Below are 224391 nucleotides of genomic sequence, written 5' to 3'. Positions count from 1 at the left end.
CCCATAGATGGGCCGAAACAAGATGTTTGCGCCGCCGTCGCGGAAATGGCGCAAAGGATCGCCTGTCTTGGGCCAAGCATCCGAGCCGATTGCAGCCTCCGGGACATGATGAAAAGACGATATGGCGCCGCCCTTCCGATCGCCATCCTGCTGGCGGCGATTGCCGTTGTCTGGTGGCCGAGACGCCCGGAGCCGCCGCCACTGGTCATTGGCGGTGACCTGCCCGCGTCTTGCCGGAATGTCGCCTTCGAGGCGGTGACCTATGTCGTCTGCGAGATCGATCTTCGCGCCGACAGCATCGGTGTTTTCCACGCCAGCGCCGATGGCAAGCCTTTTGGTTCGCTCGAAGCCTTCGACAAGGCGGTTGCGGGCGAGGGGAGGCCGGTGCTGCTCGCCATGAATGGCGGCATGTATCACGAGGATTTGTCGCCGGTCGGCCTGCTGGTCGAGAACGGCAGCGAAAAGTCACGGCTCAATCTTGCCGACGGCGAAGGCAATTTCTTCCTGAAACCGAACGGCGTCTTTCTGGTGGGCAATGACGGCAAGGCGGCTGTCATGGAAAGCAACGCCTATGCGGTCACCAAACGCGATGTTGCCTTCGCCACGCAGTCCGGCCCGATGCTGGTGATCGATGGCGTGCTACATCCGCGCTTCGAGGCGAATGGCACCTCGCGCTACATCCGCAACGGCGTCGGCGTGCGCGATGAAAACACCGTTTTGCTGGCGATCTCGCGGTCTGAGGTCAGTTTCGGCAGCTTTGCGCGGCTGTTTCGCGACGCGCTACAATGCCGCAACGCGCTGTTCCTCGACGGCGCGGTTTCCGCGCTGTCGGATGGGAAAAGAATGATCGTCGGCGGAAAATACCCGGCGGGCCCGATCATCTCAGTGTCGGCGAAGCCGATCACGTCAGTGTCGGCGAAGCAGCCGCAGAAACAGTAGGCCAGTCTGGCTTCAGTCCGGCACGCTGGTCTGCAGGGCCAGCGCGTGCAGCACGCCGCCCATATTGCCCTTCAGCGCATCATAGACCATCTGGTGCTGCTGGACGCGGCTCTTTCCGCGGAAGCTTTCGGCCACCACTTCGGCTGCATAGTGATCGCCGTCACCGGCGAGGTCGCGGATCGTCACCTTGGCGTCCGGAATGCCGTCCTTGATCAGTTTTTCGATGTCGTGGGCATCCATTGCCATGGCAAAATCCTGTTCTGGGCGGCTAGGCACGAGTGACTCGGACGGCAGCCTAAAGCCTTTCTGGTCCGGGTTGAAGCCGTTCTGTCGGCGACGCAGTGTCTAAGGGCCATCCTGCCGCGGGTGAACCACACCATCTTCTGTAATGTCGTCGCGGGTCGAGAACCCCCGGCCAAGGCTGAACACCAGGACATAGAGCGGGATGTTGAGCGCCAGGGTGATAATCGGGAGATAGCTGGTCATCTGCCACAAGGGCGAAAAGAATGGTTGGCCATAGCCGTCGCAGATCAGCGATGACCCGTATTCCCACAGCGCGCCGGTAATGACCGCAATGGCAAATAGCTTGATGCAGGTGGCGACATGCCTTGCGCGCGCCGGGTTCGGCAAAAGGCGGCTCCACAGCACAAGGCAGACGATGGGAATCGCATAGATCAGGCTCTGCAAAGCCAGCATCGGCAGTGTGCCATTGGCCGCCTCAAGGAACTGGTCACGCCTTTCCAGCAGCGGACAGACCTCGCTCGAGGTCGTCGACAGCAGGAAAAAGACGAACGGCCCGAGGAACCAGAAGAAGAACAGCGACGGCCAGAAGACGACTGCGATCAGCGTCCGGGCTGCCAGGCTGGTCAACTGGACTTGTCCATGAAGTTCGGGAACCAGCCTTCGTGGGCGGCGGTCAATTCGCTGACCGGGATCGCCCTGGCATCGCCGAGCTTCAGTTCGTTTCCACCGGTCGAGCCGATCCATGGCGCAAAGATGCCGAGCTTGCTCTGTTCGTCGCGGATGGCGTCCCATTCCTTGCTCTGCGGATCGACGGACAGCGTCAGGAGGTAGCGGCCCTGGTCTTCGCCGAACCAGACCGGGATCGGGTCGGTGCCGGCGAGCCCCGGAATGGTGGCGCCGATGCCGGACGCCATCGCCATTTCGGCCAGGGCTATCGCCAAGCCGCCATCGGAAAGGTCATGCGCCGCGGTCACGACGCCCGACGCGATCAGCGCGCGCACGTGGTCGCCGACGCGCTTTTCATGGGCGAGGTCGACGGATGGCGGCGGCCCGTCGGTACGGCCATGGATGTCCCTGAAATAGGCGGACTGGCCGAGATGGCTGCCCCAGCTTGCGGGTGCGCCGACCAGCAGGATCATCTGGCCCTCGGCGGCAAAGCCGATACGGGTCATCTTCGACCAGTCGGCAATCAGCCCGACGCCGCCGATGGTCGGCGTCGGCAGGATGCCCTGGCCGTTGGTTTCATTGTAGAGCGAGACATTGCCCGACACGATCGGGAAGCCGAGCGCGCGGCAGGCATCGCCAATGCCTTTCACCGCGCCGACCAGTTGGCCCATGATCTCAGGCCGTTCCGGATTGCCGAAATTGAGGTTGTCCGTCGCCGCCAGCGGCAGCGCGCCGGTGGCGGTAAGGTTGCGCCAGCATTCGGCCACAGCCTGCTTGCCGCCTTCATACGGGTCGGCCTCGCAATAGCGCGGCGTCACGTCGGAGGAGAAGGCGAGCGCCTTGGTCGGATGGCCTTCGACGCGCACAACGCCGGCGTCGCCGCCCGGAAGCTGCAGCGAATTGCCCTGGATCAGCGTGTCGTACTGCTCCCACACCCACCGGCGCGACGACAGGTCCGGCCCGCCGAGCAGTTTCAACAGCGCATCGGCGACATCGGCCTTCGGCGCATCGCCGGCGGCAAGCGCCGCAGGCTTCTTCGGCTCGACCCAGGGGCGGTCATATTCCGGCGCCTTGTCGCCAAGGTCCTTGATCGGCAGGTTGGCGACCTCGTCACCCTGGTGAATGACGCGGAAGCGCAGATCGTCGGTGGTCTTGCCGACAATGGCGAAGTCGAGGCCCCATTTGTGGAAGATCGCCTCGGCTTCCTTTTCCTTCTCCGGGCGCAGCACCATCAGCATGCGCTCCTGGCTCTCCGACAGCATCATCTCATAGGCGCTCATGCGCTCTTCGCGCACCGGCACCTGGTCGAGGTGAAGCTCGATGCCGAGGTCGCCCTTGGCGCCCATCTCGACCGCCGAACAGGTGAGGCCGGCCGCACCCATGTCCTGGATGGCGATGACGGCGCCGGACGCCATCAGTTCAAGGCAGGCTTCGAGCAGGCATTTTTCGGTGAAGGGATCGCCGACCTGCACGGTCGGGCGCTTCTCGTCGATCTTGTCGTCGAACTCGGCCGAGGCCATCGTGGCGCCGCCGACGCCGTCGCGGCCGGTCTTGGCGCCGAGATAGACGACCGGCAGGCCTACGCCCTTGGCTTCCGACAGGAAGATCGCATCGGTCTTGGCGAGGCCCGCGGCAAAGGCGTTGACCAGGATGTTGCCGTTGTAGCGGGCGTCGAAATTGACCTCGCCGCCGACCGTCGGCACGCCGAACGCATTGCCGTAGCCGCCAACGCCGGAAACCACACCGCTGACCAGGTGCCTGGTCTTGGGATGGTCGGGTGCGCCGAAGCGCAGCGCATTCATCGCCGCAATCGGCCGCGCGCCCATGGTGAAGACATCGCGCAATATGCCGCCGACGCCGGTCGCCGCACCCTGGTAGGGCTCGATGTAGGAGGGATGGTTGTGGCTCTCCATCTTGAAGACGACGCAGTCGCCATCGCCGATATCGACCACCCCGGCATTCTCGCCCGGACCCTGGATGACCTGAGGCCCGGTGGTCGGTAGCGTGCGCAGCCATTTCTTCGAGGATTTGTAGGAGCAGTGCTCATTCCACATCGCCGAGAAGATGCCGAGTTCGGTAAAGCTCGGTTCGCGCCCGACTAGGTCGAGGATGCGCTGGTATTCGTCGGGCTTCAGCCCATGCGCGGCGATGAGTTCCGGGGTGATCGGCACGGAATTGGAAATGGTCATGGGCGGCGATTGATGTCCATGGGAGAGGGGAATTTGAGTCCCCTCATATCGCAAGCTTTGGCGTGATACACCCCATTGGATGACGAAAAACGCCGGAAAACCACAGGGCGACGATGGTAGCGGGGAGCCGCTGGGGAACGGTATGGCATCCCGGCCGTTAGGCCTCAAACCAATCAGGAGATTTCGACATGGCCACCAAGCAAGGCAAGAAAGACAATCGCCTCTCCGACAAGGAGGCCATGCATATTGCCGAGACCACCGACGTTTCGCCCAAGCAGGCCAAGGACCTGGCCGAGAAGCACGGCAAGGACAAGGGCGCGAAGGAAGCCAAAAACTTCAAGGCAGAGGGCTGAACCTGAGATCGGTACGCAGGGGCACGGTTTAGCGCCAACGATTCAGGACGAACTGTCGTAGCCGGCGCGGCCTTCCTCCAGCAGCCGCCGGATCACCGCGACGCCGCCGGTGATGTCCTCGCGCCGCCTTGGCTGCGAGACGCCGAAACGCACGCCGTGAAAAACCTGCTCGGAACGCCCCGCCTTGAACTCGTCCTCGTCGTCGAGGAGCACGCCATTTTCGAGGCATGCGCTCCTGAAAGTGCCGGACAGCCAGGGATCGGGCAGCGTCAGCCAGACGAAGGGCACGCTGCCGTGTGACTTGAAGGCGAAACCCGCCAGTGTCTCGCGCACGATGGCGATGCGGGCGGCAATTTCGGCAATGCTGCGTTTGCGGATATCGCCAGCCTGCCCAGACAGCACCAGCCGCGCATTCACCTCCGCCAGCAGGAACGGCATCCCGCCGGTCATCATCTTGTGGGCGACGCGGATGCGATGGCGATAGGCGGGCGGGCAGGAGAGCCAGCCGCCGCGAACACCTGCCGCGACCGATTTCGACAGACCGCCGGCGACAATGGTGCGCTCGGGCGCATATTCGGCGATGAGCGGCGTCGGATCTTCGGTCAGGCCGCCATAGAGATCGTCCTCGATGACGATGACATTGTACGCGCGCGCGACGCGGGCGATCGCCTCGCGGCGCGAAACCGACAGGATCGCCAGCGTCGGGTTCTGCACCGTCGGCATCAGGAAAATCATCTTCGGGTGCTTTTGCGCGCAGACGCGTTCGAAATCCTCGGGATCGAGGCCTTCCACGTCCGATGCGACAAGTGCAATGCGCCGCCCGATCAGCCCGGCGCTGCGGGCGATCTGCGAATAGGTGAGGTGCTCGAAGGCGACATAGTCGCCCGGCGTGGTCAGCGCCGCGATCGCCGCCATCACCGCGGCATGTGTGCCAAGCGTGGGAACGATGGTGTCGGCCGCCGGACGGAACGAATTGCGCGACAGCCAGCGGGCGCCAGCCTCGAACCAGCGCTCCGGAAAATCCCTAGTGTAGCTCGAAATCTCGTGCGGGTGATCCTGCACCGTGCGCGAGAGCATGTCAGCGACAATGGCGCCCTGGCCGATGTCGGGCGCGGCAGTGCTGTCGAAACGCAGCTTGCCGGGCGGTGCATCGACATAGCGCGTGCCTTGCACGGCCGGCTCGGCGAATTCGGGTGACGCCGCTTCCGATTGCTGCGCCAGCACATAGGTCCCGCGTCCGACTTCGCCGCTCACCAGCCCGCGTTCGCGCAGCAGCTGATAGGCCCGGCCGATCGTGCCGACCGTCGTGCCGATGTCATAGGCGAGATCGCGCTGCGGCGGCAATTTTGCCCCGGCATCGATAACGCCCTTGTCGATGTCCGACTCGATGCTGCCGGCAAGGCGCTGGTAAAGCGGGCCGGAACCGATGGTGAGGTCAGGGACCCAATTTGTCATGGTGACAATTCTGTATATTGCACCAGATCGGGTGTCAATGCATATCAGAACCGTACCAAGATGGGTACAATTTGCAAGGTTGGCAGAAAGACAATGGATACAATCGAGACAATCCACTGCGCGGGCATTGAATTGGTCGGGCCGCGCCCGTCCAGCCGGCGAGGCTTTGTCGGCCGGATCGTGCATGTGGTCAGATCGCTGGCGCGATGGATCGACGTGCTGATCGAGCGCCGTCGCGGCCGCCTGGCTTTGCTCGAAATGACCGACGAGCAGCTCAGGGACATCGGTGTGTCGCGTGACGACGCTCACCGCGAAGGCATCAGGCGATTCTGGGACTAACTTGTAGTCTGGTCAGCGGCGTGTGCCCGGAGCCCTGAGGCGTGAGACGCCCCTATCGGCAAGCACGGCGAGGATGCACAGCACCAGGAAAACACCGGTGACGGCCAGCGCCGCAAGGGCGACGTTGGCCGCGCCGTTTTTCGCAACGTCGAGGAACGGGTAGGGCACTTCGCCTGCGATCGGTGCGCGCGCCAGCGAATAGGCGAGATAGGCGATCGGATAGGCCATCCACCACGAAATGTCGCTCCAGCGTGTCCTGCCGTCAGCGCCTGCAACAAGCCACCACAGCACGAACAGCACCGGCGTCACATAGTGCAGCAGCACGTCACAGAGCAGGAACAGCCCCTGCGGCTGCCAGAGCTGCGCCAGAACTGTCGCGTAGACGATGAAGACCAGGGCGATGGAAGCCGCCACGCCCGCCCGCATCCGCGGCCCGGCAAAGGCCGGCAGCCAGGCGTAGCCCGAAGGCGACAGCAGCGAGACATGGACCAGCACTGCACCGATGTTGGTCAGGATGGTGAAGAAGCTGAACAGAAAGACGATGGAGCCGAGAAAACTGCGGCCGGCTTCCATCGATGCCGGGATGGTGATGCACGCTTGCAGGACAAGCCCGGCCAGACCGATGATCAATCCCGCAAACTGCAGGAAGCGGCCCATGGCGTCAGGCGGCCGCGTTGCAGGAGGGGTTGCCCGTTTGCCAGCGCGCAATGTCGGATCCGATGCGCGCGCCGAGCGGATCGTCCATCAGCGGACCGAACACGTCGACGCGGCTGGAATTGCCTTGCGCCTGGACGACCAGCAGCGGCTTGCCGCCATAATGCTTGGCCGGCACCAGCAGGAAGCGGGGCGTGCCGCTGAACGAATTCAGCTCATTGGCCATCTGATAGGATTTGAAGGCGGGATCCTTGCTGGCGATCCAGCATTTGTGGGCCGATATCGCTACCTGTTCCATGGCCAGCAGCGAAGCGCTCTTGCCCGTGGGGACCGGCGCGCTCTTCGGGCTGGACTGGCAGGACGCCAACGCCAAGCCGGCAGCAGCCAGGGGACCTAGGCGAACAATCGTCAGTCTCATGGTCAACCGCCCCCGCGTTTTGAAAGGAATTCGAAGAGATATCAGGCGGCGATGCCGAGTGCGCCTTCGAACAGCGCCCGGCCGTCACTGCCGCCATGCGCGGCCTCGATCAGGTTTTCCGGATGCGGCATCAGGCCGAGCACATTGCCCTTCTCGCTGATGATGCCGGCAATGTCGTTGATCGAGCCATTGGGATTGGTGCCTTCGGCATAGCGGAACACCACCTGTCCTTCGCCCTCGAGGCGCGCAAGCGTGTCGGCATCGGCGAAATAATTGCCGTCATGATGCGCAACCGGCGTGCGGATGATTTGGCCCGGCTGATAGCGGCGGGTGAACATGGTGTTGGCGTTGGCGATCTGCAGCTTCACCTCACGGCAAACGAATTTCAGCGAAGCATTGCGCATCAGCGCGCCGGGCAGCAGGCCGGCCTCGACCAGAATCTGGAACCCGTTGCAGACGCCAATGACCATGACGCCCTTGGCGGCCTTTTCAGCGACTGCCCGCATCACCGGCATCCGCGCGGCAATCGCGCCGCAGCGCAGATAATCGCCGAAGGAGAAGCCGCCGGGAATGGCGATCAGGTCGACATCGGGGATTTCGGTGTCGGTCTGCCAGACGGTCGCCGGCGCCTGCCCGGAAATCTTGGTCAGCGCCGCAATCATGTCGCGGTCGCGGTTGAGGCCGGGGAGAAGAACGACAGCTGATTTCATATCAAGCGATCTCCACCGCGTAATTCTCGATCACCGTGTTCGCCAGCAGCTTGTCGCACATGGCTTTCAGATCGGCTTCGGCCTTGGCCTTGTCGGTCTCTGAAAGTTCGAGGTCGAAGACCTTGCCTTGCCGCACCTGGCCGACGCCGCCGAACCCCAGTCCGGACAGAGCGTGCTCTATGGCTTTTCCCTGCGGGTCGAGCACGCCGTTCTTGAGGGTGACGGTGATGCGGGCCTTGATCATGCTGGACAGGTTCCTGTTCGAAGACTTAGCAATTCCAGGAAAAGTCTGAAGCGGTTTTTCGTCCGGAATTGCGTCAAGAAATGAAGACTTAGTGCGGCTTGCCTTTGAGGCCATCGGTCGAGGCGACGAGCACCGGGCCGGTCGGGCGCGGCGGCTCGTTCTCGTTCATGATGCCAAGGCGGCGGGCAACTTCCTGATAGGCTTCGACGAGGCCGCCCATATCGCGGCGGAAACGGTCCTTGTCGAGCTTGTCCTGCGTTGCCACGTCCCACAGCCGGCACGAATCCGGCGAGATCTCGTCGGCAACGACGATGCGCATCATGTCGCCCTCGAACAGGCGGCCGCATTCGATCTTGAAATCCACGAGTTGGATGCCGACACCCATGAACAGGCCGGAGAGGAAGTCGTTGACGCGGATGGCCAGCGCCATGACGTCGTCGATCTCCTGCGGGCTTGCCCAGCCGAAAGCGGTGATGTGCTCTTCCGACACCATCGGATCGTCGAGCGCATCGGCCTTATAATAGAATTCGATGATCGAGCGCGGCAGAACGGTGCCTTCCTCGATGCCGAGGCGCTTGGACAGCGAGCCGGCGGCGACATTGCGCACCACCACTTCGAGCGGAATGATCTCGACTTCCTTGATCAACTGCTCGCGCATGTTGAGCCGGCGGATGAAGTGGGTCGGAATGCCCATGCGGTTCAGATGGTTGAAGATGTACTCGGAAATGCGGTTGTTGAGCACACCCTTGCCGTCGATGACCTCATGTTTCTTCTTGTTGAATGCGGTCGCATCATCCTTGAAGAACTGGATAAGTGTGCCCGGTTCCGGTCCCTCATAGAGGATCTTGGCCTTGCCTTCATAAATGCGGCGGCGATTTTTCATCTGATTTTTCTCTGGATTTGCGGGCAGGCGGCAAGCGACCAGTTCCTGTCCGTCTGCCTAAATTGGTGCGGCGACGGGTGGGGTTCAATGCCGGGTCTATCCCAATCACAGCGTTTGCTCAATCGGCAAATCCTTTCCATCGACCGCTTTCAGGAATGAAATGCCGCAGCGCAGCAAGTGATGTAGCATATTGACCGGCCCGCGCCCTTTTGGTTTGTGCTGCGGCAACACACATATCCATCGCCAACGCGAATCGATTTCATCGGAGGGAAGCCATGAGCAGCATGAAAGACCGCGAAGAGGGTTTTGAGCGCAAATTCGCCTTCGACGAAGAACTTCGCTTCAAGGCTTCGGCACGCCGCAACAAGGCGCTTGGCCTGTGGGCAGCTGAAAAGCTGGGCAAGTCCGGCACTGACGCCGACGCCTATGCCAAGGAAGTTGTGGTTTCCGACATCGAGGAAGCCGGCGATCACGACGTATTCCGCAAGATCCGCAAGGATTTCGACGCCGCCGGCGTCGACCAGTCGGATCACCAGATCCGCCGCACCATGGACGAACTGATGGCGCAGGCGATCGAGCAGATCAAGAACACCTAGAGCGAGTAGCGCTGGACCAATCGACCGCCCGGTCCAGCCGGGCGGTTTTTCTTTGCCTTTTCAGCCTTTTCCGGCTGAACTGTGCGTAGACCTGTTACAAGCCTCTACCCAACGAGGAAAGCACCCATGTCCCTGAAGTCACGCCTGGCGGCGGATGAAACGCTGTTCACCGCCTGGTCCGGCGTTCCGGACGCTTTGACGGTCGAAATCATCGCCAAGCAGGGTTTTGACGCCGTCACCCTCGACATGCAGCATGGCGGACACCACGAAGACTCGGTCTTGCGCGGCCTCGTACCGGTGCTCGCCGCCAACAAGCCGGCGCTGGTGCGCATTCCGGTCGGCCGCTTCGACATGGCCAGCCGCGCCCTCGATTTCGGTGCCGAGGCGGTGATTGCACCGATGGTGAATTCGGTGGCCGATGCAAAACTCTTTGCCGCGGCGATGAAATATCCGCCGATGGGCGAGCGCTCCTGGGGCCCGACCTATGCTTTTCCGCGCCATGGCAAAGGCGACCACGCCGAATGGCTGCGCGACACCAATCAACGCACCATGGCCTTTGCCATGATCGAAACGCGCGCCGCACTCGATGCGCTGGACGGCATCCTCGACACGCGGGGCATTGACGGCATCTTCCTCGGCCCATCGGATTTCTCCATCGCCTGGTCGAATGGCACCACCGTCAATTCGACGCTGGAAAGCATGATGGAAACCGTCGCCTCCATCGCCGAGCGGACGCGCAAGGCGGGCAAGCATCCGGCGATCTACGTCGTTGAGCCGGCGATTGCCGGCCGCGTCGTGGCGATGGGCTACCGGCTGCTGGCGATGGGCTCGGACCATGCGCTGATTTCGCTCGGCGCAAAGATACTCATCAAAAGCATGAACGATTCGATAAAGGGCTGAGGCGTGGTGCCTTGCCCGGTCAGGCCTTGAGGTCGGTCAGGAACTTGGCGAAGGTCATCGACCCTTCCGGCCAAGGGCCGAAGCCGGCATCCTCATTGAGGTGACCGGTTTCGCCGGCATCGATGAACAGCGAACCCCAGGCGCCGGCAATGTCCTCGGCAACCTCGAAGGCGCAGAACGGATCGTTGCGGCTGGCGATGACGATGGACGGGAAGGGCAGCGGTTCGCGCGCATAGGGACCAAAGGTCATCAGGTGACGCGGCCTTATCTCCGGGTTGGCGACGTCGGGCGGCGCGACAAAAAACGCGCCGGCGACCGGCTTCCTGAACTGCGGAATGGCCTGCACCGCGGCCGCCACACCGAGGGAATGGGCAACGATCACCACCGGTCGCTCGGCCTCGTTGACAGCGTTCGCCACGCTCGTCGTCCAGTCCTCGCGCACCGGCTTCGACCACTCCGCCTGCTCGACCCGGCGCGCCGTCGACAGTTTCGATTGCCAGCGTGTCTGCCAGTGTTCGGGGCCGGAATTGGTGTAGCCCGGCACGATCAGAATATCTGCGTCTTTGACTTTCATGGCGCTGAGATAGCGAGCGGCCGTGTCTCGTGCAACCCGCGCTGACGCATGCGGTGCATCACAATCGTGAACAACCTGTTCGATTCTTTCCATCTTGTGTGAACGATCAGGATCGACGATTTGAGGCAGGAAGAGATGGACAACAGAATAGACTGGTGGCGCGGCCTGGGATAATGCGCTGAACGGAGAGTTTTATGAGCGAACTGCCTTTTGCCGCGACGACCCCCGTCAGCGTGTCACGCGTGGGCCTGAAGGCGCGCGACGCCGAAGGACTTGCCGATTACTACCGGGCTGTTGTCGGCCTGCAGGAATTGAGCCGCGCCGATGGCGCCATCACGCTGGGCGCTGCCGAGCGCCCGCTGCTGGTCATAGAGCCTGACGCAGCGGCCAAGCCCGACGATCCGCGCAGCGCCGGCCTTTTCCACACCGCTTTCCTTCTGCCCAGCCGCGCCGATCTCGGCCGTTGGATAAACCATGCCGCCGCCAACAAGATCCGCATCGAGGGCGCCTCCGACCATCTGGTCAGCGAGGCTTTGTACCTGACCGACCCCGAAGGCAACGGCATTGAAATCTATAGGGACCGTCTGCCGCAGGAGTGGAAGTGGAACGGCGACAAGATCGCCATGGCGACCGAGCGGCTGAATCTGGCCGCCGTGGTTGGCAGCGTGCCGGCCGGTGACGCCGGCTGGCAGGGCGCGCCGCAAAACAGCATTATCGGCCATGTCCATCTGCGCGTCGGCCGGCCGGAAGATGCCGAGGCCTGGTGGCACGACGAATTTGGCTTCGACACGGTCGCTAAGTATGGAGGGCAGGCGGTGTTCCTGTCGTCGGGAGGCTACCACCATCATATCGGTGGCAATTCGTGGCACAGCGCCGGCGCCGGCCGCCGCGATCCGTCCCGCTCGGGGCTGGCCTGGGTCGAGATGCGCTCGGACAAGGCAACCGAGGAAACGAGCCGTGAAGATCTGTGGGGCACGGTTATCCGCACCGTGCCGGGCACCGCAGGCTGAGCGGCGGTTCGGGTCCTACACCGAGCCGGCGGCGTAGCCCGTCAGCAGCCCGTGCGCCCAGTTGTCGAATCCGGTCGCCGTGGCGCGGCCGGATGCTTCGGTCCAGTCATAATTGACCACGTGATGGCTGAACGACCATTGTCCGTCCTTGCGCGTCGCGATGGCGTAGCGGGCATGCGGACTGCCGGTCACGGTCAGGCCGGGGAATGCCTGGACGCCGACGCTGCCGGGATTGAGGATTGTCCGGTTGTCCGACAAGCGCACAACGCGCGGCGTATGTGTATGGCCGCACAAGGTCAGCCCGGCGCCGGCGCTGCCCAGCTTATGCCTGATCTGCTTTTCATTGGAGGGGTAGAAGTGGCTGCCTCCGTCTTCCTCGAGCAGGAACACGTCGTCGTCACTGGGGCTGCCATGGCAAAGCAGGATGTCCGGGGCAGGCGACAGGGTGACCGGCAAGGCCGAGAGCCAGGTCAGGGATGTTTCAGAGAGGCGTTGGTGGGTGAAAGCATCGACGTCTTCCAACCCGGAAGCAGGCGGCTCGACCAGCACACGGTCGTGATTGCCGCGCACGGTCGGCCAATTCTGCGCCATCAGATATTGCGCGGTTTCTTCAGGCCGTAGCGGCCCGGAAAGACAATCGCCCAGATTGACGATTATGTCGGGAGAAGCGTCTTTGATCTGCGCATGAACCGCCTCAAGCGCGCGCAGATTCCCATGGATGTCGGAAAGGACGGCCAGCCGCATCGAAAAACCTATCCGAAAACCCGCTTGAAGATCGTGTCGACATGCTTGGTGTGATAGCCAAGGTCGAATTTCTCGCGGATCTGGGCTTCTGGCAGCGCTGCGGTAACTTCCTTGTCGGCCAACAATTCCTCAAGGAAATCAGCGCCATGTTCCCATACCTTCATGGCGTTGCGCTGCACCAGGCGGTAGGCATCCTCGCGGCTGACGCCGGCTTGCGTCAGCGCCAAAAGCACGCGCTGCGAATGCACCAGGCCACGGAACTTGTTCATGTTCTTCAGCATGTTGTCGGGATAGACCAGCAATTTGTCGACGACGCCGGTCAACCGCGACAGCGCGAAATCGAGTGTTACCGTGGCGTCCGGGCCGATCATACGCTCGACCGAGGAATGCGAAATGTCGCGCTCGTGCCAGAGCGCCACATTCTCCATTGCCGGCAAGGCCATGGACCGCACCATGCGGGCAAGGCCGGTGAGGTTTTCGGTCAGCACCGGGTTGCGCTTGTGCGGCATTGCCGACGAGCCCTTCTGGCCCGGCGAAAAATACTCTTCCGCTTCCAGCACCTCAGTGCGCTGCAGATGGCGGATCTCGGTCGCCAGCCGCTCGACCGACGAGGCGATGACCCCGAGCGTGGCAAAGAACATGGCGTGGCGGTCGCGCGGGATGACCTGCGTCGACACCGGCTCCGGCTTCAGCCCAAGCTTTTTCGCCACATGCTCTTCGACATAAGGGTCGATGTTGGCGAAGGTGCCGATCGCGCCCGAGATAGCGCAGGTGGCAATATCCTCTCGCGCGTGCACCAGCCGCTCGCGGCAGCGTGAGAACTCGGCATAGGCCTGCGCCAGCTTGACGCCGAACGTGGTCGGCTCGGCGTGGATGCCGTGGCTGCGGCCGATGGTGACGGTGTCCTTGTGCTCGAAGGCCCGGCGCTTCAGCGCGGCGAGCAGGCCGTCGAGGTCGGCCAGCAGGATATCGCTGGCGCGGCCGAGCTGCACCGCAAGGCAGGTGTCGAGAACATCTGACGAGGTCATGCCCTGGTGGATGAAACGCGCATGCGGCCCGACGAATTCGGCGAGATGGGTGAGGAAGGCGATGACGTCGTGCTTGGTGACGGCCTCGATCTCGTCGATCTTGCCGACGTCGAATTGGGCGGCGCCGCCTTTTTCCCAGATGGTCTTGGCGGCTTCTCTGGGGATGACGCCGAGCTCGGCCAGCGCATCGCAGGCATGGGCCTCGATCTCGAACCAGATGCGGAAGCGGGTTTCCGGCGACCAGATGGCGACCATTTCCGGCCGGGAATAGCGAGGGATCATCCGTCAGTCCTGATGTGTCGGTGGTTAAGTGCGCCTCCTATCAGAGGCGGACCGAATGCTCAACGCTGCCGGCGTGCAAACCACACGCTGGCGGCGGCAAGCGCGATGAATCCGAGCGGAAAATAGAGCCTGATACCCAGCACCACGAACTGGTAGAGCGCCGTCAGCGAGGTGAAGACCAGTTCGAACGCCCACCGGGCGGTGAAGGCCTCCGCGTGCCATTCGGCGTAATAGGAGCGGTATTGCAGCGCAAACAACCCGCCGGTGAAGGCGAGCGTCGTGGCAAGCAGACAGACGAAGGCGGCGGCGAACGCCACCTCCCAGTGCCGGTCCAGCGAGACCAGCCGCGCCGCGAACAACCCGACGGGAAAGGCCAATGCCGCGCCGGTCGCAAACAGCAGGGCGACGAAGCGGATCTTTTCCGGGGTCTCCCAATTGTCGAGCCAAAGGCCGGTCAGCGCGCTGGCGCCCATGGCCATCGCCCACAGCAAGGCGCCGACAAGCGCCGTGCCCGTCGCTGGTACGGCGCGGCTGACGCGATTTCCGGCGCGCTTGCGCCAACTGGATTGATCGAGCGATGTCACAGGCGTCCGGTCACGGCGATCCAGCGAAAATCCGGTCCTTCGAAGCCGTATTGGCGCACTGCGATCAGCACCGCATAGGCGCTGATGCTGTCCATCGAGAACGTCTGCACCGCGCCGATCCTGTAGCCGTTCGGGCAGCCACGGCTTTTCGGGATCGATTTATCCTCATGCAGCAGATGGGTCCGGCCGCCATCCCTGGCCTCGATCCGCAGCAGGCGAAAACCGTTGACCTCGCCCTGGCTCTGGCAGCTTTCGGTGTCATTCATGCCGATCTCGTCCAGCCGGAATTCCAGCGGCGGGTCGACCGGCGAAAAGATCGGCCGTGGGTTCACCACCATGCGGAACGGGTCGGCCGACAATTCGGTCACCGGGTTGAAGCCGACGGTGATGCCGCGGTTTGCGGTGAGTTCGGCCTGCACAACGACGGCTTCGCCCTTCTGCCTGGCCTGCTGACGGGCCGTATCGAGCGAGGCGGTCTCATCCTCCAGCCGGACCCGGATTGGCGTGCCCTTCAGGAACGTGTCGTCGGCGGTGTTGATGTAGTAGCGATTGGCATAGGGAAAGCCCGAACCGTCTGCCACACCGTATTCCTCGAAGGCGAAGACGCCGCCATCCTTGCTGAAGCCGAGGATTTCAAGCTCGGCGACATCGCCCGCTCGGGCGGCCATGGCGGATGCCAGATGGACCAGCAGGCAAACGCCAATCAGGACGAGATTTCGCATCGGGGTTCCGCTCCGCCTGCCGTGGTTCGATCGTTCCCTATCACGAGACAGTCAAAACATCGTGCTATTCGAAAGGCGATGCATCCAATTCCGCCTCTGTTTGTTATCGTCGATCGTTTTCAAAAGGAGAACACCCCATGACTGAGGCCAGCAAGATTCGCGAGCATATGGAAGTGGTCGGCGCCGACGGCGTTCACATCGGCACCGTCGACAGGGTCGATGGCGAGCGGATCAAGTTGACCAAGGCCGACAGCGGCGAGGGCGCCCATCAGGGGCATCACCACTACATTCCCTTGAGCCTGCTTGCCGAGGTCGAGGGCCAGAAAGTCTGGCTGTCGGCAAATTCGGATGTCGCGGTCAGCTTCGAGGAAGAGGAGTCCGACCCGACCTGACTGAAAATCAGCGCGACGACCACACCGCAAACAGGTCGCCTTCGGCCGGCGTCGCGGCATGGATGCCGCGGCTGATTGCGCGCGCCATGGTGACGCCGGCAGTGGCAAAGAAATCGACGGCATCGTCGGCGCTGAGTTCTATGCCGCTCTTCCCCGTCGCCAGCGCGAACACCAGATCGCCGTCGGCCGGCGTGTGCACCGGCCAGATGGCGCGCACGAAGCCGTCATGCGCTGAAATGGCCAGCCGCTTGGCTGCCGCCTTGGTCAGCACGGCATCGGTGGCGATGACGGCGATGGTGGTGTTGCCACCGGCCTCGGCTTGTCCACCGACACGCTTGTCGCGGTATTTCAACAGGATCCGCCTGGCGTCGTCCGGCATCGGCGAGGGATAGCCGAGGCCTCCGAACTCATCGCCGATCTCGAAGGGTGCCGCCCAGAAATAGCGTGTACGCGCAATCGTCACCGAGCCGGTCGGGTTGGCGGCGGCGAGCGCGCCGATGGTGATGCCGCTGTCGAGCGCGGTCGAGGCCGAGCCGAGGCCGCCCTTCAGCCCGGAGCTTAGCGCGCCGGTGCCGGCGCCGATTGTGCCGAGCGGAAAGTCGACTGTTGCCGCCTGGGCGGCTTCGTAGCCGAGGTCGCGGTAGGGAGGATAACGGCCCCAATCCTTGTCGCCGCCATTGCGCAGGTCAAACAGGATCGCCGCCGGCACGATCGGCACCCGAAAGCCGCCGACATCGACGCCAATGCCTTTTTCACGCAACGCCGCCTGCACGCCCGACGCGGCGTCGAGGCCGAAGGCCGAACCGCCCGAAAGCACGACGGCATGAACCGCCTCGATGGAATTGTGCGGTTCGAGCAAATCGGTCTCGCGCGTGCCCGGCGCGCCGCCGAGGATCTGCACGCCACCGACCGCCGGTTCGTCGCACAATACGGTGGTGACGCCCGATTTCAGCGTGGCATCCGACGCGTTGCCGACGCGCAAGCCGGCGACATCGGTGATCAGATTGCGCGGCCCGGTGCGAAACATCAGTTCGTCTCCGCCGGCACGAAACGCGTCCCGTCGAAGCGGAAGGCGCGATAGAGGTTTTGGCTCAGATCGCCTTTGTCGTCGAACCGCAGCGGCCCGATCGCGGTGTTGAAATCATGCCCGGTTAGCGCGTCGGCCAGCCCCTTGCCCGAGGTCTGGGGCGCGGCCGAGGCCGCCTTGGCAATCTCCACCGCCGCGTAGGCCGGCAAGGCATAGCCATCCGGCGCGATGTTCTTGGCCGTAAACGCCGCCAGCACCTTGGGATCGGCGACATCGGCCCATTCCGGCGGCGCGATCATCAGCGTGCCGACGGCGTAAGGCACATCGCCGGGTGGCGTGCGCAAATTCTCGCCGCCGGCAAAGACAATGCCGGCCTCGAGCTGGCCGGCGTCGCGGCCCATAATGGCGATGTCGTCGCCGTCGCCACCGGCAAAGACATGCGTCGCGCCCGCCTTCTTCAGCCGGCCGATCAGCCCGATCTGGTTGTCGAGCTGCGGCCGGAACGTATCTGTGAAGACCGGCTTCAGCGCCGCCTGTTCGGCCGCTGCGCGCAGCGTCTCGGTGATTTCGCGGCCATAGATGGTGCCGTCATCGACGATGGCGAACAATTCGCTCTGCCACAGCCGGGTCAGGATGCCGGCCACCGCATTGCGCTCGTCGTCGCCGCGTGGCCCCAGCCGGTAGACCGGCCAGCCGGTTTTGGCGCGGCGATCGGTCAGGCTTTCGGTGCGCACGCCAACGGTGATGACCGGTATGTCAGCGTCCTTGAGGATCGGCAGCGCCGCCTGGATCGCCTCGGTGCAGAGGAAGCCGACGACGACCTTGACCTTCGCCGCCGCGAACTCCCTCGCGGCGGCGGCGCCGCCATCGGCTGTGCAGGCATCGTCGACCGTCCTGATCTCGGCGCCGTTGGCTTCTGCTGCCAGGGCAGCACCCGCCTCAATCTGCTTGCCCAGGATCGCCGACGGACCGGACAGGGGTGCGGCGACGCCGACAAGCAAAGTCTGCGCGCCGGCGCTTGCCGGCAGCAGCCAGAGCAGTGCCGCTATTACAGCTGTTAGGGGTCGCATTCTGACGACGAATTCCTCCGTGCCGGTCGCATGCTTCCAGCGTCTCTTCCGCCAAGACCTAAAGGCTGCCCGCCCCAGGCGCAACACGGGAATTTGCGGATTGGCGTCAAGCACTTCGCTTGTGGCCTATTGTGTGCCGCCATATATAACGCTTGGATTCCCGCTTATGGAAAATCATCGGTGTTGAAGTTGAACGACATAGGGCCCCAGGCCTATCGCGACGCGATGGCGCATTTTGCCGGCCATGTCCATGTGGTGACCACCGAAGGGGCCGCCGGCAAACGCGGCACGACGGTGATTGCCGCCTGTTCGGTGTCGGACACGCCGCCGACGGTTCTCGTCTGTCTCAACCGCGAGAATGCCAAGAACGAGCTGTTCATGCAAAACGGCCGGTTTGCGCTGAACACGCTGGCTTCGCACCAGCAGCCCCTATCGGTGGCGTTTTCAGGCCTGACCGGGCTGTCGGCCGATGAGCGTTTCGCGCTTGGCGAGTGGGATGTCATAACGACGGGCGCGCCTACCCTGAAGGGCGCTCTTGCGGTTTTCGACTGCGAATTGATCGACACCAAGGATCTCGCCACCCATCGTGTGCTTTTTGGCAAGGTGACAGGCCTGCGCATGGGCGATAATTTGCGGCCGCTGATCTACCACGCCCGCGACTACCACGTGCTGCAGAGCGGAGCAGAGGCGGCAACGGAGAAAGAATGACCGAGCTGAAACCGCGCCCCGCGCCGCGGACGATCGACGAAACGCTCGATCTCCTGACCGGCGCGGACTATGTCGCGGACCGCTCGCTCGCAACGGTGCTGTTCCTGTCGCTGCGCATGCAGCGGCCGCTGTTCCTTGAAGGGGAGGCCGGCGTCGGCAAGACCGAGATCGCCAAGGTGCTGGCGCAGGCACTCGGCCGCCGGCTGATCCGCCTGCAATGCTATGAAGGGCTCGACGTCTCGTCCGCTGTCTATGAGTGGAATTACGCCGCGCAGATGATAGAGATCCGCATGGAGGAGGCGGCAGGCTCGGTCGACCGCTCCGACATGGAGCGCAATGTCTTTTCCGAAAAATACCTGATCCGCCGGCCGGTGCTCGATGCGCTGACCGGCAAGGCGGGTGCGGCCCCGGTGTTCCTGATCGACGAGCTCGACCGCACCGACGAAGCCTTCGAGGCGTTCCTGCTCGAAATCCTGTCCGATTTCCAGGTGACGGTGCCCGAGCTTGGCACGATCAAGGCGGAGGAGCCGCCGATCGTCATCATCACCACCAACCGCACCCGCGAAATCCACGACGCGCTGAAGCGGCGCTGCCTCTATCACTGGGTCGATTATCCCAATGCCGAGCGCGAGCTGGAGATCGTGCGGCGCAAGGTGCCGCAGGCCAACAGCCGGCTTTCGGCCGAAGTGGTGTCGTTCATCCAGAAGCTGCGCCGGGTCGAGCTATTCAAGGCGCCGGGCGTTGCCGAGACCATCGACTGGGCCGGCGCGCTGACCGAACTCGACAAGGTGGCGCTCGATCCCGAAACCGTCTCCGACACGATCGGCGTTTTGCTGAAATACCAGGACGACATTGCCCGCATCGGCGCGGGCGAGGGCCGGCGCATCCTCGATGAGGTCAAGGCCGAACTGGCGGCGGCGGAGTAGGGCAGTGAAGGCGCCGGGTGCTTACCCCAAAGAGACCGAACCCAGAGAGGCGACGGAAGACGGGCGCATCGCCGACAACATCGTCTATTTCGCCCGCACCTTGCGCAAATCCGGCATGCGGGTCGGGCCGGCTTCGGTCAAGGATGGGATCGAGGCGGTGCTGGCAGCCGGCATCGGTTCGCGCGACGATTTCTACTGGACGCTGCATGCCGTGCTGGTGTCGCGGCACGAGGATCACCCTGTTTTCGACGAAGCCTTCCGGCTGTTCTGGAAATCGCGCGAGCTGATCGAGAAACTTCTGGTGATGTTCTCGCCGGTGGCGCCCGACACCAGGGAGAAGCAAAAGCCGCGCGCGGCAGAAAACCGCGTCAGCCAGGCCATGTTCGAAGGCCACGAGAAGAATCGGCCGGTCAGGGAAATCCCGGAGATCGAAGTCGACGCCCGGCTAACCTTCTCCGGGAATGAAGTGCTGCGCGGCAAGGACTTTGCCCAGATGAATGCCGACGAGATGGCAGACGCCAAGAAGGCGATTGCCCGGCTGCGGCTGCCGTTCGACATGGTCCGTACCCGACGCTTCAAGGCAGACCTGCATGGCCGCCGTATCGATCCACGCGCCATGATGCGCTCGGCCGCGCGCACCGGCGGCGAACTGATCCTGCCGAAATTCCGCTCAGCCCGCGAAGTGCATCCGCCGCTGGTGGTTCTCGCCGATATCTCCGGTTCGATGAGCCAGTACACGCGCATCTTCCTGCACTTTCTGCATGCGCTGACCGAAAAACGGCGGCGCGTGCACACCTTCGTCTTCGGCACGCGACTGACCAATCTCACGCGGCAGATGCGCCATCGCGACCCCGATGCCGCCCTTGCCGACTGCTCGGCGGCGGTGAAGGACTGGTCGGGCGGCACCCGCATCGGCGATACGCTGGCGGAGTTCAACAAGCACTGGTCACGCCGCGTGCTCGGGCAGGGCGCGGTGGTGCTTTTGATCACCGACGGTTTGGAGCGCGACGATGTTTCCGGCCTGTCGGAGGAGATGGATCGCCTGCACAAATCCTGCCGGCGGCTGATCTGGCTCAACCCGCTTCTGCGCTTTGGCGGCTTCGAGGCGCGGGCCCGCGGCGTCAGAGCGATGCTGCCTCATGTCGACGAGTTCCGCTCGGTACACAATCTCGATGCGCTGGCCGACCTCTGCGCCTCGCTGGACAAGAAATCGGCCGCTTCGGTCGATCCGCGTCGCTGGCTGGACGCTGGTGTCAGGCGCGCCGCATAGCCATATTGGATTCCGAAAAACAGGCTCCCAGAGAAAAACAGACTTTGAGGCAAGCGATCATGGACAACAGCATCTATCTCGATGAGGCCCGCGACCCCTTGATCATCGCGGAGGGCTGGATGAAGGACGGCAAGGATGTCGCCATCGCCACTGTGGTCGAGACCTGGGGTTCGGCGCCGAGGCCGGTCGGCAGTCATCTGGTCATCGACGCCGAAGGCAATTTCCACGGCTCGGTCTCGGGCGGCTGCGTCGAGGGCGCCGTGGTAAGCGAGGCGATCGACGTCATCGACAGCGGCAAGGCCAAAATGCTGGAGTTCGGCGTTGCCGACGAGACCGCCTGGCAGGTCGGCCTATCCTGCGGCGGCCGCATCAAGGTCTATGTGGAGCGGCTCGGTTAGGCATGGATCCCTACGCTCTCAAAGCCCTCAATGACGAACGCCGTGCCCGCCGTGCGGCGATCCTGGTGACCGATCTCGGCGACGGCCGCGACCGCATCGTGCGAGAAGGCGACCAGGTTGCCGGCGATCTCGGGCAAGCGATCGCCAAGGCTTTCCGCACCGGCAATTCGGGTTCGGTCGAGGCTGAAGGGCGCACCTTCTTCCTCAACGCGCACCTGCCGCAACCGCGCCTGGTGGTGATCGGCGCCGTCCATATCAGCCAGGCGCTGGCGCCGATGGCCAGGATCGCCGGCTATCCCCTAGAGATCATCGATCCGCGCACCGCCTTCGCCACTCCGGACCGTTTTCCCGATGTAGCACTCCATGCCGAATGGCCGGAGGATGTGCTGAAGCGCCAGCCGCTCGACAGCTACACCGCGCTTGCCGCCGTCACCCATGATCCCAAGATCGACGATTTCGCGCTGAAGGCGGCGCTGGACGCCAATTGCTTCTATGTCGGGGCGCTCGGCAGCCGCAAGACCCACGCCAAGCGCGTCGAGCGTTTGCTGGCGCTGGGCGCCAGCGCCGACCAGATCGCCCGCATCCACGCGCCGATCGGTCTCGATATCGGTGCGGCGAGCCCGGCCGAGATCGCCGTCGCCGTCCTGGCTCAGACGATCCATGCCTTTCGCTCGCGAGGGCTGGAAGCGAAAGGCGCCGCAGCGTGAGATTCGGCCCGGTTCCGATCGACCAGGCCGAAGGCGCGGTGCTCGCGCATGCCACCACGGCGGGTGAGCGGCGTTTCCGCAAGGCGCACACGCTGAGCGCACAGGACGTGGCGGCTCTGAAAGCAGCCGGCATTACCGAGATCGTCGCGGCGGTGCTTGCCGCCGATGATCTCAGCGAAGATGCGGCGGCCGAAAAGATCGCCGGAAGCATGGCCCATCGCAACATCGAGGCAAAACCCGCCGCGACCGGCCGCGTCAACCTCCATGCCAAGGCCGCCGGTCTCTTCACCGTCGATGCCACGATGATCGACGCCATCAATGCCGTCGACCCGACCATCACCATCGCCACGCTAGCGCAGCACGCACCTGTCGAGACGGGGCAAATGGTGGCGACGGTCAAGATCATCCCGTTCGCTGTTGCCACGGCTCTGGTCGACAAGGTGACGAAGATCTGCGCCGGCGGCGAGATCTTCGCCGTCAACGCCTACCATCCGGTGCGCATCGGCGTCATTCAGACGATGCTGCCCGGCATCAAGCCCAGCGTGCTCGACAAAACGCTGCGCGTCACCGAGGCCCGGCTGGCACGCTCCGGCGGCCGGCTGACGACGGAGCGCCGCACGCCGCACGAGATCGCGCCTGTAGCCGAGGCAGCGGCCGCGCTGGCGCGCGACAACGACATGGTGGTGATCTTCGGCGCCTCGGCGATGAGCGATTTCAACGATGTCGTTCCGGCGGCGATCGAGGCAGCAGGTGGCACGGTGATCCGCGCGGGCATGCCCGTCGATCCCGGCAATCTGCTGGTGCTGGGCACGCTCGATGGCAAGCGCGTCATCGGCGCGCCCGGTTGCGCCCGCAGCCCCAAGGAGAACGGTTTCGATTGGGTGCTCGACAGGCTCATCGCCGGTCTCGACGTCACCGCCAAGGACATTGCCGGCATGGGCGTTGGCGGCCTCTTGATGGAAATCCCGACCAGGCCGCAGCCGCGCGAGCCGCTGCCGGCGAGAGCCGGGCTGAAGGTCGAGATCGTGCTTCTGGCCGCCGGTCGCTCCAGCCGCATGGGCGGGCCGAACAAGCTTCTGGCGCTGTTCGACGGCAAGCCGCTGGTGCGCCGGACAGTCGAGCGCGCACTGGCCTCGAAGGCAACCAGCACCGTTGTCGTCACCGGCCATCAGCGCGAGCGGGTGCACGCCGCGCTCTCGGGCCTCGACGTGATCTTTGCCGACAACCCGGATTTTGCCGACGGCCTGTCCTCGTCTCTAAAAGCCGGCATTGCCCGCGTTGGAGCCGAGGCGGCCGGCGCCATGATCGTCCTCGGCGACATGCCGGGTATCTCATCGGCCGATCTCGACAGGCTGATCGAGGCCTTCCGTAGGGACGGCGGCCGCTCAGTGGTGCGTGCCGCCCATGACGGCCGCCGCGGCAATCCGGTGCTGCTGCCACGCGCGCTGTTTGGAGGCATCGCCCACCTCGAGGGCGACACCGGCGCCCGCCATCTGGTCGAGGCCGAGGGACTGGATGTCATCGACGTCGAGATCGGCGACAGCGCGTCGATCGATGTCGACACCCGCGAGGCGCTGGAAGACGCCGGCGGCGTGCTGCAGGATTGACAAAGCGAAGCCGAAAAACGCATGCCTTTAGCATGGCTCTCTCTTTACTTGCCTCAGCGCTTCTACCCCCCTCTGGCCTGCCGGCCATCTCCCCCTCAAGGGGGGAGATCAGCAGCCTCGATGGCGGCGTCTATCCTGCAGCTTTGAAGATTGGCGGAAGGCGGCGTGATATCCAATCTCCCCCCTTGAGGGGGAGATGGCCGGCAGGCCAGAGGGGGGCGGCCGCGCTCCATACCCTTCTGGTTTCACTCCTTTTCCTGTTCTCAGCCGCCCCAGCCGACGCGCTCGAGCTAAAACCCTACAAGGACGATCTCTTCGCCTATCCGGCGACGCTCTCGTCCACGGACAAAGGCGCCTACACGATCATCGACTACCAGGAGCTGCGCGACATCAACGCCCGCGACCAGGTGCCGGAGCGCCGGGTGCAGGCTAAGTATGTCGATGTCGGCGTGCGCAAGGTGCAGCAGGACCTGCTGCTGAAAACCGATGCCGGCGATGTCAGGCATGTCGCTGTCGGCAAGACCGAGGGCGCCGGCATCATCGTGCTTTACCTGCACGGGCAGGGCGGCAGCCGCAAGCAGGGCGTCGACGACTTCACCTTCGGCGGCAACTTCAACCGAATCAAGAACCTGATGGCCGGCAATGGCGGCCTCTATCTCTCACCCGATTTCACCGATTTCGGCGACAAGGGCGCGGCCCAGGTCGCGGCGCTGATCGGCCATTATGCCGAGGCCTCGCCGGACGCGAAAATCTTCGTCGCCTGTGGCTCGATGGGCGGCGCGCTGTGCTGGAAGCTGGCCGGCCGCAGCGATACGGGACGGCGCATCAACGGGCTGCTGCTGCTCGGCTCGCTATGGGATGACAGTTTCCTGTCGAGCCCGGCTTACAGGCGTCACGTGCCGGTGTTCTTCGGCCAGGGCAGCAAGGACCCGGTCTTTCCCGTGGAGAAGCAGGAAGCCTTCTTCCGTTCCATCATTGCGAGTTCCAAAGCCTATCCCTATCCGACCCGGTTCGTCCGGTTCGAGACCGGCACCCACGGCACGCCGATCCGCATGGTGGACTGGCGCCAAACGCTGAACTGGATGCTGTCGAAGGCGCCTTGAGGCATATCGCCCAGAGGTGCCCGTTGGTTTTGGTGATCGTGGTTCGGCCGATATCCTCTTACTGGTGTAGGCTGATATGATCCAACAGATCGGAAGCACAGCGATGGACGCTCACCCCTTCAAGATCCAAATTCCGAACGAACAACTTGAAGATCTCCAGCGCCGGCTTAGCGCAACACGATGGCCAATTCCGCTAAGCGAAGCGGGCTGGAGCGATGGGGCCGAGCTGCCGTTCATCAAACGCCTTGCGGATTACTGGCGAGACCGCTTCGACTGGAGAGTGCAAGAGGAGCGGCTGAACCGGCTGCCGCAATATCTGACGAGGCTGAACAACCTAGATGTCCACTTTGTCCACCAGCCAGGCAACGGACCGGCGCCGCTGCCGCTGATCATAACGCATGGCTGGCCCGGCTCGTTCATCGAAATGGAACACGTCATTCCATTGCTGGCAGACCCAGCTGCCCATGGTGGTGACCCGGCCGACGCTTTCCACGTGGTAGTTCCCTCCTTGCCCGGATACGGCTTTTCCCAGGCGCCGACGGAACCAGGCTTCCATTCCGGCCGCATCGCGGAGTTATGGGTACAGTTGATGCGCGGGCTCGGCTACGACCGCTTCGCTTCCCAAGGAGGCGACATCGGCGCGGGCGTTTCCGCCTGGATGGCACGGCTCCATTCCGAAAGCGTGCTTGGCGTCCACGTCAATTACATTCCCGGGAGCTATCGGCCACCCTTGGGTGCAGGTCTGCCACCTGTCACCGTTGAGGAGCAGGCCTTTCTGGAAAAGGCCGCGGCCTGGACGGCAACGGAGGGCGCCTATGCCCATCTGCAGGGCACGAAGCCTCAGACGCTTGCTTATGCTCTGACAGACTCGCCGATCGGTCTCGCAGCCTGGATGATCGAGAAGTTCCGTAGCTGGAGCGATTGCGACGGTGACGTGGAGCGCACCTTCGGCATGGACACGCTCCTTACGGATGTTTCTCTCTATTGGTTCAGCAACGCGCTCACCTCGTCCTTGCGGCTCTACAAGGAGAATCGACTGTTCCCTCTTGCGTTCGAGACGCTGGAACGCGTTTCGCCGCCATTTGGGGTAGCGCTTTTCCCTCGCGAGTTGCCGATGCCGCCTCGATCCTGGGTGGCGCGGGTCTTTGACGTTCAGCGATGGACATCGATGCCGCGAGGGGGCCATTTCGCTGCGCTGGAGGAACCGAGTCTTCTGGTCGAGGACATTCGCGCCTTCTTCCGGCCGATGCGTTCCCGGCCTGAAACGAGAAGGCGAATGTGAAGGACTGCTTGAGCGCGGCGGTTCCTGATAAGATCCCTACGGCGCGGTGTTGTAGTCGACCACCGTCTGCGGGTTCTCCTCGCCATCGTAAGACGCGTCCACATCATATTGGACGAGGGAAAAATCGCCGTTACGGAACAGGTATATCCCCTTGTCCGAGGCGTCGCCGATGCCGCGCCATTTGTTGAACGTGGTCAGCGTCTTGGCGTCTTCGTCATATTCGGAATTGGCCGCCCAGCCGGATGTGCGGAAGCCGATGATATCCATGCCCAGCAGTTTGCCGTCGCTGTCATTGTTCTCGTAACGGATATCCATTTCGGGCTCGGTGAACTGCAACTGCCGCACGCCCGATACTTCGTCGGTCATGTAGTAGACCGAACTTGCGTTATAGGCTGCCGCTTGGCAGTAGAACTCGAAAAGCCGCGTTTCCTTGTCGGGATCGCTGGCAGCCGCGTCCTTTGCCTTGTATTTGATCGAAAAGATGTTCGGCTCCTCGCCGAGAAATTGCTTGTCACACTGATCGCCATAATCAGCGGCGAACAGTTTCTTCACGTGCTCGAGTGCGGTGTCCTTCTTCGGCGGCGGCGGCCCGTCACCACAGCTTGGCGGCAGCGCCCCCTCGAAATCGGCCTTGGATGGCTTCAGCGCGCCCTTGTCGATAAAGATCGGTCGGAACGGCGGGGCCTGGATCTGAGCGCTGACCTGGCGCAGCGTGTAGCAGCCGGCGAAGACTGCTTCCTTGCCGTCCTTGTCGGTGGCGCGGATGGCCACCGGGACGCTGTAATAGATGCTGCCGGCGGCACCTTCATCGGAAATGGCGCCGGTTTCAACGTCGACCTTGTCGGTGCCGTCATAGCCCTTGACGAAAGTGTCGAAATCCTTTGCCGGCTTGGTATCGCCGTAGTAAGCCCAGGCGCGGGCGAATTCGTGCCGGTTGATGGCACTGTAGAGCGAACGGACCACCGCTGCGGCATCCGACCTGTCGTCGACATAAGGTGCCTGGTCATCGGTCGCCGGGTCATCATCGGCCAACAAAGCTTGGCTGGATACAGCAAGGGAGAAAAAAGCGGTCGCTGCCAGAAAGACAAGTCTCATCGGGGATCTCCACCACGACAGGATTCTATCACATCGATTGCGGCGACGTGGTGACGCTTGAAAAATCCTCCGGGAAGGCGCTACGTCCCGCCGTCGGCGCTTCAGCCGCAATGGAGATTTGAACGTGACACTATCGATGTATGAAGCCTCGGTGCCGGTGTTTTCGGCCAGGCTGAAGGCGCTGTCCGGCGTGCTGTCGGCGGCCGAACAGAATGCAACCGAGCGCAAGATCGACCCGCAGGTGTTTTTGACCGCGAGGTTGGCGCCCGACATGTACGCGCTGGTCAGGCAGGTGCAGGTCGCCACCGACCACGCCAAGGGCGCGCCATCACGGCTGGCCCGTCGCGAGGTGCCGAAATACGAAGACAATGAAGCGACCTTCGCCGAGCTTCAGGCGCGCCTGACCAAGACGCTCGATCTGCTGGCGTCATTCTCGGCCGCCGAATTCGATGGTTCGGATGAAAGGGTGGTCGAACTGAAGTTTGGCCAGCGCGAAGCCTCGATGCCCGGCATGCAGTATCTGCTGCATGTCGCCATGCCCAACTTCTATTTCCACGTGACCACCGCCTACGACATCCTGCGCCACAATGGCGTGCCGCTGACCAAGGGCGCCTATCTCGGTAATCGTTGACGAATTGCGCGTTGCGAGGTTTCCCGGCCGCTGCCGGGAAACTTCGTATGACGCTGGTTCAGCGCCAAGGCTTACTCAACGCAGTGACATTTCGCGCGCGATGCGTGGGAAATCGGCCGGCTTGACGCCGATGTCGGCGCGGTCGGCATTGCTCATCGAGTGCAGCAGTGCCAGGGCGGAACGATAACGCTGATGCTCCTGCGGACGCGGACGGGCAAACATTTCAGTGAAGAACCCCATGATTCGGCCCCTTGTTGATCCTCCACGGCGCCGAATATAGGAAAATTGTGAAGATTGTGCAGTGCAGCATTTGCATGGCAGCCATGCCAAGCGAATTTTTTTCGGCACAATTGCCGCGTGCGCTGAAACTTGTGGCGCATCCCCACCGTATGCATAGACGCTGGCACATGGCCGGCTTTTCCTCGCCACTCCTGGCGAATTTCCGGACTGCATGCAAATGCAGTCCGGCTTTTTGTTGGGTCTTGCACATCGCCAACCGGGCCCGCGCAAGCCTCGCAAACGCCTAAACTGGTTAAGATCAGCGGCATTCATTTTTAACGAGCCGGTTCTATGCTGCGACCGGCTCTGTTCGCACGCTTAAACGAGGGGGAGGCTGACATCGGCGCCAAGCGGGATTTCGCTTCCTTGCTCGACGATCTGTTCGTTGCCTCCGACAAGGACGAGGCGGGCGAGGAGACCGGCGCGCGGCCGTCGATCCCGTTCGACTATCTCTCCGTGGCCGACGAGCTTCATTCCGGCCGCATCAAGGTCTCGGGCGAAACATTCGCCGCCGAATACCGCGAGGCGGGAGCCGATCTGGCCGCAGAATTTGCCGCCCTTCTCGATCATGCCAAGCTGGCGCTCGCCGGCGAGGAGGCAAAGCCCGAGGAAAAGCTGCCGCCGATCGACCCTGACGCGATCGCCGTCGAGCTCGGCCTCGATCATCCAGTCAAGAACGCCGATCTCGGCCGCATGCGCCGCAGCTTCGCCTTCGCCAACCACCCCGACCGCGTCGCGCCGCATCTGCGCCAGCGCGCCATGATCCGCATGCAGGTGGCCAACATGCTGATCGATGAGGCCAAGCGGCGCGCGCTGGCCGGCGTCCGGCGCTGACTTTTCCAGGGTTCACGCAAAAGTCGGGTTCCCTGAGGGTTGGAGAGCGGCGCCGCTTTCCCTATACATGCGGCTTCCTTCCCGCGTAGCCGCGCAAACCTCCCGCCGGAGAAACCCCATGCACAAACGCCGTCTCGGTCGGACCGATCTTCTTGTTACCCAGATCTGCCTGGGGTCGATGACCTGGGGCCAGCAGAACACCGAGGCCGATGGCCATGCGCAGATGGATCTGGCCTTTGCGCGCGGGGTCAATTTCATCGACACGGCCGAGCTCTACCCGATACCGCCCAAGGAGGAGACGCAGGGGCGGACGGAGAAGTTCATCGGCAGCTGGATGAAGGCCAAGGGCAATCGCGACAAGGTCATCCTGGCCTCGAAAGTGGTCGGCCGCACCGCCAACCGCTGGTTTCGTGGCGACCGGCCGTCGAAGCTGGTGCGCGCCGACATCTTTGACGCCATCGACAAATCGCTGGCCAAGCTCGGCACCGACTATCTTGATCTCTATCAGATCCATTGGCCGGAACGTGACATTCCCTGGGGCGCCAATCCGACCCGCGTGGGTGCTGTGCCGCGCCGTGCCGACGCCGTTGGCGCGCCGGCCGGCGAGACGCCGATCGCCGAGACACTCGCCGTCTTCGAGGAGCTGGTGAAGGCGGGAAAGATCCGCCATCTCGGCCTGTCGAACGAGAACTCCTGGGGCGTCATGCGCTTCATTGCCGAGGCCGACAAGGGCGTCGGCCCGCGCATCGTTTCGCTGCAGAACGCCTACAATCTGGTCAACCGCACCTTTGAGGTGAACCTCGCCGAAGTCTGCGACCGCGAAGAGGTTGGCTTTCTCGCCTATTCGCCGCTGGCGCAAGGCTATCTCACCGGCAAATACGACCATGGCGCGCGACCGCAAGGCTCGCGCTCGCAGCTGTTCAACCGCGGCCAGCGCTACGAGACGCCGAATTCCGCGGAAGCGCAGCTGGCATACAACGAACTGGCGCGCTCCTTCGGCCTTGAACCTGCGCTGTTTGCCAACGCCTATGTCGCCAGCCGGCCGTTCGTCACCTCCAGCATCATCGGCGCGACGACGATTGCCCAGCTTGAGATGGCGCTGTCGTCAGCCGACGTGACCTGGACCGACGAGATGCAGAAGGGCGTGGATGCGATCCACCAGCGCGTCGGCAATCCGTGCCCCATAAGCAGACCGTTTGGCCGGGATTGCCGAGCAAAGACAAGGGGAAGGGGACAGCCATGGATTTTCCGATCGAGACCGTCAGGGGAAAATTTCCGGCGCTGGACCTGACCGACAAGGGCCGCCGGCGCATCTATCTCGACAATCCGGCCGGCACCCAGGTGCCGCAAGCGGTTGCCGACGCGGTGGCGCGCTGCCTCCTCACCACCAACGCCAATCTCGGCGGCTATTTCGAAACCACGCGTGCCGCGCAAAAGGTGTTCGACGACGCCCATGCGGCGATGGCCGATTTCCTGGGTGCAGCGAGCGCGGAGGAAATAATCATCGGCGCCAACATGACGACGCTGACCTATCACATGTCGCGCACGCTCGGCCGCGGCTTCAAGCCGGGCGACGAGATCATCGTCACCCGCATGGATCATGAGGGCAACGTCTCGCCCTGGCTGCAGCTGGCCGAAGATCTTGGCCTCGTCGTGCGCTTGCTGCCCTTCCACGAAAAGAGCTGGCAGGTCGAGGAGGCGGCGCTCGGCGCTCTGGTCACCGGCAAGACGCGGCTCGTGGCGCTGAATTATGCGTCGAACCTGACCGGCTCGATCAACCGGGTCAAGGCGTTGACGCGAATAGCCAAACAGGCCGGCGCGCTGGTCTATGTCGATGCCGTCCAGTTCGCGCCGCACGGGCTGGTCGACGTGCAAGACCTCGGCTGCGACTTCCTGGTTTGCTCTGCCTACAAGTTCTTCGGCCCGCACATGGGCATTCTTTGGGGCCGCCGCGACATCATCGATGCGCTGAAACCCTACAAATGCCGTTGCTCGTCCAATGGCCTGCCGGAGCGCTTCGAACTCGGCACGCCGCAGATCGAACTGATGGCCGGACTTACCGCAGCGGTCGATTACTTCGCCGAACTCGGTGCTGCGGCCGGCGAGGGCGGTTCGCGAAGGCAAAAGATCGCAAAGGCATACGAAGTGTCGATCGCCTACGAAAACCCGCTGGTGCTGAGGCTGATCGATGGGCTGTCCGCCATCGAGGGCCTGACCATCCGCGGCATCACCGATCAGAAGCGTGTCATTGAGCGCGTGCCGACCGTGTCCTTCACCGTCGACGGCATCGTGCCAGAGACGATCGTGCGGCAGATGAATGCCGAGAACATTTTTCTATGGTCGGGTCACAACTACGCCTGGGAGATCGTCCACCATCTCGGCATTCCGGCCGAGCAGGGAGTCGTGCGCATCGGTATTGCGCACTACAACACGGCGGCAGAGATCGACGAGACGTTGGAAAGCGTGCACCGGGTGATCGCCATGCTGAGGCAGCAGCGCTAGTCCGCTATCGCTGTTTGCCGCCGAAACCGGTGAGGAACGCCGTGAGATTGTCGCCGAGCGCGTCGCAGAGATAGCCGCCTTCCTGGACGATAACCGTCGGCAGGCCAAGCTTGGCAATTGCCTCGCCGATCCGCGAGAAACCGGGCGTGGTCACCGAAAGCCCGCCGAACGGATCGCCCTCGAACGCATCGAGACCGAGCGCCACGACCAGCGCGTCCGGCGAAAAGGCGCGGATACGCTGGAACGCCACTTCGAGGGCCTCCAGAAACGCCGCGTCGGCTGATTTGCGCGGCAATGGCAGGTTGAAATTATAGCCGAGGCCCGGACCTTCGCCGCGCTCATCGGCATGGCCCCAGAAGAACGGATAGAAGCGCACCGGATCGGCGTGCAGCGACACCGTCAGGACGTCGGAACGCGTATAAAAGATGCCTTGCGTGCCATTGCCGTGATGCAGGTCGACATCGAGGATCACCACCCGCCCCGCCTGCTTGCGCAACACCTGGGCTGCGACCGCCGAATTGTTGATGAAGCAAAAGCCGCCAGCGACATCGGCAAAGGCGTGGTGGCCGGGCGGCCGGCTGAGCGCATAAGCGGCAGGCGCGCCCGATATCACCGCTTCGGCTGCCTCGACTGCACTCCAGGCGCTCCACAGCGCGCTGTGCCAGGTTTCGGCGGAGATCGGGCAAGCGGTGTCGGCCATGTGGTAGCCGGCCTGGCCGACCGCCGAGGCCGGATAGGACCCTGTGCGGGCCAGTGGATGGATGTTGGGGATGACTTCGGCGGATGCGCCCTCGATGCGCTGCCAGCGCGCAAAAATGTGTTCGAGGAAGGCGAGATACTCCGGCGTATGCACGGCCGCCACCGGGCCTGGGCCATGATCCCTGGGCCGCTCGATCGTCAATCCGGCGGACTTTGCGCCGGCTAACAATCGCTCTACCCGCTCCGGCTGTTCGGGATTGGGCTTCGGGGCGCCGCTCGACAGAAAGGCCTTCGGGTCGTGGCGTTTCTGCTCCTCGGCAAAGAAGGCTTTCATTCCGCGTCCCCATTCTGCGCTGCATCGGCAAAGGCGAAAAAGGCATCACCGACGATCTTCTGCGTCTGCTCGTAGCACGACCAGGCGATACCCAGCCGCTCATAAAAAGCCTTGGCGCCGTCATTGTCGGTATCGACGGACAGCCTGAGATAGGCGCCGCCGTCCTTGCGGCAGTCGAGCGCGACCCGGCGCAGCAGTCTTTCGCCGATCTTGCGGCCGCGAAACCGGTCCTCGACATAGAGGTCCTGGATATAGACGCCGGGCCGCCCCATCCATGTCGAGAAGATCGGGAAATGCAGGCAGAGCCCCGCAAAATCGCCGCCGATCTCGGCGATCAGGGTGGAGAAGGCCGGTTTGTCGCCAAAGCCGTAGCGGCGGAGATCGTCGGCAGTGGACGTGATCTCCTGATGCGCGCCGATATGGGTGCCGAGCTTGAGCAGCGCGGCATGGATGGTGTCGACGTCGTCGATGGTGCCGGGGCGGAGGGTGACTGTACTCACGATAGGCAAGGCGCCCAGGCACCCCCCTCTGTCCTGCCGGACATCTCACCCTCAAGGGGGGAGATTGGCAGCTTTGGCGCTGCCATCCATTTTGCAACGATTGAGATTGGCGAAGGCCGCAGTGACATCCGATCTCCCCCCTTGAGGGGGAGATGGCCGGCAGGCCAGAGGGGGGTGTGCCAGAACGCCATCATCGCAGATCAATCATCTCAAAACGCCACCCTATCGCCACCCTTCAGCGCCAGCATCTCGCGCGCCTCGGTCGGCGTTGCGACTTCCAGCGACAACCCGTCGAGAATGGCGCGTATCCTGCGCACCTGATCGGCATTGGATTTCGCCAATTGCCGTCCATCGTAGAGACTGTCCTCCAGCCCGACGCGGACATTGCCGCCCATCGCCGCCGCGATCGAGATCAGGGGCATCTGATGGCGGCCGGCGGCGAGCACCGAGAACTGGTAGCTGTCGCCGAACAGCTTGTCGGCGATGCGCTTCATATGGATAAGATTGTCGGGATCGGCGCCGATGCCGCCGAGAATGCCGAGCACGAACTGGATGAACAGCGGCCCCGACACCAGCCCGCGGTCGCGAAAATGCGCCAGCGAATAGAGATGGCCGACATCGTAGCATTCGAACTCAAAGCGCGTGCCGCAGCCCTTGCCGAGCTTTTCGAGCACGCCTTCCATATCGGCAAAGGTGTTCTTGAAGATGGTGTCGCGCGTGGCTTCGAGCAGCTTTGGTTCCCACTCGTGCTGCCACTCCCTTGGCTTGTCGAGCATCGGGAACAGCGCGAAATTCATCGAGCCCATGTTGAGCGAGCACATTTCCGGCTCGGCCCGCAGTGGTGCCGCCAGCCGCTGGTCGAGCGTCATCAGCGACGAACCGCCGGTGGTGATGTTGATCACCGCATCGGTCGCTTGCTTGATGCGCGGCAGGAACTGCATGAACACCTCAGGATCGGCGGTCGGCCGGCCGTCTTTGGGATCGCGGGCGTGGAGATGCAGGATTGAGGCGCCAGCCTCGGCCGCCGCGATGGCGTCGGTCGCGATCTGGTCCGGCGTCACCGGCAGATAGGGCGACATGGACGGGGTGTGCACCGAGCCAGTGACCGCGCAGGTGATGATGACTTTCCTCGGCGCCATTCTTTAGCCCTCAGCCTTCGACCGGCAGGTCGAGTTCGGCGGCCAGAACTTCCAGCGAATCGCCGATGATGGAAATGATCTCGCCGACCTCTTCAGCCGTGACGATCATCGGCGGCGCCACCATGAAATTGTCGCCGTCGACACCGCCCTTGACCCTGCGGCCGTAGATGATCAGCCCGCGCTCGTAGGCGAGGTCGAGCAGGCGCTGCGTGGCTTTCTTGCCCTGTTCGATCGGCCGTAGAGTTTCGGGATCGGCAACCATCTCGGCGCCGGTGAGCAGGCCTTTGCCTCGGACATCGGCGATGAACGGAAAACGCTTCGCCAGCCCTTTCAGCCCGTCCATCAGCACGTCGCCCATCGCGGCGGCATTGGCGATCAGGTCGAGGCGGTCCATCTCGCCGAGCACGGCGAGCCCGGCCGCGCAGGCGAGCGGATTGCCAGCATAGGTGTGGCCATGCTGGAAGCCGCCCGACGCCAGCAGCGGCTCGACCAGCCGCATCGGGGCGGCCAGCGCGCCGAGCGGCGCATAGCCGGAGCCAAGCCCCTTCGACAGCGCGACGATGTCGGGCTTGCAGTTCCAATGGTCGCCGCCAAGGAATTTTCCGGTGCGGCCGGCGCCGCTCATCACTTCATCATGGATGAGCAGGATGCCGTAGCGGTCGCAGATCTCGCCTATACGCGGATAATAGCTGTCCGGTGCGACGAGGGCCGAAGTCGCCGCACCGCCGATCGGCTCCATGATGAAGGCGAGCACGCTGTCCGGACCCTCGGCCTGGATCTTCTCCTCCAGCATGTCGGCATAGCGGACGCCGCGCTGCTCCATCGAAAGATTGTCGCGGTCGCGCCATGCCGTCGGCGCCGGCACGGTCGGCATCACCCGCATCATCGGTGTGAACGTTTCGGCCAGCGCATCGTCGCCGGTTATCGAAAGCGAACCCAGCGTGCCGCCATGATAGGAGGGAAAACGCGTGATAACCTTCCAGCGCTTCGGCTGGCCGGTCGCGACCGCCCATTGCCGCGCCAGCTTGATGCAGGATTCCGTCGCCTCCGAACCGCCGGAGACGAAGAAGATTCGGTCCATGCCCTCCGGCAGTTTGCCGGCGAGTTCCCGCGCCAGTTCTTCCGCCGGTTCGTTCTCGAAATGCAGCCGGTAGGCGAAGGTGGCGCGGTCCATCTGCCGCTTCATGGCGTCGAGCACGTTGCGGTTGGAATGGCCGATATTGGCGACCATCGGCCCGCTCGATCCGTCGATGAAGCGGCGGCCGTCCTGCGTCCACATATAAATGCCTTCGGCGCGGTCGATCAGCGGCCGGCGCAGGCTGGAGAGGTAGAACAGGTGCGAGGGCGCGCGCGTTTCTGAACCAGTTGATGAGGGCTTCTGCATGTCAGGACTTTCCGAGGTAGCGATCGATTACATTCCTGGTCACGCGCTCGACCATCGGGTCCTGCCTGAGCAGGCCGGCGACCCATTCGCAGCTTCCGGCGTGGAAAACCTCGCCCTTGCCGCGCGGGAAATTGACGATCATGCCGTTGCCGCGTTTGACCTTTTCCAGATTGGCGTCGGTCGCCTCGCCAAACAGCGTTTCGGCCGTAAAGCGGCCATCCTCGTCGGTGAGAAACTGGTCCTCGATCGGGATATCGGCGCTTTCCTCGACCTGGCTCGCCATGCCGACGGCCAGCACCTGCAGCCCGTCAGGCGCACCGCTGTCCGGTGTCGGATAGGGCAGGCCGCCGCGGATCTCGAAATCGAGCCCGTCGACCTCATAGCCATAGACATGACTGTCGGCACCAAGCAGGTCGCCATAATAGATTCCGGTGCCGGCAAAGGCCCAATGCTCGGGCCGATAGACCGGAAAGCCGCGCACGCCGCGCGGCGCGCAGCCGCCCCAGCCGGCATAGACGCCCCTCGTTGCGTTAAGGCCGAAGGTCAGAGCGCCGGGACGGCCGATCTCCGGCGCTTCCCAGGAGTTGGTGGCGCGGGTGACGTCGCCGCCATAGGCCGGGTCTTCGGCCCGCGCGCGGTATTTGTAACAGACCTGCCGGCGGCCTTCGTCCTCGAGCCTTGTCTGCCACATGAAATTGCCGGCAAAGCGCGCCGCATGGCCGCCGCGCTCGACGTAGCTGTCGACGGCGTCCCGCATCTCCCAGGTCCAGTACTCGTCATGGCCGACGAAGACCACACAGTCATAACCATCGAGGATTTCGGGCGAGAAGTGCAAATCGTGCTGGCTGGCGAGATCGACGCCATAGCCGGCGCGCTCGGCAAAGCGGAAGAAGTGGCTGTCATAGCTCGCCCAGCCGGAGGAGGTGTATTTCTTCGAATGTCCCGTGGCGTACGCCCATTCCATATGCGGATAGCGCGGCACTGTTTTCGGCGGCACGGCAACCTCCAGCGGCACGCGCGGCGCGTCCTTGGGCAACACCACGAAGCCACGGCACCAAGGCCGCTGCGTCGACACCATGCGCGCATACTGGTCGCGGCCCGGGCCGGTGATGCCCTGATAGGCGTTGGAGCCGCCCCATGTGTTGTAGGACAGCCAGGTGCCGGTCGCCGCCACCTGCAGCACGCGACCGGGTTTGCTGCCGGGCAGGAGCGCGACGATGATGAGGTGGTGGCAAAGGATAGCTTTGCCGTCGCGCCCGTCCGCCGTCAGCGTCAGCCGATAGGCGCCGGATGGCCAATCGTTGCCGATGCGAAATTCGAAAGACGCCTCCCAGCCGCAGCCTTCGACCGAGCACTGGTCGGGCGTATCCGGCCAGCGCGCCGAAAGCCCCGTTTGCTCGAAGACCTTTGTCTCGATGCCGCCGTCGCGGACAATGACAATGCTGAAGCGCGGCGCCGTCGAGCTGACATGCAGCGTCACGGTCTCGCCGGCGCGGTAGGAAAATCGGTTGGAATAACACCAGATCTCGCCCCGCTCGCCGTCCATTCCCGGCCATTCATAGTAATGGCCGCGCACTGCCTCGCGGCGCTGCTCGGGCGTCAGTCCGAAATCGGGAAATTCGGTTGGCAGATGGGTCATGAACACCGGAAAAGTGACAGGCCGCCATTTCGGCCATCTGCCGGCCAAGCGTCAAATGGAAACGATCGGGCCAGCAATTGCATACGACACAATTGCTTGGCCGCTCTTGGCCGCACCCGGCAAACCGACTATCTCAGGCGAGGCGGCATTTTCCGCCTCGGGAGCCGGCATGCTGAGAGTGCAGAAGGTCAAGGTCGACGACATCTACGTGCCGACGGCGCGCAAGAAGACGCTGCATCCCGAAACGGTCCGGCACCTGGCCGAAGACATACTGGAAAACGGCATGAAGACGCCGATCCAGGTTCGCAATGACGGCAAGCGCCACATCCTGGTCGAGGGCCTGCACCGGCTGGAAGCCGCCAAATGGCTCGGCGAGACCGAGATCGACGCCTATCTGGTGCAGGCCAAGCGCCACTGAGGCGCGCGACCCGATCGACAACAGCCAAACCGATCATTCTTCCGCGGATTTTTTCGCAGGGCATGTCGGCACGCGGCGTGCTCGCTCGTCCTTGGGGGGAACCCAAGGAGACCGACATGTCCAGACGAATCTATTTCGCCATTCTTGCCTCGGTCGCTGCCTTGTTTGCAGCGCCCGGCCCAGCCAATGCAGAGGAGACCAAGCCCGCCATGACCACCGAAGCAACAGCCATGCCGAAGCCGGAAAAGTCCGGCCTGCTGCCGATCGACGGCCTGAATTACTACTATGCCGTCTACGGCAAGGGCGAACCGCTGCTTCTGCTGCATGGCGGCCTTGGCACGTCCGACATGTTCGCGCCGTTGCTGCCTAGACTGGCGGAAAACCGCACCATCATTGCCGTCGACCTGCAGGGCCATGGCCGCACCGCGCTCGGCGAGCGACCCTTCAGCCTGGAGGGGATGGGCGACGACATGGCTGGTATCGTCAAGGCGCTCGGCTATGACAAGGTCGACGTGCTTGGCTATTCGCTGGGCGGCGGCGTCGCCTTCCGCATGGCCGTCCAGCATCCCGAGACGGTGAGACGTCTGGTCCTGGTCTCGACCGGCTTCGCCGCCAATGGCTTCTATGACGAGATGCGCGGCCAGCAGGCGCAGGTGAGCGCGGCCGCCGCCGATTTCATGAAGGACACGCCGATGTACAAATCTTACGTCGCCGTCGCCCCACGTCCCGACGATTTCCCTAAACTGCTCGATGCGCTGGGCAATTTCATGCGCAAGGATTACGACTATTCCGCCGATGTGGCGAAGCTGAAGATGCCAGTTATGCTGGCCTATGGCGACAGCGACATGTACAAGCCCGAGCACGAGATCAAGTTCTACCAGATGCTCGGCGGCGGGCTGAAGGATGCCGGCTGGATGCGTGAGAACCTGTCGCAGAACCGGCTGGCCATCATTCCCAACCGCACCCACTACGACGTCTTCTTCGCACCGGAGCTGACGGCCGCGGCACTGCCCTTCCTCAATGGCGAAACCAAGGTGAAGACCTGGGACGAAGTCCTCAGCGAAACGAAATAGCTTGCCTGAGATACATGCCGGCCGTCTCGAAGAGGCGGTCGGCTTTTTTGTGCCTGCGAAGCTACGGAGCCTTGGCGCAGCGATTGGTCCTATCGGCGCAATCGATGGCGCCATCACGGCTTTTCAATTGACCGAAAGGTACCTGTCGATATCTTCAAGAGACATTCAGTGCGATGGGTTCGAATGATGACGAAATACCAGGGCGGATGCCATTGCGGGGCAGTGCGCTACGGCACCGAGGCGGCGCCGCTCAACCAGCGCGTCTGCCATTGCCGGCGCTGCCAGAAGGTCATAGGCGCGGCCTTCAACGCCCGCCTTTTGTTTCGCATCGACGATGTCACCGTCGAGGGAGAGGTGGCGACGGTCAACACCTCTCCGGACCTCAAGCGCGGCTTTTGCGCCGCTTGCGGCACCACGCTGTTTTCCCGACGCGACTCCGCCGGCATCGTCGGCATCACCACCGGCTCGCTCGACGATCCCTCGCTGTTCAAGCCGGAAATGCATATGTGGACCGCCTCGAAGCAGCCCTGGCTGCAGCTCGATGACGGCCTGCCGCACCATGAAGGCGCGCCGCCTCCGAACTGACGCCGGCCTTACCGGAAATTAATCCCGAAACCACGACATAGCCGGCAAAGCGTCATTGGCGGGCCATGATTGGCTGCCTATCTATCGTCTGCGGGCCGGTATCGAGGAGACGACCGATGAGCGACAGAATCAGCACCCTGGACGAGCTTTTGAGCGATCCGATGGTCCTCCTCGTCATGGAGCGTGACCGCGTGCGCCCCGAACAGGTTCGCCTGCTGCTCGAACGTGCCCGCCGCCCGGCCGCCGACGCCGTGCCACCGGCGCATGTGGTGGCCAAGACTTGTTTGCAGCAATGGCTGGGAAGGTAAGGCTATGATCCTTCGTCGTCCTCGGGCTTGACCCGAGGATCCACGCCGTGACGTCGGCCGAAGTATGTCGCGGTCGAGAATGGCTTCCTTGCTCGACCCGTTTCGCCCAAACTCAATCTTGAACCGTCTTCATGCCATGGATGTAACGGCATGGATTTCCAGGGTCTGCGCGACGTCGCTTCGCGACTGCTTTGCCCTAGAATGACGAAGGTAGGTTATGGCCGCCGAACATACCCCGGCCAATTCCTAATAACTTGATTCAAACTTTGTTGGTAATTTCTCGTTAGTAATCGAGGCCGGTTTGTCCGGCGGCGTCTGTTTGCCTTCGGTCTGTTGTGTTTTGCGTACAGGTCCAGATGCGGATTTCAGGCGTCGTCAGTTTCATGTTGGCATCGCTGTGGCTTGCCGGCTGTTCGTCCACAGCGGGCGTCGATGGCTTGCAGCCGTCGAACGAGACGACCAGTTCGGTCGTGCGTCCGAGCGCGCCGGTCACAGCGGCTCCGGCGGAGACCGCCGACCTCGCGCCGATGCGGTCCGACATGGTGGCCGACAACGCTGTGGCCGACAATGCGCCGCCCTTTTCCATGGTCGAGGAAGAAGAGGCCATCGTCGCGGGCACGCCGCAGGGGAGCACCAGACCACAGCTCGAGCCCGCCGCTCTGATGTCTGCGCCGAAGCGGTTGACGCGCGCGGCGCCGGCCATGCTGGCCTCGCCGGTCACCCGCTACGGTTTCCGCGACGCCAAGCCGATCAATTTCGGCAAGGCTTCGCCACGCTACCTTGCCGTCCACGGCGTCGACGTCTCGCGCTGGCAGGGCAATGTCAACTGGGGCAAGCTGCGTGCCCAGGGCGCCAACTTCGCCTACATCAAGGCGACCGATGGCGGCGACCATCTCGACCCGATGTTCATGAAGAACTGGCGCAATGCCGACGCCGCCGGGCTGAAGCGCGGCGCGTATCATTTCTTCTACTGGTGCCGCACCGCGGGCGAGCAGGCCGACTGGTTCATCCGCAATGTGCCGAGGGTCGAAGGCGCGCTGCCACCGGTAATCGATGTCGAGTGGAACGGCGAATCTTCCTGCAAGCGGCGGCCGTCGCGGGCCACCGTGCTGGAAAAGATGAAGGTGTTCATGGACAAGCTGGAGCGCCATTACGGCCAGCGGCCCATCATCTACACCGCACCGGATTTCTATCGCGACAATCTCAAGGGTGCGTTTCTCGATTATCCGTTCTGGCTGCGCGCCGTGGCGCGGCATCCCTCAAAAGTCTATCCCGGCCGCAAATGGCTGTTCTGGCAGTACTCCGGCTCCGGCCTGTCGCACGGCGTGACCGGCCGCATCGACCTCAACGTCTTCCATGGCGACGAGCGCGCCTGGCGGGCATGGGCAGGCGGGCAGACGACCGTCGCCGACGCCGACTGAACGTCAGGCCGGTGCCGGTGCGCCTGCGCTGCCTGCCGCTGCGCCTTGGGTTGAATTTTCAGCGTCTCGCTAACGATCCGCTCACTGTGTCCTTTAGCGGTATCGCAACAGCCTTCCGGTAACGTGCCCGTGATCGGGTTTTCGGAGGGATCCATTGCGCAATCCAGTTGTGGCTGTCGCACTTGCCGCCGCCGTCGGCTACGGGTTTTTCAGTTCGCTCGGCCACATGCCGGGCGGAAGTGGCGCTTCGCTGGCGGAGTCGAAGCAGAACGTCGTGTCCTATTCCACCGAGGACAAGGCGATGCAGGCCGCCAAGGACAGCGGCCGCTCGACCCTCAAGCGCTTCCACGAATTGATGGACGCCGGCACACCCGGCACCTACACGGTAAAATTCCCGCTGACCCAGAACGGCGCCACCGAGCATATCTGGCTGCAGCTGGTCGGCTACAGCGACGGCTCCTATATCGGCCTGCTCGCCGACGTCCCGGTCAATGGCAACAAGTACAAGATGGGCGACAGGATGACGGTGACCGAGGCCGACGTCGAGGACTGGATGATCAAGAACGGCAAGGTGATCTATGGCGGCTACACCACGCGCCAGGCGCTTGCGGATATGCCGAAGGAGCAGGTCGCAAAATACGGGCTGACCTTCAAGGATTGAGCGCTTCTTCCTTCTCCCCTTGTGGGAGAAGGTGGCCGAGCGAAGCTCGGTCGGATGAGGGGTGTTCCAGCTTGGCAATGACGGTACTCCGTCACGCACCCCTCATCCGTCTCGGCGCTATCGCGCCGATCCACCTTCTCCCACAAGGGGAGAAGGGAAAGTCTAGCGCTTTTCGCGTTCGCGTATCTCTGCCGTCTGCGCCAGCACCCAGTCGCGAAACACCTTGATTTTGGGCGCGTTGCGGCGGCTCTCCAGATGCACCAGCCAATAGCCGTCGCCGTCCGATCCAAGCACGCCGAATGGCTGTATCAACTGGCCCTTTTCCAACAGGGCGCTGTAAAGGTTTCTGGTGAGGATCGCGGCGCCCTTGTCGGTCAGCGCCGCCATCGCATCATAGGCCTGCGTACCCAGCTTCGGGCCAGCGATGACGCGATCGGGCTCGAACGGCACGCCGGCAGCCTTGAACCAGATTTCCCACCAGGGATCGTCGGCACAGCATAGCGGCACTTGGTAGAGATCCTCGGGGCGGTGGATGCCGCCGACGCTTTCGGCGAGTCTCGGGCTGAGCATCGGCGTATAGTCCGCCTTGAACAGATAGTGAGCCGTCAGGCCCGGCCATTTTCCACTGCCGGTGCGAATGCCGACATCCATGTCGCCGCGCGTGAAATCGACCAGCCCGTGCGATGTATTCACCTTCACGGCAAGATCGGGATGCATCAGCTGGAATGTTCCAAGCCATACGGCCAGCCAGTTCGATGCGAAGGTTTCCATGGTCGTCACCGACAGCACGCCGGTCGCTCCACCCTTGGTGGCGACCCATGCGTCGGCCAGGGTCGAGAACGCGCCTGTTGCGTGCGGCGCCAGCTGCTGTCCGGCCTCGGTCAGCGCGATCTGCCTTGTTTTTCTTATGAAAAGCGGCGTTCCGGCACGTTCTTCCAGCACCTTTATCTGATAGCTGGCAGCTGATTGGGTCATGCCGAGTTCTTCGGCTGCCTTGGTGAAACTGCCCAGCCGGGCCGCGGCTTCAAAGACCCTGATGGCTCCTAATGGTGGTAGTTCCCAGCTCATGACGCATCAATCCCGCTGATGCATACTACGCGACGTTCGATTGGAAACCAAGCCCGGAAAACGGCATGCTGCATTCATCGGATCAAACCCTGAGGATACGGCAATGACCACCACCATCGCTCTCTACAACACGCTTCGCCGCCCGGTGCTCGACCTCTTCACCGCGCCGTTCAGGCCTCGCAAGCGCGGCTTGCTCGACCGCCGCTCGCTGTCGGATCATTTCCTCAGGGATATCGGTATGCTTGACGGACGCGTGCCTCCCGGCACCATTGGCTAAGCAAGCTCTTTGACCAGGGGAGGGAAAGATGACTGTGCCATCCGAGGATCTGGCGAAGAGCCGCCAAACGATCAACGCCTATGAGGACTATGCCGAACGCTACGACGCTCTGGTGCGGCACGTTCCGAACCAAAGAGAACAGAAATGGCTGAAGCGCCTGGTGAAGATCGCCGGCAAAGGTGGCCGGATTCTGGAAGTCGGTTCGGGACCCGGATACGACGCGGACTTCGTCGAAGGGCTCGGTGTCCAGGTTCGGCGCACAGACGCAACGAAGCGGTTTCTCGAGTTGCAGGCCGCACGCGGCAAGCATGGTGAGTTTCTCGATCTCATCACCGACGATCTCGGCGGCCCCTACGACGCGGTGCTGGCATTGTGCGTCCTGATCCACGTGCCGCGCGAGCAGGCCGACCAGGTGCTTGCCAAGATTGCCGGGTCGCTGCGGCCGGGCGGCGCCTTCCTCGTCTCGATGCGCATTGGCGATGGCGAGAAGAGCGGCGAATATCATACGGTCTACTGGCGCAGGGACGACTTCGCGGCCCGACTCGAAAACGCCGGGCTGGTTCTTGTCGGAGACGAATTCAACGTCGGCCGCGATCGCGAAGAGTGGACCACCTTTCTGGCTGTGAGGCCGTCATGACGCGCCGCGGACTGTTTTTGTTCGTGCTGCTCAGCCTCCTGTGGGGCATTCCCTATTTGTTGATCAAGCTGGCGGTTGCCGAGGTGTCGGTGCCCTTCCTGGTCTTTGCCCGAACAGCCGTCGGCGCCCTGGCGCTGCTGCCCTTCGTCCTTGTCCAGCGCAGTTTCGGATGGCTGAAGACACATTGGCCGGCGGTCGCCGCATTCTGTCTGGTCGAGATGATCCTGCCATGGGGGCTGATCACCCATGGCGAAGTCAGCATCGACAGTTCCACCGCCGGACTGCTGATTGCCATGACGCCGGCGGTAACCGTCGCGCTCTCAAAGCTGATGGGCTCGGATGAGCGGCTGGGGATACGCCGCTGGACCGGTCTTTTCCTCGGTTTTGCCGGTGTCTTCGTGCTGGCGCTGCCGACCTTGGGTGGCGGATTTCTCGCGGTCGTCGAGATTCTCATGGCCGCGGCCTGCTATGCCTCGGGTTCGATCATCGCGTCGCGCTGGCTGAACGATGTGCCGGCAACCTCGCTGACGGCAGTCTGTCTGGCAGGGGCCGCGCTGATCTACGCCGTGCCGGCGGCGTTGGCCTGGCCGGCGGCCATGCCGTCGACAACGGTGGTTGGCGCAATCCTCGGTCTTGGCGTGTTTTGCACGGCGATCGCCTTCGCCACCTATTTTCTGCTGGTGCGGGAGATCGGCCCCGAACGGGCGGTCGTCATAACCTATGTGGCGCCCGCCGTCTCCGTGGCAGCCGGCGTGCTCGTCCTTTCAGAGCCGCTCGATATCGGCATTGTAGCGGCTTTCGCGCTCATCCTGTGCGGATCATATCTCGGCACGTGGCGCGCTCCGCCAGAACCGTCCGTGTCCGCGACCTCGGCAAGTTGACCGGCGGCCGCCAGCCGCCGTCAGAAATAAGGGCGCAGGTTCTCGCGAATGCGGTCCAGCACCGTCTTTCCCGATCTATCAGCGGTGAAGGTCTTGCCGGTGATGGTCTCAAAGGCCTGCGTATAGACACGCGACGTCTGCTCGATGAGTTCGGCGGGGATTTTCGGAATACGGTCCTTGTAGGGATCGCAGCGCGCGGTTACCCAGGCGCGAATAAAGTCCTTGTCGAAGCTTTGCGGCCGCTCGCCTGCCTTGAAGCGCTCCTCATAGCTTGCCGCAAGCCAGTAGCGGCTGCTATCGGGCGTATGGATTTCATCGGCAAGGATGATGGTGCCATCCTTGTCCGTGCCGAACTCGTATTTGGTGTCGACCAGGATCAGGCCGCGCTTGGCGGCCAGCGCCTTGCCGCGCGCAAACAGCGCCAGCGCATAGCGCGAGACTGTGTCCCATTGCTCTTCCGACAACAGGCCGCGCGTCAAAATCTCGTCGCGCGTCAAGGGCTCGTCATGACCGCCATCGAGCGCCTTGCTGGTCGGTGTGATGATGGCCTGCGGCAGCTTCTCATTGTCGCGCAGTCCGTCCGGCAGGCGGATGCCGTACATATCGCGTTCGCCGTTCTTGTATTTCGTCAGCACCGAAGTGCTGGTGGTGCCGGCGAGATAGTCGCGAACAACGATTTCCACCGGCAGAATGTCGAGCCTGGTGCCGACAACGACATTGGGGTCGGGATAATCGAGCACATGGTTTTGGCAGATGTCCGCCGTTTCCTCGAACCAGTAGCGCGCCGTCTGCGTCAGCAGCTCTCCCTTGAGCGGTATTGCGGTCAGGATCACATCGAAGGCGCTCAGCCGGTCGGTGGCGATGATGATGCGGCGGCCATCCGGCAGATCGTAATTCTCGCGGACCTTGCCTTTGTAGTGGTTCGGGAGTTCCGGAATGAAGGCATCCGAGAGAACGCGCAGTGCTGTCATCCTGGTCTCATGGCTCCTAACAGTTTGGGCGACTCTTAACAAAGTTGAGGGGGCTTCGATACCCGAGGAAGGGCGGTTCGTCCTTTGCGAATAATCAAGACATTGCCTTCGCCGTGCTATCTATTTGCAGCTTCCGGCACTCCTGGGGGACGCGGTGGACGTAGAGCTCAAATTTCTGATTGTCGGATTTGCCTGCGCGATCGCGGGCGGTCTGTCGTTCATCACCTTCGTCAAATGGCGCGAGGTGCAGGCGATGAGCCACTGGCTGCCGGCGCCGGGCAAGATCATCTCGTCGCGCGTCGAGGCGCGCGAAGTCAGAAGGTCGGGCGTCGGCTCGGACAGCAGCGACACCACCGAGATGCGCAATTTTCCGGCGGTCACCTTCGAATACAAGGTCGGTAAAAAGAAATTTCAAAGCTCGCGCTACAGCGTGAAGGAGAATCTGGGGAATTTCGAAGTCACCGAAACCTTGGCGCAGTTTCCCACCGGCGCTGAAGTGACCGTCTTCTACAATCCGGCCGATCCGGGCAAGGCCGTGATCGAACGCACCCTGCCGGACGGCGCCTTCAAGTTCATGGTCAAGCTCTCGGCCGGGCTGGTGATCGGCACGGTGGTGCTGGTGTTTTCGCTCGGTGGCGTGCTGGAGGCGATCCGGCCGCACCTGCCCAAGCCGCAGAACCTCGGCGCCGGAGCGCTGCTGCTGTTCATGGGCCTGATGATCCTGCGCATGGCCTTCGTCCAGAAGTCGCTTGCCGAGCAGGCGGCAAAATGGCCGGTCGCCCCCGGCCGCATTGACTCCTCGGGCCTGCAGACGCTGCGAAACTACAGCAGCCATCGACGCTGGAGCACCGTCTTCAAATCCCGCATCGTGTACAGCTACGGCGTCGCAGGCCAGCACTACACCTCAGACCGCGTCACCTTCGGCGCCGCGGTCACCGCTTCAATGCCCCGCCTCGTCAGCGGCCAGGCGCGCAGCTATGCCGAGGGCGGCAAGGTCGACGTGCATTACGACCCAGCCAACCCCGCCTCGGCAGTGCTCGAATGCCGGGTGCGCGGGCTTTGGCTGCTGTGGGTCTGTTCGGCCGCGTTTCTGGGCGGCGCGGCTTGGCTGGTCGGTTTTATCTGAGGCGCCACTTTCATGACGAGACATCCAATGATCGTTCGCAGGCTGGCCGTCGTTTGCCTGGCTCTGCTCGGCGCCGTGCAGGCAGCGAGCGCAAGAGAGTGTCTGCTCAGCCACGCCACCTATCGCGAGCCGCGTTCGGGCGCGGTGTTGCAATTCCGGCCGCTGAACAATGAGCCGGCGGCACTGACGGCCGAAGTGTTTTCGGTGACCGTCCCCAACACCGACACGCGCTTGCCGGCCGACATCACCTGGACCAATGGCAAAAATTCGTTTCCGCTCGGCACCATCCGCTATGCCTGCACCGACGACGACCGCGAAGCGGGGCTGGAGGATGGCAGCGGTCGCTGCCGGATATGGATGGGCCAGGTCTATGCCTTGACCGGAGGCGGCGCCGAGCAGCTGAATTCGCGCGAAGCGACACCGGCGCCGAAAGGGCTGTTGCTGCCCGATTTCGGCGCGGCCTTCACCGAATTTGCCGATTTCGCCAATGCCAATCCGGACGGCTCGGCCTGGGACGCCTTCACTTTGACAGGATGCAGCGATGAATAACGCCATGAGACTGATTGTCTGGATCTGCACGCTGTTTGCCTCGGCTACGATATCAGCCGCAGCGCGGGCGGACGAGCTGGCGCCATCGCGCCCGCCGATCGACAAATGCGTCTGGGAGAAACTGGCCGACAAGACGGTCGGTTTGGCCGCCTGGGTGCAGCGCTGCGATTTCGGTTTTCGCCAGATCCACTTCGAATTCGTCGGCAACGCGCTCGCCATCAAATACAGCGATGGCGGCGCGCCCGATCCGCTGGTCGAGGTGTTCGACATCAAATCAGGCGAAACCGCCGAGGCCGCGGTGTTGCGCCTGTTGCTGGAAAAGACCGACAAATCAGTCAGCGCCCGCTGCGTGCTGACGCCCTACACCGAGGGCACCGTGCCCGCGGGCGTCAAACGCTACACATTCAGCCCCGATGCCGACTATGCAAAAGAACTGAAAGCGCTCGCCAATGATGAGGTCCCCGAACCGCCCTGCGGCGACTGGGGCGAAATGCCGGATGGTATTCAGTATTTCGAGGCGCCGGCGGGTGAGGGGCGGAGGGTGCTGTTCGTTCGGGCGGGGCAGGACGAGCCGCTGTTCGACGATCAGACGCTGCGGGTGCCGGGATAGGATGTTGTCCTGAAGGCTACCGCTTATGCCTCTATGTATTCCGCGAGACTGATTCCTTTGGGCACCTCCAGCCCATCGGCACGCAAGCCCTCGATGTGAAAGCGTATAGCGTCGCGAATTTCCGTTTCCACTTCAGGCACTGTCGCGCCCGTCGCGATGCAGCCGGGCAGGTCTGGCACATAAGCAGAGAAATTATCGGCCGCTTTTTCAATCACTACCGCATAACGCATACAATCACTCCTTCAGAGGATGCTACGGTGTTCCGGTGCCGCTCATCCTCTCCCCACAACAAGGGGAGAAGATAAGCACTACCGGGTGACCATTAACGCCGTTTCCGGCTGGCCTCTTCGTCAGCAATTAACCTCGCCCGAATTGACGGCCACCTGTCTGCGATCTCTTGACATGAGGCAGCCAGCAGCTTTCTGCGTTGGCTGAAGCTACCGGGTGCAGCGAAAATCTTCTGGGCGAACACGTCAACCACAAAACAAAATTCTGCGCGCGGCTCTCCAGCATCTTCGAAACATTCCTCCGCGTACCAGTGGAGAAGTGCCCCATGCAGCGCCGAAGTTTCTGTCGACAACGGTAGTGTTTTGCAGAGATAAGGTTTGATCAAGCCGAAGCCGACTTCCCCCTTTCCTGTTTGTGGCATCTTGACCGAGTTTGTCGGTCGAACACCAACAGATACACCGGCAAGAACGAATTTTGGCTGGCTATCTGAAATGCCGGTTATTCTGGCAGCAGTAGGCAGCTTGTCCAAGCTCATAGTCCGGCAAAGTTCGATAGCATCGTGAGCCGTAAGAAGCCTTTGTTCATCGTGCGAGGTGGCAGGTTGGCGCGATAATAAGGCTCTGTCGAGTTGAGATAATCGGCTGTCATCACGCCCGTGAGTTTCAATGAAATGCATCATTGCTCGCTCTATCTCGTTGTAGCGAGTGTCGAGGAGGAAGTTCTTAGGTTTGATGATGTCTTCAATGATCGCGGTTCGCCGCGTGGAGCGAGCGAAACAATATTCAACCAACTTATTAGCGCTAATTCTCGCTTCGATCTTCATAACGAAAAAAGCCCTTTCCGGAGCAGTTAAAGTCACACTAGCTGCCGATGCCTTCTCGACTCTCTGATCAGAATCTCAGGAGATGGGATTCTGATCTCGTCGCCCCGCATGGGCTTCGGCGCATCGCGGTACCAAAGGCCGGCCTGAAAGGGGCGGCCTTTGGTGTTTTGAGGGATGTTACATAAAGACATCCTTATGTGGCGTACTCTTTTTGTTCTCGATACCATTTCGGCCCGATCTTGCGACCGGGCCGATGATGTTGCGTTTTAGCGCTAGGACTTTCCTCAGCTGCACCCGCTCGTCGATCCACAAGTATCGCACTTCTCGCAGGTGCCGTTCCGCACCATGGTGAAGTTGTGGCATTCCGAGCATTCGTTGCCGGTGTAGCCTTGCATCAAGGATTGCTGACGGCGCGTGGAGGCAAGCGCCTTTGCCTCGGCCGCTTCTTTCGCTGCTTCGTCGGTGAACAACCCGGTGGGGTCGGCAGCCTCCTCGGAAACAATATCTTCGACCAATTCCTTGGCTCGCTCCTCATAGTCGCGCTTGTAGGCGATGGCTTCGTCGCTTGCTGGTTTAAGCGCCAGCACATTGGAGCCTGAGAACGCAGTTGGGGTGACCCGGGCAGGGGCCGCGGCAGGTGATCCGGCAAAACCCTTGGGTTCGCCACCTAGGCCAGACACCAACTTGACCGGCGAGGCGCCGCGGGTAAGGCCCTTCGAGAACGGCGTCGCCTTGCCTTCGTTGATGCCGCGTCCGAGCGCCGTCTTGTCGAAATCCGACTGGTCGACATGGGCGAGGTCGTGGCGGCCGAGGTAGGACACAGCGAGTTCGCGGAACACATAGTCAAGGATCGACGTCGCATTCTTGATGGCGTCGTTGCCCTGCACCATTCCGGCCGGCTCGAACTTGGTGAAGGTGAAGGCCTCGACGAATTCCTCGAGCGGCACGCCATATTGCAGGCCAAGCGAGATGGCGATGGCGAAGTTGTTCATCATCGCCCGGAAAGCAGCGCCTTCCTTGTGCATGTCTATGAAGATCTCGCCGATGCGGCCGTCATCGAATTCGCCGGTGCGCAGGTAGACCTTGTGGCCGCCGACGACCGCTTTCTGGGTGTATCCCTTGCGGCGGTTCGGCAGTTTTTCACGATCGCGATAGAGACGTTCGATGACGCGTTCGACGATCTTCTCGGTCACTTGCACGGCGCGCTGTGAAGCGGGCGCAGCGATCAGCTGCTCGACCGCGTCGTCCTCGTCATCCTCGCTGTCGGCGAGCAGCGACGAATTGAGCGGCTGCGACAGCTTTGAGCCGTCGCGATAGAGCGCGTTGGCCTTCAGCGCCAGCTTCCACGACAGCATGTAGGCGCCCTTGGCGTCTTCCACCGTCGCATCGTTGGGCATGTTGATGGTCTTGGAGATGGCGCCGGAGATGAAGGGCTGTGCCGCCGCCATCATCTGGATGTGGCTGTTGATGGACAGCGAGCGCTTGCCGATCTTGCCGCACGGGCTGGCGCAGTCGAACACCGCCAGATGCTCGGCCTTGAGGAAGGGCGCGCCTTCCAGCGTCATCGCACCGCAGACATGGATGTTGGCGGCCTCGATGTCCTTCCTGGAGAAGCCCAGCGCCGGCAGCATCTCGAACGAGAAGTCGTTGAGCTGCTCGTCGGTGAAGCCGAACGTCTCCTTCACCCAGTCGGCGCCCAGCGTCCACTGGTTGAAGACGAACTTGATGTCGAAGGCCGACTTCAGCGCCGCATTGAGCGCCGCGATCTTGTCGTCAGTAAAACCCTTCGCCTTGAGCGAGCCGGGGTTGACCGCCGGCGCCTGGTTCATGTTGCCGTGGCCGACAGCGTAAGCCTCGATCTCGGCGAGCTGGCTCTCGGAATAGCCCAGCGTGCGCAGCGCTTCCGGCACGGCGCGGTTGATGATCTTGAAGTAGCCGCCGCCAGCGAGCTTCTTGAACTTCACCAGCGCGAAGTCGGGCTCGATGCCGGTGGTATCGCAATCCATGACCAGGCCGATCGTGCCGGTCGGCGCAATCACGGTCGCCTGCGCGTTGCGGTAGCCATGCTCTTCGCCGAGTTCGATGGCGCGGTCCCAGGCAGCCTTGGCGTGCGTGGCCAATTCCTGCTGCTTCAGGTCGGACGCGACCAGCGGCACCGGATTGACGGCGAGTTTCTCGTAGCCCTGTTTCTCGCCATAGGCGGCACGGCGATGGTTGCGCATGACGCGCAGCATGTTCTGCGCGTTACGGTCGTAGTCGGCGAAGGCGCCGAGCTCGCCGGCCATCTCGGCCGAGGTGGCATAGGCAATGCCGGTCATGATGGCGGTGAGCGCTGCGCAGATGGCGCGGCCCTTGTCGGAATCATAGGGGATGCCCGACGTCATCAGCAGGCCGCCAATGTTGGCATAGCCGAGGCCGAGCGTGCGGTATTCGTAGGACTGCTTGGCGATCTCCTTCGACGGGAACTGCGCCATCATCACCGAGATTTCGAGGACGACGGTCCACAGCCGCACCGTGTGCTCGTAGGCGGCGATGTCGATCGTGCCGTCGGCGTTGCGGTAGGGGAGCAGGTTGATCGAGGCCAGGTTGCAGGCCGTGTCGTCGAGGAACATGTATTCCGAGCACGGATTGGAGGCCCGGATCGCACCGGCCGAAGCGCAGGTGTGCCAGTCGTTCATCGTCGTGTTGAAATGCAGGCCCGGATCGGCCGAAGCCCAGGCGGCGTAGCCGATCTTTTCCCAGAGGTCGCGTGCCTTCAGCGTCTTCAGCACCTTGCCGTCCTTGCGGGCGGTCAGATGCCAGTCGGCGTCGTCCTCGACGGCGCGCAGGAAGTTGTCCTTCAGCGACACCGAATTGTTGGAGTTCTGGCCGGAAACGGTGAGGTAGGCGTCGGAATCCCAGTCGGTGTCGTAGGTCTTGAACGACATCGCGGTGTAGCCCTGCTTGGCGAACTGGATGACGCGGTAGATGTAGTTCTCCGGCACGGCCGACTTCTTGGCCGCCTTGATCTCGCGCTTCAGCGCGGTGTTCATCGACGGGTCGAAGCAATCGTCATCATGGCCTTCGCAATTGATGCAGGCCTTCATGATCGCTTCGAGATGTTTTTTCACGATCTTGGAGCCGGTGACCAGCGACGCCACCTTCTGCTCTTCATTGACCTTCCAGTCGATGAATTCCTCGATATCGGGATGGTCGGCGTCGACAATGACCATCTTGGCCGCACGACGCGTGGTGCCGCCCGACTTGATGGCGCCCGCCGCGCGGTCGCCGATCTTGAGGAAGCTCATCAGGCCGGACGAACGGCCGCCGCCCGACAGCTTTTCGCCTTCGCCGCGCAGCATCGAGAAATTGGAGCCGGTGCCCGAGCCATATTTGAACAGACGCGCTTCACGCACCCACAGGTCCATGATGCCGCCTTCGTTGACGAGATCGTCCTGCACGCCCTGGATGAAGCAGGCATGCGGCTGCGGATGCTCGTAGGAGGACTTCGACTTGGTCAGCTTGCCGGTGAACGGGTCGACATAATAGTGGCCCTGGCTCGGGCCATCGATGCCGTAGGCCCAGTGCAGGCCGGTATTGAACCATTGCGGCGAGTTCGGCGCAACGCGCTGGGTGGCGAGCATATAGGCGAGTTCGTCGCGGAAGGCGCTGGCGTCTTCTTCCGACTTGAAGTAGCCGCCCTTGTAGCCCCAATAGGTCCAGGTGCCGGCCAGCCGGTCGAAGACCTGGCGGGCGTCGATTTCGGAACCGTAGCGCTCGGCTTCCGGCAGCTTGGCAAGCTCGGCCTCGTCGGCGACGGAGCGCCACAGGAAGGAGGGGACGTCGTTCTCCTCGACCTTCTTCAGGCGCGCGGGCACGCCGGCCTTGCGGAAATACTTCTGCGCCAGGATGTCGGCGGCAACCTGCGAGAACTGCGCCGGCACATCGATATTGTCCAAGCGGAACACCACCGAGCCGTCCGGATTCTTGATCTCCGAAAGCGCCTTGCGGAATTCGATCTCCGCGTAAGCTGATTGGCCTGGCTTGGTGAAACGACGCTCGATGCGCATTGGTCCGGTCCCTTTTGTCTATATATAGCGCTTTTCCCCGGGGATTTCTGCCCCCAATGCGAAACGCGCATGTCCGCCGTCTGCCGGCGTTCGAAAACACCGGCTCTCCTTGTGGCAGTCTTCGTCGCCTTGCTGGTCGAGCTTCTTACGAAGCCGCTGTTCCAACTCTGCGCCGAACCCTGCGGGTCCCTCAAAACTGAATTTTTCCTCGATTCCCTCGACCGAGGGAAATTCACACTATCTAGCGTCGAACCTGCCTGCAAACACTAAATATAGTGTTAACAGACAATTTATTCCAGTCCGACAAATCTCCCTTTTCGCTCCCGAAGCCCCCACGATCCAACGCTTCCGCCAGCCTCGTAAACAGGCGGAAATCATGGCCGAAACGCACAAAATCCGGGAAAAATGACCGGGCTCGAAACTCTCCGGTCGCGCCCTCAACAAGAGCACATGGCACATAAAAGGCGACTCGGTTTGCGTCGTCAAGGATTCGTTTGCGTAGCTTTTGTGACCCCAACATCTTGTGTGTCACATATGTGGATAACGGGGACAAAAAGCGGCTGAGGAAAGCCCGATTCTGCCGGCGTGGACCGCTGGTGAGCGGTTCACCCGAGACAGGCCCGGCCGGATTCTGGCTCACAGCCTTTTCATTTTAGCTGGCGTGCATTATGTCTTTGGCGTCGCGCGGGGGCGCGTCTTGTCAATTCCAAGAGCATCCGTTACGCCCCGCCCATGACAGTTACCGTCCGTTTTGCCCCCTCACCAACCGGCCGCATTCATATCGGCAATGCCCGCACCGCCTTGTTCAACTGGCTGTTTGCCATGAACAACAAGGGCCGTTTCATCCAGCGCTTCGACGACACAGACATTGCCCGCTCGAGGCAGGAATTTTCCGACGCCATCCTCTACGACCTGCACTGGCTGGGGATTTTCCCCGATGCCACCGAATACCAGTCGCGGCGCTTCGAAATTTACGACGCGGCAGTGGAGCGGCTGCAAAGGGCCGGCGTTGTTTATCCCTGCTACGAAACCCCCGAAGAACTCGACCTGCGCCGCAAGGTGCGCCGCACGCGCGGCCTGCCGCCGGTCTATGGCCGCGAGGCGCTGGCGCTTTCGCAGCAGCAGATCGCCGAATACCGCTCCGATGGCCGCCGGCCGCACTGGCGCTTTCTGCTGCCGAATTTCACCAGCGATCCGCTGCAGCCCGAACGCACCGAAATCCACTGGAACGATCTGGTGCGCGGCGAGGAAACCGTCGATCTGGCCTCACTGTCCGATCCGGTGCTGCGGCGCGAGGACGGCACTTATCTCTACACGCTGCCTTCGGTCGTCGACGACATCAAGATGGGGGTCACTCATGTCATTCGCGGCGACGACCACGTCACCAACACCGGCGTGCAGATCGCGCTGTTCAAGGCATTGGGCGCCGAGCCGCCTGTCTTCGGCCACCACAATCTCTTGACCACGGGCTCGGGCGAGGGCCTGTCGAAGCGCAGCGGTGCGCTGTCGATCGAAAGCCTGCGCGAGGAGGGCATCGAGCCGATGGCTGTGGCTTCGCTGGCCGTCCTTGTCGGCACCTCGGAAAATGTCGCGGCGGTGCATGACATGCCGGCACTGGCCGCGCGCTTCGATCCCGCCGCCACGTCGAAATCGGCGGCCAAATTCGACCCGGACGAGCTGTTCGTGCTCAATCGTGCGCTCATGCACCACATGCCGTTTTCCGAGGCGCGGGATCGGCTGATCGTGCTCGGCATCTCCGGCGACAAGGCCGAGCCGTTCTGGCTGGCGGTGCGCGGCAATCTCGACCGGCTGAGCGACGCGGTCGGCTGGTGGCGCATCCTTGCCGACGGCCCGCAGCCCGCGCCGGAATTTTCCGACGAGGATCGCGACTTCCTGCAGCAGGCCTTCGACCTGTTGCCGGAAGAGCCGTGGACCGGTACGGTCTGGAAAGACTGGACGGCCAGGATCAGGGAAGCCAGCGGCCGCAAGGGCAAGGCGTTGTTCATGCCGCTCAGGCTGGCGCTTACCGGACTTGCTTCCGGGCCGGAGCTTGCAGATCTATTGCCGCTGCTGGGTCGGGAAGGAACGCTGGCCCGACGACCCTGACCTTGCGCTGGTCCGGCGGGATCAGCGACACCGGCGACACCACCGGCTTGACGGCAAGGCGCTTGATGGCGGCGCGGTCGAGCCCGCCTTGTACGTTCGCCAGCGTCTCCGGATCCGCGCCTGGATCGGGTTTGGCCGCCGGCACCGGAATGAACGGCGTGGTCTCAATATCGGGCTGAAACTGCTCGGGCGGTGGCGGGTTACCGCCGATGATCTCGAAATTTCCGGCCTGCGCGTTGCAGCCACATGCCTGCGGCCGCGACTGGTTGGGTTGTTTGTAGAGATAAGCGGTAGGCAACTCGCTGTAGGGCCTCCCGGTCACCGACGACGTCATGTTGGCCGAATCGTCTTCCATGCCGCGCGAATAGAACACCTGCATTTCGGTGCCGGGGCAGCTCGATTCGCAATTCTTCTGGTCGCGCTCGAAATCGCCGAGCGAAGCCGAGTTCGACATCGGGAAGAAATAGCCGTCGCAGGTACGCACGCAGCTCGTATGGAACTCGCCGCCGACCGTCGGGAAATCCGGCACGCCGGGCTGATTGAGCACCCGGCGCACATTGCGCTCCTCGCCGGGATCATCGGGCTGATCGAGCGTGTCGATCTGCCGGTCGCCGCCGAAAAGCTGGTCGAACAGATCGCCGTCGTCGGGTTCGCGGCTGGCTTCCTGCAGCGGCTCCCGGCGCGGCGCGGGCTCGTCACGGCAGCCATTGGCGTCGAGCGCGGCCAGGATGCGGCCGCGGTCGCGCCGCGAGCCGCCGCCGGCAAGCTGCGCGCGCTTGGCTTGCAACGCATCGAGATTGGCGTTCATGCGATCGATGCTGCTGTTCAGCGCAGCACATTGGCTGACATTGCGCGAAAACAGCGAAAACCCGCAATTCGCATCGCTCGCACGACCGCGCACCTTTGATAGCTGTTCGAACTGGCGGGAGATGGCCTTGTCATACTTCCGCACCATGCTGGAATTGCCGCCGCCATTCGATGAAGAAGCAAGCTCGGCTTCCAGTTGACGGCAAACGCGGGAGGCGGCCTGCGGTTCAGTGGTGGCGACGGCCGAAAGCACAAGCGCGCCGAGCAGCGCAGCCAGATGCTTCAGCCTCCATCGTCCGCCCGTCATTGCCCGAAACCCCGCTTGCCTGCCTGTCTACCGGATTCGCAGTTAACCGTTCCCTCAATCTACAACCAAAGATGGTCTTAGCCCATAGACGCGTTGCAGGAGGCGTTTGGATAGGGCGGCAACTGTGCGGTCTCACCGCTGCATGAAAAAGGCGCAATCGCCCCGGAATATCCCACGATCCAGCAATGCCCCGGGGAGCTGGCATGATCGCGATTAGCCGCCGAACTGCGCTGCAGTTCGGTCTGTTGTGCCTGGCGGCGCCCGCCGCCCGGGCGCAGGGAAATCCAGCCGCTCCGGACTGGCGCAGCAAATTGGTCGAAGCCGCGCGTGAGCAGATCGGCGTCACCACCTTCTACGACCCGGCCTATGTCCGCCTCGACTATCCCGGCGGCGATGTCGCGCCGGATCGAGGCGTGTGCACGGACGTCGTCGTGCGCGCCTATCGCCGCGCCTTCGAGCTCGACCTGCAGAAGCTGGTGCATGAGGATATGGCGGCCAATTTCGCCGCCTATCCCAAGACCTGGGGTCTGAAAGCGACCGATCGAAACATCGACCACCGACGGGTCGGCAATCTTGCCGCTTTTTTCGGGCGCAAGGGAGTTTCCTTGCCCGCCAGCGAGTATCCTCCCGACTTTCAGCCGGGCGATGTCGTCACCCAGATGCTGCCCGGCAACCTGCCGCACATCGTCATCGTCTCATCCGAACGGTCGGCGGACGTTCCGGAACGAGCGCTGGTCATCCACAATATCAGGTCGGGCGCCCGCGAGGAGGACACGCTGTTTGCCTTCAAGCAGACCGGGCATTACCGTTTCGTGCCTGCCTGACGGCGTCAGTTGAAATGAACCACCGCCTGCGCCTTGTGCGCCGCCTCGACCACTGCCAGCGCCGTCATGTTGACGACGCCGCGCGACGTCACCGACGGCGTCAAAATATGCGCCGGCTTGTCGGTGCCAAGCAGGATCGGCCCGACATGCAGCGCGTCCATCATCGTGCGCAGCGCGGTCAGCGTGATGTTGGCGGAGTCGAGGTTGGGGAACACCAGGAGATTGGCTTCGCCCTTCAGCCGCGAATGCGGATAGACGCGCTGGCGCAGATGCTCCGACAGGGCTGAATCGGCATGCATCTCGCCGTCGCATTGCAGGTCGGGCGCAACGCGCGCCAGGATCGCCGCTGCCTGCCGCATCTTCAGCGCGCTGGGAGAATCGCGCGAGCCGAAATCCGAATGCGACAGCAGCGCCGCCTTCGGCTCGATGCCGAAGCGCTGGATTTCCTCCGCCGCCAATATGGTCATTTCGGCGATCTCCTCGGCCGTGGGGTCGACCGAGACATGGGTGTCGGTGAGGAAGATGATGCCGCGTTGCGAGATCAGCATCGACAGCGTCGACAGGTCGCGGTCCTTGACGCCCGCGCGTGGTCCGATGACCAGCGTCACATTGCGCAGATGCCGCTCGAAACGGCCCTCGAGGCCGCAGATCATGGCGTCGGCATCGCCGCGCTTCAGCGCCAGTGCCGCAATCACCGTATTGTCGGTGCGCACCATGGTGCGCGCGGCCTCCGTCGTCACGCCGCGCCGGCCGGCAAGCTCGATCAACAGGTCGACATAATGGCGGTAGCGCGGATCGTCTTCCGGGTTGATCAGGCCGAAATCGACGCCCGGCTTGATACGCAGGCCGTAGCGCTTCAGCCTGACCTCGATGACATGCGGGCGGCCGATCAGGATCGGCTCGGCAATGCCTTCCTCCAGCACCACCTGGGCTGCGCGCAGCACGCGCTCGTCCTCGCCGTCGGCATAGATGACGCGCTTGGCGGTCGACGCCTTGGCCGACGAAAACACCGGCTTCATCACCAGGCCGGAGCGGAAGACGAAGCGGTTGAGCTGGTCGATATAGGCGGCGAAGTCGGTGATCGGCCGTGTCGCGACGCCGGTGTCGCAGGCGGCCTTGGCCACCGCCGGCGCGATGCGCAGGATGAGGCGCGGATCGAAGGGCGAGGGGATCAGGAAATCGGGCCCGAAGATCGGCGTCTCGCCGGAATAGGCGCGCGCGGCGACATCCGAAGGCTCTTCGCGGGCAAGGGCGGCGATCGCCCTGACCGCCGCCATCTTCATCTCCTCGTTAATGGCGCTGGCGCCGCAGTCCAGCGCACCGCGGAAGATGTAAGGAAAACACAGTACGTTATTGACCTGATTGGGAAAATCGGAACGCCCGGTGCAGATCATGGCGTCCGGCCGCGCCGCCCGCGCCGCCTCCGGCATGATCTCCGGATTGGGGTTGGCCAGCGCCAGGATCAGCGGCTTCGGCGCCATATGCCGCAACAGTTCCGGCTTCAGCACGCCGGCGGCCGATAGGCCGAGGAAGACGTCGGCGCCCGGGATCACATCGGCCAGCGTGCGCGCCTCGGTATCCTTCACATAGGGGTCTTTCCAGCGGTCCATCTCGTCGGTGCGGCCCTTGTAGGCGACGCCGAAGCGGTCGGTGACCCAGATGTTCTCTACCTTGGCGCCAAGCGAGACCAACAGGTTGAGGCAGGCGAGCGCTGCCGCACCGGCGCCTGAGGTGACGATCTTGATGTCGGAAATGGCCTTGCCGGCGAATTCCAGCCCGTTGAGCACCGCGGCGGCGACGATGATGGCGGTGCCATGCTGGTCGTCATGGAAGACGGGAATGCCCATGCGGGCCTTCAACTGCGCCTCGACCTCGAAGCATTCGGGCGCCTTGATGTCCTCGAGATTGATGCCGCCGAAAGTCGGCTCCAGCGCCGAGATCGTCTCGACCATGCGCTCTATGCCCGGCGCGTCGATCTCGATGTCGAAGACGTCGATGCCGGCGAATTTCTTGAACAGCACCGCCTTGCCTTCCATCACCGGCTTGGAGGCGAGCGGGCCGATATTGCCGAGGCCGAGAACGGCCGAGCCGTTGGAGACGACGCCGACCAGATTGGCGCGCGCCGTGTAGTCGGCGGCGGTCGCCGGATTGTCACGGATTTCGAGGCAGGGGGCGGCAACACCAGGCGAATAGGCCAGCGCCAGATCGCGCTGGTTGCCGAGTGGCTTGGTCGCCTGGATCTCGAGCTTTCCCGGCCTTGGATGCTTATGGAAGTAGAGGGCGGCTTCGTCGAGGTCCGAACGTGCCGTTTTCTTGTTCTCGCCTTCCATGCGGCCGCTCCCTCAAACCTGCTTTGCAGCCTTTTAGCACGCAAAAATGGTTTTTCGCGACGCCAAATAACGCAAGGGCGGCTAAAACAACCGGGGCCGAAAAGACCGAATTATTTCAAACGGTTGCGCGGAAATCCTGCTGAGGATGCACTGAGCCCTTCAGAACGCGCTGACATAGAGGCCGCCATCGACCGGGATGTTCTGGCCGGTGAGATAACCGGCATGGACCGAGCACAGAAAGGCGCAGATCTGGCCGAACTCTTCCGGCGTGCCGAGCCGCTTGGCCGGAACGTCGGCGCTGATGCGGGTCTTGCGCGCTGCGGCCGCTGCCGGGTCTTCCATCGTGCCGGCCTCATGCGGGCCGCGCAGCCGGTCGGTGTCGAGCTTGCCCGGCAGCAGGCTGTTGATGGTGACGTTGCGGTCGATCACCGTGCGCGCCACGCCGGCCAGGAACGAGGTCAGCCCGGCTCGCGCGCCGGACGACAGATCGAGGCCGGGAATCGGGACGTAGACCGACAGCGAGGTGATGTTGACGATGCGGCCGAAGCCGCGCATGGCCATGCCGTCGATGACGGCCTGCACCAGTTCGATCGGCGTCACCATGTTCTGCGTCACGCCTTCGAGGATCTTTGCGCGGTCGAGTTCGCGGAAATCGCGCAAGGGCGGGCCGCCATTGTTGTTGACCAGGATATCCGGGTCGGGGCAGGCGGCAAGGATCGCCTTCTGCACGTCGGGCGTCGAGACGTCGCCGACGATCTCGGTCACCTTCACGCCGTAGCGTTCGCGCAGTTCGGCTGCGGTTTTTGCCAGCAGCTCGGCATTGCGGCCGTTGACAACGAGATCGCAGCCGGCCTCGGCCAGCGCCGTGGCGCAGCCGCGGCCAAGCCCTTTGCTCGATGCGCAGACGATGGCCTTCTTGCCCTTGATGCCAAGATCCATGACGATTTTCTCCTGTGAATGGCGCGGCACGCTAGCCCTTTGGCTGGCCCAATCGCAACCGTCATACGGTTGTTGCATGAATCGGGGCATAGCCTGCGCGAAAGCAACGGTGACGATCTGATGTCCGGTACAGAAACCCGCACTTTCCGCAGCATGTTCATATCCGACCTGCATCTCGGATCGAAGGCGGCCAAGGCCGAGTTCCTGATCGATTTCCTGCGGTATCACGACGCCGATATCATCTACCTCGTCGGTGACATCGTCGACGGCTGGCGTCTGCGGCGCAGCTGGCATTGGCCGCAGAGCCACAATGACGTCGTCCAGAAACTGCTTCGCAAGGCGCGCAAGGGCACCTCGATCACCTATATCGCCGGCAATCACGACGAATTCGCGCGCCAGTTCCAAGGCGTGCATTTCGGCGGCATCGTCGTTGCCGACCGCGCCATCCACGAAACCGCCGATGGCAGGCGCCTGCTGGTCATCCACGGCGACCAGTTCGACACCGTCGTCCACAATGCACGCTGGCTGGCCTATCTCGGCGACTACGCCTATGACGCGGCGATGCTGGTCAACCGCGCGGTGACGAGGCTGCGCCACCTGCTTGGGCTTCCCTACTGGTCGTTCTCGTCCTGGGCCAAGGTCAAGGTCAAGAAGGCGGTCAACTTCATCGGCTCGTTCCAGACCGTGCTGACTGAGGAGGCCCGCCGCTCGCATGTCGACGGCGTCATCTGCGGCCACATCCATCACGCCGCGATCGAGACTTATGAGGATGTGCAGTACATCAACACCGGCGACTGGGTGGAGAGCTGCACGGCGGTGGTCGAACATTTCGACGGCAAGATGGAGATCATCCACTGGGCGCTGGTGCTGCCCGAAGCACCGGACGAGCCGTTCATCCCGCTGCTCATCGAAGACAGGGTCGTCGAAGCGGCATAACCCTCCTGTTAATCGACTGGTCCAGGCAGTTTCGGACCGCTTTCGCGCATGTTAAGGGATCGATCTGCGTTGCAGCCCTTTGTGCAGCGTAATTGGATCGATTCATGTCGCTGCCGCCGCTCTCGCCCGAACAACTCGTCAAGCCGCGCCATTTCGAACTGCGCATGAGTCTGATCTTCGCGACATTGTTCGTGTCGCTGGGAACGCATGTGCCTTATTTCCCGCTGTGGCTGCATGCCCAGGGTTTCCACGCCGAGCAGATCGCCATCATCCTGGCGGCGCCGATGTTCCTGCGCGTGGTGACAACACCCCTGCTGACCGCGCTGGCCGACCGGGCGAAGGACAGGGCGGATGTCTATATTGCGCTGGTGGCCGCGACGATGGTGCTTTCCGCCGGCTATTTCCTCACTCCCACCTATGCGGCGGTGCTTGCCGTATCGCTGGCGCTGACGGTGGTGTGGACGCCGCATTCGCCGATCGCCGATTCGCTCGCGCTGTCGGGCGTGCGCCGCTTCGGCTCGAACTACACCGCGATGCGCAAATGGGGCTCGATCTCCTATCTCTGCGCCAACGTCGCAGGCGGCTTTATCCTGGCCTGGACGAGCCCGCAGGCCGTGCCGGTTATCATCTTTGCGGCATTGTCTGCCGCGCTCGTCGCCGGATTGCTGGCGCCGCGGCTTGGCCGCCCGCGCCGGGCTTCGCCGCTATCTGCCGCCGACATCCAGCATCAGGCGCCGAGCCTTCTCAATCCGTATTTCCTGTATTTCACCCTCGGCGTCGGCATCATCACCGCCAGCCATGCCTTCCTCTACGGCTTTGTCTCAATCTACTGGAAATCGGTCGGCATCAGCGATTCCGTCGTTGGCCTGCTGTGGGCCTGGGGCGTGGTGGCCGAGGTCTGCATGTTCGTGTTTTTCAACCGTATTTTTGCCTCCGTCTCAGTCGTCAAGGTGATGCTGATCGCCGGCGTCGGCTCCATCGTGCGCTGGATCGCCTTTCCGTTGATCTGGCCACTCGGGCTTGGCGTTGCCGGTTTCTTCGGCGTCCAGACCCTGCATTCGGTGTCGGTGGCGATGGTGTTGATCGGCCTGCAGAAGATGATCGGCGAAACGGTTTCGGAAGAACGCACGGGTGCGGCGCAAGGCATTGCCTATTTCTTCAACGGCTTCTTCATGGCGGCGGTGACGCTGGCGTCCGGCCCGCTTTATGAGCGCTACGGCGTCGACGGCTTCCTGGCGATGATCCCGATCGCCATCATCGGCCTGGCGCTGATCGGGCTCGCCGCGCGTTCAGCCCCACAGCATCCTGTCAGGCGGTAACACCAGCGACCCCTGGTACACGAGGCCGGGCTGGCGGTCGCGGGCAAGCAGCAGCGGACCGTCGAGGTCGACGAAGTCGGCGCCTTGCGCCAAAAGCACTGCCGGCGCCATCGCCAGCGACGTGCCGACCATGCAGCCGACCATCACGCCGAATCCCAGCTCCCGGGCGCGGTCGCGAAGGGTAAGGGCGGCGGTCAGGCCGCCGGATTTGTCGAGCTTGATGTTGACGGCGTCATAGAGGCCGACAAGCGCTTCGAGGTCCTTCGCCTCGTGGAGGCTTTCGTCTGCGCAGATCGGCACCGGATGAGCGATGTGGCGCAGGATGGCATCATGGCCAGCGGGAAGCGGCTGTTCGATCAGGGCTATGCCATGTTCGGCGGCGAAAGCGAGATTCTCGATGATGTTGGCATCGGTCCAGCCTTCATTGGCGTCGAGGATGATGCGGCTGTCGGGCGCCGCTTCGGTCACGGCGCGGATGCGGGCCAAGTCGTTGTCGCCGCCGATCTTGACCTTGAGCAGCGGCCGTCCGGCATTGGCGCGGGCTTGCGCCGCCATCGCCTCCGGCTCGCCCAGCGACAGCGTGTAGGCCGTCACCAGCGCCGACAAGGGCACAGCGTGGATGGCGTCTGCGACCGCAACGCCGCTGATCTTCGCCTCCAGGTCCCACAAGGCGCAATCGATGGCGTTGCGGGCAGCACCCGCCGGCATCGCATCGAGCAGGTCCTTGCGGCTGATGCCGCCTTCTATCTGCCGGCGCATGGCCTCGGTGGCGTCGCGCACCCCCTCCATGGTCTCGCCATAGCGCTTGTAGGGGACGCATTCGCCCCATCCGCGATTGTCCCCATCGCTGATCGTGCAGGTAATGACTTCGGCTTCGGTCTTCGACCCGCGCGAGATGGTGAAGGTGCCGGCAATGGGAAAACGCTCGGCCTCAACCGAAATGACACGCGCCATAATTTTCTGCTCCGGCTATGCGACAACGCGTCGTCGGCAAATCGACAGGTACGACCCGTCAGGCTAAACAGGACGCCATGTTGACCATCGGCAAACGCGACGCAAGCGGCAACGCCGCCAAGGAGGCCGACCACCAGCCCCGCGTTGCGGTCGGCGAGGAGGGCGCCGTCCTCGGCTGCGCTTTCTCCGGCATCTGGACGACGACGACAGTGGCGCTGATCGACGCCGAGATGCGCAAGATCGAGCAGCGCAAAGGCTATCAGACGCTCGCTTTGGATCTTTCCCACATCGAGAAGATGGACACCGCCGGCGCCTGGCTGATCGATCGCCTGGTCAGTGTCTTCGAAAAGAAGGGTATCGAGATCAAGATGCAGGGGCAAAGCGATGTCGCCTCGATCCTGCTCGGCGCCGTTGGCGAAGCTGTCCGGCGCGAGCCCGAATCGCGCGGCGTCCGGCGCCCCAACATCATCCTCCGCGGGCTGGAGGCGGTCGGCCGCCGCATCTATGAGATGCGCGACGATTTCCTCGCCTCGATGAACATCCTCGGCGCCACCATCGGCGGCGCCCAGATGAAGCTCGGGCGCGGCCATGCCATCAATCCGGCGGCGATCTTCAACCAGATCGATCGCATGGGGGTCGGCGCCATCCCCGTGGTGGTGCTGATGTCGGCGATCGTCGGCGCCATCGTCGCCCAGCAGGGCGCCTACCAGCTCAATTATTTCGGCGCCAACATTTTCGTTGTCGATCTGGTCGGCGTGCTGATCCTGCGCGAACTCGGCGTGCTGATGACCGCCATCATGATCGCCGGCCGCTCCGGCAGCGCCATCACCGCCGAGATCGGCTCGATGAAGATGCGCGAGGAGGTCGACGCGCTGAAGGTCATCGGCCTCAACCCGATCGGCGTGCTGGTGTTTCCGCGCCTGGTGGCGCTGGTGATCGCGCTGCCCTGTCTCACCATCGTCGCCAATTTTGCCGCTCTTGGCGGCGGCATCCTAGCCGCCTGGCTTTATTCCGGTATTGCGCCGACGGCCTTCATCGACCGGCTGCGCGGCGCGATCGATATCAGCACCATCTTCGCCGGGCTGATCAAGGCGCCGTTCATGGCCATGATCATCGGCACCATTGCTTCCGTTGAAGGCATGAAGGTCGGCGGCAGCGCCGAATCGCTGGGTCTGCACGTCACCGCCTCGGTGGTGAAGTCGATCTTCGTCGTCATCATCCTCGATGGCCTTTTCGCCATCTTCTACGCATCGATCGAGTTCTGACATGATGCGCAGAAACTCAAAGGCGACCAAGGCTATGCAGGGAACGGGCGAAAGCGATATCGTGCTGTCGGTGCGCGACATCACCGTTGCCCTGGACGACAAGCTGATCCTCGACAAACTGGCGCTCGACATCAAGCGCGGCGAAATCCTCGGTTTCGTCGGCGCCTCGGGCGCCGGCAAATCGGTGCTGCTGCGCACGATTCTCGGCCTGCTGCACAAGCAGTCCGGCACGATCAAGCTGTTTGGTCTCGACCTCGAAAAGGCCAGCGACATCGAGCGGTTGCGCATCGACATGCGCCTTGGCGTGCTTTTCCAGCACGGCGCCCTGTTTTCGGCGTTGACCGTGCAGGAAAACGTGCAGGTGCCGATGCGCGAATATCTCGATCTGCCGAAGAAACTGATGGACGAGCTGGCCTTGCTCAAGATCGAACTGGTCGGCCTGCCGCCGGACGCCGCGCAAAAATTTCCCTCGGAGCTTTCGGGCGGCATGATCAAGCGCGCCGCCCTGGCGCGGGCGCTGGCGCTCGACCCCGACATCGTCTTCCTCGACGAGCCGACGTCCGGCCTCGACCCGATCAGCGCGTCCGAATTCGACGAATTGGTGGTGAAGTTGCGCGATACGATGGATCTGACGGTCTATATGGTGACGCACGATCTCGACACGCTGTTTACCGCTTGCGACCGCGTGGCGGTGCTCGGCAACAAGAAAATCCTGGTCGAAGGCACGATCGACGACATGCTGAAAAGCGAAGAACCGTGGGTCAAATCCTATTTCCGCGGAAAACGCGCTCGGCAACTTGATCTTGCCGCGCGCGCATAGACATAAGTGGGGCAATGGAAACCAGAGCCAACTACGTAATTGTCGGCATTTTCACCCTGGCTGCGATCCTGGCGGCGTTCGGGTTCGTCTATTGGACCGCCCAGATCGGTGATCGCGGCGAGACGGCGGAGCTGCGCGTGCGCATTCAGGGTTCGGCCTCCGGCCTCGGCCCCGGCAGTCTGGTGCTGTTCAACGGCGTCAAGGTCGGGGTGGTCAAGCGCGTCTATTTCGACCGCAATGACCCCAATGCCGCCATTGCTACGACCGAGATCGACCAGACAACGCCGCTCACCAAATCGACGCAGGCCGATATCGGCATCGCCAGCCTTGCCGGCCAGGTCAACATCGAATTGAAGGGCGCCGATCCCAAGGAACCGAACCTGCTGGAAGAGGCGGCAAAGGAAGGCAGGACGGCCGAGATCATCGCCAATCCGTCAGCGGTCACCAACCTGCTGCAGACGGCGCAGAACATCTTCACCCGCGCCGACAAGGTGCTTTCCGACCTAGAAGGGTTCACCAGGGATGTGCGCGGGCCGCTGACCCAGACCGTCAAGAACGCCCAGACATTTTCCGATGCGCTGGCCAGGAATGCCGACGGCATCGACAAGTTCCTGACCGCCGTCAGCGCGCTGTCGGACGAGTTGAAGGGTGTTTCCGGCAAGCTCGACGGCACACTGAAGGCTGCCGAAGGCCTGCTCAATGCCGTCGACAAGGACAAGATCAAGAGCATCGTCGCCAATGTGGACGCCGTCACCGCCAATCTGAAGGAGACCAGCGGACAGCTCGACGGCGTGATCAAGAACGTCGATACCGCGGTCGGCTCGGTCAACGATTTCGCCAAGCGCACGCAAGGCACGCTGGCAAAGGTCGACAATGTGCTCGACGGCATCGATCCGGCGCAGGTGCGCGTGGCGCTCGCCAACATTCAGAAGGCCAGCGAAAACGCCAACAAGGCCGCCGCCGACATCGCCAAGGTGACCGACAAGTTCGCCGACCGGGCCGACGACATCGACGAGACGATCAAGGACGCCAAACAGCTTGCGTCGCGCCTCAACGATGCCTCGGTGCGCGTCGACGGCATCCTGAAAAGGGTCGATACGCTGCTCGGTTCGGGCCAGGCCGACGGCGTCATGGCCGATGCCAGGGACACGCTGAAGTCGTTCAAGCAGGTCGCCGACACGCTGAACGCCCGGCTTGGCACGATCACCGACAATATTGCGCGCTTCTCGGGCCAGGGCCTGTCGAATGTCGAGGCGCTGGTCCAGGACAGCCGGCGTTCGATCAGCCGCATCGAAGAGGCGGTGACCGATCTCAGCCGCAACCCGCAGCGCATCCTGTCGGGCGGCGACGGCGAGGTCCGGCAGTTCGATGGCAGGGCACGGCGTTGACTTCCGTGCCCGCCCGCAGCAATTACATGGACCGCGGATGCGGATTCATCATACGATCCGGGGACAGTGGGGATCACGCGTGACGTTCGGGTTGGGTGGGTATAGATCGGCAGTCGTTTTGCTTGGCTTGACGCTGGCTGGTTGCGCGGCATTGGGAGGCAAGCCGGCGCCGCTCGATACGTTCGAGCTGTCCGCCCCGTCGATCGACGCCCATGGCCACAGCCGCCGCCAGATCCTGATCGCCCAGCCCTCCGCGCTCAAGGCGCTGGACAGCCAGAACATCGTCATCAAGCCGTCAGATCGCTCGATCCAGTATCTCAAGGGCGCGCAATGGGCCGACCGGCTGCCGCTGATCGTGCAGGCGAGGCTCGCCGAAACCTTCCAGCGCTCCGGAAGCTTTGCCGGCGTCGGCAAGCCGGGCGAGGGGCTGGCGATCGACTACCAGGTGATCGTCGAGATCCGCTCCTTCGAAGTCCGCGTCAATGGTGGCGAGCATGCCGAGGTCAATCTCTTCGTGCGCATCCTGAACGACCGCAACGGCGAGGTGCGCGCCTCGAAGAGCTTCACCGCATCCGCTCCCGTCTCGGGCAGCGGCAATCCGGCCTATGTCAGCGCGCTCGACAGCGCCTTCGGCGAGGCGGCGAAGGATATTGTGGGCTGGACGGATTCGGTGATCTGAGCCGGTCGAGGCTTCGAACGATCGTTCGTCGCGTTAAACCAGCACTCGACCAAATATCGCAGGTTCGCGCTGCCCCTCATTGCGCTGCCGGGCATTTCTCCCCGTATAGTGAGAAAGAACGCCATCGCCAATGATTTCGCCAATTGTCACCGTCGCAGTATGGGCGGCGAGGCTGATGCCATCTCCCTTCACCCCGTCGCTATACGGGAGAAGGTGCCGGCAGGCGGATGAGGGACAGCGCAGACCGACGATTTTGCACAAAGAAAAAGGCGGGAACTTCCCGCCTTTTCTGTGTCTGTGGTGTCGCCTCAATCAGTGCAAACGGCCGCTCGCATGGGCCAGCATGGTGTAGACCTTGCCGGTGTCCGACGTCAGGTAGGTCTGCGCCATGATGTTGTCGCGGTCGTTGCGCGAGACGTCCTTGAGCAGCTTCTCGAAATCGTCGCAGTAGCGGTCGACGGCGGCGCGGAACTCCGCCTCGGCCTGATATTTGCGGCGGATTTCGTCAAAGGTCTGCTGGCCCTTGAGCGTGTAGAGGCGGCGCGTGAACACGTCACGCTCGCCGCGCCGGTAGCGGTTCCACAGCTCGATCGAGGCGTCGTGGTCGATCGCCCGGGCAATATCGACCGAGAGCGAGTTGAGCGACTCCATGACATGCAGCGGCGAGCGCTGGGCGGGAGTTGCGCGCGGTGCTTCCGCGGGCGCAGCCGGCCTGGCGACTTCCTCCTCGCGCGATGCTCCGGTCAGGAGATCGCGCACCCAGCCGCCTTGCGGCGTGCGGGCGTTGGCGTCGCGCTGGCGCGGTGCTTCGGCGGGGCGTTCGATATCGAGCGTGCCACGCAGGCCGCCGAGCGGCGCCTGCGGAGCAGGGCGTTCCGGCTGTGGCGCCGGCGGCGGGCGGCGTACCGGCTCGGCCGGGCGCTGCACTGGCGCCTGCGGCGCCGGGCGCAGGGCGCGCGGTTCGGCATTGTCGCCGCCGCGTCCCGATTTCGCAACGATGTCCGAAAGTTCCTTGAGCGCGTTGATCTGCTCGGCAACGGCACGGCGGATCGCCGAGGTCGATTCCTTGGCCTCTTCCGGCATTTCGATGACGCCCTTCTTGAGCTCGGCGCGGGTGAGGTCGAGCTCGCTCTTGATCGAGCTTGCGGTGCGCCGCATCTCCTCGGTCGCATCGGCGAACCGGCTGGTTGCCGAATCGACCACTTCCGTTATGGCGATGCGGATCTTGTCGGCTGATGCCAGCGTCTTGCCTTCGGCATTCTGCATCGTCTGGCCGACAAGGTTTTCGAACGAACGCATCACCTTCTCGAGGTCTTCCGACTTCTTGACCAGGCCGACGGCGAGATCTTCGAGCGACGATTGCCGCTCAAGAGTGTGCTCCAGATTGCTCTGCGCCGAGCTCAACAGATCCGAAGCCGAGGACAGCAAGCGGCTGTGCTCGTCGAACTTGGTGGCGATCGAGGCCACTTCGCGCAGGGTCGACGACGACAGTTCGGTAAGCCGCGTCGTGTTCGAATCGACCAGGCGTGCCGAGCTGGCGAAGGTCTGCGCCGCCTTTTCGGTGGTTGCCGCGAAGCTTTGCGTGCTGCCGCTCAGACGTTCGTCAACCTGGCCGAGGTTGATCGCCGCCTGTTCGATCAGCTCACCAAGCTGCGAGCTGGAGACGCTCATGCGGCCGATGAGGTCGGCGACGCTATCGGCGAGCGACGAGCGCGCGCCTTCGACGGCCGACAGCGTTTCGGCGGTGCGGCTGGCGAGCGCGTTGACGAGGGCGGCATTTTCGCTGCGCAGCTTCTCGGTCGCGCGTTCGGTGACCTCTTCCATGCTCTTTTGCAGTTCCGAGCCGCCCTGGGCGAAGCGCTCCACCAGCGGCCGCGCGGTTTCGTCGAGGATCTTCGCCATCTCGGCCGAACGCGCCGCCAGCATCGTATTGAGCTCGCGGGTATTGGTGCCGATGGTCTTGGCAGCGTCGTTGGTGCTTTGGCCGATGTGCTGGCCGACCGCGGTAAAAGTCTCCGCAATCGTGTTGGCGCGCGAGATCAGCTGAGCTTCTGCGCTGGAAACCTGCTCGTTGAGCTTCTGGCCCATCGTCTCCGTCGTATAAAGAAGGCGGTTCTCGACGCTGGCGACCTGTTCCTCGACGCGCGAAGCTGCGGACGCAACGCTCGCGGCCAGCCGCTCGTCGGCGCCGGCAAGAGCCTGCTCCATCTCGCGGGCGTGGACGGCAAGTTCCTGGCCGGTCTGGCGTGCGCGTTCGGCAACACGCTGCTCGGTGCTGGCGAAGGCACCGACGATGTTGTCGGCATGCTCGCCGATCGTCGACGTGGAGTCGGCGATGCGCGACACCAGGCGGTGATCGGCCTCGTCGAAGATGCGGCTGATCTCGGTGGCGCGTGCCGACAGCGCGTCCGAACCCTCGGCAATGCGCGAGATCAGTTGCTGGTCGGCGGCGTCGAAGATGCGGCCAAGGTCCGAGGCGCGGGCGGCCAGCGCTTCGGCGGATTCGCCGATGCGCATGCTCAGCCGCTGGTCGGCACCCTCGAAGTTACGCAGGATGTCGCCGGCGCGGTCGGCCAGCGACTGCGCCGTCTCGACCGCGCGGGCGACCAGCTTCTGGTCGGCGGCGTCGAACGTGCCGGCGATCTCGCCGGCGCGGGCAGCCAGCCGTCCGGCCGTTTCTTCGGCGCGGGCGAGCAGCGAGTTCGACGTCTCGTCATGCCGGGCAAGCAGCACGCTCGTCGTGTCTTCGGCGCGAGCAAGCAAGGCATTCGTCGTATCCTCGGCGCGAGCAAGCAGGGCGCTCGATGTGTCCTCGGCACGGGCGTGCAGACGGCGATCCGCGTCCTCGAAGGTCCGGGCGATGTCCTCGGCCCGGGCCAAAAGGGCGGCCGAGGTCTGCTCGGCACGCTCGGCGATCTTGCGGTCGGCATCACTGAAGGCAGCACCGGCCTTTTCGTGCAGCGCGCTGGTGACTTCCATCACCTTCTCACGGAGCGCGCCGGCAACGAAGACGGCGCTCTTTTCAAGCACGCTGCGGACATTGTCGACACCCACCGACAACGCGCGCTCCATGGTTCCGGCGCGCTCTTCGATGATGCCGGTCTGCTTGCTGAAGGCCTGCTCGATTTTCTCGACATCGGCAGCGATTGCCGCCGAGATATCGGTGCTTCTGCCGGCAATCTGGTCGATATGGCCCGACAGAGAGCGGTCGACGTCCTTGCGTATGTCGGCGAGCTTTGCCAGATCGTCTTCCAGCGCCTGGGTCAACATGTTGCGGCCTTCGGCCAGCTTGCCGACATGGCCGGCGATGATGTCGTCAACCTCACCGCGGCTTGCCGACAGCTTCTGCAGGTCGGCTTCCAGCGCACGTTTCAGGATGTCTCGGCCCTCGGCCAGCTTCTCGACCTGGCCTGCGACCAGTCCGTCGATGCTCGACCGGCTCTCGGCCAGCTTGGCGAGGTCGTCCTCGAGAGCCTTCGACAGCGTCGCGCGATCCCGGACGAGCTTGTCGCTGTGGCCCTCGATCAGGCTGTTGACATTTTCCAAATCCGCTTCCAGCACCCGTGCGAACTCGCCACGGTTTTCGCTCAGCTTCTGCGACTGGTCGGCAATGGCGCTCCTGATCGCATTGAGATCGGCTTCGAGCGCCCGTGTGAGGATGTCTCGGCCCTCGGCGAGCTTCTCGACCTGTCCGGCGACCAGCCCATCGATGCTGGAGCGGCTCTCCGCCAGCTTGGAGATGTCGTCTTCCAGTGCTTTTGAGAGGGCCGAACGGTCCTGGACGAGCCTGTTTTGATGATCGGCCATGATGCCGCTGACATTGTGCAGATCGTCCTGAAGCGCCTGGGATAGCGTCGAACGATCCTGGACAAGCCGGCTCGAGTGGTCGGTGATCAGGCTGTTCACATTCTGAAGGTCATCCTTAAGCGCCTGGGATAGCGTCGAACGATCCTGAACAAGCCGGTTCGAGTGGTCGGCGATCAGGCTGTTCACATTCTGCAGATCGGCCTCCAGTGCCTTGGAAAGCTGACCGCGCTCTTCCGCCACCTTGTCGGAATGACCCGCGATGGCGCCCTTGATGGTGTTGAGGTCGGCTTCGAGCGCGCGCTTGAGGATATCGCGGCCCTCGGCCAGCTTCTCGACCTGGCCGGCGACCAGCCCGTCGATGCTCGACCGGCTCTCGGCGAGCTTGGCGAGGTCGGCCTCGAGCGTCTGTGACAACAGGCCACGATCGTCGGCAAGCCGGCTCGAATGGTCGGAGAGCAGGCCTCTGATGCCGGACAGGTCGTTCTCCAGCGCCTTGCTGAGTTCGGTGCGATCCTCGGCCAGTTTCGCAGAGTGGTTCTCGATCACGCCCTTGATGCCGATAATGTCGTTTTCGAGCGCCTTGGTCAGGATGGCGCGGCCTTCGGCGATCTTTTCAACCTGGCCGGCGACCAGCCCGTCAATCGAGGCGCGGCTGTCGGCGAGCTTGCCGAGATCGGCTTCCAGGGCGCGCGACAGAATGTTGCGGCCTTCGGCCAGCTTACCGACATGCCCGGCGACCATTTCGTCAATGATCGTACGGGCTTGCACAAGTTTTCCGGAGTCTTCATGCAAAGCCTGGTTGAGCCGGTTGCGGCCTTCTTCAAGCCGCTCGAGATGGCTGCCCAGCGACGCGTCGATGGCGGCGCGCGACTCGTTGACCTTGCGCAGATCCTCTTCCAGGGCGCGCGAGATCAGGTTGCGGCCTTCGGCCAGCTTCTGCACCTGGTTCGTTACGGCCGCATCGATGCCGGCGCGGCCCTCGGCGAACTTCGCCAGGTCCGCCTGCATGGCAGCCGCCATGCGTTCGCGGCTTTCGGACAGCTTGCGACTGTGGTTTTCGACGGCGTCCTCGATGCCGACACGGGCATCGGCAAGACGCTGGATGTCGGTGTCGAATGAGCGCGACACGACATGGCGGGCGGCTTCCATCCGGCCGGCGAAATCGCTGGCGCGGGCTTCGAGCATCGACGAGGTCGACGAGACGATGTCGGCCATGTCGGCGCCGATCTGGGTCTTGCCCTGATCGATCATGGCCGACAAATGATCCTTGCTCTCGGCAAAGGTGTGGGCGATCTCGCGGGCGCGCTCGACCAGCGTTTCGTTGATCTGGCGGGCGCGCGCCTCGAGCGCGGCGTTGAGCTTCTGCGTGCCGGTATCGAGTGCTTCGGCGCGGGTCTGGAATTCGCTGATCAGCGCCTGGCCGCGCTCGGCCAGCGTCCGCTCGATGCCGTTCAGGCTGGACTCGAATTCCGAGCTCAGGGTGCGGGCGGCGCCGCCGAGCAGCGACACCATACCGGTGGTGCGGTCGTCGAGCAGGTCGGTCAGCGACCGGGTCAGGCCGTCTGTGGTGTCCGTCAGCTTGGCGATGCGGGTGTCGAGCAGCGAAGCAAAGGCTTCGCCCGATGTCGACAGCCTGTCGGTGATCGAATCCAGCCGGGTTTCGACGGAATCGAAGATCGACATCGAGCTTTCATTGATGCGGTCGATCAGCGTGTCGCCGGAATTCGTGATCGTCATCGACAGCTTGGTCGACGCGTTGAGGATAGAGTCGCGAATAATGTCGGAGGCGGCGCCGATCTCGTCCTTCAGCGTTTCATGCGCGCCGGTGATCGAGGCGCGCACGCGCTCGGCATGAGTGACGACGGCTTCGCGCTCGCTGCCCAGCCCGTCGACCAGCGACCGGATGCGCGATTCATTCTCCGAATAGGAGCGTTCGATCTGGTTGACCTCGCTGTGGACCAGCGTTTCGAGTTCGACGGCGCGCGCCAGCGTGCGCTCGATGCCTTCGCCCATCGCCGCCACTTCACGGCGAACGGCCTGGCCGATCATCATCACGCGATCCTGGGCGAGGTTTTCCGGCTCCGCCAGACGGAAAGCCACTTCCGTCATCGACTGCGCGGCAATGCGCATTTCCTGCGCGCGGCGGATCATCGCCGCGAAGGCCCAAAACAGGACGACCGGTATGATTGCCGCGATCGCCAGGCCGATCAGTTCAGGGCGGGCCAGGATTTGATCGAATGTACGAATTTTCCAGATGCTGGGGCCAAACAGCAAATTGGCAAGGCCGCCGGCGCCGGCGATCCAGGCCAGCGACACGAACGCCACGACCCAATAGATCGTGCTAGACGCGCGCCGGTTGAGGCTGTGCAGCAGCGTCTTGTAATCTTTTTGGCGGTCATCGTTTGCCGGCTTGAAGCCGGCTGGCTGAGCGCTGTTGCGCGATTCGACCGGGCGCAGCTCGGCGGGCTTGGCTGCCGGCTTCGCACTCTGGTTTTGTTGGACGGGCGCGTTTTGAGCGGGGGCGGGCTTCTGGGGGCGGCCTTCGCGCGCCAGTTCGTCCGCGGCCTGCGATATCTGCGCTTCCAGATCTTCCATCGACGCCGCGATATCGAGATCGCCGCTGCCGTCTCCGCTGAGATCGAGGTCTAGTGCCTTTTCGAGTTCCCTGGCTACGTCGCTGTCGAGAGTTCTGGTCGTCGTTGGTTTCTTCGCCATGCCTTCGCTACCCTGTACTAGCTGCCGAGGGACTTCTTATTTTTGCCTGATTCTGGCTCGTCTTATCCCACGCAGGAGGCTAAAAATGGACCTTCGTATCGTAATGACACACAGGGGTAAAGAAAACATGCATTCCGCGAGATACGTAAAACTTTAAATATAAGGTTAACGACAACGTGATCTAACCGCCTCAGCGGCAACAATTTTCCAGCCCATTCATTAACGCGTTGGCGACGGAAATCGCTTAGTTTTTTCGGCGATCGGCACAAGGAGTTTCAAATTGGTACGCGGTGAAAGCGGCATTGCCTTCTCAATGCCGGGCGGCGATGCGTCGGGACCGGCCCGTTCGCGCCCAGTGGATCTGGCCCACCTGGCCCGTCAGACAATGGGCGATCGCGCCCTCGAACAGGAGGTATTGGCACTGTTCGTACAGCAGGCGCTTTCCGTCCGGGACAGAATAGTCGATGCCGACGTCAGGGAGCGACTGCTTCTGGCGCATGGGCTGAAAGGTTCGGCGCGCGGGGTCGGCGCCTTTGCCATCGCCGACTGCGCCACCTCGATCGAACAGCAGCCGGAAGATGCGCGCATCCTCAAGCGCCTCGGCGCCCTGATCGAGGAAGTGCGCGATTTCATCGCCGCCATCAGCCGGTAATGGCTGCCGCTCGGCAGCGGCCACCGGGATGAATCGACGGGGCCAGGGCGTGCTTTGGCCAGCTTTCCGAAAAAACGTCACAAAGCGGCGCTTTCGCGCGGCAGTTGACTTGTCCGGCGGAGTGATTATCTCGGCTGGGACTCCCTTCAGGTGACAAATGACCAAGCTGACCTTCATTGCCCATGACGGCACTCCTTTCGATGTCGAGGCCGAAAACGGCTCGACCGTCATGGAGAATGCGATCCGCAACGCGGTGCCGGGCATCGAGGCAGAATGCGGCGGCGCCTGCGCCTGCGCGACCTGCCATGTCTATGTCGACGAAGCCTGGACGGCCGAGGTCGGCGAGCCGGAGGCGATGGAAGAGGACATGCTGGACTTTGCCTATGACGTCCAGCCGAACTCGCGCCTGTCCTGCCAGATCAAGGTGCGCGACGCGCTTGACGGCCTCGTCGTGCGCGTGCCGGCTCGCCAGGGTTGATCTCCCGTACCATCTGATTTTTCCCGCCGCCGCTTGGCAGCGGGCCAATGCTCATGCAGTCTCGCGCCAGTTTCGCCCCAGTCTGACAATGAGGCTCGCCTGGCATGACCGATGTAATCAAGACGGACGCACTCATCGTCGGGGCGGGGCCGGTCGGCCTGTTCGCGGTGTTCGAACTCGGCCTCTTCGACATGAAGTGCCATCTGATCGATATCCTCGACCGGCCCGGCGGCCAATGCGCCGAACTCTATCCGGAAAAGCCGATCTACGACATTCCAGGCTGGCCCTCGATCTCGGCGCAAGGGCTGGTCGACAGACTGCTGGAGCAGATTCACCCGTTCAAGCCGGATTTTACCTTCAACCGCATGGTCTCCAGCTTGGAAAAGCTGGACGACGGCTCATTTCGGGTCACCACCGACGAGAACGAGGTGTTCGAAGCCAAGGTGGTGGTGATCGCCGCCGGTGGCGGCTCGTTCCAGCCCAAACGGCCGCCCATTCCCGGCATCGAGGCCTATGAGGGCAGGAGCGTCTTCTATTCGGTGCGCCGTATGGAGGAATTCCGCGGCCACGACCTCGTCATCGTCGGCGGCGGCGATTCCGCACTCGACTGGACGCTGAACCTGCAGCCGGTGGCAAAAAGCGTGACACTGGTCCACCGGCGCGCGGAATTCAGGGCGGCGCCCGACAGCGTCAACAAGATGTATGCCATGCAGGAGATGAAGCAGCTGGAGTTCCGGGTCGGCCAGGTGAGCGGCCTGACCGGCGCCGACGGCGAGCTGGCCTCTGCTACCATCAAGGGCGGGCCTGACGGCGACATCGAGGTGCCGTGCACGCGCATGCTGCCGTTCTTCGGCCTGACCATGAAGCTCGGCCCGATCGCCGAATGGGGGCTCAACCTTCATGAGAACCTCATTCCGGTCGATACCGAGAAATTCCAGACTTCGGTGCCAGGCATCTTTGCCGTCGGCGACATCAACTGGTACCCAGGCAAGCTGAAGCTGATCCTGTCGGGTTTTCACGAGGTGGCGCTGATGGCGCAGGCCGCCAAGCGCATCATCAGCCCCGGTGAGCGCATCGTCTTCCAGTACACGACGTCGTCGACCAGCCTGCAGAAGAAGCTCGGCGTCGTGGAGTAGGTCCTACAGGGCTTTCCGGATCACTCCACCAGAACGACTGGCGCCTCGGCGTCGTCGCGGCCGCGCAGTGACTTCTCCGGCATCAGCGCCAGCGTCATCAGCGCCAGCACGAGCGTGACGGCCGCGGCAAGGAAGATCATCATGAAGGGCGTCGCCGAGACGATCTGTCCGGCAGCCGGCGCGCCTTCGCCGGCAAGCGGCAGGCCATAGCCGAGCGCGACGGCGCCGAGCATGGCGACGCCGAGCGCGCTGCCCAGCGAACGCAGGAAGGTCAGCACGCCGGTGGCAACGCCGAGATGCGCGCGGTCGACGGCGTTCTGCACCGATACGGTGGCGACCGGGAAAGTGGTGCCGCTTCCAAGGCCGATGCAGATGGTCAAGAGCTCGACCACCAGCAGCGAGGCGCGGCCGGCGACCAGGCTGAGCACGCCAAGGCAGACAATGGCGAAGAGAACGCCGACCATGGCTATACGCTTGTAGTGGAAGAAGCGCGGTATCGTGCGGCCGCTGAAGGTCGCGCCGGCGACCGTTCCGAGCAGCAGGCCGAGCATGGCAAGGCCCGACTGGCTGACCGACAGGCCGATGATCGACTGCAGATAGACCGGCAGATACACCGACAGGCCGATATTGGCGGCCTGCAGCAGGAACATCGACGCCGTGCCGGCAAGCACGATCGGATTGCTCAGCACTTCAAGCGAGATCAGCGGCTCGGCCGCACGCATCAGCCGCAAAGCGAACGCAGCCCAGAAGACCGCCGAACAGGCGAGCAGGCCGACGATCTCGCGCGAAGCCCATGGATAGGCGCTGCCGCCCCAGTTGAGGGCCAAAAGCAGCAATGCCGTCGCCACCACCAGAAGCAGCGCGCCCGGCGCGTCGATGCGATGCCGCTTTGCGGCGACCGGCAGTTTGCGCAGCGGCTTGTTGATGATGGCCATGGCCAAGATGCCAAGCGGGATGTTGATCCAGAAGATCAGCGACCAATGGAGATGTTCGGCAAATCCGCCGCCGAGCAAAGGCCCGGCGATGCTGGCGACAGCCCAGGTGCCCGAAATCCAGGCGGCATAGCGCGCGCGTTCGCGCGGCGGCACCAGGTCGCCGATGACGATCTGCGCCAGGGCGAACAGGCCGCCGCCGCCCGCACCCTGGATCGCCCGGCCGATGACCAGCACGAACATGTTGGGGGCCATGGCGCTGACCAGCGATCCCAGAAGGAAGATCAGGATCGCCGCATAGACGGTCGGCCGGCGGCCATAGACGTCGGAAATCTTGCCGTAGAGCGGCGCCATGGCCGTCGCCGTCAGGAGATAGCCGGTCACGATCCACGGCAGGTAGTCGGCATGGCCGAGCGAACGCCCGATGGTCGGCATGGCCGGCGCGACGATTGTCTGGTCGAGCGCCGCCAACAGCATCGACAAAAGGATGCCGGCGATGATGACGTTCTTCTCGCTTTCCGTCAGCGGTGCGGCGGGAGGCAGCCTAGCCGGCTTGTCGACAGCCTGGTCCATATCATTTCATCCATAAAGTTTGAGAGCGATTGCGCGGCGCCAAATGGCCGCTCCGCTACGCGCCGCCTCAATTGGTCTTGATCTGGTGTTTCGAAGCTCGCGCCTTGCCAGCCTGACATATCTTGCGAGCCTGACATATGTCGTCCCGTATAGGCCGATTTCGACCTATGCCCGAAAATTTTCTGGGGCTGGCCTCATGTTTCGGCAGAATTGGCTTGGTATCAGTCCGTGTTTCAGCCGGGCGGAAGCTGGCCCTTCTCGACGCGCTGCATGCGGTAGCGCAGCAGCCGCAGGATGCGGCTTTCGAAATTCACGCCTTCGACGCGGTCGAAGCGCAATTGGTCCTGGTCATGCCTGGCGAGTTCGGCCGCGGTGATCTGCGCCGCCTTCGCCTTGGCCCCGGCGCAGGTCTTTTGCGCAAAGCTCGCGTTCAGCGCGTCTTCGAGCAGACGGCCGTGGTTCTTGGCGATCTCGACATGACGCTCCTCATGGCGCTTGATGTCGGCCGACAGCGTGTCCCAGAACAGCCTGACATCGGGATCGGCCTTGCGCGGCCTGCGCCACTCCGGAAGGATGACCTTGACCTTGACGGTAACGGCGGCCTTGGCGATGCGGCAGGTGTCTGCGGTTTGCGCGTAGCTGATGCGGGTGGTGAACGCCATCTGGGTGGCGCCCGGATGCCGCATCCCGGTGCTTTTCACCTCGGGTCCATGCTTCGACAATTGCGTCTCGATGTCATCGAGCGTGCTGCCGCCGATGGCAAAATAGCTGTAAGTCTTCACCAGATTGGCAGCATTCGCCGGCAGGACGGTCAAAGCCAGCATCAGGGCGCAGAGCAGGGGTCGTTTCATCATGTTGCCTCTTCACTCACCTTGCTTTACGGCCGTTGCCGGCGCAACGGAATTGATCTTCCACCGATCACGCATCGTTGATGGATTGCAAGCGCTCGATGAGCCACATGCCAATGAGCCACATGCCAATGAGACACATGGTTGAAGGACAATGACGACAAGGCGATGGCAACTGGCGCATGGGCGCCATCTCGAACTTGGCGAGAAAGCTATTGTGGTCGGCATTCTCAACGTCACGCCGGACAGTTTTTCGGATGGCGGACTGTTCATCACGCCCGATCAGGCGGTGGCTCAGGCGCGCCGTATGGCGCAAGAGGGCGCTGCCGTCATCGACATCGGCGGGGAATCCACACGCCCCGGCGCCTCGCCCGTGACGCCTGAAGAAGAGCAGGCCCGCATCCTGCCGGTCATCGCCGCGCTCGCCAGTTCAGGCGAAGCCCTGATTTCGGTCGACACCTATCGCGAGGAAACCGCGCGCCTCGCCGTCGCCGCCGGCGCGCATATCGTCAACGATGTCTGGGGCTTGCAGCGTGAACCCGGCATCGCCCGCGTCGCCGCCGAGACCGGCGCCGGACTGGTCATCATGCATACCGGGCGCGGGCGGCAAAAACTGCCCGACGTCATCGCCGACCAGTTTTTGTTCCTCAAGGCTTCGCTGGAAGTCGCCAGGCGCAGCGGCGTTGCGGACGATCATATCGTACTCGATGCCGGCTTCGGCTTCGCCAAGGAGACGGCTGAGGAAAACCTCGACCTGATGGCGCGGTTTTCCGAGCTTAAGGAGCTCGGTTTTCCCTTGATGGCCGGCACCTCCAGAAAACGCTTCATCGGCACCGTCACCGGCCGCGAAGCCGGCGCGCGCGCCGCCGGGACGGTAGCCACCAGTGTCATTCTGAGGCTGAAGGGCGCCGATCTGTTTCGCGTCCACGATGTCGCAATCAACGTGGACGCACTGGCGGTCGCCGATGCTATGCTGGCGCGCGAAAAGCCAGGACGCTGAGCCCAGGACACTAAGAAATGTACGTCATCCGCATGAAGAACTGCGCCTTCTTTGCCCGGCACGGCGTGCTGGATGAGGAAGAGGCGCTTGGCCAGCGTTTTTATGTCGATGCCGAGTTGACGGTCGAGCCCAGCCGCCCGCTGGAGGATGATTCCATCGAGGACACCGTCAATTACGGCATCGCCTTCACGGTGATTGAAAAGATCGTCACTGGACATCGCCGCTTCCTGATCGAGGCGCTGGCGCTCGAAGTGGCGAAGGCGCTGACTTCACGGTTCCCGCAGATCAGGAAGGCCGAGATCACCGTGCGCAAGCCCAACGCACCGGTGCCCGGCGTGCTCGATTATGTCGAGGTGACCGTTGTCTGGCCAGAGTAACAATAACACGGTCTATCTCAGCCTTGGCGGCAATCTTGGCGATCCCTCGGCCTCGATGGCGGCGGCGCTGCGCCTGCTCGACGCCGACGAGAGCACGCGCGTCGTCGCCGTCTCCTCACTTTACCGCACGCCGCCCTGGGGCAAGCTCGACCAGCCGGATTTCCTCAACGCCGCTGCCGAAATCTCGACCTCGCTGGCGCCAAGGGCGCTGCTCGACCTCTGCCTCGAGGCCGAGCGCAAGCTGAAGCGGGTGCGCGAGGAGCGCTGGGGTCCGCGCCTGATCGACATCGACATATTGGTGTTCGGCGACCGCACAATCCACGAAATCGGGCTGGAGGTGCCGCATCCCCGAATGGTGGAGCGCGCCTTCGTGCTGGCGCCCTTGGCAGAGATCGCGCCGGATCTGGCGGTGGGCGGCAGGAGCGTGACCGAGCGGCTCAGCGCCGTCGATACGTCAGGCATAGAGCGGCTGGCTTCCGGCCGCGATTGGTGGCTGGGTTAACCGGAGAAGCCGCCGCCATCGAGAAATGCCTGTTCGTCCGCCGTCGTCTCGCGGCCAAGCATCTTGTTCCTGTGCGGAAAGCGGCCGAAGCGCTGGATGATGTCGCGGTGCTCGATGGCGTATTTCACATACTCCGGCGCCCTGGCGGTGGTGAGCTCGACCGATCTGTCCTGGTCGGCGGGCAGTTCCGAATGTTCGTAGGGCAGGTACAGGAAGACGCGCAGGTTTTCTTCCAGCGAAAGGTCATGGCCGGCCGCAATCGCCTTGGCGGCAAAGTGCCGTGCCAGCGGATCGGTGGCGTACATATGGCCTGAGCCGCGAAAGCAGTTGCGCGGAAACTGGTCGAGCAGGATCATCAGCGCCAGCGAACCCTCGGCATGCTCCGACCATGCGTCGCACTCGCGCCGCGCGGCGGCAAAGTGCAGGTCGAGAAACCTGCTGCGGAAATCCGCGTCGAAGACGTCGTTCTTCTCGAACCACGCGTCTTCGCCGGCCTCGCGCCAGAATTTGGTGACGGCGAGCGCGCGCTCATCCGATGCGGTCATCAGCTTTCCCCCTGATCGGCGGGCTCGGGCTTGTGCAGCACGCCGGCCGTCTCTTCGTTCAGCGCCTGGCCGGGCCGGCGCGGTTGCGTCAGCGGCGTCGGGATCGGCGTGCCGGTATTGCCCCTGAGGAAACGTTGCCCGGCGCGGACGCCTTCGGCCAGCTGCGTCTCCAGTCGGGCATTGTCGCGCCGTCGCACATCCTCGATGACATCGGCGACATCTTCCGGCTCGACGCCCAAAACCTCGAGCGCGGAACCGCCGAAGACGAGGGCCGATTCGAAGGTCTCGCGCAGCTGGAAGTCGACCCCGGCGCGGATGAGCGACAGCGCGGTGCCACGATCGAAGGCACGCGCCAGGACAGTCAGCAGCGGGAACTCCGCCTTGATCAGTTCCGCCATGCGCACGGCGGCGTCCGGCTTGTCGACGCAGATCAGCACGGCGCGGGCGCGGCCTGCACCTGCGGCGCGCAGAATGTCGAGCCGCGTGCCGTCGCCATAATAGACCTTGAAGCCGAAATCGGCGGCCGCCTGGATCATTTCGACATCATTGTCGATGATCGACACGTCGATGCCGCGCAACAAAAGCGGCTGGCTGGCGATCTGGCCGAAACGGCCGAAGCCGATGACCAGCACACTGCCGGTAAGGCCGTCGGCGATGTCGACGCCTTCAAGCGACTGCTCGTCGCGCGGCGTCACATATTTGAGCGCAATGATGGCCAGCGGCGTCAGCACCATGGAGATGATGATGATCGCGGTCAGCGTTGCGTTGGCCCGGCTGTCGATGATGCCAACCGCCGCCGCGGCCGAATAGAGGACGAAGGCGAATTCGCCGCCTTGCGCCATGATCACGGCGCGTTCCAGCGCTTCACGATGACCGCTCTTCAGCAAGCGGGCGACGAGGTAGATGCCGAGCGCATTCATCGCCATGTAGGCGACGACATAGACGGCGATCAGCCGCCAGTTGTCGGCCACCACATGTAGGTCGAGCGACATGCCGACGGCGAGGAAGAAAAGGCCAAGCAGGATGCCGCGGAATGGCTCGACGTCGGCCTCCAGCTGGTGGCGGAAGGTCGATTCCGACAACAGCACGCCGGCGAGGAAGGCGCCCATCGCCATCGAGAGGCCGGAAAGCTGCATGACCAGCGCCGACCCCAGCACGACCAGAAGGGCTGCCGCCGTCATGACTTCGCGCGCCTTGGCGTCGGCCAGGATGCGGAAGAACGGGTTGAGCAGATAGCGGCCGGCCACCACCAGCCCGACGATGGCGCCAAGACCGATGCCGATTTCGGTCAGCCTTTGCTGCAGGGTCATCTCGCTGCCGCCCGGCGCCAGGAAGGCGACCAGCGCCAGAAGCGGCACGATTGCCAGATCCTCGAGCAGCAGGATGGACACGATGCGCTGGCCCTTGGGGCTGGCCATCTCGCCACGCTCTTCCAGAAGCTGCATGACGATCGCCGTCGAGGTCAGGACGAAGCCGGCGCCGGCAACGAAGGATTGCGCGATCGGAAAGCCGCCGGCGAGACCAACACCGGTGAGCAGCAAGGCGCAGACGCCGACCTGCAGCGCGCCGAGGCCGAAAATCTCGCGGCGCAGGCCCCATAGCCGCGACGGCTGCATCTCCAGCCCGATGATGAACAGGAACATGACCACGCCGAGTTCGGCGACATGCAGGATGGCTTCCGATTCGGAAAAAATGCCAATACCGAACGGGCCGATGACCACGCCCGCGGCGAGATAGCCTAGGATCGAGCCCAGCCCCATGCGTTTGAAGATCGGAACGGCGACGACGCCTGCGGCAAGCAGCGCCACCACCTGAATGAGATCGCTGCCCGATGCTTCCGCTGCCATGCCTCTTGTCCCTGTGTCCGACAGCACTCCTTGCATGCACCGGGAGCGGGAGGCAAGGGCGGGAAGCCTGCCAGGATGGGTAGGGTGCCGTGGCAGCGATTCCCCGGTGGAACAACAGTCTGCGCTTGCCTGTCGGACGGCCGGTATCTATATCTGGCAAATGCCTGATTATTCGTCCCGGCCGTCGCCGCTGCCACATATCCCGATGGATGCGCTCAGCGAAGTTCTGCAAGACTTTCGCTTGAGTGGCGTCAACTATGGCCGCTGCGAACTCCGGCACCCATGGAGCATAGACTTTCCGCAACAACAACTGCTTCGTTTTCACTTTGTCGGCCAGGGTCCATGCTGGATTCACACCGAAGCGCAAGGCTGGCAGGAGTTGCGCGATGGCGATCTGGTGCTGCTGCCGCAAGGCATCGCCCATCGGCTGGCGAGTGCGCCGGACGTGGTGGGCGATTCGCTCGAGGGCTGCCAGGTGATCAAGTTGGGCGGCAACGTTTGCGAAGTGATACGGCAGGGAACGGGCGCGACAAGCACCCTTTTCTGCGGCTCCATGTCTCTCGGCTCCTATGCGCTCAATCCGTTGATCACGTTGATGCCGCCTCTCATCAAGGGTTGCGACGTGGCCGGCAATGACCCGATGGTCGGCCCTTTGCTGGCGGCCATGACGGTGGAGGCCGCGCAACCGCAGATGGGCAGCGCCACCATCCTGTCGCGTATGGCGGATTTGCTGACAGCCAGGCTCATCCGGTGCTGGGTCAATTGCAACGGCGCATCGACCACCGGTTGGCTCGCAGCCATCCGCGACCCCCATATAGGCCGCGCTCTGGCGGCCATGCACCGCGACCCCGGCCACAACTGGACGCTGGGAAGCCTCGCCGGCGTGGCAGGCCAATCGCGTTCGATTTTCGCCGAGCGCTTCAGCGCGGTATTGGGGGAGGGTGCCGCACATTATCTCGCCCGCCTGCGCATGCAGCTTGCCCGCGAATTGCTGGGCCAAAACGGCTTGTCGGTTGCCGAAGTCGCTACCCGTTTGGGCTATGATTCCGAGGCGTCCTTCGCCCGCGCGTTCAAGCGCATCACCAATGTCTCGCCAGGCGTTGTGCGTCGCACAATTCCCGGACGAATGGATATGAATTTCGGATTTTAAGGTACATAACATCCGGGCGGACTCGCCTATCTAAGATCTCCAACTGTGGAGATCTTTCCGTGACGGACACAACATTACAGCTTGAAGACGCCGCAATCGGCCTTGATGCCGATGCACCAGCCGCGTGGAGCGCGGCCACATGGTTTGCGGTCCTATCATTGGCGGCCACCAGCTTTGCCCTGGTGTCAGCCGAGTTCTTGCCGGCAGGTCTGTTGACGCCGATGGCGCGCGATCTCGGCATCAGCGAGGGAACTGCCGGACAGGTCGTCACCGCCACCGCTTCCGTTGGCGCCGTGACGGCCATGTTGAGCAATGTTCTCATCGGCCGATTGAACCGCAAGGCGGTGCTGGTTGGCCTCATGGCCCTGGCGGTCGGTTCCAATATTCTTGCGGCGCTGGCGCCCAATTTCTGGCTGCTGTTGCTGGGCCGGGCCGGGTTGGGGATCGCTCTTAGCGCTTTCTGGGCACTTTCCGTTGCCGTCGTGGCGCGGCTGGTCGGCGCCAATGCGACAGGTCGCGGCATGGCGATCGTGACCCTCGGCGTCTCGCTCGCGACCATTGCCGCGCCGTCGATGGGTGCGTTGATCAGCGACTGGCTGGGATGGCGCAGCGCGATGGCCATGACGGCGGGGCTGGCCGCGCTTGCCATGCTGCTGCAGCTTCTCAGCCTGCCGACCTTGCCTGCGGCGGCAAGCAACAGCCTTGCAGACGTCTTTCGGCTGACACGGCGGCGTGGCATCCAACTCGGCATGCTTGCCATTGTTCTGCTGATGACCGGGCATTTTGCCGGCTCGGTCTATGTGCGCCCGTTCCTCGAACAGGTGACGCTCCTCACAACCGGGCCGATTGCCCTGGCGCTGCTCGGGTTCGGCATCGCCGCTGTGATCGGCAATATTGCCGGTGGCCGCCTGGCCGACACCAACATCCACATGGCCCTCGCAGTTACCGCCGCGTTGATGGCGTTTGCGGCACTCGCTTTGGTGCTTTGGGGCGCGCAAACCGGCGTTGCCTTCGGCTTTGTTACGCTGTGGGGCTTCGCCTTCGGCATGGCGCCGGTTGTGCTGCCGACCAATATGTCCCGCGCGGCGCCTGATGCGCTGGAAGCAGCAGGCAGCCTGATGGTCACTTCCTTCCAGGTTGCCATCACCGTCGGTGCGGTTGTCGGCGGTTATGTCGTGGACACCTATGGCGCTACGGGGCCTTTGACCCTAACCGCCGTCCTTGCCGCGGCGACGGCCGCACTGGCGCTGCTGCAGCCTCGTGGCTGAAACCTTGCTTCGTCTGACACGGGCGGCCTCAATCAGGCCGTCCGCGCCGTTGCAGCAGCGCTGCACAAGTTTATGCGCCGCACACGTTGCGTTTTGCCGCAATCGGCGGCTATGGGACGCCAGGCTTCGGCCGTTGGAAGGCAGCGACGATCAAGTTCTGCCTTCGTGAGGAGAATGACTGACATGAAGAAGTTTTTGCTCGTCGGCGTGGGTGTCGCCATGCTTGCCGCATCGGCCTGTTCGAAGGCGCCTGAATGCACGCAGGAGATTGCCGCCAAGAAGGCGCAGGAGATGACCGCCGCGCTGCAGGAGGCGATCACCAAGGATCCGTCCAAGGCCGCCGACCTGACCGCCAAGGTGCAGGCTGTGACGACCAAATATCAGGGCGCCACCACGCCGGCCGACGCCTGCAAGGCCTATGACGAGCTGACGGCCGCCATCAAGGGCTGATTCTTCGTTCGGAAATTGAGAAAGGCGGTGGCTCGAGTAGCCGCCGCCTTTTTTGCTGGTGTTCTTAAAGCGCATCGCGCTGACACGAAGGACGGCCGGCACGCACAGGACCCTGACACGTTGGCCTTGCTGTGGCTTGGGCCGTCGGAGACGCTGACATCGTCGGTTGCGCGCCACATGTCCGATCGCGGCAGAAAGGTGCCGCACCGAGCGGCCCGTGCTTGAGGAGCGCCGACCCGGCCGCAAGGTGGCCTGTCATTTTCCGACATCGAGCTGAGCGGAACAGCTCAGCTATCGCGCAGTGCAACCCCGTTCCGCGCTTTTTGGGGGAACCGCTTGAGAGTCAGTTTTTGGCGATGGAGCCAACTTCGACGGCATCGACGCGCTTGAGGCTCATGCCGATGACCGGCACCAGCTGCTGGTCGACGCGCACGGCGATGGTCACCGTCATCGAATTGTCGTCGGGAATGCGGGCCTGCATGACGCCGCGCAGCTGGTTGCGGTTGATGGTGAAGACGACTTTGCGGGCATCGACCACGTTGCCGCCGATGATGTCCAGGCCCGACCCCGCGGCGCCGCCCATGAAATTGCCCTTGTAGTCGCGGCCCTTGCGCTCGACGGTCGCCGACATTTTCTGGGTGAAGACACCGACGCGGCAGTCGCCATCGAGCGTCATGCCGGTCTTGTTGTCCGGCGTCGAGCCGTCGAAGCTGCAGGTGAACTTCGTGCCCTTGTATTTGCCGGCGATGATTTCGCCCGGGCCGACCCATTTGCCTTCGACGGTGCGGAAGAACTGTTTGTCGGGCTCGGCTGCAAAGGCTTTCCCGGTCGGGCCCAGAGGTGCTGCAAGCGCGACCAGGGGCAGGACGCAGGACAAGATTACGCTTTTCATAGACGACACCCGGCAACAAGGAGGCTGTTGTTGGACGACCATGAACAAGATTGGTTAATGCTTGGTGACCGCGAGGGGGCGTTCACTTGGTCGAGGCGGGTGCTTCATTCTCTTTTCTGGCCGCAAACGAGGTCAGCGCCGACAGGAAATCGCCCATACCCGGCCGCCTGCCGGCAATGAAGGGCAGGGGCCGCGCCGTCTCCATGGCAGCAATGCCGATACGCGCCGTCATCATGCCGTTGACCACGCCTTCGCCGAGTTTCGCCGAAAGCCGTGCGGCAAGGCCATGGCCGATGATCTGCTGGACAAAGCTGTCGCCGACGGCGATCGAGCCGGTCACCGCCAGATGGGCAAGAACGCTGCGCGCCAGCCGGAAAAAGCCCAGCGTGCCCGGCCTGCCGCCGTAGAGTTCGGACAAGCGGCGGATCAGGCGCCCGGCCTCGAACACGACATAGGCAACGTCTACGAGTGCGCGGGGGCTGACGGCGGTGACCAGCGACACGCGTTTGGCTGCTTCGAGGATCATCACCTTGGCTCTCGCATCGAGCGGCCCGAGAATCTCGGTCTCGGCCAGTCGCACCAGATTGCCGCCATCGATGATCTCGCCGCGCAATTCGGCCAGGGAGCGCCTGCCGGCCGCGGTTTCGGGTTTCGCAGCGACAAAGGCCGAAAGCTCTTCGACGACGGCCCTTGCAGCCTTCGGATCGTCGCGGGCCACGGCATCGAGCGCCCGCTTTTGCAGTTTTTCGACCTCGGCCAGCCGGGCGATAGCCAGGAATTCGCGCACCAGCACGACTGCGAGGGCCAACACGGCAATTGCGGCCATTCCCGCTGCCAGCCACCCCAGCCACTCTGCGCGCTCGAACAGGTCGCGGATGAGCTGGTCGGTCCACAGGCCGACGGCGAGCGAAACCAGCACGCCGACCGCGCCGAAAAACAGGCTGGCAAACAGCGAGCGCCTGCGCGGCGCGGTCGCCGGCGGCGGTTCGGCGGCGACAATGTCCGGCTCATCGAAGACATCGATCTCGGCCGGCACGACGACGGTGCGCGGCTTGCGCGGCGGCTCGGCATGGGGGCTGCGCGTTTCCTGCTTCGGTTCGGCCTCCGGCTCGATGCGGAAAGCTGCCGGTCTGCGGGGCGCGGTCATGCCAGATGGTCTCCGATCAGGAACTGCAAGGCGCGGTCGAGCCTGATATGCGGCAGCGACAGCGTGACGCCTTCAGCGGTGCGTTCGAGCTTTGGCGGGCGAAAGCGCACGAAACGGATCGCCGGATCGTCGCTGCTCTGCCGGTGGTCGGCTTCCGAAACGTCGAAAACCGCATCAATTTTCTCCGGCAAGTCCCCGGGAAATATGGCGGTTTCGGCTTTACCATCAAAGGTTTCGCCGTTGATCTTCTCGCCCTTCAGCGGCGTGCCGATGATCACCGGCAGGGTGTCGCGGCCTTGCTTGACCGTGCCTTCGCGCGTCGCGCGCACCGCCGCCATGGCGACCACATCGACATCGGCGCCGGTGAAATTTGCCCGCGCCACGGCGCGGTCGGCAAGCCGCCGCACGATTGCCTGCAGCCGGTCATGGCTTTCGTGATGCAAATGGTCGGCCTTGGTCGCGGCAACCAGGATGCGGTCGATGCGGCGTGAAAACAGGTCGGTGAGGAAATTGCCTCGGCCAGGACGGAAACAGGAGAGGATTTCGGTCACCGCGCGTTCCAGGTCGGCCATCGCGCCGGGGCCGGCGTTCAACGCCTGCATGGCGTCGATCACCACGATCTGGCGGTCGAGGCGGGTGATGTGTTCGCGGAAGAACGGTTTCACCACATGCGTCTTGTAGGCCTCGTAGCGGCGCTCCATCATCGCTTGCAGCGAGCCGGAGCGCGGCCGTTTCTCACCCTTGAGCAGCAAGGGCGCGAAGGTCAGCGCCGGCGATCCCTCGAGGTCGCCAGGCATCAGGAAACGGCCGGGCGGCAAGGTCGAAAGCGCCCGCTCGTCGAGCTTGCAGGCCTTGAGGTAGGCGGCAAAACTCTCGGCGAGGCGCCGCGCCGTCATCTCGTCGGCTTCGGCATTGGGTTCGATCCTCGCCGACAGCGCCCGCCAGTCCTGCGACAGGTCGGCCCGCACCGGCAGCATCGCCATCTCGAACGCCTCGCGCGAAAAATCGGCGAAGGATTTGCCGAGCAGCGGCAGGTCGAGCAGCCATTCGCCGGGGTAGTCGACGATGTCGACCGACAATCGGCCGCTGGAAAACATCCGGTTCCAACCGGAGGCAGACTCATATTCGATGGTGAGCCTGAGTTCCGAAATGGCGCGCGTCGAGTCCGGCCAGACACGGTCGTTGACCAGGGCGGAGATATGGTCCTCGTACTGAAAACGCGGCACGGCATCGTCCGGCTGTTCCTCGAGGAAGGCGCGAGCGATCCGTCCCGACTTCTGCGCCTCGAACAGCGGCAGGCGCCCACCATGGATGAGATTGTGGACAAGGGCGGAGATGAACACTGTCTTGCCGGCGCGCGAAAGGCCGGTAACGCCCAGCCGAAGCGACGGCGAAAAAAGCCCGCTCGCACGCCCCGACAGCGTATCCAGGGCAATTCTCGCTTCGTCGGTGAAAGTGGTCAGCGATGATGCCAAAATCTGTTCTCTCGAGGCTTCCGTTCGCCCGATATAGGCTTTGCATCTCCAGTTTGAAATGGCGCCTGGACCTGGCCGGTTTCCGCTCAGAGATCGGCGGGCGTCAGGAAGGCTTCGAGATAGCCCGAACCTTGCGCGGCGTCGGTGAGGGTACCGTCGAAGCGCACGACCGCAAGGCCGGAGGTCGGGAAACCATGGTTCATGATGGCCCGCGCGGCCTCGTCGCCATCGCCCGAGACCGCCATGGCAAGGTCTTCCGTCATCGGATTGTGGCCGATGACCAGCAGCGAGCCGGGGCCGCCATTGCTGCGGATGATGGCGAGGTAGCCGGCGGCATCCTCGCTGTAGAGCGTGTCGAAGAACAGCACCCGGCCGGTATCGGTGTGGCCGGCGATGCCTTCCAGCGTCTGGCGCGCCCGCTTGGCGTTGGAGCAGAGCGTGATATCGGGGATGTAGTTGCGGGCACGCATCGCAGTCCCCATCATTTCGGCATCGGCAATGCCGGATGCGTCGAGCGGGCGATCGAAGTCGCGCACGCCGGGAAGGGCCCAGCCAGCCTTCGCATGCCTCAACAGATACAGTCTGCTCACCGGACCCCCAATGGTGTGCTGCCCACCAATGACACAACTGGATTAGCCACGAGAAAGGCCTGAGGCACAATGGGCGGCGACGCCCAAGCGCAGCGAATCATGTGCGAATTCGCCCGCGCCCTTGCTATGGAAGGCTTTGCTGAGGATCGCCCGCGCGGCATTAACAATTGCGTGAAACGCGCGCGGATTACGCTTGTGCAGCCTTCTCTGCGCGAATATATAGGCGCCAAATTTGGGGTTGTTGGGTGAGTCGAATGAACGATATCGTTACAGCCAATTACGTACCCTCCGAAGACGAGCCGTTCATGAACGAACGGCAGAAATCCTACTTTCGCCTGAAGCTCGTCACCTGGAAGACCGACATACTGCGCGAAGCGCGCGAAACCCTCGAAATCCTGCAGCAGGAAAACGCCAACCATCCCGATCTCGCCGATCGCGCTTCCTCGGAAACCGACCGCGCCATCGAGCTTCGGGCCCGCGACCGCCAGCGCAAGCTCATTTCAAAGATCGATTCGGCGCTGCAGCGCATCGATGAAGGCACATACGGCTATTGCGAGGAAACCGGCGAGCCGATCGCGCTGAAGCGGCTGGATGCGCGTCCGATCGCGACCTTGTCGATCGAAGCGCAGGAGCGCCACGAACGCCGCGAGAAGGTCTATCGCGACGATTGAGCCGCTGCCGTCAGGCAGGACTGTTTCATCAGAAATGGCCGGGTTTCCCGGCCATTTCTGTTTTTGGCCGAAGGGTTTAGTCCGCCCCCAAGTTAAAGCGCGTCGCGCTGAAACGGACGACACGCTTAAGCGGCGTTCGATCGGGAATCGGCAAGATGTGACGGTTCGCCGGGCTTTACCGTTTCTGGCTGGCGAGTTCGCCGAGCAGCTTGGTCATCTCGTCGTCGAGAGACTGCGGTGCCTTCGCAGCCGGCTTGCTTGCCGGTTTGGGGTGCGAATCGTCGAGCGAGACCTCGAGCTCCCGCATCAGGGTATCGTCGATGGACTCATGCTTCGGTGGCGGGGCCTGCCGGGCAGTATTGGCGGCGGAGCCATAGGCCGGCAGCGGTGTCACATTGCTCGCCTGGTAGATTTGAGCCGGTTTCGGCGCCGGCGCGGCCTGGCGCGGCGGAACGGCGGCCGGAGCAGCCCTTACCGGTTGCGGCGGCGGCGCCTGCCTTGCGGGCGCGGCCGGAGCGGGTTGTGCTGCGCGCGGACGCGGCGCCTGTTGCTGCTGGCCAACACCGCCATCGCCGGTCAATGCCGGACGGCGTGGTGCTGCAAGCCTGATATCGCGCTCGACGACAACGTCGGTTGGGCCGCCGATCAAAAGCAGGTGTTCGATGTCGTCGCGACGGATGAGCACCAGCCGGCGGTGGCTGTCGACCGCCGTGGCGTCCATGACCGCCAGCCGTGTCTTGCGGTTCCTGCCGCCGGCAACGAAGGTGCCGAAGGTCAGGTTGCGGATCAGCCTGATGATAATGAGCACGATGACCAGCAGGACAAGGGCAGCAAACGTCCACAGCAGCGCTGCGGCATATCCGGGACCCGCCACATTATCCAGCCACTGCATCGGTGCCCCCAATCGGCTTTTGAAGTGGAGGGACACTAGACCGTTGCGGCCAGCCACCGCAAGTTGCCTTCACGCTTCGTGAACAGCTTGAAAACACCGACGCGTCATTTTTATCCGACATTTGCCGCCAAGGCCTTTTCCGGATTAGGAGAATGTGATTCAACCGGCCGGGGGCGGTGTCGGACAACTCACGAGCAGGGGGCATATGGCCAGGGAAACGCGCGGCGATTTCTATCCGGTACCGATCGTCGATCAGAACACGCGGCCAGGCGCGGTTACCCGGCTCATCGTGTTCATCATCGTCCTGACCGGGGCCGCGATCGTTTTCGGCATTTTCCGCGAGCGTCTTGGCGATCCGTTCCTGCTCGGCATGCTGGGCGTGCTTGCCATGATCGGCGTCGGCTTCCTGTTCGCCACGGCCATCGGCTTCGTGCAGATCGCGCCGCGTTCGACCGGGGATGAACTGTCGAAGGCCTTCGTCGATTCGATGTCGCAGGGCCTGATCGTCACCGACACCAAGGGCCGCGTCGTCTACGCCAACCGGGCCTACGCCGAGATGACCGGTGCTGCGTCGGCCGCCGATCTGAAGACGGTCGAAGGCCTGCTTTCCGATGTCCCCGAAGCTTCGGTGACCATATACCGGCTGGCCTCGGGCTTGCGCGATGGCCAGGCCGGCGACGGTGAGTTCCGGCTAGCACAGTCGATCCGGCCGGGCGCCGAACCCGGCGCGCGCTGGTACCGGGCGCGGGCCCGGACCTTCAGCGTTCCCGGTCAGCGCCTGCCGATGCTTGCCTGGCAGCTTGCCGATATCTCGCAGGAACGGGCCGAGCAGGAGCGTTTCTTCCTCGACTTGCAGAAGGCCATCGACCATCTCGACCATGCGCCGGCCGGTTTCTTCTCGGCCGACCAGGAAGGCCGTGTCACCTACATCAACGCCACGCTCGCCGAATGGCTGGGCATCGATCTGGCGAGCTTCACCCCTGGCGCCGTGACACTCCCGGAAATCGTCGCCGGCGACGGCATGGCGCTGGTGCGCTCGGTCAAGGCCGATCCCGGCACCACCCGCAACGCCGTCATCGATCTCGATCTTACGACGACGACCGGCGAGGCGCTGCCGGTGCGCTTCATGCATCGGGTCTCGGCCAGCCGCGAGGGGACCAACGGTCCCACCCGCACCATCGTGCTCAACCGCACCCAGGGCGAGGACGCATCGGCCGATCTTCGGGCTTCGGAGGTACGCTTCACTCGCTTCTTCAATTCGACGCCGATGGCCATTGCCGCCGTCGACAATGGCGGCCGCATCCTGCGCACCAACGCGCCGTTCCTGTCGCTGTTTTCCTCCGTCGTCGACGGCGACGCGGTCGACCGCCGCGTGCGGCTGGACACCGTGATCCACGAGCGCGACCGGCCGGCCTTTGCCGCCGCGTTCGAAAAGGCGCGGCTGAGGCAGGCCGACATCGAGCCGATCGACACGCTGCTGCCAGGCAATGAGGAGCGTCACATCCGCTTCTACGTCAACGCCGTCGCCGACGGCACCGGCGAGGGCGCCGAGGAATCGGCCATCGTCTATGCCGTCGAGACCACCGAGCAGAAGGCGCTCGAGGGCCAGATGGCGCAGAGCCAGAAGATGCAGGCAGTCGGACAGCTCGCCGGCGGCATCGCCCACGACTTCAACAATGTGCTGACCGCCATCATCATGGCGTCGGATCTTTTGCTGACCAATCACCGGCCGTCGGACCCGTCCTTCCCCGACATCATGAACATCAAGCAGAATGCCAACCGGGCGGCCTCGCTGGTGCGGCAGTTGCTCGCCTTCTCGCGCAAGCAGACATTGCGGCCGGAAGTGCTGAACCTGACCGACGTGCTTGCCGATCTCCGGATGCTGCTTGCCCGCCTGGTTGGCAACGAGATCAAGCTGAAGGTCGACCACGGCCGCGATTTGTGGCCGGTCAAGGTCGATATCGGCCAGTTCGAGCAGGTGGTGGTCAACCTGGCCGTCAACGCGCGCGACGCCATGCCGGCTGGCGGCGACCTCACCGTGCGCACCCGCAACGTCACCGCCGAACAATGCAAGAGCTTCTCCTACCGCGAGCTCACGCCTGCCGACTATGTCGTGGTCGAGGTCGAGGATAGCGGCTCGGGCATTGCGCCGGACGTGCTGAAGAAGATCTTTGAGCCGTTCTTCACCACCAAGGAAGTCGGCAAAGGCACCGGCCTTGGCCTGTCGATGGTCTATGGCATCATCAAGCAGACCGGCGGTTTCATCTTCTGCGATTCCGAAGTCGGCAAGGGCTCGACCTTCCGCATCTTCTTGCCGCGCCATATCGTGGAGGCGAAGAAGCCCGGCGACGTCAGCGAGGCGCCGGTTGCGCCCGTCAAAGCCGCCGACAGCGCCAAGGACCTGTCGGGCTCGGCCACGGTGCTGCTGGTCGAGGACGAGGACGCCGTGCGCATGGGCGGCTCCCGGGCGCTTACATCGCGCGGCTACACTGTCCACGAGGCGTCCTCGGGCGTCGAGGCGCTGGAAGTCTTCGAAGCGCTCGGCGGCAAAGTCGATATCGTCGTGTCCGACGTGGTGATGCCGGAAATGGACGGACCGACGCTGCTCGGCGAACTGCGCAAGCGCCAGCCCGACATCAAGTTCGTCTTCGTGTCCGGCTATGCCGAAGACGCTTTCGCCAGAAACCTGCCGCCGGACGCGCAATTCGGCTTCCTGCCGAAGCCGTTCTCCCTCAAGCAACTGGCCACCGTGGTCAAGGATGTATTGGAGTCCTAGGGCGCCCTAATTCAAAGCTTGCGCAATGACGTGACACTGCCATGATTGCAGGCGAAACGGGCGGCGGGTTTTGGGGAGCATGTCGTGACGCCGCACAACGAGGCTGCCAGGGGCGACTATGCCGCAACGGTGCTGTTGCCGGGCGATCCGCAACGCGCCGAGTGGATGGCAAAGACATTTCTTGAGGCGCCGCGCTGCGTCAACCGCCGCCGGGGCGCACTCGGCTTCACCGGTCTCTATCGCGGCCGTCCCATCAGCATCCAGGCCACCGGCATCGGTGTCCCGTCCTTCCTGGTCTATGTGCATGAACTCCTGGATGTTCACGGCGTCAAAACGCTGATCCGCACAGGTACTTGCGGCGGCCTGACACCCCGCGTGCCGCTGCGCTCCTTGGTGATCTCGCAGTCGGTGCGCGCCGAAAGCGACCAAAGCGGCCAGGTCTTCGGCCTCTACGATGCTGCAGCCCGGCCCGATCCCGGCCTGTTCGCCCACGCTTTGGCCTGCGCCGCCCAGCTCGGCATTGGCCACCAGGCCGGGCTGACCATCTGCAGCGATGTCTTCTACCACCCTGAAGGGCGCGACCGCTTTGCCGAAGCGCAGGCGCTTGGGGCTCTCGCTGTCGATATGGAAACCAGCGCACTCTACCGAATCGCGGCGCATTTCGGCGCCCGCGCGCTGTCGCTGCTGACCGTCGTCGACAACATCGTGACCGGCGAACAGACTGCCTATTCCGAACGTCAGGCGCTGTTCACCGATATGGCGCGGCTCGGGCTCGACGTTGCGGCGGAAGGCTAGCTTCCTCAGGCCGCTTCGCGCTTCGGCGTCAGCTCATCCATGTCTGGCCGGTGACCGCGCAGATAGAGCGCGCAGGTGGTGCGCAGCATCGACGCGAAGTTGGGAATGGCGCCGTTGATCTCGATCGCCTCGTCATAGAGTTTTGAGATGAACTTCGGCGTCGTCAGGCCTTGGCTGTCGGCAATTTCGTCAAGCAGCGCCCAGAATGTTCCTTCAAGCTGGATACTCGTAGAGTGACCGTCGATGCGGATCGACCGGTTGATCTGTCGATAGCCTTCCGGATCCTGCCCGGCAAAAACCCTGCACATCCTTACCTCCCGATATTGTTGGTTTTGGGCGCAGCGTGTCGCGCCTTCAAGTTGTGGTTGTCCCTGCATGTTCGGCCTTGTGGGCCGAATCGGCAATCGGACTTTCGTCTTTAGGCGCAGGCATAGCAGCGATTGCAAATTTAGCCGTGGTAACCGGCTGCCACCACCTTTCGCGCGTGCCGCCCATAATCGCCTCCAACATGCAGCGGCGGAGACTGATTTGGCCAAGGCAATCCATTCCATGATCCGGGTTCTCCAAGAGGCCAGATCCGTCGATTTCTACAGAAACGCTTTCGGGCTCGATGTCGCCGACAGGCTGGATTTCGAGACATTCACGCTGATTTACCTTGCCAACGCCGAAACGGGGTTCGAGCTCGAACTCACCGTGAACAAGGGCCGCACCGAGCCTTATGGGCTAGGCGACGGTTACGGCCACCTGGCGGTCTCGGTGTCCGATCTCGACAGCGAACACGACCGGATCGGCGCGCTCGGCCTCAACCCTAAGAAGATCGTCGAATTCAACCGCGACGGATCGCTGATCGCCCGCTTTTTCTTCATCGAGGACCCCGACGGCTACAAGATCGAGGTTCTGCAGCGTGGAGGGCGCTTCCAGTAGGGGATTATCGGCCGCATTCAGCCGCGCGGCGCCAGCAACGGCGCTGTTCAAGGGCGCAAACAGCAAGCAGGGAGGAACAAAATGGTCACGATCTATGACGCGAGGCTCTCACGTCGTGAACTTCTCAAACGCGGCGGCATCGGCGCGTTGCTCGTCATTTCCGGCAGCGCCGTCATCAGCCCTGAAAATGCCTGGGGGCTCGAGACATCGGCGCTCAAGCCCGAAACCATGGCGACGCTGATCCAGATGGCGCGCGACATCTATCCGCACGATCAGGTGCCCGACAAATACTACGCCATCGCCGTAAAAGGCCATGACGAGCAGGCCGGCAAGGACGCTGCCTACAAGACGATGATCGAAGACGGCATCGCCGACCTCGACAAGAAGTCGGGCGAGGGCGGCTATCGCGGCCTCGGCTGGGAGGAGCAGCGCGTCGCCGTGCTGCAGCAGATCGAGGCGACGCCGTTCTTCCAGTCCATCCGCGGCGGCCTCGTTGTCAGCCTCTACAACCAGCAGGAGGTGTGGCCGATCTTCGGCTACGAGGGCGAATCCTACTCCAAGGGCGGCTACATCGCGCGCGGTTTCGACGACATAGAGTGGCTCTGAGCCCTCCGTCGTTTTGAAACCCCGCAAACAGGAATTCATGGGAGGAAACCATGGCAGCTTCATTTGATCTCAACAACGACGGCGTGGTCGTGATCATCGGCTCCGGCGCCGGCGGCGGCACGCTCGGCAACGAACTCGCCCAGAAAGGCGTCGATGTCGTCATCCTCGAGGCCGGCGCGCGCCACGAATACGAGGATTTCATCAACGACGAGTGGGGTTCCTTCAGCCAGCTCGCCTGGACGGACAAGCGCACAACCTCAGGCGACTGGCGGGTGTCGAAGGATTTCCCCAGTTTGCCGGCCTGGATCGTCAAATCGGTCGGCGGCTCGACCACGCACTGGGCCGGCGCCTCGCTGCGCTTCCAGGAGCATGAGTTCAGGACGCTCTCGACCTACGGCAAGCTGGAAGGCGCCAACCTGCTGGACTGGCCGGTCACATTGGCCGAGATGGAGCCGTACTACGCCAAGGCGGAAGCCAAGATGGGCGTCACCGGCACCAATGGCTGGCCGCGCCTGCCCGGCAACAACAATTTCAAGGTGCTCAAGGCCGGCGCCGACAAGCTCGGCTATAAGGAATGTCATACCGGCAACATGGCAATCAATTCGGTCGAGCGGGACGACCGCAACTCCTGCCAACAGACCGGCTTCTGCTTCCAGGGCTGCAAATGGGGCGCCAAATGGTCGACGCTCTATACCGAGATCCCCAAGGGCGAGGCCACCGGCCATCTCGAAGTCCGGCCGAATGCCATGGCGATCAAGATCAACCACGACGCCTCAGGCAAGGTGACCGGCGTCGTCTATGCCGACAAGGACGGCAAGCTGCAGGAACAGAAGGCCCGCATTGTCGCCGTCGCCGGCAACTCGATCGAAAGCCCGCGCCTGCTGCTAAACTCCGAGTCAGCGAAGTTTCCGCAAGGGCTTGCCAATTCGTCGGGGCAGGTCGGCAAGAACTACATGCGCCACACCACCGGTTCGGTCTACGCCATTTTCGACCAACCGGTGCGAATGTATCGCGGCACCACCATGGCCGGCATTATCCGCGACGAGGCGCGGCACGATCCCTCACGCGGCTTTGTCGGCGGCTATGAATTCGAGCGCTGTCGCTCGGCTTGCCCTTCGTGGCCGCCTTCCTCAATCCCGGCGGCTGGGGCCGTTCATTCACCACCGCGCTCGACCACTATGATCACATGGCTGGCCTGTGGATCGTCGGCGAGGACATGCCGCGCGCGGAAAACCGCGTCACGCTGCACAAGGACGAGAAGGACGCGCACGGTATGCCGATCGCGGACGTGCATTTCGATGATCATCCCAACGACACGGCGATGCGCAACCATGCCTACAAGCAGGCCACAGCGCTTTATGATGCGGTCGGCGCGACGCGCTCCTTCCCGACGCCGCCCTATCCCTCAACCCACAATCTCGGCACCAACCGGATGAGTGAAAAGGCGGAAGACGGCGTCGTCAACAAGCACGGCCAGGCGCACGACATCAAAAACCTGTTCGTGTCGGACGGCAGCCAGTTCACCACCGGTGCGGCTGAAAATCCGACGCTGACGATCGTGTCGCTGGCTATCCGCCAGGCCGAATACATCGCTTCGCAAATGTCGGCCAAGACGATCTGAGCCGTCCTCCCGGATCGCTACGCGGAACGCGCATGGCGCGTTCCGCCCTTTTCCCTAGGACACTATGCGCCGACCGGCTGTCCGTCCTTGCGGCGGATGGCGACGACGGAAGGTCGCGGCAACTGGCCGTCTTTGAAATCGGGCCATAGCGTCTGCGCCTTGTCGAGCGTCTCGGCATCTTCCGCAGGGTGCTGCACCGACAGGAACAAAGTCGTGCCGTCCGGCGTGAAGCACGGGCCGGTCGCTTCGGCGCCGTGCGGGCAGGTGAACAGCAGCTTCGGCAGGCCGCGCGCCGCACCTTCGGTGTCGACGCCATAGACGCCGTCCGGCAGGTCGAAATCATTGGCGCCGTCCGTCGCCACCCACAGCCGCCCCGCCGGGTCGAAGGTGATGTTGTCGGGGCAGACGAACCAGCCATTGTCCGACGTGTCCGGATGAAAAGTGGCGCCGACCTTGGCATCTTTCGGGTTGCCGCAGAGCACGAACAGGTCCCAGGCATACTTTTCCGCCGTGTGGTCGGCATCCGCGCCGCGGCCGCCGGGCGGGATCAGTTCGACAATATGGCCCCAGAGATTTTCCGGCCGCGTGTTGGCCGGATTGACCTTTGACTGGTCGCGCTTCTTGTTCTTGGTCATCACCGCATAGACGCGGCCGGTCACCGGATTGGTCTCGATGTCCTCGGGCCGGTCCATCGGCGTGGCGCCGAGCGCATCTGCCGCAAACCGCGTCTTCAACAGCACCTCGGCCTGGTCGGCAAAACCGTTCTCGACGGTAAGCTTGCCCTGGCCGTGCACCAACGGCAGCCACGTCATCGAGCCATCGGCATCGAAGCGGGCGACCGACAGCACGCCATCGTCGAGCAGATCGGCGCCGGAGGCCGGGTTGGCCTTGTCATAGGCCTTGGCCGAGACGAAGCGGTACATATATTCGAAATAGTCGTCGTCACCCATATAGACGACAACGCGGCCGTCCTTGTTGAGGACCACGGTCGAGGCCTCATGCGACATGCGGCCAAGTGCCGTGCGCTTCACCGGCCTGGACTGAGGATCGTAAGGGTCGATCTCGACCACCCAGTCGAAGCGGTTGGCCTCGTTCGGTTCCTTGTCGAGGTTGAAGCGGTCATGGAAGCGGCCGCGGCCATAGATGTCGGAGCCGTCGAAGCCGTAACGGTCGAGCAGGTCGGCAGTCGGCGCCTTTTTCGGGTCGCCGCCGAAAATGTCGGACACGCCTTCCTCGCAGGTCAGCACCGTGCCCCACGGGGTGAAACCGCCGCTGCAATTATAGCTGGTGCCGAGCACTTTCGTGCCAGTCGGGTCGGCCGAAGTTTTCATCAGCGCATGGCCGGCAACCGGTCCGGAAACGGTCATTTCGGTGTTGGCGGTGATGCGGCGGTTGAGCGGGCTGTCCGCCACGCTTGCCCACTTGCCGTCCTTCAATTGCACCTCGAGGATCGAATGGCCCATCGCGGCCATCCCGAGATCGACCTGTTCCTTGGTCATCGTCTTGCCGGCATCGCCCTCGGTCATCCCCGGAAACATCACATTGGGCGAGATGTATTCGTTGTTGACGCAGAGCAGGCCATGATCGGAATTCACCGTGCCCTTGGGCAGCGGCATGAAGGCGATGTAGTCGCAATTGTAGCCGAAGCGCTTTTCCTGTTCCTCCGCCGCGACCTTGTTGCCGTCGAATTCGGCGAGGCCGGCTGCAAGCGGGTCGCCCCAGCGCGCGACGATGGTCGTCTCATAGCCTTCGGCGGCGGCATGGGTCTTGCCGTAGACCCGTTTGAGCTCGGGAAAGCCGAGCGTCGACTGCGCTGCGGCGGCATGCGTTTCGCCGGCAAACAAGGAGCCGACAAAGCTGCCGCCGGCAATCAGCGCGCCGGAGGCGAGGCTGCCTTTCAAAAGAGACCGGCGCGAGACGCGCTCGGCAATGATTTCGCGGATGACGGGGGAGGATGAAGACGGTGTATTGGCCATGGTGTCTGCCTCTCAGGGTGGATGTTACGGCGCACCGTTGCCCTAGTCTGCTTAGGCAACATTCACATGACATAAGAGGAAGGTTTTGCCGCAACTGGGCGCGGCACTACGCATCGCTCAGCCCTTGGTGCAGGTCGAGGCGGTGAAGGCGCCGTCGGGCTGCTTCAGAATGATGTCGAATGACGGGGCGGTCTCGCCGTCCAGTGTTGCCTGTGTCATGGAGACGGAGTTGCCACCGGTGGTATAGCCGCCCAGCGGCCCGAGCCAGGTGATCTCGCCATTGGCATTCATCTGATAGTTGTAGCCTTGCGTCGCGGTGCCGAATGTCACCGGACCACTATAGACGTTGCCCTTGATGGTGATGTCGCCGAGGTTGAGGAAGGCGCCGAGCAGGTAGACCTCGCAATGATAGGTGCCGTCCGGAAGCTTGCCCTCGCTGAAATCGGCGCGCGCGGCGCCGCTCGTTGCCATCAGCAGCAGGATGCCGGAAATGCATGAGGTGCGAGATGTCATGACGTCACTCTTTTGAAGGGCGAGCTTGCCCTATTTTTGCGCGGTACCGCAACATTGTTAGCCCGGAACACACGGCCGGAGATCAAAAACTAGGCATTTGTCTCAATTGGGCAAAAATTAGGCAAAAGCCATGTGCGCTGCGCAAATTTGCCTCAATCAATTTTCGCCGGCTACCACTGTTTTCTCGAGGCTAATATACCAAACCGGCTGATAACGCTCGGCTATTCCATCTTCGTGAGCGGCGCCTTTGCGTTTGGCACGGCAGTTGCATTGCATTATCGCGGTGCAATCAAACAGCTTGGGAGTCTTCGGTATGAGGGGTAATTTCTCCACAATAACAAAAATGTTTTCGGCCGGCGTGGTCGCCGCCGGCCTGTCGATGTCGTCTCCGGCCCAGGCCGCCGAAGACACGATCAAGGTCGGCATTCTGCATTCGCTGTCGGGGACCATGGCGATTTCGGAGACGACGCTGAAAGACGCCATGCTGATGCTCATCGAAGAGCAGAATGCCAAGGGCGGTCTGCTCGGCAAGAAGCTCGAGGCGGTCGTTGTCGATCCGGCCTCCAACTGGCCGCTCTTTGCCGAAAAGGCGCGCGAGCTGATCTCGAAGGACAAGGTCGCCGCCGTGTTCGGCTGCTGGACCTCGGTGTCGCGCAAATCGGTGTTGCCGGTGTTCTCGGAACTCGACAACATCCTGTTCTACCCCGTCCAGTATGAGGGCGAGGAAAGCGAGCGCAACGTGTTCTACACCGGCGCCGCCCCGAACCAGCAGGCGATTCCTGCCGTCGATTATCTCATGAGCGAGGACGGTGGCTCGGTGAAGCGCTGGGTGCTGGAAGGCACCGACTACGTCTATCCCCGAACCACCAACAAAATCCTCGAGGCCTATCTGAAGGCCAAGGGCGTCGCCGCCGAAGACATCATGGTCAACTACACGCCGTTCGGCTTCTCCGACTGGCAGACCGAAGTCTCCGCAATCAAGAAATTCGGCTCGGCCGGCAAGAAGACCGCCGTCGTCTCGACCGTCAATGGCGACGCCAACGTTCCGTTCTACAAGGAACTCGGCAACCAGGGCATCAAGGCCGAGGACATCCCGGTCATGGCCTTTTCGGTCGGTGAGGAAGAACTGGCCGGTCTCGATACCGCGCCGCTGGTCGGCCATCTCGCTGCCTGGAACTATTTCGAGAGCGTCGACACGCCCGAAAACAAGAAGTTCATCGCCGACTGGCACAAGTTCATCAAGAATGACAAGCGCACCACCAACGACCCGATGGAAGCTCACTATATCGGCTTCAACATGTGGGTGAAGGCGGTCGAAAAGGCCGGCACCACCGATCCCGACAAGGTCATCGACGCCATGGTCGGCGTGTCCGTGCCGAACCTCACCGGCGGCTATTCGACCATGATGCCGAACCATCACATCACCAAGCCGGTGCTGATCGGCGAGATCCAGGCCGACGGCCAGTTCGAGACCGTGTCGCAGACGCCCGGCCTCGTGATGGGCGACGAATGGTCCGACTATCTGCCCGATTCCAAGGACCTGATTTCGGATTGGCGCGCGCCTCTGTCCTGCGGCAACTTCAACGTTGCCACCGGCAAATGCGGCGGCAAGGGCACGAACTGATCCCTCCCGGGACCGACCGATCGTGGACGCGTCCACGATCGGTACCGCCAAGCGTCCGGGCGCTTCAGCCCGCCCGGACGCGGAATTTCCCCACAGAAGAGTATCTGAACGGATGATCCTGTTGCGCACTCTCGGCCTCATGCTGGTGTTCCTGGTGGCAAGCCTATTGCCGTCGAACGCAGCCGAAGCCGATCTGCGCGCCATCGTCGCCAAATTCGCCACGGGCACGGGCTTTGCCGCCACTGAGGCCGTCGTGCGCGAACTTGCCGCCACCGGCGATCCGCTGGTCGAGCGCCCGCTTGCAGCGCTCGCCGAAGGCAACCTTTACATCCGTAAAGCCGATTCAGCCGTCTTCGTCGGCAGTGAGGCCGCCGACAGCGTCACGCTGCTCGACCCGCTGAGTGGCGAGAAAGCCGGCGACGCCCCCAAGGCCGACATCACGAAGATCAAGGTCAACAACACGCTGCGTCGTGTCATCCGAGATGCACTGGGAACGCTGACGTTGCGCGCGAAAGATCCTTCTGTCCGCATCGCCGCCGCCGACACCATGTTCAAGACCCCCGATGCCGCCAATATCGAGCCGCTCGATGCAGCCATCGCCGCCGAGACCGACGCCAAGGTCAAGGCATTGTTCGAACAGGCGCGCGCGGCATCGGTGCTGGTCTCCGACAAGCCGGAGGCCGACAAGCTTGCCGCCATTGCCCTGATCGGCGCGCGCGGCGACCGCGACGCGGTCTCGCTGCTCACCGCGGTCGAGGCCAATGCGCAAGGCGCGGTCAAGGATGCCGCGACGGCGGCAATCGCCAGCATCAATTCGAGCCTGGCGCTGTGGGATGCCGGCCAGAACATATGGTACGGCATCTCGCTTGGCTCGGTGCTGCTGCTGGCCGCCATCGGCCTCGCCATCACCTTCGGCGTCATGGGCGTCATCAACATGGCGCATGGCGAGATGGTGATGCTCGGCGCCTACACCACCTTCGTCGTCCAGCAGGTGATCCGAACCTCATTCCCCGGCCTGTTCGACTGGTCGCTGGTGATCGCGCTGCCGCTCGCCTTCCTGGTTGCCGCTTCCGTCGGCCTGATCATCGAGCGCGGCCTCATCCGTTTCCTCTACGGCCGGCCGCTGGAAACGCTGCTCGCAACCTGGGGCGTCTCGCTTGTCCTGCAGCAGGCGGTGCGCTCGATCTTCGGACCGACCAACCAGGAGGTCGGCAACCCCTCCTGGATGTCGGGATCGTTCGATGTCGGCCAACTCGCCGTCACCTGGAACCGCCTCTGGATCCTGGTCTTCGCGCTCACCGTCTTCGGCGTGCTGCTCTTTGTTATGAAGCGCACGCCCTGGGGCCTTCAGATGCGCGCCGTCACCGCCAACCGCCGCATGGCCGCCTCGATGGGCATCAGGACGCCTTGGGTCGATGCGCTGACCTTTGCGCTCGGCTCCGGCATTGCCGGCATTGCCGGCGTCGCGCTCAGCCAGATCGACAATGTCTCGCCCAATCTCGGCCGCGGCTACATCATCGACAGCTTCATGGTCGTGGTCTTCGGCGGCGTCGGCAATCTCTGGGGCACGCTGGTCGGCGCCTTCTCGCTCGGCATCGTCAACAAGGTTCTCGAACCCTATGCTGGCGCGGTGCTCGGCAAGATCGTCGTGCTGGTGCTGATCATCCTGTTCATCCAGAAGCGCCCGCGCGGCCTGTTCGCGCTCAAGGGCAGGGCGGTGGAAACATGATCACGGGACGCTTCTTCGCCGCGGGTGCCGACCGTCGCATCGCCATCACTATTTTCATCCTGCTGACGGCCGCCATTATCGTGCCGCTGCTCAACCTCGCAGTGTCGCCGCAAAGCGCGTTCTATATTCCGTCCTACATCGTCGCGTTGACGGGCAAGTACCTCTGCTATGCATTGCTTGCCTTGGCGCTCGATCTCGTCTGGGGCTATTGCGGCATCCTCTCGCTCGGCCATGGCGCCTTCTTCGCCCTCGGCGGCTATGCGATGGGCATGTACCTCATGCGCCAGATCGGCTCGCGCGGCGTTTACGGCAATCCGATCCTGCCCGATTTCATGGTGTTCCTGAACTACAAGGAATTGCCCTGGTTCTGGACCGGTTTCGACCACTTCTGGTTCGCCGCCATCATGGTGCTGGCGGTGCCCGGCCTGCTCGCCTTCGTCTTCGGCTGGTTCGCCTTCCGCAGCCGCGTCACCGGCGTCTATCTCTCCATCATCACCCAGGCGATGACCTACGCGCTGCTGCTCGCCTTCTTCCGCAACGACATGGGTTTCGGCGGCAACAACGGCTTGACCGATTTCAAGGATATTCTGGGCTTCAACGTGCAGGCCGACGCCACCCGCTCGGCCCTGTTTGCCGCCAGCGCCATCATACTCGCGCTCGCCGTCTTCATCACCTGGGCGATCGTCGGCTCCAAATACGGCAAGCTGCTGATGGCGGTGCGCGACGCCGAGAGCCGCACCCGCTTCCTCGGCTGGCGGGCGGAGAACGTGAAGCTGTTTGCCTTCAGCGTCTCGGCTGTCATGGCCGGCATCGCCGGCGCGCTCTATGTGCCGCAGGTCGGTATCATCAATCCCGGCGAATTCGAGCCGTCCAATTCCATCGAAGTCGTGATCTGGGCAGCCGTCGGTGGGCGCGGCACCATTGTCGGCCCGATCGTCGGCGCGCTGCTGGTCAACGCCGGCAAATCCTGGTTCACCGGCCTGCTGCCGGAGTTCTGGCTGTTTGCGCTCGGCGGCCTGTTCGTCGCCGTAACCCTGTTCCTGCCCAAGGGCATCGTCGGCATGTGGGATTCCTGGCGCGGTAACGCTCGGGCGATGCGGGCTGCAGCGATTGCAGAGGAAGCGGGCACAGACCCTGATGCCCCGCCGCCATCGAAGATCGTGCGCAGCGCAGCAACAACGCCCGGTGCCTGGTCCGCGTCCGGGCCCGAACCGCAGCCGGCGGAATAGAGCGATGTCGAAGTCCAACACCATCCTCTATCTCGACGGCGTCTCGGTCTCCTTCGACGGTTTCCGCGCCATCAACAATCTGTCGCTGGTGCTCGACAAGGGCGAGATGCGCGCCGTCATCGGTCCCAACGGCGCCGGCAAGACGACGATGATGGACATCGTCACCGGCAAGACCCGGCCCGACGAGGGCGAAGTGTTCTTCGACGGCCAGGTCGATCTGACCCGGCACGACGAGGCGGAGATCGCCATGATGGGCATCGGCCGCAAATTCCAGAAGCCGACCGTCTTCGAAAGCCACAGCGTCGAAGACAATCTGATGCTGGCGCTGAAGGGCCCGCGCTCGATCTTTCCGGCGCTGTTCCATCGCCGCTCGGCCGGCGAAGCCAGACAGATCGACGACATCCTCGGCATCATCCGGCTGGGCGACAAGCGCCACGATCTGGCAGCCAATCTCAGCCATGGCCAGAAACAGTGGCTGGAGATCGGCATGCTGCTGGCGCAGGACCCGAAGCTGCTTTTGGTTGACGAGCCGGTCGCAGGGATGACCGATGCCGAGACCGAGGAAACCGCGCGGCTGCTCAAGGACATAGCGCGCGAGCATTCGGTCATCGTCGTCGAGCACGACATGCATTTCGTGCGCGAACTCGGCGTCAAGGTCACCTGCCTGCATGAGGGCTCGGTGCTGTCGGAAGGCTCGCTCGATTTCGTCTCGGCCGACGAGCGGGTCGTCGAAGTTTATCTCGGGAGATGAGCATGGTCTGGCGGGTGCAATTCCATCGCTTCGACTTTTCGTTCCTCCGCTTCTGGAGAAGGCGCTGACATGCTCGAAGTTTCCAACGCCACGCTCCATTACGGCGCTGCTCAGGCGTTGCGCGGTGTGTCGCTGACGGCGGGTGCCGGCAAGATCACCTGCGTGCTCGGCCGCAACGGCGTCGGCAAGACCAGTTTGATGAGATCGATCGTCGGCCACCACCGGCTGACGAGCGGAAGCGTTGCCTTCGAGGGGAAGGCGCTCGACCGGAGCGCGGCGTATGATCGCGCCCGGTCGGGCATCGCATTCGTACCGCAGGGCAGGGAGATCTTTCCGCTGCTGACGGTGCGCGAAAACCTGGAGTCCGGCTTTGCGCCCTTGAAGCGCGCCGACCGCAACGTGCCGGCGCATGTCTTCGAACTGTTTCCGGTGCTGAAGCAGATGGTGGGGCGCCGCGGCGGCGATCTCTCAGGCGGCCAGCAGCAGCAGCTCGCCATCGGCCGGGCGCTCGTCATGCGGCCGAAACTGCTGGTGCTCGACGAGCCGACCGAAGGCATCCAGCCCTCGATCATCAAGGACATCGGCCGCGCCATCCGCTATCTGCGCGACCAGGCCGGTATCGCCGTTCTGCTGGTCGAGCAATATCTGGATTTCTGCCGCGAGCTCGCTGACGAGGTCAACATCATGGACCGCGGCCAGATCGTCCACACCGGCCCGGCCGAAGATCTCGACCGGGCGGACGTCAGGAAGTTTCTGACGGTTTAACGCAGGTCGACGGCTGCACGGATCGTACACGTCGAAGATTGGCTGAAATGCCCACAATCACTTCGTCATTCTAGGGCGGAGCCAAGGAGCGGAGCGACGCGCGCAGACCCCAGAATCCATGCCGCGACATCAGCCAAAGAGTGCCGCGATGCAGAACAAGATCGCTTCTGCGGCACATTGGCCATTCCACATTCTGCACCGTTAATGACGCTTCTTCGTCCCGGCATGGATCCCTGGGTCTTCGCTCCGCTTCGCGTCGCTACGCCCAAGGATGATGAAGTCGCGAAGGTCCGCGCCCGTTGCGTCGGACTTTCGTCCGAGGTCGCCACCTCTGGCACGCCGAATACTGCATGCTAGTCTTTCCTAGGCCTCGGTGAGTCGGCCGCTTCCGTATCAGTCTGGTTCTGTAGCAGATCGAGGGAATATGCTGGCTCAGCCTGCAAGTTCCACGCAAGCAAGCCACCCTAGCTTCCCTCGCAGTTCTGATTGTCGGTCAATGCGTTCAGATAATCTTGCCAGGAGAATAGGGCTATGGAACGGTTCGTCGAGGACCACCAGAAACGACGGCTGACAGAGCGTGTCGACATCATCACCGCCATCAACATTCTGCGCTCGCAAGGCTACCAGCAGGATGAGCTGATCGGCGAAATCACCAAGGTTTTCTACGTCGACCTCGACACTTACAACGAGATCGTCATAGCGGCCTAAAAGCGCGTCGCGCCTGAACGGCCTCATGCGACGCGCTTTGGAGTGTTGTTTTACGTGTGGTGAGGTTCAGGCCGGCTGAATATCAGCCCAGCCTACCCGGCGCGCCGGAAGGCGAGCACACGGTTGCGGCCGCCGCGCTTGGCGCCGTAAAGCGCCTTGTCGGCGGCGCTGAGCACCTTGTCGAATTTGGTGCCGCCCTCGCTGCCGAAGGCGTAGCCGGCGCTGACCGTGCAGGAGAGCAGGCGGGTCTCGGTATCGATCCGGCGCATGGCAAAACTGGCCCGGATGCGCTCGGCTATGAATTCCACCTTTTCAGGCAAGGTGCGATCGAGCACCAATGCAAATTCCTCTCCGCCCATGCGCGCGGCGACATCGCCTGGCTGGAGATTGGCGGTCAAATCCTTGGCGAACAGTTTCAGCACCTCGTCGCCGGTGGCATGGCCGAACTCGTCATTTATCGCCTTGAAGCCGTCGAGATCGAACACGATCACGGCGGTGAAGGACCGGACCGGTGTTTTGCCGTGCAGGTCGAACAAAGCGCGCCGGTTGAGCAGTCCGGTCAGCGGATCGGTCAGCGCTTCGCGGCGATGATGCTGCGCCAGGCGTCCCTGGTTGAGCGCCAGCGAGAGCGCGCCGATGCCGGTCATGCAGGCGATGACGACGATGAGGCTGAAATCCTCGGCCCAGTTGCTCGGCGCATGGCCAAGCACCAGCCTGCCATCCCAGACAAGTGCACCGGAGCACAGCACGAAGGAAATTGCGGTGGCGGTGTAGAGCCCTGCAATGCCGAGGATCGGGGCCGGGAATTCCGTACGACCCTTCCAGTATTCATAGGCCGTCGCAAACAAAAGCAGCGCGGCGAAGGCATTCTCCAGCATGAAGCCCAGCCCGTCATAGCCAAGCGCCATCGGCGGCAAGGCGACTGCCAGCGAGACGCCGGCGCCGACAGCGATGCGCGGCAATGGCGAGCGGCCGGTCGTGAACTGATGGGCCGCGCCCAGCATGGTCGCGAAGCCGAGCAGCAGGAACGTGAAGCTGGCGAGGCCGAGCAGGCGTCCGGGCGCGTCGATATAGGCCTGGTAGGCGAAGACGTCGGCGACGATCAGAAGCACGCTGACCGCCCAGGTCAGCAGGAATTTTTCCGAGCGCGCGGTAAGCCAAATGCCGAACAGCGTCAGGCCGAGGCAAGCGGCGGAAAACCCGACAGCCAACAGAAGGGAACTGTAGTCGAGCGACATGCCCTCGTCCTTGCGCGCGGCGGCCGGCCTATAGAAAGGACCCGCACCGGATTTATGCAGGAAGGAGGTATCGATAAGGTTACGATGCGCATAAGCTATCACGCTTCGGTTGATCGTAGCAATTCTGGGTTGAAACCCTTTTCAAGGGAAAGCGCTACCCGGATTTCCGGGAAAACCGGTCCGCACTCTTCCTGGAATTGCTCCTAATGCATGTCGCCCAGAAGTGTGCCGCGGTTCTGGGACAACGGCATGCATCAGGACAAAGACTTAAATCGCGACGTATGATCCGGTTCAGCGCGACGCGCTTTAACCGATCAGCTCACCCGCTTCATCAGCGCCATGGCGCCGAACGGCGCGCGCACCTTGCCCTCGGTGATGAAGTAGACGAACACGTCGCGCGGTTTCACCGGCGCGTCGAAAGTCGGATCGGCGCGCCGCAGATCTGCCGGCTGCTTGCCTTGCGCCCAGGTCTTCACCCGCGCTGCCCATTCGTCCAGGCCCTTCGGCGTATAGCAATCCGGATTGTCGTCGCTGCCGGTCTGCAGCCGCGCATAGATAAAATCGCCGGTGATGTCGGCGATACCAGGATATTTGGCATGGTCGGCATAGACGATCGCCGCCTTGTATTTGCGCGCCAGGCTCACAAATTCCGGCACGCTGAAACTGTCGTTGCGCACTTCCAGCGCATGGCGCAGCGCGACGCCATCCTGCTTTTCCGGCAGCAGCTTCAGGAAGGCCTCGAAATCGTCGGCGTCGAACTTTTTCGTCGGCGCGAACTGCCACAGGATCGGGCCCAGCTTGTCGCCCAGCGCGGCAATGCCGGAGCCGAGGAAGCGCGTCATGGACTCGCCGGCTTCGCCAAGCACGCGCCGGTTGGTGACGAAGCGATTGCCCTTCACCGAATAGACGAAACCGTCCGGCGCCTCGCCAGCCCATTTGACGAAGGTCGGCTCCTTGAAGCTGGAATAGTAGGTGCCGTTGACCTCGATGCTCGGCACCTGGCGGCTGGCATAGTGCAGCTGCTTGGCCTTCGACAGTTTGTCCGGATAGAAGGAGGTATCCCAGGGTTCGAAAGTCCAGCCACCCATCCCGGCGCGGATTGTTCCTTGGCTGATCATCGTCTTCCTCCCAGTTCTAAAAATGCGGTCAGGCTATTTTTCCAACCGGTTTGATCATGTCGACCACGGTCCATCCGGGACGGTGGGGATTGGCTCGGCGGCCCGTTTCGTGGAAGCCATAGGCCGTATAGATCTCGATGTTCCGCTCCATGCGCGAATTGGTGTAGAGCCGCACCTCCGGCACACCCCATAGCCGCGCCTGTTCCTGGGCGAAGTCGAGCAGCGCGGTGCCGAGTTTCCTGCCCTGGAAAGCGGGGGAGACCGCGACGCTGAAGATCATCGCATGATCGGGATGGCGCTCAATAACGATCAGCCCGGCGAGTTCCGCGCCGCTCTCCAAGAGCCAGACCTCGCCACGCTCGATGCGTGGCGCATAGTCCTCGGTGACTGGGAGCGGCGGCGCGCCTAACAGGGGCGTGTAGTGCTCATAGGCGGTCTGCGTCAGCGAGACGACTGCGTCGAGATCACCGGCAAGCGCCTGTCGGACTGTCATTCAAAGCTCTCCAGGCGCCCGACCGGTCTGTCAGTTACTCCGCCGCTTCGCGCTTGCCTCCGGGCCGCCGCTCCAAAAGCTCCTTCAGGAACTGGCCGGTGTAGCTGCGCTTTTCGCGCACGATCGCTTCCGGTGTGCCTTGGGCAACCAGCTCGCCGCCGCCATCGCCGCCTTCGGGGCCGAGGTCGAGCACCCAGTCGGCGGTCTTGATGACTTCGAGATTGTGCTCGATCACCACCACCGTGTTGCCCTGGTCGACCAGTTCGTGCAGCACTTCCAGCAACTTGGCGACGTCGTGGAAGTGCAGGCCGGTGGTCGGCTCGTCGAGGATGTAGAGCGTCTTGCCGGTCGCCTTGCGCGACAATTCCTTGGCGAGTTTTATCCGCTGCGCCTCACCACCCGACAGCGTCGTCGCCTGCTGGCCGATATGGATGTAGCCGAGGCCGACCTGCTTCAGCGTGTCGAGCTTGTCGCGCACCCCGGGCACGGCGGCAAAGAAATCGACGCCTTCCTCGACCGTCATGTCCAGGACGTCGGCGATCGACTTGCCCTTGAACACGACGTCGAGCGTCTCGCGGTTGTAGCGCTTGCCGTGGCAGACGTCGCACGTGACGTAGACGTCGGGCAGGAAGTGCATCTCGATCTTGATGACGCCGTCGCCCTGGCAGGCCTCGCAGCGGCCGCCCTTGACGTTGAAGGAGAAGCGGCCCGGCTGATAGCCGCGGGCCTTGGCCTCGGGCAACCCGGCGAACCAGTCGCGGATCGGTGTGAAGGCGCCGGTGTAGGTGGCCGGGTTCGAACGCGGTGTGCGGCCGATCGGCGACTGGTCGATGTCGATGACCTTGTCGAGGAATTCGAGGCCCTCGATGCGGTCGTGATCGGCCGGATGCTCGCGCGAGCCCATGATGCGGCGCGACGCCGCCTTGAACAAAGTCTCGATCAGGAAGGTCGATTTGCCGCCGCCAGACACGCCGGTGACGGCGGTGAAGGTGCCGAGCGGGATTTCGGCAGTGACGTTCTTGAGATTGTTGCCGCGCGCGCCGACGATCTTCAGCCGGCGGTTCTTCTTGGCCTCGCGCCTGACACCGGGCGTGGCGACTTCGAGCGCGCCCGACAGATATTTACCGGTGATCGAATTAGGATTGGCCATCACCTGCTGCGGCGTGCCCTGGGCGATGATCTCGCCGCCATGGATGCCGGCGGCCGGACCCATGTCGACGACGTAGTCGGCATGCAGGATGGCGTCTTCGTCATGCTCGACGACGATCACCGTGTTGCCGATGTCGCGCAGATGCTTCAGCGTGTCGAGCAGGCGGGCATTGTCGCGCTGGTGCAAGCCGATCGACGGCTCGTCCAGCACATAGAGCACGCCGGTGAGGCCGGAGCCGATCTGCGACGCCAGCCTTATGCGCTGGCTCTCGCCGCCCGACAGCGTGCCGGAATTGCGCGACAGCGTCAGATAGTCGAGGCCGACATCGTTGAGGAAGCGCAGCCGGTCGCGGATCTCCTTGAGAACGCGCACCGCGATCTCGTTCTGCTGGTCGTTGAGATGTGGCGGCAGTTCGGTGAACCATTTGTCGGCGTTGCGGATCGACTGCTCGGTGACCTCGCCAATGTGTTTTCCGGCGATTTTGACCGCCAGCGCTTCCGGCTTCAGCCGGTAACCCTTGCAGACCGGGCAGGGCGTCGCCGACATGAAGCGCTCGATCTCCTCGCGCATCCAGGCGGATTCGGTTTCCTTCCACCGCCGTTCGAGATTGGGAATGACGCCCTCGAACGTCTTGGTGGTCTTGTAGGAGCGCAGGCCGTCATCATATTGGAAGGTGACCTCGCGCTCGCCGGTGCCGCGCAGGACGGCTTCCTTGGCCTCTTCGGTCAGGTCTTTGAACTTGTCGCCGAGCTTGAAGCCGTATGCCTTGCCCAGCGCTTCCAGCGTCTGGGCGTAATAGGGTGAGGTCGACTTCGCCCACGGGCTGACGGCGCCGTCGCGCAGCGAGACGTTTTCGTCCGGCACGATCAGGCTGGCGTCGATGGCGCGCTGGTTGCCGAGGCCGTCGCAGGTCGGGCAGGCGCCGAACGGGTTGTTGAACGAGAACAGCCTGGGCTCGATCTCCGGAATGGTGAAGCCGGAAACCGGGCAGGCGAATTTTTCCGAGAACAGGATGCGCTCATGCGTCTCGTTCTTCGATTTGTTGACCGAGTCCTCGCCGGTCTGGCTGGCGTCGAGCGGCCGGTCGGCGAACTCGGCCACCGCCAGCCCTTCCGCCAGCTTGAGCGCCGTTTCGATGGAATCGGCAAGCCGTGTCGCCAGGTCGCCGCGCACGACGATGCGGTCGACGACGACATCGATGTCGTGCTTGTACTTCTTGTCCAACGCCGGCACATCGGCGATCTCATAGAAGACGCCGTCGACCTTGACGCGCTGAAAGCCCTTCTTCTGCAGCTCCAGCAGTTCCTTGCGATACTCACCCTTGCGGCCGCGCACGATCGGCGCCAGCAGGAAAAGGCGCGTGCCTTCCTCGACCGCCAGCACCCGGTCGACCATCTGTGAAACCGTCTGGCTCTCGATCGGCAGGCCGGTCGCCGGCGAATAGGGGATGCCGACGCGCGCGAACAGCAAGCGCATGTAGTCGTAGATCTCGGTGACGGTGCCGACCGTCGAACGCGGGTTCTTCGACGTGGTCTTCTGCTCGATCGAGATGGCCGGCGACAGGCCGTCGATCTGGTCGACATCCGGCTTCTGCATCATTTCGAGGAACTGGCGCGCATAAGCCGACAGGCTCTCGACGTAACGGCGCTGGCCCTCGGCATAGATGGTGTCGAAAGCAAGCGACGATTTGCCGGAGCCCGACAGGCCGGTCATGACGATCAGGCTGTCACGCGGCAGGTCGAGATCGACATTCTTTAGGTTGTGTTCGCGTGCCCCGCGAATGGAAAGGTATTTATGGTCGGCCATCGCCGGTCGCCGCCTCAGGTCTGGTGTCAGTGGGATCGGCGGGTTTTCCCGGCCATTCCCTATGTAGGTATTTTTGCCGCCACGTCGAGAGACGCCACACTTCTCGACCAAAGCCGTTTAACCGTCTTTCGCGCGAAGGGGCAAGCGGAAAGAACAAAGACCGAACACGCTCCTGACAAAGCTGTGCAGAAACTGACAAGGTGTTTCAGAAACTGACCCTGACGTAAGCTCCCGGCGATCACATTTTCCGTAACCGGCTATTCAAGGTTGACGTCGTCGAATCGGGGGCGCACTCTGCCGGAGTCAACGGAGCCGGCCGTCTTTGATGGCCTCGCCGCCCATAGCGGCCTGCGAGACGCCGCAGGTTTTTGCGATTTGTGCTTCGGATTGACACCTGTCGCAACGGACATAGGAGCGGAGCATGACGCCACCGGATAGTCCCTTGAGGCTCCACCTGCTAGTGGAGCCGCGGCGGGCATAAGTGCCAGGTAGTTTCGAGGCATTGAAGTGTATGTGTCCAAATGGACGCATCGCGACAATCCAACAAACCACCCGACAAACCGTGACCTGCCGAATCCCACAAAAATCAGAGACGGCTAGTCGGATCGTCGGCTGAACGCCGCGAAGCATCCGAAATCAAAGTCGGTATAACACTACCGGCAGTTTGGATTTGGAATCCAAAAAAAGCCCCGACCGTTAGCGGAAGCAACGGCGGGGCTGTTCTTTTGCGAGGAAGTCGTCGGCGCAGGCTTTCTCTCCCGTATAGTAGCTGGGAGAAGGGGCTACCGGCGCGGCGGCTTGATCCCACCCGTGCCGACATCGACAGTGATGCTGCCGGAAATCCTGACATCGGTGCCGCCGATCTTGAACGTGCCGTTCTCGCCGGCAGACAGCGCGTCGTCCGGCTCCGGCTGCGGCGCGGGCTTGGCGATGCGGTAGTCGCCGGTCACGCCGGGCAGGGCGCCTTTCCGCGACGTGCTGGTGCTGCCCCCGGCAAAGGCCATGCTCGATGTCGCCGCCGTGATGGCAATGGCTATGGTCAGTCTGTTCAGGTGGTAGCGCATGGCAAGACTATAGTGCCGCGCTCAAGGCGAGGCCAGACCAGCAGCGTTGCAATTGAGGGAACACCGGCCTGAATTCAATCCGCCGATCAGGCCGCTGCCTGCTTGCGGGTGTCGAAGACGTGGTCGACCAGGCCCCAGTCCTTGGCTTCCTTCGCGGTCATGAAGAAATCGCGGTCAAGCGTGCGTTCGACCTCTTCGTGGGTGCGGCCGCAATGGTGAGCGTAGAGGTCGGCCATGTGCCGCTTGGTGCGCAAAATGCCTTCGGCGTGACGCTGGATGTCGGAGGCCTGGCCCTGGAAGCCGCCCAAAGGCTGATGCAGCACGATGCTGGCATTGGGCAGCGCGATGCGCCGCCCCGGCGTTCCCGCCATCAGCAGGAACGAGGCCATCGACGCGGCAAAGCCCATGCACACGGTCGACACCGGGCAGCTGACATATTGCATCGTGTCGTAGATGGCGAAGCCGCTGGTAACCACGCCGCCCGGCGAGTTGATGTAAAGCGAGATCTCCTTGTCGGGATTGTCCGATTCCAGCGACAGAAGCTGGGCGCAGACCAGCGCCGACATGCCGTCATTGATCTCGCCATTGACGAAGATGATGCGCTCGCGCAGCAGCCGCGAGAAAATGTCGAAGGCACGTTCGCCGCGGCTCGATTGCTCGATCACCATCGGCACCAGATTGGCAAAGCCGCTCATCTCATTGTCTCCGTTTTGATTTTTCCGGGTCAGGCAGCGCGCAGCAACAGGCGCGGCGCGTTGGCTGCGACTGGCGGCTTGGGCTTATATGCGTGCAGCGAGAGCAGGCAGCCGGCGCCGGCCATCGCGACCGCAGGCGTCAGGACAAACCCGTCATGGACGATGCGCAGATGCGTGCCGCCGGAAACGGTGCGGGCGAGTGTGAAGGTGACGATGCTCTCCAGCTCCTCGCGGTCGGCGTCGCCGGAACGCTCGCGCCAGGAATAGCGCAGCAGGCGCCCCGGTTCGGCATCGAGCACTTCGCACTCGATCGGCTTCTCAGGCCCGGCAAAGGCAAAGCGGCTGCCGGTTTCCGGCTTGATGTCGTTCGGCATCATCCATTCCGCCAAGAGGTCCGGCACGGTCAGTGCCCGCCACACTTTTTCCGGTGCGTCCGGCAGATCGCATTCGAAGGCGAGGGCATCTTTGGCGGTCTGCGTCTGCTTTTCGTCGGTCATTGGTCCATGTCCTTCAAAACGGCCTTCAGTCTTTCGATGCGCTCCGGCCAGAATGCGCGGTAGCGTTCGATCCAGCCGAGCAGCGGCTCGAGCCCTTGCGGATCGGCGCGATAGTAGGCGTTGCGGCCGGCGCGTCTTTCGCTGACCAGGCCTGCGCCGCGCAGCACGGCAAGGTGCTGCGACACCGCCGGCTGCGACACGCTCATGCCAGTGCGCAACTCCGACACGCTCATCTCGCCGGCGGTCAGCCGCTCGTAGACGGCGCGTCGCGTCGGGTCGGCCAGGGCGCGAAAAATCTCTGCTTCGATCATGGCAAAAGCATAAGTCGATACTTATCGATTTGGCAAGGGGTGTTTTGAATGCCCGTATTGATTGGATCCTGCCGGGCCTCTAAGCCGTGGGGAACAAGATGGGCCGATCATCGCGAGGCAGGAGTAGTATTTATGAATTCCAACGTCGATCTTTCGTCCGCCGAGAACCTCAACGAGGCTCTGAGGCTCTATCGCCGCCTCGTACTCGGTATAGGAGCGATCGCCGTCATCGGTTTCGTGGCCGTGATCTTGTTGGCCAAGCTGGGTACGGCGCTATCGCCGCCACACGGGATTTACATCTTCGGCGAAGGATTGGGGACCTGGGGCCTGATCGCGGTGGTAGCGGCGCTCGTCGCTCAGGTGTGGTGGCACGGGCGCGCGATCGGGAAATTGCTGAATGACCCGGCTCTGAAATCTGAACCTGCAGTCGGGCTGATGTCGGCGCCAACCGTGATCGCACAGCGCGCCCATGGCATGGGCATGGAGTGGAGCGGCTTTTTCGGTCCGTTGCGGCCAGCTAAAAAACGGCGCTGACGACACCGCTTCTCGCCCCTGCGTGTCAGCTAAATCCACGCGCCCGCGTCGGCGATTGCTGCCATTCCTTGACAATCCGTGGTTAACAGTATAGGAACGAAAAGGGAACAAAAACCTTGTGGGAAAAGCCAGCCGCGGCAAGCCAGGATTGTGCGCGGCCTGTAAGGTGAACGACTTGAAATTTGTTTCGGATGAGCACGGAGAAGTGTCATGGCGGGTAGCGTCAACAAGGTCATTCTGGTCGGTAACCTCGGCGCGGACCCTGAAATCCGCCGCCTGAATTCCGGTGATCCGGTCGTCAACATCCGCATCGCCACGTCGGAAAGCTGGCGCGACAAGAACTCCGGCGAGCGCAAGGAAAAGACCGAATGGCACAACGTGGTCATTTTCAATGACCAGATCGCCAAGGTCGCCGAGCAGTACCTGAAGAAGGGCATGAAGGTTTACGTCGAAGGCCAGCTGCAGACACGCAAATGGCAAGACCAGACCGGCGCCGACAAGTACACGACCGAAGTCGTGCTGCAGAAATTCCGCGGCGAGCTGCAGATGCTCGATTCTCGCGGCGAGGGCGGCGGTCAGGTCGGCAACTATGCCGGCGGCGGCGGCGCGAGCCGTGGCTCGGATTTCGGCCAGTCTGGCCCCAATGAGAGCTTCAACCGCGGCGGCAATAGCGGTGGCGGCGGTTCCAAGGGCGGCGGTGGCGGCGGCTCGTCGCGCGAACTGGACGACGAAATCCCGTTCTGAGCTGACGGTAGTTAGCGATATCTGAGGAGAGGGCGCGATGTCGCTCGGACCGCTTCTATCGGCGCGCCCTCCCATTCCATGGCACGCCTTCGCGGCCCTTGCCGCGCTGGCCATTGGCGCTACGCAACTGGCGCTGCCGAAAGGCACGACGCGTCATCGTGTCGTCGGCTATACTTGGGCGGCGCTGATGCTGGTCGTCGCCATCTCCAGTTTCTGGATCCAGCAGATACGCCTCGTCGGTCCGTTCAGCCCGATCCATCTCTTGTCGATTTTAGTGTTGATCGCCGTGCCGCTGGCGGTCTGGCACGCGCATATGCATCGGGTCGCGAAACATCGCAGGGTCATGATATCGCTGTATGTTTTCGCCCTGATCGGCGCCGGCGTGTTCACGCTGCTGCCGGGGCGGATCATGCACACGGTCGTCTTCGGCCAGTGACGCTTTCTGAAAGGAAGATTGCCGTGAAAGCACGGATTAAATGGGTCGAGGAGCGCACCTTCGTCGGCGAGTCCGGCAGCGGCCACAAACTGGTGCTGGGGACCGCCCCCGGGCCGGAAGGCAAGACGCCAGGTCCGAGCCCGATGGAGCTGGTGCTGATCGGCACCGGCGGCTGCTCGGCCTATGATGTCGTCCACATCCTCGAAAAAGGCCGCGAGGCGATCGAGGACTGTGTTGTAGAACTCGACGCCGACCGGGCCGAAACCGACCCCAAAGTCTTCACCCGCATCCACATGCATTTCATCGTCACGGGCCACGCGCTGTCGCGCGACAAGGTCCAGCGCGCCATCAACCTGTCGATCGAGAAATACTGCTCGGCCTCGGCCATGCTGGCCAAGACGGCTGTCATCACCCACGATTTCGAGGTCGTCGATACGGCGGTGGAGTAGGGAGCAGGGAGCAGGGAGCAGGGAGCAGGGAGCAGGGGCTGCCGTTCACCCCGCCATCAGCGCCTTGATCCCATCCGCGACGAACTGAACCGCAAGCGCGGCCAGGATGACGCCGAGCAGGCGGGTCAGGATCGAGCGGCCGGTCTGGCCGAGGATGCGGTCGATGCGCTCCGACAGCACGAACACCAGATAGGTGATGGCAAGGCAGACGAAGATGATGCCGACCAGCGCCGCTTGTGCTGCAAAACCCTGAAACGAGCCCGACAGTAGCACGGTCGCCGAAATCGCACCGGGGCCGGCGATCAGCGGGATCGCCAGCGGGAAGGCCGCGATGTTGTGGATCATGTCCTTGGTGATGGCGACGTCGCCGATCTTCTCCTTGCGGTCCTGGCGGCGCTCGAACACCATTTCGAACGCGATGAAGAACAGCAAAAACCCGCCGGCGACGCGGAAAGCCGGCAGCGTGATGCCGAACACCGACAGGATGGACGCCCCGGCCACCGCAAACAGCGCCATCACCAGGAAGCCGATGATCGAGGCGCGCACTGAAACCTGCTGACGTTCCTCGCGGTTCATGCCGCGTGTCACCGCGAGGAAGAGCGGCGCGAGACCTGGCGGGTCGATGGTCACCAGAATGGTGACGAAGGCGTTGAACAGGCTGTCGAAACTCGGCATCGCTGACCCCTCCCGCCGGGCCGGACCCCTGCGCCACGATAGTGGTAGAGCAAAGCCTGCCCGGTGGGAACCGTCTGAGATGCCGATACCGGAGACGCCGGCTATGTTAGGCGGCAGCGTTGCAATAGGCCTCCAGGCGATAGCCGTCGGGATCGACGATGAAGGCAGCGTAATAGTCCTCGCCATAGTCGGCGCGCAGGCCCGGCGCGCCATTGTCGCTGCCGCCTGCACGCAAGGCGGCGGCATGGAAGGCGACGACACTCTGCCTCGTCGGCGCGCTAAAGCAGAAATGCAGACCGAACTTCTCGTCCGATGGCACTGGCCGCTCCGCGTCGTTCACCCACAGCGCGACGGCTTGCGCACCATAACCCAGTGAGCCTGGCGACTGGCCGAGGCAAGAATAACCGAGCGGCTTTAGCGCGGCATCGTAGAAGGGCTTCGAAACGTTGGTGTCGCGGACGCCGATCGAGACATGGTCAAGCATGTTTTTTCACCTTTTTTGCAATATGTTGCGTCATCAGTCCTGGGCGACGCGGCGCGCCAGGAACTCGACTTCGAGACGCCATGTCTTGCCATCGTCGTGCGAACGCTCGCCGAGCCAGCGGAAGCTGTCCTTGGTGATGCGCGAAAAGCTCCAGCGGACCGAGGAACCAGTGCCGTCGGCGCCGACCTGCACAATCGTGTCGCCTTCGGCGCGACCAAGCTGGCGGCTGTAGTATTGGTTGCGCGGGTCGCTCCAGAAGATGTGCCAGGCATCCGAGCCGGGATCATAGGCCCGCAGCGTTGTGCCATAGAAAGTCCATTTGCCGAGAGAAGGCGAGGGGCCGGCATCCCGCGCGGGCAGGATCCATACATCCTGGATCGCCCTGCCTTCCAGGACCCAGCCGAAATGCACCTCGCCGCCTCCGGTGAGAACCGTGCCGTCCTCGAGATGGCGCGTGGCATCGAATGTCCAGGCGCCGACGAAGCGGCCGTAGAGATCAAGCTTTTCAGCCAGGCCGGGGTTGGGACCGTCGCTGTGGAGCGCTTCGGCAAAGGAGGATGTACCGATCATACTTGCTGCCTTCGTTATGTCAGGAGGCTGCAAGCGATAGGCCCCGACCGGGTGTCGCGCTTGGGAAAAATTGCTATCTTTCAAGCCATGACGACGAGCGAACAAAACCTGGCATCGGGGCAGGGCTGGCATGTGTCCGACGTGCTGTGCACGGCCGGCGCCGGCGACCGCCCGTTCGAGGAGGCGCACGACACCTTCTGCGTTGCCGCTGTCACCAGCGGCACCTTCCGCTACCGCACCAGGCAAGGCGCCGCCATGCTGGCGCCGGGCGCGATCCTGCTCGGCAATGTCGGCGCCTGCTATGAATGCGGGCATGAGCATGGCGCCGGCGACCGTTGCCTGTCCTTCCACTTCGCTCCGGCCTATCTCGACCGCATCGCCAGCGACGTGCCCGGCGCGAGCAAGCTCGCCTTCGGCGTGCCGCATATGCCGCCTTTGCCGGCGCTCGCATCGCTGCTGGCCGAGGCGGAAGCGGCGCGCGAGATGGTCGACATCGACGCCTTTGAGGAGCTTGGCCTGCGAATTGCCGGCGCAGCACTGGCAGTTGCCGGCGCAGCACTGCCCGTCGCCAGCGATGCGGTGCCTGGCGTTCGACCGCCGAGCCGCCGCGACCAGAAACGGGTTGCCGAGGCGGTGCGGCAGATCGAGCTCAATGCCGACAGGCCGGTCTCGCTTTCCGAGCTTGCCTGCGCGACGGCGACCAGCCCGTATCATTTCCTGCGCACCTTCCGGCAGGTCGCAGGCATGACGCCCTATCAGTTTCTGCTGAGAACCCGGCTGCACCGCGCGGCGGTGCGGCTGCGCATGTCAGGCGATGCCATCTCGGCAATCGCCTTCGAGGTCGGTTTCAACGATTTGTCGACGTTCAACCGCCGTTTCCGGCGCGTCATGGGTGAGACGCCTGGCCACTATCGCTCCCGGCGGGTGGCTACCCGCTGACGCGTCTGTCTGCCTCCAGATACGCTCTTGACTTGGAAAACTGTCCTTCGCAGGCTTTTGCCCCTGGCGGCGGCGAATGCGTTATGGCCAAATCGTCGCAATCAGAGGTATCCATTTGAATTTACCACTGAAATTGTCGTTGGAAAAGCAACACGAATATTGGAGTTTCGGCCGTGCTTCCTATATAAGCGGTCAATGATTCCTGATTAGATTGTGATCCGATTTGACCGACCAAAAACCCCCGCGCGGCGCCGACGGCGGCCCCACCGGCATCGAGCCCATCTCCATCATCGAGGAGATGCAGAGCTCCTACCTCTCTTATGCCATGAGCGTGATCGTCAGCCGTGCGCTGCCCGATGTGCGCGACGGCCTGAAGCCGGTGCACCGCCGCATTCTCTATGCGGCGCATGAGAGCGGTTACCACTGGAACCGCAAATATGTGAAGTCGGCCCGCCCGGTCGCCGACGTGATGGGTAAATACCATCCGCATGGCGACGCCTCGATCTACGACGCCTTGGTGCGCATGGCGCAGGACTGGTCGCTGCGCGTTCCGCTGATCGACGGGCAGGGTAATTTCGGCTCCATCGACGGCGATCCGCCGGCGGCGATGCGCTACACCGAATCGCGGCTGACCAAGGTCGCACATGAACTCTTGGAGGACATCGACAAGGAAACCGTCGATTTCCAGGAGACTTATGACGCATCCGACACCGAACCGAAGGTGCTGCCGGCCCGCTTCCCCAATCTTCTGGTCAACGGTTCCGGCGGCATCGCCGTCGGCATGGCCACCAACATCCCGCCGCACAATCTGGCCGAGATCTGCAACGGCGCCATCGCCATCATCGACAATCCGGCGATCGATTTGCCGGCGCTGATGGAGATCATTCCGGGTCCCGATTTCCCGACCGGCGGCATCGTGCTCGGCCGTTCCGGCATCTACAGCGCCTATGCGACGGGCCGTGGCTCCATCGTCATGCGCGGCAAGGTCAATGTCGAACAGCGCGGCAACGACCGTGAATCGATCATCATCACGGAAGTCCCGTACCAGGTGAACAAGGCCTCGATGATCGAGAAAATGGCCGAGCTGGTGCGCGACAAGCGCATCGAAGGCATTTCCGACATTCGCGACGAAAGCGACCGCCAGGGCTACCGCGTCGTCATCGAGCTGAAGCGCGACGCTGTCGCCGACGTCATTCTCAACCAGCTTTACCGCTTCACGCCGCTGCAGACCTCCTTCGGCGCCAATATGGTGGCGCTGAACGGCGGCAAGCCGGAAGTGATGAACCTGACCGACATGCTGAAGGCGTTTGTCAGCTTCCGCGAAGAGGTGATTAGCCGGCGCACGAAATTCCTGCTGCGCAAGGCGCGCGACCGCGCCCACGTGCTGGTCGGCCTCGCCATAGCCGTCGCCAACATCGACGAAGTGATCAAGCTGATCCGCACCGCGCCCGATCCGCAGACGGCGCGCGAGCAGTTGATGGAGCGGCGCTGGCCCTCCGGGGACGTGGAGTCATTGATTCTGCTTATCGACGATCCGCGCCATCGCATCAATGAGGATGGCACCTACAACCTCTCCGAGGAACAGGCGCGCGCAATCCTCGAACTGCGCCTGCAGCGCCTGACCGCGCTCGGCCGTGACGAAATCGCCGACGAGCTGAACACCATCGGCGACGAGATCAAGGATTACCTCGACATTCTGTCGTCCCGCGCCCGCATCCAACAGATCGTCAAGGACGAGCTTGCCGCCGTGCGCGACGAGTTCGGCACGCCGCGCCGCACCGAGCTCACCGACGGCGGCGCCGACATGGAAGACGAGGACCTGATCCAGCGCGAGGACATGGTCGTCACCGTCAGCCATTCCGGCTACATCAAGCGCGTGCCGCTGTCGCTCTACCGGGCGCAACGCCGCGGCGGCAAGGGCCGCTCCGGCATGTCGACCAAGGAAGAGGATTTCGTCACCCGGCTGTTTGTGGCCAACACGCATACGCCGGTGCTGTTCTTCTCCTCGCGCGGCATCGTCTACAAGGAAAAGGTCTGGCGGCTGCCAATCGGCAATCCGCAGTCGCGCGGCAAGGCGCTGATCAACATGCTGCCGCTGGAGCAGGGCGAGCGCATCACCACCATCATGCCGCTGCCCGAGGACGAGACCAGCTGGGGCGAACTCGACGTCATGTTCGCCACCACGCGCGGCACCGTGCGCCGCAACAAGCTGTCCGAATTCGTCCAGGTCAACCGCAACGGCAAGATCGCCATGAAGCTGGAGGAGGAGGGCGACGAGATCCTCGGCGTCGAGACCTGCACAGACAATGACGATGTGCTTTTGACCGCCAGCTCCGGCCAGTGCATCCGCTTCCGCGTTGGCGATGTGCGCGTCTTCCAGAGCCGCAATTCGGTCGGCGTGCGCGGCATAAGCATGGCCGAGACCGACCGCATCATCTCCATGTCGGTGATCGAGCATGTCGATGCTTCACCGGCGGAACGCTCCGCCTACCTCAAGCGGGCAGCACTGGAGCGGCGGCTTGCCGCCGAGGTGACCGGCGAGGAAGAAGAGATTGCACTCACCAATGAGGAGATTGGCGAGGAGACCGAGCTTTCCGACAGCCGTTACGAAGAGCTCAAGGCGCATGAGCAGTATGTGCTGACGGTGACCGAATATGGCTACGGCAAGCGCTCGTCATCCTACGATTTCCGCCTGACCGGACGCGGCGGCAAAGGCATCCGCGCCACCGACGTGTCGAAGGTGGCCGAGATCGGCCAGCTGGTGGCGACTTTCCCGGTCGGCAATGACGACCAGATCATGCTGGTTTCGGATGGCGGCACGGTCATCCGGGTGCCGGTCAACGGTATCCGTTTCGCCAGCCGCGCCACCAAGGGCGTGACCATCTTCAACACCGCCGAAGGCGAGAAGGTGGTTTCGGTCGAACGGATTTCGGAGCCGCAGGCCGACGAGGATGTCGAAGAGGGTGTCATTGAGGCCGGCGCCGGAGATGCCGTACCGGACAGCACCGAATAGGTTTGAGCAACAACGCCGGCCCGATGGGCCGGCGCAAACAAGAAACTAGCAATAAATCAGGGGCGACGGTGGGGCCAGCGAGCGCCGAAACCTTCGAACCGCTTTGTGCGGACACGGACGCGCTCTGCCTCGCTATGCAATCCGAATGCGGTGGCGATCAGCATGGCGACGGTCATTGCGGTGGCGAGCATGTAGATCAGCATGTGCGTGTTCTCCTGCGCCTATCCAACGGTTAGATCGGGTTTTGGTTTCATCTTCCGAAGTGCAAACTAGCGAACGCGGCGTGAAGTCTTCGTGATCAAGGCATTCATCTGTCGTTCATGTCTGCGAAAAGGTTCACGCAGATGTTCCCAATCGCATTTGCCTTCCGCCCAATGCCCCGCTAGAAGCACCTCCCATGACCGATCGCATCGCCCTTTATGCCGGCTCCTTCGACCCGCTGACCAACGGCCATCTCGATGTGCTGAAGGCATCGCTGGCTGTCGCCGACACGGTTTATGCGGCGATCGGCACCCACCCCGGCAAGACGCCGCTGTTTTCCTTCGACGAACGGGTGAAGCTGATCGAGGCCGCGACCAAGGCCGAATTTGGCCGCGACGGCGACCGTATCAAGGTCGTCGCCTTTGACGGGCTGGTCATCGACGCGGCCCGCAAGCATGGCGCCTCGATCATGATCCGCGGCCTGCGCGACGGCACCGATCTCGATTACGAGATGCAGATGGCCGGCATGAACGAGACCATGGCGCCGGAACTGCAGACGGTTTTTCTGCCCGCCAGTCCATCGGTACGCACCATTACCGCCACACTTGTGCGCCAGATAGCCTCGATGGGCGGAGACATCCGTCCCTTCGTACCGGCCGCCGTTGCCGGCGCGCTCACCGCCAAATTCGCGAAATAGTGCATGTCGCCCAAAAGTGGATGCCGGTTTTGGGGCAACGACATGCACCCTAACAAAGACCTTCGGAGATCCCTTATGCAGCTGAAAAAGCTCGCCTCGTTCCTCGTCGTGCTTGCCGGTCTCGTGACCGCATCCGTTTCGGCCTTCGCCGCCGAACCGGAAAACACCATGGTCATCACCTTGAAGAACGGCGACGTCACCGTCGCGCTACGCCCCGACCTGGCACCCAAGCATGTCGCCCAGATCAAGAAGCTGGTGCGCGAAGGCGCTTATAACGATGTCGCATTCCACCGCGTCATCAACGGCTTTATGGCGCAGACCGGCGACGTCAAGTTCGGCAACATGAAGAAGGGGTTCAGCCCCGAGGCCGTCGGCACCGGCGGTTCAGACCTGCCCGACCTGCCGGCGGAATTCTCGCAGAGCGAACATTTTAAGCGCGGCACGCTCGGCATGGCCCGTTCGCAGGACCCGAACTCCGCCAATTCGCAGTTCTTCATCATGTTCGCGCCGGCGCCGAACCTCGATGGCCAGTACACCATCGTCGGCAATGTCGTCAGCGGCATCGAACTGGTGGACAAGATCAAGAAGGGTGACGAGGCCGACAACGGCACGGTCAGTGAGCCCGACCGCATGATCAAGGTACGCATCGCCGCCGACAAGTAACCTATCAAATCAATCTGTTTTTCTGAGATAAAAGGATATCCGACATGGCTGAGATCAAGGACCGCGAAAACGCGCTCATCCTGGAAACGACCAAGGGCAAGGTCGTCATCGAACTGTTTCCCGACCTGGCTCCCGGCCACGTCGCCCGCATCAAGGAACTGGCGCGTGAAGGCGCCTATGATGGCGTGGTCTTCCACCGCGTCATCGAAGGCTTCATGGCGCAGACCGGCGACGTGAAGTTCGGCAATTCGTCGAAGCCGACCTTCGCGCCGTCGCGTGCGGGCATGGGCGGCTCGGAAAAGCCGGACCTGAAGGCTGAATTCTCCAACGCCAACCATGGCCGCGGTACCTGCTCGATGGCACGTTCGCAGAACCCGAACTCGGCCAATTCGCAGTTCTTCATCTGCTTCGACGATGCCGCCTTCCTCAACCGCCAGTACACGGTCTGGGGCCAGGTCATCGAAGGCATGGACAATGTCGACAAGATCAAGCGCGGCGAGCCGGTGGTCGATCCCGACAAGATCGTGTCGCTGAAGGTCGCGGCCGACGTCAGGTAAGGACAAACGACGATGATGGGCATGGTCTGGTCGCTGCTCGGCATCCTGTCCGGCGCCTTCATCGCCTTTCAGGCACCGATCAACTCGCAGCTGGCGCGCGGCCTGGGGCTCCCGGTCGCGGCTGCTGCCTTCTCGTTCCTGTCGGGCGCGATCGTGCTTGGTATCATCTCCATTGCCGTTGTGCGGCTGCAGGACATCTCGCTCGACTGGAAGGCGCCGGCACCTTGGCTGTTCATCGCCGGCGGCATGCTCGGCGGTTTCTATGTCACCCTGTCGACCATTCTTACGCCGCGCATCGGTGCAGCCGCGTTGATGGCGTTCCTGGTTGCCGGCCAGCTCTTCGCCGGCATGCTGATCGACCGCGTCGGCTTCCTCGGCGTGGCGGTGCGCGAGATTTCGCTCGGCCGCATCGCGGGCGCGGTGCTGCTGTTGGCCGGAGCGCTGCTCGTCCGGCTCTACTGATGCGCGTCGACCTCTTCGACTTCGACCTGCCTGAGGAGCGCATCGCGCTTCGCCCGGCCGAGCCGCGCGACAGCGCCAGAATGCTGGTGGTCAGGCCGGGCGAGGGTCTTTCGGATCGCACGGTTGGCGACCTGCCGTCCTTGCTCAGGGCTGGCGATGTTCTGGTCTTCAACGACACCAAGGTCATTCCTGCCCAGTTAAGAGGCATCAGGCGGCGCGGCGAAGCGCAGGCGCAGGTCGACGCCACGCTGCATATGCGCATGGCGCCTGACCGCTGGCTGGCCTTCATGCGGCCGGGCAAGCGCGTCGCTGCCGGCGACCGCATCCATTTCGGCCATGACGGCAATTCCTGTTTTCTCGGCCAACTCGACGCCACGGTGATCGAGAAGGGCGACGCCGGCGAGGCGTTGCTCGGCTTCGACCTCTCCGGCCCATTTCTCGACGAAGCGCTGCGCGCCGTCGGCCACATCCCGCTGCCCCCCTATATCGCCTCCAAGCGCGACGACGACGCACGCGACCTGACGGATTACCAGACAATCTATGCCAAGGAGGAGGGCGCAGTCGCTGCCCCCACCGCAGGCCTGCATTTTACGCCGGAGCTGTTTGCCGCGCTGGATGCAAAAGGCATCGAACGCCGCTTCGTCACCTTGCATGTCGGCGCCGGCACCTTCCTGCCGGTCAAGGCGGACGACACCGCTGACCACAAGATGCATGCCGAGACCGGCTCGGTCAGCGAAGCAACAGCCGACGCTCTGAATGGCGCCAAGGCGCGGGGCGGGCGCATCATCGCTGTCGGCACGACCTCGCTGCGCCTGCTGGAGAGCGCGGCACGGCCTGATGGCTCGCTGACCGCCTGGTCCGGCCCGACCGACATCTTCATCACGCCGGGCTATCGGTTCAAGACCGCCGACCTGCTGATGACCAATTTCCATCTGCCGCGTTCGACGCTGTTCATGCTGGTTTCGGCCTTCAGCGGCCTAGATACGATGCGTGCGGCCTATGCTCATGCCATCGGGAACGATTACAGGTTCTATTCCTACGGAGATGCAAGCCTGCTTTATCGAGCGGAGATGAGCGATGGACGATGACCTGCAGGCCTTTGATCGCGAAAGCCTGATCGCCGAAGTGAAGAAATTGCGTGCCGGCATTCGCCAGCACCGAGATTCTACCGGCCATGATTTATGCTGGCATCATCCCAACCTGTGGGACCTGCTGCCGGAAAAGACCGATCCATCGATTGCCGTGCCGCCATGGCCGAAATTCATGCGCGGCTGCATCCAATACCGCCAGTCGCTCGACAGGCAGGCGCCAGGCGCGCCTGTCCATGACAAGGAATTCAATGGCTGAGACATTCACCTTCAAGATCCTCGCCACCGACGGCAAGGCGCGGCGCGGTTCCATCACCATGCCGCGCGGCGAAATCCGCACGCCGGCCTTCATGCCGGTCGGCACCGGCGGCACGGTCAAGGCCATGTATATGGACCAGGTGCGCGGCGTCGGCGCCGACATCATCCTGGGCAATACCTATCATCTGATGCTGCGCCCCGGCGCCGAGCGCGTGGCGCGGCTTGGTGGGTTGCATGAATTCGCCCGCTGGCCGCAGCCGATCCTGACCGACAGTGGCGGTTTTCAGGTCATGTCGCTGTCGAAGCTCAGAAAATTGACCGAGAAGGGCGTCACCTTTCGCTCGCACATTGACGGCGCTGCCTACGAGATGTCGCCGGAGCGCTCGATCGAGATCCAGGGCCTGCTCGATTCCGACATCCAGATGCAGCTCGACGAATGCACAGCGCTGCCGGCCGACCTCAAGCAGATCGAGCGCGCGATGGAGCTGTCGCTGCGCTGGGCCGAGCGCTGCAAGACAGCGTTCGGCGATCAGCCCGGCAAGGCGATGTTCGGCATCGTCCAGGGTGGCGACAACGCAGCTCTCAGGGTGCGTTCGGCGCAGGCGCTGAGCGCGATGGAGCTGAAGGGCTATGCGGTCGGCGGCCTGGCCGTCGGCGAACCGCAAGCGGTGATGCTGGATATGCTGGAGATCACCTGTCCGGAATTGCCTGACGACAAGCCTCGATATCTCATGGGCGTCGGCACGCCGGACGACATCGTGAAATCGGTGGCGCGCGGCATCGACATGTTCGACTGCGTCATGCCGACCCGCGCCGGCCGCCATGGCCTGGCTTATACCAGGCGCGGCAAGGTCAATCTCAGGAATGCCCGCCACGCGGACGATCCGCGGCCGCTGGATGAGGAGAGCGACTGCCCGGCCGCGCGCGACTACTCACGCGCCTATCTGCACCATCTCGTGCGCTCGCAAGAGGCGCTGGGGGCGATGCTTCTGACCTGGAACAACCTGTCCTACTATCAGAAGCTGATGCAGGACATTCGCGCCGCGATCGAGGCAAAGGCCTTCGAGGCGCGCACATCAGACATTTCAGAGGGATGGGCGAGGGGCGATATTCCGGTGCTATAAGCACATCTAGGTGCTGAGCGAATTCGCTGCGCGCAAGCTGCAGCCGGTGATTTGAAAGCTGCCGTCGGGCTGCTGTTCCAGCGTGTAGACCGCCTCATAGTCCTTGCCGTCGGGTCCGACGATCAGCACTTGCTGGATTAGCGAAGTTGGCCCCATCTGCTCGACCTTGCCGAAGGAATAGCTCTGCGGCTGGCGCACCGGCGGATAGCCGTTGGTCACCATGTTCATGAAGGTGTCGACGGTCGGAAAGATGCGCTTCACATTTGGAGCGGCGAAACTGTACGCCTTGGCGCCATCATTGGCGATGAGCGCCTTCAACTGACCATCGATGACGGCCTGGCCGGCCTTGACTTCGGCGTCGCCGGCAAGGGCTGCCGACACGAACAACGCGAACAGCAATGAAACAACTGCGAATGCGGTGCGGCGCATGGCCTGTCTCCATTGTCCCCCAACAAAACCTGTCCCGGGACGCATCATACCATACGGTTTGCGGAGCCTCACGGTTTCAGCAACCGCAATATTCGCCACGCAAGTGCCACATGATCATGCTTAAGCCTCCTTTAACGCGGGGCGCGCATCGTAGGGACGGGTGGGGACCCGTTCGCGCAACCAGGGGACAACCATGTTCAAGCAGCCGATCGACCGGCGCCTTTTGCTGAAGGGCGCGGCAAGCCTCGCAGTTTTGGCTCCCTTGCCCGCCTGGGCAAGCACTGGGCCGACCGTCACGGAAGTCGCCTTCGATCCCGCCATTCCAGCGCTCGGCAACCCCGATGGCGACGTCACCATCGCCGAATTCGTCGACTATCAGTGCCCGATCTGCAAGCTCGTCTTCGTCGAACTGAAGAAGTTGATGGAAGAGGACAGCGGCGTTCGGCTTGTGATGAAGGACTGGCCGATCTTCGGCGACGTGTCGCGCGACGCGGCGCGGGTGACGCTGCTGAGCGGCGAACACTATGGCGCGGCGGTCGATGCGCTGATGACCAACCAGCGCGGCCTTTCGGAACGCCGCACCAACGACATCCTTTCTTCCGTCGGTGTCGATGTGGCGATGGTGCGTGCCGACCTCGCCATCCGTGAACCCGACATCGACGCTGCCCTTGTCCGCACCGAAGTCCAGGCGACAGCGTTCAAGCTGCGCGGCACGCCAGCCCTGGTCATCGGCGGCAACTTGTATCGGCGCGGCATGCCGGTGTCCGAACTGAGACAAGCCGTCGCCAAGGCGCGCTCGGCCTGATGCTTGAAAGCCGGGCGGCAGTCTGCCACAAGGGCCGCTTGAGTGCTGAAGCTTGATCGGGACCGGCAATGAAGACGTTTTTCATGCAGATAAAGTGCGATCTGGGCAAGTCCTATGAGGTCGCCAGCGCGCTCGCCGATGCCGAAATCGCCTCGGAAATCTACTCGACCGCCGGCAATTACGACCTGCTTGCCAAATTCTACGTCGACGACGAGGAAGATGTCGGCCACTTCGTCAACGAGAAGGTGCAGATTATTCCCGGAATCAAGGACACCTTCACGGTCGTCACTTTCCGCGCTTTCTAAAGCAATTCCAGGAAAAAAATGTGAAGCGGTTTTCCGTCCGGAATTGCGTCAAAGCAAAAAGCCATGGCAGGTCGCCGTTTCCATGAAACGGTGAACTGCTAGAGCGCATCAGGCACTTGCCCGGCGACAAGGCAGAGCCTGATTAAGGTCCTGTTCCGACTGCCCGAATTTTGGGCAGTCGGAACATACTGATCGCCGATATCCTCCAAATCACCGATTGCGCTTGATTTTCTCCCGCGACGCCAGTGAAATGGCGTCACAGGGGAGTATGCGATTGGCAGCGTTCGATGAAATGCTTCCGGAAGTTTCCGGGCTTAGACAACCGTATACGGCTTACGACCGCTGGCTGAAGGAGCAGGACCCGGCCAGGCTTACCGAAAAGATGCAGGACGCCGAGCGCGTCTTCCGCAAGACCGGCATTACCTTCGCCGTCTATGGCGAGCAGGAAGCCTCCGAGCGGCTGATCCCCTTCGACATCGTGCCGCGCATCATCTCCGGCAATGAATGGCGAAGGCTGACGCAAGGCATCGAGCAGCGCGTGCAGGCGCTGAACGCTTTCCTCGACGACATTTACCACCGCCAGGAAATCCTGCGCGCCGGCCGCGTGCCGAGGGAGCTGATCGCCAGGAACGAGGCGTTCCTGCCGGAAATGATCGGAGTGCGGCCACCGGCCGGCGTCTACACCCACATTATCGGCGTCGATATCGTCCGCATCTCGGAGAACGAGTTCTACGTGCTGGAGGACAATGCGCGCACGCCGTCGGGGGTCTCCTACATGCTGGAGAACCGCGAGACGATGATGCAGCTCTTTCCCGAGCTGTTCCAGCAGATCAAGGTGCGGCCGGTGGAGAATTATCCGCAATTGCTGCGCCAGTCGCTGGCGGCAGTGCGGCCGCAAAGCACCAAGGGCGCACCGACCATTGCCGTGCTGACGCCGGGCAGCTTCAACTCCGCCTATTTCGAACATGCCTTCCTCGCCGACCAGATGGGCGTGCAACTGGTCGAAGGCCAGGATCTGCGCGTTGTAGACGGCCACGTCGCCATGCGCACGACCGAAGGCTACAAGCAGATCGACGTGCTTTACCGGCGCGTCGACGATTCCTTCCTCGATCCGCTGACCTTCCGGCCGGACTCGGCCCTTGGCGTGCCCGGCATCATGGACGTCTACCGCGCCGGCAACATCACCATCGCCAACGCGCCGGGAACCGGCATCGCCGACGACAAGGCGATTTATTCCTACATGCCCGACATCGTCGAGTTCTACACCGGCCGCAAGGCCATCCTCGGCAACATCCCGACCTGGCGCTGCTCGGAGCCCGACAGCCTGAAATACGTGCTCGAACACATCCATGAGTTGGTCATCAAGGAAGTGCACGGCTCCGGCGGCTACGGCATGCTGGTCGGCCCGGCTGCGACCAAGAAGGAATGCCAGGATTTCGCCAAGAAGCTGCAGGCGAAGCCCTCCAACTACATCGCCCAGCCGACGCTGGCGCTGTCGACCTGCCCGATCCTGACAGAAAAAGGCCTGTCGCCGCGCCATGTCGACTTGCGACCCTATGTGCTGGTGTCGGACCGTATTCAGATCGTGCCCGGCGGCTTGACGCGGGTGGCGCTGAAGGAGGGGTCGTTGGTCGTGAATTCCTCGCAAGGCGGCGGGACGAAGGATACGTGGGTGTTGGACGATTAGGTAGGCAGTAGACAGTAGGCAGTAGGCAGTAGGCAGTAGGCAGTAGGCAGTAGGCAGTAGGCAGTAGAGGGACAAGAAATGCCATATTCCACAGAGATTCAAATGCTTACTAATCCCTACTCACTATTCCCTACTCACTAGCCCGAAGGGCCACTTCACATGCTTCTCGGCCGCACCGCCAACGGGCTCTACTGGATGAACCGCTATATCGAGCGGGCGGAAAACATGGCGCGTCTGGTCGATGCCGGCCTTCGCATGGCGCTGACCCGCACCCAGAGCGCGTCGGAAGAGTGGAATTCGGTGCTGCTCAGCGCCGGCTCCGACGTCACCTTCACGCAGAAATACAAGGACTATACCGCCGCCAATGTCGCCGACTTCCTGCTGCGCGACACCTCGAACCCGTCGAGCACGATGTCGGCGATCGAGACCGCTCGCAACAATGCCCGCATGGTGCGCACCGCGCTGACGCGCGAGACCTGGGAGAGCATCAACGAAGCCTGGATGGCCCTGAAGCGCATGCTGGCAAAGCCGATCGACGAGCGCGACCTGCCGAGTGTGCTCGACGCCATCAAGCGCGAGACGGCGCTGATCCGGGGCTCGTTTTACGGCACCATGCTGCGCAACGAAATCTTCGACTTCTCGCAGCTCGGCACCTATGTCGAGCGGGCCGACAACACGGCACGCATCCTCGACGTGAAATACTACGTGCTGCTGCCGTCGATCTCCTGGGTCGGCTCGAGCCTAGACAACTACCAGTGGGAATCGATCCTGCGCTCGGTGTCGGCGCACCGTTCCTATCGCTGGGTCTATGAGGCCGACTACAAACCGACCAACATTGCCGACTATCTGATCCTCAATGTGCGCATGCCGCGCTCGCTGACCTTCTGTTATCGTTTTCTCGCCGAGCATCTGAAGTTCCTCGGCGACGATTATGGCGACCGTCATGCCTGCCACGCCACCGTCGACAGGACACAGGCGATGCTGCAGGCAGGGTCGATCAAGGACATATTCGACACCGGCCTGCACGAATTCCTGGCCAGGTTCATTCAAGACAACACCAAGCTTGGCGAAGAGATCGCACAAGATTACCGGTTCAATTGAGCATGATCGCGAACCGGAGGACCGCGCTAGCGACAAGTGAGACCCGGTTTTCGGATAAGATCATGCTTACAAACGGAAAATAGGCATGCGGCTCAAGATCACCCACCGTACCGAATACCGCTACGACGCGCCGGTGCACTATCTGTTGCAGCGGCTACGCCTGTTACCGGTCAGCGGACCGACGCAGACCGTCTTGTCCTGGGCGCTGAAGATCGAGGGCGCGCGCGAGGAAGTCCGCTTCAACGACCATTTCGGCAACGATAACAGGCTGTTGAGCGTCGAGGGCGAGCGCGACTTCATCACCGTCGAGGCCTCCGGCGAGGTTGTCACGCGCGACACAGCGGGCGTCTCGGGTCCGCATCAAGGCTTTGCGCCGCTGTGGCTGTTCAGCCAGGAGACAGCTTTGACCATCCCGGGCGAGGGCATAAGCGAGCTTGCCGCGGCGGTCGGCAAAGGTACCGACATCGAAAGGCTGCATCGGCTGATGGCGCTGATCGTCGAGCGCGTCGCCTACACGCCGGGCACCACCAGCGTGACGACCCCGGCGGAAGAGGCATTGGCGCTGAAGACCGGCGTTTGCCAGGATCACAGCCACATCTTTGTCACCGCAGCCCGCGTCATGGGTTTTCCGGCCCGCTATGTCAGTGGCTATCTGATGGTGGATGCGGCGATCGAGCAGGCGGCAAGCCATGCCTGGGCCGAAGCCCATGTTCAGGGTCTCGGCTGGGTCGCCTTCGACGCCGCCAACGGCATTTCCCCCGATGAACGCTATGTCAGGGTAGCCACCGGCCGTGATTATCGCGACGCCTCGCCGGTGTCGGGAATTCGACTGGGACAGGCGGAGGAACAGCTTGCAGTCACCGTCACGGTAGAGCAGTAGTCTCCGGCAAGATTGCTGCCTGAAGAGATTCCATGACTTATTGCGTCGGCCTCAAGATCGATCGTGGGCTCGTGTTCATGTCGGACACGCGCACCAATGCCGGGATGGATTCGATCTCTACTTTCAAGAAGATGCATGTCTGGGAAGAGCCAGGCGAGCGCGTCATCGTACTGATGTCGGCCGGCAATCTGGCCACGACGCAGGCCGTGGTCAGCCTGCTCGACGAGCGCACCAAGGCGGTGGCGGAACGCCACGCGACGCTGCTCGAGACCCCATCCATGTACCAGACGGTGCGGCTGGTCGGCGACACCGTCAAGGAAGTCATCGCCAGCTCGTCGCCTGCCGGCGAAAAGGCGGATTCCTATTTCAACGCCTCCTTCATCCTCGGCGGCCAGATCAAGGGCAGCCCACCACGGCTGTTCATGATCTATCCCGAGGGCAATTTCATCGAATCGACCGACGACACGCCGTTCTTCCAGATCGGCGAGACCAAATACGGCAAGCCGATCATCATCCGTGCCTATGAAAGGACGATGAGCCTGGCTGAAACGGTCAAGCTCTTGCTGGTATCGTTCGATTCGACGCTGAAATCGAACCTGTCCGTCGGCCTGCCTCTCGACCTGCTGTTCCTGGAGGAGGACACGTTCACGGTGGGTTTGAAAAAGCGCATCGGCCAGGACGATCGATATTATCGTGCTATTTCCGAAGGCTGGTCGAACGCGTTGAAGACGGCCTTTGCCAGCCTGCCGGATTTTCCGGGGTAGCGCGGGAACCTTCGTCGCGGTTGCCTGTCTCTATTTAACATGTTAATAAAAATTCAAACGGCTGGCTGATCGGCGCGTCGGGAGGATCCATGGACAACGAGCAATTCCGCGACTGGTCGACGCGCGCCGCCGACTGGGGCGCTGATTACCGCGCCGGCCTTCGCGATCGGCCCGTACGACCTGCCATAGCGCCGGGCGAGATCTTCAGGAGCATCGAAGCTTCTCCGCCGGAGGCCGCGGAATCGATGGAGACGATCTTCGCCGATTTCGAAGCCAAGATCGTGCCCGGCATGACGCATTGGCAGCATCCGCGTTTCTTTGCTTATTTCCCGGCCAATGCAGCACCCGTCTCGGTGGTGGCCGAATATCTGGTCTCTGCGATGGCCGCGCAGTGCATGCTGTGGCAGACCTCGCCGGCGGCGACAGAGCTTGAGACACGCATCGTCGACTGGATGCGCCAGGCGCTCGGCCTGCCCGAGGGCTTTTCCGGCGTCATCCAGGATTCGGCGTCGTCGGCGACGCTGGCCGCCGTGCTGACCATGCGCGAGCGCACGCTCGACTGGCAGGGCAACAAGAAGGGCCTTTCCGGGCAGGGCAGGCTGCGCGTCTATTCCTCCGACCAGGTGCACACCTCGATCGACCGCGCCATCTGGGTCGCCGGCATTGGCGAGGACAACCTCGTCCGCATTCCCGTCGCCGGCACCTACCGCGCCATGGATACCGCGGCTTTGGAAGCGGCGATTGTTGCCGACCGCGCGGCCGGCCTATTGCCGGCCGGCATCATCGCGTGCGTCGGCGGCACCAGCACCGGCGGCACCGACGACATCGCTGAAGTGGCCGCGGTGGCCAAACGCCAGGGGCTCTATCTGCATATCGACGCCGCCTGGGCCGGATCGGCGATGATCTGTCCGGAATACCGGCATTTCTGGACCGGTGTCGAGGGCGCGGACTCGATCGTCTTCAACCCGCACAAATGGCTGGGCGCGCAATTCGACTGCTCGATCCAGTTCGTCCGCCAGCCGGAGGATCTCGTGCGCACGCTGGCGATCAAGCCGGACTATCTGAAAACTCGCGGCCATGACGGCATCATCAACTACTCCGAATGGTCGGTGCCTCTCGGCCGTCGCTTCCGGGCGCTGAAGCTGTGGTTCCTGCTGCGCGCCCATGGCCTCGAGGCGCTGCGCACCATGATCCGCAATCACGTCGCCTGGAGCGAAGGCATAGCAGCGCGCCTGGCCGAGGAGGAGGATTTCGAGCTCGCCAGCCAGCCGATGCTGTCGCTGTTCTCGTTCCGGCATCGCGCCGCATCCGGCGCTGACTGCGACGAGCACAATCTGCGTCTGGTCGACGCCATCAACAATGACGGCCGTATCTACCTGACGCAGACGCGTGTCGATGGGCGGGTCGCCATCCGCTTCCAGGCAGGCCAGTTCGAGACAACCGCGGCCGATGTCGATACCGCCTTCACTGTCATCTGCGAGTGTGCAAGATCCCCGAAGGACTGACAGGGATTGCCCGGGTGGTTGCCGCCGCCGGGGCAAGCCAGCAAGGACCTGCGAGCAAGCATATGGCCGGAAGGGCTGAAGGGGTTAGCCAGAATCTGACGGGCGTCTGGAGCGGGCGCTATTTCTATCCGCGCGAACTGCCGCCGGTTTCCTTCGTTGCAACGCTGATCGAAACGGCAACCAGCTTGACGGGCATGACCCACGAACCGGCGGCGACCAGCACGGCAAGATACGCAAGCCTGCAGGGGCAGCGAGAGGGCAACGCCGTCTCCTTTACCAAGACATACGACAAGGCCCAATTGAAGGCGCACCCGATTCACTACAGCGGCATCATCAACGGTGATGCAACCGAGATCAAAGGCACTTGGCGAATCCCGGGATACTGGTCCGGCAATTTCCTGATGATCCGCTCGCCAGGTAAAGTCGCGGCTGTCACCCGCAAGGTGGCGGAGCGGGTCTGAGCCGTATCTGCCCGGTTCGCCTTTGCAATCATCGATATTTCATTAGCCGGCGTCTCCCTTTTCATTGCTTTCGTTTTCAGCTACAAACAAGAAAAACGAAAACGGGAGGTTCTCAGTGTATTTGTCGCCGCGCCATGCCGAGATCATCCAGATGGCGAAGGACCATGGCCGTGTGCTGGTCGATGACCTCGCCACGCATTTCAACGTGACGCCACAGACCATCCGCAAGGACCTCAACGATCTCTGCGACCAGCGGCTGCTGACGCGCATCCATGGCGGGGCCCTGTTCCCGTCCGGCATCGAGAACATGGAGTATGAGGCGCGCCGCAAGATTGCCGCCGACGAGAAGGAGGCCATCGGCCGCGCGGCGGCCAGGCTGATACCCGACAACGCCTCCCTGTTCATCAACATCGGCACCACGACCGAGTCGGTCAGCAAGGCGCTGCTCGACCATACCGGGCTGATGGTCATCACCAATAATATCAATGTTGCCAACAGGATGCGCATCTATCCTTCGATCGAGGTGGTAATCGCCGGCGGCGTCGTGCGTGGCTCCGACGGCGGCGTTGTCGGCGAGGCCGCGGTCGATTTCATCAGGCAGTTCAAGGTCGACTATGCGGTGATCGGCGCCTCGGCCATCGACCATGACGGCGCGTTGCTCGATTTCGACTTTCGCGAAGTGAAAGTGGCGCAAGCCATTATCGCCAATGCCAGGCATGTCATCCTGGTCTCCGACCAGACCAAGTTCGAACGCACCGCGCCGGTTCGCATCGGCCATCTCTCGCAAGTCAACACCTTCATCACCGACCGTTGCGACATCCCGTCGGTGCGCAAGATCTGCGAGGAAGCGGAGGTTCAATTGATCGAAACGTCGCTCGGCTAAGCTATCGATCACGGTCCCGTTACATTTCGTTTGACATTCGTTCTTATTTCGAAATAATCCCGCTACGGTTTCGTAAAAACCTAAAAATGCTGCAATGCGAAATCGCGGGAGGGCTTTGTGGACGCAGTCCGTGACATCTTCGTCATCGGTGGCGGCATCAATGGCTGCGGCATCGCCCGCGACGCCGTTGGGCGGGGCTTTTCGGTATTTCTGGCCGAGATGAACGATCTTGCCAGCGGAACCTCCTCCGGCTCGACCAAGCTGATCCACGGCGGTCTGCGCTACCTCGAATTCTACGAGTTCCGGCTGGTGCGCGAGGCGCTGATGGAGCGCGAGGTTCTGTGGAAGAACGCGCCGCACATCATCTGGCCGATGCGCTTCGTGCTGCCCTACGCCAAGGGCCTGCGCCCGGCCTGGCTGATCCGGCTCGGCCTGTTCCTCTACGATCATATTGGTGGCCGCAAATTGCTGCCGGCGACCCGGACACTGGACATGTCCAAGGATCCGGCGGGCAAGCCGCTGAAGCCGCTGTTTCACAAGGCTTTCGAGTACTCGGACGGCTGGGTCAACGATGCCCGGCTGGTGGCATTGAACGCGCGTGACGCCGCCGACCGCGGCGCCACCATCCGCACCCGCACGAAAGTCGTCGGGGCGCGGCGCGAAGGCGATCTGTGGGCGATCCGCGTGGAAGACGTGCAGACGGGAGAGGCAGAGGAGGTCAAGGCCCGGCTGCTGGTCAATGCCGCCGGTCCGTGGGTCGACCACGTCCTGTCGACCACCGTGGGCCAGAACGACGTGCACAATGTGCGCCTGGTGCAGGGCAGTCATATCGTCATCAAAAAGAAGTTCGATGATCCGCGCGCCTACTTCTTCCAGAACAAGGACGGGCGCATCATCTTCGCCATCCCTTACGAGGAAGAATTTACGCTGATCGGCACCACCGATCGCGACTATCCCGGCGATCCGCATGACGTGAAGATCAGCGACACCGAGATCGACTATCTCTGCGCGGCGGCGAGCGAATATTTTGCTGAAGCCGTGACGCGTCCCGATATCGTCTGGACCTATTCTGCCGTGCGCCCGCTCTATGACGACGGCGCTTCGAAGGCGCAGGAAGCGACCCGCGACTATGTGCTGAAAGCCGATGGCGGCGGGGGCAAGGCGCCGATCGTCAACGCTTTCGGCGGCAAGATCACCACCTACCGCCGGTTGTCGGAATCGATGCTGGAAAAGGTCGAAGGTTTTCTCGGCAAGCGCGGCAAGCCGTGGACGGCGAACGCGCCCTTGCCGGGCGGCGATTTCCCGGCCACCGGTTTCGACGTCCAGGTGGCGAAGCTGAAGAGCGCCTATCCTTTCCTCGACCAGCGCCTGGCGCGTCGGTTGACCAGGCTTTACGGCACGCGCGCGCAAGTGCTGCTCGGCCTTGCCAAGTCGAACGCCGATCTCGGCCGCAATTTCGGCGCCGATCTCTATGAGGCCGAGGTACGCTACCTCAGCGAAAACGAATGGGCGCTGACCGCCGAAGATGTATTGTGGCGTCGCACCAAGCGGGGTCTGCATCTCAGCCGCGAACAGGCCTCGGCGCTTGACGAATTCATGCGCGGCATCAGCCGGCGCCATGTCGCGGCAGCGGAATAGGGAAGGCGATTGATGCACAAAGCCTGGGAGGAGGCATCATGCTGGAACTGAGAAACGTGACGAAGATGGTCGGCGCGGTGGAGCATATCCGCGACGTGTCGCTGACGCTTCAGCACGGCTCGCTCAACGTTTTGCTCGGGCCGACACTGTCGGGCAAGACCAGTCTGATGCGGCTGATGGCCGGACTCGACGTGCCGACCACCGGTTCAGTCTGGTTCGACGGCCAGAATGTCACCGGCATGCCGGTGCAGCAGCGCAAGATCGCCATGGTCTATCAGCAGTTCATCAACTACCCCGCGATGACCGTCTACGAGAACATCGCCTCGCCGTTGCGCGTCGCCGGCAACGACCAGGCCAAGATCGACAAGGAAGTCCGCAACGCGGCAGGGCTTTTGAAGCTCACACCCTATCTCGACCGCACGCCGCTCAGCCTGTCCGGCGGCCAGCAGCAGCGTACGGCGCTGGCCCGCGCCATCGTCAAGAATGCCAGCCTGGTGCTGCTCGACGAGCCGCTCGCCAACCTCGACTACAAATTGCGCGAGGAGCTGCGCGCCGAACTGCCCAAGATATTTGCCGCCGCCGGCACTATTTTCGTCTACGCCACGACCGAGCCGCATGAAGCCTTGCTGCTCGGCGGCAATACGGCGACGCTGTCCGAGGGGCGGATCACCCAATTCGGGCCGACCATCGACGTCTTCCGCAAGCCGATCGACCTGGTGACGGCGAAAACCTTTGCCGATCCGCCGCTCAACACCATCGTGCTGGCCAAGAAAGGTCCCGATTTCCTTCTCGAGGGCGGCGTCAAGCTGCCGGTACCGGCCGAACTCGCCGGCATTTCCGACGCCAACTACACGATCGGCTTCCAGCCGCATCATCTGTCGCTCGAGCGGCCCAACGCTGCCGCGGTGCCTGTGCGCGCCAAGGTGACGATCACCGAGATCACCGGCTCGGAAAGCTTCATCCATCTCGATTTTGCCGATGCGCGCTGGGTCATGCTGACCCACGGCATCCGCGATTTCGAGCCCGACGCCGAGATCGAGGTGTTTATCGATCCGCGCCACATCATGGTCTTCGACAGCAACGGCAGCGCCGTCGCCGCGCCGAAGCTTGCGGCCTGAGGGGGAAGAGATGGCGCGCATCGACGTCAACCATGTCAGGCACTCCTACCTGCCCAATCCGCAGAAGGATGCCGATTTTGCGCTGCGGGAAGTGCACCACACATTCGAGGATGGCGGCGCCTATGCGCTGCTTGGGCCTTCGGGTTGCGGCAAGACCACGCTGCTCAACATCATTTCGGGACTTCTGCACCCCTCGCACGGTGAGTTGCTGTTCAACGGCAAGGACGTCACCAATCTGTCGACGCAGGAGCGCAACATCGCGCAGGTGTTCCAGTTCCCGGTCATCTACGACACCATGACCGTCTACGACAATCTGGCCTTCCCGCTGCGCAACCGCGGCGTGCCGGAGGCCGATGTCGACCGCAAGGTGCGGGAGACGCTGGAGATGATCGACCTGGAGTCGTGGGCGAAGAAGAAGGCGAGGGGCCTGACCGCCGACCAGAAGCAGAAGATCTCGCTCGGCCGCGGCCTGGTGCGCTCGGATGTCAATGCCATCCTGTTCGACGAACCGCTGACGGTTATCGATCCGCACATGAAGTGGGTGCTGCGCTCGCAGTTGAAGCAACTGCACCGCCGCTTCGGCTACACCATGGTCTATGTCACCCATGACCAGACCGAGGCGCTGACCTTCGCCGACCAGGTCGTCGTCATGTATGATGGCGGCATCGTCCAGATCGGCACGCCGGCCGAATTGTTCGAGCGCCCGCGCCACACATTCGTCGGTTACTTCATCGGCTCGCCCGGCATGAACGTCATGCCGGTGGCGATCGACGGCAAGACCGCGACCATTGGCAGCCAGCGGATCGAGCTGCCCGGCGCGCCAAAGACCGCCGCTGGGAGCTCCGGCGCCATCGAACTCGGCATCCGCCCCGAATATGTCAGGCTCGGCCGTGACGGCATGGCGGTTAAAATCAGCAAGGTCGAGGATCTCGGCCGCCACAAGGTGGTGCGCGCCAGCCTCGAAGGCCGCGAGATCGCTGCCGTCATCGGCGAGGACGAGAGCGTGCCGGCCGACCCAAAGGTTCGTTTCGATCCGGCCGGCATCAACATCTATGCCGATTCCTGGCTGGTTGAGATGGGGCGTGTCGAGATGGGGGCATAGATGGAAAAGACCTGGAACAACAAGGCCTGGTTCCTGGTGCTTCCGGTGCTGGTGCTGGTGGCGTTCTCGGCCGTCATTCCGCTGATGACGGTCGTCAACTATTCGGTGCAGGACACCTTCGGCAACAACGTCTTCTTCTGGGCAGGCACCCAGTGGTTCGAGGAACTGCTGTCGTCCAGCCGCTTCTGGGAAGCGATGGTGCGCAACCTGATCTTCTCCTTCATCATCCTGGCCATCGAAGTGCCGCTCGGCATCTTCATCGCGCTCAACATGCCGAAGAAGGGCTGGGGCGTGCCGGTCTGCCTAGTGCTTATGTCGTTGCCGCTGCTCATTCCGTGGAACGTCGTCGGCACCATCTGGCAGGTCTTCGGCCGCAACGACATCGGCCTGCTCGGCTACTACGTCAACGCGCTCGGCATCGACTACAATTACGTGCAGGATTCGTTCGACGCTTGGGTCACCATCATCATCATGGACGTCTGGCACTGGACCAGCCTTGTCGTGCTGCTCTGCTATGCCGGCCTGGTTTCGATCCCGGATGCCTTCTACCAGGCGGCCAAGATCGACGGCGCCTCGCGCTGGGCGGTGTTCCGTTATATCCAGCTGCCGAAGATGCAGCGTGTGCTTTTGATCGCCGTGCTGTTGCGCTTCATGGATAGCTTCATGATCTACACCGAGCCCTTCGTCGTCACCGGCGGCGGCCCCGGCAACTCGACCACGTTCCTGTCGATCGACCTCGTCAAGACCGCGCTCGGCCAGTTCGACCTCGGTCCGGCGGCCGCCATGTCGCTGGTCTACTTCCTGATCATCCTGTTGTTGTCGTGGGTGTTCTACACCGTGATGACCAACTACGACGCGGAGCGATGAGATGAGCGGCGCCAACGAAAGAGCCGACAGAGTGAGCGAAACCACCGCTTCGGGAAAATTGGCGAGCACGCTTTCGCAGGATCAGGTCGCCCGGCTGATGCGCAAGCGCGGCGAGGAATCGCGCTGGTGGTGGATCGTGCCGACGATCTACATCATCGTGCTTCTGCTGCCGATCTACTGGCTCATCAACATGAGCTTCAAGACCAATGCCGAGATCGTCTCCTCGCTGACGCTCTATCCGCATCAGCCTACGATCGCCAACTACGTCACTATCTTCACCGATGCGTCCTGGTATTCGGGCTACATCAACTCGATCACCTATGTTGTCATGAACATGGTGATTTCCGTGGCTGCGGCGCTGCCGGCGGCCTACGCCTTTTCGCGCTACCGCTTCCTCGGCGACAAGCATCTGTTCTTCTGGCTGCTGACCAACCGCATGGCGCCGCCGGCGGTGTTCGCGCTGCCGTTCTTCCAGCTCTATTCGGCCTTCGGCCTGATCGACACCCACATCGCGGTGGCGCTGGCGCACTGCCTGTTCAACGTGCCGCTGGCGGTGTGGATCCTCGAAGGCTTCATGTCGGGCGTGCCCAAAGAGATCGACGAAACAGCCTATATTGACGGCTACTCCTTCCCGCGCTTCTTCGTCAGGATATTCATGCCGCTGATCGCCAGTGGCATCGGTGTCGCCTGCTTCTTCTGCTTCATGTTCTCATGGGTCGAGCTTTTGATCGCTCGCACGCTGACGACCACCGATGCCAAGCCCATCGCCGCCACCATGACCCGCACCGTTTCGGCCGCCGGCATGGATTGGGGCCTGCTCGCTGCCGCCGGCGTGCTGACGCTGATCCCCGGCGCGCTCGTCATCTGGTTTGTCCGCAACTACATCGCCAAGGGCTTCGCCCTGGGGAGGGTGTGATGAAACAAAAGCACGGGTTCATCCTCACCACCACCGCCAAGGGCTTTGCCCTGGGGAGGGTGTCACCATGAATCTCGACCTCACCTGGATGGCGTGGACGTGGCCGACGGCGGCGTTCTTCGGCACCATTCTTCTGCTGCTGTGCGGCATGGCGTTTTGGGAATTTGCCTCGCCGGGCGGCAATCCGCGCGTCGGCATCCTGCGCTTCGAGACGACGCGCGGCGACCGTCTTTTTCTGTCGCTGCTTGGCAGCGCCTTTATCCATCTCGCTTGGCTGGGTCTTGTCGGATCCAACCTGTGGTGGGCTCTCGCTCTCTCCGTGGTCTACGCCGTCGGCGTGTTCCGCTACGTATAGAGGGGGAAACTGTTGGATCGACCGCGTGCCGGTGGCCGTTCCAGATCGCACTTGAAACCTAAATGTGGAGGAAACCTATGCGACGGCAATTTTTAACATCAACAACTGCCCTTGTCCTGTTGCTCGGGGTAGGCAACGCCTACGCCGGAATGGATGAGGCCAAGGCGTTTCTGGACAAGGAAATCGGCCCGCTGTCGACGCTCGACCGGGCCGGCCAGGAAGCAGAAATGCAGTGGTTCATCGATGCCGCGAAGCCTTTCGCCGGCATGGACATCAAGGTCGTGTCCGAAACCATCGCCACCCACCAGTATGAATCGCAGGTGCTGGCGCCGGCCTTTACCGCCATCACTGGCATCAAGATCACGCATGACGTCATCCAGGAAGGCGACGTCGTCGAGAAGATCCAGACCCAGATGCAGACCGGCCAGAACCTTTATGACGGCTGGGTCAACGATTCCGACCTGATCGGCACCCACTGGCGCTACCAGCAGGTCCGCAACCTGACCGACTGGATGGCGGGCGAGGGCAAGGACGTTACCAATCCGAACCTCGACCTGAAGGATTTTATCGGCACCTCCTTCACCACCGCGCCGGACAAGAAGCTCTATCAGCTGCCCGACCAGCAGTTCGCCAACCTCTACTGGTTCCGTTACGACTGGTTCAACGACGAGAAGAACAAGGCCGACTTCAAGGCGAAATACGGCTACGACCTCGGCGTTCCCGTCAACTGGTCGGCCTATGAGGACATCGCGGAGTTCTTCACCGGCCGCGAGATCGACGGCAAGAAGGTCTATGGCCACATGGACTACGGCAAGAAGGACCCGTCGCTCGGCTGGCGGTTCACTGATGCCTGGCTGTCGATGGCCGGCAACGGCGACAAGGGCCTGCCGAACGGCCTGCCGGTCGACGAATGGGGCATCAAGGTCAACGAGAAATCACAGCCGGTCGGCTCCTGCACGGCGCGCGGCGGCGACACCAACGGCCCGGCTGCCGTCTACTCGATCCAGAAATACCTCGACTGGCTGAAGGCCTACGCTCCGGCCGAAGCCCAGGGCATGACCTTCTCCGAATCCGGCCCGGTGCCGGCACAGGGTGCGGTCGCGCAGCAGATATTCTGGTACACCGCCTTCACCGCTTCGATGGTCGACGCCGGCGCCAAGGCGGTGCTGAACGACGACGGAACGCCGAAGTGGCGCATGGCCCCGTCGCCGCATGGCGTCTACTGGAAGGACGGCATGAAGCTCGGCTATCAGGACGTGGGTTCCTGGACGCTGATGAAGTCGACGCCGACCGACCGCGCCAAGGCCGCCTGGCTCTACGCGCAGTTCGTGACCTCGAAGACGGTCGACGTGAAGAAGAGCCATGTCGGCTTGACCTTCATCCGCGAAAGCACGATCCACGACAAGAGCTTCACCGAACGTGCGCCGAAGCTCGGTGGTCTGATCGAGTTCTACCGCTCGCCGGCCCGCGTTCAGTGGTCGCCGACCGGCACCAACGTGCCCGATTATCCGAAGCTGGCACAGCTCTGGTGGCAGGCGATCGGCGATGCCTCGTCCGGCGCCAAGACGGCGCAGGAAGCCATGGACTCGCTCTGCGCCGAGCAGGAAAAAGTCATGACCCGCATCGAGAAGTCGGGCGTCCAGGGCGATATCGGCCCGAAGATGGCCGAAGAGCATGACCTCGCCTACTGGAACGCCGACGCGGTCAAGAACGGCAATCTCGCGCCTCAGCTGAAGATCGAGAACGAGAAGGAAAAGCCGATCACCATCAACTACGACGAACTGGTGAAGAGCTGGCAGAAGTAATCTTGGCGTACGCGCCAGGATCATAGTGAACGGGGAGGCGGCATCTTGCCGTCTCCCCTGTTTGTATAGGCGAGCTACCGGGAGGACTAATGACCGGATACATCCTTGCAATCGACCAGGGTACGACATCGACCAGGGCGATCCTGTTCGACGGCGCGATGAAGGTCGCCGGCAGCAAGCAGCAGGAATTCACGCAGCATTATCCTGCCTCCGGCTGGGTCGAGCATGATCCGGAAGAGATCTGGGCAAGCGTCGTCGCGACGGTCAAAGGCGCGCTGAAGGCCGCCGGCCGCGAGGCCTCGGATGTGGCGGCGATCGGCATCACCAACCAGCGCGAAACCGTCGTCATCTGGGACAAGGCGACCGGCAAGCCGATCCACAATGCCATCGTCTGGCAGGACCGCCGCACCGCGCCGCTGTGCCAGAAGCTGAAAAAACACGGCCTGGAGAAAAAGTTCACCAAAAAGACCGGCCTGCTGCTCGATCCCTATTTCTCCGGCACCAAGATCGCCTGGATGCTGGACAAGGTAAACGGTGCGAGAAAGCGCGCCGAAAAGGGCGAACTGCTCGCCGGCACTATCGACAGTTTTTTGATCTGGCGGCTGACCGGCGGCAAGGTGCATGCGACGGATGCCACCAACGCCTCGCGCACGCTGGTCTATAACATCGAGAAAAATGTCTGGGACGACGAGCTGCTCTCCATCCTGCGCATCCCGGTGGCGATGCTGCCTGAGGTCAAGGATTGCGCCGACGACTACGGCGTGACGGAAAAAAGCCTGTTTGGCGCCGAAATCAAAATCCTTGGCGTGGCCGGCGATCAGCACGCAGCGACCATAGGCCAGGCCTGTTTCGAGCCAGGCATGATGAAATCGACCTATGGCACCGGCTGCTTTGCGCTGCTCAACACCGGCGCCGATCTAGTGCGCTCGAAGAACCGGCTGTTGACCACCATCGCCTATCGGCTGAACGGCAAGACTACCTATGCCTTGGAAGGCTCGATCTTCATCGCGGGTGCCGCCGTGCAATGGCTGCGCGACGGCATCAAGGTGATCGGCAAGGCCGAGCATAGCGGCGTTTTGGCGGCAACCGCCGACCCCACGCAGAACGTCTATCTGGTGCCGGCTTTCGTCGGTCTCGGCGCGCCGCATTGGGACGCCGAGGCGCGTGGCGCGATCTTCGGGCTGACCCGCAACTCTGGCCCGGCGGAGTTCGCCCGCGCGGCGCTGGAATCCGTCGCCTACCAGACGCGCGATCTCCTCGACGCCATGCGCAAGGACTGGAAGGGGGCGTCGGCCAAAACCGTGCTTCGCGTCGACGGCGGCATGGTGGCCTCCGACTGGACCATGCAGCGGCTGGCCGATATCCTCGATGCGCCGGTCGATCGCCCGACCATTCTGGAGACGACGGCGCTGGGTGCGGCGTGGCTTGCCGGCTCGAAAGCAGGCGTGTGGCCGAAGGCGAAGGATTTTGCCAAGAGCTGGGCGCTCGAGCGCCGCTTCAAGCCGGACATGGATGCCACGGTGCGCTCGGCAAAGCTCGCGGGCTGGCGCAATGCGGTGCGCCGGACGCTGAGCGCGCGGTAGTAAATCATGGCGGGGGAAGGGGATGAATCCACACTGGTATGGGGCCTGGCGCGACGAGGCTGTCGAACAATTGGATGCAAAGAATGCACGCTTGCAGCAGGAGTTCCGACTCGGCAGTTGGCCTCGCTATGACTATGATCTGACAGAAGGAAAGCTTCTGTTCTCGGACAACGGCATCACCAAGGTCGTCGCCGAAATCCAAATCGCCGGATCGACGAGTGCCAAGGCCAGCAACTGGCTCTGGGCTTGGGCAAATTCAAACCTGCCTGGCGACCTGCTTGCCGACGCAGAGCTGGTTCGGTCTTTCGGACAGGAGCATTCCATTGATGAGCTGGCTCAACCCTATGCGATAGATTTGAACAACGACCTGGAAGTGCTCGGCTGGAAAATGACCGCAGCTGCGGTTCGAATCTGCAACGGCCTCGGCGCATACCGTTCTCCGCGTGGTGAAGGCGGAGCCCTGTATCTGATCTTCAAGAGCGTCAATTGGGCCAGCTAATCCGCCCCGCCCGTACCCAAGCAACCTACGGAAAAGCCCGCGCCGTTGCCGGCGCAGGCTTTTCTACTCAACACTTGGTACCAACTCAGCTCAATAGGGCGAATTACACTGCCGCCGAGGGCCGTAGTTGGGCTGGAATGTGTTGTCCGAGGCGCGGTAGGAGCGATAGCGGTCGTAGCACCACTGCACATGCGCATCGCCGCCGTAGACGCGGTTGTTCTCGCTGTTGACGATCGCACCGGTGATCAAGGCGCCGGTGGCGAAGGCAGCCAGCGGGAACCAGTAGTCGCCGTGACGGCGATAGCCGCGGTGATATTCGCGATAGCCGCGATGGCCATTCCAATAGCTGCCGCCATCATTGTTGCGCGAGAACTGGCGGCCTACGCGGAAATCGCGATTGCCGGAATTGCGGTTGCCGTGGCGCATCCACCGCCAGTTGTCATGACGAGAATCGCCCACATTCACGATGTCGGACGAAGTTGCTGATGACTGGGGCACGAACATCTGGGCGGCATTGGCCGGCATAGCGGCGGCCGCGGCAAACGAAATTGACAGGGTGGTCGCCAGTAGACCCGTTGCGATCTTGTTCATGATCTTCTCCTTGAAGGGTGGTTGACGTCCCTTGTGAGACGAAAACGGCCCGCTCGTGCGATGGTTCCCACCAAAACAGTAAGTTGCTGATTTGTAATGTTTCTCGAATTCGGCGCGTGAGAAAAGGCGCGTCTCGCGCGCCAGCAGATCGAAGCGGCGACCACGTTGCGGGAGCGGCTCACCGGGCTGGTGACGACGCAATTTGCGGCGCGTCTGGCGATGGCTGAAACCCCGGTCGAAGGGCCATCTTTTTCCGGTTGACCGGTCGCGGCACTCTCCCTATGTTCCGCGCAATTTCGAGGGCGGCCTTTAGAGCCCGCGGGAGCGCGTAGCTCAGCCGGTAGAGCAACTGACTTTTAATCAGTAGGTCTCGGGTTCGAACCCCGACGCGCTCACCAGAAATATTTCGTGCGGAAGTTGCCCTGTCAGCAGCCCCCATCGCCCCCTACAATCGCCGCCCGGTCTTGACGTCGAACAGATGAGCGCAGGCGCGGTCGATCTCGATGCGCATCTGCTCGCCCTGTTTCAGTGCCAGCCGCTCGCGGAAAAGGCAGGAGATTTCTTCTCCGGCGCAGTCGACCCTGGCAAAGATTTCCGAACCCGTTGCTTCCAGAAGCACGATCGTGCCGGGGATTCCTTTGGCGGTCGTCGCTCGGATGTGTTCGGGGCGGATGCCGTAGATGAGGTCGCCGCCGGGTATGTTTGCCAGGTCGATGCCTTCCGGCAGCGGCAAGATCAGTCCACCGGCGCTGCGGAAAACACCTTCCTCGACATGGCCGCGAATGAAATTCATCGCCGGCGAGCCGATGAAGCCGGCAACGAAGAGGTTGGCCGGGCGATCGTAGAGATCGAGCGGCGCGCCGATCTGCTCGACAAGGCCGTCATGCAGCACGACGATCTTGTCGGCCATGGTCATGGCCTCGATCTGGTCGTGGGTGACGTAGATGGTGGTGGTTCCCAGCCGCTGGTGCAGCGCCTTGATCTCGCCGCGCATCTGCACGCGCAATTTGGCGTCGAGATTGGACAGCGGCTCGTCGAACAGGAACACCTGCGGGTCGCGCACGATGGCGCGGCCCATGGCGACGCGCTGGCGCTGGCCGCCGGAAAGCTGACGCGGATAGCGGTCGAGCAGCTTGTCCAGGCCGAGAATGCTGGCGGCCCTCCCGACGCGGCCGGCGGTGTCGGCCGGATCGGCTTTCTTGATCTTCAGGGCAAAGCCCATATTGTCGGCCACCGTCATATGCGGATAGAGCGCGTAGTTCTGGAACACCATGGCGATGTTTCGGTCGCGCGCCCTGAGATTGTTGACGACGCGATCGCCAATGGCGATCCTGCCGCCCGTGATCGTTTCCAGTCCGGCAATCATGCGCAGCAGCGTAGACTTTCCGCAGCCCGACGGCCCGACCAGGATGACGAATTCGCCATCGGCGATGTCGACGCTGACATCGTGGATGATCTTGGCGGCTCCGAAAGCCTTCTGAACGTTGTTGATTGTTACCGATGCCATTGGATTTCTCCCGGAAATGAGTCATGTCGGGGCCGTGCCTCAGCCGCCCTTGACGGCGCCTGCGGTCAGCCCGGCGACGATCTGCCTTTGCGCGAACAGGGTCAGCACCAGCACCGGCAGCGTGACCACAAGTGCTGCGGCGGCGAGCGGACCCCAGCTCACCTGCTCGTAGGAAAGCATGTTGTAGACGGCGACCGGCAGCGTGCGGGTCTCGCGGCTGGCGAGCACAATGCCGAAGACGAAATTGTTCCATGAGAAGATGATCGACAGGATGAAGGCGACGACAATGCCCGGCTTGGCGATGGGCAAGGCGACCAGCCGGAACACCTGCCAGGAACTGGCGCCATCGATGTTGGCCGCTTCTTCCAGCTCCATCGGCGTGGTCTCGAAATAGCCGATCATCACCCAGACCACGATCGGCACCGTCACCACCAGATGGATGATGATCTGCGGCCACAGCGTGCCGAGAATGCCGACCCACTGGAACAGCAGGAACAGCGGAATGAGATAGGAAAGCCCCGGCGTCATGCGGGCGATCATGATGACCACCGCCGAGCGTTCGGCCTTGAGACGCGCGATGCCATAGCCCGCCGGCACGCCGATCAGCAGCGCCAGCAACGTTGCCGTGCCCGTCACCAGAACCGAATTCCAGAAATAGAGCAGGAAATTGTTCTCCTCGAATACCTTCACATAGTTCGACCAGGCGAGATGTTCCGGGATCAGGATCGGCGGGTAGGCACCGTTGTCGATCTCGAACTTCAGCGACAGCGAGATCATCCAGAGGAAGAACAGGATCGCCGGCGAGACGAAGACCAGAGCCGCGAAAAACAGCCCGATCCGGTTGAGCAGCCGTGAACTCATCTATTTGCCCTCCACCCCGATCCATTGGGAGCGCTGGCGCAGCATCAGCAGGATGAAGGACAGCGCGACGATGACGATGAAGAACACCACGGCCATGGCCGAGCCATAGCCGATGTCGTAGTAGGAGAAGGCGGTGTTGTAGAGATAGATGTTGATGGTTTCCGAGGCCGTGCCCGGTCCGCCCTGGGTCATCGCGTAGATGATGTCAAAACTCTTCAGCGCATCGATGGTGCGGATGATCATGGCGATCATCAGGAACGGCGCGATCATCGGCAAGGTGAGATAGCGGAACTGCTGCCAGGCGTTGGCGCCGTCGATCTCGGCGCTCTCGAAGGGCTCGCGCGGCACGGAGGCCAAGCCGCCCAGCACGATCAGCATCACCAGCGGCGTCCACTGCCAGGTCTCGACCGCAACCAGGGACGGGATGACCGTCCTGGCGTTAAAGATCCATTCCTGCGCCGGAATGCCGACCAGCGACAACAGATAGTTGAGCACGCCAAGCTGGGGATGGAACATCATCGTCCAGACCAGCGCCACGGCGACTGGCGTTGCCATCATCGGCATGACGAAGACGCCGCGCAACAGGCCGCGCAGCGGAAATTTGGCGTCGAAGATCAGCGCCGCGACAGTGCCAAGGAACATCGGCGCCGCGACCGAAAGCGCCGTGTAGGTCAGCGTATGGAAAAGCGATTCCCAGAAGCGTTGGTCGACTGCCAGCCGCAGGTAATTTTCCATCCCGGCAAAGCTTCGCGCCTGTCCGAGGGTCCAGCGGTTGACGCTCATCCACAGCGTGAAGGCCCAGGGAAAGACGATCACGGCGCCGACGACGACGAGCGCCGGGACGACGAAAGGCCAGTAGTTGGGAGCCAGACGGATGGTCTGGCCCCCTTCGATGGCTTGCGTCGTCACCCCGGTGCGTTCTGGGGTGATGGCGGACATCAGCCTTGCTCGCTCCGGTCGAGCACCGGCTGGAACTGCTCGGTGGCCTTCTTCAGTTCCTCTGCCGGATCGGCGCCGGCGATCAAATTGGTCAGCGCCACGCCATAGATGTCGCGGAACTCGGTGACCGGAATGATGACCGGCAGCGACAGCCGGCTGACATTGCCCGAGCCGACCACGGCATCGAGCCAACTCGCCGGCATGGTGACGCCTTCGCGCACCTTGGGGTCTTCCAGCACCGACTTGCGGAACGGCACGCCGGCGCCAGCCTGCAGCAGGCGCGCGCCCATGGCGGGCGAAATCGCCCACTGGCAGAACAGATAGGCAGCTTCCTTCTTCTCGCTGGTGGCCGTCACGCCGAGGCCGTCACCAAAGGTGCCCGCGGCATGCGCCTTGGGGCCCTTGGGCATGACGCCGTAGCCGACCTTGCCGACCACACGCGACTTTTCCGGATTTTCCATCGGCGGGGCAAAGCCGACGCCATCGAACCACATGCCGATCTTGCCTTGCAGGAAGGCGGACTGGGCTTCGGCCCAGTTGAATCCGGTGACGCCTGGAGGCGCCGACTTGGTCATCAGCCGCTGGTAGAGGCTGGCGGCCTCGATCGCCTCGGGCGAGGTCGTGCGCAGCTTGCCCTTGTCATCGAGCGGCGTCATGTCGTAGCCGAGCATCAGCGACGTCCATACCGGCGTGTTGGCGTTTTTCAGGCCGCGGGCGACAAAGCCGTAGGTGTTGGTCGACGGGTCGGTCAGCGCTTCGGCGGCCGCCACCAGTTGCTCGAAGGTTTCAGGGTATTTGAGGCCCTTGGCCTCGAACAATTCCTTGTTCCAGTAGACGATCCAGTAATCCACCGAGAACGGCAGCGAGCGCAGCACGCCCTGGCCGTCCTTGGCAAACAGCATGCCGGCATCGGCGAAATCGGTTTCCACCAGCGCAGGATCGGTCAGGGTCGGGTCAGCGAGATAGCCTGATATGTCGGCCAGCCAGTCGCCCTTTTCGAACTGGCGCTTCTGCACGTGGTAGCTCAGATGCACGACGTCGAAGCTCGGTTTGCCGGAGCTCAGTTCGATCACCGTCTTCTGGCGCTGCTGCTGTTCCGGCGTCGCTTCGGCATTGACCTTGATCCCGGTCAGTTCCTCGAACTCGGCGATGTATTTTATCAGCGTGTCGCTGCGCGGGCTTTTCACCAGATTGACGTCAAGCGTCGTTCCCGCAAAGCGCTTCCAGTCGACGCCGGCGGCAAAGCTTGGGCGAACGCCCGCAAAGCCGGCGGCGGCAAGCGCCGCGGTTCCCTGAAGCAGTTGCCTCCTGGTTGGGTTGAACAGATTGCACGACATTTCTTCCTCCCGGTTGTTGTCGTTATCGATTGCATCGCGGACCGCGGTGCGGCTCAGGTTTCCTCAGATCTGCAGCGCCAGCCGGCGCGCCTTGTCGATATGCAGACTGATCGCCTCGACCGCCTTCCCTGGATCGCGGCTCTCCATGGCTTCGATCACCGCCAGGTGCTCGCGCATCACCGGCACGACGCGCCCGTCGATACGGAACCGCTCCTGGTGGATCAGGCGGATCTTCACCGAATTGACCAGATAGGCCTTGGCGATGATCTCGTTGCCCAGCGCATCGATGAACGTGTCGTGCATGGCCCAGTCGATGGTCTGCGCCTTGGCCTCCATCTCCGGCGTCGGGGTCTGCGCAAGCGCCTGGGCATGCATGTCCTCATGCTCGCGCCGCAAGCGGGCAAGCTCGGCATCGGAGGCGCTGACCGTAAACAGCGCCACCGCTTCACGCTCCATGAACAGGCGGAACTGAAAGGCCTCGCGGATCAGGCTGATATCTATATGGGCGATCTGCATGCCGCGCTGCGGAATGGTCGTCAGCAGTCCTTCCGCCTCGAGACGCGGCACGATCTCGCGAATGGCGCCGAGCGGCAGTCCGGTGAAGGCAACCAGCTCACGTTGCGACACGAACTGGCCCGGCTTGAAGTCGCGCGCCAGCAAATGCCGCGTGAAGCTGGCATAGGCCTTCTCCCTGAGGGTGGTCGGTTCGTTGCCGTCTTCCATTTCGGCGCGCTTCCCTTTGCCGGTCAGGCCGGTTCCCTGGCAAACAGGCTGTCATAGGCTGCGGCAAGCTGCTGCTGCCCTTGCAACGCAATCGGCTCCAGCGGCGGACGGACCGCCAGCCAGCGCTCGTCGCCGGTCTTGCGCGCCACCATGACCTTTACCGCGGGGGTGACCGGATATTTCAGCAATTCGAGCACAAAACTTTCGACGCGAGGATCGTCGCGCCCGTCCTCGGCCATGGCGCGGATTTCGCCCGGGACGAAATTGGCCATGCCCGAGATTGCACCTTGAGCACCCAGTCGCACCGCACGCGCCAGATGCCTTTCATCGCCGATCAGGATCACCAGATCGCCATAGGCGGCAAGCAGCGCCTCGCTGTAGCTCCAGTTTCCACCGGAATCCTTCACCCCGGCGACCACGTCGGGAAAAGCAGTGCGCAATCGGCCGATCAGGCCAAGCGAAAGCTGCACCATGGTAACCGAAGGGATGTTGTAGAGCAGCACGTCACGGGCGAGGGGGCCAAGCGCGGCAAAGACGGCGGAGAACCAGCCGAAAAGGCCCTCCTCGCCGACATTCTTGAAGTAGCTCGGCGGGGCCAGCAGAATGTTTCGGGCGCCTCGCTGCAAGGCATGCTGTGCCTGTTCGGCGGCGTCTTCGGCGGCGTCGACCAGCACGCCGGCAACGAGTTGATGCGGCAAGATTCCAGCAGCCAGCATGGCTTCGTTCACCGACCGCCGCTCCGTCGTGCCCACCGATGCGCCTTCCCCTGTGGTGCCGAAAAGCGTCACGCTGCCGCAACCCTGCGCCAGGCAACTTTTGGCCTGAGCGATCATGAGGGCGGTGGCGATCTGCCCTCGGGCATCGAAAGGTGTGGCGAGAGCGGCCGAAAGGCCAAAGCGTGATGTCACCGGAAGGTCTCCGAAGTAGGTGTGTATGCCGTGTTAGCACGCTAACATGTTAGTCGTAAATTGGGGTGGTGCGCTTTTTTAACAGCGGAGGGCCTTATCGAGCGGTTCACGGGTTCGAAGCTCATGGCGGATCGAGACCATTGGCGAAACAGCAGGATGGCCCAGTGTTCGGGCGCGGAGCGGCAGCTCCAACCTTGTCCCCATCCCAGTCGATGGCTAAACTCAGCCTTTCCTAGGGGAGGGTTCTGACATGACACTTCAGCTTTCGGCGGATGCTGTCGCTCCTAAGGCGGCGGCGCCTCAAAAGTACCTCTTCGGCCCGGTCGCCGATTTCCTCATGCTGGGCGGCAGCGCCTTTCTCATCCTGCCGGTGCTGTTTCTCGTTCCGCTCGAATATGAAGGTCCGGTGGCCGCAACGATGGTCTTCGTAGCCTATCTCGTGAACTATCCCCACTTCGCCCACTCCTACCAGCTCTTCTACCGCAATTTCGGGCGCAAGGTGACGGGCGACGGCTACGACAGGAGCCTGCAGCTCCGCTACATTTTCGCGGGCGTTGTCGTGCCCCTGGTCATGGCCGGGTTCTTTGCCTATGGCGCCGCGGCGGCGAACACGCGCCTGCTCGGCTATGCCACCAACGCCATGTTCTTTTTTGTCGGTTGGCACTACGTCAAGCAGGGCTACGGCATGCTGATGGTGGATGCGGTGCTGAAGCGCAAATTCTTCGACGACCGCGACAAGAAGGTGCTGCTGGTCAACTCCTATGCCGTGTGGATCCTGGCATGGCTGCAGACGAATACGGCGGTCACCCAGGGCAAATATTATGGCCTGGACTATTACACATTCGCGGCCCCTTCCTGGATTACCGACGTCGGCGTGCTGGCGGCCGTTGCGTCGACGGCGGCCACGCTCTTGATGCTGGTCAATCGCTGGCGGAAGAACGGTGGCGGCCTGCCCTATAACGGTTTGGTGGCCTATGTCGCGTCGCTCTATCTCTGGATCCTGATTGCGCGCGTAAACCCGCTTTGGCTGCTGATCGTTCCCGCGCTCCACTCGCTGCAGTATCTCGCCGTGGTCTGGCGCTACCAGACGAACGTCGAGCGAGACAGTTCCGATGCCGAAGGCGATCCGCAGCCGAAAATCCTGTCCTTTCTTGGCCCCCTCTACAGGTTTCGGCTCCTCGGCTTCATCGTCGGCGGCACGGCCCTTGGCTATCTCGGCTTCTGGCTGATCCCATCCGCGCTGACGGCTTTGATTCCCTATGACAGGCAAGTGCTGGGGTCATCGCTGTTCTTCTTCATCGTGCTCATCTTCATCAATGTGCACCATTATTTTCTCGACAATGTGATGTGGCGCCGTGGCAATCCGGAGGTATCGAAGTATCTGTTCCGCTGACTGATGCGCAGACTGTCGAGCCCGGTTTTCGTCAGCTGTCGAGTATGCCATTGCGAGCGTGATCGTCAGTGCAACGGAGAGCCCTGGAATGGCGGAGTGCTTTTCCGGGAGCCGCATGGAAAATACCCTGCGGTGGCATCTGTACCGGCGTTGGCGACTATACCGAGGTTGGCGCCGCCGGCGTGACCCTCGACGCGTGAGTTGCGGCCGACGTGCGGCGGGATCGGCTGGAACGTCACGAAACCAGTGAGACATTGCCGCCGGCATGGCGCTCGATGCGGCCGGCAAGGTCGAGTTCCAGCAGCACCATGGAGACTTGCGCGGCGTTGAGGCCGGTGTGGCGGATGATCTCGTCCACGCCCACCGGCGTTGGGCCCAGCGCCTCGAGCACGCCGCTGCGTTCGTCCTCACCGGGCGGGGGTGTTGCCGAAAAATCGGGTGCCTTTTCTGGCGGCGCAATGCTTCGCGTTCGCGTGCCCGCCAAGGGTGCGATCGCACCGGAAACGTCGGCCGCCTCGGTGACCAGGGTGGCGCCATCCTTGAGCAGCCCGTTGGAGCCGGCGCAGCGCGGATCGAGCGGCGAACCCGGTACGGCAAAGACCAGCCGGCCCATCTCGCCGGCCAGGCGCGCGCTGATCAGCGAGCCGGAGCGTTGCGCAGCTTCGATCACCACCAGTCCGAGGGCGGCGCCCGCGACAAGCCGGTTGCGGCGCGGAAAATCCTGCGCCCGCGGCTGCCAGCCGAACGGCATTTCCGAAATAACGGCGCCGCCACGCTCGGCAATGTCTTCGCACAAGCCGATATTTTCGGGCGGGTAGGGGACATCGAGCCCACCGGCCAGCACACCCACTGTACCAGTCGAGAGACTGCCCTGGTGTGCTGCCGTGTCGATGCCGCGCGCCAGGCCGGAAACGATGACGTAGCCGTCGCGGCCAAGATCCGCCGCCAGCATGCGCGCCATCTTGATGCCGGCGAGCGACGCGTTGCGGGCGCCGACGATGGCCACCGCCGGCAGGCGAAAGACGGCTGCCTCGCCCTTCACGGCAATCAGTGGCGGCGGATTGTCCATGTTTTTCAGCATCGGCGGGTAGTCGGCCTCGCCGATGCCGACGAAGCGGGCGCCGTTTTCACTGGCTGCGTCGAGTTCCGCTTCGGCTTCCTCCACGGAAGGAATGCGCATGATCCTTTTGGCTCCGCCCGAAATCATCAGCTCGGGCAGCATCTCCAACGCCGCCTCCGCCGAACCAAAGCGGTTGATCAATTCGCGAAACGAGGTCGGGCCGACATTTTGGGTGCGGATCAGCCGCAGCCAGCTCAGCCGCTGCCGGTCGCTGAGGCGCGGCCCGGCGGCGGGCTTGCTCAACCCTTGGCTCCGATCTTGCCTTCGGTGCCGGCAAGAAGGCGCGAAATGTTGGCGCGATGTTTGAAGATGACGATCAGGCTCATCACCAGGAACAGCCCGGCGGTCTCAGGTGTGCTCCAGAAATAAAGCGGGATCGGCACGATGACCGCCGCCGTCAGCGCTGCCAGTGAGGAATAGCGAAACAGAAAAGCCATCGCCAGCCAGACGACGATAAAGATCAGCGCCACATGCCAGCCGAGCGCGATCAGCACGCCGAGATAGGTCGCCACGCCCTTGCCGCCCTTGAAACCGAGCCAGACCGGATACAGATGGCCAAGGAAGGCGCCAAGGCCTGCCCAGAGCCCAAGGCCGGCCCACAGTCCGTAGTCGTGTCCAAAATGGCGCGCGATCATCACCGCCGCCGTACCCTTCAACGCGTCGAGCACCAGCGTCGCGGCGGCGAGGCCCTTGTTGCCGGTGCGAAGAACGTTGGTGGCGCCGATATTGCCGGAGCCGATTTTGCGCACATCGCCGAGGCCGGCCGCGCGGGTGATCAAGAGGCCGAAGGGAATCGAGCCGAGGAGATAGCCGAACAGCAATGCCAGGATAACGTTATAACTCATTGTTTGCCCCCGCATTTCCCCAGCAACATATCGGTCTGCGACGTGGCGCGATCGCTCTAGCTCGAAAACACTGTGCGGCCCGCCACCAGCGTTTGCAAGACCATGCCTTGCAGCCGCGCACCTTCGAAGCAGGTGTTTTTCGAGCGCGAGCGGATGCCGCTTTCACTCACGATCCAGGGTTCTTCGAGGTCGATCAGCGCAAGATCGGCCGGCGCTCCCGGCTTCAGCGTGCCGCCCGGCAGGCCGAACAGCCTTGCTGGTGCGGTGGACAGTGTTTCGACCAGCCGAAGTAGCGGCACGTCACCATTGTGGTAGAGCCGAAGCGCTGCTCCAAGCAGCGTCTCCAACCCGATCGCGCCGGCAGCTGCATCGGCGAAGGGAAGGCGCTTGGTGTCGACATCCTGCGGGTCGTGCGAGGAGACGATGATGTCGATCGTGCCGTCCTTGACCGCCTCGATCATGGCCAGCCGGTCTTCCTCCGCGCGCAAAGGCGGCGTCAGCCGGAAGAAGGTGCGGTATTCCCCCACATCGTTCTCGTTCAGCGACAGATTTTGGATCGCCACGCCCGCCGTGACATTGGCCTGGTCGGCTTTCGCCCGCGTCATCGCTTGCGCTGCCATCGCCGTCGAGATCTTGGCCGCGTGGTAGGCGCCGCGCGTCAGCCGTGCCAGCGCCAGGTCGCGCTCCAGCGGGATGGACTCGGCCTCGCGCGGAATGCCGGCAAGGCCGAGCCAGCTGGCATACAGGCCTTCATTCATCACGCCTGCCGAAGCGAGGTCGCCATCCTGTGTCTCATGTGCGATGACGCCACCGAAATCGCGGGCATAGGTGAGAGCCCGGCGCATCACCAGTGCGCTGGATATTGTGTGCCGCCCATCGGTGAAGGCGACCGCACCGGCCTCGCGCAACAGGCCGAATTCGGTCATCTCGCGACCGGCGAGGCCTTTGGTGATCGCCGCCGCCGGAAAGATGTTGACGCTTGCCGTGTCCCGGGCGGTGCGCAGCACGAATTCGACCAGCGCGACATTGTCGATCACCGGGTCCGTGTCGGGCATCATAACGACGGAGGTAACGCCGCCGGCCGCCGCCGCAACGCTGGCCGAAGCGATGGTCTCGCGATGTTCGCCGCCCGGTTCGCCGATGAAGACGCGCGCGTCGATCAGGCCGGGAATGATTGCCTTGCCGGCGCAGTCGACCACGGTGGCTCCCGCCGGCAGGCCCTGGTTCAGGGCAGCCTTGCCGGCGGCAACGATCTTTTTCCCCTCGACGATCACGGTGCCGACCTCGTCGAAGCCGCGTGACGGGTCGACGATGCGGGCGCGCTCAAAGACCGTCGTGCTCATGCGCTCCGGCCCTCGTTGCGGCGCGGGTCGAGCAGCGCTTCCATCACCGCCATGCGCACGGCGACACCCATCTCGACCTGTTCCTGGATGACGCTTTGCGGACCGTCGGCGATTTCGGACGCAATCTCGACGCCGCGGTTCATCGGACCGGGATGCATCACCAGCGCGCCGTCCTTGGCGGCCTTCAGCTTTTCGGCATCGAGGCCGAAATAGCGGAAATATTCGCGTACCGAAGGCACGAAGGCGCCTTCCATCCGCTCGCGCTGCAGGCGCAGCATCATCACCACGTCCGCGCCCTTGAGGCCCTCTGCCATCGAGCGCGAGACGATGACGCCCATTTTCTCGATGCCGGACGGCAGCAGGGTCGACGGCGCCACCACACGCACCTGCGCACCAAGCGCGTTCAACAGCATGATGTTGGAACGCGCCACGCGAGAATGCAGGATGTCGCCGCAGATCGCTACGATCAGTTTCGACAGCGGCCCCTTGGCGCGGCGGATGGTCAGCGCGTCGAGCAGCGCCTGCGTTGGGTGTTCATGCGCGCCGTCGCCGGCATTGACCACCGAGCAGCCGACCTTCTGCGCCAAAAGGGCGGCGGCGCCCGCAGACTGGTGGCGGATGATCAGGATGTCGGGGCGCATAGCGTTCAGCGTCATCGCCGTGTCGATCAGCGTCTCGCCCTTCTTCACCGAAGAGCTCGCCACCGACATGTTCATGACGTCGGCGCCGAGCCGTTTCCCGGCCAGTTCGAACGACGACTGCGTGCGCGTCGAGGCTTCGTAGAAGAGGTTGATCTGGGTGCGGCCGCGCAGCGTCGAGGTCTTCTTTTCGGACTGCCGCGAAATGGCGACGGCGCGATCGGCCCGGTCGAGCAGAAGCTCGATGTCACCGGGGGAAAGATCGCGGATGCCCAGAAGATGGCGGTGAGGATAAAGCGGCAGGGACGAAGCGTCGGTCATCTCAAGGCGCTGCTATAGGGGGGAGAATTCCTTGCCGCAAGCGTCAGCTTGGCATTGCGGCCTTTCTCCCCGGTATTTTCGTCGCGCGCGCCGCCTGCCTTGGGCTATATCTAGCCGATTGCTTCGGATTCGAAGCCTTGTGATGATAAGTGCCTTTCTAGCGTTAGAAGGCCCTTCTACTTTCAGAAGGATTGGGCGTGACCGACGACGTGACCAACCAGCCGCCGCCGCTGACGGGCGGCAACGCCTGGCGGGGCGATCCGTTGCTGATCCAGCTTGCCGAGCGTTTTTCCGATCCGGTGCGCAAGGACCTCGACGGGCTTGGCCGGTTCGTCCTGACGCAGGAGGCGCAGGAACTGGCTCGCCTCGCCAATGTCGAGACGCCGAAGCTCCGCACGCATGACCGTCAGGGCCGGCGCATCGACCTCGTCGAATTCCATCCGGCCTATCATGCGCTGATGCGCCGCTCGGTTGCCGGCGGCCTGCATTCCTCGATCTGGGAAAACGGCGATAGCGAGATCGGCCGTCGCCATCAGGTGCGCGCCGCGCGTTTCTACCTGACCGCCGAACTCGAGACCGGGCATCTCTGCCCCATCACCATGACCAGCGCTTCGCTGGCCGCCCTGATGGCCAGCCCAAAGCTGTTTCGCGAATGGGCGCCGCGCGTGACGACGCGCAAATACGACCAGAGTCAGAAGCCGCCGGTCGACAAGACCGGGCTGACGCTCGGCATGGGCATGACCGAAAAGCAGGGCGGCACCGACGTGCGCGCCAACACCACACGGGCCGAACGCGCCGGCAGCGGCTTTTATCGCCTCACCGGCCACAAATGGTTCATGTCGGCGCCGATGTCGGACGCTTTTCTCGTGCTTGGACAGGCGCCGGAAGGGCTTTCCTGTTTTCTCGTCCCGCGCATCCTCGGCGACGGTTCCGGCAACGGCTTCCGCTTTCAGCGGCTGAAGGACAAGCTCGGCAACCGCTCCAACGCCTCATCGGAGGTAGAGTTCGTCAACGCCATCGGCGAGATGGTCGGCGAGCCCGGCGCCGGCATAAAGACGATCATGGACATGGTCACGCTGACCCGGCTCGACTGCGCCGTCGCCTCGTCGGCAATCATGCGAGCGGGGCTGGCTGAGGCCGTGCATCACGCCCGTCACCGCCAGGTGGCCGGCTCGACGCTGATCGAACAGCCGCTGATGCAGCGCGTGCTGGCGGACATGGCGCTCGATGTCGCCGCCGCCACGGCACTCTCGTTCCGACTGGCGCGCTCCTTCGACGAGGCTGCCGGCGACCGCGGCGAGGCTGCTTTTGCCCGCGCCATGACCCCGGTGGTCAAATACTGGGTCTGCAAGATCGCGCCGCCACTGCTCTATGAGGCGATGGAGTGCCTCGGCGGCAATGGCTATGTCGAGGAAGCGCCGCTCGCCCGCTACTACCGCGAAGCCCCGGTCAATGCGATCTGGGAGGGCTCAGGCAATGTCATGGCGCTCGACGTGCTGCGCGTGCTCGGCCGCGCGCCCGGCCTGTTCGAGGAGGTGCTGGCCGGCATCGACCGCGATCTCGGCGCCGGCGGACGCGGAACCATTGGCGTGCTCAAGGCGGCCATGCAGGTCGCCGGCACCGATGAGGGGTCGGCCCGCCTGCTGACCGAACAGCTGGCGCTGTCGGCGGCAGCTGCGGAATTGCGCCGGCTGGGGGCAGGGCGGATTGCGGACGCCTTCGTCGAGACGCGGCTCGCCGGCCAGTGGCGCAACACCTATGGCATGCTCGATTCGCGCCACGATGCGCGCATGATCATCGACACGCTCTATCCGCCGGTGAATTGAGGGCCTTCCGCCAGGCCGTGAACGAATTTGCCTGCCTGTGGACAGCCGTTAACCTTAACGAATGGTTTCCGTTGCAGCCGCAGGCCGCAGACCCCACTGTCTTTGTCACCAAAGCAGGAATGCCATGCGGCACATTTTGACGTCCTTTCTGGCCTTGCACTGGGCGCTGGTTTTCGCCCTGCTGGCGTTCATCTGTGTCGATGGAAACCGCGGCGTTGCGGGCGCTCTGGGCGTGCTCGGCGTGGTCGTGGAAAACACTCGTCTGGCCGATCTCGACAATGCTGCCGTCGTGGCGCCGCTGGCCATCGCCTTGCTGGTCGTGGCGGTGCTGTTTTGCTGGGTCTTCGTCGAGAGCCTGGTTAACGCCGCAGCGAGCCCGGACGGAGCCGACAGTGTGGCGCGGACCGCCTTCATTTCGGCATCCGCGGTGTTGTCGCTGATCCTGATCGGCGGCGCAGCGCGAGGCATCAACGGCCTGTTTTTGGTTGTCGCCGTGCAATTGGCGGCACTTCTGGCCTCCTATGTCGCCATGCTGGCAGAGCGGAGGTCGGTCTTCGCCGTCATGGTTTCGCGGGAGGCAGAGAGCCGCGCCACCGCCCATGCCATGGCCAAGGGTGCCGCGCACGGCTCCTTGCTGTCGCGCATTTCCGGCCGTCCGGACATTGGTCCCAGCGGTCCCAGAGGCGGTTCCAGCCGCAGGGACGGTCACTGATGCGCACGCTGTTCGCATTGTGGGCAACGCCACTCGCTCTGTTCTGGGGCTGGTTCTTCCTGTCGCTCAACGACATCAATTTCGGCTACGTCATGCTCAGCCGGCAGCTGCATGATTTCGTGTTCCAGCTCTACGGGCAGATGCTGGGCATCGATCCGGCGATCATTCCGGGCATGGTGGCAAGGGCCTGCGTCTTTGACGGCTTCCTGCTGATGGCATTGTGGGCGTTTCGCCGCCGCCGCAACATCACGGCCTGGGTCAGGCGGCAGGCGGGGAATCCGGTTCCGTCCGATCGCGTGGGTCAAGCGACTGGAGCCGGTCCAGAACTCCCTGCAGAATAAAGGCCGCAGCCGCCGAATCGATCTTGCCGGCGCGCTTTCGGCGCGAGAAATCCATCTCGATCAGCGTCCGCTCCGCCGCCACCGTCGACAGCCGCTCGTCCCACAGCACGAAGGGCAGGTCGGTTATGCCTGCCATGTTGCGCACGAAGGCGCGCGACTTCTGGGCGCGGGGACCTTCCGAGCCGTCCATGTTGATAGGAAGGCCGAGTACAAACGCGCCGACATTATCCTTCTGCAGCTGGGCGAGCAGCGCTGCCGCATCCAGCGAAAACTTTTTACGCAGGATGACAGGGCGCGGATGGGCAAAGGACAGGCCGCGGTCGGAAACGGCGACACCGATCGTCTTGTCGCCGAGGTCGAGTCCGGCCAGCGTCCTGCCGCCCTCCAGCCGTGCCGGCAGATCCTCGATTGCTATGATGCCCAACGGCTTTCCCCAACCAGCTTTACCGTGACCCAGTCTAACCGTGACCCAGACTTACCGTGACCCAGACTTGCCGTCACAAAGAGCGCGACACGTTCTTTTGAACCGCGAGCACACTATGTCACTTTAATTTTGCTGCCGGCGTTCTATCTTCCGGCGCAACCAAAATCGAGGAACACGATCGATGAAATTGACCTGGTACGGACATTCCGCCTTCCGCGTCGAGACATCAGGCGCGACCATCCTGATCGACCCCTATCTCGTCGGCAACCCATCATGGACGAGCGGCTGGGAGGGGCCGGCGGAAGGCGTCACCCATGTGCTTCTGACCCACGGCCACAGTGATCATGTCAGCGGCGCGGTGGAGGTGCTGAAGAAGAGCGGCGCCCAGCTGGTCGCCAATTACGAGATCTGCATGTACCTGGTCGGCAAGGGCGTCGACGGCAAGAAGATCAATCCCGGCAATCATGGCGGCACCGTCGATTGCGGTGCCTTCACCACCACATTCGTGCAGGCACTGCATTCCTCGTCGTTTGGGCTCGATGGCGGCCAGAACGTCTACCTCGGCAATCCCAACGGGCTGGTCCTGCATTTCCCGGAGGACAAGACGCTCTACCATATGGGCGACACCGACATCTTCTCCGATATGGCGCTGATCGAGGAATTGCATGAGCCGAAGATCGGCCTCGTGCCGGTCGGCGACCGCTTCACCATGGGCGGCGCGGTGGCGGCCCTGGCCTGCCGGCGCTTCTTCCACTTCGACACCGTCGTGCCATGCCACTTCGGCACCTTCCCGATCATCGACGCGACGGCGGAGAAGTTCGTGGCCGGCCTCGAAGGATCAGGTGTCGACGTAGCCTTGCCAGCCATCGGCCAAACGATCACACTATAGAGCGATCGTTGAAACGATCCCTTGTCGCAAAGGGGAATTAAACCATGGGTTTGAGAGAGACTCTTTGCGTTTCGATGCTGGTCGCTGCGTCGCCCGCATCCGCCGCCGAGGACTTCATCAAGGGCGTTTACCTCCAGACCCAGGAGCTTTGCGCGCAAGCCAAAAAGGACACGCTGCAGACGCTGATTGACACCGGCAATGTCATCTTGTCGGCGGACGGCCTGCAAAGCGTCGAGTATAATTGCGAGTTCGTCCAGGTCACCAAGGCGACGCGCTCGCCGAGCTGGGCGGTCACTGCCATCTGCCAGGAGCCGGGCTTTCTCTTTCCCGATATACTGTCGATCACGCAGATGAACGCGACCCAAATCGACATCGTCTCGGTGCGCCCGACCGCCGACGAAGGCGAGCAGGCCGGCAATGGCGGCAGCTATTATCTGTGCGAGGGTGTATCGCTGCCCTAGGCTGAAATGCCGCCCTGGCATGAACGGGCTCTATCCCCAAGCACGATCGATGTTGCGCGGCACGCGCCACGCCGCTATAGCGCCATCTGGTTTTCCCAAAGGCTAAAGACATGTCCGTTGATCTGCAAACTGTGAAGCGCGTCGCGCGTCTCGCCCGCATTGCGGTGAGCGAGGAGGATGCCGAGCGCATGACCGGCGAGCTGAACGCCATTCTGGGCTTTGTCGAGCAGCTGAACGAGGTCGATGTCTCCGGCGTCGAACCGATGACATCGGTGACGCCGATGGAGATGAAGAAGCGCCAAGACATCGTCACCGACGGCAACAAGGCTGCCGATATCGTCGCCAACGCGCCGGCCACTGACGAGAATTTCTTCCTCGTGCCGAAGGTCGTGGAGTAGCTGGCCGATGGCAATCGAGATCGCCGTCGAAACGCCGCTGCAGGACGATGTCCGCGCTTTGGTCGAGGAGCTCAACGCGACGCTGCTCGAACTGACGCCGCCGGAGCATTGCTACCATCTGACGGTCGAGCAGATGGCTGGCGACGACACCACCGTGTTCATCGCCCGCGACGACGGGCAAGCCATCGGTTGCGGCGCGCTGAAGCGCCATGACGCCCGCGTCGGTGAGGTCAAGCGCATGTACACGCGGCCCTCGCATCGCGGCAGGAAGATCGGCGCCAAGATCGTCGAGCATGTCGAAACGCTGGCGCGCAGCGAAGGGCTGAAGCGCCTGGTGCTTGAAACCGGCGACCGCCATCCCGCCGCCTGGACCGTCTACGAACGCGCCGGCTTCTCGCGCTGCGGGCCGGTGCTGGATTATCCCGATTCCGAGTGGTCGGTGTTTTACGAAAAGAGCCTTTGATGAGCGGATTGACCCATCTGACAATTTCGCAGGCGCGCGCCAAGCTGCGCGCCAAGGAGATTTCGGCCGTCGAAATCACCGAGGCCTATCTCGGTGCCATCGAGCGCGCCAATCCGGTGCTCAATGCCTACATCGTCGTCACCGGCGACAAGGCGCGCGATATGGCCAAAGCTTCCGACGCCAGGCTCGCCAAGGGCCAGGGCGGTGCGCTGGAAGGCATCCCGCTCGGCATCAAGGACCTGTTCGGCACCGAAGGTATCCACACCCAGGCCTGCAGCCATGTGCTGGACGGCTTCAAGCCGCGCTACGAATCGACCGTCACCGCCAATCTGTGGGCAGACGGCGCCGTCATGCTGGGCAAGCTTAACATGGACGAGTTCGCCATGGGCTCGTCCAACGAGACCTCCTATTACGGCCCTGTCGTCAATCCGTGGCGGCGTTCGCGCCTCGACACGGTGGTGATGCCGACCACGCATCAGGGCGATGGCGGTTTCGTTTCGGCCGGCGGCACCAAGACCGCGCGCACGCTGGACAATGCCCAACTGGTGCCGGGGGGCTCGTCGGGGGGCTCGGCTTCCGCCGTCTCGGCTTTCCTGTGCGCCGGCGCCACCGCCACCGACACCGGCGGCTCGATCCGCCAGCCAGCCGCCTTCACCGGCACCGTCGGCATCAAGCCGACCTATGGCCGCTGCTCGCGCTGGGGCATCGTCGCCTTCGCTTCGTCGCTCGATCAGGCCGGCCCGATCGCCCGGGACGTGCGCGATGCCGCGATCATGCTGAAGTCCATGGCCTCGGTCGACCCCAAGGACACCACTTCCGTCGACCGGCCGGTGCCGGATTACGAGGCGGCGATCGGCAAACCGATCAGGGGCATGAAGGTCGGCATTCCCCGGGAATACCGCGTCGACGGCATGCCGGAAGAGATCGAGGCGCTGTGGCAGAAGGGCATTGCCTGGCTCAGGGATGCCGGCGCCGAGATCGTCGACATCTCGCTGCCGCACACCAAATACGCTTTGCCGGCTTATTATATCGTTGCGCCCGCCGAAGCGTCATCCAATCTGGCGCGCTATGACGGCGTCCGCTACGGCCTGCGCGTGCCGGGCCAGGACATTGTCGACATGTACGAAAAGACCCGAGCCGCCGGGTTCGGTCGGGAGGTCAAGCGTCGCATCATGATCGGCACCTATGTGCTGTCGGCAGGCTATTACGATGCCTACTATCTGCAGGCGCAGAAGGTGCGCAATTTGATCAAGCGCGACTTCGAGACGGTTTTTGCCGACGGCGTCGACGTCATCCTGACGCCGGCGACGCCGTCGGCCGCCTTCGGCATCGCCGACGAGGACATGGCCGCCGATCCGGTGAAAATGTACCTCAACGACATTTTCACGGTGACCGTGAACATGGCCGGACTGCCGGGCATTGCCGTGCCAGCCGGCCTCGATGCCAAGGGACTGCCGCTCGGCCTGCAACTGATTGGCCGTCCCTTCGACGAGGAAACCCTGTTCCAGACAGCCGCCGTCATCGAGCAGGCGGCGGGAACCTTCCAGCCGGAGAAGTGGTGGTAGCATGCCGCCTCCGTCTCGCATTTCCATCGTCGAGACGGGAAACGAACTGCTGATCACGAACCCGCCACGCACCTCGGATTTCAGGACAGTCTTTGTCCTGATCGGGGCCGCGATCGTCGCCTACACCGGCTACATGGGATTGACGGATATGTCGTCCGCAACGCTCACCAGCGGCACGCTCGGCCTGCTGTCCTTCGTGGCGGTCATTGCCCTCTTCACCTATTTCCTGGGCAAGGATTTCATCTGGCGGGTGTTCGGCAGGGAAACCCTGCGGCTGACCGACACCGCAGCCGTGCGCTCGGTGAGGGGTTCTTTGCGAAATCGGTGGTCACTGCCTTTGAAAGGGCATCTTAGGGTCGAAATCCTCGACCACACCTATCCCACGGACGAAGTGGAACTGTCGGAAGTCATCAGCTTAACCAACGCGAACGGCGTGCTTGTTTTCGGCAGGGAGTTAAGCCGCCTCGAAGCGGAAGCGGTAGCGAGTGCGGTCGAGCACTTCATCGGCCGTCACAATTTGAGCTGGAGATAGGCAGGCAATGTTCTTCTATCTCTCCAAGATATTCTGGTTCTTCGTCCAACCACTCAACCTGGCGATCTTCCTGCTGCTTGCCGGCTTGCTCGCGGCGCTGATCGGCCGCCGGCGATTGGCGGCGACGGGCAGTGTGTTCGCCTTCCTGATTCTGGCGCTGTCGGCCTGGACGTCGCTTGGCGCCATGATGCTCAATCCGCTCGAAGAGCGCTTCCCAAAGCCGCCGCTGCCGCGGAAGGTCGACGGCATTGTCGTGCTCGGCGGCGGCTTCGAGGGCGCCATCAACTTGGCGCGCGGCGGCTATGAGCTGAATTCGGGCGGCGACCGCATGGTCGAGGCGGCGATCATTGCCCGGCGCTTTCCCGAGGCGAAAGTGGTTATCTCCGGCGGCACCGGTGAACTGTTCATCAATGGCGAGGGCGATGCGGCCACCGCGCCGCGCCTGCTCGGTGCGCTTGGCGTCGACGCCGATCGCCTGATGCTCGAGAACAAATCCCGCAACACCTATGAGAATGCGGTCTTCACCAAGGAACTGGTAACGCCGAAACCGGGCGAGACCTGGCTGCTGGTGACCTCCGCCTTCCACATGCCGCGCGCCAAGGCGCTGTTCGACAAGGCCGGCTTTCAGACGGTCCCGTGGCCTGTCGACTATCGCACCTCGGGCAAGGAAGGCTTTGGCCTGTTTCGCGACAACGCACCCGATTCGCTGCAGACCACGACCATGGCGATCCGCGAATGGATCGGGCTCGCCGCCTATTGGCTATCGGGCCGGATCGACCAGCTTTTCCCCGGCCCGGGCGGCTGACCGATCACCGCTTGTCGCGCCGCTGAAAAGAACTGGCGCCGCACCAGCACCGCCAGAAGCAGCAGCGTCGACAGCACGAACACGATCGGGTCGACGAACCAGCCGAGATAGCCGATCGAGAAGAACACCGCGCGCAGCCCTGAATTGAAGTGCTTGCCGGCCAGCATGTTCATGCGCGCCGCGCGCCACACCGCCGTTTCGCTGACCGGGTTGCGTGACGCCTCGCCATAGGGGATCGGCACCGCGCCAATCAGGATCGTGCAGTAGTTGAAGAGACGGTAGGCCCAGCCGAACTTGAAGAAGGCGAAGGCCAGGATCAGCACCAGGCCAAAGACCTTGATCTGGAAGGCGGAGCGCGATGAGGTCGCGTTCAACGGCAGGTCGTTCAGCACGGCAAGGACCTGATCCGAGGCGCCAAGCAGCGCGAAACAGCCACCGAGCGCAATCAGCGAACTGGAGGCGAAAAAGGCGGTGCCTTGCTGCAGGCCGCTCATGATGGCGGTGTCGACGATGCGGATTTCGCGCTCGGCCATGGTGCGCATCCAGGCCTCGCGCTGCACGTTCATGGCCATCGTCAACGACACCCGGCTGACCAGTCTGCCGTCGGACGCCAGCGTATGCAGCAACCAGGCGAGCAGGAAGAAAGCCAGCGCCGCCAGATCGGCCGTCGACAGGTGGAAGGAATCGCCCATGCCCCCTTTTACCACAGGCAAAGCGGTCAGTTCGATGCTCCAAAGCATGTCGCCCAGAAGTGAGCTTCGGTTCTGGGACAACGACATGCATTAAAACAAGAACTTAAAGCGCGTCGCATGAATCCGTTTTCAGCGCGACGCGCTTTAAGCCGGTGATGTCGCTGCCGGAGCAAACAAGGTCGGCAGGTGCAGCGCCGCAATCCGCAAAACAGCACAAACATCATGGAAAGTCCTATATGTAGGCCTTGATCTCATTTCCGGAGACGGCGCAGCGTGTTTCTTTCGGTTTTCGACCTGTTCAAGATCGGCATCGGACCGTCGAGTTCGCACACGATGGGACCGATGACGGCGGCGCGGCGGTTTCTCGACGAGATCGCCGGAGATGACTGGCCGCGCCCGGCCGGCGTCAAGGTCGATCGCATTGGCGCCAGCCTGCACGGCTCGCTCGCCTATACCGGTATCGGCCATGGCTCGGATCGCGCCGTTGTCCTCGGCCTTGCTGGCCTGACACCGCAGACGGTCGATCCCGATCAGGTCGAGGGCATCGCCACGCGCATCGCAGCCGAGAAGCGGATATCGCCCCGCGGCCATCCCTCCTACCGCTTCGATCCGGCGACGGATCTGGTGCTCGACCGCAAGACGTCGCTCACCGGCCACGCCAACGGCATGGCCTTCTACGCTTACGATGCCGGCGACCGGCTGCTGCTCAAGCGCATCTATTATTCCATCGGCGGCGGCTTCGTGGTGTCCGAGGAAGAGCTGCAGCGGATAAAGGTGAAGGGCTCGGTGACCACAGAAGGCAAGAAGGTGCCCTATCCCTTCAAGAATGCCGTCGAGATGCTGAAGATGGCAGGCAAAAGCGGCCTGTCTATCGCCGACATGAAGCGCATCAATGAAGAGACGCATATGTCGCGCGAGGAGCTCGACAGCGGCCTCGATGCGATCTGGGGCGCTATGAAGGGCTGCATCGACCGCGGCCTGTCGCAGGACGGCATCATGCCGGGCGGGCTGAAAGTGCGCCGTCGTGCCCGCATGCTGCACGACAAGCTGCAGGAGCAATGGCAGCAGAACAAGCCCAACCCTTTGCTGGCCAATGACTGGCTGTCGATCTACGCCATGGCGGTGAACGAAGAGAACGCCGCCGGTGGACGCGTCGTCACCGCGCCGACCAATGGCGCGGCCGGCACATTGCCGGCTGTGCTGCGTTACTGGCTGCATTTCCACCCCGAGGCCGACCAGCCGAGCATCCGCGACTTCCTGCTCACGGCGGCCGCCGTCGGCGGCATCATCAAGACCAATGCCTCAATCTCCGGCGCCGAGGTCGGCTGCCAGGGCGAGGTCGGTTCGGCCTCGGCGATGGCTGCCGCGGGTCTCTGCGCCGTGATGGGCGGCACGCCCGAGCAGGTCGAGAACGCCGCCGAAATCGCGCTCGAACATCATCTCGGCATGACTTGCGATCCGGTCGGCGGTCTGGTCCAAGTGCCTTGCATCGAGCGCAACGCGCTCGGCGCCGTCAAGGCGGTCACCGCCGCCTCTCTGGCGATCAAAGGCGACGGCGTCCATTTCGTGCCGCTCGACGCCGCGATCGAAACAATGCGCCAGACGGGCCTCGACATGAACGAGAAGTACAAGGAAACCAGCCTTGGTGGGCTCGCCGTCAATGTCGTGGAATGCTGACCGTGCAACGCCACTGGCACTGTGGAGAAGTCGGGCAGGGCCGTTGACGCAATCGCGCGCCGGACTAAACCTTAAGCGATGGCACTCAATCTCCTAAAACTGTGCGTCGGTTGCGACAGCGTCGAGGACCTCGAAGAATGGATCGCCTTCCGCCTCGATGAGCGCCGCCGCGCCGGCGAACCCGCCGAGCACTGGCACACCACCCGCATGGTGCCTACGCGCGGCGCCGAGGTCACCGATGGCGGTTCGCTTTATTGGGTGATCAAGGGCAGCGTGCAATGCCGCCAGCTGATCACTGATATCAGGCCCTTCACGGACGATGAAGGCATCGGCCGTTGCCGCCTGATGCTCGACCTCGACGTGGTGCGCACCGACTGGCAGCCGCGCCGCGCCTTCCAGGGCTGGCGTTATCTCAGACCTTCGGATGCGCCCGCCGATATCGGCAAGGGCAAGGCCGGAATGGTCGAGATGCCGCCGAAACTGAAGCGCGAGCTCGCCGATCTGGGCTTGCTGTAGAGCCAAGGGCGCGGCCGCTTCTCCCAGAGCGTCGAGCGCTGGCCCTTCATCTTGTCCAAGGCTGGACTTGCAAGGGGCCCGACAACGCCACATCTTGCTTCTTATGAGCGACAAGAAGCAGCGCGTGCCCGCAAGGGCCAGTCCTGCGCCGGTCAAGCCTCAATCCAATGCCGGCGAGATCGACGCCTTCATCCGTCAGGCCCGGACGCTTGCCGCGTCCGCGACCGGCTCCGGGCGGCTGATCCTTGCGCTCGACGCCACGATGAGCCGCCAGCCGACCTGGGATCTCGCCACCAAGCTGCAGGGCGAAATGTTCGACGCCGTCGGCAAGGCCGGAACTCTCAGCGTCCAACTGGCCTATTTTCGCGGGTTGGGCGAGTGCCGCTCGTCGGCTTTTGTCGCCGATACTGATGCCCTGAAGCAGCTGATGACGCGGATCGACTGCCGTGCCGGCCACACCCAGATCGGCAAGGTGCTGGCGCATGCGCTAAAGGAAACGGCGGCGGCCAAGGTCAACGCTCTGGTCTATATCGGCGACGCCATGGAAGAGGATATCGACGAGCTGGCGCAGAAGGCCGGCAGCCTCGGTCTGCACGGCGTTCCCGTCTTCGTCTTCCAGGAAGGCCATGATCCCGGCGCAGAAAAGGCGTTCAAGGAGATTGCGCGGCTGTCCAAAGGGGCTTGGTTCCGATTTGATCGGCGGGCTGCCGCGACCTTGGCCGGGCTGCTTTCGGCGGTTGCCGTCTATGCGACCGGCGGATTGAAGGCGCTCGAGGCAAGGGACAGGCCGGGAGACCGGCTGCTGATCGAGCATCTCAGGGGCGGCGGGAATTGATGGGCGCTATCATTGCACTTGTTGCACTTTTTCTGGTGCTGCTCGGCGCGGCGACGATCTTTGTCCGCGCCGATGCGCAAAGACTGGCAAGCGGCATGCGCACGCTCGGGCCGGTGCTTCTGGCGCTGGTCGGGCTTGCCGTTCTGGTGGTCGGGCGCGAAGGCATTGCCGGCCTCATCCTGGCCGCGGCCCTTGCCTGGTACGGTTCGATGCGAATGAAGCGGCCGTCGGTCGGGCCGGCGCCCGGCAAGCGCTCGACGGTGCGGACCGCCGCACTGGAAATGGAGCTTGATCACGATACGGGCGGGCTTGAAGGCCTGGTTCTGGCCGGCCGCCATGAAGGCAAGATGCTGGGCGCGATGGGCCTGGCCGAGCTGCAGCAGCTTTACCGCGAACTCCCCGGCGACCCGGAGAGCCGCCAGCTCCTAGAGACGTATCTTGACGGCCGTTTTCCCGTCTGGCGCAAAGACGCTGAGGCGAACGGTGGCGAAGGGCTGGGTGTTGCGCCAGGTGCGGGCGCCATGACTAAGGAGGAGGCCTACAAGATCCTTGGTCTTGAAGCGGGGGCCGCCGCGGCGGATGTCCGCAAGGCGCACCGCCGCCTGATGCAGCGCCTGCACCCCGACATCGGCGGCACGTCTTTCCTGGCGGCGCGGATCAACGAAGCCAAGGACGTCTTGCTCTCCAATCACAACTAGTCTCCTTCGACGCAGTAAATTTCCGGGAGATGGTTCCGACGCCGCCCTACTGTTGGACGGCGTAGCAGGCGATTTTCTTTTTCTTCAGGGCATTGCAGGCATTCCAGGCCGCGTCCTTCGAGCGGAAGCCGCCGAACCGGGCGCGGTAATAGGTCTCGCCATCCTTTTCGAAGGCGACGGTGAAACCGGAAGCAGCCCCAAGAACTTTGGGCGCCTGCTTGGCGGTCTTGTCGAGGAAAGCCTGGGCTTCGGACTGCTTGGGCGACGACGCCACCTGCACCGCCCAACCAGCCGGCACCGAGGCCGTGTTGACCGGGTCGACCGCCTGTGGGGATACAGGCGTGGGTTCGGCATAGGCAGCCACAATCTGCGCAGTTTCGACCTTCGGCGCCGTCACGATGACGGTCTTGACCTTCCTGGTCTTGACGACGGGGGCGGGATCTTCGACCGCGGCCACCGTCTGTTCGTCGGCAGACTGGCCTTCAGCAGACTCCTCGTCAGCGGATGTCGGATCGTCATTGGACGCTACGGCATCGTCTTCAACGATCGGCTTGCCATCCGGCGTCGGCGCGTCATGCTTGGGCAGGAAGACCTTGGCCAGCGCCTTGACCGGATTGTCGCCGCCGGCCTTGGCGACCAGGGCGCCGCCGCCGCGGGTCGATGCGCGCGGCATGTAGGCGTTGATCAGGCCGGCCATCTGGTTGTCGCGGCTGCGCCCCGAAGTGCCGCCCATGACGACGGCGACGAGGCGGCGGTTGCCATCCGAAACCGACGAGACGAGGTTGAAGCCGGAGGCGCGGGTATAGCCGGTCTTGATGCCGTCGACGCCCTTGATGCGGCCGAGCAGACGGTTGTGGCCATTGATGCGCTGGCGGCCGTAAAGGAAGGAGCGCTGCGAGAAATAGCCGTAATACTGCGGATAATGTTCCCTGAGCGCTATGCCGAGCATCGCCATGTCGTGGGCGGTTGTGAACTGGCCGGGATCGGGCAGGCCGTTGGCATTGCGAAACACGGTGCCGTCCATGCCGAGCGCGCGCGCCTTGGCGGTCATCATGCGGGCGAAATTGCTTTCGCTGCCGCCGAGCAGTTCGCCGAGCGCGGTCGCCGAATCATTGGCCGACTTGGTCACCATCGACAGGATGGCGGTTTCGACCGAAACCGCTCCGCCCGCCTTGACGCCGAGCTTGGTCGGCGGTTCGGCCGCCGCTTTGGCCGAGAACGGCACGGGCGTGTTCCTGCTGATCCGGCCCTTCGCCATGGCCTCGAAGGTCAGATAGAGCGTCATCATCTTGGTCAGCGACGCCGGGTAGCGCCGGCCGTTGGCATCGGACGAATAAAGCACCTTGCCGGTCTTGGCGTCGACGACGATCGCCGAAGACCTGGCGGCCATCGAGGACGCGGCATCCGCAACGACAAATGACATCGCCAAAGCGAGGATCATGATCGTTTTGAGGGAAGATGCGGATTTTGAACCGAAGACCGACAACGCCTGACGCACTGATAGTTCCTTTGAAACTCATTGCCATGGAGGCGGCAAAGGGATCCGACCTCACTTGTCGTCAAACTATCGCGGCCAGCGTTACCAATCCGTTTATGGTAACCGGCGCGTTCACCATTTTCCTCGGGCTTGAGCCTTTCTTTATTCGAATTTTAGCTGTTGCCGGCGCAGCGCGGCCTGATGCCGCTGTAATCTTGACTTTTGTGCAGCGCACAATATATTCTCGTGCATTGCACAATTGCGCTCAGGCAAGGGCGCTTCAAAACGCCAAGGGAAACGTCAAATGACCCAGACCTACGAGGACTTCTCGAAATACGGCAAGGAGTTTGCCGATACCGGATTGAAGAGCTTCACCTCGCTCTCCAAGGGCGCGCAGGCGATCGCCACCGAAGCTGGCGAATACACCAAGAAGAGCTTCGAAGCCGGTAGCGCCGCGGTCGAAAAGCTGTTCTCCGCCAAGTCGCTGGAAAAGGCGGTCGAGATCCAGTCCGACTTCGCCAAGCAGAGCTATGAGAGCTTCGTTGCCGAGGCGACCAAGTTCGGCGATCTCTATGCCGATCTCGCCAAGGAGGCTTACAAGCCCTTCGAATCGATTGTCGCCAAGGCGAAGTAATTTCGCTCGAGAATACCAGGCACGGCCTTTCGGGCTTGCAAAACAGACCCGGTCGCGGATGCGCGGCCGGGTTTTTTCATGCCGGTTCAATTCCGGGGCTTTGGCGGTTCACGATTTTGAAAATCGCCTCGGTTTCCCCACCTAGCCATATTGTCAGCTAACAAGAAGGGCTTAAAATCGTCCATCGAACACCTACATATCGAACTCGCATGGGGATTCGAAAGAGGCAGGACTACGTGACTTCAGGTTTGACTGCCACGACAAGCGTGGTGCGGATGCAAAGTGACGGCGACGGCAATGAGGCCGGTCGCGGCACAGCCGTCATTACGCGCACGAAGACCAAGACCAAGAAGCCCAGCCTTTACAGGGTCCTCATCCTCAACGACGACTACACGCCCATGGAGTTCGTGGTTCACGTCCTGGAGCGTTTTTTTCAAAAGGACCGCGAAGCCGCCACACGCATCATGCTTCATGTTCACAATCATGGGGTGGGAGAGTGCGGGGTCTATACATTCGAGGTGGCCGAGACCAAAGTGTCTCAGGTCATGGATTTCGCCCGACAGAATCAGCATCCGCTGCAATGCGTGATGGAGAAGAAGTGAGGTAACATGCCGGCTTTCTCCCAAGGCCTGGAAAAGGCGCTTCACCAGGCGCTGACGCTCGCCAATGAGCGGCACCATGAATATGCAACCCTAGAACATCTGCTGCTCGCCCTCATCGACGACACTGAGGCGGCCGCCGTTATGCGCGCCTGCAACGTCGATCTCGACGAGCTGAAGCACACCGTTCTGACCTATATCGACACCGAACTCGACAATCTGGTCACCGGTTACGATGAGGATTCCAAGCCGACCGCCGGCTTCCAGCGCGTCATCCAGCGCGCCGTGATCCATGTGCAGTCATCCGGCCGCGAGGAAGTGTCCGGCGCCAACGTGCTCGTCGCCATCTTTGCCGAGCGCGAGAGCCATGCCGCTTATTTCCTGCAGGAACAGCAGATGACCCGCTACGACGCGGTCAACTACATCTCGCACGGCATCGCCAAGCGCCCCGGCGCATCGGAGACGCGCTCGCCGCGCGGCGCCGATGACGAGCAGGGCGGCCAGAACGGCGCCGAGCCGCAGGAGGAAGGCGGCAAGAAGAAGCAGCAGCAGGATGCGCTGACGGCTTATTGCGTCAACCTCAACAACAAGGCCAAGGCCGGCAAGATCGATCCGCTGATCGGCCGCGAGAGCGAAATCAACCGCACCATCCAGGTGCTGTGCCGCCGCTCCAAGAACAACCCGCTCTATGTCGGCGATCCCGGCGTCGGCAAGACGGCGATTGCCGAAGGCCTGGCCAAGCGCATCGTCGAGGGCGATGTGCCCGAAGTGCTGCAGGACGCCACCATCTTCGCGCTCGACATGGGCACGCTGTTGGCCGGCACGCGCTATCGCGGCGATTTCGAAGAGCGGCTGAAGCAGGTCGTCAAGGAGCTCGAGGATTATCCGGGCGCCGTGCTGTTCATCGACGAGATCCACACCGTGATCGGGGCCGGCGCCACGTCAGGCGGCGCGATGGATGCGTCGAACCTGTTGAAGCCGGCGCTGTCTTCGGGAGCCATCCGCTGCATCGGCTCGACCACTTACAAGGAGTTCCGCCAGTTCTTCGAGAAGGACCGCGCTCTGGTGCGGCGCTTCCAGAAGATCGACGTCAACGAGCCGACCATCGAGGACGCCATCGAGATCATGAAGGGCCTCAAGCCCTATTATGAGGAATTCCACAAGGTGAAGTTCACCAACGAGGCGATCAAGGCTTCGGTGGAACTGTCGGCCCGCTACATCAACGACCGCAAGCTGCCGGACAAGGCGATCGACGTGATCGACGAGACCGGCGCCTCGCAGATGCTGGTGCCGGAAGCCAAGCGCAAGAAGACGATCGGCATCAAGGAGATCGAAGCCACGATCGCCACGATGGCCCGCATCCCGCCGAAGACGGTTTCGGCAGACGACGAGAAGGTGCTGCAAGGCCTCGACATCGAGCTGAAGCGCGTCGTCTATGGCCAGGACACCGCCATCACCGCGCTGACCTCGGCGATCAAGCTGGCGCGTGCCGGCCTGCGCGAACCGGAAAAGCCGATCGGCTCCTACCTGTTCTCAGGCCCGACCGGCGTCGGCAAGACCGAAGTCGCCAAGCAGTTGGCTGCCTCGCTCGGCGTCGAGCTGATCCGCTTCGACATGTCGGAATATATGGAACGCCACACCGTCTCGCGGTTGATCGGCGCGCCTCCCGGCTATGTCGGCTTCGACCAGGGCGGTCTGCTTACCGACGGGGTCGACCAGCATCCGCACTGCGTGCTCTTGCTGGATGAAGTCGAGAAGGCGCATCCGGACCTGTTCAACATCCTGTTGCAGGTCATGGACCACGGCAAGCTGACCGACCACAACGGCAAGCAGATCGACTTCCGCAACGTCATCCTGATCATGACCACCAATGCGGGCGCATCGGATGCGCAGCGCGCGGCGATCGGTTTCGGATCGACCAAGCGCGAAGGCGACGATGTCGAGGCCATCAACCGGTTGTTCACGCCGGAGTTCCGCAACCGTCTCGATGCGATCATCCCGTTCGGCTCTCTGCCGGTCCCGGTCATCCACCAGGTGGTGCAGAAGTTCGTCATGCAGCTCGAGGCCCAGCTCTCCGAGCGGGGCGTCACCTTCGACCTGTCGTCCGACGCGATCGCCTGGCTGGCCGACAAGGGCTATGATGAGCGCATGGGTGCGCGGCCGCTCGGCCGGGTCATCCAGGAGCACATCAAGAAGCCGTTGGCCGACGAGGTGCTGTTCGGCAAGCTCAAGAAGGGCGGCACGGTGCGCGTCACCGTCGAGAAGAAGGAAACCGGCGAAACCGGCCTGAAGCTCGAATCACTGGCCGACGAAGCCCCGGTGCAGCCGAAGCAGGAGCCGGAAGAGACGCCGAAAGCCCGCAAGGCGGTGGCCAAGAAGCCCGTCGCCAAGAAGGCGGTGGCGCAGAAGCCTCAGCCCAAGGGCAAGGACGAGCCTGAGCCCAAGGGCAAGGATGGCGGCAAGCGCAGCCTGGTGCCGCAACTGCCGCGCAAGAGCTGAAAGGTTCGCCTATGAAGGGCCCGGTGACGGGCCCTTTTTTCATTGGCTGGCCGGTTTGCCGACACAGCGCCCCTGCTTTTCAGGGCAGATGTTGTTAGGTCAGGCGGCGACGCCCTCGGGTGCAAACTTGCCCAGGAAGTACCCGCACGCCTTCCAGATGGCGATCGAAATCAGAACGCTCGCATAGCCATCCACGGCATAATGCCAGCCAAGGACGACCGAGCCGACCATGATGATTGCGGCGAATGCCCACATCAAAAGGCCGGCCAACCGTGAGCGGCGTGTTGCATAAAGCGCGAAAAGCACCGCCATCGCTACATGCATGGACGGGAAGGCGGATATGCCGAGACTGCCTGGCGTCGCCCCGATATAGCCGCTCCACACAATGTCCTGCGTGCTGAGCGCCCAGATCGGATAGATGCGATCGGCGGCGGCGAGTGCTTGCATCAGGGAATGATAGTCGCTGCCCAGCCCCAGTCGCTCGTAAAAGCACGGCCCTGCCGAAGACAGGCCCATCGCCAGGAAAAAACCCGCCAGTATCCACACGAGCATGAAGCTCATCAGGAACTGGTGACGCAGCTTCGTGTCCGTGCGCGTGATGCAAGCGATGAAGACCGAGGCGATAAGGACGACGAACCAGGAATTGTAAGCCAGGTTGAACGATCTTACGGCGAGCGGCGACTGGACGATAAACCACAGCCATTCATGGGGCGCTCGGCCGAAATGCAGCACCCGGTCGGCCTGAGCCAATGCGTGATCCCATGCGAATGGCGAAAGGATCGCGACCGCGCCTTTCAACACACCGAAAGCGGATATGAGCGCAATGCACGCGGCCAGACCATTCAGGCTGTTGGCGTTGCGCTCGGCGTCGCCGAAGACGCCGCCGATCGATCGCAGAAAAGTGCCGAGCGGCTCAGGATCCCGCTTGATGAGTGCAAGGTGAAAAAAGCTGCCGAGTGCGAAGGCGCAGCCACCGATCCAGAAAGCGAAAAGAAGGTATTGGGAATAGTCTTCCAGCACGCCGAAATCCGGCATGTTTCCGGTGCGCAGGCCGACCGCGGCTGCCAAAAGCAGGGCAGCGATGGCCATCGCGTGCAGCAGGCGGTGTCGCCGGTACGCGTCCGCCAAGGTGCGCAGAAAGGCCCGCCCGGCAGCTGCTTTTACCAACGGCTCTGATGTCGCAACCGAATGTTCCACGATTTTGAAAACCCAAACGCATCCCGGTACGGAGCACGTTATCACGGCGTGGTTTGATATTTTCCTAACCGACGTGGTGGATTGTGGCTGAGCGCATCGCCCTGAGGCGCGCGCCACCTCAACCGTTCAGCGCTGCTCGGATCTTCGCCGCGTTCTCCGTCAGCACTTCGGGCTTCTCCATCTGCCCCGTATGCGGCTTGAGCGCGATGCCTTCGAACCGCGGGATGACATGGACATGTAGGTGGTAGACGGTCTGGCCGGACGCCGGTTCGTTGAACTGCAGGATGGTGACCCCGTCAGCGCCGAAAGCCTTTTTGACCGCCAGCGCGACCGTTTGGACCGTGGTGAACAGCCGGCCGAGCGTCGCGGGATCGGCATCGAGCAGATTGCGCGACGGTGCTTTGGGCACCACCAGCGTGTGACCGGGGCCTTGCGGCATCACATCCATGAAGGCGACCACGGCATCATCCTCGTAGATGCGGTGCGAGGGGATTTCGCCGCGCAGGATCTTTGCGAAGATATTGCTGGGGTCGTAGGCCTCGGTCATGGCGGCGCTCCGGGAGTATGCTCCCGGTGTAGCGAAGCTGTCCTGGACCGGCAAGATGGTCAGGTAAGATGGTCAGGCGAGGGCAGGCGCGGATCGCTATTCCTCAAGATCCTTGCGGAACGGCGTATGCTCTTCCAGAATTTCGCCCATCCGCTCGACCTCGCGCCGCTCACGCCGGAGATAATCGGCCACAGCATTGCGCAGGCCGGGATGTGCGATGTAGTGCGCCGAATGCATGGTCACGGGACGATAGCCGCGCGCCAGTTTGTGCTCACCCTGCGCGCCGGCCTCGATCACCTTCAGCTTGCGCTCGATGGCGAAGTCGATGGCCTGATGGTAGCAGACTTCGAAATGCAGGAACGGGTGGTCCTCGATGCAGCCCCAATTGCGGCCGTAGAGCGCATCGGAGCCGATGAAGTTGATGGCGCCGGCGACATAGCGGCCATTGCGCTTGGCCATGACCAACAGGATGTCCTGGGACATGCGCGCCCCGATCAGCGAGAAGAACTTGCGGTTGAGATAGGGCCGGCCCCATTTGCGGCTGCCGGTATCCATGTAGAAGGCGAAGAAATCGTCCCAGGCCTTTTCGGACAGGTCCTTGCCGGTGAGCCGGTCGATCGAGATATCGTTGGCGAGCGCCTCGCGCCGCTCCTTCTTCATCGCCTTGCGCTTGCGCGATGCCAGCGTGGCGAGGAAATCGTCATAGGTCGAAAAGCCTTCGTTGAAGAAGTGGAACTGCTGGTCGGTGCGGTGCAGGAAGCCGGCTGCTTCCAGCGTTGCAACGTCGCTTTCACTGGCGAAGGTGACATGCGCGGACGACACGCCGAGCTTTTCCGTCACCGCCTTCAGGCCCGCTGCGAGACCGGCCTTCACAATGGCGCTGTCCTCGCCTTTGCTGACCAGCAGGCGAGGGCCGGTGACCGGAGAGAACGGCACGGCGCATTGCAGTTTCGGATAGTAGTTGCCGCCGGCGCGTTCGAACGCATCGGACCAGCCGTGGTCGAAGACATATTCGCCCTGGCTGTGCGATTTGAGATAGCAGGGCACGGCGCCCAGCAATCTGCCTTGGGCATTTTCCAGTCTGAGATGATGACCTTGCCAGCCGGTACGCCGCACAGCGCAGCCGGAATCTTCAAGCGCGCTCAGAAAAGCATATGAAACGAGAGGGTTATAGCCATTTTCTGTGTCGCTGCGGGTTGTGCCGGTAAAGCCGTTCCACTCGTCGCAGGTGAAGGCATTGATGCCGGCGGCAACGCGGATGGAAAACTCCGCATTCGCCGTTTGCCCGTCACCTTCATCACCCTGATCCATGGGGCTTATTTAAGCTCTGTCGGGGCCGCTACAAGTCACGTTTCAGGCACTTCCATCAGGCGACATTGACCAGATCGGGTTCGAACCCTTCGAACGTCATCTGGTCGGCGTATTTGAAGGTGAGATCCACCGCCGGCTGGTCATGCACCGTCCAGGTGATGACAGGCATTTTAAGCCTTTCGCGCACGAAGCTGACGAACGGGTTCGGCAGATCGCCCGCGGCATAGGAGGTGAAGGCGAGGCCATGCGCCAGCATGGCGAAATGCGCCTCGATCAACTGGTTGTCCTGGCCATAGGCCGTGAGCCCGCCCGGAATTCCTGGCGCATCCCTGGGGAAATCGCGGACCAGCCAGTGGTCGAACGACATGATCGCCGCCTTGCCCTTGTAGCGCTCCAGCATCTTGCCGACGCTCGCCACCAGGCCCTCGTCGTAGCCGGGCACACCCTTCAATTCGACCACCAAAGGCACGCGGCCGTCGACCAGGTCGAGCACCTCCTGAAGTGTCGGCACATGGTCCTTGGTGCCGCCGATCCTGAGCGCCGCCAGTTCCGCTGCCGTGCGCTGCCAGACGAAGCCGTCCTGGCCGGTCAACCGCCTGAGATCGCCGTCATGAATGATGACGGGGACGCGGTCGGACGACAAATGCACGTCGCATTCGATCGCATAGCCGCGCTCGGCGGCAGCAGCGAAGGCCGACAGCGTGTTTTCCCAGCGCGTCTTGTTCATGTCGTGAAAGCCGCGATGCGCCACCGGGCGGGCGGTCAGCCAGGAAAGGTCGGTCATTGTCTTGGTCCTGCTCATGCGACCTCGAAGACGGCTTCGATTTCCACTGCGGCATTAAGCGGCAGACAGGCGGTGCCGACGGCGGAGCGGGCATGCTTGCCGCGCTCGCCAAGGGCTGCGACCAGGAAATCGGAGGCGCCGTTGGCGACCAGATGCTGCTCGACGAAATCCGGCACTGATGCAACAAAGACGGTGATCTTGACCAGCCGCTGGATTTTTTCGAGATCGCCAAGTGCTGCTTTTGCCTGGGCCAAGACATTGATTGCGCAGTACTTTGCGCCTTCCTTGCCGGTTGCGGTATCGACGTCGCGGCCGAGCAGGCCGCTTGCCTGCAGCTTGCCGTCCTTGAGCGGCAACTGCCCGGCGGTGAACAAAAGATTGCCGGACCTGCAATAGGGCACATAGTTCGCGGCGGGCGCTGCGGCGGCAGGTATCGTCACGCCGAGATCGCTTAGCCGCTTTTCGATTGTTTCACTCATCGTATTTCCCTATTGCTTGGAGACGCCGCGCTGGCCGGGCCGAAATTGCTATTTTTGCCTCGCTTCCGCCACGACTTTTTTTAAGCTGGACCATCTTTACCTGCGGCCTGCCATCAGCTGCGACGATCGGAGCCCCTTATGCGCGCAACGCGCCTTGCCTTCCACGCCGTTCTCGTTCCGGTGCTGTTCTCGATGGCTCCAGCCTTTGCCGTGCCGGCGCTGCAGGCGCATCGCGCCGTCTACGATCTTACCCTCGACAAGGCGTCGGACCGCTCGGGCATCACCGGCATTTCCGGCCGCATGGTCTATGAGTTCAACGGCTCGCCCTGCGAGGGCTATACGGTAAAATTCCGTTTCGTCACCCAGATCGCCACCGGCGACAACACCAGGCTGACCGACCAGCAGACGACCACGTTCGAGGACGCCGAAGGCAAGACCTTCTCGTTCGTGACCAAATCCTTCGTCGACCAGAACCTAGACAAGGAGGTCAAGGGCACCGCCACGAAAGAGACCAAGGGCCTCAAGGTCGACATCGACAAGCCCGAGAAGAGCAGCCTGGAACTCGCCGCCACCCAGTTCCCGACCCAGCATCTGGTCGAACTGATCGGCAAGGCCGAGAAGGGCGAGAATTTCTACGAAACCAGCCTGTTCGACGGTTCGGAGGATGCCAACAAGGTGATGACCACCACCGTCATCGTCGGCAAGAAGGCCGAGGGCGACAAGGCCGACCCCGAAGCGCCGGCGCTGGCCAAGCTTGCCGGCGACAAATACTGGCCGGTCGACATCGCCTATTTCGACGAGACCGACAAATCGGGCGAAGAGGTGCCGGAATACCGCATCAGCTTCAAGCTGCACGAGAACGGCATCACCCGCGACCTCACAATGGACTATGGTGAGTTCTCGATGACCGGAAAGCTGGTCAACCTGTCGCTGTTCGATCAGACCAAGCCTTGCCCGGTCTCGAAATAGCAACAATGCGGCGCTGGCCACGGCAGGCTTGATGGCAGTTCCCGATGGCGGTCTATGTCGATGCGGCGATCTGGAAATGGGCCGGCCATCGCTGGTGCCACCTGATGGCCGACGATACGGACGAACTGCATCGTTTCGCCGCCGAGCTTGGTGTCAAGCGTTCGTCCTACCAGGGGCCGCCCAGGACATCGGCGCCGCACTATGACATAACCGGCTTCGAGCGCGACCGGGCGGTGCGGCTCGGCGCCATCGAATGCAGCCGCGAGGAGATCGTTGCGATCTTCAGGCGCGTACGGGTACCCAACGGAAAGGGCCGATCGTGACCCTAACGGCATTCCTGGCTTATTGCCTTGCCATCACACTTGCCGCCGCCACGCCGGGACCGGCGATGTTCACGGTGATCACCAACGGCGTGGCACGCGGCTTCCTGCGTGCGTTCGTCGCCGGAATGGGCATTGCCGCCGGCGATGCCGTGCTGGTCACCCTGGCACTGCTCGGGCTGGTGGCGCTGGCCCAGACCTTCGAATGGGTGTTTCTCCTGTTGAAATACGCCGGTGCGGCCTACCTGATTTTCCTCGGCATCAAGATGTGGCGGGCCGCGGCCGCGCAATCGGCCGCGCAAGGAATCCCCCAAACCGGATTGTCGCGGTCGTTCCTGCTTGGCGCCTCCGTGGCGCTCGGCAACCCGAAGGCGATCCTGTTCCACGCCTCGATCATGCCGCTGATCCTCAACCTCGACACCATGACGTTTGCCGACGGCCTGCTGGTGGTGGCAGTCGTCGTCGGCGCCAATATTCTCACCATTGGCATCTACGCCGCGCTGGCGGGCAGGGCATCCGGCTGGCTCAGGACGCCCGAACGCATGCGGCTGATTAACCGGTTCGCCGGCAGCGCCATGATCGGCACCGGAGCGCTGATTGCCGCACGCTGAGCGATGAAGCACCTCACCGCTTGCGTTTGCAGCGCTTCCCCTCTATATGCGCGCTCATTCCACACACGGACTTTGGTGTCTGCCCGGGAGAAATCCGGCTGAAACCTCCGGTGGCGTTCGAGGACAAAGTCCAAAAATGCCTGTGTCCGTGGAGGCTAACCGGAAAAGGAACTAAGAATGGCACTGCCTGATTTCAGCATGCGCCAGCTTTTGGAAGCTGGCATTCACTTCGGCCACCAGACCCACCGCTGGAACCCGAAGATGGCGCCTTACATCTACGGCGCCCGCAACAACATCCACATCATCGACCTGTCGCAGACGGTGCCTTTGCTGCACCAGGCTCTGAAGCAGGTTTCCGACACCGTTGCCAAGGGCGGCCGCGTGCTGTTCGTCGGCACCAAGCGCCAAGCGTCCGACATCGTCGCCGACGCCGCACAGCGTTCGGCCCAATACTATGTCAACTCGCGTTGGCTCGGCGGCATGCTGACCAACTGGAAGACGATCTCGAATTCGATCCAGCGCCTGCGCAAGCTCGACGAGATGCTGGCCGGCGAAGCCCAGGGCCTGACCAAGAAGGAACGCCTGAACCTCGACCGCGAGCGCGAGAAGCTCGACAAGGCGCTCGGCGGTATCAAGGACATGGGCTCGACGCCCGACCTGATGTTCGTCATCGACACCAACAAGGAAGCGATCGCCATTCTCGAGGCCAAGCGCCTCGGCATTCCGGTCGTTGCCATCATCGATTCGAACTGCGATCCGGACAAGATCGACTTCCCGATCCCCGGTAATGACGACGCGGCGCGCGCCATCCAGCTCTATTGCGACCTGATCGCCAAGGCTGCCATCGACGGCATCGCCCGCCAGCAGGGCGCGCTCGGCGTCGACATCGGCGCCTCGGTCGAAGCTCCGGTCGAACCGGCGCTTGATCCGGCTCCGGCCCCGGCTGCGGACGCTCCGGAAGCTTGACAATCGAAGGCCGGTTGCGGCCTTCATCATTCTCATATTTGGCACGCTAGACGGACGCATCACCGAGTACCGGTGGTGCGTCGGTGCATTTAAAACAAAGAGGCGACAATGAGCATTTCGGCTGCACAGGTCAAAGAACTCCGCGACTTGACCGGCGCGGGCATGATGGACTGCAAGGCGGCGTTGACCGAGACCAACGGCAACATCGAAGAGGCCGTCGACTGGCTGCGCAAGAAGGGCATTTCCAAGGCCGACAAGAAGGCTGGCCGTACTGCCGCCGAAGGCCTGATCGGCGTCGACTCCGGCGTCCGCGAGGCCGCCATCGTCGAGGTTAACTCCGAGACCGATTTCGTGGCCCGCAACGAGCAGTTCCAGGAGATCGTTCGCAATGTCGCCAAGGTCGCGCTTGCTTATGGCACGACGGAGGCTGTCTCTGCCGCAAAGTATCCGGGTTCGAACAAGTCGGTCACTGACACCATCAAGGACGCCGTTGGCACCATTGGCGAGAACATGAGCTTCCGCCGTTCGGCCAAGCTCACCGTCCCGCACGGTGCTGTCGCAACCTACGTCCACAATGCGGTTGCCGATGGTCTTGGCAAGCTCGGCGTTCTGGTCGCGATCGAGACGACGGGCAATGAGCATGCCGCCAACGCCTTTGGCCGCCAGGTCGCCATGCATGTCGCCGCCACCAACCCGCTGGCGTTGACCGCCGAGCAGATCGATCCGGCAGCGGTCGAGCGCGAGAAGGCGATCTTCGCCGACCAGGCGCGCCAGTCCGGCAAGCCGGAAGCGATCATCGAAAAGATGGTCGAAGGCCGCCTGCGCAAGTTCTACGAGGAAGTCGTGCTCCTCAAGCAGGCCTTCGTGCTCAATCCCGACATCACTGTCGAGCAGGTGCTGAAGGATGCCGAGAAGGACATCGGCGCTCCGGCCAAGATCTCCGCCTATCTGCGCTTTGCGCTGGGCGAAGGCATCGAAAAGGAAGAGACCGATTTCGCGGCGGAAGTCGCGGCGGCGGTGAAGAAGTAGTTTTAAAAATAGCCCCGAAAAGGGCTTCTCAGCTCAGGCAACTCGGCCGGGTGTCCGCAAGGATGCTCGGCCGATTTCTTGTGCGGTGTCGATGAAGGCCCTGAGCTTTGGCGCCGTCGACGCCCTGCGCGGGAAGTAAAGGAAGAGGCCGGGCTCCTCGATCGCCGTTTGCGGCAGGATCTGAACGAGGCGGCCGGCGGCCAATTCCGCGCGCACCAGCGGCTCGAACACATAGGTCAGCCCGACGCCGGCAAGCGCAAGGTCGATCGCGGCCAGCGAATCGGTGACGATGACCGTACCCTTCGTCTCGGCCACGACATCCTTGCCGTCCTCAGTCAGGTCCCAGCGATAGAGTGCGCCGGAGCGCACAAGCCGGTAGCCGACGCAATTGTGGTCCGAAAGATCCGTCACACCGCGCGGACGGCCATGCCGGCCGACATAGGCGGGGGAGGCGACGATCACGGCGTTGAATGGCGGCGTCAGCCGGACCGTGACCATGTCCTGTGCGATCATCTCGCCCAGCCGGATGCCGGCATCAAAACCCTCGCCGACAATGTCCACCAGCCCCTGGTCGGTGAGCAATTCGATGGTCACATCAGGATAGCGTTCAGCCATCGCGGCGACCACGGGAGTGACGGCAAGTGGAACGGCGATGTTGGGAACGTTCAACCTGAGCAAGCCGGAGGGCCGGCCCTTGATGGCGCGGATGCGGTCCATCCGGTCGGCGATATCCTGGAGGGCAGGGGCCGCCGTGTCCACCAGCGCCTTGCCGGCTTCCGTCAGCGAGACGCTGCGCGTGGTGCGCGCAAACAGCGGCTGGCCGATCCGCTCCTCCACGAGGCGCACCGCATGGCTGACGGCGGATGGGGACATGCCCAGGTCGGCCGCAGCAAGCGCAAAGCCGCCGCGTCGGGCAACGGCGACGATGACAGGCAAATGACTGAGCAGATCCCGGTCCATTCATGCATGATATCGCATAGTCCTTGCGAACACTTCAATCTTTTCCATGCCGACAGGCTGACCCATATTGTCGTCACCGATGCACAAAGGAGAAAAGACATGAATGCCTTGAAACACGCTACCTTCGCCGCAGGCCTTGCTCTGGCGCCGGTCGATGCCGGCGGCGCCGAGCTGTCCGATTGGCGCGCGCTCGCCGACGAACGCGCCGTGATCCGCATCGCCGATGCCATCGACCGTGCCGTGGATGCACAGGACTGGAAGCTTGCCCGCTCCTATTTCGCCGACCGTGTCACCGTCGACTTCAGCAGCCTGTCAGGACAGCCTGCCGCCACCATCCCCTCCGACGATCTGATCGGTACCTGGGCCGGCAACCTCGGGGGCAGCAAGACCAGCCTGCATCTGCGCACCAATCACCAGGTGATCTTTGAGGCGGACGCGGCGACCGTCTCTTCGAACGGCTATGCCTGGAACCGGATGGAAGGCAATGGCGACCCGCTGTGGGAAGTCTGGGGCACCTACGAGCACCATCTGGTTCGCTCCGGGACCGGCTGGAAAGTCGACGGCTTCATTTTCCGCGCCACGCATGAGCGCGGCAATCCCTGGGTCAAGATGACGCCTGGCCAGTGAGCCGGCGTCAATAAAGTCAGGATAGGAAAAACACCATGACCATGAGCTATTACACACTGGGCAACAGCGGCCTGCGCGTCAGCCGGCTGGCACTGGGCACCATGACCTTTGGCACCGAATGGGGTTGGGGCGCGGAGAGGGAAACCGCGCGCGCCATGGTCGACGCCTATGTCGAGGCCGGCGGCAATTTCTTCGACACCGCCGACCTCTACACCGGCGGCACAGCCGAAACCTGGCTCGGCGAATTCATCGCCGAGCGAGGCTTGCGCGACAAAGCGGTGATCGCCACGAAATTCACCTTCAACGCGGAGCCCGGCAATCCGAACGCCGGCGGCAATGGCCGCAAGAACATCTTGCGCGCCGTGGACGCTTCCCTGAAGCGGTTGGGCACTGATTATATCGACCTCTACCTCCTGCATGTCTGGGACGGGCTGACGCCGGCCGAGGAGGTCATGCGCACGATGGATGATCTCGTGCGTGCGGGCAAAATTCGCCATGTCGGCCTGTCCGATGTGCCGGCCTGGTATGCTGCCCGCGCGCAGACGATCGCCGAGTGGCGCGGCTACGAGCCGGTGTCGGCCCTGCAGCTTGAATATTCGCTGGCGGAGCGTTCGATCGAAAATGAGTTCGTGCCCTTCGGCACCCGCCATGGCGCAGGAATCATGGTGTGGAGCCCGCTGGCCAGCGGGCTGCTCAGCGGCAAGTACCGGCCGGCGCAGGACGGCCATGTCGGCCGGCTCGACGGCTTTCGCAACACCACTCATCCGGGGTTCCAGAAGTTCACCGAGCGCAACTGGGCGATCGTGGCGGAACTCGAAAAAGTGGCCGCCGAACTCGGACACAGCATGGCGCAGGTCGCGCTCAACTGGGTGGCAACGCAACCGGGCATCGCCACCGTGATTCTTGGCGCCACCAAGCTGGCGCAGTTGCAGGACAATCTGGCGGCGTTGGATTTCACGTTACCCGCCGAGCTTCGCGCGCGGCTGGATACGGTCAGCAAGACACCGCCGCCATTCCCGTACGCCTATTTCGGGTCCGACATACAAGCCCGGGTTACCGGCGGCGCCGTGACCGGCGACAAGCCGTTGGGTTATGCGCCGCCGCGGCTGGTCGAGGGCGCCGCCGTCAGCATCCCCCGCCAATGACGGGCCGCGCCGGGATGGGGGAATTGGGCGTGGGGCGCGGCGTTACATCGCGGCGCCCTTCGTGTATCGGAACTCGGCATCGCGCCAGCGGCGGCGCCCGCGCGAGGGCGGCCTGCCCAGGCTGCCACACGCAACAATGACGAGGTCCAGATGACGGCAAAGCCCCTCTATCGACGTGTCCTGCTGAAAGCGTCGGGCGAAGCGTTGATGGGCGAGCAGCATTTCGGCATCGATGTCTCGGTGGTCGACCGAATCGCCGCCGACATCGCCGAAGCCCGCGCACTTGGCATCGAGGTCGGCGTCGTCATTGGCGGCGGCAATATCTTTCGCGGCGTGGCGGTGGCATCCAAGGGCGGCGACCGCGTCACCGGCGACCACATGGGCATGCTGGCCACCGTCATCAACTCGCTGGCGCTGCGCACCTCGCTGAACAAGATCGGCGTCGATGCCGTCGTGCTGTCGGCCATCGCCATGCCCGAACTTTGCGAGAGTTTTTCCCAGCGCCAGGCCACCGCCTATATGAACCAGGGCAAGGTCGTCATTTTCGCCGGCGGCACCGGCAATCCGTTCTTCACCACCGATTCGGCCGCGGCCTTGCGCGCCGCCGAGATCGGCGCCGACGCGTTGTTCAAGGGCACCCAGGTCGACGGCGTCTATTCGGCCGATCCCAAGAAGGATCCGAATGCGACCCGCTTCGAGCGCATCAGCCATGCCGAAGTCATCAACAAGGGCCTTTCGATCATGGATACCGCCGCAATTGCACTTGCGCGCGAAAACAACATCCCGATAATCGTCTATTCGATCCACGAAAAAGGTGGTTTCGGCGATATTCTGCGGGGCGGCGGCCGTTGCACGATCGTCGCCGACGAGTGACCCGGAGTATACTCTCCTAAAAAGGGGATCAGTTTTCGAAAGCGGGTCCGAATATAGGCCCTAAGCACTGAACCCGGATCAAACGGGTCGAGGAGACTAAGATGAGTGGTGAGTTCGACGACCTCAAGCGGCGCATGGATGGCGCGATCGCCGCCTTCAAGCACGATCTGGCTTCGCTGCGCACCGGCCGTGCCTCCAGCAATCTGCTCGACGCCATCCAGGTCCAGGCCTACGGCACCACCATGCCCATCAACCAGGTGGCGAACGTGTCGGTGCCGGAGCCGCGCATGATCTCGGTTTCGGTATGGGACAAGTCGATGGTCGGCGCGGTCGACCGTGCCATCAGAGAATCCAATCTCGGCTTCAATCCGATCGTCGACGGCACCAATCTCAGAATTCCGCTGCCCGAGCTCAACGAGCAGCGCCGCAAGGAACTGGTCAAGATTTCGCATGGCTACGCCGAGAACGCCCGCGTTGCGGTGCGCCATGTCCGTCGCGACGGCATGGACTTCTTGAAGAAGGCGGAAAAGGACGGCGACATCAGCGAGGACGATCAGCGCAAGCGCTCCGATCAGGTCCAGAAGCTGACCGACGAAACGATCAGCACCATCGATCACCTGCTTTCCGATAAGGAAGCTGAAATCATGCAGGTCTAGGGTCGGCCCACACCGGCCCGAAAGCGAGACAATGGCAACGCCCGCGCATGTCGCGATCATCATGGATGGAAACGGACGCTGGGCCAAGGCGCGCGGCATGCCGCGGCTTGCCGGCCATCGCGCCGGCGTCGAAGCGCTGCGCAAGACGGTGCGCGCCGCGCCCGGTCTCGGCATTTCCTTCCTGACCGTCTACGCCTTTTCGTCGGAAAACTGGTCGCGGCCCAAGGCCGAAGTCAGCGACCTGATGGGGCTTTTGAAGCTGTTCATCCGTCGCGATCTGGCCGAACTGCACCAGAACGGCGTGCGCGTCAGGATCATCGGTGACAGGGCGGGGCTGCAGCCGGACATCAGGGGCCTGCTCGAAGAGGCCGAATCGCTGACTGCGCGCAATGAATCGCTGACCTTGGTCATCGCCTTCAACTATGGCGGGCGCGACGAGATCGTGCGCACGGCACGCAAGCTCGCAGCCGCAGTGGCGCGCGGCGAGATCGACGCAGAGGCGATCACGGCAGACACTTTTGCCGGCGCCCTCGACACCGCAGGCATTCCCGATCCGGAGCTGGTCATCCGCACCAGTGGCGAGCTTCGGCTGTCGAACTTCCTTCTGTGGCAGGCAGCCTACAGCGAACTGGTTTTTCTGCCTTGCTACTGGCCTGACTTCAGCCGCGAACACCTGGCCGACGCATTGCGCGATTTTGCTGGCCGCGAGCGCCGTTTTGGCGGGCTTGCCGCTCAAGATGTCGCTGCCTCGTGATCGGCGGCGGGATGAACAATCTTCAGCTTCGCATCGTCTCGGCGCTGGTGCTGGCCGCAATAGCGCTTGGCCTGACCTGGTTGGGAGGGCTGTGGTTCCGCCTGCTTTGCGCCGGGATATCGGCGGTCATCTTCTATGAATGGGCGCGCATGTCGCGCCCCTTGGCCGGTGCGACCCTCGGCTTCATTCCCGAAGCGCTGCTTCTGGTTTTCGTCGTCGCCCTGGTTGCAGGCGTGCCGGCATCGTGGCTTCTGTCTCTTGTCCTGGCCATGGTTGTGGTCGCTGCTGTCGGCGCCCGTATGCGTGGAGCGGCGCAATGGGATGCAGCCGGTCTTGCCTACGCGGCTTTGTCCGGCTTATCGCTGGCGCTGCTGCGCGGCGGCGACCATCCCGGCCTGGTCGCAATCCTGTTTCTGTTCGCCGTGGTCTGGGCGACCGACATCTTCGCCTATTTCGTCGGCCGCTCCGTCGGTGGGCCCAAGCTCGCGCCATCTATTTCCCCCGGCAAGACGCAGAGCGGCGCGCTTGGCGGCGCTGTCGGCGGCGTGGCCGCCGGCGTGCTTCTGGCTGCCGCCGCCGGGGCCGGCAATCTTGGCGTCCTCGCCTTGGTTGCGCTGGTGCTGTCGATTGTTGCCCAGGCTGGCGATCTCTTCGAATCCTGGGTCAAGCGCCGCCACGGCCGCAAGGATTCAAGCGCGTTGATACCCGGGCATGGCGGTGTCATGGACAGGGTGGACGGGCTTGTCGCGGCGGCTTTTGCCCTATACGTGATCGGCTGGATTTCGGCGGGCGCCGATCATCCGGCGCAGGGGCTGTTTCCGGCTTGAGTGATATTTCACGGCGAAGAAATGGCGCACGCCACGGATTCGCCTGGATTGATGTCACAGTCGCGGCGACACCTTTTGCCGCGGGTGAATTTGAGGGCATGACTTGAACGAAATTCTTCACGCGTTTTTCAGCACGGAAGGCTTTGTCCTCGGCACGCTGGTGCCGTTTCTGTTCGTGCTGACCGTGGTCGTCTTCATTCACGAAATGGGCCATTACCTGGTCGGCCGCTGGTGCGGCATTGGCGTGAAGGCCTTTTCGATCGGCTTCGGCCCCGAACTTCTCGGCTTCAACGACAGCCACGGCACGCGCTGGAAGCTCTGCGCCATACCGCTCGGCGGTTATGTCAAATTCGTCGGCGACATGAGCGCCACGTCGAGCCAGCCGAGTTCGGAAGATCTGGAAACGCTGACTGACGCTGAACGCAAGGTCGCCTTCCACACGCAACCCATCTGGAAACGCGCCGCCACGGTGGTGGCCGGACCGCTGTTCAACTTCCTTTTGACCATTGCCGTCTTTGCCGTGCTGTTTTCCCTCTATGGCCGCCCTGTGTTTGAGCCGATGGTGGCGGCGGTCACCGCCGGCAGTCCAGCCGAAAGGGCCGGCATTTTGCCAGGCGACCGATTCGTCGCCGTCGACGGCAGCAAGGTTGAGACCTTCGCCGACGTCCAACGCCTGGTCTCAGGCCGCGGCGGCGACGCTATCAGCTTCACCATGTTGCGCGACGGCAAGGAGGTCACCGTCGTCGCGACGCCGGAGCCGATGGAGCAGCTGGACGCGCTGGGCAACAAGGTCAAGGTGGCCGTCATCGGCGTCGTCAACAACAAGGATGTCGGCCAGCCCAGGCTGATCACCTACAGCCCTGTCGGAGCAGTCGGCGCCGCGGTCGAGGAGACGGGGCACGTCATTCAGCGCACCGGCCAGTTCCTGCAGCGATTCGTCGTCGGCCGCGAAGACAAATGCCAGCTGGGCGGCCCCATCAAGATCGCCAAGATGTCGGGGCAGGCGGCAAAGCTGGGCTTCCTGTGGCTGGTGCAACTCGTCGCCGGGCTGTCGGTCGGGATCGGAATTCTGAACCTTTTGCCGATTCCCCCCCTCGACGGCGGCCACCTCCTGTTCTACGCACTCGAAGCCGTTTTCCGGCGTCCGGTATCGGAGCGGATGATGGAAATGGGATACCGGGCCGGCCTCTTTCTGGTGCTGGGATTTATGGGCTTCGTCTTCTGGAACGATCTGTTTGGGTGCTGAAATCATGAAGAAATTTGGCTTCAGCACCGGCAATGTTGAGACGCCGTTTACCATGCACGGGGGTATGCGTGACGCGAAAGCCACGCATCAGGGTTAAGTAATTACAAATTAACCAGAAGCCTTGCGTGTAGGGAAAATCCGGTTAATACGGTAGGAGAAATTACCGCACGTCCGGTTTTCTCGCCGTGGGGACTTCGAGAAAAGGTACAAAAGCCCGATGAAGGCAGCATCCAAATTTTTGAGCGCCGCGTCCGCGGTGGCTATGTCCGCCGCTCTGGTTGTACCAGGTGCGCTCGCCGTGCAGTTCGTTGCCACATCTGCGGCGCAGGCAGCCGTTGTCTCGAGAGTCGAGGTCAGCGGCAACCAGCGTGTCGACGCCGACACCATCCGCAACTACATCACGATCAAGCCGGGCAAGGCGTTTTCCAGCGCCGATATCGACGATGCGGTCAAGGCGCTGTTCGGCACCGGGCTGTTCTCGGACGTGCAGATCAATCAGGTCGGTTCGACGCTGGTGGTCAAGGTTGCCGAATATCAGGTCGTCAACCAGGTTCTGTTCCAGGGCAACAAGAAGCTCAAGGACAATGCGCTGGCAGTCGCCGTGCAGTTGAAGCCGCGCGGGACGTTCTCGCAGGCAACGCTGGACTCCGATGTCGAGGCGGTGAAGGCTGCCTACAGGCGGATTGGCCGCGATGACGCCACTGTCACGACGCAGATCATGGATCTCGGCGACAACCGGGTGAACGTGGTCTTCAACATCAACGAAGGCGGCCGCACCAAGATCGCCGCCGTCAATTTCGTCGGCAACAGCGCCTATTCGAGCCGCCGCCTGTCTGACGTCATCGCCACCAAGCGCTCGAGCTTCCTGTCTTTCGTGCTGCGTGACGACGTCTATGACGAGGACAAGCTGCGCGCCGACCAGGAATCGCTGCGCCGCTTCTACTACAATCACGGCTATGCCGACTTCCAGGTGGTCTCAGCTGTCGGCGAGCTCGACGACACGACCAACCAGTACACCGTTACCATCACCGTCCAGGAAGGCGACCGCTATACGTTCGGCGACGTCAGCGTCGAGAGCACCATTCCCGAAGTCGACTCGAAGGCGCTGGAATCGGTGGTTCAGACCCACAAGGGCGACGTCTACAACGCCAAGGATGTCGAGGACACCATCATCGCGCTGACCGAAAAGGTCGCGGGTTCGGGCTATGCCTTCGCCCAGGTGACGCCGCGCGGCGATCGCAACTTCGAGAACCACACCATTTCGGTCGTCTATACGATCGACCAAGGCACCAAGGCCTATATCGAGCGCATCGAAATCCGCGGCAACGACCGCACGCGCGACTATGTCATTCGTCGCGAATTCGATGTCAGCGAAGGCGACGCCTTCAACCAGGTACTTATCCAGCGCGCGAAGAAGCGGCTGGAAGCGCTGGATTATTTTGAGAAAGTCGACATCTCGACTGTTCCCGGTTCCGAGCCTGACCAGGTCGTGCTCGTGGTTGACGTGGTTGAGAAATCGACCGGCGAGTTCTCTGTCGGCGCAGGTTATTCGACCGGTGGCGACACTGCCGGTCCGTCTGTCGAAGGTTCGGTCGCGGAGCGCAACTTCCTCGGTCGCGGCCAGTACATCAAGGTTTCGGCGGGTGGCGGCAAGAATTCGCGCGACTACAGCCTGTCTTTCACCGAGCCATATTTCCTCGGGCGCCGTATCGCCGCCGGCTTCGACATCTTCCAGCAGACCCGAAATTATTCGGACTACGAGAGCGAGACGCTGGGTGCGACCGTTCGCTTCGGCCTGCCGATCACCGACAATATCTCGACGCAGCTAGCGTACAATATCGCGCAGGAAAAGTATAAGTTCGACAAAGACTGCGATAAGAACGGAAACGGCGTAATCGACCCCGGCCCTCCGCTGGAATGTGATGTCTCAAAGGCAATACAGGAAGGCGTTGAAGACAGCCCATGGCTCAAGTCCTCAGTCAGCCTTGGACTGGTCTACAACACCATCGACGACATGAAGAGCCCGCATGAAGGCATCTACGCCACCACGACTGTGGAAGTGGCCGGTCTTGGTGGCGATGCCAAATTCGTCAAGGTTACTGGTCGCGGCACTGTCTATCAGACCCTGTCAGAACAGCTGGATCTGGTCGGCCTGATCTCGGGCGGAGCCGGCCATATCGCGGGCTATGGAGATAATGGCCTGCGCATCTTCGATCAGTTCAAGAGCAGCGACCGCATGATCCGCGGCTTCGAGTATGGCGGTATCGGCCCTGTGGATACTGCAACGGGTGATCACCTCGGCGGTACCACCTATTTCAATGCGTCGGCGGAAGCTCAGTTCCCGATACCGGTCATTCCGGAAAGCTTTGGCGTGCGCGGTGCTGTGTTTGCTGATGCTGCAACGCTTTACGGCAGCAAGATCGACACCGCCGGCGTCACTCAGGCCTCGGTTGATATGAAGCTGCGCGCCTCGGTTGGTGTCGGCTTGTTGTGGTCATCCCCCTTCGGCCCGATCCGCATTGACTATGCGATGCCCGTCAAGAAGGAAAAGACCGACGACGTGCAGGAATTCAACTTCGGCATGTCGAGCCGCTTCTGATCTTGCGGTAACGATGCTTCCGGGCCGTTGGGGTCCGGAAGAGAATTGATCCGACCTAGCTGGATATTGCTTCTGGAATGACCGATCCGGTGTTCTTCGCGCCATCACGCCGGTATACGGCCGGCGAAGTCGCGAATCTGACCGGCGCATCGCTTGTCGATTCCGATCTTGCCCACATATCGATCGATGCGTTGGCGCCAGCGAACGAAGGCGGCGAGGGTGCGCTCGTCTTCGTCGACGGCAAGCGCAATTTCGCGCTGATGCAGTCGCTCAAGGCGGCGGCCGTGTTTTGTCCCGCCGAGTTCGCCGGCAAGGCGCCGGCCGGCATTGCGGTTCTGGTGCATCCGCGCCCGCAGCAGGCCTTCGCCATGATCGGCCGGCTGCTGTTCCCGACGGCGGCTACGCCGGGACCGATGACCAGCGAAACCGGGGTCTCGCCGCAAGCTCATGTCGATGCCTCGGCGCATATCGAGGCAGGCGCAATCATCGAAGCCGGAGCCGTCGTCGGCCCGCGTGCTTCCATCGGCAGCGGAACGGTCATTGCCCCCCACGCCGTTATCGGCCCCTCCTGCCAGATCGGCCGTGACGGCTACATCGGGCCGGGTGTCAGTGTTCAATATGCGCTGATCGGCAACCGCGTCATCATTCATGGCGGCGCCAGGATCGGCCAGGACGGTTTCGGCTTTGTCGGCGGCGCCAAAGGGCCCGAGCGTGTGCCGCAGGTCGGCCGCGTCATCATTCAGGACGATGTCGAAATCGGCTCGAACACGACCGTCGATCGCGGCGCCATGTCGGATACCGTCATCGGTCAGGGGACCAAGATCGACAATCTGGTGCAGATCGCCCATAACGTTCGCATCGGCCGCAATTGCATTATTGCCGGGCTCTCTGGTATTTCCGGCTCCGTCACCGTCGGCGACGGTGTCACCATGGGGGGCGGCGTTGGCCTTGCCGATCATTTGACCATCGGATCAGGGGCCAAGCTTGCTGCAAGAAGCGGGTTCATGAGCAACGTGCCGGCGGGCGAGATCTGGGGAGGCTATCCGGCGCAGCCGATGGCGGAAGCCATGCGCGAGATCGCCATGCTGAGGAAGCTTGCCAGGACGCGCAAGCAGGGCGAAGGGGGAAGTAGCTGAGATGGTGCCGGCGACGCTCGAAGCTGTCGATATACTGGGGTTGATGAAGCTTTTGCCGCATCGCTATCCCTTCCTGATGATCGACCGCATCATCGATATCGACGGCAATGATTCTGCCATCGGCATCAAGAACGTGACCATCAATGAGCCGCATTTCCAGGGCCATTTCCCGGATCAGCCGGTGATGCCGGGCGTGCTCATCGTCGAGGCCATGGCGCAGACCGCCGGGGCGATCTGCATCCGTAACCTCAACACGGAAAAGCCGTCGCTGGTCTATTTCCTGACCATCGATAATGCGAAATTCCGCAAACCGGTCGTCCCGGGCGACCAGTTGAAAATCCACGTCAAGAAAATCAAGATGCGCGGCAACCTGCTCAAATTCGCCTGCGAGGCCATGGTGGAGGGCACAAAGGCCGCCGAAGCCGAGATCTCGGCAATGATGGTTACCGGCTGACGGTTCGAAATGCTCATGAAAATACAGACTTCAATCCACCCCTCGGCCGTCATCGAGGCCGGCGCGCAGATCGGCGAAGGCGCCGCAATAGGACCTTTCTGCTATGTCGGCGCTGACGCCGTGATCGGTGACCGCGTCGAACTGGTCAGCCATGTCTCGGTGCTGGGCGCGACAACCATTGGCGCCGCGACCAAGGTCTATCCAATGGCGACACTGGGCGGACCGCCGCAGAACACCAAGCACAAGGGCGGCCGCACCACTTTGGTCATCGGCCAGAACTGCACGATCCGCGAAGGCGTGACCATGCATCTCGGCACCGATTCCAGCCGCGGCGAGACGACCGTCGGCGACAACGGCAATTTCCTTGCCTATGCCCACATTGCCCATGATTGCGTCGTCGGTAAAAACGCCACCTTCGCCAATGGCGCGACCCTGGGCGGCCATTGCGAGGTCGGTGACAGCGTCTATATTGGCGGCCTCAGCGCCGTTCATCAGTTCGTGCGTGTTGGTGACAACGCCTTTCTCGGCGGCTGCTCGGCTTTTGTCGGCGATGTCATTCCCTACGCCATTGCGGTGGGCAATCGCGCCAGCCTGCGTGGACTCAACATCATCGGCCTGAAGCGCGCCGGGTTGCCGCGCGCCGAAATCTACCTGCTGCGCAAGGCTTACAAGACCATCTTCGACCGCTCCCGCACTGTCGGCGAGAACATCGAATTCGCCAAGGCCGAGTTTGCGTCGTCGCCGACGGCCATGAAAATCATCGATTTCATCACCAGTCGCGGCAAGCGGCATTTTGCCGTCCCGTCGCTTAAGGGTGGCGACGGCGACGATGCCGATGACGAAGGCTGAGGCCACTTCAACGGGCCTCGATCTTGCGCCGGACGCCAGGGTCGGCATCATTGCCGGCGGCGGTAGCTTGCCGGTCGAAGTTGCCGCCGGCCTGGCGGAGGCCGGACATCCGCCCGTCATCATCCTGGTCGAAGGTCAGGCCGACCGTCAGTCCAACCTCACAATCTATGAGCATGAAAGCCTTGCGTTGGAAGACATCGGCTCGCTGGTTGCGTTGCTGAGGCGCCGGCGGATCACCCATCTTGTGCTTGCCGGCGAGATCAGGCGCAGGCCGCGGTTGGTCGACATGCGTCCGAACCTTGGGCTACTGGCACTTATACCCTCGCTCGCCATGGCGCTTGCCCGCGGCGATGACGGGCTGTTGAAGATATTGACCCGCGGCCTGGAGGCACGGGGCGTCAAGGTTGTCGGTGCGCATGAAGTCGTGCCCCGGCTCGTGGCGGCCGAAGGGCCGCTGACCAAAGCAGTGCCGCGAAAGTCCGACTGGCGCGATATCGAGGCGGCACACGCGGCGGCAAAGGCCATCGGCGCGCTCGACATTGGTCAGGCGGCAATTGCCATCGGTGGCCGCACTGTTGCCCTGGAAGGCGTCGAGGGCACCCACGGACTGCTCGAGCGGACGCAGCAGTTGCGCGGCCATGGCAGGCTGGCCGGCAAGACGCGCGGTGTCCTGGTCAAATGCGCCAAGCCTGGCCAGGAATTGCGTGCCGATCTGCCATCTATTGGCCCCCAGACCGTCGAGGCGGCGCATGCCGCGGGGCTCGCCGGCATTGCCGTCGAAGCCGGCCGTTCGCTCATCCTCGAAGGCCCCGCCGTTGTCGCGCGCGCCAATGCGCTCGGCCTGTTCGTGTTCGGCCTGCCGGCTGCGGAGTCTGTCCATGGCAGCTGAGAAGCCGCTGAAGATTGCCATCGTCGCCGGCGAAGAATCCGGCGACCTGCTGGGCGCCGACATCGTGCAGGCGCTGAAGCGCATGACCGGGCGCGAGGTGCAACTCGTCGGCACTGGCGGGCGGCATCTGCAGGCGCTCGGACTGGCGCCGCTGTTCGACGGCGCCGAGATCGCGCTGATGGGGCTCAGCGCGATCCTGCGTGACCTGCCGCGCCTGATGCGGCGGATCAGCCAGACGGCAAGTGCTGTCGCCGCCGAAAAACCCGACTGTCTGATCACCATCGACAGCCCCGATTTCTCGCTGCGCGTCGCCAAAAAGGTCCGCGCCACCGATACGTCGATCCCGATCGTCCATTATGTCTGCCCGAGCGTCTGGGCGTGGCGGCCGGGTAGGGCGGCCGCGATGAAGCCCTATGTCGACCACATACTGTGCATCCTGCCTTTCGAGGTAAAGGAGCTCAGCCGTCTCGGCGGCCCGCCCGGCACTTACGTCGGACATCGCCTCACGCATGATCCAGGCGTGCTGGGCGCGGCCAGGGCGCAAGCCCAGCCACGCGATCTCTCGGCCGATCACGTCAAGACGCTGCTCGTCCTGCCAGGGTCGCGGCGCGGCGAGGTGAGCCGGCTTATCGGTCCGTTCGGCGAGACGGTGTCGGCGCTGCGCGCGCGTGGCCACCGGCTGCGGCTGTTGCTGCCGACGGTGCCGCATGTCGCCGAACTGGTCAAAACATCGGTGGCGCGCTGGGATCAGGAGCCGGAAGTCATCCTCGATCCCGAGCGCAAATGGCAGGCCTTCGGCAAGGCCGATGCGGCGCTGATCGCGTCTGGAACGGTGTCACTGGAACTGGCGATGTCGGGTGTCCCGATGATCTCTTGCTACAAGTTCGATCCGATCATGCTGATGGCGCAGAGCCTGATCACGGTGTGGAGCGCTGCTTTGCCCAACCTTATTGCCGACCGGCCGGTCGTGCCGGAAAGCTACAACCAGTATGTGCGGCCGCACTATCTGGCGCGGCAGCTCGAGGCACTGTTCTCAGACACCGCCTACCGCGCTTGGCAAAAGGACGGCTTTGGCGAGGTTGCCAGACGCATGGCCACCGACAGGCCCTCCGGCGACATCGCCGCCGATGTCGTTCTTCGCCACATCGGGAGAGCGAATAGGGCTTAGCGAGTGAATAGTGAATAGTGATTAACGAGCTCTCGACTATAATCAAGCTGCTACTTACTACCTGCTATTACCTACCTGCTATTCACTACTTACCATTCACCATTCACTCTCTTTCACCTTTTCGCAATCGGCACGTAGTCGCGTTCCGGCGCGCCGGTATAGAGCTGGCGCGGGCGGCCGATCTTCTGGTGGGGATCCTCGATCATTTCCTTCCACTGCGCGATCCAGCCGACGGTGCGCGCGACCGCGAACAGCACGGTGAACATGGTGGTGGGGAAGCCCAGCGCCTTCAGCGTGATGCCGGAATAGAAATCGACGTTCGGATAGAGCTTCTTTTCGATGAAGTAGGAATCGGTCAGCGCGATCTTTTCCAGCTCCATGGCGATGTCGAGCAGCGGATCGTCCTTGATGCCGAGTTCGCCGAGCACCTCATGCGCCGTCTTCTGCATGATTTTCGCACGAGGATCGTAGTTCTTGTAGACGCGATGGCCGAAGCCCATCAGCCGGAACGGATCGTTCTTGTCCTTGGCGCGGGCGATGAATTCCGGGATGTGGTCGACATGGCCGATTTCTCCCAGCATGTTGAGCGCCGCCTCATTGGCGCCGCCATGCGCCGGGCCCCACAGGCAGGCGATGCCGGCGGCGATGCAGGCGAACGGATTGGCGCCCGACGAGCCTGCAAGCCGCACGGTCGAGGTCGAGGCGTTCTGCTCGTGGTCGGCATGCAGGATGAAGATGCGCTCCATGGCGCGCGCCAGCACCGGATTGATCTTGTATTCCTCGCACGGCACCGCAAAGCACATGTGCAGGAAGTTGGCGGCGAAGTTCAGCTCGTTCTTCGGGTAAATGAAGGGCTGGCCGATATGGTATTTGTAGGCCATGGCCGCAATCGTCGGCATCTTGGCGATCAGCCGCATCGAGGCGACCATGCGCTGGTATGGGTCCGAAATGTCGGTGGAGTCGTGATAGAAGGCCGACAGCGCGCCGACCACACCGCACATCACAGCCATCGGATGCGCGTCGCGGCGAAAGCCGGTGAAGAAGCGCGACATCTGCTCGTGCACCATGGTGTGGCGCGTTACCCGGTAGTCGAAATCGTCCTTCTGCGCCTTGGTCGGCAGTTCGCCGTAGAGCAGGAGGTAGCAGACTTCGAGGAAGTCGCCATGCTCGGCCAGCTGGTCGATGGGGTAGCCGCGGTGAAGCAGGATGCCGGCATCGCCGTCGATGAAGGTTATCGCCGACTCGCAGCTCGCCGTCGAGGTGAAGCCGGGATCGTAGGTGAAGGCGCCGGTGGTGTTGTAGAGCGCACCGATGTCGATGACGTCGGGCCCGACCGAGCCGCTTCGCACCTTGAATTCATGCGTCTTGCCGGCCAGTTCGAGCGTGGCAGTCGACGGGTGCGTCGTCTTGCTGCCGGTTTCCAGTCTTGTCGCAGCTTCGCTCATTCTCAAACTCCTTCATGTTCCTCATGCCGGCAAGGCAATTCCTGCAAACGACACGTCGAAATCACCGGAATGCGCGAACTCGCCACCGCATTTTGGGAGGTGCGTGCCAGATTAGGCCAAGGCCTAATGTTGCACTGCGAAACCCGCCTTTCAATGCCAATCTTCTTGGGCCAGTTCGCTCCTAATCGATTTGATCCGCAATCCGCGCCAGGCTTTCCTCGCGGCCAAGCACGGCGAGCACGTCGAACACGCCGGGCGAGGTGCTGCGGCCGGTAAGGGCCGCCCGGAGCGGTTGGGCCACGGCGCCGAGCTTGTGGCCGCCTGCCGTCGCGAACTCGCGCACCGCGGCTTCAGCCGCGGCAGCCGACCAATCGCCCGAAACAGTCTGCAAAGCGGCATGTGCGCCGCGCAGGATCGCGCGCGCGTCGGCATTGAGCAGTGCTGCCGCCTTCTCGTCGATCGGCAGCGGCCGCTCGACGAACAGGAAGGCCGCGCCATCGGCCAGTTCCACCAGCGTCTTGGCGCGCTCTTTCAGGCCCGGCAAGGCGGCCAGCAGCTGCGCCTTCCTGGCATCGTCGAGACGGGCGGCGATAGCCGGTCCGCCTTCGAGGTATGGCAGAGTGGCGACGAAAATGTCGAACAGCTCGGTATCGGCCATCTTGCGCATATGCGCGCCGTTGATCGACTCGAGCTTGGCGAAGTCGAAGCGCGCCGCACCCTTGTTGACATCGCCGATGTCGAACCACGAAATCATGTCCTTGATCGACATGATCTCGTCGTCGCCATGGCTCCAGCCGAGCCGTGCCAGATAATTGAGCAGCGCCTCGGGCAGATAGCCCATGGCGCGATAAGCCTCGACGCCGAGTGCGCCGTGCCGCTTCGACAGCTTGGCGCCGTCGGCGCCGTGGATCAGCGGGATATGCGACATCGACGGGACGTCCCAGCCCATCGCGTTGTAGATCACCGTCTGGCGCGCGGCGTTGGTCAGATGGTCGTCGCCACGGATGATGTGGGTGACGCCCATGTCATGGTCGTCGACGACGACGGCATGCATGTAGGTCGGATTGCCGTCCGAGCGCAGTATGATGAAATCGTCGAGGTCCTTGTTGGGGAAGCGCACCTCGCCCTGCACACGGTCGTGCACCACGGTTTCGCCCTCGGTCGGCGCCTTGATGCGGATGGCGCCCTTGACGCCGGGAGGCGCCTCCGAGGGGGCACGATCGCGCCACTGGCCGTTGTAGCGAGGCGGCAGGCCCTTGGCGCGTGCGGCCTCGCGCATCGCCTCGAGCTCGGCAGGCGTCTCGTAGCTGTAATAGGCCTTGCCCAGGCGCACCAGCTCCTCGGCCACCTCACGGTGGCGCGGCGCGCGCTCGAACTGCGATATGGCCTCACCGTCCCAGGAAAGGCCGAGCCAGGTCAGCCCATCCAGAATGGCCTGTGTCGCCGCCTCGTTGAAGCGTTCGCGGTCGGTGTCCTCGATGCGCAGCACCATCGTGCCGCCGGTGTGCTTGGCGTACAGCCAGTTGAACAGCGCCGTGCGCGCGCCGCCGATATGCAGATAGCCGGTGGGCGAGGGGGCAAAACGGGTGACGACCGTGTCGGACATGGAACTCTCGGGAAGCTTGGAAAGCGGGGCGTGATCGCGCGGACTTTCGCGCTTTGCGCGTTCATGTAGCATAGGAGGTCTGGGGCGCAAGGGGCAGACCCGATGGCTGGACGAGGCCGGGGCACGTCGGCAATTATCGGTTGCGTCAACAGGCCGGAGCCTTGTAGCACAAAATCTGTTCGCACCTCCGCGCAACCTCATTTGGCAGCAGCGTCAATGTCTGGGTTTCATTCGGCTGCAGCGTCCGTCACAGTGCCTGGAACATCGCTGCGACGGTGGTAGCCCCCTCTGACGAGCGGACATTTCTTCACGGATGCGGCACTGCCCGACTACAACGCCGCCGTGACAGCGTTGGCTTGGTCACGCATATTGACCTTTCTGCAATCATTATCGTGAACACCGCAACTGTGTGCAGGCCGGTCTCGCCACGAAGGAGGCATGATTGAAAGAAGGACTACCGATGACCGAAAACGCCGACCATACGGAGGGTGATCCGTTCTACCATGGTACCCGGGCGGATTTGAAACCCGGGGATCTGCTGAGCGTCGGCCACCCTTCCAATTTCAGAGGTAAACCACTGTCATGGATCTATTTCACCCAGACACTGGAAGCCGCCATCTGGGGAGCAGAGCTTGCAACGGGTGACGGTCGTCAAAGGATTTACATCGTAAAGCCGACGGAGTTTTTTATGGATGACCCTAACCTGACCGACAAAAAATTTCCCGGTAATCCGACGAAATCCTACCGCTCCCGTGATCCGTTGCTCATCCTGGGTGAACTCGGTGAATGGCAGGGTCATACACCGGAACAATTGAAGGCAATGCACGATGGGCTTGCTCGCCTGAGAGCGGAGGGCCAGGATATGATTGAGGATTGAGCGTCCTTGCCAGGTGATGGTCGATTCCGGCGCGGTGGACGTGATCACGCGGACTTTCGCGCTTTGCGCGTTCATGTAGCATAGGGGTCTGGGGCGCAAGGGGCAGACCCGATGGCTGGACGTGGCCGGGGCACGAAGGAAGGCGAAGGCGCCGAGGCAAGCGTCAGCGAACGCTCGCTGTTTGCCGATAGTCCCTATGCCGAGCCGCTGCCCCTCGCGCTGCCTGAGCCGCATCCCGGCGTCGCGCCTGCGCTGCCCGGTCACGCGTTGCCGGCGCAAGTCACAGCGCCCGGATCTATCGCCCGTCTGCGCAGACGGCTTCGCCGTCCGTCATGGCCCGCGCTCCGCCGCAGCCTTGCCGTGGCCGCCAACACGGAGCTCGACCGGGGCGTCGCCTTCCTGCTGGTGCCGGTTTTCCTGGCGGCCGGCGTCATCATTTATTTCTCGCTGGCCGGCGAGCCGGGCTTTGCGCAGCCAATCGCCATTGTGGTGCTGGCGACATGTTGCGCTGTCGCCACGCGATCGCGGCCGAGGACGCATCTGTTCTGCATGGCCGCGATGCTGTGCGCGCTCGGCGTCGTCGCCGCCAAGGTCGAGACCTGGCGCGCCGGAACGCAGATGCTCGGCTCCGAGATCCAGACACGGCTGACCGGCCGCGTCGTCAGTCTCGAACAGATGGAAAGCGGCCGCATCAGGCTGACGCTCGATGTGGTTTCGACCGCTTACCCCGAGCTGCGCTACGCCCCGGAGCGGGTCAGGCTCTCGGCGCGGACCGTTCCCGCCGATATGACCGCCGGCTCCCTGATCACCGGCTATGCCAGGCTGTTGCCGCCGACCGGTCCGGTGCGGCCGGAGAGCTACGATTTCTCCTTCGACAGCTATTTCACCGGTATCGGCGGCAGCGGCTTCTTTCTCGGCAATCCGAAAACCATTGCTACGCAGGGACCGCCGCCGCTGACCGCGCGGCTCTCCTCGGCAATCGAGAACGCGCGCGAAAACATTGCCGACCATATCAGGGGCAAAATCGGCGGCGCCGAAGGCGAGATTGCCGCGGCGTTGATTGTCGGGGTGCGCGCCGGCATCCCGGACGAGGTCAACGAAGCGATGCGGCGCACCGGCATCTACCACATCATCTCCATCTCCGGCCTGCACATGGCGCTGGTTGCCGGCACCATCATGGCGTTGCTGCGTGGCGCCTTTGCGCTGTTTCCCGATTTCTCTTCGCGCCGCCCAGTCAAGAAATATGCAGCAGTGGCAGCACTCGTCTCCATCGCCGCCTATCTCGTCATTTCAGGCGTCGTGGTTGCCGCCGAGCGCAGCTTCATCATGCTGGCGGTCATGCTTGTCGCCGTGCTGTTTGATCGCGCCGCACTCACCATGCGCAATCTGGCGATCTCCGCCATTGCCGTCATCCTGGTGTCGCCGCACGAGGTGGTCGGTCCCAGCTTCCACATGTCGTTTGCCGCCACCGCCGCCCTTGTCGGCGCCTATGCCGGCTGGGCCGATTACCGCGCCGACAAGGTGAGAACGCCGCCGGCAAAGCGCTCCTTCGTCGGCTTCCTGTCGCGAAAATTCGCGCTGGCCATGGGCGGCCTCGCCATGACCTCGATCATCGCCGGCAGTGCAACCTTGCTGTTCGCCATCTGGCATTTTCAGCGTGTGTCGCCGCTCAGCCTGATCGCCAATCTGGCCGTGATGCCGATTGTTTCGTTGATCGTCATGCCTTTTGCCGTGCTCAGCGCACTGGCGATGCCGTTCGGCGCCGACGGGCCGTTCCTCTATGTGATGGGCAAGGGTCTGATGGCGATGATCGCTATATCGGCCTGGATTTCCGAGCGCTCGCCGGTCGACGCCGTCGGGCTGATCTCCATCCGCTCGGTGCTGTTGGTGGCGGTCGCCCTCGTCATCGCCACCATGGCCACCACCTGGCTCAGGTTGGCGGCCGTGCCTTTCGCGCTGGCCGGCCTGTTGACGGTGCCGCAGGTGCTTACGCCCGACGTGCTCATATCCGAGGATGCGCATCTGGTGGCCATGCCGATCGGTGGCGGCGAACTCGCCCTCAACCGCGAACGCTCCAACGAATTCACCACGGACAATTGGAAACGGGCGCTGCGGGCCGAAACCATTATCCCACCTGAGATTTTCGAGTCAACAGATACGCGGTTCGATCTCGATCCGCTCGATCTGCCGCCCGGCTCGCCCTTCTATTGCACCGGCGATCTCTGTATCGCCCGGCACCCTTCCGGAGCCATTGTAGCGCTTGCGAAAGACCGCAAGACGGCGCGGCCGGCCTGTGCCTTCGCGAGCCTGATCGTCATCGATGACGCCACCGCCTACAATCCGTGCCGCGACCCGCTGGTGCTGGTCGTGACGAAGAAACAGCTGGCCCGCGACGGCAGCGCCGCCGTCTTCTTCGATCCGCAATCGGCAGCTGCAGCGCCAACCATCCGCTTCGCCGTCGACAAGCCGTATCGCCCCTGGCACGAGCAACGCCGCTTCTCCCGCGAAGCGCGCGGCCTGCCGCCTTACAACCAGCGTGAAAAGTACAAACCCAAGCCGGCTCAGTAGCGCCGGATCAATCCGACAAGCTTGCCCTGCACCTTCACCCTGTCCGGTCCAAAAATGCGGGTCTCGTAGGCCGGGTTGGCGGCTTCCAGGGCGATCGAGGCGCCCTTGCGGCGGAAGCGTTTCAGGGTCGCTTCCTCATCGTCGACCAACGCCACCACGATCTCGCCGGGGCTGGCTGTGTCGGCATTGCGGATGATGACCGTGTCGCCATCGAAAATGCCGGCCTCGATCATCGAATCGCCCTTGACCTCGAGCGCGTAGTGTTCGCCGCCCATGATCATATCGGGCGGCACCGAGATCGAATGGGTCTGATGCTGGATGGCGTCGATCGGCACGCCGGCGGCGATGCGTCCCATAACCGGGATTGAAATCGCGGAAACGGCATCGTCATTGCCGGCCGACATCGAACGCGACGGCGAGCCCGGCTTGATCTGGCGGCCGAGACCGCCTTGGCCCAACGCGCCTTGTCCTTGGCCGCCTTGCCCTTGGCCGGTTTGACCAAGACTGCCCTGAATGACGCTCGGCGAAAACTTCCTCGCCGCATTGAGGCCTGGTGCGATCGAGTCGGGCAGCCGCAGCACTTCCAGCGCGCGCGCCCGGTTCGGCAGCCGGCGAATGAAACCGCGCTCCTCAAGCGCTGTGATCAGTCGGTGGATGCCGGACTTGGAGGCGAGGTCGAGCGCTTCCTTCATCTCGTCGAAGGACGGCGGGATTCCGCTCTCCTTCAGGCGTTCATGGATGAACATCAGAAGCTCATGTTGTTTGCGCGTCAGCATCGCGGCCCCCAAGGGTTCTGAAACCAGAATCAGAAAAAACAAACCCAGAACAAACACTATCTGTTCCAGTTGTGTTCCGCAACCTTTTAAAGTTTAATGAATGTGTTGACGTTTTGTTCAGCGTAACGTTCGGCGCTGCGAGCGCCGCCTGCGCCCAGTTGCCAGCAACGGGGTGAAACGAAGACAAAGTGCCCTGCGTCGTCGGCTACGATCGCCGCTTCCTTTTCGGACGGGGCTGCGCAGCATCCGCGCCGGGTTCGCTCTGGGCATAGACCTGCAGCGTGTAGCCGATGTGAGCGGTCATCAGAGTTTTCGCACGTTCGACGTCGCGATCGAGGGCCGCTTCCATCAGGGCGGTATGGTGTTCGATCGCCACGGCGTCGCGCAGGGCCGCCACGGCCTTCCGGTGGCCATCCGTGCGGCCGGCGGCGGCGCGCAGCGTCGGGGCCAGACCCAGAAAGCGGTGATGGCGATGCAATTGGTCGGAAATCGTCGCATTGAAGCGCAGCAGCCAGCTGGATGTCGCGGCACTGAGCAGCGCCGCATGGAAGGCATCGTGTTTTTCGTACCACGCGTCGACCGCATCATCCGATGGATCGTCGAGAACAGACCCGCACCGTGAGAGACGATAGTGGGCGGCAACGACCGCGTCTTCCCACTCACGGTCGCCCTCCTCGATCGATTCCACCAGCAGGGGCAGTTCGACCACCAGCCGCGCACGCGCCAAATCCTCGAGCTCCGCCCGAGAGACGGGAGCGACCGCAAACCCGCGGTTGCTGATGGCGGTCACAAGCCGTTCCGCCTCCAGCCGCGACAGCGCCTCGCGCAACGGCGTCCAGCCGATGCCGTAGGTGTTGCGCAGCGTGCTCAGCTTCAACGGCGCGGCAGGCGCCAGCCGGGTCGCAAGAATATCGCGCCTGAGCAGGCGATAGGCCGCTTCCGTCTTCGAGGTCTGCTCGTCATCCAGCATCGTGATCCATCAGACATAAACGCTCGGCGGATCATTATATATCAAAGCCTTTCAATGGGTGAATTATATATAATGTTTGACAGTTCAAGGGCGACCACTCAAGATCGCCGGCATGTTTGGGCGGCAGGCTCCGCCGCGCGCGTTTGTCCATGGAGGGGCGCCGGATCATGAGCACGACACCCGATCTCGCTACAATCGAAGCAATGGATGCCGCCGATCCGCTGCGCTCCATGCGCGAACGCTTTGTCTTGCCGCAAGGCGTGATTTATCTCGACGGCAATTCCCTGGGCGCCGCGTCAGCGGTCGTCTTCAGCGAACTGCAGCAGGCCGCCACGCAGGAATGGGCGCACGATCTCATTCGCGCCTGGAACACCGCCGGCTGGTTCAACATGCCGGTGGAACTCGGAGATCAGCTCGGGCGACTGATCGGCGCGGCTGATGGGCAGACGGTGGTCTGCGACACAACCTCGATCAACATCTACAAGCTGCTGCACGCAGCGCTCGGCATGCGGCCGGATCGGTCGGTCATCGTTGCCGAGGGCGACAGTTTCCCGACCGACCTCTACATGGCCGAAGGCGTCGCCTCGACCCGGCCGGGAACGCGGCTGCGGCTGGAGGGCGTCGACGCGGCCGCAATCGAGGAGCTGATCGACGACAGCGTTGCCGTCATCCTGGTCAACCACGTCAACTACAAATCCGGCCAGTTGCGCGACATGGCGGCGCTGACGCGCAAGGCACATGACGCCGGCGCGCTGATCATCTGGGATCTCTGCCACACGGCCGGCGCCTTGCCGGTCGAACTTGACCGTGCCAATGCCGATTTCGCCGTCGGCTGCACCTACAAATACCTCAATGGCGGCCCGGGCTCGCCAGCCTTCATCTACGCGGCCGAGCGCCACCATGACGATGCCCACCAGCCGCTCAGCGGCTGGTGGGGCCATGCGCGGCCCTTTGCCTTCGAGCAGGGCTTTGCCGTCGGCAGCGGCATTCGCCGCTTCCTGTGCGGAACGCAGCCGGTGCTGTCGATGCGGGCGCTCAAGGGCGCGCTCGATATCTGGAACGACGTCGATATGGCGGCGGTGCGCAGAAAAAGCATCGCGCTGACCGACCTGTTTATCCAGCTCGTCGAAGCCAGATGCGGCGCCTACGGGCTTGAACTGGAAAGTCCTCGCGACGGCAGCCAGCGCGGCAGCCAGGTGTCGTTCCTCCATCCGCATGGCTATCAGGTGATGCGCGCGCTGATCGAGCGCGGCGTGATCGGCGATTTCCGGGCGCCGTCGACCATCCGTTTCGGCTTCACGCCGCTCTATGTCGGATATGGCGATGTCTGGCAGGCGGTCGAAGTCCTGGAGGATATTCTGCGCACCGGCGCCTGGCAGGACGCCCGCTTCGCGGTGAAGACCGCGGTCACCTGAGGAACTAGAGCAATTTCAGGAAAAGTGTGAAGCGGTTTTCCGTCCGCAATTGCGTCAAATCAAAGAGCTAGAGCATTTCGCCGTTTACGTTAAACGGTGAAATGCTCTAGAGCCGGGTGCGGACCGTCCAGAGCTCCGGAAACAGCACAACCTCCAGCATCTTCTTCAGATAGGAGGCGCCTGAGGTGCCGCCCGTGCCGCGCTTCAAGCCGATGATGCGCTCGACCGTGGTGACGTGGTTGAAGCGCCAGCGGCGGAAGTAATCCTCGAAGTCGACCAGCTTCTCGGCCAGTTCGTAGAGCATCCAGTAGCGCTGCGGGTCGCGGTAGACGGTTTGCCAGGCAGCCAGCACGTCTTCGTTCTCGACGCGCGTCTCGCGCCAGTCCGTGCGCCCGGCATCGGCGCCGATGTCGAAGCCATTGCGCGCCAAAAGCAGAAGCGCCTCGTCGTACAGCGACGGCGTGGCCAGGATCGCTTCCAGCCTGTCCGTAAGATCGGGCCGGTGCTTGTGCGGCCCGAGCATGGCTAGGTTGCGGTTGCCGGCCATGAACTCGATAGCGCGGTACTGCCACGACTGGAAGCCCGAGGATTGGCCGAGCGCGTCGCGAAACTCGGTGTATTCGCTTGGCGTCATCGTGCGCAGCACGTCCCAGGCATTGTTGAGCTGCTCGAAGATGCGCGCGACGCGAGACAGCATCTTGAAGCTCGGTTCGAGGCGGTCGGCGCGGATAGAGCGGATCGCGGCGCCGATCTCGTGCAAAGCGAGCTTCATCCACAATTCCGATGTCTGATGCTGGATGATGAACAGCATCTCGTCATGGGCCGAAGACAGCGGCGCCTGCGCATCGAGCACCTTGTCCAGCTGCAGATAGTCGCTGTAGGACATCCGCTCCTTGAACGACATCTGCGCGCCATCGGACGCCGGATCGTGCGGCTTAATCAATTGCTCTTCTCCGCGCGCAACCGGAAGCGCTGGATCTTGCCGGTCTGGGTTTTGGGCAAGGCGTCGATGAACTTCACCGAACGCGGATATTTGTAGGGCGCGATCGTTGCCTTGACGTGGTCCTGCAGGCGTTTGACGGTCAATGCGTCCGGCGAAACACCTTGCACAAGCACGATATGCGCCTCGACGATCTGGCCGCGTTCACCGTCCTCGGCGCCGGTCACCGCGCATTCGGCGACGTCGGGATGCGAGAGCAGCGCCGCTTCGACCTCGGGGCCGGCGATGTTGTAGCCGGCGCTGACGATCATGTCGTCGGAACGCGCGGCGAAGTGGAAGAAGCCATCCTCGTCCTGCGTGAACGTATCGCCGGTGAGATTCCAGCCATCGCGGACATAGTCCTTTTGCCTGGCATCGGCCATGTAGCGGCAGCCGGTCGGGCCGCGCACCGCCAGCCGGCCAGTAGAGCCGCGCGGCAGCTCCCGCATCTCGTCATCGACGATGCGTGCCTGATAGCCGCCGACGGGTTTGCCGGTGGAGGCCGGCTTCATGTCGTCGAAGCGGTTGGAGATGAAGATATGCAGCATCTCGGTGGCGCCGATCCCATCGAGGATCGGCTTGCCGGTCTTCTCAGTCCATTCCTCGAAGACAGGCGCCGGCAGCGTCTCGCCCGCCGAAACCGCGACGCGCAGCGAGGACAGGTCAGCGCCTTGATCCATGGCCTTGAGCATGGCCCGATAGGCGGTTGGAGCGGTGAAGGAAATGGTCGCTTTGTAGGTCTCGATGATGTGGATCATGTTGGGTGGCGTCGCCTGTTCCAGCAGCGTCGCCGCGGCGCCGAAACGCAGCGGGAAGATGGCGAGCCCGCCAAGACCGAAGGTAAAGGCAAGGGGCGGGGAGCCGACGAAGATGTCGTCGGGCGTCACCTCCAGGATTTCGCGGGCATAGGCGTCGGCGACGATCAGCAGGTCGCGGTGGAAATGCATCGTCGCCTTCGGCACGCCGGTGGTGCCGGAGGTGAAGCCGAGCAGGGCGACATCGTCGCGGCCGGTGTTGACGGCAGTGAAGGTGACCGGCTTGTCGAGGGCGGCGCGGTCGAGTTCCGCGTCATGGTTGGCCGTGCCGTCGAAGCCAATGACCTGCTTGAGATACGCACTGCCCTTGGCGCAGGCGGTCATCTCGTCCATCAGCCTTGTATCGCAAAGCGCAACCGTGATTTCCGCCTTGTCGACGATCTTGGCGAGTTCGCCGGCGCGCAGCATCGGCATGGTGTTGACGACCACCGCGCCAACCTTGGTGGCGGCCAGCCAACAGGCGACCATGGCCGGGTTGTTGGCCGAGCGGATCAGCACCCGGTTGCCCGGCTTGACGCCATAATTCTCGACCAGGGCATGGGCGAGCCTGTTGGTCCAGTCGGACAGTTCCTTGTAGGTGCGGCGGCGGCCATTGCCGATCAGCGCGGTGTGGTCGCCGAACCCTTTTTCGACCAGCCTGTCGGTCAATTCGACGCCGGCATTTATGTGGTCGGGATAGTCGAAGCCGTCGAGCAAAAACTCCGGCCATTGCTCCGGCGGCGGCAGGTTGTCGCGCGTGAATGTGTCGATATGCGCTGATGGCCCAAGCATTTTCGGCTGCCCCTGTCTGCCTCGCGCCCATGGCTGAACAAGGCGCAGGATCGCACCAGTCGAAATTTGTTTCAAGCCTAAAATGTTTTTAGGTCGCAGCATTGACGCCGCCCTGTTCGGCGGCCATTCCTGTCGACTGAACTGAAGCCATCCGGGAGGGATGCAGATGCTCCAACATCGTGTTGCCGATTGGGACAATGCCTACGCCAACGGCGACAACATTGCCGGCAGCAATCGCTGGCCGGCCGCGTGGGACACACCGGCACAGGCTTTTCGCGACACAATGTCGGCGTCCGGTCGGGCCAAGCTCGACATCGCCTATGGCGACAGCCCGCGCAACAGGCTCGATCTGTTCCTTCCCGATGTCATGCCCAAAGGGCTCGTCGTCTTCATCCATGGCGGTTACTGGAAGGCGTTCGACAACAAGCCATGGTCGCATCTGGCCAACGGCGCGGTTGCCAATGGCTTTGCCGTGGCAATGCCGACTTACACGCTTTGTCCCGACATACGCATTTCCGGCATCGTTAGGGAAATCGCGGCGGCGATCGGCAAGGCGGCGACGATGGTCGGCGGGCCGGTGATCCTGACCGGGCATTCCGCCGGCGGCCATCTCGCCTCCAGGATGGTGACGACAACGACACCCCTGGCCGCCGATGTGGCGGGCCGCGTGCGCAATGTCGTCTCGATCTCCGGCGTCCATGACCTGCGGCCAATCATGCGGACGGGGATGAACGCGACACTGGCCATCGATGAAGCGGAAGCACTGGCCGAAAGCCCGGTTCTGCTGCGCCCCATGCAGGGCGCGCGCATCACCTGCTGGGCCGGCGGCGGCGAGCGGGCGGAGTTCCTGCGCCAGAATGCGCTGCTTGCCAACATCTGGATCGGCCTCGGCGCCACGACCAGCACAGTGGTCGAGCCGGACCGGCATCATTTCAGCATCGTCGACGGGCTTGCCGATCCGACACATCCGCTGACGCGGACATTGCTGGCGGAGTAACAACCAGTCTTATCTCTTGGAATTAACGGCTTGGATCCGCGACCTTCAGCGCAACATCAGAACGCTGCAAGCAGCGCCTGCTTCTGCCGCCGGAGCGAAGGGCTCGCGCACGATCAGGCCGTTGGCGTCGGCCAGCATTCTCAGCATCGAGGAATCCTGGATGCCGAATGGTGTCGCCACCAATGCGCCGGCTTCTTCCCGGACCACGGCGCGCACATAGTCTTGCCTTAGATCATTGGCCGGCATCGCGGCGCCAAGCTGAGCCTGGCGGATGTCCTGCCGGTGGGGACGGCCGCCGAGCTGCGCCAATAGCGGCTTCAGGAACAATTGCGAGCAGACCAGGCTCGCCACCGGATTGCCGGGCAGGCCGATGCACCTGATATCGCCCAGCCGCCCGAACATCAGCGGCTTGCCCGGGCGCATGGCGAGCTTCCAGAAGTCGAGGTTCATGCCTTCGCCGGTCAGCACGTCATGAACGAGATCATGGTCGCCGACCGAGGCGCCGCCGAGCGTGACGATGACGTTGGCTTTCGCATCGACCGCCTTTTTCACCAGCGCCGCGATCGCTTCCTTGCGATCGGCCGCTATACCGAGATCGAGCGCGCGAGCGCCGACCGACTGCGCCACAGCAGCGACGCCATAGGCGTTGGACGAGATGATCTGGGCGGGGCCAGGTTCGCTGCCCGGTGGCAGCAATTCGTCGCCGGTGGCGATGATGGCGACCAGCGGCCGTTGCACCACGTTCAACCGGGGATGATTGGCCGACGCCGCCAGCGACAATGCAGCCGGATCGAGCACGCGGCCTTTCTCCAGCAGCACGTCGCCTTGGGCAAAATCCAGTCCAAGGCGGCGGATGTTGCGGTTCTTCGCCGTCGGTTCGGTGACCTCGATCCGGCCACCGCCGAGATCGCGAACATTTTCCTGGATGACGATCGTGTCTGCGCCTTCAGGCAGCGGCGCGCCGGTGAAGACGCGCACGGCCTCGGATTTACCCACTGTGCCGTCAAAGCCTCGCCCTGCGGGCGCCATTCCGATCACCGAAAGCCGCGCCGGGGCCGACGCCACATCCTGCGCCCGTGCGGCATAGCCGTCCATGGCAGATGCATTGAAAGGCGGCTGGGTACGCAGCGCCACGACCGGCTCCGCCAGCACCCGGCCGGCCGCATCCGCCAGCGCGACCCTTTCACCGGGCAACGCCACAGCGCCGTCGAGTAGGCGTTGAAGCGCCTCGGCGACCGGAACCAGCGCCATTTACGAACCCGCCTTGTAGTCGCCGGACTTGCCGCCGGTCTTTTCCACCAGCTGTATACCGGAAATCACCATGGCGCGGTCGACCGCCTTGGCCATGTCGTAAATGGTCAGGCACGCGACAGATGCCGCGGTCAGCGCCTCCATCTCGACCCCGGTCTTGCCGGTGACGCGGGCGAGCGCGGTGACCCTAAGGCCGGGCAGCGTGGTGTCCGGTTCGATGTCGACCGACACCTTGGTCAAAAGCAGCGGATGGCAGAGCGGAATCAGCTCATGCGTCTTCTTGGCCGCCATGATGCCGGCAATGCGCGCGGTACCCAGCACATCGCCCTTCTTGGCGTCGCCGTCGAGGATCATCTTCAGGGTTTCGGCCCGCATCGAGACAAAGCCCTCGGCGACCGCCGTGCGCGTCGTCTCCGCCTTCTCGCCGACATCGACCATGTTGGCCTCGCCCTTGGCGCCGAGATGGGTGAGGGCGGCTGCCATCCTCAGATGGCCTCTGCTTTCGCCTTGCCTGTCAAAAGCAGCCGCGTTGCCGCAGCGACATCCTCTTGCCGCATCAGGCTCTCGCCGACGAGGAAGGTGCTGATGCCGGTCTTTTGCATCCTGAAGCAATCGTCGTGGGTGAAAATTCCGCTCTCGCTGACCAGCAATCGGCCGCCCGGCACCATCGATGCCAGCCGTTCCGAGGTCTCGAGGCTGGTCTCGAATGTTCTGAGATTGCGGTTGTTGATGCCGATCAGCTGCGACGAGAGTTTTACCGCGCGCTGCGTCTCGGCCTCGTCATGCACCTCGATCAGCGCGTCCATGCCGAGTTCGAACGCGGTCGCTTCCAATTCGCTCGCCAAGGCATCATCGACGCTGGCCATGATGATCAGGATGGCATCGGCGCCCCATGCGCGAGCCTCGTAGACTTGATAAGGGTCGAACAGGAAATCCTTGCGCAGCGCGGGCAGGGACACTGCCTTCCGTGCATTGGTGAGAAATTCCGGCGCGCCCTGGAAGGATGGCGCATCGGTCAGCACCGAAAGACAGGCGGCACCGCCTTTCTCATAGGCCTGCGCCAGTGCGGGCGGGTCGAAATCGGCACGGATCAAGCCTTTGGATGGGCTTGCCTTTTTGATCTCGGCGATCAGGCCGAAGCTGCCCGATCTGCGCTTCGCCTCAAGCGCCCTCCGAAAGCCACGCGGTGCGTCGGCATCCTTGGCTCGCGCCTTGATCTCGGCCAACGGTATCCGCGCCTTCGCCGCCGCGATCTCGTCGCGCTTGTAGGCCTCGATCTTGCGCAGAATGTCAGCCACGGCTCATCCGTTCGAAATCTCGACCAGCCTGTCGAGCACGCCCAGCGCCCGGCCGCTGTCGATGGCCTGTGTGGCCGCGGCCATGCCGTCGGCAAGCGTCGTCGCCTTGCCGGCCACCACCATGCCGGCGCCGGCGTTCATCAGCACCGTATCGCGATAGGCCCCGGCAGCACCTCTCAGCATGTCGCGCAACGCCGTGGCATTGTAGGCGGCGTCGCCGCCGCGCAACTCGTCCTTGGTGTGGCGCTGCAGGCCGACGGCTTCCGGGGTGAGCGTGAAATGGCGGATCTCGCCGCCGGCCAGTTCCGCCACCTGCGTTTCGCCGGTGGTGGTGATTTCGTCATAGCCATCCCCATGGACCACCCAGGCATGCTCGGTGCCCAACGCCTTCAATGTCTCGGCCACCGGCACGATCCATTCCGGCAGGAACACGCCGACCATCTGCCTGCTGACGCCAGCCGGATTGGACAGCGGTCCGAGCAGGTTGAAGATGGTACGCGTGCCGAGCTCGACGCGGGTCGGGCCGACATGCTTCATCGCAGGGTGGTGCGCCGGCGCGAACATGAAGCCGACGCCGGCCTCCTGGATGCAGCGGCCGATCACCTCTGGCAGGATATCGATCTTGACGCCGAGCGCGACCAGCACATCGGCAGCGCCCGTCAGCGACGACAGGCCGCGATTGCCGTGCTTGGCGACCGGCACGCCGCAGCCGGCAATGACGAAGGCCGAAGCGGTCGAGATGTTGACTGAATGCGAATTGTCGCCGCCCGTGCCGACAATGTCGATGGCGCCCTCAGGAGCTTCGACGCGCAGCATCTTGGCACGCATGGTGGCGACGGCGCCGGAAATCTCGCTCACGGTCTCCCCGCGCACGCGCAACGCCATCAGGAAGCCGCCGATCTGGCCCGGCGTCGCGTCGCCAGACATGATGATGTCGAAAGCTTCGCGCGCTTCCTCGAAGGTAAGCCCGGTTCCCGTGGCGACCTTGGCGATATGGGTCTTCAGGGCGCTCATTGGGCCAAGACGTTCATTGGGCTAAGGCCATTCATTGGGCGAGGGCTTGGGCAACGGCGGCCTGGTCGACGCTGACGGCGTACTGCGTCTGCAACTGCGCCACCAACTGGTCGAGCAGATCGTCGGACATGCCTTGCGTGAAGGATTTTTGCGCATCGTCGGGTACCGAGCTGGCGTCGGCTCCGGCCGGCTCGAACACTTCGGCGACCTTGAACAGGATCTGGCCGTCGCCGGTGGGCGAGGGGATCAGCCCGGTGCCGCCTTCGCCGACGCCGAACATCGCAGCAGCACCCTCCTTGCCGAAATCGACATCGTCGGCCTCGCGCTTCACGCCGCGCTTGGTCTGCTTTTCAAGCTTCAGTTCGCCGGCGATGACGTCGAGTGTGGTGCCAGCCTTGAGGCGCTTGTCGAGTTCGTCTGCTTTCGCGGTCAGCCGCTTGGTCGTTTCCTCTGTCGTCCAGTCCGCCACCACGCGCTGGCGGACTTCGTCCAGCGTGCGGTCGCGAGCCGGCGTGATCGATGTCAGTTCATAGAACACGAAGCCGTTGTTAGGCGTGGTCAGGGCTTGATTCTCGGTGTTGGGCTCGGCCTCGAACACCGCCTTGATGAGGTCCGGCGATGCCGGCAGGTCCTTGATGATGGTGCCGTCCGGCTTGAGGCCGGTGCGGTCTATGGCCTCGACGGTAACGTCCTTGAGCTTGAGTTTGGCGGCGGCTTCGGCCAGCGTGCTGCCGGCGGCGCGGGTGTCTTCGTAATTGTCGTGCACGTCGAGCAGGATGCGGCTTGCTTCGCCAAGCGCCAGATCCTTGCGGATCTGGTCTGAGACTTCCGCCAGCGGCTTCACCGTTTCCGGTTTGATCTCGGTAACGCGCAAAAGCACCGGACCGAACGCGCCCTGGACGACCGGGCTGACTTCGTTGACGGCAAGCGCGAATGCGGCATCGGCGACCGCCTTGTCGGTGATCTTATCCTTGGAGAGCGTGCCGAGCAGCGTGTCGGCCGGGGTCTTGCCCTGCGCGGTGACGATCTTGTCGAAAGTGGCGCCCGTCTTCAGCGAATCGGATGCCGCCTTGGCGGCGTCCGCGGAAGGAAACACCAGCTGTTCGATGGTGCGCATTTCCGGCGTGGTGTAGCGGCCCTTGTTCTTGTTGTAGTCGTCGCTGACCTGCTGGTCCGTTACGGCGCTGACATCCATGATGTCTTCGGGCTCGAGCCGGACATAGGAGAATTTGCGGTATTCTGGCGCCGCGTAGGTTTTCTTGTTGGCCTCGAAATAAGCCTGAAGCACGCTGTCGGATGGCGCCTCGATGGGCTCCACCAACGCCTTTGGCAAGATCAGATAGTCGATGGTGCGGTCTTCGCCGCGATAGAGCGCAACTGCCTTGAAGAAGGTGTCTGGAGCCTTGAGGCCGTCCGAAACCGCTTCGACGATCTGCTGGCGCACCGCCACCTGAGCCCGGTTCTTCAGATAATCCTCCGGCCGCATTCCCAGTTCGCGCAGGCGGGATTCGAACAGCCGGCGGTCGAACTGACCATTCGGGCCCTGGAAGGCGGGTTCCTGCCGCGTCAGTTCGGCCAGCCTGTCCTTGGAGAAGCCAAGCCCGAGCTTGCGCGCCTGTTCGTCAAGGACGGCGCCGGACACCAACTGAGCCAGCACCTGGTTGTCGATGCCATAGGCCTTGGCCTGGTCGCGGCTGATGCGCTGGCCGATCTGCTGCTGCAGCATGGCGATCTGGCGATCATAGGCGAGGCGGTACTCGGTGATCGACACGGTGGTGCTGCCGGCGGTGATCACCGCATGATGGCCAGCCAGGAAGCCGCCCGTCATCCGCGTGGTGACGCCCCAGGCAAGGAAACTCAACACCAGCAGCGACAGCAGGGCTTTCGCGACCCAGGTCCCTGCCGCGCTTCTCAATATACCAAGCATTGTTACTTCCGATTTTTGCGCAGTTTTGCGTGCGCCCGAGTCTGAAACAAGCGCAATAGCGCCCTTCCGGCTCACTGTCGATTGCTTTGTGGCCTGATTTTGATAGGGAGGGCGAGACCCCAATGTCGCCCGGAGAACCAGATCCCCATGACGCCAGGAATTCGACCGCTCGTTGCCGGCAACTGGAAAATGAACGGCACCAGCGCTTCGCTGAACGAGCTCAGGATGATCGGCAACGGCTTCATGAGCGGGCTCGACGCAGAGACCGAAGCATTGGTCTGCGTGCCGGCGACCTTGCTGTCGCGCGCCGTCGAAATCCTGTCGCGCACGCCGGTGCGGGCCGGTGGCGAGGACTGCCACATCAAGGAAAGCGGCGCCTTCACCGGCTGTGTCTCAGCCGAGATGCTGAAGGATGCGGGCGCCAGCCACGTCATTGTCGGCCATTCCGAGTGCCGCGAACAGCGCAGCGAGGACGATGCCATCGTCCTCGCCAAGGCCTCGGCGGCGTGGCGGGCAGGGCTCGTCGCCATTATCTGCATCGGCGAGACCAAGGCGGAGCGCGAAGCGGGCACAGCACTCGACGTGTTGTCGCGGCAGGTCGCCGGCTCGGTGCCACCGAGCGCAACGCCCGCCAACACCGTTATCGCCTACGAGCCGGTATGGGCTATCGGCACCGGCCTGACGCCGACCGCCGAAGACGTGGCGGAGGCGCACGCACATATCCGCCAAAAACTGGCGGAAGCGCTCGGCGCAGTCGTGGCCGGCAAGATGCGCATTCTCTATGGCGGCTCGGTCAAGGCGTCCAACGCAGTCGAACTGCTGGGCGTCAAAAACGTCGATGGCGCGCTGGTTGGCGGCGCCAGCTTGAAGGCATCCGACTTTCTCGCCATCGCCGAGGCATACCAGAATATCGCGTAGGCCCCGGAATTTCGTTGCCGATCAGTTCCGTCATCGACTTATGAACGCAGCAGTTCGGCGGAAATCGTTGCAAAGGGCGCATTGCTTCCCATATTCCGGCCACGGGCTTGGAAATGCCGTTAAAGCATTGTATGGAGCCGCCTCCAAATCACCGGCCCTGATCGCCAGGGAGCGGCAGGGCTTGCCAGGATAAAATATGGAAACCGTACTGATCGTCATCCACCTCATGGTCGTGCTCGCCCTTGTCGGCGTGGTGCTGCTGCAACGCTCCGAAGGCGGTGGTCTCGGCATTGGCGGCGGTTCCGGTTTCATGACCGCGCGTGGCGCCGCCAATGCGCTGACGCGGGCGACGGCGATCCTGGCCGCGGCCTTCTTCGTGACGTCGCTGACACTCTCGATCGTTGCCCGCTATGGCGAAAAACCGATCGACATTCTCGACCGCGTGCCGGCCGACAGCGGCAACGGCGTGCTCAATCAGTTGCCCGGCACGACGGCGCCGACGCCGCCTTCGGGCAACAACGAACCGGCCGCGCCCGCGGCCAACGGCGCCGCCACCACGCCGCCCGCCACCACGGCCCCGGCGACGGCTCCATCTCCGGCGACGCCACCTGCAACCGATTCGGCTGCGCCGCCGGCTTCCAATGGCGTTACCTTGCCGGTCACGCCGCAGGTTCCGAACCAGTAGTCGGTAGGGTCGGATGCCGCGATCTGTTGTTGTTTCAACACAGTCGCGGCAAATGGCACACGATCACGAAGATTCGACCGCACCCCGTGCTTGAGGCCCGTACGCCACTTCGATTATAGATTGCCGGCGGCACTTTCTGCGCCCTTGGGGGGCGCCGGGCGACGCCGTGGGCAACAAGCATTGAACGATCGGATCTTCGCCATGCAGCTTCGCAGCTTCATTTTCATGGGGTTTTGTGCCGTATTCGGCATGAGCTCCGCGGTCTTCGCCGGCACTCCGGCAATGACCTCACCGCAGGCGGTTGGCAAAACCGCTGTCATCAACGTCGCCGCCAAGAGCGATGCGACGCAGCTGAAGCTTCTCAAGAAGAAGAAAAACCCGAGCCCGGATGATCTGGCTCAGATCAGCAAGCTCGAAGACAAGATCGCCGCCGAGAGGGATCTCGCCCGCGTCAAGGCGCTCGAGGCCCGCAAGCTGGCGATGCGCGATGCGGCGAAAGCCAGGGCCGATGCCCAGCGCCAGGCGTTCCTGGCAAGCAAGGGCAAGCCGGTCGTGGTTGCCGACGCCAAGCCAGGCAAGAAGACCACCAAGATCATCGCTCCGGTTGACCCGATCGCGCCGATCGAGCCGATCGAATCGGCTGAACCGCTTCCGGCCGAAGCGATGAATATCGCGCTGACCGGCAACAATGGCGAATTGCGCAGCGAGGCCCCGGGCCAGAAGCCGACGAGCGGCGGACTGTTCGCCGGCCTGTTCGGCGGCACGTCCTCTGCCTCGTCGATTGCCTATCTCCCCGAAACGCGCGCGCTCGACCAGGCTCTCGCCAAGCGGCAAGCCAAGAAGCAGTTCAAGGTGAAGCCGGAATTCGTGCCGCAGGACGTCGAATTCAGCGGCTATGAGCCGGGTACGATCGTCATCGATACCAGCGCGCGCCGCCTCTACCTCGTCGAATCGGCTTTCACCGCCCGCCGCTATGCGATCGCGGTCGGCCGCGAAGGCCTGCAGTTCAAGGGCAAGGTTGCCGTTGGCGACAAGCAGGAATGGCCGCGCTGGATCCCGACGCTCGACATGCAGAAGCGCGAACCCAAGCATTACGGCCAGTACAAGGACGGCATGCCCGGCGGCGGCCAGAACCCGCTCGGCGCCCGCGCCATCTATCTCTACGACGGCAAGAAGGACACGCATCTGCGCATCCACGGCACCATCGCGCCGCAGTCGATCGGAACCAGCGCTTCGAATGGCTGCTTCCGCATGATCAACGAGCACGTCATGGACCTCTACAGCCGCGTTAGGGTCGGCACCAAGGTCGTCATCATCTGATGCTTTCACAAACCTGCCGAAAGGGCCGGCTTTTGCCGGCCCTTTTGTTTTGACCAAAACACCAGTCTCGAACCTCGGGACTATCGCGCCTTCTCTGGAAAAAGCCTCAGCGGCGGTTTTTTCTCTGGCGGAATCAATTCGGCCGCGTTAAGCGATGACTCCCATGGCGCGATATGTATTCATCACAGGCGGCGTGGTTTCCTCACTTGGAAAAGGCATCGCTGCAGCGGCCCTTGGGGCTCTCTTGCAGGCGCGAGGCTATCGCGCACGCATCAAAAAGCTCGATCCCTATCTCAATGTCGATCCCGGAACGATGTCGCCTTACCAGCATGGCGAGGTTTTCGTCACCGATGACGGCGCCGAGACCGATCTCGATCTTGGCCATTACGAGCGCTTCACCGGCCGCTCGGCCAACCAGCAGGACAACATCACCACCGGCCGCATCTACAAGAACATCATCGAGCGCGAACGCCGCGGCGACTATCTCGGCGCCACCGTGCAGGTCATTCCGCATGTCACCGACGAGATCAAGAATTTCGTGCTCGACGGCAATGACGACTATGATTTCGTGCTGTGCGAGATCGGCGGTACGGTCGGCGATATCGAGGCGATGCCGTTTCTCGAGGCTATCCGCCAGCTCGGCAACGATCTGCCGCGCAACAACGCCGTCTATGTCCACCTGACCTTGATGCCTTACATCCCCACGGCCGGCGAGCTGAAGACCAAGCCGACCCAGCATTCGGTCAAGGAACTGCGCGGCATCGGCATCGCGCCCGATATCCTGCTGGTCCGCGCCGACCGCGCCATCCCCAAGGAAGAGCGCAGAAAACTGTCGCTGTTCTGCAATGTGCGCGAAAGTGCCGTCATCCAGGCGCTCGACGTGCCCCACATCTATGACGTGCCGATGGCTTACCACAAGGAAGGGCTCGATTCGGAAGTGCTGGCCGCCTTCGGTATCGATCCGGCGCCGAAGCCGCGCATGGAGCCTTGGCAGGCCGTGTCCAACCGCATCCACAATCCGGAGGGCGAGGTGACGATTGCCATCGTCGGCAAATACACCGGCCTCAAGGATGCCTACAAATCGCTGATCGAGGCTTTGTCGCATGGCGGCATGGCCAACCGCGTCAAGGTCAAGCTCGACTGGATCGAGAGCGAGATTTTCGAGAAGGAAGACCCCACGCCGTGGCTGGAAAAGGTGCATGGCATCCTGGTGCCCGGCGGCTTCGGCGAGCGCGGCTCGGAAGGCAAGATCCTGGCGGCGAAATTCGCCCGCGAGCGCAAGGTGCCGTATTTCGGCATCTGCTTCGGCATGCAGATGGCCTGCATCGAGGCAGCGCGCTCGCTGGCCGGCGTCGAACACGCCTCGTCGACCGAATTCGGTCCGACCGACGAGCCGGTCGTCGGCCTGATGACCGAATGGCTGAAAGGCAACATGCTGGAGAAGCGCCGCGAAACCGGCGATCTCGGCGGCACCATGCGGCTTGGCGCCTATCAGGCTGAACTCGCCAAGGGTTCGAAGATCGCCGACATCTATGGCGACACCCAGATTTCCGAGCGCCATCGCCACCGCTACGAGGTCAACATCGACTACAAGGAACGGCTCGAGGATTGCGGCCTGGTGTTTGCCGGCATGTCGCCTGACGGCGTGCTGCCGGAAACGGTCGAATACCCCGACCATCCCTGGTTTATCGGCGTCCAGTATCATCCGGAGCTGAAGAGCCGGCCGCTTGAGCCGCATCCGCTGTTCGCCAGCTTCATCTCGGCCGCGGTGGACCAGTCGCGGCTGGTATAAGCAGGCCGCGTTGCCATGCAAACCTATGTTGCGTTGCTCTACAGCATTATCCTCGGCGAAGGCCGCCGGGTCGTCATGGCCGACCTCAAGGCGATGGCTGAACAGCTTGGGCTGAAGAACCCGCGCACCCTGGTGGCGACCGGCAATCTGGTCTTCGAGACACGGGCGACTGGCATCGCCAAGCTGGAACAGCGGTTGGAAACGGCCTTCGAAAAAACCTTCGGCCGCAATGTCGTCATCATCGTGCGCACTGCCGAGGATTGGCTGAAACTTGCCGCCGGCAACCCATTCCCGGCCGACTCTGCCGAGGCAGGCGATCAGGTGACCGTGCGGGTGATGCGCAAGCCAGCGCCAGCGGATGGTGTGGCCGCGCTCCAGGCCTATGCCGCCGAGGACGAGAAGGTGGCTTCGGTCGACGGTGACATCTGGGTCGTCTTTTCGCGCCAGCGACCAAGCTCGCGGCTGCTCGCTGCCATGAACCACAAGCGCATGGGCATCGGCACCGCACGCAACTGGAACACGGTGCGGAGGTTGGCTGAGATGGTGGAGTAGGGAGTAGGGAGTAGGGAGTAGGGAGTAGGGAGTAGGGAGTAGGGAGTAGGGAGTAGGGAGTAGGGAGTAGGGAGTAGGGAATGTCTCATATAATCATCT

At 63.0% G+C, this 224391-nt stretch carries 227 protein-coding genes, 1 tRNA gene and 1 pseudogene; 139 read left to right on the top strand and 90 right to left on the bottom strand.

The genetic code is table 11. From position 1 onward, the window contains the following. Positions 1-105: 105 nt before the first annotated feature. Positions 106-939, top strand: a complete 834-nt coding sequence (locus NKJ58_RS03585) for a phosphodiester glycosidase family protein (protein ID WP_023684882.1) — start codon at positions 106-108, stop codon at positions 937-939. A gap of 12 nt (positions 940-951) precedes the next feature. Here NKJ58_RS03585 and NKJ58_RS03580 read toward each other — a convergent pair whose 3' ends face one another. The 3 genes from NKJ58_RS03580 to purL all read right to left on the bottom strand — a co-directional run bounded on the left by NKJ58_RS03580 (position 952) and on the right by purL (position 4037). Further along, positions 952-1185 (bottom strand): BolA/IbaG family iron-sulfur metabolism protein, encoded by a 234-nt coding sequence (locus NKJ58_RS03580; RefSeq protein ID WP_010909092.1) that lies wholly within the window; start codon positions 1183-1185, stop codon positions 952-954. Positions 1186-1284: 99 nt separating this feature from the next. Then, positions 1285-1809 (bottom strand): hypothetical protein, encoded by a 525-nt coding sequence (locus NKJ58_RS03575; protein ID WP_023684883.1) that lies wholly within the window; start codon positions 1807-1809, stop codon positions 1285-1287. Then, a complete protein-coding gene (gene purL, locus NKJ58_RS03570) occupies positions 1806-4037 on the bottom strand; it encodes a phosphoribosylformylglycinamidine synthase subunit PurL (protein ID WP_023819432.1) in 2232 nt (743 codons plus the stop codon). The genes NKJ58_RS03575 and purL overlap by 4 nt, the downstream gene beginning before the upstream one ends. Positions 4038-4225: 188 nt before the next feature. Here purL and NKJ58_RS03565 point away from each other — a divergent pair, with 188 nt between their 5' ends. After that, complete coding sequence (locus NKJ58_RS03565) at positions 4226-4390, top strand: hypothetical protein (protein WP_023669098.1); 165 nt, start codon at positions 4226-4228, stop codon at positions 4388-4390. A gap of 42 nt (positions 4391-4432) precedes the next feature. On the opposite strand, the gene NKJ58_RS03560 is transcribed toward NKJ58_RS03565, so the two are convergent. Then, on the bottom strand, positions 4433-5845 hold the full coding sequence (locus NKJ58_RS03560) for an aminotransferase-like domain-containing protein (protein ID WP_352852778.1): 1413 nt from the start codon (positions 5843-5845) through the stop codon (positions 4433-4435). Positions 5846-5938: 93 nt separating this feature from the next. Here NKJ58_RS03560 and NKJ58_RS03555 point away from each other — a divergent pair, with 93 nt between their 5' ends. Next, entirely contained in the window at positions 5939-6184 is a 246-nt protein-coding gene (locus NKJ58_RS03555; protein WP_352811669.1) for a DUF1127 domain-containing protein, read from the top strand. 12 nt (positions 6185-6196) lie between these two features. Here the strand turns inward: NKJ58_RS03555 and NKJ58_RS03550 are convergent, their stop codons facing one another. The 6 genes from NKJ58_RS03550 to NKJ58_RS03525 all read right to left on the bottom strand — a co-directional run bounded on the left by NKJ58_RS03550 (position 6197) and on the right by NKJ58_RS03525 (position 9321). Next, the gene (locus NKJ58_RS03550) at positions 6197-6841 is read right to left on the bottom strand and encodes a Pr6Pr family membrane protein (RefSeq protein ID WP_352811768.1); all 645 of its coding nucleotides are present in this window, start codon (positions 6839-6841) and stop codon (positions 6197-6199) included. A 4-nt stretch (positions 6842-6845) separates the two neighbouring features. Beyond that, the gene (locus NKJ58_RS03545; protein ID WP_023669094.1) at positions 6846-7256 is read right to left on the bottom strand and encodes a hypothetical protein; all 411 of its coding nucleotides are present in this window, start codon (positions 7254-7256) and stop codon (positions 6846-6848) included. Positions 7257-7297: 41 nt separating this feature from the next. Then, entirely contained in the window at positions 7298-7966 is a 669-nt protein-coding gene (gene purQ, locus NKJ58_RS03540; RefSeq protein WP_023684888.1) for a phosphoribosylformylglycinamidine synthase subunit PurQ, read from the bottom strand. A 1-nt stretch (position 7967) separates the two neighbouring features. Continuing rightward, on the bottom strand, positions 7968-8210 hold the full coding sequence (gene purS, locus NKJ58_RS03535) for a phosphoribosylformylglycinamidine synthase subunit PurS (RefSeq protein WP_023669092.1): 243 nt from the start codon (positions 8208-8210) through the stop codon (positions 7968-7970). Between the two features lie 88 nt (positions 8211-8298). After that, positions 8299-9093 carry a phosphoribosylaminoimidazolesuccinocarboxamide synthase gene (purC, locus tag NKJ58_RS03530; RefSeq protein ID WP_013532127.1) on the bottom strand — a complete coding sequence of 265 codons (795 nt, stop codon included), beginning with the start codon at positions 9091-9093 and terminating at the stop codon, positions 8299-8301. 105 nt (positions 9094-9198) lie between these two features. Further along, positions 9199-9321 carry a hypothetical protein gene (locus NKJ58_RS03525; protein ID WP_280790911.1) on the bottom strand — a complete coding sequence of 41 codons (123 nt, stop codon included), beginning with the start codon at positions 9319-9321 and terminating at the stop codon, positions 9199-9201. Positions 9322-9368: 47 nt separating this feature from the next. Here NKJ58_RS03525 and NKJ58_RS03520 point away from each other — a divergent pair, with 47 nt between their 5' ends. Further along, a complete protein-coding gene (locus NKJ58_RS03520) occupies positions 9369-9689 on the top strand; it encodes a DUF1476 domain-containing protein (RefSeq protein WP_023669091.1) in 321 nt (106 codons plus the stop codon). A gap of 126 nt (positions 9690-9815) precedes the next feature. Beyond that, on the top strand, positions 9816-10589 hold the full coding sequence (locus tag NKJ58_RS03515; RefSeq protein ID WP_023684889.1) for an HpcH/HpaI aldolase family protein: 774 nt from the start codon (positions 9816-9818) through the stop codon (positions 10587-10589). A gap of 19 nt (positions 10590-10608) precedes the next feature. Here NKJ58_RS03515 and NKJ58_RS03510 read toward each other — a convergent pair whose 3' ends face one another. After that, positions 10609-11163 carry an RBBP9/YdeN family alpha/beta hydrolase gene (locus tag NKJ58_RS03510; RefSeq protein WP_023684890.1) on the bottom strand — a complete coding sequence of 185 codons (555 nt, stop codon included), beginning with the start codon at positions 11161-11163 and terminating at the stop codon, positions 10609-10611. A gap of 194 nt (positions 11164-11357) precedes the next feature. Here NKJ58_RS03510 and NKJ58_RS03505 point away from each other — a divergent pair, with 194 nt between their 5' ends. Next, on the top strand, positions 11358-12173 hold the full coding sequence (locus NKJ58_RS03505) for a VOC family protein (protein WP_023684891.1): 816 nt from the start codon (positions 11358-11360) through the stop codon (positions 12171-12173). A 15-nt stretch (positions 12174-12188) separates the two neighbouring features. Here NKJ58_RS03505 and NKJ58_RS03500 read toward each other — a convergent pair whose 3' ends face one another. The 4 genes from NKJ58_RS03500 to NKJ58_RS03485 form a co-directional block, all read right to left on the bottom strand. Beyond that, the gene (locus NKJ58_RS03500) at positions 12189-12917 is read right to left on the bottom strand and encodes a metallophosphoesterase family protein (protein WP_023684892.1); all 729 of its coding nucleotides are present in this window, start codon (positions 12915-12917) and stop codon (positions 12189-12191) included. Positions 12918-12925: 8 nt separating this feature from the next. Continuing rightward, positions 12926-14227, bottom strand: coding sequence for an adenylosuccinate lyase (gene purB / locus NKJ58_RS03495; RefSeq protein WP_023684893.1), 1302 nt, complete (start codon positions 14225-14227; stop codon positions 12926-12928). 59 nt (positions 14228-14286) lie between these two features. Next, a complete protein-coding gene (locus tag NKJ58_RS03490; RefSeq protein ID WP_245261990.1) occupies positions 14287-14706 on the bottom strand; it encodes a hypothetical protein in 420 nt (139 codons plus the stop codon). A gap of 101 nt (positions 14707-14807) precedes the next feature. Continuing rightward, on the bottom strand, positions 14808-15533 hold the full coding sequence (locus tag NKJ58_RS03485) for a DUF2259 domain-containing protein (RefSeq protein WP_352653575.1): 726 nt from the start codon (positions 15531-15533) through the stop codon (positions 14808-14810). Positions 15534-15670: 137 nt separating this feature from the next. On the opposite strand from NKJ58_RS03485, the gene NKJ58_RS03480 reads away from it, so the two are divergent. Then, positions 15671-15925 (top strand): DUF2171 domain-containing protein, encoded by a 255-nt coding sequence (locus NKJ58_RS03480; protein WP_023669083.1) that lies wholly within the window; start codon positions 15671-15673, stop codon positions 15923-15925. A 7-nt stretch (positions 15926-15932) separates the two neighbouring features. On the opposite strand, the gene NKJ58_RS03475 is transcribed toward NKJ58_RS03480, so the two are convergent. Both NKJ58_RS03475 and NKJ58_RS03470 read right to left on the bottom strand, forming a co-directional pair. Beyond that, positions 15933-16952, bottom strand: a complete 1020-nt coding sequence (locus NKJ58_RS03475; RefSeq protein WP_352852777.1) for a P1 family peptidase — start codon at positions 16950-16952, stop codon at positions 15933-15935. Beyond that, a complete protein-coding gene (locus NKJ58_RS03470) occupies positions 16952-18022 on the bottom strand; it encodes a branched-chain amino acid ABC transporter substrate-binding protein (RefSeq protein WP_352518836.1) in 1071 nt (356 codons plus the stop codon). The genes NKJ58_RS03475 and NKJ58_RS03470 overlap by 1 nt, the downstream gene beginning before the upstream one ends. Positions 18023-18202: 180 nt before the next feature. On the opposite strand from NKJ58_RS03470, the gene NKJ58_RS03465 reads away from it, so the two are divergent. The 8 genes from NKJ58_RS03465 (at position 18203) to NKJ58_RS03430 (ending at position 26023) form a co-directional block, all read left to right on the top strand. Beyond that, on the top strand, positions 18203-18730 hold the full coding sequence (locus NKJ58_RS03465; protein ID WP_023806474.1) for a flavin reductase: 528 nt from the start codon (positions 18203-18205) through the stop codon (positions 18728-18730). Further along, positions 18727-19656 carry an AAA family ATPase gene (locus NKJ58_RS03460; RefSeq protein WP_023700847.1) on the top strand — a complete coding sequence of 310 codons (930 nt, stop codon included), beginning with the start codon at positions 18727-18729 and terminating at the stop codon, positions 19654-19656. Before NKJ58_RS03465 ends, NKJ58_RS03460 begins: the two co-directional genes overlap by 4 nt. 4 nt (positions 19657-19660) lie before the next feature. Next, on the top strand, positions 19661-20926 hold the full coding sequence (locus NKJ58_RS03455; protein ID WP_023806475.1) for a vWA domain-containing protein: 1266 nt from the start codon (positions 19661-19663) through the stop codon (positions 20924-20926). Between the two features lie 59 nt (positions 20927-20985). Continuing rightward, entirely contained in the window at positions 20986-21324 is a 339-nt protein-coding gene (locus NKJ58_RS03450) for an XdhC family protein (protein ID WP_023734542.1), read from the top strand. 2 nt (positions 21325-21326) lie between these two features. Beyond that, positions 21327-22031 (top strand): XdhC family protein, encoded by a 705-nt coding sequence (locus NKJ58_RS03445; protein WP_352518835.1) that lies wholly within the window; start codon positions 21327-21329, stop codon positions 22029-22031. Then, positions 22028-23638 (top strand): NTP transferase domain-containing protein, encoded by a 1611-nt coding sequence (locus tag NKJ58_RS03440; protein ID WP_023806477.1) that lies wholly within the window; start codon positions 22028-22030, stop codon positions 23636-23638. Before NKJ58_RS03445 ends, NKJ58_RS03440 begins: the two co-directional genes overlap by 4 nt. 185 nt (positions 23639-23823) lie before the next feature. Further along, the gene (locus NKJ58_RS03435) at positions 23824-24741 is read left to right on the top strand and encodes an alpha/beta hydrolase family protein (protein WP_502902267.1); all 918 of its coding nucleotides are present in this window, start codon (positions 23824-23826) and stop codon (positions 24739-24741) included. Between the two features lie 76 nt (positions 24742-24817). Continuing rightward, a complete protein-coding gene (locus NKJ58_RS03430) occupies positions 24818-26023 on the top strand; it encodes an epoxide hydrolase family protein (RefSeq protein ID WP_245263863.1) in 1206 nt (401 codons plus the stop codon). Between the two features lie 36 nt (positions 26024-26059). Here NKJ58_RS03430 and NKJ58_RS03425 read toward each other — a convergent pair whose 3' ends face one another. Beyond that, positions 26060-27118, bottom strand: a complete 1059-nt coding sequence (locus tag NKJ58_RS03425; protein ID WP_023726913.1) for a DUF1176 domain-containing protein — start codon at positions 27116-27118, stop codon at positions 26060-26062. Positions 27119-27242: 124 nt separating this feature from the next. On the opposite strand from NKJ58_RS03425, the gene NKJ58_RS03420 reads away from it, so the two are divergent. Continuing rightward, complete coding sequence (locus tag NKJ58_RS03420; RefSeq protein ID WP_023669071.1) at positions 27243-27749, top strand: DUF1993 domain-containing protein; 507 nt, start codon at positions 27243-27245, stop codon at positions 27747-27749. 75 nt (positions 27750-27824) lie between these two features. Here NKJ58_RS03420 and NKJ58_RS03415 read toward each other — a convergent pair whose 3' ends face one another. After that, positions 27825-27989: a hypothetical protein gene (locus NKJ58_RS03415; RefSeq protein ID WP_023690170.1), complete on the bottom strand. Its 165-nt coding sequence runs from the start codon at positions 27987-27989 to the stop codon at positions 27825-27827. A 330-nt stretch (positions 27990-28319) separates the two neighbouring features. On the opposite strand from NKJ58_RS03415, the gene NKJ58_RS03410 reads away from it, so the two are divergent. From NKJ58_RS03410 to NKJ58_RS03400, 3 genes are all read left to right on the top strand, one after another. Beyond that, positions 28320-28862 (top strand): hypothetical protein, encoded by a 543-nt coding sequence (locus tag NKJ58_RS03410; RefSeq protein ID WP_352518834.1) that lies wholly within the window; start codon positions 28320-28322, stop codon positions 28860-28862. Positions 28863-28980: 118 nt separating this feature from the next. Continuing rightward, complete coding sequence (locus NKJ58_RS03405; RefSeq protein WP_352852776.1) at positions 28981-30153, top strand: aldo/keto reductase; 1173 nt, start codon at positions 28981-28983, stop codon at positions 30151-30153. Next, entirely contained in the window at positions 30102-31364 is a 1263-nt protein-coding gene (locus NKJ58_RS03400) for a cysteine desulfurase-like protein (RefSeq protein ID WP_352518832.1), read from the top strand. The genes NKJ58_RS03405 and NKJ58_RS03400 overlap by 52 nt, the downstream gene beginning before the upstream one ends. A gap of 4 nt (positions 31365-31368) precedes the next feature. Here NKJ58_RS03400 and NKJ58_RS03395 read toward each other — a convergent pair whose 3' ends face one another. The 5 genes from NKJ58_RS03395 to NKJ58_RS03375 form a co-directional block, all read right to left on the bottom strand. Beyond that, positions 31369-32397 (bottom strand): histone deacetylase family protein, encoded by a 1029-nt coding sequence (locus tag NKJ58_RS03395; protein WP_352518831.1) that lies wholly within the window; start codon positions 32395-32397, stop codon positions 31369-31371. Continuing rightward, on the bottom strand, positions 32394-32897 hold the full coding sequence (locus NKJ58_RS03390; protein ID WP_352518830.1) for a GNAT family N-acetyltransferase: 504 nt from the start codon (positions 32895-32897) through the stop codon (positions 32394-32396). Before NKJ58_RS03390 ends, NKJ58_RS03395 begins: the two co-directional genes overlap by 4 nt. Positions 32898-33106: 209 nt before the next feature. Beyond that, positions 33107-34036: a 3,5-dioxohexanoate:acetyl-CoA acetone transferase gene (kce, locus tag NKJ58_RS03385; protein WP_023711469.1), complete on the bottom strand. Its 930-nt coding sequence runs from the start codon at positions 34034-34036 to the stop codon at positions 33107-33109. A 10-nt stretch (positions 34037-34046) separates the two neighbouring features. Then, positions 34047-35420, bottom strand: a complete 1374-nt coding sequence (locus NKJ58_RS03380; RefSeq protein ID WP_023834156.1) for an aminotransferase family protein — start codon at positions 35418-35420, stop codon at positions 34047-34049. A 1-nt stretch (position 35421) separates the two neighbouring features. Continuing rightward, a complete protein-coding gene (locus NKJ58_RS03375; protein ID WP_352852775.1) occupies positions 35422-37059 on the bottom strand; it encodes a N,N-dimethylformamidase beta subunit family domain-containing protein in 1638 nt (545 codons plus the stop codon). A 169-nt stretch (positions 37060-37228) separates the two neighbouring features. Between NKJ58_RS03375 and NKJ58_RS03370 the strand changes: the two genes are divergently transcribed. The 6 genes from NKJ58_RS03370 (at position 37229) to NKJ58_RS03345 (ending at position 41525) form a co-directional block, all read left to right on the top strand. Continuing rightward, positions 37229-37477, top strand: coding sequence for a ParB N-terminal domain-containing protein (locus NKJ58_RS03370; protein ID WP_023694150.1), 249 nt, complete (start codon positions 37229-37231; stop codon positions 37475-37477). A gap of 116 nt (positions 37478-37593) precedes the next feature. Further along, positions 37594-38550 (top strand): alpha/beta fold hydrolase, encoded by a 957-nt coding sequence (locus tag NKJ58_RS03365; protein WP_023834154.1) that lies wholly within the window; start codon positions 37594-37596, stop codon positions 38548-38550. 186 nt (positions 38551-38736) lie between these two features. Continuing rightward, positions 38737-39135, top strand: a complete 399-nt coding sequence (locus NKJ58_RS03360) for a GFA family protein (RefSeq protein WP_023684918.1) — start codon at positions 38737-38739, stop codon at positions 39133-39135. A gap of 116 nt (positions 39136-39251) precedes the next feature. Next, positions 39252-39443, top strand: coding sequence for a hypothetical protein (locus NKJ58_RS03355; protein WP_023700831.1), 192 nt, complete (start codon positions 39252-39254; stop codon positions 39441-39443). A gap of 356 nt (positions 39444-39799) precedes the next feature. Further along, a complete protein-coding gene (locus NKJ58_RS03350) occupies positions 39800-40864 on the top strand; it encodes a glycoside hydrolase family 25 protein (RefSeq protein WP_023684920.1) in 1065 nt (354 codons plus the stop codon). Between the two features lie 154 nt (positions 40865-41018). After that, positions 41019-41525: a DUF2314 domain-containing protein gene (locus NKJ58_RS03345; protein ID WP_023748585.1), complete on the top strand. Its 507-nt coding sequence runs from the start codon at positions 41019-41021 to the stop codon at positions 41523-41525. Positions 41526-41687: 162 nt separating this feature from the next. Here NKJ58_RS03345 and NKJ58_RS03340 read toward each other — a convergent pair whose 3' ends face one another. Then, positions 41688-42593 (bottom strand): LysR family transcriptional regulator, encoded by a 906-nt coding sequence (locus tag NKJ58_RS03340; RefSeq protein WP_352852774.1) that lies wholly within the window; start codon positions 42591-42593, stop codon positions 41688-41690. Positions 42594-42696: 103 nt separating this feature from the next. Here NKJ58_RS03340 and NKJ58_RS03335 point away from each other — a divergent pair, with 103 nt between their 5' ends. Genes NKJ58_RS03335 through NKJ58_RS03325 form a run of 3 tightly spaced genes read left to right on the top strand, consistent with a single transcriptional unit; the run spans position 42697 to position 44388 of the window. Further along, positions 42697-42870 (top strand): hypothetical protein, encoded by a 174-nt coding sequence (locus tag NKJ58_RS03335; RefSeq protein ID WP_023669054.1) that lies wholly within the window; start codon positions 42697-42699, stop codon positions 42868-42870. A gap of 28 nt (positions 42871-42898) precedes the next feature. Continuing rightward, the gene (locus NKJ58_RS03330) at positions 42899-43507 is read left to right on the top strand and encodes a class I SAM-dependent DNA methyltransferase (RefSeq protein WP_023669053.1); all 609 of its coding nucleotides are present in this window, start codon (positions 42899-42901) and stop codon (positions 43505-43507) included. Next, complete coding sequence (locus tag NKJ58_RS03325; protein ID WP_023669052.1) at positions 43504-44388, top strand: DMT family transporter; 885 nt, start codon at positions 43504-43506, stop codon at positions 44386-44388. The genes NKJ58_RS03330 and NKJ58_RS03325 overlap by 4 nt, the downstream gene beginning before the upstream one ends. A gap of 20 nt (positions 44389-44408) precedes the next feature. Here NKJ58_RS03325 and NKJ58_RS03320 read toward each other — a convergent pair whose 3' ends face one another. Next, a complete protein-coding gene (locus NKJ58_RS03320) occupies positions 44409-45350 on the bottom strand; it encodes a phosphoribosylaminoimidazolesuccinocarboxamide synthase (RefSeq protein ID WP_352711991.1) in 942 nt (313 codons plus the stop codon). A 163-nt stretch (positions 45351-45513) separates the two neighbouring features. Here NKJ58_RS03320 and NKJ58_RS03315 point away from each other — a divergent pair, with 163 nt between their 5' ends. Genes NKJ58_RS03315 through NKJ58_RS03305 form a run of 3 tightly spaced genes read left to right on the top strand, consistent with a single transcriptional unit; the run spans position 45514 to position 47644 of the window. Further along, entirely contained in the window at positions 45514-46485 is a 972-nt protein-coding gene (locus NKJ58_RS03315) for a DUF3592 domain-containing protein (RefSeq protein WP_352811686.1), read from the top strand. Between the two features lie 27 nt (positions 46486-46512). Next, positions 46513-47034 (top strand): hypothetical protein, encoded by a 522-nt coding sequence (locus NKJ58_RS03310; RefSeq protein ID WP_023715976.1) that lies wholly within the window; start codon positions 46513-46515, stop codon positions 47032-47034. 4 nt (positions 47035-47038) lie between these two features. Then, entirely contained in the window at positions 47039-47644 is a 606-nt protein-coding gene (locus NKJ58_RS03305) for a hypothetical protein (protein ID WP_352811690.1), read from the top strand. A 23-nt stretch (positions 47645-47667) separates the two neighbouring features. On the opposite strand, the gene NKJ58_RS03300 is transcribed toward NKJ58_RS03305, so the two are convergent. The 3 genes from NKJ58_RS03300 to NKJ58_RS03290 form a co-directional block, all read right to left on the bottom strand. Continuing rightward, entirely contained in the window at positions 47668-47874 is a 207-nt protein-coding gene (locus NKJ58_RS03300; protein WP_352811692.1) for a type II toxin-antitoxin system HicB family antitoxin, read from the bottom strand. A gap of 92 nt (positions 47875-47966) precedes the next feature. Further along, on the bottom strand, positions 47967-48695 hold the full coding sequence (locus tag NKJ58_RS03295) for a hypothetical protein (protein WP_352811693.1): 729 nt from the start codon (positions 48693-48695) through the stop codon (positions 47967-47969). 284 nt (positions 48696-48979) lie between these two features. After that, positions 48980-52744 carry a vitamin B12-dependent ribonucleotide reductase gene (locus NKJ58_RS03290; RefSeq protein WP_352852773.1) on the bottom strand — a complete coding sequence of 1255 codons (3765 nt, stop codon included), beginning with the start codon at positions 52742-52744 and terminating at the stop codon, positions 48980-48982. A 732-nt stretch (positions 52745-53476) separates the two neighbouring features. On the opposite strand from NKJ58_RS03290, the gene gltX (NKJ58_RS03285) reads away from it, so the two are divergent. Next, complete coding sequence (gltX, locus tag NKJ58_RS03285; protein WP_023669044.1) at positions 53477-54850, top strand: glutamate--tRNA ligase; 1374 nt, start codon at positions 53477-53479, stop codon at positions 54848-54850. On the opposite strand, the gene NKJ58_RS03280 is transcribed toward gltX (NKJ58_RS03285), so the two are convergent. Continuing rightward, entirely contained in the window at positions 54768-55964 is a 1197-nt protein-coding gene (locus tag NKJ58_RS03280; RefSeq protein ID WP_023736543.1) for a DUF2865 domain-containing protein, read from the bottom strand. The genes gltX (NKJ58_RS03285) and NKJ58_RS03280 overlap by 83 nt on opposite strands. 203 nt (positions 55965-56167) lie before the next feature. Between NKJ58_RS03280 and NKJ58_RS03275 the strand changes: the two genes are divergently transcribed. Then, positions 56168-56788 (top strand): DUF1287 domain-containing protein, encoded by a 621-nt coding sequence (locus NKJ58_RS03275; RefSeq protein WP_023669042.1) that lies wholly within the window; start codon positions 56168-56170, stop codon positions 56786-56788. Positions 56789-56793: 5 nt separating this feature from the next. Here the strand turns inward: NKJ58_RS03275 and NKJ58_RS03270 are convergent, their stop codons facing one another. Together NKJ58_RS03270 and NKJ58_RS03265 are read right to left on the bottom strand one after the other, a co-directional pair. Further along, positions 56794-59118: an NADP-dependent malic enzyme gene (locus tag NKJ58_RS03270; RefSeq protein WP_023669041.1), complete on the bottom strand. Its 2325-nt coding sequence runs from the start codon at positions 59116-59118 to the stop codon at positions 56794-56796. A gap of 159 nt (positions 59119-59277) precedes the next feature. Continuing rightward, positions 59278-60057, bottom strand: coding sequence for an SDR family oxidoreductase (locus tag NKJ58_RS03265; RefSeq protein WP_023819458.1), 780 nt, complete (start codon positions 60055-60057; stop codon positions 59278-59280). Between the two features lie 120 nt (positions 60058-60177). Between NKJ58_RS03265 and NKJ58_RS03260 the strand changes: the two genes are divergently transcribed. Together NKJ58_RS03260 and NKJ58_RS03255 are read left to right on the top strand one after the other, a co-directional pair. Then, positions 60178-60993: a UDP-2,3-diacylglucosamine diphosphatase gene (locus tag NKJ58_RS03260; protein WP_023715971.1), complete on the top strand. Its 816-nt coding sequence runs from the start codon at positions 60178-60180 to the stop codon at positions 60991-60993. Between the two features lie 104 nt (positions 60994-61097). Continuing rightward, positions 61098-62312 carry an MFS transporter gene (locus NKJ58_RS03255; RefSeq protein ID WP_023715970.1) on the top strand — a complete coding sequence of 405 codons (1215 nt, stop codon included), beginning with the start codon at positions 61098-61100 and terminating at the stop codon, positions 62310-62312. On the opposite strand, the gene dgcA is transcribed toward NKJ58_RS03255, so the two are convergent. After that, the gene (dgcA, locus tag NKJ58_RS03250; protein ID WP_023694173.1) at positions 62283-63266 is read right to left on the bottom strand and encodes an N-acetyl-D-Glu racemase DgcA; all 984 of its coding nucleotides are present in this window, start codon (positions 63264-63266) and stop codon (positions 62283-62285) included. The two genes, NKJ58_RS03255 and dgcA, sit on opposite strands and share 30 nt — an antisense overlap. A gap of 77 nt (positions 63267-63343) precedes the next feature. Between dgcA and NKJ58_RS03245 the strand changes: the two genes are divergently transcribed. Genes NKJ58_RS03245 through NKJ58_RS03230 form a run of 4 tightly spaced genes read left to right on the top strand, consistent with a single transcriptional unit; the run spans position 63344 to position 67418 of the window. Beyond that, complete coding sequence (locus NKJ58_RS03245; protein ID WP_352518824.1) at positions 63344-64531, top strand: MlaE family ABC transporter permease; 1188 nt, start codon at positions 63344-63346, stop codon at positions 64529-64531. A gap of 1 nt (position 64532) precedes the next feature. Further along, positions 64533-65351, top strand: a complete 819-nt coding sequence (locus NKJ58_RS03240; protein WP_023694175.1) for an ABC transporter ATP-binding protein — start codon at positions 64533-64535, stop codon at positions 65349-65351. Between the two features lie 14 nt (positions 65352-65365). Further along, positions 65366-66739, top strand: coding sequence for an MlaD family protein (locus tag NKJ58_RS03235; RefSeq protein WP_023715969.1), 1374 nt, complete (start codon positions 65366-65368; stop codon positions 66737-66739). A 37-nt stretch (positions 66740-66776) separates the two neighbouring features. Beyond that, entirely contained in the window at positions 66777-67418 is a 642-nt protein-coding gene (locus tag NKJ58_RS03230; RefSeq protein WP_502897145.1) for an ABC-type transport auxiliary lipoprotein family protein, read from the top strand. A 312-nt stretch (positions 67419-67730) separates the two neighbouring features. Here the strand turns inward: NKJ58_RS03230 and NKJ58_RS03225 are convergent, their stop codons facing one another. Further along, a complete protein-coding gene (locus NKJ58_RS03225) occupies positions 67731-73940 on the bottom strand; it encodes an apolipoprotein A-IV repeat region-like domain-containing protein (RefSeq protein ID WP_352852772.1) in 6210 nt (2069 codons plus the stop codon). Positions 73941-74253: 313 nt separating this feature from the next. On the opposite strand from NKJ58_RS03225, the gene NKJ58_RS03220 reads away from it, so the two are divergent. The 3 genes from NKJ58_RS03220 to NKJ58_RS03210 all read left to right on the top strand — a co-directional run bounded on the left by NKJ58_RS03220 (position 74254) and on the right by NKJ58_RS03210 (position 76206). Further along, entirely contained in the window at positions 74254-74592 is a 339-nt protein-coding gene (locus NKJ58_RS03220; RefSeq protein WP_023706163.1) for an Hpt domain-containing protein, read from the top strand. 157 nt (positions 74593-74749) lie between these two features. Further along, positions 74750-75070: a 2Fe-2S iron-sulfur cluster-binding protein gene (locus NKJ58_RS03215; RefSeq protein WP_023707481.1), complete on the top strand. Its 321-nt coding sequence runs from the start codon at positions 74750-74752 to the stop codon at positions 75068-75070. A 104-nt stretch (positions 75071-75174) separates the two neighbouring features. After that, on the top strand, positions 75175-76206 hold the full coding sequence (locus NKJ58_RS03210) for an NAD(P)/FAD-dependent oxidoreductase (RefSeq protein ID WP_023673506.1): 1032 nt from the start codon (positions 75175-75177) through the stop codon (positions 76204-76206). A 20-nt stretch (positions 76207-76226) separates the two neighbouring features. Here the strand turns inward: NKJ58_RS03210 and NKJ58_RS03205 are convergent, their stop codons facing one another. Then, a complete protein-coding gene (locus NKJ58_RS03205) occupies positions 76227-77711 on the bottom strand; it encodes an MDR family MFS transporter (RefSeq protein WP_352518822.1) in 1485 nt (494 codons plus the stop codon). 233 nt (positions 77712-77944) lie between these two features. After that, on the bottom strand, positions 77945-78565 hold the full coding sequence (locus NKJ58_RS03200; protein ID WP_031208961.1) for a DUF922 domain-containing Zn-dependent protease: 621 nt from the start codon (positions 78563-78565) through the stop codon (positions 77945-77947). A 148-nt stretch (positions 78566-78713) separates the two neighbouring features. Between NKJ58_RS03200 and folP the strand changes: the two genes are divergently transcribed. From folP to folK, 3 genes are read left to right on the top strand one after another with little or no spacing between them, the layout of a single operon-like run. Further along, positions 78714-79559: a dihydropteroate synthase gene (folP, locus tag NKJ58_RS03195; protein WP_352518821.1), complete on the top strand. Its 846-nt coding sequence runs from the start codon at positions 78714-78716 to the stop codon at positions 79557-79559. 17 nt (positions 79560-79576) lie between these two features. Beyond that, entirely contained in the window at positions 79577-79936 is a 360-nt protein-coding gene (folB, locus tag NKJ58_RS03190; protein WP_023673502.1) for a dihydroneopterin aldolase, read from the top strand. Further along, positions 79920-80438, top strand: a complete 519-nt coding sequence (folK, locus tag NKJ58_RS03185; RefSeq protein ID WP_352518820.1) for a 2-amino-4-hydroxy-6-hydroxymethyldihydropteridine diphosphokinase — start codon at positions 79920-79922, stop codon at positions 80436-80438. Before folB ends, folK begins: the two co-directional genes overlap by 17 nt. On the opposite strand, the gene NKJ58_RS03180 is transcribed toward folK, so the two are convergent. Continuing rightward, positions 80435-80983: a DUF924 family protein gene (locus tag NKJ58_RS03180; protein ID WP_023673500.1), complete on the bottom strand. Its 549-nt coding sequence runs from the start codon at positions 80981-80983 to the stop codon at positions 80435-80437. The genes folK and NKJ58_RS03180 overlap by 4 nt on opposite strands. Next, positions 80983-82830 carry a monovalent cation:proton antiporter-2 (CPA2) family protein gene (locus NKJ58_RS03175; protein ID WP_023673499.1) on the bottom strand — a complete coding sequence of 616 codons (1848 nt, stop codon included), beginning with the start codon at positions 82828-82830 and terminating at the stop codon, positions 80983-80985. Before NKJ58_RS03175 ends, NKJ58_RS03180 begins: the two co-directional genes overlap by 1 nt. A 160-nt stretch (positions 82831-82990) precedes the next feature. On the opposite strand from NKJ58_RS03175, the gene NKJ58_RS03170 reads away from it, so the two are divergent. From NKJ58_RS03170 to NKJ58_RS03160, 3 genes are all read left to right on the top strand, one after another. After that, positions 82991-83980 (top strand): AraC family transcriptional regulator, encoded by a 990-nt coding sequence (locus NKJ58_RS03170; protein ID WP_023673498.1) that lies wholly within the window; start codon positions 82991-82993, stop codon positions 83978-83980. Positions 83981-84039: 59 nt separating this feature from the next. Then, positions 84040-85248: an MFS transporter gene (locus NKJ58_RS03165; RefSeq protein ID WP_023688655.1), complete on the top strand. Its 1209-nt coding sequence runs from the start codon at positions 84040-84042 to the stop codon at positions 85246-85248. Between the two features lie 183 nt (positions 85249-85431). Continuing rightward, the gene (locus NKJ58_RS03160) at positions 85432-85698 is read left to right on the top strand and encodes a hypothetical protein (protein ID WP_023688654.1); all 267 of its coding nucleotides are present in this window, start codon (positions 85432-85434) and stop codon (positions 85696-85698) included. 343 nt (positions 85699-86041) lie between these two features. On the opposite strand, the gene NKJ58_RS03155 is transcribed toward NKJ58_RS03160, so the two are convergent. From NKJ58_RS03155 to NKJ58_RS03140, 4 genes are all read right to left on the bottom strand, one after another. Continuing rightward, on the bottom strand, positions 86042-86590 hold the full coding sequence (locus tag NKJ58_RS03155) for a hypothetical protein (protein WP_023673495.1): 549 nt from the start codon (positions 86588-86590) through the stop codon (positions 86042-86044). Between the two features lie 82 nt (positions 86591-86672). Next, complete coding sequence (locus tag NKJ58_RS03150; RefSeq protein ID WP_352518819.1) at positions 86673-87737, bottom strand: YcjF family protein; 1065 nt, start codon at positions 87735-87737, stop codon at positions 86673-86675. Further along, positions 87734-89212, bottom strand: coding sequence for a YcjX family GTP-binding protein (locus NKJ58_RS03145; RefSeq protein WP_023673493.1), 1479 nt, complete (start codon positions 89210-89212; stop codon positions 87734-87736). The genes NKJ58_RS03150 and NKJ58_RS03145 overlap by 4 nt, the downstream gene beginning before the upstream one ends. 86 nt (positions 89213-89298) lie before the next feature. Further along, entirely contained in the window at positions 89299-89802 is a 504-nt protein-coding gene (locus NKJ58_RS03140; RefSeq protein WP_023696494.1) for a SixA phosphatase family protein, read from the bottom strand. A gap of 69 nt (positions 89803-89871) precedes the next feature. Here NKJ58_RS03140 and NKJ58_RS03135 point away from each other — a divergent pair, with 69 nt between their 5' ends. Then, positions 89872-90051, top strand: a complete 180-nt coding sequence (locus NKJ58_RS03135) for a hypothetical protein (protein WP_023696495.1) — start codon at positions 89872-89874, stop codon at positions 90049-90051. A gap of 5 nt (positions 90052-90056) precedes the next feature. Then, positions 90057-90473: an RNA polymerase-binding protein DksA gene (gene dksA / locus NKJ58_RS03130; protein ID WP_023673491.1), complete on the top strand. Its 417-nt coding sequence runs from the start codon at positions 90057-90059 to the stop codon at positions 90471-90473. A 175-nt stretch (positions 90474-90648) separates the two neighbouring features. Here the strand turns inward: dksA and NKJ58_RS03125 are convergent, their stop codons facing one another. Next, the gene (locus tag NKJ58_RS03125) at positions 90649-91365 is read right to left on the bottom strand and encodes a flagellar biosynthetic protein FliO (RefSeq protein ID WP_023724344.1); all 717 of its coding nucleotides are present in this window, start codon (positions 91363-91365) and stop codon (positions 90649-90651) included. A gap of 205 nt (positions 91366-91570) precedes the next feature. Between NKJ58_RS03125 and cckA the strand changes: the two genes are divergently transcribed. Both cckA and NKJ58_RS03115 read left to right on the top strand, forming a co-directional pair. Then, entirely contained in the window at positions 91571-94141 is a 2571-nt protein-coding gene (cckA, locus tag NKJ58_RS03120; protein ID WP_023829676.1) for a cell cycle histidine kinase CckA, read from the top strand. Positions 94142-94225: 84 nt separating this feature from the next. Continuing rightward, on the top strand, positions 94226-94936 hold the full coding sequence (locus tag NKJ58_RS03115; RefSeq protein ID WP_023815808.1) for a purine-nucleoside phosphorylase: 711 nt from the start codon (positions 94226-94228) through the stop codon (positions 94934-94936). Between the two features lie 5 nt (positions 94937-94941). Here NKJ58_RS03115 and NKJ58_RS03110 read toward each other — a convergent pair whose 3' ends face one another. Then, positions 94942-95244, bottom strand: a complete 303-nt coding sequence (locus NKJ58_RS03110; RefSeq protein ID WP_023670924.1) for a ribbon-helix-helix domain-containing protein — start codon at positions 95242-95244, stop codon at positions 94942-94944. A 220-nt stretch (positions 95245-95464) separates the two neighbouring features. On the opposite strand from NKJ58_RS03110, the gene NKJ58_RS03105 reads away from it, so the two are divergent. The 3 genes and pseudogenes from NKJ58_RS03105 (at position 95465) to NKJ58_RS03095 (ending at position 98087) form a co-directional block, all read left to right on the top strand. Beyond that, a complete protein-coding gene (locus tag NKJ58_RS03105) occupies positions 95465-95860 on the top strand; it encodes a VOC family protein (protein ID WP_023684616.1) in 396 nt (131 codons plus the stop codon). An 81-nt stretch (positions 95861-95941) separates the two neighbouring features. Then, positions 95942-96466 (top strand): twin-arginine translocation pathway signal, encoded by a 525-nt coding sequence (locus NKJ58_RS03100; RefSeq protein ID WP_023670927.1) that lies wholly within the window; start codon positions 95942-95944, stop codon positions 96464-96466. Positions 96467-96516: 50 nt separating this feature from the next. Further along, positions 96517-98087: pseudogene (locus tag NKJ58_RS03095) on the top strand (GMC family oxidoreductase). 62 nt (positions 98088-98149) lie between these two features. Here the strand turns inward: NKJ58_RS03095 and NKJ58_RS03090 are convergent. After that, a complete protein-coding gene (locus NKJ58_RS03090; protein ID WP_352852771.1) occupies positions 98150-100063 on the bottom strand; it encodes a PhoX family protein in 1914 nt (637 codons plus the stop codon). A 117-nt stretch (positions 100064-100180) separates the two neighbouring features. After that, positions 100181-100576: a hypothetical protein gene (locus NKJ58_RS03085; RefSeq protein ID WP_023688644.1), complete on the bottom strand. Its 396-nt coding sequence runs from the start codon at positions 100574-100576 to the stop codon at positions 100181-100183. 313 nt (positions 100577-100889) lie between these two features. Here NKJ58_RS03085 and urtA point away from each other — a divergent pair, with 313 nt between their 5' ends. The 6 genes from urtA to NKJ58_RS03055 all read left to right on the top strand — a co-directional run bounded on the left by urtA (position 100890) and on the right by NKJ58_RS03055 (position 107382). Further along, on the top strand, positions 100890-102200 hold the full coding sequence (urtA, locus tag NKJ58_RS03080) for an urea ABC transporter substrate-binding protein (RefSeq protein ID WP_023688643.1): 1311 nt from the start codon (positions 100890-100892) through the stop codon (positions 102198-102200). A 112-nt stretch (positions 102201-102312) separates the two neighbouring features. Next, entirely contained in the window at positions 102313-103929 is a 1617-nt protein-coding gene (gene urtB / locus NKJ58_RS03075) for an urea ABC transporter permease subunit UrtB (RefSeq protein WP_352852770.1), read from the top strand. After that, on the top strand, positions 103926-105158 hold the full coding sequence (gene urtC / locus NKJ58_RS03070; protein WP_023746152.1) for an urea ABC transporter permease subunit UrtC: 1233 nt from the start codon (positions 103926-103928) through the stop codon (positions 105156-105158). The genes urtB and urtC overlap by 4 nt, the downstream gene beginning before the upstream one ends. Before the next feature lie 4 nt (positions 105159-105162). Continuing rightward, positions 105163-105909, top strand: a complete 747-nt coding sequence (urtD, locus tag NKJ58_RS03065; RefSeq protein WP_023684623.1) for an urea ABC transporter ATP-binding protein UrtD — start codon at positions 105163-105165, stop codon at positions 105907-105909. Positions 105910-105978: 69 nt separating this feature from the next. Continuing rightward, complete coding sequence (urtE, locus tag NKJ58_RS03060) at positions 105979-106674, top strand: urea ABC transporter ATP-binding subunit UrtE (RefSeq protein WP_023670935.1); 696 nt, start codon at positions 105979-105981, stop codon at positions 106672-106674. A gap of 531 nt (positions 106675-107205) precedes the next feature. Beyond that, positions 107206-107382 (top strand): hypothetical protein, encoded by a 177-nt coding sequence (locus NKJ58_RS03055; RefSeq protein WP_023670936.1) that lies wholly within the window; start codon positions 107206-107208, stop codon positions 107380-107382. A gap of 92 nt (positions 107383-107474) precedes the next feature. On the opposite strand, the gene NKJ58_RS03050 is transcribed toward NKJ58_RS03055, so the two are convergent. The 8 genes from NKJ58_RS03050 to NKJ58_RS03015 all read right to left on the bottom strand — a co-directional run bounded on the left by NKJ58_RS03050 (position 107475) and on the right by NKJ58_RS03015 (position 115754). Further along, the gene (locus NKJ58_RS03050) at positions 107475-108620 is read right to left on the bottom strand and encodes a GGDEF domain-containing protein (protein WP_023670937.1); all 1146 of its coding nucleotides are present in this window, start codon (positions 108618-108620) and stop codon (positions 107475-107477) included. A gap of 314 nt (positions 108621-108934) precedes the next feature. Further along, entirely contained in the window at positions 108935-109738 is an 804-nt protein-coding gene (locus NKJ58_RS03045; protein WP_023706184.1) for a DUF72 domain-containing protein, read from the bottom strand. A gap of 28 nt (positions 109739-109766) precedes the next feature. Continuing rightward, the gene (locus NKJ58_RS03040) at positions 109767-110231 is read right to left on the bottom strand and encodes a GNAT family N-acetyltransferase (RefSeq protein WP_023706185.1); all 465 of its coding nucleotides are present in this window, start codon (positions 110229-110231) and stop codon (positions 109767-109769) included. Positions 110232-110265: 34 nt separating this feature from the next. Further along, positions 110266-113187, bottom strand: coding sequence for an excinuclease ABC subunit UvrA (gene uvrA / locus NKJ58_RS03035; RefSeq protein WP_023706186.1), 2922 nt, complete (start codon positions 113185-113187; stop codon positions 110266-110268). 782 nt (positions 113188-113969) lie between these two features. Beyond that, the gene (locus tag NKJ58_RS03030) at positions 113970-114191 is read right to left on the bottom strand and encodes a hypothetical protein (RefSeq protein WP_156932470.1); all 222 of its coding nucleotides are present in this window, start codon (positions 114189-114191) and stop codon (positions 113970-113972) included. A gap of 146 nt (positions 114192-114337) precedes the next feature. Beyond that, positions 114338-114946, bottom strand: coding sequence for an ATP-dependent Clp protease proteolytic subunit (locus NKJ58_RS03025; RefSeq protein ID WP_023684630.1), 609 nt, complete (start codon positions 114944-114946; stop codon positions 114338-114340). Positions 114947-114975: 29 nt separating this feature from the next. Beyond that, complete coding sequence (locus NKJ58_RS03020; protein WP_352518811.1) at positions 114976-115443, bottom strand: SRPBCC family protein; 468 nt, start codon at positions 115441-115443, stop codon at positions 114976-114978. Further along, positions 115440-115754 (bottom strand): ArsR/SmtB family transcription factor, encoded by a 315-nt coding sequence (locus tag NKJ58_RS03015; protein WP_352518810.1) that lies wholly within the window; start codon positions 115752-115754, stop codon positions 115440-115442. The genes NKJ58_RS03020 and NKJ58_RS03015 overlap by 4 nt, the downstream gene beginning before the upstream one ends. Before the next feature lie 132 nt (positions 115755-115886). Between NKJ58_RS03015 and NKJ58_RS03010 the strand changes: the two genes are divergently transcribed. The 4 genes from NKJ58_RS03010 to NKJ58_RS02995 all read left to right on the top strand — a co-directional run bounded on the left by NKJ58_RS03010 (position 115887) and on the right by NKJ58_RS02995 (position 117917). After that, positions 115887-116288 carry a hypothetical protein gene (locus tag NKJ58_RS03010; protein WP_023706189.1) on the top strand — a complete coding sequence of 134 codons (402 nt, stop codon included), beginning with the start codon at positions 115887-115889 and terminating at the stop codon, positions 116286-116288. 210 nt (positions 116289-116498) lie between these two features. After that, positions 116499-117032, top strand: a complete 534-nt coding sequence (gene ssb, locus NKJ58_RS03005; RefSeq protein ID WP_023670946.1) for a single-stranded DNA-binding protein — start codon at positions 116499-116501, stop codon at positions 117030-117032. Positions 117033-117069: 37 nt separating this feature from the next. Next, complete coding sequence (locus NKJ58_RS03000) at positions 117070-117468, top strand: DUF2306 domain-containing protein (RefSeq protein ID WP_023752202.1); 399 nt, start codon at positions 117070-117072, stop codon at positions 117466-117468. Positions 117469-117491: 23 nt separating this feature from the next. After that, positions 117492-117917, top strand: coding sequence for an OsmC family protein (locus NKJ58_RS02995; protein WP_023706191.1), 426 nt, complete (start codon positions 117492-117494; stop codon positions 117915-117917). A gap of 45 nt (positions 117918-117962) precedes the next feature. Here NKJ58_RS02995 and NKJ58_RS02990 read toward each other — a convergent pair whose 3' ends face one another. The 3 genes from NKJ58_RS02990 to NKJ58_RS02980 all read right to left on the bottom strand — a co-directional run bounded on the left by NKJ58_RS02990 (position 117963) and on the right by NKJ58_RS02980 (position 119646). Then, positions 117963-118592, bottom strand: a complete 630-nt coding sequence (locus NKJ58_RS02990; protein ID WP_023670949.1) for a MarC family protein — start codon at positions 118590-118592, stop codon at positions 117963-117965. Positions 118593-118698: 106 nt separating this feature from the next. Beyond that, on the bottom strand, positions 118699-119076 hold the full coding sequence (locus NKJ58_RS02985) for a VOC family protein (RefSeq protein ID WP_023700788.1): 378 nt from the start codon (positions 119074-119076) through the stop codon (positions 118699-118701). 33 nt (positions 119077-119109) lie between these two features. After that, positions 119110-119646 (bottom strand): hypothetical protein, encoded by a 537-nt coding sequence (locus tag NKJ58_RS02980; RefSeq protein ID WP_352498232.1) that lies wholly within the window; start codon positions 119644-119646, stop codon positions 119110-119112. 87 nt (positions 119647-119733) lie between these two features. Here NKJ58_RS02980 and NKJ58_RS02975 point away from each other — a divergent pair, with 87 nt between their 5' ends. Together NKJ58_RS02975 and gyrA are read left to right on the top strand one after the other, a co-directional pair. After that, positions 119734-120585 carry a helix-turn-helix transcriptional regulator gene (locus tag NKJ58_RS02975; RefSeq protein WP_352852769.1) on the top strand — a complete coding sequence of 284 codons (852 nt, stop codon included), beginning with the start codon at positions 119734-119736 and terminating at the stop codon, positions 120583-120585. Positions 120586-120808: 223 nt separating this feature from the next. Continuing rightward, positions 120809-123598, top strand: coding sequence for a DNA gyrase subunit A (gene gyrA / locus NKJ58_RS02970; RefSeq protein ID WP_023696506.1), 2790 nt, complete (start codon positions 120809-120811; stop codon positions 123596-123598). A gap of 56 nt (positions 123599-123654) precedes the next feature. Here the strand turns inward: gyrA and NKJ58_RS02965 are convergent, their stop codons facing one another. Then, the gene (locus NKJ58_RS02965) at positions 123655-123801 is read right to left on the bottom strand and encodes a hypothetical protein (protein ID WP_023670953.1); all 147 of its coding nucleotides are present in this window, start codon (positions 123799-123801) and stop codon (positions 123655-123657) included. Positions 123802-123995: 194 nt separating this feature from the next. Here NKJ58_RS02965 and coaD point away from each other — a divergent pair, with 194 nt between their 5' ends. The 7 genes from coaD to tgt all read left to right on the top strand — a co-directional run bounded on the left by coaD (position 123996) and on the right by tgt (position 128648). Continuing rightward, a complete protein-coding gene (coaD, locus tag NKJ58_RS02960) occupies positions 123996-124496 on the top strand; it encodes a pantetheine-phosphate adenylyltransferase (RefSeq protein WP_023670954.1) in 501 nt (166 codons plus the stop codon). A 168-nt stretch (positions 124497-124664) separates the two neighbouring features. Further along, the gene (locus NKJ58_RS02955) at positions 124665-125159 is read left to right on the top strand and encodes a peptidylprolyl isomerase (protein ID WP_352545852.1); all 495 of its coding nucleotides are present in this window, start codon (positions 124665-124667) and stop codon (positions 125157-125159) included. A 44-nt stretch (positions 125160-125203) separates the two neighbouring features. Further along, a complete protein-coding gene (locus tag NKJ58_RS02950) occupies positions 125204-125716 on the top strand; it encodes a peptidylprolyl isomerase (protein WP_023693397.1) in 513 nt (170 codons plus the stop codon). Positions 125717-125728: 12 nt separating this feature from the next. Then, entirely contained in the window at positions 125729-126178 is a 450-nt protein-coding gene (locus NKJ58_RS02945; RefSeq protein WP_352811771.1) for a DMT family transporter, read from the top strand. Further along, positions 126178-127266: a tRNA preQ1(34) S-adenosylmethionine ribosyltransferase-isomerase QueA gene (gene queA, locus NKJ58_RS02940; RefSeq protein ID WP_352768907.1), complete on the top strand. Its 1089-nt coding sequence runs from the start codon at positions 126178-126180 to the stop codon at positions 127264-127266. Before NKJ58_RS02945 ends, queA begins: the two co-directional genes overlap by 1 nt. Next, positions 127256-127525 carry a hypothetical protein gene (locus NKJ58_RS02935; RefSeq protein ID WP_023684641.1) on the top strand — a complete coding sequence of 90 codons (270 nt, stop codon included), beginning with the start codon at positions 127256-127258 and terminating at the stop codon, positions 127523-127525. Before queA ends, NKJ58_RS02935 begins: the two co-directional genes overlap by 11 nt. Continuing rightward, positions 127518-128648 (top strand): tRNA guanosine(34) transglycosylase Tgt, encoded by a 1131-nt coding sequence (gene tgt, locus NKJ58_RS02930; RefSeq protein WP_352669399.1) that lies wholly within the window; start codon positions 127518-127520, stop codon positions 128646-128648. The genes NKJ58_RS02935 and tgt overlap by 8 nt, the downstream gene beginning before the upstream one ends. Before the next feature lie 6 nt (positions 128649-128654). On the opposite strand, the gene NKJ58_RS02925 is transcribed toward tgt, so the two are convergent. Next, the gene (locus NKJ58_RS02925) at positions 128655-129077 is read right to left on the bottom strand and encodes a DUF4864 domain-containing protein (protein ID WP_023684643.1); all 423 of its coding nucleotides are present in this window, start codon (positions 129075-129077) and stop codon (positions 128655-128657) included. Between the two features lie 193 nt (positions 129078-129270). On the opposite strand from NKJ58_RS02925, the gene NKJ58_RS02920 reads away from it, so the two are divergent. The 18 genes from NKJ58_RS02920 (at position 129271) to NKJ58_RS02835 (ending at position 147351) form a co-directional block, all read left to right on the top strand. Continuing rightward, positions 129271-129882 carry a DsbA family protein gene (locus NKJ58_RS02920; RefSeq protein ID WP_023700783.1) on the top strand — a complete coding sequence of 204 codons (612 nt, stop codon included), beginning with the start codon at positions 129271-129273 and terminating at the stop codon, positions 129880-129882. A gap of 68 nt (positions 129883-129950) precedes the next feature. Beyond that, entirely contained in the window at positions 129951-130187 is a 237-nt protein-coding gene (locus NKJ58_RS02915; RefSeq protein WP_023670963.1) for an Lrp/AsnC family transcriptional regulator, read from the top strand. Positions 130188-130461: 274 nt separating this feature from the next. Next, complete coding sequence (locus tag NKJ58_RS02910) at positions 130462-131874, top strand: circularly permuted type 2 ATP-grasp protein (RefSeq protein ID WP_023670964.1); 1413 nt, start codon at positions 130462-130464, stop codon at positions 131872-131874. Between the two features lie 159 nt (positions 131875-132033). Then, on the top strand, positions 132034-132975 hold the full coding sequence (locus NKJ58_RS02905) for an alpha-E domain-containing protein (protein ID WP_023670965.1): 942 nt from the start codon (positions 132034-132036) through the stop codon (positions 132973-132975). 85 nt (positions 132976-133060) lie between these two features. Beyond that, a complete protein-coding gene (locus NKJ58_RS02900) occupies positions 133061-133855 on the top strand; it encodes a transglutaminase family protein (RefSeq protein ID WP_023684645.1) in 795 nt (264 codons plus the stop codon). Positions 133856-133887: 32 nt separating this feature from the next. Further along, on the top strand, positions 133888-134619 hold the full coding sequence (locus NKJ58_RS02895) for a proteasome-type protease (protein WP_023684646.1): 732 nt from the start codon (positions 133888-133890) through the stop codon (positions 134617-134619). A gap of 89 nt (positions 134620-134708) precedes the next feature. After that, positions 134709-136124: a pyridoxal phosphate-dependent decarboxylase family protein gene (locus NKJ58_RS02890; protein WP_023684647.1), complete on the top strand. Its 1416-nt coding sequence runs from the start codon at positions 134709-134711 to the stop codon at positions 136122-136124. A 14-nt stretch (positions 136125-136138) separates the two neighbouring features. After that, positions 136139-136585 carry a hypothetical protein gene (locus NKJ58_RS02885; protein WP_023684648.1) on the top strand — a complete coding sequence of 149 codons (447 nt, stop codon included), beginning with the start codon at positions 136139-136141 and terminating at the stop codon, positions 136583-136585. A gap of 115 nt (positions 136586-136700) precedes the next feature. After that, positions 136701-137468, top strand: coding sequence for a DeoR/GlpR family DNA-binding transcription regulator (locus NKJ58_RS02880; protein WP_023670971.1), 768 nt, complete (start codon positions 136701-136703; stop codon positions 137466-137468). A 117-nt stretch (positions 137469-137585) separates the two neighbouring features. Beyond that, entirely contained in the window at positions 137586-139106 is a 1521-nt protein-coding gene (gene glpD, locus NKJ58_RS02875; RefSeq protein ID WP_023712375.1) for a glycerol-3-phosphate dehydrogenase, read from the top strand. Between the two features lie 38 nt (positions 139107-139144). Then, positions 139145-140224, top strand: a complete 1080-nt coding sequence (locus NKJ58_RS02870; protein WP_023670973.1) for an ABC transporter ATP-binding protein — start codon at positions 139145-139147, stop codon at positions 140222-140224. Positions 140225-140234: 10 nt separating this feature from the next. After that, a complete protein-coding gene (locus NKJ58_RS02865; RefSeq protein ID WP_023684651.1) occupies positions 140235-141326 on the top strand; it encodes an ABC transporter ATP-binding protein in 1092 nt (363 codons plus the stop codon). After that, a complete protein-coding gene (locus tag NKJ58_RS02860) occupies positions 141327-142193 on the top strand; it encodes a carbohydrate ABC transporter permease (RefSeq protein WP_023712374.1) in 867 nt (288 codons plus the stop codon). Between the two features lies 1 nt (position 142194). Further along, the gene (locus NKJ58_RS02855) at positions 142195-143109 is read left to right on the top strand and encodes a carbohydrate ABC transporter permease (RefSeq protein ID WP_023670976.1); all 915 of its coding nucleotides are present in this window, start codon (positions 142195-142197) and stop codon (positions 143107-143109) included. 67 nt (positions 143110-143176) lie between these two features. Then, positions 143177-143464 carry a DUF2160 domain-containing protein gene (locus NKJ58_RS02850; protein WP_023670977.1) on the top strand — a complete coding sequence of 96 codons (288 nt, stop codon included), beginning with the start codon at positions 143177-143179 and terminating at the stop codon, positions 143462-143464. Between the two features lie 77 nt (positions 143465-143541). Beyond that, complete coding sequence (locus NKJ58_RS02845) at positions 143542-145269, top strand: ABC transporter substrate-binding protein (RefSeq protein WP_023670978.1); 1728 nt, start codon at positions 143542-143544, stop codon at positions 145267-145269. Positions 145270-145358: 89 nt separating this feature from the next. Next, positions 145359-146852, top strand: coding sequence for a glycerol kinase GlpK (gene glpK / locus NKJ58_RS02840; RefSeq protein ID WP_023706204.1), 1494 nt, complete (start codon positions 145359-145361; stop codon positions 146850-146852). A 22-nt stretch (positions 146853-146874) separates the two neighbouring features. After that, positions 146875-147351, top strand: a complete 477-nt coding sequence (locus tag NKJ58_RS02835) for a DUF6882 domain-containing protein (protein WP_023684656.1) — start codon at positions 146875-146877, stop codon at positions 147349-147351. A gap of 90 nt (positions 147352-147441) precedes the next feature. On the opposite strand, the gene NKJ58_RS02830 is transcribed toward NKJ58_RS02835, so the two are convergent. Beyond that, on the bottom strand, positions 147442-147942 hold the full coding sequence (locus NKJ58_RS02830; RefSeq protein WP_023724353.1) for a BA14K family protein: 501 nt from the start codon (positions 147940-147942) through the stop codon (positions 147442-147444). Between the two features lie 322 nt (positions 147943-148264). Here NKJ58_RS02830 and NKJ58_RS02825 point away from each other — a divergent pair. After that, positions 148265-148340, top strand: a tRNA-Lys gene (locus tag NKJ58_RS02825). Positions 148341-148387: 47 nt separating this feature from the next. On the opposite strand, the gene NKJ58_RS02820 is transcribed toward NKJ58_RS02825, so the two are convergent. From NKJ58_RS02820 to NKJ58_RS02795, 6 genes are all read right to left on the bottom strand, one after another. Then, the gene (locus NKJ58_RS02820; RefSeq protein ID WP_023819932.1) at positions 148388-149449 is read right to left on the bottom strand and encodes an ABC transporter ATP-binding protein; all 1062 of its coding nucleotides are present in this window, start codon (positions 149447-149449) and stop codon (positions 148388-148390) included. Positions 149450-149488: 39 nt separating this feature from the next. After that, positions 149489-150310 (bottom strand): carbohydrate ABC transporter permease, encoded by an 822-nt coding sequence (locus NKJ58_RS02815; protein ID WP_023700756.1) that lies wholly within the window; start codon positions 150308-150310, stop codon positions 149489-149491. Then, positions 150311-151249, bottom strand: coding sequence for a carbohydrate ABC transporter permease (locus NKJ58_RS02810; RefSeq protein ID WP_023670984.1), 939 nt, complete (start codon positions 151247-151249; stop codon positions 150311-150313). Further along, entirely contained in the window at positions 151249-152586 is a 1338-nt protein-coding gene (locus tag NKJ58_RS02805; protein WP_023745127.1) for an ABC transporter substrate-binding protein, read from the bottom strand. Before NKJ58_RS02805 ends, NKJ58_RS02810 begins: the two co-directional genes overlap by 1 nt. 63 nt (positions 152587-152649) lie before the next feature. Continuing rightward, a complete protein-coding gene (locus NKJ58_RS02800; RefSeq protein ID WP_023706209.1) occupies positions 152650-153309 on the bottom strand; it encodes a GntR family transcriptional regulator in 660 nt (219 codons plus the stop codon). Between the two features lie 23 nt (positions 153310-153332). Beyond that, the gene (locus NKJ58_RS02795; protein WP_027049467.1) at positions 153333-154217 is read right to left on the bottom strand and encodes a dihydrodipicolinate synthase family protein; all 885 of its coding nucleotides are present in this window, start codon (positions 154215-154217) and stop codon (positions 153333-153335) included. Between the two features lie 250 nt (positions 154218-154467). Here NKJ58_RS02795 and NKJ58_RS02790 point away from each other — a divergent pair, with 250 nt between their 5' ends. Next, complete coding sequence (locus NKJ58_RS02790) at positions 154468-155610, top strand: hypothetical protein (RefSeq protein ID WP_352518803.1); 1143 nt, start codon at positions 154468-154470, stop codon at positions 155608-155610. 235 nt (positions 155611-155845) lie between these two features. Here the strand turns inward: NKJ58_RS02790 and dprA are convergent, their stop codons facing one another. Genes dprA through NKJ58_RS02770 form a run of 4 tightly spaced genes read right to left on the bottom strand, consistent with a single transcriptional unit; the run spans position 155846 to position 159877 of the window. After that, complete coding sequence (dprA, locus tag NKJ58_RS02785) at positions 155846-156973, bottom strand: DNA-processing protein DprA (protein WP_352518802.1); 1128 nt, start codon at positions 156971-156973, stop codon at positions 155846-155848. Then, the gene (gene plsY / locus NKJ58_RS02780) at positions 156970-157575 is read right to left on the bottom strand and encodes a glycerol-3-phosphate 1-O-acyltransferase PlsY (RefSeq protein WP_352518801.1); all 606 of its coding nucleotides are present in this window, start codon (positions 157573-157575) and stop codon (positions 156970-156972) included. Before plsY ends, dprA begins: the two co-directional genes overlap by 4 nt. A gap of 56 nt (positions 157576-157631) precedes the next feature. Then, entirely contained in the window at positions 157632-158918 is a 1287-nt protein-coding gene (locus tag NKJ58_RS02775) for a dihydroorotase (protein WP_352518800.1), read from the bottom strand. Next, a complete protein-coding gene (locus NKJ58_RS02770) occupies positions 158915-159877 on the bottom strand; it encodes an aspartate carbamoyltransferase catalytic subunit (RefSeq protein WP_023688599.1) in 963 nt (320 codons plus the stop codon). Before NKJ58_RS02770 ends, NKJ58_RS02775 begins: the two co-directional genes overlap by 4 nt. Positions 159878-160074: 197 nt before the next feature. Here NKJ58_RS02770 and NKJ58_RS02765 point away from each other — a divergent pair, with 197 nt between their 5' ends. The 3 genes from NKJ58_RS02765 to NKJ58_RS02755 all read left to right on the top strand — a co-directional run bounded on the left by NKJ58_RS02765 (position 160075) and on the right by NKJ58_RS02755 (position 162756). Continuing rightward, a complete protein-coding gene (locus NKJ58_RS02765) occupies positions 160075-161703 on the top strand; it encodes a DNA alkylation response protein (RefSeq protein ID WP_023700749.1) in 1629 nt (542 codons plus the stop codon). A gap of 124 nt (positions 161704-161827) precedes the next feature. Next, positions 161828-162415 (top strand): hypothetical protein, encoded by a 588-nt coding sequence (locus NKJ58_RS02760; protein WP_023688597.1) that lies wholly within the window; start codon positions 161828-161830, stop codon positions 162413-162415. After that, entirely contained in the window at positions 162415-162756 is a 342-nt protein-coding gene (locus NKJ58_RS02755) for a DUF6105 family protein (protein ID WP_023752219.1), read from the top strand. The genes NKJ58_RS02760 and NKJ58_RS02755 overlap by 1 nt, the downstream gene beginning before the upstream one ends. Here NKJ58_RS02755 and ruvX read toward each other — a convergent pair. Then, positions 162674-163180: a Holliday junction resolvase RuvX gene (gene ruvX / locus NKJ58_RS02750; protein WP_023724364.1), complete on the bottom strand. Its 507-nt coding sequence runs from the start codon at positions 163178-163180 to the stop codon at positions 162674-162676. The genes NKJ58_RS02755 and ruvX overlap by 83 nt on opposite strands. A 181-nt stretch (positions 163181-163361) precedes the next feature. Here ruvX and NKJ58_RS02745 point away from each other — a divergent pair, with 181 nt between their 5' ends. The 7 genes from NKJ58_RS02745 to NKJ58_RS02715 all read left to right on the top strand — a co-directional run bounded on the left by NKJ58_RS02745 (position 163362) and on the right by NKJ58_RS02715 (position 168293). Beyond that, on the top strand, positions 163362-164069 hold the full coding sequence (locus tag NKJ58_RS02745) for a metal-dependent hydrolase (RefSeq protein ID WP_023684673.1): 708 nt from the start codon (positions 163362-163364) through the stop codon (positions 164067-164069). 44 nt (positions 164070-164113) lie between these two features. Beyond that, entirely contained in the window at positions 164114-164530 is a 417-nt protein-coding gene (locus NKJ58_RS02740; RefSeq protein ID WP_023670998.1) for a hypothetical protein, read from the top strand. Between the two features lie 110 nt (positions 164531-164640). Further along, positions 164641-164928, top strand: coding sequence for an Asp-tRNA(Asn)/Glu-tRNA(Gln) amidotransferase subunit GatC (gatC, locus tag NKJ58_RS02735; protein WP_023670999.1), 288 nt, complete (start codon positions 164641-164643; stop codon positions 164926-164928). Between the two features lie 7 nt (positions 164929-164935). Further along, on the top strand, positions 164936-165391 hold the full coding sequence (locus tag NKJ58_RS02730) for a GNAT family N-acetyltransferase (protein WP_023726661.1): 456 nt from the start codon (positions 164936-164938) through the stop codon (positions 165389-165391). After that, the gene (locus NKJ58_RS02725) at positions 165391-166956 is read left to right on the top strand and encodes an amidase (protein ID WP_023752220.1); all 1566 of its coding nucleotides are present in this window, start codon (positions 165391-165393) and stop codon (positions 166954-166956) included. Before NKJ58_RS02730 ends, NKJ58_RS02725 begins: the two co-directional genes overlap by 1 nt. Before the next feature lies 1 nt (position 166957). After that, the gene (locus NKJ58_RS02720; protein WP_352653624.1) at positions 166958-167488 is read left to right on the top strand and encodes a hypothetical protein; all 531 of its coding nucleotides are present in this window, start codon (positions 166958-166960) and stop codon (positions 167486-167488) included. Between the two features lie 7 nt (positions 167489-167495). After that, positions 167496-168293 carry a YdcF family protein gene (locus tag NKJ58_RS02715; protein ID WP_023752222.1) on the top strand — a complete coding sequence of 266 codons (798 nt, stop codon included), beginning with the start codon at positions 167496-167498 and terminating at the stop codon, positions 168291-168293. On the opposite strand, the gene NKJ58_RS02710 is transcribed toward NKJ58_RS02715, so the two are convergent. Continuing rightward, positions 168242-168985 carry a DUF599 domain-containing protein gene (locus NKJ58_RS02710; RefSeq protein ID WP_023671004.1) on the bottom strand — a complete coding sequence of 248 codons (744 nt, stop codon included), beginning with the start codon at positions 168983-168985 and terminating at the stop codon, positions 168242-168244. The genes NKJ58_RS02715 and NKJ58_RS02710 overlap by 52 nt on opposite strands. A 273-nt stretch (positions 168986-169258) precedes the next feature. Between NKJ58_RS02710 and NKJ58_RS02705 the strand changes: the two genes are divergently transcribed. The 4 genes from NKJ58_RS02705 (at position 169259) to NKJ58_RS02690 (ending at position 172711) form a co-directional block, all read left to right on the top strand. Beyond that, positions 169259-170662, top strand: a complete 1404-nt coding sequence (locus tag NKJ58_RS02705; RefSeq protein WP_023724370.1) for an L-serine ammonia-lyase — start codon at positions 169259-169261, stop codon at positions 170660-170662. 78 nt (positions 170663-170740) lie between these two features. Next, positions 170741-171178: a DUF1489 family protein gene (locus tag NKJ58_RS02700; RefSeq protein WP_023752223.1), complete on the top strand. Its 438-nt coding sequence runs from the start codon at positions 170741-170743 to the stop codon at positions 171176-171178. A 103-nt stretch (positions 171179-171281) separates the two neighbouring features. Beyond that, a complete protein-coding gene (locus NKJ58_RS02695; RefSeq protein WP_023752224.1) occupies positions 171282-172013 on the top strand; it encodes a hypothetical protein in 732 nt (243 codons plus the stop codon). Further along, positions 172013-172711 (top strand): DnaJ domain-containing protein, encoded by a 699-nt coding sequence (locus tag NKJ58_RS02690; protein ID WP_023752225.1) that lies wholly within the window; start codon positions 172013-172015, stop codon positions 172709-172711. The genes NKJ58_RS02695 and NKJ58_RS02690 overlap by 1 nt, the downstream gene beginning before the upstream one ends. Before the next feature lie 46 nt (positions 172712-172757). Here NKJ58_RS02690 and NKJ58_RS02685 read toward each other — a convergent pair whose 3' ends face one another. Next, positions 172758-174152, bottom strand: a complete 1395-nt coding sequence (locus tag NKJ58_RS02685; protein WP_352852768.1) for an SPOR domain-containing protein — start codon at positions 174150-174152, stop codon at positions 172758-172760. A 68-nt stretch (positions 174153-174220) separates the two neighbouring features. Here NKJ58_RS02685 and NKJ58_RS02680 point away from each other — a divergent pair, with 68 nt between their 5' ends. The 4 genes from NKJ58_RS02680 to clpA all read left to right on the top strand — a co-directional run bounded on the left by NKJ58_RS02680 (position 174221) and on the right by clpA (position 177920). Then, positions 174221-174496 (top strand): hypothetical protein, encoded by a 276-nt coding sequence (locus NKJ58_RS02680; protein ID WP_156931558.1) that lies wholly within the window; start codon positions 174221-174223, stop codon positions 174494-174496. Then, on the top strand, positions 174493-174822 hold the full coding sequence (locus tag NKJ58_RS02675; RefSeq protein ID WP_023671011.1) for a phasin family protein: 330 nt from the start codon (positions 174493-174495) through the stop codon (positions 174820-174822). The genes NKJ58_RS02680 and NKJ58_RS02675 overlap by 4 nt, the downstream gene beginning before the upstream one ends. 275 nt (positions 174823-175097) lie before the next feature. Further along, positions 175098-175424, top strand: a complete 327-nt coding sequence (clpS, locus tag NKJ58_RS02670; protein WP_023671012.1) for an ATP-dependent Clp protease adapter ClpS — start codon at positions 175098-175100, stop codon at positions 175422-175424. Positions 175425-175430: 6 nt separating this feature from the next. Next, positions 175431-177920: an ATP-dependent Clp protease ATP-binding subunit ClpA gene (gene clpA / locus NKJ58_RS02665; RefSeq protein WP_023684681.1), complete on the top strand. Its 2490-nt coding sequence runs from the start codon at positions 175431-175433 to the stop codon at positions 177918-177920. A 99-nt stretch (positions 177921-178019) separates the two neighbouring features. Here the strand turns inward: clpA and NKJ58_RS02660 are convergent, their stop codons facing one another. The 5 genes from NKJ58_RS02660 to NKJ58_RS02640 all read right to left on the bottom strand — a co-directional run bounded on the left by NKJ58_RS02660 (position 178020) and on the right by NKJ58_RS02640 (position 182238). Beyond that, the gene (locus NKJ58_RS02660) at positions 178020-179162 is read right to left on the bottom strand and encodes a phosphatase PAP2 family protein (protein WP_245259918.1); all 1143 of its coding nucleotides are present in this window, start codon (positions 179160-179162) and stop codon (positions 178020-178022) included. Positions 179163-179235: 73 nt separating this feature from the next. Beyond that, a complete protein-coding gene (locus NKJ58_RS02655) occupies positions 179236-179664 on the bottom strand; it encodes an HIT family protein (RefSeq protein WP_023684683.1) in 429 nt (142 codons plus the stop codon). 96 nt (positions 179665-179760) lie between these two features. Further along, positions 179761-180975: a GNAT family N-acetyltransferase gene (locus NKJ58_RS02650; RefSeq protein WP_352852767.1), complete on the bottom strand. Its 1215-nt coding sequence runs from the start codon at positions 180973-180975 to the stop codon at positions 179761-179763. Between the two features lie 55 nt (positions 180976-181030). Next, positions 181031-181759, bottom strand: a complete 729-nt coding sequence (locus NKJ58_RS02645) for a glycerophosphodiester phosphodiesterase (protein ID WP_352852766.1) — start codon at positions 181757-181759, stop codon at positions 181031-181033. 14 nt (positions 181760-181773) lie between these two features. Beyond that, positions 181774-182238 carry a RidA family protein gene (locus NKJ58_RS02640; RefSeq protein ID WP_023684686.1) on the bottom strand — a complete coding sequence of 155 codons (465 nt, stop codon included), beginning with the start codon at positions 182236-182238 and terminating at the stop codon, positions 181774-181776. A 138-nt stretch (positions 182239-182376) separates the two neighbouring features. On the opposite strand from NKJ58_RS02640, the gene NKJ58_RS02635 reads away from it, so the two are divergent. The 5 genes from NKJ58_RS02635 (at position 182377) to tsf (ending at position 186133) form a co-directional block, all read left to right on the top strand. Continuing rightward, positions 182377-183207: a cell envelope integrity EipB family protein gene (locus NKJ58_RS02635; protein WP_023684687.1), complete on the top strand. Its 831-nt coding sequence runs from the start codon at positions 182377-182379 to the stop codon at positions 183205-183207. A gap of 44 nt (positions 183208-183251) precedes the next feature. Next, positions 183252-183530, top strand: a complete 279-nt coding sequence (locus tag NKJ58_RS02630; RefSeq protein WP_023671020.1) for a DUF4031 domain-containing protein — start codon at positions 183252-183254, stop codon at positions 183528-183530. Beyond that, on the top strand, positions 183527-184138 hold the full coding sequence (locus NKJ58_RS02625) for a LysE family translocator (protein WP_023706228.1): 612 nt from the start codon (positions 183527-183529) through the stop codon (positions 184136-184138). Before NKJ58_RS02630 ends, NKJ58_RS02625 begins: the two co-directional genes overlap by 4 nt. 177 nt (positions 184139-184315) lie before the next feature. Continuing rightward, positions 184316-185104, top strand: a complete 789-nt coding sequence (gene rpsB / locus NKJ58_RS02620) for a 30S ribosomal protein S2 (RefSeq protein ID WP_023671022.1) — start codon at positions 184316-184318, stop codon at positions 185102-185104. Positions 185105-185212: 108 nt separating this feature from the next. Continuing rightward, complete coding sequence (gene tsf / locus NKJ58_RS02615; RefSeq protein WP_352852765.1) at positions 185213-186133, top strand: translation elongation factor Ts; 921 nt, start codon at positions 185213-185215, stop codon at positions 186131-186133. Between the two features lie 33 nt (positions 186134-186166). On the opposite strand, the gene NKJ58_RS02610 is transcribed toward tsf, so the two are convergent. Then, positions 186167-187093: a LysR family transcriptional regulator gene (locus NKJ58_RS02610; protein ID WP_352758278.1), complete on the bottom strand. Its 927-nt coding sequence runs from the start codon at positions 187091-187093 to the stop codon at positions 186167-186169. A gap of 99 nt (positions 187094-187192) precedes the next feature. Between NKJ58_RS02610 and NKJ58_RS02605 the strand changes: the two genes are divergently transcribed. From NKJ58_RS02605 to lpxB, 13 genes are all read left to right on the top strand, one after another. Next, positions 187193-187720: a nuclear transport factor 2 family protein gene (locus tag NKJ58_RS02605; protein ID WP_352462297.1), complete on the top strand. Its 528-nt coding sequence runs from the start codon at positions 187193-187195 to the stop codon at positions 187718-187720. Positions 187721-187755: 35 nt separating this feature from the next. Then, positions 187756-188865 (top strand): aldo/keto reductase, encoded by a 1110-nt coding sequence (locus NKJ58_RS02600; RefSeq protein WP_352852764.1) that lies wholly within the window; start codon positions 187756-187758, stop codon positions 188863-188865. Between the two features lie 150 nt (positions 188866-189015). Then, a complete protein-coding gene (gene pyrH / locus NKJ58_RS02595) occupies positions 189016-189738 on the top strand; it encodes a UMP kinase (protein WP_023671026.1) in 723 nt (240 codons plus the stop codon). Between the two features lie 101 nt (positions 189739-189839). Beyond that, the gene (gene frr, locus NKJ58_RS02590; protein ID WP_023671027.1) at positions 189840-190394 is read left to right on the top strand and encodes a ribosome recycling factor; all 555 of its coding nucleotides are present in this window, start codon (positions 189840-189842) and stop codon (positions 190392-190394) included. Between the two features lie 31 nt (positions 190395-190425). Next, positions 190426-191148 (top strand): isoprenyl transferase, encoded by a 723-nt coding sequence (locus tag NKJ58_RS02585; RefSeq protein ID WP_023748403.1) that lies wholly within the window; start codon positions 190426-190428, stop codon positions 191146-191148. Between the two features lie 11 nt (positions 191149-191159). Then, positions 191160-191975, top strand: a complete 816-nt coding sequence (locus NKJ58_RS02580; RefSeq protein WP_023696555.1) for a phosphatidate cytidylyltransferase — start codon at positions 191160-191162, stop codon at positions 191973-191975. Between the two features lie 103 nt (positions 191976-192078). Beyond that, positions 192079-193221, top strand: coding sequence for an RIP metalloprotease RseP (gene rseP / locus NKJ58_RS02575; RefSeq protein WP_023754870.1), 1143 nt, complete (start codon positions 192079-192081; stop codon positions 193219-193221). 217 nt (positions 193222-193438) lie between these two features. Further along, a complete protein-coding gene (gene bamA, locus NKJ58_RS02570) occupies positions 193439-195820 on the top strand; it encodes an outer membrane protein assembly factor BamA (protein WP_352758276.1) in 2382 nt (793 codons plus the stop codon). Between the two features lie 77 nt (positions 195821-195897). Further along, the gene (lpxD, locus tag NKJ58_RS02565) at positions 195898-196956 is read left to right on the top strand and encodes a UDP-3-O-(3-hydroxymyristoyl)glucosamine N-acyltransferase (RefSeq protein WP_352758275.1); all 1059 of its coding nucleotides are present in this window, start codon (positions 195898-195900) and stop codon (positions 196954-196956) included. A 1-nt stretch (position 196957) separates the two neighbouring features. Then, a complete protein-coding gene (gene fabZ, locus NKJ58_RS02560; RefSeq protein ID WP_023671033.1) occupies positions 196958-197410 on the top strand; it encodes a 3-hydroxyacyl-ACP dehydratase FabZ in 453 nt (150 codons plus the stop codon). A 15-nt stretch (positions 197411-197425) separates the two neighbouring features. Further along, positions 197426-198259, top strand: coding sequence for an acyl-ACP--UDP-N-acetylglucosamine O-acyltransferase (gene lpxA / locus NKJ58_RS02555; protein ID WP_023706235.1), 834 nt, complete (start codon positions 197426-197428; stop codon positions 198257-198259). Then, entirely contained in the window at positions 198246-199148 is a 903-nt protein-coding gene (locus tag NKJ58_RS02550; protein ID WP_352852763.1) for an LpxI family protein, read from the top strand. Before lpxA ends, NKJ58_RS02550 begins: the two co-directional genes overlap by 14 nt. After that, on the top strand, positions 199138-200316 hold the full coding sequence (lpxB, locus tag NKJ58_RS02545) for a lipid-A-disaccharide synthase (RefSeq protein WP_023726646.1): 1179 nt from the start codon (positions 199138-199140) through the stop codon (positions 200314-200316). The genes NKJ58_RS02550 and lpxB overlap by 11 nt, the downstream gene beginning before the upstream one ends. 113 nt (positions 200317-200429) lie before the next feature. Here the strand turns inward: lpxB and gltA are convergent, their stop codons facing one another. Together gltA and gltX (NKJ58_RS02535) are read right to left on the bottom strand one after the other, a co-directional pair. Then, positions 200430-201761, bottom strand: coding sequence for a citrate synthase (gltA, locus tag NKJ58_RS02540; protein WP_023671037.1), 1332 nt, complete (start codon positions 201759-201761; stop codon positions 200430-200432). Positions 201762-201942: 181 nt separating this feature from the next. Then, on the bottom strand, positions 201943-203367 hold the full coding sequence (gene gltX / locus NKJ58_RS02535; RefSeq protein WP_023715818.1) for a glutamate--tRNA ligase: 1425 nt from the start codon (positions 203365-203367) through the stop codon (positions 201943-201945). 460 nt (positions 203368-203827) lie between these two features. On the opposite strand from gltX (NKJ58_RS02535), the gene arr reads away from it, so the two are divergent. Together arr and NKJ58_RS02525 are read left to right on the top strand one after the other, a co-directional pair. Further along, complete coding sequence (gene arr / locus NKJ58_RS02530) at positions 203828-204244, top strand: NAD(+)--rifampin ADP-ribosyltransferase (protein WP_023684701.1); 417 nt, start codon at positions 203828-203830, stop codon at positions 204242-204244. Positions 204245-204355: 111 nt separating this feature from the next. Further along, positions 204356-206812, top strand: coding sequence for a ComEC/Rec2 family competence protein (locus tag NKJ58_RS02525; RefSeq protein ID WP_352852762.1), 2457 nt, complete (start codon positions 204356-204358; stop codon positions 206810-206812). Here NKJ58_RS02525 and lexA read toward each other — a convergent pair. Next, positions 206806-207588 (bottom strand): transcriptional repressor LexA, encoded by a 783-nt coding sequence (lexA, locus tag NKJ58_RS02520; protein WP_023684703.1) that lies wholly within the window; start codon positions 207586-207588, stop codon positions 206806-206808. The genes NKJ58_RS02525 and lexA overlap by 7 nt on opposite strands. Positions 207589-207793: 205 nt before the next feature. Continuing rightward, complete coding sequence (locus NKJ58_RS02515; protein WP_023688568.1) at positions 207794-208558, bottom strand: GntR family transcriptional regulator; 765 nt, start codon at positions 208556-208558, stop codon at positions 207794-207796. A gap of 167 nt (positions 208559-208725) precedes the next feature. Here NKJ58_RS02515 and kynU point away from each other — a divergent pair, with 167 nt between their 5' ends. Continuing rightward, positions 208726-209973, top strand: coding sequence for a kynureninase (gene kynU / locus NKJ58_RS02510; protein WP_023696564.1), 1248 nt, complete (start codon positions 208726-208728; stop codon positions 209971-209973). Positions 209974-210079: 106 nt separating this feature from the next. Here kynU and kynA read toward each other — a convergent pair whose 3' ends face one another. Both kynA and NKJ58_RS02500 read right to left on the bottom strand, forming a co-directional pair. Beyond that, the gene (kynA, locus tag NKJ58_RS02505) at positions 210080-210916 is read right to left on the bottom strand and encodes a tryptophan 2,3-dioxygenase (RefSeq protein ID WP_023748414.1); all 837 of its coding nucleotides are present in this window, start codon (positions 210914-210916) and stop codon (positions 210080-210082) included. After that, positions 210913-212538 (bottom strand): AMP-binding protein, encoded by a 1626-nt coding sequence (locus NKJ58_RS02500; protein WP_023671045.1) that lies wholly within the window; start codon positions 212536-212538, stop codon positions 210913-210915. The genes kynA and NKJ58_RS02500 overlap by 4 nt, the downstream gene beginning before the upstream one ends. A gap of 160 nt (positions 212539-212698) precedes the next feature. Here NKJ58_RS02500 and NKJ58_RS02495 point away from each other — a divergent pair, with 160 nt between their 5' ends. Continuing rightward, positions 212699-213535, top strand: coding sequence for a hormone-sensitive lipase (locus NKJ58_RS02495; RefSeq protein WP_502882147.1), 837 nt, complete (start codon positions 212699-212701; stop codon positions 213533-213535). 45 nt (positions 213536-213580) lie between these two features. Here NKJ58_RS02495 and NKJ58_RS02490 read toward each other — a convergent pair whose 3' ends face one another. From NKJ58_RS02490 to NKJ58_RS02470, 5 genes are read right to left on the bottom strand one after another with little or no spacing between them, the layout of a single operon-like run. Next, positions 213581-214786, bottom strand: coding sequence for a molybdopterin molybdotransferase MoeA (locus tag NKJ58_RS02490; RefSeq protein ID WP_352852761.1), 1206 nt, complete (start codon positions 214784-214786; stop codon positions 213581-213583). Then, positions 214787-215269: a cyclic pyranopterin monophosphate synthase MoaC gene (moaC, locus tag NKJ58_RS02485; protein ID WP_023671048.1), complete on the bottom strand. Its 483-nt coding sequence runs from the start codon at positions 215267-215269 to the stop codon at positions 214787-214789. It lies immediately after the preceding gene. 2 nt (positions 215270-215271) lie between these two features. Then, entirely contained in the window at positions 215272-216084 is an 813-nt protein-coding gene (gene trpC / locus NKJ58_RS02480; RefSeq protein ID WP_023684711.1) for an indole-3-glycerol phosphate synthase TrpC, read from the bottom strand. 3 nt (positions 216085-216087) lie between these two features. Next, positions 216088-217098: an anthranilate phosphoribosyltransferase gene (gene trpD / locus NKJ58_RS02475; protein ID WP_023684712.1), complete on the bottom strand. Its 1011-nt coding sequence runs from the start codon at positions 217096-217098 to the stop codon at positions 216088-216090. A gap of 31 nt (positions 217099-217129) precedes the next feature. Next, positions 217130-219025: a peptidylprolyl isomerase gene (locus tag NKJ58_RS02470; protein ID WP_023738725.1), complete on the bottom strand. Its 1896-nt coding sequence runs from the start codon at positions 219023-219025 to the stop codon at positions 217130-217132. A 147-nt stretch (positions 219026-219172) separates the two neighbouring features. On the opposite strand from NKJ58_RS02470, the gene tpiA reads away from it, so the two are divergent. From tpiA to NKJ58_RS02445, 5 genes are all read left to right on the top strand, one after another. Beyond that, positions 219173-219943, top strand: coding sequence for a triose-phosphate isomerase (gene tpiA, locus NKJ58_RS02465; protein ID WP_023819952.1), 771 nt, complete (start codon positions 219173-219175; stop codon positions 219941-219943). Between the two features lie 196 nt (positions 219944-220139). Continuing rightward, positions 220140-220628 (top strand): preprotein translocase subunit SecG, encoded by a 489-nt coding sequence (gene secG / locus NKJ58_RS02460; RefSeq protein ID WP_352852760.1) that lies wholly within the window; start codon positions 220140-220142, stop codon positions 220626-220628. Positions 220629-220829: 201 nt separating this feature from the next. After that, the gene (locus tag NKJ58_RS02455) at positions 220830-221948 is read left to right on the top strand and encodes a L,D-transpeptidase (RefSeq protein ID WP_023738727.1); all 1119 of its coding nucleotides are present in this window, start codon (positions 220830-220832) and stop codon (positions 221946-221948) included. A gap of 154 nt (positions 221949-222102) precedes the next feature. Beyond that, on the top strand, positions 222103-223740 hold the full coding sequence (gene pyrG, locus NKJ58_RS02450; RefSeq protein ID WP_081725397.1) for a CTP synthase: 1638 nt from the start codon (positions 222103-222105) through the stop codon (positions 223738-223740). A gap of 15 nt (positions 223741-223755) precedes the next feature. Then, positions 223756-224292 carry a DUF1697 domain-containing protein gene (locus NKJ58_RS02445; RefSeq protein WP_352852759.1) on the top strand — a complete coding sequence of 179 codons (537 nt, stop codon included), beginning with the start codon at positions 223756-223758 and terminating at the stop codon, positions 224290-224292. Positions 224293-224391: the final 99 nt, after the last annotated feature.

Source organism: Mesorhizobium sp. M0139 (assembly GCF_040322455.1).
Classification (GTDB): domain Bacteria; phylum Pseudomonadota; class Alphaproteobacteria; order Rhizobiales; family Rhizobiaceae; genus Mesorhizobium.
Note: the sequence above shows the minus strand (reverse complement) of the source record. Positions and strands in the feature narration are given on the sequence as shown.

Coding starts and splice junctions, on each gene's coding strand:
- NKJ58_RS03585 (WP_023684882.1), top strand. CDS start 106: ATGATGAAAAGACGATATGGCGCCGCCCTTCCGATCGCCATCCTGCTG.
- NKJ58_RS03580 (WP_010909092.1), bottom strand. CDS start 1,185: ATGGCAATGGATGCCCACGACATCGAAAAACTGATCAAGGACGGCATT.
- purL (WP_023819432.1), bottom strand. CDS start 4,037: ATGACCATTTCCAATTCCGTGCCGATCACCCCGGAACTCATCGCCGCG.
- NKJ58_RS03565 (WP_023669098.1), top strand. CDS start 4,226: ATGGCCACCAAGCAAGGCAAGAAAGACAATCGCCTCTCCGACAAGGAG.
- NKJ58_RS03560 (WP_352852778.1), bottom strand. CDS start 5,845: ATGACAAATTGGGTCCCTGACCTCACCATCGGTTCCGGCCCGCTTTAC.
- NKJ58_RS03555 (WP_352811669.1), top strand. CDS start 5,939: ATGGATACAATCGAGACAATCCACTGCGCGGGCATTGAATTGGTCGGG.
- NKJ58_RS03550 (WP_352811768.1), bottom strand. CDS start 6,841: ATGGGCCGCTTCCTGCAGTTTGCGGGATTGATCATCGGTCTGGCCGGG.
- NKJ58_RS03545 (WP_023669094.1), bottom strand. CDS start 7,256: ATGAGACTGACGATTGTTCGCCTAGGTCCCCTGGCTGCTGCCGGCTTG.
- purQ (WP_023684888.1), bottom strand. CDS start 7,966: ATGAAATCAGCTGTCGTTCTTCTCCCCGGCCTCAACCGCGACCGCGAC.
- purS (WP_023669092.1), bottom strand. CDS start 8,210: ATGATCAAGGCCCGCATCACCGTCACCCTCAAGAACGGCGTGCTCGAC.
- purC (WP_013532127.1), bottom strand. CDS start 9,093: ATGAAAAATCGCCGCCGCATTTATGAAGGCAAGGCCAAGATCCTCTAT.
- NKJ58_RS03520 (WP_023669091.1), top strand. CDS start 9,369: ATGAGCAGCATGAAAGACCGCGAAGAGGGTTTTGAGCGCAAATTCGCC.
- NKJ58_RS03515 (WP_023684889.1), top strand. CDS start 9,816: ATGTCCCTGAAGTCACGCCTGGCGGCGGATGAAACGCTGTTCACCGCC.
- NKJ58_RS03510 (WP_023684890.1), bottom strand. CDS start 11,163: ATGAAAGTCAAAGACGCAGATATTCTGATCGTGCCGGGCTACACCAAT.
- NKJ58_RS03505 (WP_023684891.1), top strand. CDS start 11,358: ATGAGCGAACTGCCTTTTGCCGCGACGACCCCCGTCAGCGTGTCACGC.
- NKJ58_RS03500 (WP_023684892.1), bottom strand. CDS start 12,917: ATGCGGCTGGCCGTCCTTTCCGACATCCATGGGAATCTGCGCGCGCTT.
- purB (WP_023684893.1), bottom strand. CDS start 14,227: ATGATCCCTCGCTATTCCCGGCCGGAAATGGTCGCCATCTGGTCGCCG.
- NKJ58_RS03490 (WP_245261990.1), bottom strand. CDS start 14,706: ATGGCCATGGGCGCCAGCGCGCTGACCGGCCTTTGGCTCGACAATTGG.
- NKJ58_RS03485 (WP_352653575.1), bottom strand. CDS start 15,533: ATGCGAAATCTCGTCCTGATTGGCGTTTGCCTGCTGGTCCATCTGGCA.
- NKJ58_RS03480 (WP_023669083.1), top strand. CDS start 15,671: ATGACTGAGGCCAGCAAGATTCGCGAGCATATGGAAGTGGTCGGCGCC.
- NKJ58_RS03475 (WP_352852777.1), bottom strand. CDS start 16,952: ATGTTTCGCACCGGGCCGCGCAATCTGATCACCGATGTCGCCGGCTTG.
- NKJ58_RS03470 (WP_352518836.1), bottom strand. CDS start 18,022: ATGCGACCCCTAACAGCTGTAATAGCGGCACTGCTCTGGCTGCTGCCG.
- NKJ58_RS03460 (WP_023700847.1), top strand. CDS start 18,727: ATGACCGAGCTGAAACCGCGCCCCGCGCCGCGGACGATCGACGAAACG.
- NKJ58_RS03450 (WP_023734542.1), top strand. CDS start 20,986: ATGGACAACAGCATCTATCTCGATGAGGCCCGCGACCCCTTGATCATC.
- NKJ58_RS03445 (WP_352518835.1), top strand. CDS start 21,327: ATGGATCCCTACGCTCTCAAAGCCCTCAATGACGAACGCCGTGCCCGC.
- NKJ58_RS03430 (WP_245263863.1), top strand. CDS start 24,818: ATGATCCAACAGATCGGAAGCACAGCGATGGACGCTCACCCCTTCAAG.
- NKJ58_RS03425 (WP_023726913.1), bottom strand. CDS start 27,118: ATGAGACTTGTCTTTCTGGCAGCGACCGCTTTTTTCTCCCTTGCTGTA.
- NKJ58_RS03415 (WP_023690170.1), bottom strand. CDS start 27,989: ATGGGGTTCTTCACTGAAATGTTTGCCCGTCCGCGTCCGCAGGAGCAT.
- NKJ58_RS03410 (WP_352518834.1), top strand. CDS start 28,320: ATGCTGCGACCGGCTCTGTTCGCACGCTTAAACGAGGGGGAGGCTGAC.
- NKJ58_RS03405 (WP_352852776.1), top strand. CDS start 28,981: ATGCACAAACGCCGTCTCGGTCGGACCGATCTTCTTGTTACCCAGATC.
- NKJ58_RS03400 (WP_352518832.1), top strand. CDS start 30,102: ATGGATTTTCCGATCGAGACCGTCAGGGGAAAATTTCCGGCGCTGGAC.
- NKJ58_RS03395 (WP_352518831.1), bottom strand. CDS start 32,397: ATGAAAGCCTTCTTTGCCGAGGAGCAGAAACGCCACGACCCGAAGGCC.
- kce (WP_023711469.1), bottom strand. CDS start 34,036: ATGGCGCCGAGGAAAGTCATCATCACCTGCGCGGTCACTGGCTCGGTG.
- NKJ58_RS03380 (WP_023834156.1), bottom strand. CDS start 35,420: ATGCAGAAGCCCTCATCAACTGGTTCAGAAACGCGCGCGCCCTCGCAC.
- NKJ58_RS03375 (WP_352852775.1), bottom strand. CDS start 37,059: ATGACCCATCTGCCAACCGAATTTCCCGATTTCGGACTGACGCCCGAG.
- NKJ58_RS03370 (WP_023694150.1), top strand. CDS start 37,229: ATGCTGAGAGTGCAGAAGGTCAAGGTCGACGACATCTACGTGCCGACG.
- NKJ58_RS03365 (WP_023834154.1), top strand. CDS start 37,594: ATGTCCAGACGAATCTATTTCGCCATTCTTGCCTCGGTCGCTGCCTTG.
- NKJ58_RS03360 (WP_023684918.1), top strand. CDS start 38,737: ATGACGAAATACCAGGGCGGATGCCATTGCGGGGCAGTGCGCTACGGC.
- NKJ58_RS03355 (WP_023700831.1), top strand. CDS start 39,252: ATGAGCGACAGAATCAGCACCCTGGACGAGCTTTTGAGCGATCCGATG.
- NKJ58_RS03350 (WP_023684920.1), top strand. CDS start 39,800: ATGCGGATTTCAGGCGTCGTCAGTTTCATGTTGGCATCGCTGTGGCTT.
- NKJ58_RS03340 (WP_352852774.1), bottom strand. CDS start 42,593: ATGAGCTGGGAACTACCACCATTAGGAGCCATCAGGGTCTTTGAAGCC.
- NKJ58_RS03335 (WP_023669054.1), top strand. CDS start 42,697: ATGACCACCACCATCGCTCTCTACAACACGCTTCGCCGCCCGGTGCTC.
- NKJ58_RS03330 (WP_023669053.1), top strand. CDS start 42,899: ATGACTGTGCCATCCGAGGATCTGGCGAAGAGCCGCCAAACGATCAAC.
- NKJ58_RS03325 (WP_023669052.1), top strand. CDS start 43,504: ATGACGCGCCGCGGACTGTTTTTGTTCGTGCTGCTCAGCCTCCTGTGG.
- NKJ58_RS03310 (WP_023715976.1), top strand. CDS start 46,513: ATGATCGTTCGCAGGCTGGCCGTCGTTTGCCTGGCTCTGCTCGGCGCC.
- NKJ58_RS03305 (WP_352811690.1), top strand. CDS start 47,039: ATGAGACTGATTGTCTGGATCTGCACGCTGTTTGCCTCGGCTACGATA.
- NKJ58_RS03300 (WP_352811692.1), bottom strand. CDS start 47,874: ATGCGTTATGCGGTAGTGATTGAAAAAGCGGCCGATAATTTCTCTGCT.
- NKJ58_RS03295 (WP_352811693.1), bottom strand. CDS start 48,695: ATGAAGATCGAAGCGAGAATTAGCGCTAATAAGTTGGTTGAATATTGT.
- NKJ58_RS03290 (WP_352852773.1), bottom strand. CDS start 52,744: ATGCGCATCGAGCGTCGTTTCACCAAGCCAGGCCAATCAGCTTACGCG.
- gltX (WP_023669044.1), top strand. CDS start 53,477: ATGACAGTTACCGTCCGTTTTGCCCCCTCACCAACCGGCCGCATTCAT.
- NKJ58_RS03280 (WP_023736543.1), bottom strand. CDS start 55,964: ATGACGGGCGGACGATGGAGGCTGAAGCATCTGGCTGCGCTGCTCGGC.
- NKJ58_RS03275 (WP_023669042.1), top strand. CDS start 56,168: ATGATCGCGATTAGCCGCCGAACTGCGCTGCAGTTCGGTCTGTTGTGC.
- NKJ58_RS03270 (WP_023669041.1), bottom strand. CDS start 59,118: ATGGAAGGCGAGAACAAGAAAACGGCACGTTCGGACCTCGACGAAGCC.
- NKJ58_RS03265 (WP_023819458.1), bottom strand. CDS start 60,057: ATGGATCTTGGCATCAAGGGCAAGAAGGCCATCGTCTGCGCATCGAGC.
- NKJ58_RS03260 (WP_023715971.1), top strand. CDS start 60,178: ATGTCCGGTACAGAAACCCGCACTTTCCGCAGCATGTTCATATCCGAC.
- NKJ58_RS03255 (WP_023715970.1), top strand. CDS start 61,098: ATGTCGCTGCCGCCGCTCTCGCCCGAACAACTCGTCAAGCCGCGCCAT.
- dgcA (WP_023694173.1), bottom strand. CDS start 63,266: ATGGCGCGTGTCATTTCGGTTGAGGCCGAGCGTTTTCCCATTGCCGGC.
- NKJ58_RS03245 (WP_352518824.1), top strand. CDS start 63,344: ATGTTGACCATCGGCAAACGCGACGCAAGCGGCAACGCCGCCAAGGAG.
- NKJ58_RS03240 (WP_023694175.1), top strand. CDS start 64,533: ATGATGCGCAGAAACTCAAAGGCGACCAAGGCTATGCAGGGAACGGGC.
- NKJ58_RS03235 (WP_023715969.1), top strand. CDS start 65,366: ATGGAAACCAGAGCCAACTACGTAATTGTCGGCATTTTCACCCTGGCT.
- NKJ58_RS03230 (WP_502897145.1), top strand. CDS start 66,777: ATGCGGATTCATCATACGATCCGGGGACAGTGGGGATCACGCGTGACG.
- NKJ58_RS03225 (WP_352852772.1), bottom strand. CDS start 73,940: ATGGCGAAGAAACCAACGACGACCAGAACTCTCGACAGCGACGTAGCC.
- NKJ58_RS03220 (WP_023706163.1), top strand. CDS start 74,254: ATGCCGGGCGGCGATGCGTCGGGACCGGCCCGTTCGCGCCCAGTGGAT.
- NKJ58_RS03215 (WP_023707481.1), top strand. CDS start 74,750: ATGACCAAGCTGACCTTCATTGCCCATGACGGCACTCCTTTCGATGTC.
- NKJ58_RS03210 (WP_023673506.1), top strand. CDS start 75,175: ATGACCGATGTAATCAAGACGGACGCACTCATCGTCGGGGCGGGGCCG.
- NKJ58_RS03205 (WP_352518822.1), bottom strand. CDS start 77,711: ATGGACCAGGCTGTCGACAAGCCGGCTAGGCTGCCTCCCGCCGCACCG.
- NKJ58_RS03200 (WP_031208961.1), bottom strand. CDS start 78,565: ATGATGAAACGACCCCTGCTCTGCGCCCTGATGCTGGCTTTGACCGTC.
- folP (WP_352518821.1), top strand. CDS start 78,714: ATGACGACAAGGCGATGGCAACTGGCGCATGGGCGCCATCTCGAACTT.
- folB (WP_023673502.1), top strand. CDS start 79,577: ATGTACGTCATCCGCATGAAGAACTGCGCCTTCTTTGCCCGGCACGGC.
- NKJ58_RS03180 (WP_023673500.1), bottom strand. CDS start 80,983: ATGACCGCATCGGATGAGCGCGCGCTCGCCGTCACCAAATTCTGGCGC.
- NKJ58_RS03175 (WP_023673499.1), bottom strand. CDS start 82,830: ATGGCAGCGGAAGCATCGGGCAGCGATCTCATTCAGGTGGTGGCGCTG.
- NKJ58_RS03170 (WP_023673498.1), top strand. CDS start 82,991: ATGCCTGATTATTCGTCCCGGCCGTCGCCGCTGCCACATATCCCGATG.
- NKJ58_RS03160 (WP_023688654.1), top strand. CDS start 85,432: ATGAAGAAGTTTTTGCTCGTCGGCGTGGGTGTCGCCATGCTTGCCGCA.
- NKJ58_RS03155 (WP_023673495.1), bottom strand. CDS start 86,590: ATGAAAAGCGTAATCTTGTCCTGCGTCCTGCCCCTGGTCGCGCTTGCA.
- NKJ58_RS03150 (WP_352518819.1), bottom strand. CDS start 87,737: ATGACCGCGCCCCGCAGACCGGCAGCTTTCCGCATCGAGCCGGAGGCC.
- NKJ58_RS03135 (WP_023696495.1), top strand. CDS start 89,872: ATGGGCGGCGACGCCCAAGCGCAGCGAATCATGTGCGAATTCGCCCGC.
- dksA (WP_023673491.1), top strand. CDS start 90,057: ATGAACGATATCGTTACAGCCAATTACGTACCCTCCGAAGACGAGCCG.
- NKJ58_RS03125 (WP_023724344.1), bottom strand. CDS start 91,365: ATGCAGTGGCTGGATAATGTGGCGGGTCCCGGATATGCCGCAGCGCTG.
- cckA (WP_023829676.1), top strand. CDS start 91,571: ATGGCCAGGGAAACGCGCGGCGATTTCTATCCGGTACCGATCGTCGAT.
- NKJ58_RS03110 (WP_023670924.1), bottom strand. CDS start 95,244: ATGTGCAGGGTTTTTGCCGGGCAGGATCCGGAAGGCTATCGACAGATC.
- NKJ58_RS03100 (WP_023670927.1), top strand. CDS start 95,942: ATGGTCACGATCTATGACGCGAGGCTCTCACGTCGTGAACTTCTCAAA.
- NKJ58_RS03090 (WP_352852771.1), bottom strand. CDS start 100,063: ATGGCCAATACACCGTCTTCATCCTCCCCCGTCATCCGCGAAATCATT.
- NKJ58_RS03085 (WP_023688644.1), bottom strand. CDS start 100,576: ATGACATCTCGCACCTCATGCATTTCCGGCATCCTGCTGCTGATGGCA.
- urtA (WP_023688643.1), top strand. CDS start 100,890: ATGAGGGGTAATTTCTCCACAATAACAAAAATGTTTTCGGCCGGCGTG.
- urtB (WP_352852770.1), top strand. CDS start 102,313: ATGATCCTGTTGCGCACTCTCGGCCTCATGCTGGTGTTCCTGGTGGCA.
- urtC (WP_023746152.1), top strand. CDS start 103,926: ATGATCACGGGACGCTTCTTCGCCGCGGGTGCCGACCGTCGCATCGCC.
- urtD (WP_023684623.1), top strand. CDS start 105,163: ATGTCGAAGTCCAACACCATCCTCTATCTCGACGGCGTCTCGGTCTCC.
- urtE (WP_023670935.1), top strand. CDS start 105,979: ATGCTCGAAGTTTCCAACGCCACGCTCCATTACGGCGCTGCTCAGGCG.
- NKJ58_RS03055 (WP_023670936.1), top strand. CDS start 107,206: ATGGAACGGTTCGTCGAGGACCACCAGAAACGACGGCTGACAGAGCGT.
- NKJ58_RS03050 (WP_023670937.1), bottom strand. CDS start 108,620: ATGTCGCTCGACTACAGTTCCCTTCTGTTGGCTGTCGGGTTTTCCGCC.
- NKJ58_RS03045 (WP_023706184.1), bottom strand. CDS start 109,738: ATGATCAGCCAAGGAACAATCCGCGCCGGGATGGGTGGCTGGACTTTC.
- NKJ58_RS03040 (WP_023706185.1), bottom strand. CDS start 110,231: ATGACAGTCCGACAGGCGCTTGCCGGTGATCTCGACGCAGTCGTCTCG.
- uvrA (WP_023706186.1), bottom strand. CDS start 113,187: ATGGCCGACCATAAATACCTTTCCATTCGCGGGGCACGCGAACACAAC.
- NKJ58_RS03030 (WP_156932470.1), bottom strand. CDS start 114,191: ATGGCCTTTGCCGGGGGCAGCACCAGCACGTCGCGGAAAGGCGCCCTG.
- NKJ58_RS03025 (WP_023684630.1), bottom strand. CDS start 114,946: ATGAGCGGCTTTGCCAATCTGGTGCCGATGGTGATCGAGCAATCGAGC.
- NKJ58_RS03020 (WP_352518811.1), bottom strand. CDS start 115,443: ATGACCGACGAAAAGCAGACGCAGACCGCCAAAGATGCCCTCGCCTTC.
- NKJ58_RS03015 (WP_352518810.1), bottom strand. CDS start 115,754: ATGATCGAAGCAGAGATTTTTCGCGCCCTGGCCGACCCGACGCGACGC.
- NKJ58_RS03010 (WP_023706189.1), top strand. CDS start 115,887: ATGAATTCCAACGTCGATCTTTCGTCCGCCGAGAACCTCAACGAGGCT.
- ssb (WP_023670946.1), top strand. CDS start 116,499: ATGGCGGGTAGCGTCAACAAGGTCATTCTGGTCGGTAACCTCGGCGCG.
- NKJ58_RS03000 (WP_023752202.1), top strand. CDS start 117,070: ATGTCGCTCGGACCGCTTCTATCGGCGCGCCCTCCCATTCCATGGCAC.
- NKJ58_RS02990 (WP_023670949.1), bottom strand. CDS start 118,592: ATGCCGAGTTTCGACAGCCTGTTCAACGCCTTCGTCACCATTCTGGTG.
- NKJ58_RS02985 (WP_023700788.1), bottom strand. CDS start 119,076: ATGCTTGACCATGTCTCGATCGGCGTCCGCGACACCAACGTTTCGAAG.
- NKJ58_RS02980 (WP_352498232.1), bottom strand. CDS start 119,646: ATGATCGGTACATCCTCCTTTGCCGAAGCGCTCCACAGCGACGGTCCC.
- NKJ58_RS02975 (WP_352852769.1), top strand. CDS start 119,734: ATGACGACGAGCGAACAAAACCTGGCATCGGGGCAGGGCTGGCATGTG.
- NKJ58_RS02965 (WP_023670953.1), bottom strand. CDS start 123,801: ATGCTGATCTACATGCTCGCCACCGCAATGACCGTCGCCATGCTGATC.
- coaD (WP_023670954.1), top strand. CDS start 123,996: ATGACCGATCGCATCGCCCTTTATGCCGGCTCCTTCGACCCGCTGACC.
- NKJ58_RS02955 (WP_352545852.1), top strand. CDS start 124,665: ATGGTCATCACCTTGAAGAACGGCGACGTCACCGTCGCGCTACGCCCC.
- NKJ58_RS02950 (WP_023693397.1), top strand. CDS start 125,204: ATGGCTGAGATCAAGGACCGCGAAAACGCGCTCATCCTGGAAACGACC.
- NKJ58_RS02945 (WP_352811771.1), top strand. CDS start 125,729: ATGATGGGCATGGTCTGGTCGCTGCTCGGCATCCTGTCCGGCGCCTTC.
- queA (WP_352768907.1), top strand. CDS start 126,178: ATGCGCGTCGACCTCTTCGACTTCGACCTGCCTGAGGAGCGCATCGCG.
- NKJ58_RS02935 (WP_023684641.1), top strand. CDS start 127,256: ATGGACGATGACCTGCAGGCCTTTGATCGCGAAAGCCTGATCGCCGAA.
- tgt (WP_352669399.1), top strand. CDS start 127,518: ATGGCTGAGACATTCACCTTCAAGATCCTCGCCACCGACGGCAAGGCG.
- NKJ58_RS02925 (WP_023684643.1), bottom strand. CDS start 129,077: ATGCGCCGCACCGCATTCGCAGTTGTTTCATTGCTGTTCGCGTTGTTC.
- NKJ58_RS02920 (WP_023700783.1), top strand. CDS start 129,271: ATGTTCAAGCAGCCGATCGACCGGCGCCTTTTGCTGAAGGGCGCGGCA.
- NKJ58_RS02915 (WP_023670963.1), top strand. CDS start 129,951: ATGAAGACGTTTTTCATGCAGATAAAGTGCGATCTGGGCAAGTCCTAT.
- NKJ58_RS02905 (WP_023670965.1), top strand. CDS start 132,034: ATGCTTCTCGGCCGCACCGCCAACGGGCTCTACTGGATGAACCGCTAT.
- NKJ58_RS02900 (WP_023684645.1), top strand. CDS start 133,061: ATGCGGCTCAAGATCACCCACCGTACCGAATACCGCTACGACGCGCCG.
- NKJ58_RS02895 (WP_023684646.1), top strand. CDS start 133,888: ATGACTTATTGCGTCGGCCTCAAGATCGATCGTGGGCTCGTGTTCATG.
- NKJ58_RS02890 (WP_023684647.1), top strand. CDS start 134,709: ATGGACAACGAGCAATTCCGCGACTGGTCGACGCGCGCCGCCGACTGG.
- NKJ58_RS02870 (WP_023670973.1), top strand. CDS start 139,145: ATGCTGGAACTGAGAAACGTGACGAAGATGGTCGGCGCGGTGGAGCAT.
- NKJ58_RS02865 (WP_023684651.1), top strand. CDS start 140,235: ATGGCGCGCATCGACGTCAACCATGTCAGGCACTCCTACCTGCCCAAT.
- NKJ58_RS02860 (WP_023712374.1), top strand. CDS start 141,327: ATGGAAAAGACCTGGAACAACAAGGCCTGGTTCCTGGTGCTTCCGGTG.
- NKJ58_RS02855 (WP_023670976.1), top strand. CDS start 142,195: ATGAGCGGCGCCAACGAAAGAGCCGACAGAGTGAGCGAAACCACCGCT.
- NKJ58_RS02850 (WP_023670977.1), top strand. CDS start 143,177: ATGAATCTCGACCTCACCTGGATGGCGTGGACGTGGCCGACGGCGGCG.
- NKJ58_RS02845 (WP_023670978.1), top strand. CDS start 143,542: ATGCGACGGCAATTTTTAACATCAACAACTGCCCTTGTCCTGTTGCTC.
- glpK (WP_023706204.1), top strand. CDS start 145,359: ATGACCGGATACATCCTTGCAATCGACCAGGGTACGACATCGACCAGG.
- NKJ58_RS02835 (WP_023684656.1), top strand. CDS start 146,875: ATGAATCCACACTGGTATGGGGCCTGGCGCGACGAGGCTGTCGAACAA.
- NKJ58_RS02830 (WP_023724353.1), bottom strand. CDS start 147,942: ATGAACAAGATCGCAACGGGTCTACTGGCGACCACCCTGTCAATTTCG.
- NKJ58_RS02820 (WP_023819932.1), bottom strand. CDS start 149,449: ATGGCATCGGTAACAATCAACAACGTTCAGAAGGCTTTCGGAGCCGCC.
- NKJ58_RS02815 (WP_023700756.1), bottom strand. CDS start 150,310: ATGAGTTCACGGCTGCTCAACCGGATCGGGCTGTTTTTCGCGGCTCTG.
- NKJ58_RS02810 (WP_023670984.1), bottom strand. CDS start 151,249: ATGTCCGCCATCACCCCAGAACGCACCGGGGTGACGACGCAAGCCATC.
- NKJ58_RS02805 (WP_023745127.1), bottom strand. CDS start 152,586: ATGTCGTGCAATCTGTTCAACCCAACCAGGAGGCAACTGCTTCAGGGA.
- NKJ58_RS02800 (WP_023706209.1), bottom strand. CDS start 153,309: ATGGAAGACGGCAACGAACCGACCACCCTCAGGGAGAAGGCCTATGCC.
- NKJ58_RS02790 (WP_352518803.1), top strand. CDS start 154,468: ATGACACTTCAGCTTTCGGCGGATGCTGTCGCTCCTAAGGCGGCGGCG.
- plsY (WP_352518801.1), bottom strand. CDS start 157,575: ATGAGTTATAACGTTATCCTGGCATTGCTGTTCGGCTATCTCCTCGGC.
- NKJ58_RS02775 (WP_352518800.1), bottom strand. CDS start 158,918: ATGAGCACGACGGTCTTTGAGCGCGCCCGCATCGTCGACCCGTCACGC.
- NKJ58_RS02770 (WP_023688599.1), bottom strand. CDS start 159,877: ATGACCGACGCTTCGTCCCTGCCGCTTTATCCTCACCGCCATCTTCTG.
- NKJ58_RS02760 (WP_023688597.1), top strand. CDS start 161,828: ATGCGGCACATTTTGACGTCCTTTCTGGCCTTGCACTGGGCGCTGGTT.
- NKJ58_RS02755 (WP_023752219.1), top strand. CDS start 162,415: ATGCGCACGCTGTTCGCATTGTGGGCAACGCCACTCGCTCTGTTCTGG.
- NKJ58_RS02745 (WP_023684673.1), top strand. CDS start 163,362: ATGAAATTGACCTGGTACGGACATTCCGCCTTCCGCGTCGAGACATCA.
- NKJ58_RS02740 (WP_023670998.1), top strand. CDS start 164,114: ATGGGTTTGAGAGAGACTCTTTGCGTTTCGATGCTGGTCGCTGCGTCG.
- gatC (WP_023670999.1), top strand. CDS start 164,641: ATGTCCGTTGATCTGCAAACTGTGAAGCGCGTCGCGCGTCTCGCCCGC.
- NKJ58_RS02730 (WP_023726661.1), top strand. CDS start 164,936: ATGGCAATCGAGATCGCCGTCGAAACGCCGCTGCAGGACGATGTCCGC.
- NKJ58_RS02725 (WP_023752220.1), top strand. CDS start 165,391: ATGAGCGGATTGACCCATCTGACAATTTCGCAGGCGCGCGCCAAGCTG.
- NKJ58_RS02720 (WP_352653624.1), top strand. CDS start 166,958: ATGCCGCCTCCGTCTCGCATTTCCATCGTCGAGACGGGAAACGAACTG.
- NKJ58_RS02715 (WP_023752222.1), top strand. CDS start 167,496: ATGTTCTTCTATCTCTCCAAGATATTCTGGTTCTTCGTCCAACCACTC.
- NKJ58_RS02710 (WP_023671004.1), bottom strand. CDS start 168,985: ATGGGCGATTCCTTCCACCTGTCGACGGCCGATCTGGCGGCGCTGGCT.
- NKJ58_RS02700 (WP_023752223.1), top strand. CDS start 170,741: ATGGCACTCAATCTCCTAAAACTGTGCGTCGGTTGCGACAGCGTCGAG.
- NKJ58_RS02695 (WP_023752224.1), top strand. CDS start 171,282: ATGAGCGACAAGAAGCAGCGCGTGCCCGCAAGGGCCAGTCCTGCGCCG.
- NKJ58_RS02690 (WP_023752225.1), top strand. CDS start 172,013: ATGGGCGCTATCATTGCACTTGTTGCACTTTTTCTGGTGCTGCTCGGC.
- NKJ58_RS02685 (WP_352852768.1), bottom strand. CDS start 174,152: ATGATCCTCGCTTTGGCGATGTCATTTGTCGTTGCGGATGCCGCGTCC.
- NKJ58_RS02675 (WP_023671011.1), top strand. CDS start 174,493: ATGACCCAGACCTACGAGGACTTCTCGAAATACGGCAAGGAGTTTGCC.
- clpS (WP_023671012.1), top strand. CDS start 175,098: ATGCAAAGTGACGGCGACGGCAATGAGGCCGGTCGCGGCACAGCCGTC.
- clpA (WP_023684681.1), top strand. CDS start 175,431: ATGCCGGCTTTCTCCCAAGGCCTGGAAAAGGCGCTTCACCAGGCGCTG.
- NKJ58_RS02655 (WP_023684683.1), bottom strand. CDS start 179,664: ATGACCGAGGCCTACGACCCCAGCAATATCTTCGCAAAGATCCTGCGC.
- NKJ58_RS02650 (WP_352852767.1), bottom strand. CDS start 180,975: ATGGATCAGGGTGATGAAGGTGACGGGCAAACGGCGAATGCGGAGTTT.
- NKJ58_RS02645 (WP_352852766.1), bottom strand. CDS start 181,759: ATGACCGACCTTTCCTGGCTGACCGCCCGCCCGGTGGCGCATCGCGGC.
- NKJ58_RS02640 (WP_023684686.1), bottom strand. CDS start 182,238: ATGAGTGAAACAATCGAAAAGCGGCTAAGCGATCTCGGCGTGACGATA.
- NKJ58_RS02635 (WP_023684687.1), top strand. CDS start 182,377: ATGCGCGCAACGCGCCTTGCCTTCCACGCCGTTCTCGTTCCGGTGCTG.
- NKJ58_RS02630 (WP_023671020.1), top strand. CDS start 183,252: ATGGCGGTCTATGTCGATGCGGCGATCTGGAAATGGGCCGGCCATCGC.
- rpsB (WP_023671022.1), top strand. CDS start 184,316: ATGGCACTGCCTGATTTCAGCATGCGCCAGCTTTTGGAAGCTGGCATT.
- tsf (WP_352852765.1), top strand. CDS start 185,213: ATGAGCATTTCGGCTGCACAGGTCAAAGAACTCCGCGACTTGACCGGC.
- NKJ58_RS02610 (WP_352758278.1), bottom strand. CDS start 187,093: ATGGACCGGGATCTGCTCAGTCATTTGCCTGTCATCGTCGCCGTTGCC.
- NKJ58_RS02605 (WP_352462297.1), top strand. CDS start 187,193: ATGAATGCCTTGAAACACGCTACCTTCGCCGCAGGCCTTGCTCTGGCG.
- NKJ58_RS02600 (WP_352852764.1), top strand. CDS start 187,756: ATGACCATGAGCTATTACACACTGGGCAACAGCGGCCTGCGCGTCAGC.
- pyrH (WP_023671026.1), top strand. CDS start 189,016: ATGACGGCAAAGCCCCTCTATCGACGTGTCCTGCTGAAAGCGTCGGGC.
- frr (WP_023671027.1), top strand. CDS start 189,840: ATGAGTGGTGAGTTCGACGACCTCAAGCGGCGCATGGATGGCGCGATC.
- NKJ58_RS02585 (WP_023748403.1), top strand. CDS start 190,426: ATGGCAACGCCCGCGCATGTCGCGATCATCATGGATGGAAACGGACGC.
- NKJ58_RS02580 (WP_023696555.1), top strand. CDS start 191,160: ATGAACAATCTTCAGCTTCGCATCGTCTCGGCGCTGGTGCTGGCCGCA.
- bamA (WP_352758276.1), top strand. CDS start 193,439: ATGAAGGCAGCATCCAAATTTTTGAGCGCCGCGTCCGCGGTGGCTATG.
- lpxD (WP_352758275.1), top strand. CDS start 195,898: ATGACCGATCCGGTGTTCTTCGCGCCATCACGCCGGTATACGGCCGGC.
- fabZ (WP_023671033.1), top strand. CDS start 196,958: ATGGTGCCGGCGACGCTCGAAGCTGTCGATATACTGGGGTTGATGAAG.
- lpxA (WP_023706235.1), top strand. CDS start 197,426: ATGAAAATACAGACTTCAATCCACCCCTCGGCCGTCATCGAGGCCGGC.
- NKJ58_RS02550 (WP_352852763.1), top strand. CDS start 198,246: ATGACGAAGGCTGAGGCCACTTCAACGGGCCTCGATCTTGCGCCGGAC.
- lpxB (WP_023726646.1), top strand. CDS start 199,138: ATGGCAGCTGAGAAGCCGCTGAAGATTGCCATCGTCGCCGGCGAAGAA.
- gltA (WP_023671037.1), bottom strand. CDS start 201,761: ATGAGCGAAGCTGCGACAAGACTGGAAACCGGCAGCAAGACGACGCAC.
- gltX (WP_023715818.1), bottom strand. CDS start 203,367: ATGTCCGACACGGTCGTCACCCGTTTTGCCCCCTCGCCCACCGGCTAT.
- arr (WP_023684701.1), top strand. CDS start 203,828: ATGACCGAAAACGCCGACCATACGGAGGGTGATCCGTTCTACCATGGT.
- NKJ58_RS02525 (WP_352852762.1), top strand. CDS start 204,356: ATGGCTGGACGTGGCCGGGGCACGAAGGAAGGCGAAGGCGCCGAGGCA.
- lexA (WP_023684703.1), bottom strand. CDS start 207,588: ATGCTGACGCGCAAACAACATGAGCTTCTGATGTTCATCCATGAACGC.
- NKJ58_RS02515 (WP_023688568.1), bottom strand. CDS start 208,558: ATGCTGGATGACGAGCAGACCTCGAAGACGGAAGCGGCCTATCGCCTG.
- kynU (WP_023696564.1), top strand. CDS start 208,726: ATGAGCACGACACCCGATCTCGCTACAATCGAAGCAATGGATGCCGCC.
- NKJ58_RS02500 (WP_023671045.1), bottom strand. CDS start 212,538: ATGCTTGGGCCATCAGCGCATATCGACACATTCACGCGCGACAACCTG.
- NKJ58_RS02495 (WP_502882147.1), top strand. CDS start 212,699: ATGCAGATGCTCCAACATCGTGTTGCCGATTGGGACAATGCCTACGCC.
- NKJ58_RS02490 (WP_352852761.1), bottom strand. CDS start 214,786: ATGGCGCTGGTTCCGGTCGCCGAGGCGCTTCAACGCCTACTCGACGGC.
- moaC (WP_023671048.1), bottom strand. CDS start 215,269: ATGGCAGCCGCCCTCACCCATCTCGGCGCCAAGGGCGAGGCCAACATG.
- trpD (WP_023684712.1), bottom strand. CDS start 217,098: ATGAGCGCCCTGAAGACCCATATCGCCAAGGTCGCCACGGGAACCGGG.
- NKJ58_RS02470 (WP_023738725.1), bottom strand. CDS start 219,025: ATGCTTGGTATATTGAGAAGCGCGGCAGGGACCTGGGTCGCGAAAGCC.
- tpiA (WP_023819952.1), top strand. CDS start 219,173: ATGACGCCAGGAATTCGACCGCTCGTTGCCGGCAACTGGAAAATGAAC.
- secG (WP_352852760.1), top strand. CDS start 220,140: ATGGAAACCGTACTGATCGTCATCCACCTCATGGTCGTGCTCGCCCTT.
- NKJ58_RS02455 (WP_023738727.1), top strand. CDS start 220,830: ATGCAGCTTCGCAGCTTCATTTTCATGGGGTTTTGTGCCGTATTCGGC.
- pyrG (WP_081725397.1), top strand. CDS start 222,103: ATGACTCCCATGGCGCGATATGTATTCATCACAGGCGGCGTGGTTTCC.
- NKJ58_RS02445 (WP_352852759.1), top strand. CDS start 223,756: ATGCAAACCTATGTTGCGTTGCTCTACAGCATTATCCTCGGCGAAGGC.